220 protein-coding genes, 1 pseudogene and 1 riboswitch (2 of these 222 only partly in view) are annotated in these 221,024 nt (G+C 65.5%); of the genes and pseudogenes, 100 read left to right on the forward strand and 121 right to left on the reverse strand.

The genetic code is table 11. The features are described from left to right. Nucleotides 1–713: the 5' portion of an EamA family transporter gene (locus tag AC0J42_RS28900; RefSeq protein ID WP_416427305.1), read on the reverse strand. It extends 121 nt beyond the left edge of the window; only the first 713 of its 834 coding nucleotides appear in the window; its start codon is at nt 711–713; its stop codon lies beyond the left edge, outside the window. A 202-nt stretch (nt 714–915) separates the two neighbouring features. Between AC0J42_RS28900 and AC0J42_RS28905 the strand changes: the two genes are divergently transcribed. After that, nucleotides 916–2,172: a cation:proton antiporter gene (locus AC0J42_RS28905; protein WP_416427306.1), complete on the forward strand. Its 1,257-nt coding sequence runs from the start codon at nt 916–918 to the stop codon at nt 2,170–2,172. A gap of 106 nt (nt 2,173–2,278) precedes the next feature. Here the strand turns inward: AC0J42_RS28905 and AC0J42_RS28910 are convergent, their stop codons facing one another. Then, complete coding sequence (locus AC0J42_RS28910; RefSeq protein ID WP_416427307.1) at nt 2,279–2,680, reverse strand: acyl-CoA thioesterase; 402 nt, start codon at nt 2,678–2,680, stop codon at nt 2,279–2,281. 210 nt (nt 2,681–2,890) lie between these two features. Here AC0J42_RS28910 and AC0J42_RS28915 point away from each other — a divergent pair, with 210 nt between their 5' ends. The 7 genes from AC0J42_RS28915 to AC0J42_RS28945 all read left to right on the forward strand — a co-directional run bounded on the left by AC0J42_RS28915 (nt 2,891) and on the right by AC0J42_RS28945 (nt 10,626). Further along, on the forward strand, nt 2,891–3,397 hold the full coding sequence (locus tag AC0J42_RS28915; RefSeq protein ID WP_416427309.1) for an inclusion body family protein: 507 nt from the start codon (nt 2,891–2,893) through the stop codon (nt 3,395–3,397). A 60-nt stretch (nt 3,398–3,457) separates the two neighbouring features. Continuing rightward, nucleotides 3,458–3,904, forward strand: coding sequence for an AidA/PixA family protein (locus AC0J42_RS28920; protein WP_473004754.1), 447 nt, complete (start codon nt 3,458–3,460; stop codon nt 3,902–3,904). Between the two features lie 99 nt (nt 3,905–4,003). Beyond that, nucleotides 4,004–4,108, forward strand: a riboswitch (S-adenosyl-L-homocysteine riboswitch). Nucleotides 4,109–4,129: 21 nt separating this feature from the next. Beyond that, nucleotides 4,130–5,539, forward strand: a complete 1,410-nt coding sequence (gene ahcY / locus AC0J42_RS28925; RefSeq protein ID WP_416427311.1) for an adenosylhomocysteinase — start codon at nt 4,130–4,132, stop codon at nt 5,537–5,539. Nucleotides 5,540–5,661: 122 nt separating this feature from the next. After that, nucleotides 5,662–6,507, forward strand: a complete 846-nt coding sequence (gene metF, locus AC0J42_RS28930) for a methylenetetrahydrofolate reductase [NAD(P)H] (RefSeq protein ID WP_473004755.1) — start codon at nt 5,662–5,664, stop codon at nt 6,505–6,507. 80 nt (nt 6,508–6,587) lie between these two features. Then, entirely contained in the window at nt 6,588–7,652 is a 1,065-nt protein-coding gene (locus AC0J42_RS28935) for a hypothetical protein (RefSeq protein ID WP_473004756.1), read from the forward strand. 51 nt (nt 7,653–7,703) lie between these two features. Continuing rightward, nucleotides 7,704–8,486, forward strand: coding sequence for a substrate-binding periplasmic protein (locus AC0J42_RS28940; RefSeq protein WP_416427315.1), 783 nt, complete (start codon nt 7,704–7,706; stop codon nt 8,484–8,486). 220 nt (nt 8,487–8,706) lie between these two features. After that, nucleotides 8,707–10,626 (forward strand): DEAD/DEAH box helicase, encoded by a 1,920-nt coding sequence (locus AC0J42_RS28945; RefSeq protein ID WP_416427316.1) that lies wholly within the window; start codon nt 8,707–8,709, stop codon nt 10,624–10,626. A gap of 161 nt (nt 10,627–10,787) precedes the next feature. On the opposite strand, the gene AC0J42_RS28950 is transcribed toward AC0J42_RS28945, so the two are convergent. Further along, nucleotides 10,788–11,384: a YceI family protein gene (locus tag AC0J42_RS28950; RefSeq protein ID WP_158152935.1), complete on the reverse strand. Its 597-nt coding sequence runs from the start codon at nt 11,382–11,384 to the stop codon at nt 10,788–10,790. Between the two features lie 29 nt (nt 11,385–11,413). After that, nucleotides 11,414–11,965, reverse strand: a complete 552-nt coding sequence (locus AC0J42_RS28955; RefSeq protein ID WP_416427317.1) for a cytochrome b — start codon at nt 11,963–11,965, stop codon at nt 11,414–11,416. 267 nt (nt 11,966–12,232) lie between these two features. On the opposite strand from AC0J42_RS28955, the gene AC0J42_RS28960 reads away from it, so the two are divergent. Then, a complete protein-coding gene (locus AC0J42_RS28960) occupies nt 12,233–13,639 on the forward strand; it encodes an adenosylmethionine--8-amino-7-oxononanoate transaminase (RefSeq protein WP_416427318.1) in 1,407 nt (468 codons plus the stop codon). A gap of 102 nt (nt 13,640–13,741) precedes the next feature. After that, nucleotides 13,742–14,461 carry a 16S rRNA (uracil(1498)-N(3))-methyltransferase gene (locus AC0J42_RS28965; RefSeq protein ID WP_416427319.1) on the forward strand — a complete coding sequence of 240 codons (720 nt, stop codon included), beginning with the start codon at nt 13,742–13,744 and terminating at the stop codon, nt 14,459–14,461. Here the strand turns inward: AC0J42_RS28965 and trhA are convergent. Further along, nucleotides 14,458–15,075 carry a PAQR family membrane homeostasis protein TrhA gene (gene trhA / locus AC0J42_RS28970; RefSeq protein WP_416427321.1) on the reverse strand — a complete coding sequence of 206 codons (618 nt, stop codon included), beginning with the start codon at nt 15,073–15,075 and terminating at the stop codon, nt 14,458–14,460. The two genes, AC0J42_RS28965 and trhA, sit on opposite strands and share 4 nt — an antisense overlap. A 64-nt stretch (nt 15,076–15,139) precedes the next feature. Between trhA and AC0J42_RS28975 the strand changes: the two genes are divergently transcribed. Further along, entirely contained in the window at nt 15,140–16,060 is a 921-nt protein-coding gene (locus AC0J42_RS28975) for a LysR family transcriptional regulator (RefSeq protein ID WP_416427322.1), read from the forward strand. Nucleotides 16,061–16,063: 3 nt separating this feature from the next. Here AC0J42_RS28975 and madM read toward each other — a convergent pair whose 3' ends face one another. The 15 genes and pseudogenes from madM to pilG form a co-directional block, all read right to left on the reverse strand. Then, nucleotides 16,064–16,831, reverse strand: a complete 768-nt coding sequence (gene madM, locus AC0J42_RS28980) for a malonate transporter subunit MadM (RefSeq protein ID WP_416427323.1) — start codon at nt 16,829–16,831, stop codon at nt 16,064–16,066. A gap of 1 nt (nt 16,832) precedes the next feature. Next, nucleotides 16,833–17,240 carry a malonate transporter subunit MadL gene (gene madL / locus AC0J42_RS28985; RefSeq protein WP_416427325.1) on the reverse strand — a complete coding sequence of 136 codons (408 nt, stop codon included), beginning with the start codon at nt 17,238–17,240 and terminating at the stop codon, nt 16,833–16,835. 42 nt (nt 17,241–17,282) lie between these two features. Beyond that, nucleotides 17,283–18,209 (reverse strand): malonate decarboxylase subunit epsilon, encoded by a 927-nt coding sequence (gene mdcH / locus AC0J42_RS28990; protein WP_473004759.1) that lies wholly within the window; start codon nt 18,207–18,209, stop codon nt 17,283–17,285. Then, nucleotides 18,206–18,805: a malonate decarboxylase holo-ACP synthase gene (locus AC0J42_RS28995; protein WP_416427327.1), complete on the reverse strand. Its 600-nt coding sequence runs from the start codon at nt 18,803–18,805 to the stop codon at nt 18,206–18,208. The genes mdcH and AC0J42_RS28995 overlap by 4 nt, the downstream gene beginning before the upstream one ends. Then, nucleotides 18,796–19,587: a biotin-independent malonate decarboxylase subunit gamma gene (gene mdcE, locus AC0J42_RS29000; RefSeq protein ID WP_473006912.1), complete on the reverse strand. Its 792-nt coding sequence runs from the start codon at nt 19,585–19,587 to the stop codon at nt 18,796–18,798. Before mdcE ends, AC0J42_RS28995 begins: the two co-directional genes overlap by 10 nt. Then, a pseudogene (locus tag AC0J42_RS29005) lies at nt 19,588–20,400 on the reverse strand (biotin-independent malonate decarboxylase subunit beta); the annotation flags it as partial. Beyond that, a complete protein-coding gene (locus AC0J42_RS29010; protein ID WP_416427328.1) occupies nt 20,393–20,692 on the reverse strand; it encodes a malonate decarboxylase subunit delta in 300 nt (99 codons plus the stop codon). The gene AC0J42_RS29010 and the pseudogene AC0J42_RS29005, both read right to left, overlap by 8 nt. Further along, on the reverse strand, nt 20,692–21,564 hold the full coding sequence (locus tag AC0J42_RS29015) for a triphosphoribosyl-dephospho-CoA synthase (protein WP_473004760.1): 873 nt from the start codon (nt 21,562–21,564) through the stop codon (nt 20,692–20,694). Before AC0J42_RS29015 ends, AC0J42_RS29010 begins: the two co-directional genes overlap by 1 nt. Then, entirely contained in the window at nt 21,564–23,240 is a 1,677-nt protein-coding gene (mdcA, locus tag AC0J42_RS29020) for a malonate decarboxylase subunit alpha (protein WP_416427330.1), read from the reverse strand. Before mdcA ends, AC0J42_RS29015 begins: the two co-directional genes overlap by 1 nt. A gap of 169 nt (nt 23,241–23,409) precedes the next feature. Then, nucleotides 23,410–23,868 carry a chemotaxis protein CheW gene (locus AC0J42_RS29025; protein ID WP_473004762.1) on the reverse strand — a complete coding sequence of 153 codons (459 nt, stop codon included), beginning with the start codon at nt 23,866–23,868 and terminating at the stop codon, nt 23,410–23,412. Further along, nucleotides 23,861–29,689, reverse strand: a complete 5,829-nt coding sequence (locus AC0J42_RS29030; protein ID WP_473004763.1) for a hybrid sensor histidine kinase/response regulator — start codon at nt 29,687–29,689, stop codon at nt 23,861–23,863. Before AC0J42_RS29030 ends, AC0J42_RS29025 begins: the two co-directional genes overlap by 8 nt. Nucleotides 29,690–29,715: 26 nt before the next feature. Then, nucleotides 29,716–31,767, reverse strand: a complete 2,052-nt coding sequence (locus AC0J42_RS29035; protein WP_416427334.1) for a methyl-accepting chemotaxis protein — start codon at nt 31,765–31,767, stop codon at nt 29,716–29,718. A gap of 30 nt (nt 31,768–31,797) precedes the next feature. Beyond that, nucleotides 31,798–32,331 carry a chemotaxis protein CheW gene (locus AC0J42_RS29040; RefSeq protein WP_416427335.1) on the reverse strand — a complete coding sequence of 178 codons (534 nt, stop codon included), beginning with the start codon at nt 32,329–32,331 and terminating at the stop codon, nt 31,798–31,800. Between the two features lie 9 nt (nt 32,332–32,340). Next, on the reverse strand, nt 32,341–32,706 hold the full coding sequence (gene pilH, locus AC0J42_RS29045; RefSeq protein WP_416427336.1) for a twitching motility response regulator PilH: 366 nt from the start codon (nt 32,704–32,706) through the stop codon (nt 32,341–32,343). A gap of 20 nt (nt 32,707–32,726) precedes the next feature. Continuing rightward, entirely contained in the window at nt 32,727–33,125 is a 399-nt protein-coding gene (pilG, locus tag AC0J42_RS29050) for a twitching motility response regulator PilG (protein ID WP_416427337.1), read from the reverse strand. A 186-nt stretch (nt 33,126–33,311) separates the two neighbouring features. On the opposite strand from pilG, the gene gshB reads away from it, so the two are divergent. The 7 genes from gshB (at nt 33,312) to AC0J42_RS29085 (ending at nt 39,208) form a co-directional block, all read left to right on the forward strand. Further along, a complete protein-coding gene (gene gshB / locus AC0J42_RS29055; protein ID WP_416427338.1) occupies nt 33,312–34,265 on the forward strand; it encodes a glutathione synthase in 954 nt (317 codons plus the stop codon). A gap of 111 nt (nt 34,266–34,376) precedes the next feature. Beyond that, on the forward strand, nt 34,377–35,282 hold the full coding sequence (locus tag AC0J42_RS29060) for an energy transducer TonB (protein WP_416427339.1): 906 nt from the start codon (nt 34,377–34,379) through the stop codon (nt 35,280–35,282). Nucleotides 35,283–35,347: 65 nt separating this feature from the next. After that, complete coding sequence (locus AC0J42_RS29065; protein WP_416427489.1) at nt 35,348–35,917, forward strand: YqgE/AlgH family protein; 570 nt, start codon at nt 35,348–35,350, stop codon at nt 35,915–35,917. Next, nucleotides 35,917–36,357, forward strand: a complete 441-nt coding sequence (gene ruvX / locus AC0J42_RS29070; RefSeq protein ID WP_416427340.1) for a Holliday junction resolvase RuvX — start codon at nt 35,917–35,919, stop codon at nt 36,355–36,357. Before AC0J42_RS29065 ends, ruvX begins: the two co-directional genes overlap by 1 nt. A 54-nt stretch (nt 36,358–36,411) precedes the next feature. After that, nucleotides 36,412–36,924, forward strand: coding sequence for a bifunctional pyr operon transcriptional regulator/uracil phosphoribosyltransferase PyrR (gene pyrR / locus AC0J42_RS29075; protein WP_473004766.1), 513 nt, complete (start codon nt 36,412–36,414; stop codon nt 36,922–36,924). Between the two features lie 11 nt (nt 36,925–36,935). Then, nucleotides 36,936–37,940, forward strand: a complete 1,005-nt coding sequence (locus AC0J42_RS29080) for an aspartate carbamoyltransferase catalytic subunit (protein ID WP_473006913.1) — start codon at nt 36,936–36,938, stop codon at nt 37,938–37,940. Continuing rightward, nucleotides 37,937–39,208, forward strand: coding sequence for a dihydroorotase (locus AC0J42_RS29085; RefSeq protein WP_473004767.1), 1,272 nt, complete (start codon nt 37,937–37,939; stop codon nt 39,206–39,208). Before AC0J42_RS29080 ends, AC0J42_RS29085 begins: the two co-directional genes overlap by 4 nt. Nucleotides 39,209–39,259: 51 nt before the next feature. Here AC0J42_RS29085 and AC0J42_RS29090 read toward each other — a convergent pair whose 3' ends face one another. Next, nucleotides 39,260–39,679, reverse strand: a complete 420-nt coding sequence (locus AC0J42_RS29090; RefSeq protein ID WP_416427344.1) for an NINE protein — start codon at nt 39,677–39,679, stop codon at nt 39,260–39,262. A 249-nt stretch (nt 39,680–39,928) separates the two neighbouring features. Here AC0J42_RS29090 and AC0J42_RS29095 point away from each other — a divergent pair, with 249 nt between their 5' ends. After that, nucleotides 39,929–40,615 (forward strand): C40 family peptidase, encoded by a 687-nt coding sequence (locus tag AC0J42_RS29095; protein ID WP_416427345.1) that lies wholly within the window; start codon nt 39,929–39,931, stop codon nt 40,613–40,615. A 1-nt stretch (nt 40,616) separates the two neighbouring features. On the opposite strand, the gene AC0J42_RS29100 is transcribed toward AC0J42_RS29095, so the two are convergent. Together AC0J42_RS29100 and AC0J42_RS29105 are read right to left on the reverse strand one after the other, a co-directional pair. Beyond that, a complete protein-coding gene (locus tag AC0J42_RS29100; RefSeq protein ID WP_473004768.1) occupies nt 40,617–41,747 on the reverse strand; it encodes a PilT/PilU family type 4a pilus ATPase in 1,131 nt (376 codons plus the stop codon). Nucleotides 41,748–41,770: 23 nt separating this feature from the next. Then, on the reverse strand, nt 41,771–42,805 hold the full coding sequence (locus tag AC0J42_RS29105) for a type IV pilus twitching motility protein PilT (RefSeq protein WP_416427347.1): 1,035 nt from the start codon (nt 42,803–42,805) through the stop codon (nt 41,771–41,773). 66 nt (nt 42,806–42,871) lie between these two features. On the opposite strand from AC0J42_RS29105, the gene AC0J42_RS29110 reads away from it, so the two are divergent. The 9 genes from AC0J42_RS29110 to AC0J42_RS29150 all read left to right on the forward strand — a co-directional run bounded on the left by AC0J42_RS29110 (nt 42,872) and on the right by AC0J42_RS29150 (nt 49,498). After that, a complete protein-coding gene (locus AC0J42_RS29110; RefSeq protein ID WP_416427349.1) occupies nt 42,872–43,561 on the forward strand; it encodes a YggS family pyridoxal phosphate-dependent enzyme in 690 nt (229 codons plus the stop codon). Between the two features lie 34 nt (nt 43,562–43,595). Then, the gene (gene proC, locus AC0J42_RS29115; protein ID WP_416427350.1) at nt 43,596–44,414 is read left to right on the forward strand and encodes a pyrroline-5-carboxylate reductase; all 819 of its coding nucleotides are present in this window, start codon (nt 43,596–43,598) and stop codon (nt 44,412–44,414) included. A gap of 9 nt (nt 44,415–44,423) precedes the next feature. Continuing rightward, nucleotides 44,424–45,014, forward strand: coding sequence for a YggT family protein (locus tag AC0J42_RS29120; RefSeq protein ID WP_473004770.1), 591 nt, complete (start codon nt 44,424–44,426; stop codon nt 45,012–45,014). 132 nt (nt 45,015–45,146) lie between these two features. Then, on the forward strand, nt 45,147–46,286 hold the full coding sequence (gene metX / locus AC0J42_RS29125) for a homoserine O-succinyltransferase MetX (protein WP_416427352.1): 1,140 nt from the start codon (nt 45,147–45,149) through the stop codon (nt 46,284–46,286). 7 nt (nt 46,287–46,293) lie between these two features. Continuing rightward, complete coding sequence (metW, locus tag AC0J42_RS29130; protein ID WP_416427353.1) at nt 46,294–46,914, forward strand: methionine biosynthesis protein MetW; 621 nt, start codon at nt 46,294–46,296, stop codon at nt 46,912–46,914. A gap of 24 nt (nt 46,915–46,938) precedes the next feature. Further along, nucleotides 46,939–47,376, forward strand: coding sequence for a DUF4426 domain-containing protein (locus AC0J42_RS29135; RefSeq protein ID WP_416427354.1), 438 nt, complete (start codon nt 46,939–46,941; stop codon nt 47,374–47,376). Next, nucleotides 47,373–47,966 (forward strand): RdgB/HAM1 family non-canonical purine NTP pyrophosphatase, encoded by a 594-nt coding sequence (gene rdgB, locus AC0J42_RS29140; RefSeq protein ID WP_473004771.1) that lies wholly within the window; start codon nt 47,373–47,375, stop codon nt 47,964–47,966. The genes AC0J42_RS29135 and rdgB overlap by 4 nt, the downstream gene beginning before the upstream one ends. Further along, nucleotides 47,963–49,165 (forward strand): radical SAM family heme chaperone HemW, encoded by a 1,203-nt coding sequence (gene hemW, locus AC0J42_RS29145; RefSeq protein WP_473004772.1) that lies wholly within the window; start codon nt 47,963–47,965, stop codon nt 49,163–49,165. Before rdgB ends, hemW begins: the two co-directional genes overlap by 4 nt. Before the next feature lie 9 nt (nt 49,166–49,174). Further along, entirely contained in the window at nt 49,175–49,498 is a 324-nt protein-coding gene (locus AC0J42_RS29150; RefSeq protein WP_416427358.1) for a DUF3392 domain-containing protein, read from the forward strand. Nucleotides 49,499–49,587: 89 nt separating this feature from the next. On the opposite strand, the gene trmB is transcribed toward AC0J42_RS29150, so the two are convergent. From trmB to AC0J42_RS29170, 4 genes are all read right to left on the reverse strand, one after another. Then, complete coding sequence (gene trmB, locus AC0J42_RS29155) at nt 49,588–50,235, reverse strand: tRNA (guanosine(46)-N7)-methyltransferase TrmB (RefSeq protein WP_416427490.1); 648 nt, start codon at nt 50,233–50,235, stop codon at nt 49,588–49,590. Nucleotides 50,236–50,336: 101 nt separating this feature from the next. Next, nucleotides 50,337–51,131, reverse strand: coding sequence for a thiazole synthase (locus tag AC0J42_RS29160; RefSeq protein ID WP_027980163.1), 795 nt, complete (start codon nt 51,129–51,131; stop codon nt 50,337–50,339). A 46-nt stretch (nt 51,132–51,177) separates the two neighbouring features. Continuing rightward, nucleotides 51,178–51,378 (reverse strand): sulfur carrier protein ThiS, encoded by a 201-nt coding sequence (gene thiS / locus AC0J42_RS29165; RefSeq protein WP_416427360.1) that lies wholly within the window; start codon nt 51,376–51,378, stop codon nt 51,178–51,180. Between the two features lie 83 nt (nt 51,379–51,461). Then, the gene (locus tag AC0J42_RS29170) at nt 51,462–51,839 is read right to left on the reverse strand and encodes a DUF423 domain-containing protein (protein WP_416427361.1); all 378 of its coding nucleotides are present in this window, start codon (nt 51,837–51,839) and stop codon (nt 51,462–51,464) included. 69 nt (nt 51,840–51,908) lie between these two features. On the opposite strand from AC0J42_RS29170, the gene mtgA reads away from it, so the two are divergent. Further along, nucleotides 51,909–52,634, forward strand: a complete 726-nt coding sequence (gene mtgA, locus AC0J42_RS29175; protein ID WP_416427492.1) for a monofunctional biosynthetic peptidoglycan transglycosylase — start codon at nt 51,909–51,911, stop codon at nt 52,632–52,634. Between the two features lie 227 nt (nt 52,635–52,861). Here the strand turns inward: mtgA and rpoH are convergent, their stop codons facing one another. The 4 genes from rpoH to ftsY all read right to left on the reverse strand — a co-directional run bounded on the left by rpoH (nt 52,862) and on the right by ftsY (nt 57,073). Then, entirely contained in the window at nt 52,862–53,716 is an 855-nt protein-coding gene (gene rpoH, locus AC0J42_RS29180) for an RNA polymerase sigma factor RpoH (protein ID WP_473004774.1), read from the reverse strand. A 128-nt stretch (nt 53,717–53,844) separates the two neighbouring features. Beyond that, nucleotides 53,845–54,870, reverse strand: a complete 1,026-nt coding sequence (gene ftsX / locus AC0J42_RS29185; RefSeq protein WP_416427362.1) for a permease-like cell division protein FtsX — start codon at nt 54,868–54,870, stop codon at nt 53,845–53,847. Next, nucleotides 54,867–55,538, reverse strand: coding sequence for a cell division ATP-binding protein FtsE (gene ftsE / locus AC0J42_RS29190; RefSeq protein WP_416427363.1), 672 nt, complete (start codon nt 55,536–55,538; stop codon nt 54,867–54,869). The genes ftsX and ftsE overlap by 4 nt, the downstream gene beginning before the upstream one ends. Beyond that, on the reverse strand, nt 55,535–57,073 hold the full coding sequence (ftsY, locus tag AC0J42_RS29195) for a signal recognition particle-docking protein FtsY (RefSeq protein ID WP_473004776.1): 1,539 nt from the start codon (nt 57,071–57,073) through the stop codon (nt 55,535–55,537). The genes ftsE and ftsY overlap by 4 nt, the downstream gene beginning before the upstream one ends. Nucleotides 57,074–57,305: 232 nt before the next feature. On the opposite strand from ftsY, the gene AC0J42_RS29200 reads away from it, so the two are divergent. From AC0J42_RS29200 to AC0J42_RS29225, 6 genes are all read left to right on the forward strand, one after another. After that, on the forward strand, nt 57,306–58,661 hold the full coding sequence (locus tag AC0J42_RS29200) for a M16 family metallopeptidase (RefSeq protein ID WP_473004778.1): 1,356 nt from the start codon (nt 57,306–57,308) through the stop codon (nt 58,659–58,661). Then, entirely contained in the window at nt 58,654–60,111 is a 1,458-nt protein-coding gene (locus AC0J42_RS29205) for a M16 family metallopeptidase (RefSeq protein ID WP_473004779.1), read from the forward strand. The genes AC0J42_RS29200 and AC0J42_RS29205 overlap by 8 nt, the downstream gene beginning before the upstream one ends. Continuing rightward, the gene (gene rsmD, locus AC0J42_RS29210) at nt 60,111–60,701 is read left to right on the forward strand and encodes a 16S rRNA (guanine(966)-N(2))-methyltransferase RsmD (protein WP_416427367.1); all 591 of its coding nucleotides are present in this window, start codon (nt 60,111–60,113) and stop codon (nt 60,699–60,701) included. The genes AC0J42_RS29205 and rsmD overlap by 1 nt, the downstream gene beginning before the upstream one ends. Before the next feature lie 189 nt (nt 60,702–60,890). Beyond that, nucleotides 60,891–61,031 carry a hypothetical protein gene (locus AC0J42_RS29215; protein WP_416427368.1) on the forward strand — a complete coding sequence of 47 codons (141 nt, stop codon included), beginning with the start codon at nt 60,891–60,893 and terminating at the stop codon, nt 61,029–61,031. Nucleotides 61,032–61,095: 64 nt separating this feature from the next. Then, nucleotides 61,096–62,100 carry a hydrolase gene (locus AC0J42_RS29220; protein WP_416427369.1) on the forward strand — a complete coding sequence of 335 codons (1,005 nt, stop codon included), beginning with the start codon at nt 61,096–61,098 and terminating at the stop codon, nt 62,098–62,100. Then, nucleotides 62,079–62,939 carry a helix-turn-helix domain-containing protein gene (locus tag AC0J42_RS29225; RefSeq protein ID WP_473004780.1) on the forward strand — a complete coding sequence of 287 codons (861 nt, stop codon included), beginning with the start codon at nt 62,079–62,081 and terminating at the stop codon, nt 62,937–62,939. The genes AC0J42_RS29220 and AC0J42_RS29225 overlap by 22 nt, the downstream gene beginning before the upstream one ends. On the opposite strand, the gene AC0J42_RS29230 is transcribed toward AC0J42_RS29225, so the two are convergent. Together AC0J42_RS29230 and AC0J42_RS29235 are read right to left on the reverse strand one after the other, a co-directional pair. Further along, the gene (locus AC0J42_RS29230) at nt 62,912–63,766 is read right to left on the reverse strand and encodes a sulfurtransferase (RefSeq protein ID WP_473004781.1); all 855 of its coding nucleotides are present in this window, start codon (nt 63,764–63,766) and stop codon (nt 62,912–62,914) included. The two genes, AC0J42_RS29225 and AC0J42_RS29230, sit on opposite strands and share 28 nt — an antisense overlap. 32 nt (nt 63,767–63,798) lie before the next feature. Further along, nucleotides 63,799–64,470 (reverse strand): TetR/AcrR family transcriptional regulator, encoded by a 672-nt coding sequence (locus AC0J42_RS29235; RefSeq protein WP_473004782.1) that lies wholly within the window; start codon nt 64,468–64,470, stop codon nt 63,799–63,801. A gap of 196 nt (nt 64,471–64,666) precedes the next feature. Here AC0J42_RS29235 and AC0J42_RS29240 point away from each other — a divergent pair, with 196 nt between their 5' ends. The 6 genes from AC0J42_RS29240 (at nt 64,667) to ggt (ending at nt 71,193) form a co-directional block, all read left to right on the forward strand. Continuing rightward, nucleotides 64,667–66,094, forward strand: a complete 1,428-nt coding sequence (locus AC0J42_RS29240; protein ID WP_473004783.1) for a coniferyl aldehyde dehydrogenase — start codon at nt 64,667–64,669, stop codon at nt 66,092–66,094. A gap of 10 nt (nt 66,095–66,104) precedes the next feature. Next, the gene (locus AC0J42_RS29245; protein ID WP_473004784.1) at nt 66,105–66,623 is read left to right on the forward strand and encodes a twin-arginine translocation pathway signal protein; all 519 of its coding nucleotides are present in this window, start codon (nt 66,105–66,107) and stop codon (nt 66,621–66,623) included. 24 nt (nt 66,624–66,647) lie between these two features. Then, the gene (locus AC0J42_RS29250; RefSeq protein ID WP_473004785.1) at nt 66,648–68,249 is read left to right on the forward strand and encodes a GMC family oxidoreductase; all 1,602 of its coding nucleotides are present in this window, start codon (nt 66,648–66,650) and stop codon (nt 68,247–68,249) included. A gap of 395 nt (nt 68,250–68,644) precedes the next feature. After that, nucleotides 68,645–69,124 (forward strand): pantetheine-phosphate adenylyltransferase, encoded by a 480-nt coding sequence (gene coaD, locus AC0J42_RS29255; RefSeq protein ID WP_416427378.1) that lies wholly within the window; start codon nt 68,645–68,647, stop codon nt 69,122–69,124. 105 nt (nt 69,125–69,229) lie between these two features. Then, entirely contained in the window at nt 69,230–69,481 is a 252-nt protein-coding gene (locus AC0J42_RS29260) for a YfhL family 4Fe-4S dicluster ferredoxin (protein ID WP_003195146.1), read from the forward strand. A gap of 26 nt (nt 69,482–69,507) precedes the next feature. After that, nucleotides 69,508–71,193 (forward strand): gamma-glutamyltransferase, encoded by a 1,686-nt coding sequence (gene ggt / locus AC0J42_RS29265; protein ID WP_473004788.1) that lies wholly within the window; start codon nt 69,508–69,510, stop codon nt 71,191–71,193. A 12-nt stretch (nt 71,194–71,205) separates the two neighbouring features. On the opposite strand, the gene AC0J42_RS29270 is transcribed toward ggt, so the two are convergent. From AC0J42_RS29270 to AC0J42_RS29280, 3 genes are all read right to left on the reverse strand, one after another. Beyond that, nucleotides 71,206–71,550: a multidrug transporter gene (locus tag AC0J42_RS29270; protein ID WP_416427380.1), complete on the reverse strand. Its 345-nt coding sequence runs from the start codon at nt 71,548–71,550 to the stop codon at nt 71,206–71,208. 87 nt (nt 71,551–71,637) lie between these two features. After that, entirely contained in the window at nt 71,638–72,450 is an 813-nt protein-coding gene (gene mutM / locus AC0J42_RS29275; protein ID WP_416427382.1) for a bifunctional DNA-formamidopyrimidine glycosylase/DNA-(apurinic or apyrimidinic site) lyase, read from the reverse strand. Nucleotides 72,451–72,480: 30 nt separating this feature from the next. Beyond that, nucleotides 72,481–73,293: an HDOD domain-containing protein gene (locus AC0J42_RS29280; RefSeq protein WP_416427493.1), complete on the reverse strand. Its 813-nt coding sequence runs from the start codon at nt 73,291–73,293 to the stop codon at nt 72,481–72,483. Between the two features lie 344 nt (nt 73,294–73,637). Here AC0J42_RS29280 and AC0J42_RS29285 point away from each other — a divergent pair, with 344 nt between their 5' ends. The 3 genes from AC0J42_RS29285 (at nt 73,638) to AC0J42_RS29295 (ending at nt 77,829) form a co-directional block, all read left to right on the forward strand. Continuing rightward, the gene (locus AC0J42_RS29285; protein WP_008364826.1) at nt 73,638–74,834 is read left to right on the forward strand and encodes a class I SAM-dependent rRNA methyltransferase; all 1,197 of its coding nucleotides are present in this window, start codon (nt 73,638–73,640) and stop codon (nt 74,832–74,834) included. 192 nt (nt 74,835–75,026) lie between these two features. Continuing rightward, nucleotides 75,027–76,199, forward strand: a complete 1,173-nt coding sequence (locus tag AC0J42_RS29290) for an MFS transporter (protein ID WP_473004791.1) — start codon at nt 75,027–75,029, stop codon at nt 76,197–76,199. 349 nt (nt 76,200–76,548) lie between these two features. Next, nucleotides 76,549–77,829, forward strand: a complete 1,281-nt coding sequence (locus AC0J42_RS29295) for a hypothetical protein (RefSeq protein WP_473004793.1) — start codon at nt 76,549–76,551, stop codon at nt 77,827–77,829. A gap of 35 nt (nt 77,830–77,864) precedes the next feature. Here the strand turns inward: AC0J42_RS29295 and mgtE are convergent, their stop codons facing one another. Next, the gene (mgtE, locus tag AC0J42_RS29300; RefSeq protein WP_473004794.1) at nt 77,865–78,911 is read right to left on the reverse strand and encodes a magnesium transporter; all 1,047 of its coding nucleotides are present in this window, start codon (nt 78,909–78,911) and stop codon (nt 77,865–77,867) included. Between the two features lie 462 nt (nt 78,912–79,373). On the opposite strand from mgtE, the gene ilvD reads away from it, so the two are divergent. Beyond that, nucleotides 79,374–81,215 carry a dihydroxy-acid dehydratase gene (ilvD, locus tag AC0J42_RS29305; RefSeq protein WP_473004796.1) on the forward strand — a complete coding sequence of 614 codons (1,842 nt, stop codon included), beginning with the start codon at nt 79,374–79,376 and terminating at the stop codon, nt 81,213–81,215. A gap of 106 nt (nt 81,216–81,321) precedes the next feature. Here the strand turns inward: ilvD and AC0J42_RS29310 are convergent, their stop codons facing one another. Next, nucleotides 81,322–82,377: an HAD family hydrolase gene (locus tag AC0J42_RS29310; protein WP_416427387.1), complete on the reverse strand. Its 1,056-nt coding sequence runs from the start codon at nt 82,375–82,377 to the stop codon at nt 81,322–81,324. 245 nt (nt 82,378–82,622) lie between these two features. On the opposite strand from AC0J42_RS29310, the gene AC0J42_RS29315 reads away from it, so the two are divergent. Continuing rightward, nucleotides 82,623–84,014 (forward strand): L-cystine transporter, encoded by a 1,392-nt coding sequence (locus AC0J42_RS29315; RefSeq protein ID WP_473004797.1) that lies wholly within the window; start codon nt 82,623–82,625, stop codon nt 84,012–84,014. Between the two features lie 92 nt (nt 84,015–84,106). Here the strand turns inward: AC0J42_RS29315 and AC0J42_RS29320 are convergent, their stop codons facing one another. Beyond that, nucleotides 84,107–84,619, reverse strand: a complete 513-nt coding sequence (locus AC0J42_RS29320; RefSeq protein WP_416427389.1) for a dihydrofolate reductase — start codon at nt 84,617–84,619, stop codon at nt 84,107–84,109. Between the two features lie 71 nt (nt 84,620–84,690). Between AC0J42_RS29320 and AC0J42_RS29325 the strand changes: the two genes are divergently transcribed. Then, nucleotides 84,691–86,064 carry a DUF2868 domain-containing protein gene (locus AC0J42_RS29325; RefSeq protein ID WP_473004799.1) on the forward strand — a complete coding sequence of 458 codons (1,374 nt, stop codon included), beginning with the start codon at nt 84,691–84,693 and terminating at the stop codon, nt 86,062–86,064. Next, nucleotides 86,048–87,412: a DUF3482 domain-containing protein gene (locus tag AC0J42_RS29330; protein ID WP_473004800.1), complete on the forward strand. Its 1,365-nt coding sequence runs from the start codon at nt 86,048–86,050 to the stop codon at nt 87,410–87,412. Before AC0J42_RS29325 ends, AC0J42_RS29330 begins: the two co-directional genes overlap by 17 nt. 102 nt (nt 87,413–87,514) lie before the next feature. On the opposite strand, the gene AC0J42_RS29335 is transcribed toward AC0J42_RS29330, so the two are convergent. From AC0J42_RS29335 to AC0J42_RS29360, 6 genes are all read right to left on the reverse strand, one after another. Next, nucleotides 87,515–88,666: a TIGR03364 family FAD-dependent oxidoreductase gene (locus AC0J42_RS29335; RefSeq protein ID WP_473004801.1), complete on the reverse strand. Its 1,152-nt coding sequence runs from the start codon at nt 88,664–88,666 to the stop codon at nt 87,515–87,517. An 18-nt stretch (nt 88,667–88,684) separates the two neighbouring features. Then, nucleotides 88,685–89,710, reverse strand: a complete 1,026-nt coding sequence (locus tag AC0J42_RS29340) for a putative 2-aminoethylphosphonate ABC transporter substrate-binding protein (protein ID WP_416421410.1) — start codon at nt 89,708–89,710, stop codon at nt 88,685–88,687. A 41-nt stretch (nt 89,711–89,751) separates the two neighbouring features. After that, on the reverse strand, nt 89,752–91,464 hold the full coding sequence (locus tag AC0J42_RS29345; RefSeq protein ID WP_473004802.1) for a putative 2-aminoethylphosphonate ABC transporter permease subunit: 1,713 nt from the start codon (nt 91,462–91,464) through the stop codon (nt 89,752–89,754). A gap of 1 nt (nt 91,465) precedes the next feature. After that, the gene (locus AC0J42_RS29350; RefSeq protein ID WP_473004803.1) at nt 91,466–92,527 is read right to left on the reverse strand and encodes a putative 2-aminoethylphosphonate ABC transporter ATP-binding protein; all 1,062 of its coding nucleotides are present in this window, start codon (nt 92,525–92,527) and stop codon (nt 91,466–91,468) included. A 227-nt stretch (nt 92,528–92,754) separates the two neighbouring features. Continuing rightward, nucleotides 92,755–93,618 carry a LysR family transcriptional regulator gene (locus AC0J42_RS29355; protein WP_416421413.1) on the reverse strand — a complete coding sequence of 288 codons (864 nt, stop codon included), beginning with the start codon at nt 93,616–93,618 and terminating at the stop codon, nt 92,755–92,757. 10 nt (nt 93,619–93,628) lie between these two features. Next, a complete protein-coding gene (locus AC0J42_RS29360; protein ID WP_473004804.1) occupies nt 93,629–95,887 on the reverse strand; it encodes a heavy metal translocating P-type ATPase in 2,259 nt (752 codons plus the stop codon). Between the two features lie 82 nt (nt 95,888–95,969). Here AC0J42_RS29360 and cadR point away from each other — a divergent pair, with 82 nt between their 5' ends. Further along, nucleotides 95,970–96,419, forward strand: a complete 450-nt coding sequence (gene cadR / locus AC0J42_RS29365; protein ID WP_473004805.1) for a Cd(II)/Pb(II)-responsive transcriptional regulator — start codon at nt 95,970–95,972, stop codon at nt 96,417–96,419. On the opposite strand, the gene AC0J42_RS29370 is transcribed toward cadR, so the two are convergent. Together AC0J42_RS29370 and AC0J42_RS29375 are read right to left on the reverse strand one after the other, a co-directional pair. After that, nucleotides 96,390–97,163, reverse strand: coding sequence for an OmpA/MotB family protein (locus AC0J42_RS29370; RefSeq protein WP_473004806.1), 774 nt, complete (start codon nt 97,161–97,163; stop codon nt 96,390–96,392). The genes cadR and AC0J42_RS29370 overlap by 30 nt on opposite strands. Then, nucleotides 97,160–97,972, reverse strand: a complete 813-nt coding sequence (locus AC0J42_RS29375; protein WP_473004808.1) for a motility protein A — start codon at nt 97,970–97,972, stop codon at nt 97,160–97,162. Before AC0J42_RS29375 ends, AC0J42_RS29370 begins: the two co-directional genes overlap by 4 nt. A gap of 15 nt (nt 97,973–97,987) precedes the next feature. Between AC0J42_RS29375 and AC0J42_RS29380 the strand changes: the two genes are divergently transcribed. The 5 genes from AC0J42_RS29380 to AC0J42_RS29400 all read left to right on the forward strand — a co-directional run bounded on the left by AC0J42_RS29380 (nt 97,988) and on the right by AC0J42_RS29400 (nt 101,916). Further along, a complete protein-coding gene (locus AC0J42_RS29380) occupies nt 97,988–98,173 on the forward strand; it encodes a hypothetical protein (protein WP_473004809.1) in 186 nt (61 codons plus the stop codon). A gap of 40 nt (nt 98,174–98,213) precedes the next feature. Next, nucleotides 98,214–99,305, forward strand: coding sequence for a FliC/FljB family flagellin (locus AC0J42_RS29385; protein WP_473004810.1), 1,092 nt, complete (start codon nt 98,214–98,216; stop codon nt 99,303–99,305). Between the two features lie 110 nt (nt 99,306–99,415). Next, nucleotides 99,416–100,294, forward strand: a complete 879-nt coding sequence (locus tag AC0J42_RS29390) for a hypothetical protein (RefSeq protein ID WP_473004812.1) — start codon at nt 99,416–99,418, stop codon at nt 100,292–100,294. Between the two features lie 36 nt (nt 100,295–100,330). Further along, nucleotides 100,331–101,515: a tetratricopeptide repeat protein gene (locus AC0J42_RS29395; RefSeq protein ID WP_473004813.1), complete on the forward strand. Its 1,185-nt coding sequence runs from the start codon at nt 100,331–100,333 to the stop codon at nt 101,513–101,515. Beyond that, on the forward strand, nt 101,512–101,916 hold the full coding sequence (locus tag AC0J42_RS29400; protein ID WP_473004814.1) for an adenylyltransferase/cytidyltransferase family protein: 405 nt from the start codon (nt 101,512–101,514) through the stop codon (nt 101,914–101,916). Before AC0J42_RS29395 ends, AC0J42_RS29400 begins: the two co-directional genes overlap by 4 nt. Before the next feature lie 84 nt (nt 101,917–102,000). Here the strand turns inward: AC0J42_RS29400 and AC0J42_RS29405 are convergent, their stop codons facing one another. The 13 genes from AC0J42_RS29405 to fliE form a co-directional block, all read right to left on the reverse strand. Further along, complete coding sequence (locus tag AC0J42_RS29405) at nt 102,001–102,732, reverse strand: RNA polymerase sigma factor FliA (protein WP_416421423.1); 732 nt, start codon at nt 102,730–102,732, stop codon at nt 102,001–102,003. A gap of 125 nt (nt 102,733–102,857) precedes the next feature. Next, nucleotides 102,858–103,331 (reverse strand): hypothetical protein, encoded by a 474-nt coding sequence (locus tag AC0J42_RS29410; protein ID WP_473004815.1) that lies wholly within the window; start codon nt 103,329–103,331, stop codon nt 102,858–102,860. Further along, nucleotides 103,324–105,507, reverse strand: coding sequence for a flagellar biosynthesis protein FlhF (gene flhF, locus AC0J42_RS29415; protein ID WP_473004816.1), 2,184 nt, complete (start codon nt 105,505–105,507; stop codon nt 103,324–103,326). The genes AC0J42_RS29410 and flhF overlap by 8 nt, the downstream gene beginning before the upstream one ends. Further along, nucleotides 105,507–107,597 (reverse strand): flagellar biosynthesis protein FlhA, encoded by a 2,091-nt coding sequence (gene flhA, locus AC0J42_RS29420; RefSeq protein WP_473004818.1) that lies wholly within the window; start codon nt 107,595–107,597, stop codon nt 105,507–105,509. Before flhA ends, flhF begins: the two co-directional genes overlap by 1 nt. Further along, on the reverse strand, nt 107,594–108,763 hold the full coding sequence (gene flhB, locus AC0J42_RS29425; protein ID WP_416421427.1) for a flagellar biosynthesis protein FlhB: 1,170 nt from the start codon (nt 108,761–108,763) through the stop codon (nt 107,594–107,596). Before flhB ends, flhA begins: the two co-directional genes overlap by 4 nt. A 180-nt stretch (nt 108,764–108,943) precedes the next feature. After that, nucleotides 108,944–109,753: a flagellar motor protein MotB gene (gene motB, locus AC0J42_RS29430; RefSeq protein WP_473004819.1), complete on the reverse strand. Its 810-nt coding sequence runs from the start codon at nt 109,751–109,753 to the stop codon at nt 108,944–108,946. Further along, nucleotides 109,750–110,625, reverse strand: coding sequence for a flagellar motor stator protein MotA (gene motA / locus AC0J42_RS29435; protein ID WP_473004820.1), 876 nt, complete (start codon nt 110,623–110,625; stop codon nt 109,750–109,752). The genes motB and motA overlap by 4 nt, the downstream gene beginning before the upstream one ends. A gap of 139 nt (nt 110,626–110,764) precedes the next feature. Further along, nucleotides 110,765–111,319: a flagellar transcriptional regulator FlhC gene (flhC, locus tag AC0J42_RS29440; RefSeq protein ID WP_416421430.1), complete on the reverse strand. Its 555-nt coding sequence runs from the start codon at nt 111,317–111,319 to the stop codon at nt 110,765–110,767. Beyond that, the gene (gene flhD / locus AC0J42_RS29445) at nt 111,312–111,659 is read right to left on the reverse strand and encodes a flagellar transcriptional regulator FlhD (protein ID WP_233270906.1); all 348 of its coding nucleotides are present in this window, start codon (nt 111,657–111,659) and stop codon (nt 111,312–111,314) included. Before flhD ends, flhC begins: the two co-directional genes overlap by 8 nt. A 182-nt stretch (nt 111,660–111,841) precedes the next feature. Continuing rightward, nucleotides 111,842–112,213: a flagellar protein FliT gene (locus AC0J42_RS29450; RefSeq protein ID WP_473004822.1), complete on the reverse strand. Its 372-nt coding sequence runs from the start codon at nt 112,211–112,213 to the stop codon at nt 111,842–111,844. Then, nucleotides 112,191–112,616, reverse strand: a complete 426-nt coding sequence (fliS, locus tag AC0J42_RS29455) for a flagellar export chaperone FliS (protein WP_416421432.1) — start codon at nt 112,614–112,616, stop codon at nt 112,191–112,193. The genes AC0J42_RS29450 and fliS overlap by 23 nt, the downstream gene beginning before the upstream one ends. Before the next feature lie 24 nt (nt 112,617–112,640). After that, entirely contained in the window at nt 112,641–114,053 is a 1,413-nt protein-coding gene (fliD, locus tag AC0J42_RS29460; protein WP_416421433.1) for a flagellar filament capping protein FliD, read from the reverse strand. Between the two features lie 363 nt (nt 114,054–114,416). After that, entirely contained in the window at nt 114,417–114,737 is a 321-nt protein-coding gene (gene fliE, locus AC0J42_RS29465) for a flagellar hook-basal body complex protein FliE (RefSeq protein ID WP_416421434.1), read from the reverse strand. A gap of 276 nt (nt 114,738–115,013) precedes the next feature. On the opposite strand from fliE, the gene fliF reads away from it, so the two are divergent. The 13 genes from fliF (at nt 115,014) to fliR (ending at nt 125,918) form a co-directional block, all read left to right on the forward strand. Then, nucleotides 115,014–116,711: a flagellar basal-body MS-ring/collar protein FliF gene (gene fliF, locus AC0J42_RS29470; protein ID WP_473004823.1), complete on the forward strand. Its 1,698-nt coding sequence runs from the start codon at nt 115,014–115,016 to the stop codon at nt 116,709–116,711. A 1-nt stretch (nt 116,712) separates the two neighbouring features. Next, the gene (gene fliG, locus AC0J42_RS29475; protein WP_416421436.1) at nt 116,713–117,699 is read left to right on the forward strand and encodes a flagellar motor switch protein FliG; all 987 of its coding nucleotides are present in this window, start codon (nt 116,713–116,715) and stop codon (nt 117,697–117,699) included. Continuing rightward, nucleotides 117,692–118,411 carry a flagellar assembly protein FliH gene (locus AC0J42_RS29480; protein WP_473004824.1) on the forward strand — a complete coding sequence of 240 codons (720 nt, stop codon included), beginning with the start codon at nt 117,692–117,694 and terminating at the stop codon, nt 118,409–118,411. Before fliG ends, AC0J42_RS29480 begins: the two co-directional genes overlap by 8 nt. Continuing rightward, a complete protein-coding gene (fliI, locus tag AC0J42_RS29485) occupies nt 118,408–119,778 on the forward strand; it encodes a flagellar protein export ATPase FliI (protein ID WP_473004825.1) in 1,371 nt (456 codons plus the stop codon). Before AC0J42_RS29480 ends, fliI begins: the two co-directional genes overlap by 4 nt. Before the next feature lie 12 nt (nt 119,779–119,790). Beyond that, nucleotides 119,791–120,243: a flagellar export protein FliJ gene (gene fliJ / locus AC0J42_RS29490; protein WP_416421439.1), complete on the forward strand. Its 453-nt coding sequence runs from the start codon at nt 119,791–119,793 to the stop codon at nt 120,241–120,243. 8 nt (nt 120,244–120,251) lie between these two features. Continuing rightward, nucleotides 120,252–121,508, forward strand: a complete 1,257-nt coding sequence (locus AC0J42_RS29495; protein WP_473004826.1) for a flagellar hook-length control protein FliK — start codon at nt 120,252–120,254, stop codon at nt 121,506–121,508. Between the two features lie 207 nt (nt 121,509–121,715). Beyond that, nucleotides 121,716–122,171: a flagellar basal body-associated FliL family protein gene (locus AC0J42_RS29500; protein WP_473004827.1), complete on the forward strand. Its 456-nt coding sequence runs from the start codon at nt 121,716–121,718 to the stop codon at nt 122,169–122,171. A gap of 3 nt (nt 122,172–122,174) precedes the next feature. After that, nucleotides 122,175–123,227 (forward strand): flagellar motor switch protein FliM, encoded by a 1,053-nt coding sequence (gene fliM, locus AC0J42_RS29505; protein WP_473004829.1) that lies wholly within the window; start codon nt 122,175–122,177, stop codon nt 123,225–123,227. Further along, complete coding sequence (gene fliN / locus AC0J42_RS29510; RefSeq protein WP_473004830.1) at nt 123,220–123,699, forward strand: flagellar motor switch protein FliN; 480 nt, start codon at nt 123,220–123,222, stop codon at nt 123,697–123,699. Before fliM ends, fliN begins: the two co-directional genes overlap by 8 nt. Continuing rightward, nucleotides 123,696–124,076: a flagellar biosynthetic protein FliO gene (gene fliO / locus AC0J42_RS29515; RefSeq protein WP_416421444.1), complete on the forward strand. Its 381-nt coding sequence runs from the start codon at nt 123,696–123,698 to the stop codon at nt 124,074–124,076. Before fliN ends, fliO begins: the two co-directional genes overlap by 4 nt. Nucleotides 124,077–124,177: 101 nt before the next feature. Continuing rightward, the gene (fliP, locus tag AC0J42_RS29520; protein WP_416427494.1) at nt 124,178–124,825 is read left to right on the forward strand and encodes a flagellar type III secretion system pore protein FliP; all 648 of its coding nucleotides are present in this window, start codon (nt 124,178–124,180) and stop codon (nt 124,823–124,825) included. Between the two features lie 43 nt (nt 124,826–124,868). After that, complete coding sequence (gene fliQ, locus AC0J42_RS29525; RefSeq protein ID WP_473004831.1) at nt 124,869–125,120, forward strand: flagellar biosynthesis protein FliQ; 252 nt, start codon at nt 124,869–124,871, stop codon at nt 125,118–125,120. A 6-nt stretch (nt 125,121–125,126) separates the two neighbouring features. Further along, a complete protein-coding gene (gene fliR, locus AC0J42_RS29530; RefSeq protein WP_416421446.1) occupies nt 125,127–125,918 on the forward strand; it encodes a flagellar biosynthetic protein FliR in 792 nt (263 codons plus the stop codon). A gap of 6 nt (nt 125,919–125,924) precedes the next feature. Here fliR and flgL read toward each other — a convergent pair whose 3' ends face one another. The 11 genes from flgL to flgB form a co-directional block, all read right to left on the reverse strand. After that, nucleotides 125,925–127,124, reverse strand: a complete 1,200-nt coding sequence (gene flgL / locus AC0J42_RS29535; protein ID WP_416421447.1) for a flagellar hook-associated protein FlgL — start codon at nt 127,122–127,124, stop codon at nt 125,925–125,927. A gap of 16 nt (nt 127,125–127,140) precedes the next feature. Beyond that, nucleotides 127,141–128,751 (reverse strand): flagellar hook-associated protein FlgK, encoded by a 1,611-nt coding sequence (gene flgK, locus AC0J42_RS29540; protein ID WP_473004833.1) that lies wholly within the window; start codon nt 128,749–128,751, stop codon nt 127,141–127,143. A gap of 171 nt (nt 128,752–128,922) precedes the next feature. After that, nucleotides 128,923–129,807 (reverse strand): flagellar assembly peptidoglycan hydrolase FlgJ, encoded by an 885-nt coding sequence (gene flgJ, locus AC0J42_RS29545; RefSeq protein ID WP_473004834.1) that lies wholly within the window; start codon nt 129,805–129,807, stop codon nt 128,923–128,925. Beyond that, nucleotides 129,807–130,928 carry a flagellar basal body P-ring protein FlgI gene (locus AC0J42_RS29550; protein WP_473004835.1) on the reverse strand — a complete coding sequence of 374 codons (1,122 nt, stop codon included), beginning with the start codon at nt 130,926–130,928 and terminating at the stop codon, nt 129,807–129,809. The genes flgJ and AC0J42_RS29550 overlap by 1 nt, the downstream gene beginning before the upstream one ends. Before the next feature lie 11 nt (nt 130,929–130,939). Then, nucleotides 130,940–131,599, reverse strand: coding sequence for a flagellar basal body L-ring protein FlgH (locus AC0J42_RS29555; RefSeq protein WP_416421451.1), 660 nt, complete (start codon nt 131,597–131,599; stop codon nt 130,940–130,942). An 8-nt stretch (nt 131,600–131,607) separates the two neighbouring features. Further along, complete coding sequence (flgG, locus tag AC0J42_RS29560; protein ID WP_416421452.1) at nt 131,608–132,390, reverse strand: flagellar basal-body rod protein FlgG; 783 nt, start codon at nt 132,388–132,390, stop codon at nt 131,608–131,610. Nucleotides 132,391–132,408: 18 nt separating this feature from the next. Further along, entirely contained in the window at nt 132,409–133,164 is a 756-nt protein-coding gene (locus AC0J42_RS29565) for a flagellar basal body rod protein FlgF (RefSeq protein WP_416421453.1), read from the reverse strand. Nucleotides 133,165–133,166: 2 nt separating this feature from the next. Next, the gene (gene flgE / locus AC0J42_RS29570; RefSeq protein ID WP_416421454.1) at nt 133,167–134,336 is read right to left on the reverse strand and encodes a flagellar hook protein FlgE; all 1,170 of its coding nucleotides are present in this window, start codon (nt 134,334–134,336) and stop codon (nt 133,167–133,169) included. An 83-nt stretch (nt 134,337–134,419) separates the two neighbouring features. Beyond that, the gene (locus tag AC0J42_RS29575; protein WP_416421455.1) at nt 134,420–135,103 is read right to left on the reverse strand and encodes a flagellar hook assembly protein FlgD; all 684 of its coding nucleotides are present in this window, start codon (nt 135,101–135,103) and stop codon (nt 134,420–134,422) included. A 3-nt stretch (nt 135,104–135,106) separates the two neighbouring features. Then, complete coding sequence (flgC, locus tag AC0J42_RS29580) at nt 135,107–135,505, reverse strand: flagellar basal body rod protein FlgC (RefSeq protein ID WP_473004837.1); 399 nt, start codon at nt 135,503–135,505, stop codon at nt 135,107–135,109. A 14-nt stretch (nt 135,506–135,519) separates the two neighbouring features. Then, nucleotides 135,520–135,933 carry a flagellar basal body rod protein FlgB gene (gene flgB / locus AC0J42_RS29585; protein ID WP_416421457.1) on the reverse strand — a complete coding sequence of 138 codons (414 nt, stop codon included), beginning with the start codon at nt 135,931–135,933 and terminating at the stop codon, nt 135,520–135,522. A gap of 162 nt (nt 135,934–136,095) precedes the next feature. Between flgB and flgA the strand changes: the two genes are divergently transcribed. The 3 genes from flgA to AC0J42_RS29600 all read left to right on the forward strand — a co-directional run bounded on the left by flgA (nt 136,096) and on the right by AC0J42_RS29600 (nt 137,640). Further along, nucleotides 136,096–136,794 carry a flagellar basal body P-ring formation chaperone FlgA gene (flgA, locus tag AC0J42_RS29590; RefSeq protein WP_473004838.1) on the forward strand — a complete coding sequence of 233 codons (699 nt, stop codon included), beginning with the start codon at nt 136,096–136,098 and terminating at the stop codon, nt 136,792–136,794. Between the two features lie 86 nt (nt 136,795–136,880). Then, complete coding sequence (flgM, locus tag AC0J42_RS29595) at nt 136,881–137,171, forward strand: flagellar biosynthesis anti-sigma factor FlgM (RefSeq protein ID WP_416421459.1); 291 nt, start codon at nt 136,881–136,883, stop codon at nt 137,169–137,171. Beyond that, a complete protein-coding gene (locus tag AC0J42_RS29600) occupies nt 137,152–137,640 on the forward strand; it encodes a flagella synthesis protein FlgN (protein ID WP_416421460.1) in 489 nt (162 codons plus the stop codon). The genes flgM and AC0J42_RS29600 overlap by 20 nt, the downstream gene beginning before the upstream one ends. On the opposite strand, the gene AC0J42_RS29605 is transcribed toward AC0J42_RS29600, so the two are convergent. Both AC0J42_RS29605 and AC0J42_RS29610 read right to left on the reverse strand, forming a co-directional pair. Further along, nucleotides 137,626–138,057, reverse strand: coding sequence for an ANTAR domain-containing protein (locus tag AC0J42_RS29605; RefSeq protein WP_416421461.1), 432 nt, complete (start codon nt 138,055–138,057; stop codon nt 137,626–137,628). The genes AC0J42_RS29600 and AC0J42_RS29605 overlap by 15 nt on opposite strands. 102 nt (nt 138,058–138,159) lie before the next feature. Beyond that, the gene (locus tag AC0J42_RS29610; RefSeq protein WP_473004839.1) at nt 138,160–138,783 is read right to left on the reverse strand and encodes a LysE family translocator; all 624 of its coding nucleotides are present in this window, start codon (nt 138,781–138,783) and stop codon (nt 138,160–138,162) included. Nucleotides 138,784–138,911: 128 nt separating this feature from the next. Here AC0J42_RS29610 and AC0J42_RS29615 point away from each other — a divergent pair, with 128 nt between their 5' ends. Continuing rightward, complete coding sequence (locus AC0J42_RS29615) at nt 138,912–139,397, forward strand: Lrp/AsnC family transcriptional regulator (protein ID WP_416421463.1); 486 nt, start codon at nt 138,912–138,914, stop codon at nt 139,395–139,397. Nucleotides 139,398–139,480: 83 nt separating this feature from the next. On the opposite strand, the gene AC0J42_RS29620 is transcribed toward AC0J42_RS29615, so the two are convergent. Both AC0J42_RS29620 and lgt read right to left on the reverse strand, forming a co-directional pair. Beyond that, nucleotides 139,481–140,314 carry a thymidylate synthase gene (locus tag AC0J42_RS29620; RefSeq protein ID WP_416421464.1) on the reverse strand — a complete coding sequence of 278 codons (834 nt, stop codon included), beginning with the start codon at nt 140,312–140,314 and terminating at the stop codon, nt 139,481–139,483. A gap of 79 nt (nt 140,315–140,393) precedes the next feature. Then, the gene (gene lgt / locus AC0J42_RS29625) at nt 140,394–141,206 is read right to left on the reverse strand and encodes a prolipoprotein diacylglyceryl transferase (RefSeq protein WP_416421465.1); all 813 of its coding nucleotides are present in this window, start codon (nt 141,204–141,206) and stop codon (nt 140,394–140,396) included. 217 nt (nt 141,207–141,423) lie between these two features. Between lgt and AC0J42_RS29630 the strand changes: the two genes are divergently transcribed. Next, nucleotides 141,424–142,170, forward strand: coding sequence for an NRDE family protein (locus AC0J42_RS29630; RefSeq protein WP_473004842.1), 747 nt, complete (start codon nt 141,424–141,426; stop codon nt 142,168–142,170). 123 nt (nt 142,171–142,293) lie between these two features. On the opposite strand, the gene ptsP is transcribed toward AC0J42_RS29630, so the two are convergent. After that, complete coding sequence (ptsP, locus tag AC0J42_RS29635) at nt 142,294–144,573, reverse strand: phosphoenolpyruvate--protein phosphotransferase (RefSeq protein ID WP_416421467.1); 2,280 nt, start codon at nt 144,571–144,573, stop codon at nt 142,294–142,296. 22 nt (nt 144,574–144,595) lie between these two features. Beyond that, nucleotides 144,596–145,075: an RNA pyrophosphohydrolase gene (locus AC0J42_RS29640; protein ID WP_008364786.1), complete on the reverse strand. Its 480-nt coding sequence runs from the start codon at nt 145,073–145,075 to the stop codon at nt 144,596–144,598. A 141-nt stretch (nt 145,076–145,216) separates the two neighbouring features. Between AC0J42_RS29640 and AC0J42_RS29645 the strand changes: the two genes are divergently transcribed. Continuing rightward, nucleotides 145,217–145,873 carry a histidinol-phosphatase gene (locus tag AC0J42_RS29645; RefSeq protein ID WP_473004844.1) on the forward strand — a complete coding sequence of 219 codons (657 nt, stop codon included), beginning with the start codon at nt 145,217–145,219 and terminating at the stop codon, nt 145,871–145,873. An 83-nt stretch (nt 145,874–145,956) separates the two neighbouring features. Here the strand turns inward: AC0J42_RS29645 and AC0J42_RS29650 are convergent, their stop codons facing one another. Both AC0J42_RS29650 and ilvA read right to left on the reverse strand, forming a co-directional pair. After that, nucleotides 145,957–146,406, reverse strand: a complete 450-nt coding sequence (locus AC0J42_RS29650) for a DUF2269 family protein (protein WP_416421469.1) — start codon at nt 146,404–146,406, stop codon at nt 145,957–145,959. Nucleotides 146,407–146,449: 43 nt separating this feature from the next. Then, nucleotides 146,450–147,964 (reverse strand): threonine ammonia-lyase, biosynthetic, encoded by a 1,515-nt coding sequence (ilvA, locus tag AC0J42_RS29655; protein WP_473004845.1) that lies wholly within the window; start codon nt 147,962–147,964, stop codon nt 146,450–146,452. Nucleotides 147,965–148,087: 123 nt separating this feature from the next. Here ilvA and rpiA point away from each other — a divergent pair, with 123 nt between their 5' ends. Next, nucleotides 148,088–148,756 carry a ribose-5-phosphate isomerase RpiA gene (gene rpiA / locus AC0J42_RS29660; RefSeq protein ID WP_416421471.1) on the forward strand — a complete coding sequence of 223 codons (669 nt, stop codon included), beginning with the start codon at nt 148,088–148,090 and terminating at the stop codon, nt 148,754–148,756. Nucleotides 148,757–148,883: 127 nt separating this feature from the next. On the opposite strand, the gene AC0J42_RS29665 is transcribed toward rpiA, so the two are convergent. The 3 genes from AC0J42_RS29665 to AC0J42_RS29675 all read right to left on the reverse strand — a co-directional run bounded on the left by AC0J42_RS29665 (nt 148,884) and on the right by AC0J42_RS29675 (nt 151,996). Further along, nucleotides 148,884–149,810 (reverse strand): SdiA-regulated domain-containing protein, encoded by a 927-nt coding sequence (locus tag AC0J42_RS29665; RefSeq protein WP_473004846.1) that lies wholly within the window; start codon nt 149,808–149,810, stop codon nt 148,884–148,886. A 107-nt stretch (nt 149,811–149,917) separates the two neighbouring features. Beyond that, nucleotides 149,918–150,583: a fumarylacetoacetate hydrolase family protein gene (locus tag AC0J42_RS29670; RefSeq protein ID WP_416421473.1), complete on the reverse strand. Its 666-nt coding sequence runs from the start codon at nt 150,581–150,583 to the stop codon at nt 149,918–149,920. 18 nt (nt 150,584–150,601) lie between these two features. Then, complete coding sequence (locus tag AC0J42_RS29675; RefSeq protein ID WP_416421474.1) at nt 150,602–151,996, reverse strand: FAD-binding oxidoreductase; 1,395 nt, start codon at nt 151,994–151,996, stop codon at nt 150,602–150,604. 173 nt (nt 151,997–152,169) lie between these two features. Between AC0J42_RS29675 and serA the strand changes: the two genes are divergently transcribed. Further along, nucleotides 152,170–153,399, forward strand: coding sequence for a phosphoglycerate dehydrogenase (gene serA, locus AC0J42_RS29680; protein ID WP_416421475.1), 1,230 nt, complete (start codon nt 152,170–152,172; stop codon nt 153,397–153,399). A gap of 61 nt (nt 153,400–153,460) precedes the next feature. On the opposite strand, the gene AC0J42_RS29685 is transcribed toward serA, so the two are convergent. From AC0J42_RS29685 to AC0J42_RS29695, 3 genes are all read right to left on the reverse strand, one after another. Beyond that, entirely contained in the window at nt 153,461–153,898 is a 438-nt protein-coding gene (locus AC0J42_RS29685) for a DUF4399 domain-containing protein (protein ID WP_416421476.1), read from the reverse strand. Nucleotides 153,899–154,081: 183 nt separating this feature from the next. Further along, nucleotides 154,082–154,576 (reverse strand): 2-thiouracil desulfurase family protein, encoded by a 495-nt coding sequence (locus AC0J42_RS29690; RefSeq protein WP_416421477.1) that lies wholly within the window; start codon nt 154,574–154,576, stop codon nt 154,082–154,084. Between the two features lies 1 nt (nt 154,577). After that, entirely contained in the window at nt 154,578–155,210 is a 633-nt protein-coding gene (locus AC0J42_RS29695) for a 2OG-Fe(II) oxygenase (protein ID WP_416421478.1), read from the reverse strand. A 142-nt stretch (nt 155,211–155,352) separates the two neighbouring features. Between AC0J42_RS29695 and AC0J42_RS29700 the strand changes: the two genes are divergently transcribed. Beyond that, the gene (locus tag AC0J42_RS29700; RefSeq protein ID WP_473004848.1) at nt 155,353–156,117 is read left to right on the forward strand and encodes a DUF2059 domain-containing protein; all 765 of its coding nucleotides are present in this window, start codon (nt 155,353–155,355) and stop codon (nt 156,115–156,117) included. A gap of 235 nt (nt 156,118–156,352) precedes the next feature. After that, the gene (locus AC0J42_RS29705; protein ID WP_473004850.1) at nt 156,353–157,054 is read left to right on the forward strand and encodes an Abi family protein; all 702 of its coding nucleotides are present in this window, start codon (nt 156,353–156,355) and stop codon (nt 157,052–157,054) included. A 46-nt stretch (nt 157,055–157,100) separates the two neighbouring features. Here AC0J42_RS29705 and bipL read toward each other — a convergent pair whose 3' ends face one another. Further along, complete coding sequence (gene bipL, locus AC0J42_RS29710; protein ID WP_416421480.1) at nt 157,101–158,024, reverse strand: phospholipase BipL; 924 nt, start codon at nt 158,022–158,024, stop codon at nt 157,101–157,103. A 96-nt stretch (nt 158,025–158,120) separates the two neighbouring features. Between bipL and AC0J42_RS29715 the strand changes: the two genes are divergently transcribed. After that, nucleotides 158,121–158,699, forward strand: a complete 579-nt coding sequence (locus tag AC0J42_RS29715; protein ID WP_473004852.1) for a DUF6436 domain-containing protein — start codon at nt 158,121–158,123, stop codon at nt 158,697–158,699. Nucleotides 158,700–158,721: 22 nt separating this feature from the next. Next, nucleotides 158,722–161,097 carry a penicillin acylase family protein gene (locus AC0J42_RS29720; protein ID WP_473004853.1) on the forward strand — a complete coding sequence of 792 codons (2,376 nt, stop codon included), beginning with the start codon at nt 158,722–158,724 and terminating at the stop codon, nt 161,095–161,097. Between the two features lie 62 nt (nt 161,098–161,159). Here the strand turns inward: AC0J42_RS29720 and AC0J42_RS29725 are convergent, their stop codons facing one another. The 7 genes from AC0J42_RS29725 to AC0J42_RS29755 form a co-directional block, all read right to left on the reverse strand. Beyond that, nucleotides 161,160–162,050, reverse strand: a complete 891-nt coding sequence (locus AC0J42_RS29725; RefSeq protein WP_416421485.1) for an ABC transporter permease subunit — start codon at nt 162,048–162,050, stop codon at nt 161,160–161,162. After that, complete coding sequence (locus AC0J42_RS29730; RefSeq protein WP_416421486.1) at nt 162,047–162,964, reverse strand: ABC transporter permease subunit; 918 nt, start codon at nt 162,962–162,964, stop codon at nt 162,047–162,049. Before AC0J42_RS29730 ends, AC0J42_RS29725 begins: the two co-directional genes overlap by 4 nt. Continuing rightward, nucleotides 162,961–164,103, reverse strand: coding sequence for a polyamine ABC transporter ATP-binding protein (potA, locus tag AC0J42_RS29735; RefSeq protein WP_416421487.1), 1,143 nt, complete (start codon nt 164,101–164,103; stop codon nt 162,961–162,963). The genes AC0J42_RS29730 and potA overlap by 4 nt, the downstream gene beginning before the upstream one ends. Before the next feature lie 376 nt (nt 164,104–164,479). Beyond that, nucleotides 164,480–165,577, reverse strand: coding sequence for a polyamine ABC transporter substrate-binding protein (locus AC0J42_RS29740; protein WP_473004854.1), 1,098 nt, complete (start codon nt 165,575–165,577; stop codon nt 164,480–164,482). 149 nt (nt 165,578–165,726) lie between these two features. Then, nucleotides 165,727–167,091, reverse strand: coding sequence for an aspartate aminotransferase family protein (locus AC0J42_RS29745; protein ID WP_473004855.1), 1,365 nt, complete (start codon nt 167,089–167,091; stop codon nt 165,727–165,729). A gap of 34 nt (nt 167,092–167,125) precedes the next feature. Beyond that, a complete protein-coding gene (locus tag AC0J42_RS29750; protein WP_416421490.1) occupies nt 167,126–168,484 on the reverse strand; it encodes a glutamine synthetase family protein in 1,359 nt (452 codons plus the stop codon). Nucleotides 168,485–168,498: 14 nt separating this feature from the next. Further along, on the reverse strand, nt 168,499–169,278 hold the full coding sequence (locus AC0J42_RS29755; RefSeq protein WP_416421491.1) for a gamma-glutamyl-gamma-aminobutyrate hydrolase family protein: 780 nt from the start codon (nt 169,276–169,278) through the stop codon (nt 168,499–168,501). 277 nt (nt 169,279–169,555) lie between these two features. On the opposite strand from AC0J42_RS29755, the gene AC0J42_RS29760 reads away from it, so the two are divergent. After that, nucleotides 169,556–170,932: a glutamine synthetase family protein gene (locus AC0J42_RS29760; protein WP_416421492.1), complete on the forward strand. Its 1,377-nt coding sequence runs from the start codon at nt 169,556–169,558 to the stop codon at nt 170,930–170,932. A gap of 159 nt (nt 170,933–171,091) precedes the next feature. Further along, complete coding sequence (locus AC0J42_RS29765) at nt 171,092–171,718, forward strand: TetR/AcrR family transcriptional regulator (RefSeq protein WP_416421493.1); 627 nt, start codon at nt 171,092–171,094, stop codon at nt 171,716–171,718. Between the two features lie 72 nt (nt 171,719–171,790). Here AC0J42_RS29765 and AC0J42_RS29770 read toward each other — a convergent pair whose 3' ends face one another. The 15 genes from AC0J42_RS29770 to AC0J42_RS29840 all read right to left on the reverse strand — a co-directional run bounded on the left by AC0J42_RS29770 (nt 171,791) and on the right by AC0J42_RS29840 (nt 184,216). Then, a complete protein-coding gene (locus tag AC0J42_RS29770) occupies nt 171,791–172,945 on the reverse strand; it encodes a glutathionylspermidine synthase family protein (protein ID WP_473004856.1) in 1,155 nt (384 codons plus the stop codon). Between the two features lie 6 nt (nt 172,946–172,951). After that, nucleotides 172,952–173,701, reverse strand: a complete 750-nt coding sequence (locus AC0J42_RS29775; protein ID WP_416421495.1) for a DUF1190 domain-containing protein — start codon at nt 173,699–173,701, stop codon at nt 172,952–172,954. Nucleotides 173,702–173,715: 14 nt separating this feature from the next. After that, the gene (locus tag AC0J42_RS29780; protein ID WP_416421496.1) at nt 173,716–174,144 is read right to left on the reverse strand and encodes a DUF350 domain-containing protein; all 429 of its coding nucleotides are present in this window, start codon (nt 174,142–174,144) and stop codon (nt 173,716–173,718) included. A gap of 20 nt (nt 174,145–174,164) precedes the next feature. Then, nucleotides 174,165–174,815, reverse strand: coding sequence for a DUF2491 family protein (locus AC0J42_RS29785; RefSeq protein WP_473004857.1), 651 nt, complete (start codon nt 174,813–174,815; stop codon nt 174,165–174,167). Nucleotide 174,816: 1 nt separating this feature from the next. Continuing rightward, complete coding sequence (locus AC0J42_RS29790) at nt 174,817–175,362, reverse strand: rhomboid family intramembrane serine protease (protein WP_473004858.1); 546 nt, start codon at nt 175,360–175,362, stop codon at nt 174,817–174,819. A 123-nt stretch (nt 175,363–175,485) separates the two neighbouring features. Beyond that, nucleotides 175,486–176,190, reverse strand: coding sequence for a PspA/IM30 family protein (locus AC0J42_RS29795; protein ID WP_416421499.1), 705 nt, complete (start codon nt 176,188–176,190; stop codon nt 175,486–175,488). Nucleotides 176,191–176,208: 18 nt separating this feature from the next. Next, on the reverse strand, nt 176,209–176,865 hold the full coding sequence (locus tag AC0J42_RS29800; RefSeq protein WP_416421500.1) for a YjfI family protein: 657 nt from the start codon (nt 176,863–176,865) through the stop codon (nt 176,209–176,211). A 160-nt stretch (nt 176,866–177,025) separates the two neighbouring features. Next, nucleotides 177,026–177,241 carry a TOBE domain-containing protein gene (locus AC0J42_RS29805; protein WP_027980095.1) on the reverse strand — a complete coding sequence of 72 codons (216 nt, stop codon included), beginning with the start codon at nt 177,239–177,241 and terminating at the stop codon, nt 177,026–177,028. A 31-nt stretch (nt 177,242–177,272) separates the two neighbouring features. Next, nucleotides 177,273–178,088 carry an aliphatic sulfonates ABC transporter ATP-binding protein gene (gene ssuB, locus AC0J42_RS29810; RefSeq protein WP_416421501.1) on the reverse strand — a complete coding sequence of 272 codons (816 nt, stop codon included), beginning with the start codon at nt 178,086–178,088 and terminating at the stop codon, nt 177,273–177,275. Then, nucleotides 178,085–178,867 carry an aliphatic sulfonate ABC transporter permease SsuC gene (ssuC, locus tag AC0J42_RS29815; RefSeq protein ID WP_416421502.1) on the reverse strand — a complete coding sequence of 261 codons (783 nt, stop codon included), beginning with the start codon at nt 178,865–178,867 and terminating at the stop codon, nt 178,085–178,087. The genes ssuB and ssuC overlap by 4 nt, the downstream gene beginning before the upstream one ends. 9 nt (nt 178,868–178,876) lie before the next feature. Beyond that, on the reverse strand, nt 178,877–180,025 hold the full coding sequence (gene ssuD / locus AC0J42_RS29820; protein ID WP_473004859.1) for an FMNH2-dependent alkanesulfonate monooxygenase: 1,149 nt from the start codon (nt 180,023–180,025) through the stop codon (nt 178,877–178,879). A gap of 58 nt (nt 180,026–180,083) precedes the next feature. Beyond that, nucleotides 180,084–181,049, reverse strand: coding sequence for a sulfonate ABC transporter substrate-binding protein (locus AC0J42_RS29825; protein WP_473004861.1), 966 nt, complete (start codon nt 181,047–181,049; stop codon nt 180,084–180,086). 160 nt (nt 181,050–181,209) lie between these two features. Continuing rightward, on the reverse strand, nt 181,210–181,803 hold the full coding sequence (gene ssuE, locus AC0J42_RS29830) for an NADPH-dependent FMN reductase (RefSeq protein ID WP_416421505.1): 594 nt from the start codon (nt 181,801–181,803) through the stop codon (nt 181,210–181,212). A 244-nt stretch (nt 181,804–182,047) separates the two neighbouring features. Continuing rightward, nucleotides 182,048–182,686 (reverse strand): peroxiredoxin, encoded by a 639-nt coding sequence (locus tag AC0J42_RS29835; protein WP_416421506.1) that lies wholly within the window; start codon nt 182,684–182,686, stop codon nt 182,048–182,050. 174 nt (nt 182,687–182,860) lie between these two features. Continuing rightward, nucleotides 182,861–184,216, reverse strand: a complete 1,356-nt coding sequence (locus AC0J42_RS29840; protein WP_473004862.1) for an OprD family porin — start codon at nt 184,214–184,216, stop codon at nt 182,861–182,863. A 416-nt stretch (nt 184,217–184,632) separates the two neighbouring features. Here AC0J42_RS29840 and tauA (AC0J42_RS29845) point away from each other — a divergent pair, with 416 nt between their 5' ends. From tauA (AC0J42_RS29845) to tauD, 5 genes are all read left to right on the forward strand, one after another. Beyond that, the gene (tauA, locus tag AC0J42_RS29845; RefSeq protein WP_473004863.1) at nt 184,633–185,598 is read left to right on the forward strand and encodes a taurine ABC transporter substrate-binding protein; all 966 of its coding nucleotides are present in this window, start codon (nt 184,633–184,635) and stop codon (nt 185,596–185,598) included. Nucleotides 185,599–185,769: 171 nt separating this feature from the next. Further along, on the forward strand, nt 185,770–186,744 hold the full coding sequence (gene tauA / locus AC0J42_RS29850) for a taurine ABC transporter substrate-binding protein (protein WP_473004864.1): 975 nt from the start codon (nt 185,770–185,772) through the stop codon (nt 186,742–186,744). Between the two features lie 125 nt (nt 186,745–186,869). After that, nucleotides 186,870–187,661 (forward strand): taurine ABC transporter ATP-binding subunit, encoded by a 792-nt coding sequence (gene tauB, locus AC0J42_RS29855; protein WP_473004865.1) that lies wholly within the window; start codon nt 186,870–186,872, stop codon nt 187,659–187,661. Continuing rightward, nucleotides 187,658–188,491, forward strand: a complete 834-nt coding sequence (gene tauC, locus AC0J42_RS29860; RefSeq protein WP_473004867.1) for a taurine ABC transporter permease TauC — start codon at nt 187,658–187,660, stop codon at nt 188,489–188,491. Before tauB ends, tauC begins: the two co-directional genes overlap by 4 nt. A 34-nt stretch (nt 188,492–188,525) precedes the next feature. Next, nucleotides 188,526–189,359: a taurine dioxygenase gene (tauD, locus tag AC0J42_RS29865; protein WP_473004868.1), complete on the forward strand. Its 834-nt coding sequence runs from the start codon at nt 188,526–188,528 to the stop codon at nt 189,357–189,359. Between the two features lie 92 nt (nt 189,360–189,451). On the opposite strand, the gene AC0J42_RS29870 is transcribed toward tauD, so the two are convergent. Further along, nucleotides 189,452–189,694: a hypothetical protein gene (locus AC0J42_RS29870; protein WP_473004870.1), complete on the reverse strand. Its 243-nt coding sequence runs from the start codon at nt 189,692–189,694 to the stop codon at nt 189,452–189,454. Nucleotides 189,695–190,278: 584 nt separating this feature from the next. Here AC0J42_RS29870 and AC0J42_RS29875 point away from each other — a divergent pair. Further along, nucleotides 190,279–190,941, forward strand: coding sequence for a hypothetical protein (locus tag AC0J42_RS29875; protein ID WP_473004871.1), 663 nt, complete (start codon nt 190,279–190,281; stop codon nt 190,939–190,941). A 2-nt stretch (nt 190,942–190,943) separates the two neighbouring features. Continuing rightward, nucleotides 190,944–192,146, forward strand: a complete 1,203-nt coding sequence (locus AC0J42_RS29880; protein WP_473004872.1) for a helix-turn-helix domain-containing protein — start codon at nt 190,944–190,946, stop codon at nt 192,144–192,146. Nucleotides 192,147–192,152: 6 nt separating this feature from the next. Here the strand turns inward: AC0J42_RS29880 and AC0J42_RS29885 are convergent, their stop codons facing one another. The 4 genes from AC0J42_RS29885 to AC0J42_RS29900 form a co-directional block, all read right to left on the reverse strand. Beyond that, on the reverse strand, nt 192,153–193,079 hold the full coding sequence (locus AC0J42_RS29885; RefSeq protein ID WP_473004874.1) for an aliphatic sulfonate ABC transporter substrate-binding protein: 927 nt from the start codon (nt 193,077–193,079) through the stop codon (nt 192,153–192,155). A 51-nt stretch (nt 193,080–193,130) separates the two neighbouring features. Continuing rightward, a complete protein-coding gene (gene mgrA / locus AC0J42_RS29890) occupies nt 193,131–194,168 on the reverse strand; it encodes an L-glyceraldehyde 3-phosphate reductase (RefSeq protein WP_416421517.1) in 1,038 nt (345 codons plus the stop codon). 140 nt (nt 194,169–194,308) lie between these two features. Further along, complete coding sequence (locus AC0J42_RS29895) at nt 194,309–195,637, reverse strand: LLM class flavin-dependent oxidoreductase (protein ID WP_473004876.1); 1,329 nt, start codon at nt 195,635–195,637, stop codon at nt 194,309–194,311. Nucleotides 195,638–195,639: 2 nt separating this feature from the next. Further along, entirely contained in the window at nt 195,640–197,886 is a 2,247-nt protein-coding gene (locus AC0J42_RS29900; protein WP_473004877.1) for a TonB-dependent receptor, read from the reverse strand. Between the two features lie 216 nt (nt 197,887–198,102). On the opposite strand from AC0J42_RS29900, the gene AC0J42_RS29905 reads away from it, so the two are divergent. After that, nucleotides 198,103–199,128 carry a LacI family DNA-binding transcriptional regulator gene (locus tag AC0J42_RS29905; RefSeq protein ID WP_473004878.1) on the forward strand — a complete coding sequence of 342 codons (1,026 nt, stop codon included), beginning with the start codon at nt 198,103–198,105 and terminating at the stop codon, nt 199,126–199,128. 74 nt (nt 199,129–199,202) lie between these two features. Here the strand turns inward: AC0J42_RS29905 and AC0J42_RS29910 are convergent, their stop codons facing one another. Then, a complete protein-coding gene (locus AC0J42_RS29910; RefSeq protein ID WP_473004879.1) occupies nt 199,203–200,102 on the reverse strand; it encodes a LysR family transcriptional regulator in 900 nt (299 codons plus the stop codon). Between the two features lie 115 nt (nt 200,103–200,217). Between AC0J42_RS29910 and AC0J42_RS29915 the strand changes: the two genes are divergently transcribed. Next, the gene (locus tag AC0J42_RS29915) at nt 200,218–200,946 is read left to right on the forward strand and encodes an SDR family oxidoreductase (protein ID WP_473004880.1); all 729 of its coding nucleotides are present in this window, start codon (nt 200,218–200,220) and stop codon (nt 200,944–200,946) included. Between the two features lie 85 nt (nt 200,947–201,031). Here the strand turns inward: AC0J42_RS29915 and betT are convergent, their stop codons facing one another. Together betT and epsC are read right to left on the reverse strand one after the other, a co-directional pair. Next, nucleotides 201,032–202,996 (reverse strand): choline transporter BetT, encoded by a 1,965-nt coding sequence (gene betT / locus AC0J42_RS29920; protein WP_416427495.1) that lies wholly within the window; start codon nt 202,994–202,996, stop codon nt 201,032–201,034. 256 nt (nt 202,997–203,252) lie between these two features. After that, nucleotides 203,253–204,188, reverse strand: a complete 936-nt coding sequence (gene epsC / locus AC0J42_RS29925) for a serine O-acetyltransferase EpsC (RefSeq protein WP_473004881.1) — start codon at nt 204,186–204,188, stop codon at nt 203,253–203,255. Between the two features lie 245 nt (nt 204,189–204,433). Between epsC and AC0J42_RS29930 the strand changes: the two genes are divergently transcribed. The 10 genes from AC0J42_RS29930 (at nt 204,434) to AC0J42_RS29975 (ending at nt 213,477) form a co-directional block, all read left to right on the forward strand. Continuing rightward, nucleotides 204,434–205,432 carry a D-cysteine desulfhydrase gene (locus tag AC0J42_RS29930; RefSeq protein ID WP_473004882.1) on the forward strand — a complete coding sequence of 333 codons (999 nt, stop codon included), beginning with the start codon at nt 204,434–204,436 and terminating at the stop codon, nt 205,430–205,432. 121 nt (nt 205,433–205,553) lie between these two features. Next, nucleotides 205,554–206,351 carry a cystine ABC transporter substrate-binding protein gene (gene tcyJ, locus AC0J42_RS29935; RefSeq protein ID WP_416421525.1) on the forward strand — a complete coding sequence of 266 codons (798 nt, stop codon included), beginning with the start codon at nt 205,554–205,556 and terminating at the stop codon, nt 206,349–206,351. Beyond that, entirely contained in the window at nt 206,348–207,016 is a 669-nt protein-coding gene (gene tcyL, locus AC0J42_RS29940; protein WP_416421526.1) for a cystine ABC transporter permease, read from the forward strand. Before tcyJ ends, tcyL begins: the two co-directional genes overlap by 4 nt. A 4-nt stretch (nt 207,017–207,020) precedes the next feature. After that, nucleotides 207,021–207,764: an L-cystine ABC transporter ATP-binding protein TcyN gene (gene tcyN, locus AC0J42_RS29945; protein WP_473006915.1), complete on the forward strand. Its 744-nt coding sequence runs from the start codon at nt 207,021–207,023 to the stop codon at nt 207,762–207,764. Between the two features lie 216 nt (nt 207,765–207,980). Next, nucleotides 207,981–208,688, forward strand: coding sequence for a hypothetical protein (locus AC0J42_RS29950; RefSeq protein ID WP_473004883.1), 708 nt, complete (start codon nt 207,981–207,983; stop codon nt 208,686–208,688). Nucleotides 208,689–208,826: 138 nt separating this feature from the next. After that, the gene (locus tag AC0J42_RS29955) at nt 208,827–210,152 is read left to right on the forward strand and encodes an LLM class flavin-dependent oxidoreductase (RefSeq protein ID WP_473006916.1); all 1,326 of its coding nucleotides are present in this window, start codon (nt 208,827–208,829) and stop codon (nt 210,150–210,152) included. A 105-nt stretch (nt 210,153–210,257) separates the two neighbouring features. Continuing rightward, nucleotides 210,258–211,049 (forward strand): MetQ/NlpA family ABC transporter substrate-binding protein, encoded by a 792-nt coding sequence (locus AC0J42_RS29960; RefSeq protein WP_416421529.1) that lies wholly within the window; start codon nt 210,258–210,260, stop codon nt 211,047–211,049. A 2-nt stretch (nt 211,050–211,051) separates the two neighbouring features. Beyond that, nucleotides 211,052–212,170: a methionine ABC transporter ATP-binding protein gene (locus AC0J42_RS29965; RefSeq protein WP_473004884.1), complete on the forward strand. Its 1,119-nt coding sequence runs from the start codon at nt 211,052–211,054 to the stop codon at nt 212,168–212,170. Next, nucleotides 212,160–212,804: a methionine ABC transporter permease gene (locus tag AC0J42_RS29970; RefSeq protein WP_473004885.1), complete on the forward strand. Its 645-nt coding sequence runs from the start codon at nt 212,160–212,162 to the stop codon at nt 212,802–212,804. The genes AC0J42_RS29965 and AC0J42_RS29970 overlap by 11 nt, the downstream gene beginning before the upstream one ends. A gap of 40 nt (nt 212,805–212,844) precedes the next feature. Further along, nucleotides 212,845–213,477, forward strand: a complete 633-nt coding sequence (locus AC0J42_RS29975; RefSeq protein ID WP_473004886.1) for a class I SAM-dependent methyltransferase — start codon at nt 212,845–212,847, stop codon at nt 213,475–213,477. A 389-nt stretch (nt 213,478–213,866) separates the two neighbouring features. Here the strand turns inward: AC0J42_RS29975 and AC0J42_RS29980 are convergent, their stop codons facing one another. The 5 genes from AC0J42_RS29980 to AC0J42_RS30000 form a co-directional block, all read right to left on the reverse strand. Then, nucleotides 213,867–216,917 (reverse strand): efflux RND transporter permease subunit, encoded by a 3,051-nt coding sequence (locus AC0J42_RS29980; protein WP_473004887.1) that lies wholly within the window; start codon nt 216,915–216,917, stop codon nt 213,867–213,869. Then, the gene (locus AC0J42_RS29985; protein WP_473004888.1) at nt 216,914–217,984 is read right to left on the reverse strand and encodes an efflux RND transporter periplasmic adaptor subunit; all 1,071 of its coding nucleotides are present in this window, start codon (nt 217,982–217,984) and stop codon (nt 216,914–216,916) included. Before AC0J42_RS29985 ends, AC0J42_RS29980 begins: the two co-directional genes overlap by 4 nt. Then, a complete protein-coding gene (locus AC0J42_RS29990; protein WP_416421535.1) occupies nt 217,981–219,072 on the reverse strand; it encodes an efflux RND transporter periplasmic adaptor subunit in 1,092 nt (363 codons plus the stop codon). The genes AC0J42_RS29985 and AC0J42_RS29990 overlap by 4 nt, the downstream gene beginning before the upstream one ends. Before the next feature lie 389 nt (nt 219,073–219,461). Beyond that, a complete protein-coding gene (locus AC0J42_RS29995; RefSeq protein WP_416421536.1) occupies nt 219,462–220,244 on the reverse strand; it encodes a MetQ/NlpA family ABC transporter substrate-binding protein in 783 nt (260 codons plus the stop codon). A 158-nt stretch (nt 220,245–220,402) separates the two neighbouring features. Beyond that, a protein-coding gene (locus AC0J42_RS30000; protein WP_473004889.1) for a sigma 54-interacting transcriptional regulator crosses the window boundary here: on the reverse strand, nt 220,403–221,024 show its 3' portion. Its footprint extends 329 nt past the window's final position; the window shows 622 of its 951 coding nt (coding positions 330–951); its start codon lies beyond the right edge, outside the window; its stop codon occupies nt 220,403–220,405.

Genomic DNA, 221,024 nt, shown 5'->3' on the forward strand with positions numbered 1-221,024 from the left:
CGCAATGCCGCGGCCTCGGCGATGGAGCCCAGCTGCATCGCCCACAGCACCAGGGCGTAGCTCGCCAACACGAAGAAGCCGACGCTCAGGCCAATGCGCCACTGGGTGCGCCAGAAGTGCCGGAAGCTGGCGCGCCGGGTGGTCACCGCCAGCAGCGGGAACGGCCAGGCGCTGATCAGCGTCAGCCAGGTCAGGTAACCCAGCGGCTCCGGCCAGCGGCGAATCGCCTGCCCGTCAAGCCAGGTGTAGCAACCAATGCACAGGCCAATCAGCCCCACCACCGGCAGCATCCGCCAGGGCAGGCGATCACCGCCGCCGCCCTGCCACAGCAGGCACGCCATGCCGCACGGGATCAACAGGATTCCGACCACCTGATGGCCCGAGAGTGCCTCGCCCCCGGTGGCCAGGGTAAGCCCCAGCACGATCAACGGCGAAAGGCCGCGCATCAACGGGTACACCAGCCCCAGGTCGCCCACCTTGTAGGCCTGGATCAGCAGGTAGCGGTACAGCAGCTCGAAACCGGCGGACGCCAGCATCCACGGCCAGATCTCGGCGGGTGGCACGGGCACGAATGGCAGCAATACCGCCACCAGCAACAGCGCCACCGAGTCCATCGCCGCCACCACCAGCAGGCGCTCGGAGCTGAATTTCACCAGGGTATTCCAGGCCGCGTGCAGCAACGCGGCGAACAGCACCAAACCTGTGGCGAGCACGCGGGGTTTCCTTAGGCATCCGAGAAGCCGGGGAGAAATGAACGGGCCTATCTTAGCGTGGGTCCAAGGCTGCGGTGCGGGTCTTCGCAAGACTTTGTAACAAGTGCGACATTCGTGCCTGTGTCACAACGAGTTACGTGCTCGTCCAACCCCTACATGGCGCCTGCGCGCGCCACTCCGTCACACCACCATGGGAGCCCGGATGCTCGAGTTAGTCGCCGCCTTTATCTGCCTTACCACCCTTCTCACCTACGTCAATTTCCGCTTCATCGGCCTGCCCCCCACCATCGGCGTGATGGTCACGGCGCTGATGTTCTCCTTGTTGCTGCAAGGCTTGAGCGTGCTCGGCTACCCCGGCCTTGAAGCCCGGGTGCAGGGCCTGATCGGCCAGATCGACTTCGGCGACCTGCTGATGAACTGGATGCTGGCGTTCCTGCTGTTCGCCGGCGCCCTGCACGTTAACCTCAGCGACCTGCGCAGCTACCGCTGGCCCATCGGCCTGCTGGCCACCTTCGGCGTGCTGATTGCCACCCTGGTGATCGGCACGCTGGCGTTCTGGATCTTCGGCATGTTCGGCTGGCACGTGAGCTTCCTCTACTGCCTGCTGTTCGGCGCGCTGATCTCGCCCACCGACCCCATCGCGGTGCTGGGCGTGCTGCGGACCGCCAACGCCTCCAAGCCGCTGAAGACCACCATTGTCGGCGAATCGCTGTTCAACGATGGCACCGCGGTGGTGGTGTTCACCGTGCTGCTGGGCATCGCCCAGCAGGGTGCGACACCGACCCTGGGCGAAACCGCCATGCTGTTCGTGCACGAGGCCATCGGCGGCGTGCTGTTCGGCGCGCTGATCGGCTACGTGGTGTACCGCATGATCAAGAGCATCGAGCAGTACCAGGTGGAGGTCATGCTGACCCTGGCACTGGTGATCGGTGGCTCGGCTATGTGCTACGAGCTGCACGTGTCGGCGCCCATCGCCATGGTCACCGCAGGGCTGATCATCGGCAACCTGGGGCGCAAGCTGGCCATGAACGACATGACCCGGCGCTACATGGACGGTTTCTGGGAACTGCTGGATGACATGCTCAACGCGCTGCTGTTCGCGCTGATCGGCATGGAACTGCTGCTGTTGCCGTTCTCGTGGATGCACGTGATCGCATCCAGCCTGCTGGCGGTGGCGATCCTGCTGTCGCGGCTGCTCACCGTGGCCCCGGCGATCCTGCTGTTGCGCCGCTGGCGCAGCGTGCCCAAGGGCACCATCCGCATCCTCACCTGGGGTGGCCTGCGCGGTGGCGTATCGGTGGCGCTGGCCCTGGCGCTGCCGGTGGGCCCGGAGCGCGACCTGCTGCTGAGCATCACCTACATCGTGGTGCTGTCGTCGATCCTGCTGCAGGGGCTGAGCATCGGCAAGCTGGTGAAAAGCGTCACCCGCGATACCCCGCCCGAAGAGGCAACACACTGACCGTAGCCGCTGCCGTAGCCTGCGCTGGCCCGTATTCCAACCCTGATTACGCGGGTGTATGGGAGGGCCAGCGCAGCCTTCGGCAGCGGCTACGCAGATGTTCGTGTTATTCCGCAGTCTCGGCGTCGAACTGGTCCTTGATGTAGCGGATCTCCGTGCGCCCGTGCGGCGCCGGCAGCCCGTCCTCGCCCAAATTGACGAAGACCATCTTGTCCACGGTGAGGATGCTCTTGCGGGTGATTTTGTTGCGCACCTCGCAGGTCAGGGTGATGGAGGTCCGGCCGAATTCGGTGGCCGTGATGCCCAGCTCGATGATGTCGCCCTGGCGCGAGGCGCTGACGAAGTTGATCTCCGAGATGTACTTGGTCACCACGCGCTGGTTGCCCAGTTGCACGATGGCGTAGATCGCCGCTTCCTCGTCAATCCAGCGCAGCAGGCTGCCACCGAACAGGGTGCCATTGGGGTTCAGGTCTTCGGGCTTGACCCACTTGCGGGTGTGGAAATTCATGCGTCGCTCCTGGCTCTTCGCCATATCAGGATGCCCCTATGATCCGCTTTTGCGCGGCGCCGGGGAACCCATGCCAGCGATAGCAAAAACTTTCTTGACGGCCACGGGTGCAAGGCTAGGCTGAAGCCCGGACCCAATGATTGGATCCAGTAATGGCAGTTTGGAACCAGAAAAGGGGTCCACCCCATTTCTTGCAAAGGACGCACGAACATGTCACGAGTTACCGATGTCATCTGCAACTTCGACACCGAGACCATCCTGCAGAAGTACTCGAACCCGAGCAAAGATCCAGGCAATCCGACCATGATTGACTGGAAGCACGTGTACATGATCACCAACCAGGACAACGTGGTCAGTGGCCAGGCCGGCGGCGAGTTGGACCTCAAGGCCCAGGTCGGCGACCTGATCCGCTGGCGCGAGACCAGCCTGTCCCTGGGCTTCGAGAAGGCGGTCATCTTCTACAAGTTCGAGACCAGCGACCCCAAGTATTTGCTGATCTCCCCGCCCACGCCGCGCAAGGCCACCGCCAGCATCGCCCTGCCCAACCCCAGCAACCCCAGCGTGCCCACCTGCCAGAAAGTGGATAACTTCTACTGGTCCAGCGAAACGCTGTCCGAGGGCCGCGTGACCTATCACTTCCACTTCATGATCGTGGACCGCGACTGCAAGCCTTGCGGCTACTTCAAGTGGGATCCGTTCATCAGCATCCACAACTGACCGGCACCCCACTGCCACGGCCGCCCCACCCTGCTGGGGCGGCCCGAAGGAGCGATGATCATGGACAGACACATCAGCTTCATTATCGACACCCAGGGCGCCCTCGACGCCACTGCGGCCGCCAGCACCTCGCCCGACCAGCCCAGCCCAATGGATCCAGTGCACTGCTTCGTGCTGGGCTGTGATGCCGTGGAAACCGGCGACACCCTGATACTGCGGGCCACTGGCCTGGGGTTCCGGGGCGAGGATGCCCTGGTGCTGCTGGCCGTGGGCGTAAGCGGCGGGCTTTCACCACCACAGCTGCAAGTGCGCGAGGTCAAGGTGCCCGCCCCCGACTTCAACGAGCCGTTGCAACTGACCCTGCAGACCGTCAGCGACCATGCCTGGACCTGCCAGCTGAATCAGCCCGGCGCCTGCACATTGACCCTGAGCCTGGGGGTGGTGGCGCGCGACTGCACCCCCAGGGGTTTCTTCACCCTGACCCTGCAACTGCAGTTCGCGGCTTGAGCAGGACTTTCGACCATTGCCTCTTGGGCTGGCAGGCAAGCACGTCTATAATCGCTGCGCTTCAAACGGCGATGCACTGACGTGCGTCGCTCCCGCCACCCGTCCGAGGGGCGCTGCAGCAGGGATACCTGTCAGGCTCGGATGGGGCGTTGCCCGCACGGTTGGTCCGTACGGGCTCTAAACGCACAACGGCGCCCATTCGCACATTACGAATGGAGGCTCTTCATGAGCGCTGTACACACGCCTGCAGGTTTCACCGATTTCAAGGTTGCCGACATCTCCCTGGCCGCCTGGGGCCGCCGCGAGACCATCATCGCCGAATCGGAAATGCCAGCACTGATGGGCCTGCGCCGCAAGTACGCCGGTGAGCAACCGCTCAAGGGCGCGAAGATCCTGGGCTGCATCCACATGACCATCCAGACTGCCGTGCTGATCGAAACCCTGGTTGCCCTGGGTGCCGAAGTGCGCTGGTCGTCCTGCAACATCTTCTCAACCCAGGACCAGGCCGCTGCCGCCATCGCTGCCGCCGGTATTCCAGTGTTCGCCTGGAAAGGCGAGACCGAGGAAGAGTACGAGTGGTGCATCGAGCAGACCATCCTGAAGGATGGCCAGCCTTGGGACGCCAACATGATCCTGGACGACGGCGGCGACCTGACCGAAATCCTGCACAAGAAATACCCGCAGATGCTGGAACGCATCCACGGCGTGACCGAAGAGACCACCACTGGCGTGCACCGCCTGCTGGACATGCTGGCCAAGGGCGAACTGAAGATCCCGGCCATCAACGTCAACGACTCGGTTACCAAGAGCAAGAACGACAACAAGTACGGCTGCCGTCACAGCCTGAACGACGCCATCAAGCGCGGCACCGACCACCTGCTGTCGGGCAAGCAGGCCCTGGTGATCGGCTACGGCGACGTGGGCAAGGGCTCGGCCCAGTCCCTGCGTCAGGAAGGCATGATCGTCAAGGTCACCGAAGTCGACCCGATCTGCGCCATGCAAGCCTGCATGGACGGTTTCGAGCTGGTTTCGCCGTTCATCAACGGTGAAAACGACGGCACCGAAGCCAGCATCGACAAGGCCCTGCTGGGCAAGATCGACCTGATCGTGACCACCACCGGCAACGTCAACGTCTGCGACGCGAACATGCTCAAGGCCCTGAAAAAGCGCGCCGTGGTCTGCAACATCGGTCACTTCGACAACGAAATCGACACTGCCTTCATGCGCAAGAACTGGGCATGGGAAGAAGTGAAGCCACAGGTACACAAGATCCACCGTACCGGTGCCGGCGCCTTCGACGCCCAGAACGACGACTACCTGATCCTGCTGGCCGAAGGCCGCCTGGTGAACCTGGGCAACGCCACTGGCCACCCAAGCCGCATCATGGACGGTTCGTTCGCCAACCAGGTGCTGGCGCAGATCTTCCTGTTCGAGCAGAAATTCGCCGACCTGTCGCCAGCCCAGAAAGCCGAGCGCCTGACCGTTGAAGTACTGCCGAAGAAACTCGACGAAGAAGTGGCCCTGGAAATGGTCCGCGGCTTCGGCGGCGTGGTCACCAAGCTGACCAAGCAGCAGGCCGACTACATCGGCGTGACCGTGGAAGGCCCGTTCAAGCCGCACGCTTACCGCTACTGATCGCAGGCCCTGACGCCGCCTTCGGCAGCTGCTACGAGGATTTCCCTTGTAGCAGCCGCCGCCAGGCGGCGTCCGGGGCACCCACGATCCCACGGCTTTCGAGTTTCCAGATAGGTGTAATCATGTCTCAGGAACGCCGCTTCAGCTTCGAGTTCTTCCCCACCAAGACCGACGCTGGGCATGAAAAACTGCTGAACGTTGCCCGCCAACTGGCCGGCTACAACCCCGATTTCTTCTCCTGCACCTACGGTGCCGGTGGTTCTACCCGCGACCGCACGCTCAACACCGTGCTGCAGCTGGAGAACGAAGTGAAAGTCCCCGCCGCCCCGCACCTGTCCTGCGTGGGCGACAGCAAGGCCGACCTGCGCGCCCTGCTGGCGCAGTACAAGGATGCCGGCATCAAGCGCATCGTTGCCCTGCGTGGCGACCTGCCTTCGGGCATGGGCATGGCCAGCGGCGAGCTGCGCCACGCCAACGACCTGGTGGAATTCATCCGCGCCGAGACCGGCAGCCACTTCCACATCGAAGTCGCCGCCTACCCGGAGATGCACCCCCAGGCCCACAACTTCGAGGATGACCTGAAGAACTTCGCGCGCAAGGCCAACGCCGGCGCCGACAGTGCCATCACCCAGTACTTCTTCAACGCCGACAGCTACTTCAACTTCGTCGACCGCGTGCAGAAAATGGGCGTGAACATCCCGATCGTGCCGGGCATCATGCCCATCACCAACTACAGCAAGCTGGCCCGCTTCTCCGACGCCTGTGGCGCCGAGATCCCGCGCTGGATCCGCAAGCAGCTGGAAGCCTACGGCGACGACGTCACCAGCATCCAACAGTTCGGCGAGCAGGTGATCACCCGCATGTGCGAGCAACTGCTCGACGGCGGCGCTCCTGGCCTGCACTTCTATACGCTGAACCAGGCCGAGCCAAGCCTGGCGGTGTGGAACAACCTGAAGTTGCCCCGCTAGACGTTCACGAAGAATTCAGAAAGGCCTTGATACAATTAAAGGCCTTTTTTGTTTCTTCATCGTTTTGCGGGTGATACATCATGGCTTCTGCTGCACGCCCACAACTGGTCTACCTGGTGTTTGGTGCCCACACCTATCATCAGGAGGCGCTGTTCAGCATCGCCAGCGCCATCGCCAAGCTGGGTAACCCGCGCGAGTTGCCGCTCGACATCCAGGTATTCACTGACAACCCCGCCCCCTACGCCCAACTGCCCGTGCGCATTCGCCCGCTCAGCGCCGAAACCCGCAACGCCTGGAGCCAACCCCACGGCTACCACTTCCGCACCAAGCACGTGGCCATCCGCGAAGTGTTGAAGGACGCCGAGCTGGCGCTGCTGATCGACACCGACACCTTCTTCCAGGCCTCGCCCCTGGCGCTGTTCGAACGCATCCAGCCGGGCACGCTGCTGGTCAACGCGCGCACCATGCGCTACCGCCAGGGCGCTGCCTCGCCGCTTTATTCGGTGCTGGCACCGGAGCTCAAGGCGCAAGGCATGGCGGACGACGACATGTGGCTGCTCAACTCCGGGGTCATCGGCCTGTGCCAGTGCGACAGCACCCTGCTCGACCGTTCCCTGGAGTTGATGGACCAGTACTACCCGCGCACGCCCACCGCCTATACGCTGGAAGAATTCTGCCTGACCCTGGCCGCCTACCAGCGTTACCAGGTCAGCGAATGCCCCGACCTGATCCATCACTACTGGAGCCGCAAGCAGCTGATGCGCGCCAAGGTCCAGGCCTGGGCCCGCAAGCACGCCGGGCAGCCGCTGAGCGCCGAAGCCCTCGCCGACGTGAGCCAGGTCAGCGACCACGTGCCCCGGCCGCCGGCCCTGCAACGCCTGCTGTATAAGGCCGCGACCCTGGCCCTGCCCGTGGAGCAGCGGCAGTTCATGCGCGAAATCCTCTACGGCTGCTACGACCACGCCAACGAGTTCGACCGCGCCTGTGCGCCGGTGTGGTGGGACAAGGCCCGGCAAAACCTGCAAGAGCGCCAGGCCACCCCGGTCGAGGCCGACCAGCTGCTGCATTGGCTGTCTTCGCCGCTCAACCGGCTGATCCTGGGCAAGCGCCGCCACACCATCTACCAGCACCTGATTCAGGCCTGACGTGGCTGATTGCGTTGCCAAACCCGCGACCGGCATCGTATCTTCGGATCCATGCCTGCCTACCTCTCCCTGCTGACAGCCGTGTGCCTGACGTGCCTGAGCCTTGCCGCCCAGGCCGAGAAGCTGCGCATTGTCACCGACTTCTGGGCGCCCTATGCCTACCAGCAGAACGGCCAGGGCATGGGCATCGACTACGAAGTGGCGGCCCAGGTGTTCGAACGCCTGGGCGTGGAGATCCAGTGGCAGTTCCTGCCATGGAAGCGCTGCCTGGCCATGCTCGACCAGGGCGAGGCCGATGGCGTGCTGGACATTTTCCGCACCAGCGAGCGCGAAACCACCCTGCTGTACCCCGACGAGCCGCTGTCCGACGTGCAGTTCGTGCTGTTCCAGGCCAACGCCAGGCCGCACCCGGCCGGCAGCCTCGATGACCTGCAAGGCCTGACCATCGGCACCTCGGCGGGCTACAACTACGGCGATCCATTCATGCAGGCCAGCGCGTTCCGCCGTGAGGCCGCCAGTAGCCAGGAAGCCAACTTCGGCAAGCTGGTGCGCAACCGGGTCGACCTGATCATCACCGACATTCGCGTGGGCAACTTCACCGCCCAGGCCATGGGCCTGGAGGGCCAGGTCAGCGCCCTGCCCCTGGTGGTCAACCGCGAGCCCCAGTACCTGGCCGTGCGCCGCGGCGCCGGCATGGACCAGCTGGCCCTGCGTTTTTCCATCGAGCTGCGGCGCTTCAAGCGCGAGCCTGCCTACGCGCAGTTGCTGGCCCGCTATGCAAGCCCGTCAACGGTAGTGAAAACCGTTGAGCAGCAGGAACGCAGCGCGCTGTGATTGCTCTGTTATACTCCGACCTTCCCGCCAGGCTTACGCCCGGACGCCCGGCCTTGCAAAAGGCATCCCGACCCGCTCGACCGCCAGGCTCACGCCCGCTCAGCCAGGTCCGGATGCGCATTGAAGGCCCGGCAGGACCGGACGCGACAGTGCCCCCACGCACGTGTCGCGCCAGGCAAGATTCCCATTGGGCAAAGCCCTCACTAGAACAGGATTACTCATGTCCTTTGCTTCCCTCGGTCTCTCCGAGGCTTTAGTCCGTGCCATCGAGGCGGCGGGCTATACCCAGCCTACTCCGGTGCAACAGCGGGCCATCCCCGCCGTGTTGCAAGGTCGCGACCTGATGGTCGCGGCACAGACAGGTACTGGTAAAACCGGTGGCTTCGCCCTTCCGATCCTGGAACGGCTGTTCCCCAACGGTCACCCGGACAAATCCCAGCGTCACGGCCCGCGCCAACCGCGCGTACTGGTCCTGACTCCCACCCGCGAGCTGGCGGCCCAGGTGCACGACAGCTTCAAGATCTACGCCCGTGACCTCAAGTTCGTCAGCGCCTGCATCTTCGGCGGCGTAGGCATGAACCCGCAGGTCCAGGCCATGTCCCGCGGCGTCGACGTGCTGGTGGCCTGCCCCGGCCGCCTGCTCGACCTGTGCGGCCAGGGCAGCGTCGACCTGTCCCACGTGGAAATCCTCGTGCTGGACGAAGCTGACCGCATGCTCGACATGGGCTTCGTGCATGACGTCAAGAAGGTGCTGGCACGCCTGCCGGCCAAGCGCCAGAACCTGCTGTTCTCGGCCACCTTCTCCAAGGACATCACTGACCTTGCCGGCAAGCTGCTGCACAACCCCGAGCGCATCGAAGTCACCCCGCCGAACACCACGGTGGAGCGCATCGAGCAACGGGTCTACCGCCTGCCTGCCAGCCACAAGCGTTCGTTGCTGGCGCACCTGATCACCCAGGGTGCCTGGGAGCAGGTGCTGGTGTTCACCCGCACCAAGCACGGCGCCAACCGCCTGGCCGAGTACCTGGAAAAGCACGGCCTGAGCGCTGTCGCCATCCACGGCAACAAGAGCCAGAACGCGCGCACCAAGGCCCTGGCCGACTTCAAGGCCGGCTCGGTACGCATCATGGTTGCCACCGACATCGCCGCCCGCGGCCTGGACATCGACCAGTTGCCCCACGTGGTCAACTTCGAGCTGCCCAACGTCGATGAAGACTACGTGCACCGTATCGGCCGTACCGGCCGTGCCGGTCGCAGCGGCGAGGCCATCTCGCTGGTCGCCCCGGACGAGGAAAAGCTGCTCAAGAGCATTGAGCGCATGACCAAGCAGAAGATTCCTGACGGTGACCTGATGGGCTTCGACATCAGCGCCGTGGAGGCCGAGAAGCCCGAGGTGCGCGAGCGCCCGCAGGCCAACCAGCCGCGCAACACCCGCACGCCGCGCGAAGGGACCAAGGCCGCCGAAGGTGGTGGTGGTCGCAAGGACAAGGGCAAGGACAAAGGCAAGGAGCGCCGTGCTGCCGCGCCCCAGCAAGGTAGCGAACAGCGCAAGGAGCAAGGCAAGGAAAAGCCCGCCGGGGCGCGTTCTGAACGCCAACCCCGTGACCAGAAGCCACGTCAGGCCCAGTCCACTCCAAAGCCGCCGGTAGCTCCTGCCGACCGCGCGCCGGACGAGTTCCTGGATGACGAAGTCGACAACTTTGGTAACCGCGCCGACTACGTCAGCCCGTACCAGAACAAGAACCAGGGCCGCAACCGTCGCCCCGGCGCACCAGCCGCCGTCGGTGGTGCAGCCCCGGCCTCGGCGCCGCGCCCAGCTGGCCGTCCGGCTGGCAAGCCGGCCGGTGACAAGCGCAGCAGCGGCCCGCGCAGCAACGGTGGCGGTGCCCGTGATGGCCAGCCGCGTCGCGACAACAACGGTGGCGCTGGCCGCAACCGTCGTCCGGCCCGTGATGACCAGCCGCGTCAGGAACCAGCGGTGAGCAACTCGCGCGCACCGCAGAACCAGCCGCGCATCGTGCACAAGGAATCGAAGATCGATCGCTTCCCGACCGCCGAGCAGCTGGAACAGCTGGAGTCGCTGCCTAGCCGTCGCAACGGCGAGAAGCCGGCGCTGCTGACCCGCAACCGCGAAGGCTAAGTCAGGATCAGGCATCTGTGGGGGCCGAAAAGCTCGCTGGCAAGCCAGCTCCCACAGACAGCACCTGACCTTGTGGGAGCTGGCTTGCCAGCGAGTTTTTCAATTCCACAGGCACAAAAAAACCGCAGCCATTGGCTGCGGTTTTTTTGTGCGCCGAAGAATTACTTCTTCTGCACGCCCTCGAACGTGATGTCCAGGGTCAGGGTGTCGGACTGCGGGCCCAGGTCCATCATCTTGCCGAAATCAGAACGCTTGATGGTGGTGGTGCCTTCAAAGCCGGCACGGTAGCCGCCCCATGGATCCTTGCCTTCGCCCAGGAACACGGTCTTGACCACGACCGGCTTGGTCACGCCGTGCAGGGTCAGGTCACCGGTCACGTCGGCGGTCAGCTTGCCATCAGCATTCTTGCCGGTTGGCTTGACGCTGGTCGACACGAAAGTAGCGGTTGGGTACTTGTCGGTCTCCAGGAAGTCCTTGCTCTGGATGTGCTTGTCACGCTCGGCGTGGTTGGTGTCGACGCTCTTGGTGTTCAGGGTGATGCTGATCTTGCTGTCTTCAGGCTTGGCAGCGTCGAAGCTGAAGGTACCGGTCCAGTCCTTGAAGGTGCCGTAGATGAAGCTGTAGCCCAGGTGGCTGATCTTGAAGTTGATGAAGGCGTGGTTGCCTTCCTTGTCGATGGTGTAGTCGGCAGCCATGGCCTGGCCGGCCGTCAGCAGTGCGGTGCCCAGAGCCAGAGCGGCCAGTGTCTTTTTCAACATGTGCGGTATTCCTTGGGTTGAGTTGAAGGTCAGCCTTTGCGGCCCAGCATGCGTACCAGGGTCGCATCACGATCGATGAAATGGTGTTTCAGGGCGGCCAGGCCATGGAGTACAGCGAAGATCACCAGGATCCAGGCCAGGTACAGGTGCACGTCACCCGCGGTTTCCGCCTGGTTGGGCAGGCCGCTGATCAGCGCGGGTACTTCGAACAGGCCGAACACCGGGATGCCCACGCCGTCGGCGGTGGAGATCAGGTAACCGGCCGCCATTACCAGGAACAGGTCCAGGTAAAGGAAGGCATGGCCCAGCTTCGCCGCGATGCGCGTCAGCCGGCCCTGGGTGGGCGGTGGCGGCGGCGGTGGGCTGATGAAGCGCCATACCACGCGCAACAGCATGAAGAAGAACAGGGTCAGGCCGATGCTTTTGTGCAGGTCGGGGCCGGCCTTGCGCCATGGGTCGTAGTAGCCCAGGTCGACCATCCACAGCCCCAGGGCGAACAGGCCGAACACGGCCAGCGCCACGCCCCAGTGCAGGAGGATGCTGACCCAACCATAGCGAGAAGGTGAATTGCGTAGCTGCATCACGGTGTTCCTGTAAGTTCTTCGACAAAGACTAGCTTTTTATCTATCGAATTAAAGCGGAAAATTTCGCTTTGAAATATCTAGATACCCGATCAATAACTATAGATGCAAAGCGTTAAGCGAACGTTAATTGTGGGAGCTGGCTTGCCAGCGAGCTGTGCGGGCGATGAAAAACTCGCTGGCAAGCCAGCTCCCACAGTGTTGTTAGTTGCCCCCAGGGCAGGCATTGCATAGGCTTGCGACCACGCTGCTGCCAGGAGAGAGAAAATGGGCCTCAACAATCAGTGGATGCAACGCGACCTCGCGGTCCTGTGGCACCCCTGCACCCAAATGAAAGACCACGAACAACTGCCGCTGATTCCGATCAAGCGCGGTGAAGGCATCTGGCTGGAAGACTTCGAAGGCCAGCGCTACCTGGACGCGGTCAGCTCGTGGTGGGTGAACGTCTTCGGCCACGCCAACCCGCGCATCAACCAGCGCATCAAGGACCAGGTGGACCAGCTGGAGCACGTCATCCTTGCCGGCTTCAGCCACCAGCCGGTGATCGAGCTGTCCGAGCGCCTGGTGAAGATGACGCCCGAGGGCCTGAACCGGGTGTTCTACGCCGATAACGGCTCGTCCTGCATCGAAGTGGCGCTGAAAATGAGCTTCCACTACTGGGTCAACCGCGGCCAGCCGAACAAGAAGCGCTTCGTCACCCTGACCAACAGCTACCACGGCGAAACCATCGCCGCCATGGCCGTGGGCGACGTGCCGCTGTTCACCGAGACCTACAAGGCGCTGCTGCTGGATACCATCAAGGTACCGAGTCCCGACTGCTACCTGCGCCCCGAGGGCATGAGCTGGGAAGAGCACTCGCGCAACATGTTCCTGGCCATGGAACAGACCCTGGCCGAAAACCACGACAGCGTCGCCGCCGTCATCGTCGAGCCGTTGATCCAGGGCGCCGGCGGCATGCGCATGTACCACCCGGTGTACCTCAAGCTGCTGCGCGAGGCCTGCGACCGCTACAACGTGCACCTGATCCACGACGAGATCGCCGTGGGCTTCGGCCGCACCGGCACCATGTTCGCCTGCGAGCAGGCCGGCATCCGCCCGGACTTCCTGTGCCTGTCCAAGGCGCTCACCGGCGGCTACCTGCCGCTGGCCGCGTGCCTGACCACCGACGACGTGTACAGCGCCTTCTACGACGACTACCCGACCCTGCGCGCCTTCCTGCACTCGCACAGCTACACCGGCAACCCGCTGGCGTGCGCGGCGGCCCTGGCGACCCTGGACATCTTCGAACAGGACAACGTGGTGGAGAACAACAAGGCCCTGGCCGCGCGCATGGCCAGCGCCACCGCGCACCTGGCCGACCACGCCCACGTCTCGGAAGTGCGCCAGACCGGCATGGTGCTGGCCATCGAGATGGTCCAGGACAAGGCCACCAAGACCGCCTACCCGTGGCAGGAACGCCGCGGCCTGCAGGTGTTCAACCACGCCCTGACCCGTGGCGCGCTGCTGCGCCCGCTGGGCAGCGTGGTGTATTTCCTGCCGCCGTACATCATCACCCCGGAGCAGATCGACTTCCTGGCCGAGGTGGCCAGCGAAGGCATCGACATCGCCACCCGCACCAGCGTCAGCGTGGCCGTGCCGAGCGACTTCCACCCCGACTTCCGCGACCCGGGCTAACCACACGACTTCGTAGCAGCTGCCGAAGGCTGCGTCCGCAGGCAACACAATAGTGCGCCCGGACGCAGCCTGCGGCAGCTGCTACGGCTACCGAGACTGAACATGAGACTCTCCCGTTTTTACATTGATGCCCCCCTGAGCCTGGGCGAGCACGAACTGCCCGAGGCCCAGGCCCACTACATCGGCCGCGTGCTGCGCATGGCCGAAGGCGATGCCGTGCAGCTGTTCGACGGCTCGGGCCAGGAATACCGTGGCGCCCTGCTGGAAGTGGGCAAGAAGCGCGTGCGCGTGCAACTCGACGAAGCCTTCGCCGGCCAGCCTGAATCCAGCCTCAGGATTCACCTGGGCCAGGGCCTGTCCCGTGGCGAGCGCATGGACTGGGCCATCCAGAAAGCCACCGAACTGGGCGTCAGCGAGATCACCCCGATCATCAGCGAGCGCTGCGAAGTGCGCCTCAAGGACGAACGCGCCGAAAAGCGCCAGGCCCACTGGCAGCAGATCGCCGTCAGCGCCTGCGAGCAATGCGGGCGCTCCACCGTGCCGGTGATTCATGCACCGGTGCTGATGAGCGAATGGCTCAAGGCCTGCGACGCCGAGCTCAAGCTGGTGCTGCACCCGGTGGCCGAGCCGCTGGTAAGCCACGCCCGGCCTGCCAGCCTGGCGTTCCTGATCGGCCCCGAGGGCGGCCTGTCGGACGCCGAGGTTGGCCAGGCCCAGGCCGCCGGCTTCCACTCGGCACGCCTGGGCCCGCGGGTGCTGCGCACCGAGACCGCGCCGGTGGTCGCGCTGGCGGTGGCGCAGCAGCTATGGGGCGACTTCTAGAGGACGTAGAAGAACACCGCCACGAAGTGCAGCAGGCTGCCGGCAATCACGAACAGGTGCCAGATGCCGTGCCAGTGGCGGAAACGCTGGTCGTAGGCAAAGAAGATGATGCCCACGGTGTACAACACGCCGCCGGTCGCCAGCCAGGCGAACCCGGCGGTGCCCAGCGTCGCCAGCAGCGGTTTGACTGCCACCAGCACGATCCAGCCCATCACCGCGTAGATGACGATGGACAGCACCCGCGCCTCCGAGCGCGGCTTGATCTCTTGCAACATGCCGATCACCGCCAGCCCCCAGACAATGCCGAACAGGGTCCAGCCCCAGGGCCCGCGCAACGTCACCAGGCAGAACGGCGTGTAGCTGCCGGCGATCAGCAGGTAGATCGAAAAATGATCGACCTTTTGCATGATCACCTTCGCGCGCCCCCGCACGCTGTGGTAAACCGTCGAGGCGCTGTAAAGAATCACCAGGGTCACACCGTAGATCGCCATGCTGACGATCTTCCACACGTCGCCCTGGAAACTTGCCAGCACCAGCATCCAGACAGCACCAATGGACGCCAGCACCGCACCGACCAGGTGTGTCCAGGCGTTGAATCGTTCGCCGTGATACATGCAGTCGTTTCTCCTTGGTCTCGATTGGTATGCAATCGCCCCCTACCCTAACAGAGCCAGTGTGATGTTGATTGATGAAGAGTTGACGTTGAAGAAGCTGGAAATCTTCCTGGCCTTCATGCGCACCGGCAACCTGGGGCGCGCGGCGGCTGAGCTCAATACCAGCAACGTCAGCGTGCACCGCGCCATTCATTCGCTGGAAAGCGCCCTGCGCTGCCCGCTGTTCAAGCACGAGGGGCGCAACCTGACGCCGCTGGAAAGTGCCTATGTGCTGGAAGAGCACGCACAGAAACTGGTGCAGGACGTGGTCGGCGCCGTGCGCCTGACCCGCGAGGCGGCAGGTTTCTCGGCCGAGCGTTTCCGCCTGGGTTCGCTGTACTCGCTGACGGTGAAGACCGTGCCGCAGCTGATCATGGGCCTGAAACTGCGGCGCAGCGAGCTGAACATCGACCTGATCCTGGGCTCCAACACCGACCTGCTGTACAAGCTCAAGAACATGGAAGCGGACGCCATCCTGGTGTCCCTGGACGAGACCGTCAGCGACCCGGACTGCGAGCAGCTGCCGCTGTTCGCCGACGACATCTTCCTGGCCACCCCGGCCGACTCGCCCTTCGCCGGGCGCAGCGAGGTGGACCTGGCGGAGCTGCGCGAGGACACCTTCATCACCCTGACCCAGGGCTTTGCCACCCACCAGGACGGCGCCCGGGTGTTCCGCCAGGCCGGCTTCGAGCCCAAGGTGGCGATGCAGGTGAACGACATCTTCACCCTGCTGAGCATGGTCAGCTCCGGCGTGGGCTACGCCCTGCTGCCGGGGCGCGTGGCCGCGGTGTACGAGAACCGCGTGCGCCTGGTGCCGCTGCAGGCGCGGTACCACCTGCAGCAGCATATTGGCGTGGTGTTCCTGCGCGCCAAGGAGCGCGATCCCAACCTGCTGGCGCTGCTGGCCGAATGCCGGATGTACACCAACCGCCTGAGCACCCCGTAACCCTCATCCCCCAACGATGGCGCGCACCGCCAGGTACAGCACCGAGGGACCCAGCAGGCAGCCCAGCCCGGTGTGGAACGTGGCCGTCAGCGCGCCATAGGGCACCAGCCGCCGGTCCGTGGCTGCAAGGCCTGCAGTGACCCCACTGACCGTACCCGCCAGGCCGCCGAAGACCATCGCCGAACGCGGGTTGTCGAGGCCCATCCAGCGCGCCGCCAAGGGCGTGCCGACCATCACCAGGATCGCCTTGATCAGTCCCGTGGCAATCGACAGCGCTACCACGTCCGAGCTGGCGCCGATGGCCGCGCCGGTCACCGGGCCGACGATGTAGGTCACCGCGCCGGCGCCGATGGTGGTCATGCTCACCGCGTCGCGGTAGCCGAAGGCCCAGGCCACGCAGCAGCCGAAAATGAACGGCAGCAAGGTCCCCAGCAGCAACGAGAAGGCGCCGATAAAGCCGGCCTTGCGCGCCTCGGTGGCCTGCACCTCGAAGGCGGTAGCGACGATGGCAAAGTCGCGCAGCATGGCGCCACCCATCAGGCCGATGCCGGAGAACAGCGACAGGTCGGCCAGGCCCTTCTGCCCGCCGGTCAGGGTGCCGCCCACCCACGCCAGCACCAGGCCGATGACGATGGCAAACGCCGAGCCGTGCACACGGCCGAAGGTCAGGCGCCGCGACAGCTGCACCGAGACCCACATCACCACGCCGACGAAAGCGAACGCGGTGACCAGGCCGTTGTTTTCCAGGGCATGTTCGATGAGGTTCCACATGTCAGTGCGCCCCTACCGGTTCAACCGCTTCAGGCACTTCGGGCGGCAGCGGCTCGCCCTTGTGGGTGCGGCTGATCAGGGCGATGGTCGAGCCGCAGATCAGCACCGAGCCGATGGCCGCGATCACCGCCACCGGGCCGCCGTGCAGGGCGGTCACCACGTTCTGCTGGGCGGCCATGGCCACCACCACGGGTATATACAGCGCGCCCCAGAAGCCCACGCCCATCTCGCAGTCCTTGCTCAGGCCGCCGCGCCGGGCCATGTACAGGCGCGCGCAGATCAGCAGGATCATGGCGATCCCCACCCCGCCCACGTTGGATTTCACCCCCAGCAGCACCCCGAGCAGGTCGCCCGTGATAACCCCGGCCAGGGTACAGATAGCCAGCAATGCCACACCGTAGATAATCATTGTCGTTGTCCTCGATTGTTGTTTTTGTCGGGCGGTTGCAGATTATTGGGGGCGCCGGGCTTCCTCCTGCATCAATGCCTGCAAGGTATCCAGGCGGGTGCCTTGCCAGGCAACCAGGGTGCCCTCGCTGAACGCGCGGCGGCTGAGGCCGGTGAGCACGGTGCCCGGCGGCATTTCGATGTGCAGGCGCACGCCGCGCTCGAAGGCGGTGCGGGCCAGCGCGCGCCAGTCGACGACACGGCACAGGTTGAAGGCCAGGTCATCGCGCAGCCGCTCGGCCTGCACGATCGGCCGGGCGCTGGTGCTGCTGAGGTAGCGAATGCGGGGCGCCTGCAACTTGACCTGGGCGAACGCCGCGGCTAGCTGCTGCGCCGGTTCTGCCAGCAGCGGGCAGTGCGACGGCACGCTAACGGCCAGCGGCCTGGCCAGCCCGGCGCCCTCGGCCCGGGCCCGGGCAGCCACGGCGGCCATCGCCGCGTCGCTGCCGGCGATCACCAGTTGGTTGTCGGCGTTGATATTGGCCAGGTACACCGGGCCTTCGGCCTCGGCCAGCAACTGTTCGACCCGCGCCAGCTCGAGGCCGACGATGGCGGTCATGCCATAGCCGCGGGGATAAGCGGCCTGCATCAACTCGCCGCGCAGGGCCACCAGGCGCACGGCGTCGGCAAAGTCCAGGGCACCGGCGACCACGGCGGCGGGATAGGCACCGATGGACAAGCCCGCCACGTAGTCGGGCAGCGGGCCGTCCTGCAGCAACAGCCGCGTGCTGGCCACGCCTGCCACCAGCAGGCACAGCTGCACGGCGCGGGTGTGGGCCAAGGCCTGGGCAGTGTCGAGGCCGAGTACGTCCTCGCCCAACGCCGCGCTGGCCTCGTCGAGGCAGGCCTTGATCACGGCGTGATCCGGCAGGCCATGCAACATGCCGGGCTGCTGCGCACCCTGGCCGGGAAACGCCAGCAGGGTGCTCACGAGGCCAGGCTCCAGGGATCACAGACCAGCCGCGCGCCGTCGGCGGCCTTGAGCAGCACCTTGTGGCTGCTGCCGGCCCATTCGCGCAAGGCCACGGCGCCGGCAGGAGTCTGCAATTGCAGGTCTACGGCCGGTTCCAGCACGCTCAACAATCGTCGCGCCGCGCCCCGCGACAGGGCCTGCGGCGTGCGCAGAATCAGGTCCAGGTCGCTACCTTCGTGCAGCGCAGCGCAACCGCTGGCCAGCTCGAACCCGGCGCTGCCGCTCACGCCCCATACCAGGCCGCAGGCATCCAGCCGGGGGCGCAGCCGGTACAGCGCCTGCAGGGCCGGCCAGTCGCGCTGGCCCACGCAATGGGTCAAGGCTTCCGGGCTGACCTGGCTACTGACTGCCGCCAGGGGCATGGTGGTGGCGTAGCGCTGGTCACGACTGATGCCGCGTACGCCCACCGCCACCTGCCCGGCTGCCACGCTGGCGCGACGCACCACCACCGGCTGCCCGTCGGCCAGCGCCGAGGCAGCCCAGGCCGGGGCATCAGCCGGCAGCATGGCCGGCGTCAGGCCCCACAGCAGGTCGTGGGGGCGGATCACTGCCATTGCTCGCGCAGCAGCTGGCGCACCCGCGCCGAGGCCGCCCGGTTCGGCGCCCCGAGGCGGCCGGCAAGGTCGCGGTCATCCGCGCCGATATCCGCCAACGCCTGGGCCAGGCAGGCTTGCACGCGGCTCACGTCGTCGGCCGTGGGTTGCTCGATCTGCGCCACCGACAGGGTTTCCCACAGCAGCCCCAGGCTGGCGTAGCTGTCGATGTCGTAGGCCATGGGCGGCACGCTGGCGGCCAGGGCTTCCAGCGCCTCGACGCTGCGCTGGGTAACCCGCGCCGCCGAGGCCTTGCCCATGGCATGCACCTGCACGCCCGGGTCACGCAACGCGATGAGCCGGTTGGCCTGGTAGCCGTGGGCCAGGAACGCGCCGGACATGGCCTTGCCCACCAGCAGAGCCACCACCGGGTGGCCCGCCAGGCGTGCGCGGGCGTAGGCGTCGGCCGCTCCCGCCAGGGCCTGGTGAATGCCCAGCTCTTCCTCGCGGCGGCCATAGGCCTGGCTGGGCACATCGACGATGGCGACCAGCGCACGCTTGCGCGGCGCATCGCGGTCGGCGCTAATCACCTCGTCCACCGCCTTGGCCAGCCCCCAGCCCTCCAGCAGGCCAACTTCACCCTGGCGGGCGCGGGGGAACGGGTTCTCGGGGTCGGCGACTACCGCGATGAAGCGGGCACTGTCACTGTCGGCGGCCAGGACAGAGTCCGGCAGGCCGGGGACCGGACGGGTGTTGGCCGTAAGGGCAGCAAACCAGCTGGCGCCACGGGCGGAAGCGGGCAGTGGTTGGCTGGCGGGCCGGCGCTCGACCGCCGCCAGCTGTTGCAGGAAGTGCCCGTGCTGCTGGCTACGAAGTTGCGCCGGCACGCCTTGGGCCAGGCAATCGACCACGCTGGCCTGGATCTGCGCCACGTCGTCACGCACGTAGGCATCCGCCAGCCCCTGGTCGAAGCGCTTCTCGCCACCGCACAGGCTCCAGATAAAGGGCCGGTCGCGCGAATCGTATTCGCCGATGCCGGCTTCCTGCTCGATCACCTGCGGGCCGTTGAGCCCCAGGCGCGCCTCGCGGGTCACGATCAAATGGCTGCACAGCCCGGCGGCGATGGACATGCCGCCGAAGCAGCCGACGCTGCCGGCAATTACCCCGATCACCGGCTGGTACTGGCGCAGGTCGACAATGGCGGCGTGGATATCGGCAATCGCCGCCAGGCCCAGGTTGGCTTCCTGCAGGCGCACGCCACCGGTTTCCAGCAGCAGGATGGCAGCCGTGGGAATGCCCTTGCGGTTGTCGGCCGCGGCCAGTTCCAGCGCGCCGGCGATCTTGGCGCCGCTGACCTCGCCCAGGCTGCCGCCCTGGAACGCGCCTTCGATGGCGGCCAGCACCACCGGGCGGCCGTTGACCGTGCCCTTGGCGATGACCGCACCGTCGTCGGCCTGGGGCACCACGCCCTGGCGCGCCAGCCAGGGCGACATGACGCGCTGGAAGGGGTCGATCAGCTCGTGGAAGCTACCCTCGTCCAGCAAGGCCCTGGCCCGCTGGCGGGCGCCGAGTTCGATGAAGCTGTGCTGTTGCAGCAGGCGCGTGGTGTCAGTCATGGCCGATCTCCTCCAGGGCCTGTTCCAGGCGCAGGCGGACCACCCCCGGGGTGGCGCCGAAATCATTGATGTCGATGCGCAGGGCCGGCAGCGCCTGGCCGCTGAACAGCCGGGCGAACAGGTGTTCCCAGCGCTGCGCGGCGCCGTTGACCGAGGTCACCACCTGGATCGCCAGGGTGCCGGCGGTGCCCGGCTCCAGCAGCACTTCCAGGTCGCCCGAGCCTACGCAGCCCACCAGGGCGCGGCCACGGGCCGGTTGCCCGGCGGGGAATTCGAAGTTCAGGGTTTCCATCAGGCAAGGCTCCGTGAATGCTCGCCACGTTCCAGGCGATCGATGAACAGGCAGGCGGCCAGCAGGTCGGCGGCGCCACCTGGCGAGGCGTTGAGGGCCAGCAGTTGCTGGTCCAGTGCATGCAGGCGCCGGCGGCCCGCCAGGGTGGCGCTGCCACCGGCCGCCAGCACGGCTAGCGCGCCTTGCTGCATGGCCGCAAGCCCCTCGGGGCCGGCGCGGTACAGCACGCAGGTGTCGGCCAGGGTGGCCATGATTGCCAGCAGCGCGTCCAGACGCGCGTTCTGCTCGCCATGCCCGGCCAGGCGGCTGGCGCGCAACTGCGGCAGGCCGTGCTGGATGACAGTGGGGAACCCGGCCTGGGCTTCGGCGCGGGCACCGCCGGCGCCATAGCGCTGCTGCACCACTCGGCCGTGGCTCAGGGGTTGCGGCGCCAGGCGGTCCGGCAGGCGCGCCAGGGCGCCGGCGCGGTCGGCCAGCGCGGCCGCCGCCAGGTCGTCGGGCGCCAGTGCGGCCGCAGCCACCAGCAGGCCCAGGGCCCAGATGGCGCCGCGGTGGGTATTGACCCCTGCCGTGGTGCGCAGCATGTCGGCCTCGCCCTCGCGGCCGTGCTGCCCCAGGGCTTCGCGCAGGGGCAGGTCGACGCGGCCAGCCAACAGCGCCGCCCCGGCCATGGCCTGGAACGCCGGCCACAGGGCCAGCGCCGAGGCGTGCATCAGGCCCAGGTGCAGGTCGTCATGGGCGCCGCTGCCACGCCGGTCCACCAAGGCAGGCTTGGGCGACAGGTCGGCTTCGTCGATCAGCGCGTCCACCGCCAGGTCGGCCAGCCGCTCGGCCAGGGTCAGTGCGTTCGGTTGAGCTATGAGCGCATGCATCACCAGCTCCTGAATTTCGCAGGGGGGTTGTAGAGGCCGCCGGACCACTCCACCAGGTCGGCGATGCTCTTGGCCGCCAACCATTCACGGGTGGCGTCGGTGCGGCGGATGCCCAGGTCCTCGGGCAGCGCGATCAGCCCTTCGCGGCGCATGCGCGCGGTGTCGGCCGGGTTGTGGCGCAGGCCGATGGCGGTAACCCCGGCCACGGCAGCGATCATCGCCTGGCGCTCTTCCAGCGAGCGCGCCTTGTACAGGTAGGCAATGCCCTCTTCGGTAAGCAGGTGGGTGACGTCGTCGCCGTAGATCATGATCGGCGCCAGGGCCATGCCGGTCTTCTTCGCCACGTCCACCGCGTCCAGGGTCTCGACGAAGGTCGGTTTGCCGCCCTCCTGGAACGTCTCGACCATCTGCACCACCAGCTTCTGCCCGCGCTCCAGCAAGGTGGCGTTGGCATCGGCGCCAGGGCGGCGCATGTCCAGCCACGCCGGCGTGCCGTGGCGGCGCCCGCGGGGGTCGTGGCCCATGTTCGGCGCGCCGCCGAAGCCGGCCAGGCGCCCGCGGGTGACCGTGGAGGAATGGCCGTCGCCGTCCACCTGCAGGGTCGCGCCGATGAACAGGTCCACGGCGTACTGGCCGGCCAGCTGGCAGAACATGCGGTTGGAGCGCATGGAGCCGTCGCGGCCGGTGAAGAACACGTCTGGCCGGGCGGCGATGTAGTTCTCCATGCCCAGCTCGGTGCCGAAGCAGTGCACGCTCTGCACCCAACCGCTTTCGATGGCCGGGATCAGCGTGGGGTGCGGGTTGAGGGTCCAGTTGCGGCAGATCTTGCCCTTCAGGCCCAGGGACTCGCCGTAGGTGGGCAGGATCAGCTCGATGGCGGCAGTGTTGAAGCCGATGCCGTGGTTCAGCGACTGCACGTTGTGTTTTTCGTAGATGCCGCGGATCGCCATCATCGCCATCAGCACGTGCACCGGCTTGATGTGCCGGGGGTCGCGAGTGAACAGCGGCTCGATGTAGAACGGCCGGTCGGCCACCACCACGAAATCCACCCAGCTGGCCGGGATGTCCACGCGCGGCAGGTCGCTGACATCGTCCACCAGCTGGTTGACCTGGACGATGACGATGCCGTCGCTGAAGGCCGCCGGCTCGATCAGCGCCGGGCTGTCCTCGGTGCTGGCGCCGGTGTAGATGTTGCCTTGGCGGTCGGCCATGAAGCCGGCGGAAAGCACCACGTTGGGGATCAGGTCCACCACCAGCCGCGAGTACAGTTCGATGTAGGTGTGGATGGCGCCGATTTCCAGCAGGCCGTCTTCCAGCAGCTGGCTGATGCGCAGGCTCTGGGTGCCGGCGAAGGAGAAGTCGAGCTTGCGGGCGATGCCCTTTTCGAACAGGTCCAGGTGCTCGGGGCGGCCGACGCTGGGCATGATCATGTGCAGGTCATGCAGCTTGCCGGGGTCGGCCTGGGCCAGGGAGCGCGAGAGAAAGTCCGCCTGCTTCTGGTTGTTGCCTTCCAGCACCACCCGGTCGCCGGGCATCAGCAGCGCTTCCAGCGCGGCGACGATGCCATCAGTGGGCAGCACCACGCCGTCGGCCAGGGCGCTTACCTGCGCCAGGCGCCGCTGCTTCTCGCTGCGCCGCCGCGACCACTGTGGCTCGGGGGTGTTTGTGATTGTCATGGGGCCTCCACGGCGGGGATGTCGTGGGTAGACCTTAGGCGCGCGGGGCGGGGGTATCAATCAAGCAGCGGGTGGAATCATTACCTTGGGGGTAATGATTGTGGGAGCTGGCTTGCCAGCGAGTTTTTGGTGGCCCCGAAAAGCTCGCTGGCAAGCCAGCTCCCACAAGTCACAGGGCGGCGGCATCCAACAGGCGTTCGATGCCGACCAGGTCGGGCACCTTGGCGACTTGTTCGCCGACCTGCACCGCTGCCACTTCCAGGGGCGCCAGCGGCACGTCGACGTAGCTCAGCTGGCTGTCCAATCGGCACGAACGCGGCACGCCCTGCACCAGCAGGCCGATGAAGCGCAGCGGGCTGTCACCCACCGCGTTGAGCACCACGATGCGCGCCTGCGGGCCCACCACTGGCGCCGCGCCGCAGGCGGCTTCGAAGCTCACCAGCGGCAGCACCTGGTTGCGCCAGGTAATGTGCCCCAGGTGCCAGGCCGGGCGGTCGGGGGCTGGCTGGCCGAACTGGTAGCCGATCAGCTCGGCCACCGCCACGTTGGGCAGCACCAGGGTGCGGTCCGCCAGCGGCAGCAGCAGCGCGGTGAGGGTGGTGCGGCGGCCGATGGCACGGTCAAGCATGGCTGCGGCTCCATTGGGCGATGCTGTCGAGCAGCACCGATTCCTGGTACGGCTTGCCCAGGTAGTCGTTGACGCCGATGGCCATGGCTCGCTCGCGGTGCTTCTGGCCGGTGCGCGAAGTAATCATGATGATCGGCAGGTCTTTCAGGCGCGGGTCATGGCGGATCTGCGTGGCCACCTCGAAGCCGTCCATGCGCGGCATCTCGATGTCCAGCAGCAGCACGTCAGGCACGTGTTCCTGCAGCAGGGCCATGGCATCGACGCCGTCCTTGGCCGTCAGCACGGTCATGCCGTGGCGCTCCAGCAGGCGGCTGGTGACCTTGCGTACGGTGACCGAGTCGTCCACCACCATCACCAGCGGTGGCCGGCTGCTGGCGGGCTCCGCCACCGGCAGCGGCGGCTGCACGCTGGCCGGTTGCGCCTGCGACTGGCGCGCATGCGCGGCGCGCACCTGGGCCAGCAGGTCGAGAATCAGCACCACGCGCCCGTCGCCCAGGATGGTGGCGCCGGACAGGCCCTGCACCGCCGCGAACTGCGGCCCCAGGTTCTTCACCACGATTTCCCGGGAACCGGCCAGGGCATCCACCTGCACGGCCATCTGGTGGTCGTGGCCATGGATCAGCAGCACCGGCAACGGTGCGGTCTGGCCCAGCAGGTTGGGCCGCGGCGTGTTGTACAGCAGGTCTCCCAGGTAGCGCAGGTCGTAGCTCTGGCCGCCATAGTGGTAGCGCGGCGGGTCCAGGTGGTAATACTCTTCAAGCTCGGCAGGCATCACCCGCACGATGCCTTCCAGGCCATTGAGCGGCAGCGCGTAGACCTCCTCGGCGCACTGCACCATCAGCGCGCGGTTCACCGACACGCTGAACGGCAGGCGGATCTGGAACCGTGCGCCCTGCCCCGCCCGCGAATCGATGATCATCGAGCCGCCCAGCTGCTTGACCTCCTCGTGCACCACGTCCATGCCCAGGCCGCGCCCGGAAATCTGCGTGACCTTGGCCGCCGTGGAGAACCCCGGTTCGAGAATGAACTGCAACACCTCGTGGTCGCTGATGTCGCTGTCGGCGCTGATCAGCCCACGCTTGACGGCCTTGGCCCGCACCGCGTCCAGCGGCACGCCGGCGCCGTCGTCGCTGAGTTCGATGACGATGTCGCCGCCCTCGTGCAGCAGGTTCAGGCTGATGCGCCCGCGTGCCGGCTTGCCCTTGGCCAGGCGCACCTCGGCCGGTTCCAGGCCATGGTCGACGGCGTTGCGCAGCATATGTTCCAGCGGCGCCAGCATGCGTTCCAGCACGCTGCGGTCCATCTCGCCCTCGGCGTTGCCGACGTCGAACTCGACCTCCTTGCCCAGCTCGCCCGCCACCTGCCGCACCAGCCGCTGCAGGCGTGGCAGCATGCGTTCGAACGGCACCATGCGCGTGCGCATCAGGCCTTCCTGCAGCTCGGTGTTCACCCGCGCCTGCAACTGCAGCAGCTTGTGCGCGTCCTGGTTGCGGGCGGCCAGGGTTTCCTGCAGGTCGAGCAGGTCGGAGGCCGATTCGAACAGCGCCCGCGACAGCTGCTGCAGCTGCGAATGGCGGTCCATCTCCAGTGGGTCGAAGTCTTCGTAGCCCTGGCGCTCGCTGTCGGCGTGCTGCCTGCTGAGGATGCGCCCCTGGGTCTCGGTATCCAGGCGGCGCAGCTGCTCACGCATGCGCTCGATGGTGGTTTCCATTTCACCCAGGGCCACCTGCGCGTCGTTGACCTGCTGTTCGATGCGGCCGCGGAAAATTGAGGTCTCGCCAGCCAGGTTGCCCAGGTCTTCAAGCAGCTCGGCGGCCACCTTGACCATGTCGCCCGGTGCACGTTCCTGCAATGCCGCGGGCGGCTCGGGCAGCAGCACCGCGCGCTCGGGCTGCGGCGTGGCCGGCACCGGGCTGACGAAACCGCGGATGGCGGCGATCAGCGTCGGGTCGGCGTTGACCGGCTGGTGCCGGCGCAGGGCGTCGAGCATGTTGCCCAGGCGGTCGTGGCCGTTCTGCAGCAGGCTGAACAGCGGCGGGCTGGGCGCCAATACGCCGGCGGAGAGGTTTTCGTAGAGGAATTCCAGCTCGTGGGCCAGGTCGCCGATGGGCGCGATCTCGACCATGCGCGCGCCGCCCTTGAGGGTGTGCAGGTCACGCAGCAGGTTTTCGATTTCCAGCGTGTTGCGTGGCTCGGCCTGCCAGCGCTGCAAGGCGGCGCCGGAGCTTTCGACGATGTCGAAGCCTTCTTCGAGGAACACTTCCAGCAGTTCGTTATCACCCGCGCCGGCCGCAGGCTGGCTACTCTCCTCTGGCTCGGGCACGGCAGCGTGGCGGCTTGCGGCCAGGGCCTGCACCAGGTCTTCGGCGCTGCTGGCAGCCTGGCCACGGCGCAGCTGCTCGAGCATGGCCGCCAGCTGTTCGTGGCTGTCCAGCAGCAGCGTGGCCTGGGCTTCGCTGAAGGCCAGGCGGCGCTTGCCGAGGGCCTCGTAGTGCAATTCCAGTTGCTGCGCCAGCTCGTCGATGGCCGCCACGTCGGCCATGCGCGCCGCGCCCTTGAGGGTGTGCAGGTCGCCTTGCAGCGAGGTCAGCGGCGCCAGGTTGTCGGGGTCGGCCAGCCAGCGCTGCAGGGCCTGGTCGGCGCTCTCGAGCAGGTCGGCGCCTTCGTCGAGGAAGAACGCCAGCACGCTGTCATCGGCATGGCTGGCATGCGCCGGCAGTTCCGTGATGCCGTCGGCGCCCACGCGTCCCATGGCGCCGGGGGCCAGGCCCTGCTCCACCAGCGCGTGCAGTGCGCGGATGCGCTCGGGCTGGGGCGTCACGGCCTGGCCGGCGGCCACCTGGTCGAGCATGTCGATCAGGCCGTCATGGGCGCGCTCGGCTTCGTCGAAGAACGCCGCGTTGACGTTGACGCTGCTTTCCTCGGCCGCGCCGTACAGGTCCAGCAGCGCTTCGCACAGCTCGTCCACGTCGGGCAGGTCGGCCCACTGCGCGCCCTCGCCCAGGCGCGTCAGCTCGTCCAGCAGGCGCTCCAGCTCGTTGCGGTCGTTGGGCTGCTGGCGCCAGCGGCGCAGCAGGGTCTCGGTGTCGTAGAGAATGTCCATGGCCTGGCCCAGGAACGCCTGGGTAGCCTGCGGATCGCGCCGCGCCTGGGGCGCATCGCCCAGGGGTGCCAGGCGCTGTTCCAGGTGCGCGCTGGCCTCGGCGGCCAGCGCCGCGGCACCGGGGATTGCCGCCAGCGGCGTGCTGGCCAGCTGGGCCAGCCCGGCGTGCCAACAGGTTACGGCGCGACCGAGCAGGTCCAGTTCCAGCGCGTCCAGGTCCAGCTGGTGTGCCTTGTATTCGCGGGTCAGGGCATCGAGCGGCGTGGCCAGCTCGGCCATGGGCAGCACGCCGGCCATGTAGGCGCTGCCTTTAAGGGTGTGCAGGGCGCGTTGCAGGGGGTCGTCCACGGCCAGCGGCTGGCCGCCGGCAACGGCGAGGAAACGCTCGACGGTGGCCAGGTGGCCCAGGGCTTCGCTGCGGAAGATGTCCAGCAGCTGCGGGTCCAACTCGGCTTCATCGGCCTTGGCACCGGCCAGGGCATGGGCCTGGCCCGCCAGCAGGTCGACCTCGTCGCACTGGCGCTGCCGGTGGCTGGCGAAGTCGGCCGCCAGGCGTGGCAGCAGCGCCTGGGCCTGTTCAAGCAATTGTTGCACCTGGGCCGTGTCGCGCACGCTGTCGTCCAGCACGCGGTTGAGCAGGTTCTCGCAGGCCCAGGCCAGCTCGCCCAGCACCAGCGCGCGGACCATGCGGCCACTGCCCTTGAGCGTATGGAAGGCCCGGCGCAGTTCGGCCAGCGCGCGGCGGTCGGCGTGGTCGGCGGCCCAGCGCGGCAAGTATTCGCGCAGCACCTGCAAGACCTCGTCGGTCTCTTCCAGGAACACTTCGCGCAGCTCATCGTCCACCGGTGGCTCGTCGGCGGGCGGCGGCAGCAGGCTGCCGGGGGCCGACTGCGCCGGCGGGTTGAACGTGGGCACGGGGCTGGCCAGCACCTGGGCCAGGGACTGCGCCACCTGGGGGCTGGCCAGCGGCTGCAGGTCGCGCAGCACCAGGGCCTCGGCGGGGCTCAGCACTTCTTCCAGCACCGGCACGTCCAGCGCCGTAGGCAGGTAGCCCAGCGCGGCCAGGCCCTCCTCGGCCACGTCGAGCACACGCTCGCCCGGCGCCTGGGGGTCGTTGCTCAGGCGCTCAAGGTAATACTCGATGGCGCTCAGGGCATCGGCCAGGTTGTCCATCTGCCGGGCACCGGGCTGCTGCGGGTCGGCCAGCAGGTGCGCCTTGATGTAATCGTTGCAGGTCTCCAGCAGCGCTGCGGCGCGCACCAGCGGGATCATCGCCAGGGCGCCGCGCACCTGGGTGAGCAGCGCCGGCAGGGGTTGCAGGCGCTCGCGGTCGCGGCCCGATTCCAGGTATTCGCTGATCATGTCCTTGGCCTGCTGCAGGCCGAAGCGCGCTTCCTTGATCACCAGTTGGTGGATCTGGGTCAGGTCGGTGCTGGGCAGGTGGCTGTCGTCGGCGCGGCTTGGCTCGTCAGGGCCGACCATGCCCACCAGGGTCGATTCCACGTACAGCAGCGCCCCGGCCACGTCCATCAGCACCGAATCGCTGGGCTCGCGCAGGCCCTGGGCCAGGCCGTGGATCACCGCCATCTGGTCGAGGATGACCTTGCGCGGCTGGCCGAAACCCAGCACCGCCAGGGTGTCAGTGACCTGGCGCAGCGACGGCACCAGGCCATCCAGCGCCGAGACCTGCTGGCGGTCGCCACGCACGAAGTGGTCGAGCTGTTCCTTGACCCGCACCAGCTCCTCGCACAGGGCGCTGACCACCGAACGCAAGGCGTCGGGGTCGGGCACCACCAGTTGCGCTTGCTCCTGGGCCAGGGAGCGCCCAGGCAGCGGCGGCTCGCCCAGCTCATAGGCCTCGCGCAGCACCTGCAGGCGCGGCGACTGGCCGCGGGCGGTGGCCACATAGAACAGCAGGCCCTTGAGGAGTTGCGCCGGCGCGGCCTGGTTGATGCCGGCCACGCCCTCTTCCAGCAGGCGCTTGAGCTCGCGGTCGCACTCCTTGAACAGGCTGTTCAGCGCCGGGCTGGGCAGCACGCTGCCGTGCTGCAAACCCTCCACCAGCGCCGCCGCCACCTGCCACAGGGGGCTGAGCGGCGCACCGTGGCACAGGTTTTCCAGGCGGTCGAACACCCGCGCCATCTGCCCCAGGTGCAGGGCCACTTCCGGCTCGCGCACCAGGCCCACCAGCGCCTGCTGCAGGCTCTGGCGCAGCTTGCGCAGCCATTCGGGCCACTCCGGGCTGTCGAGTTGGGCCAGCTGGTTCACGTCCAGGGCTTCGGGGGTGGGCAGGTCAACGCCGAACAGGCTGTTTTCCGCCAACGGCGCCGCACCACGTGCGCCGCGCAAATCATTGATCAAGGGCAATACCACCAGAGGCAGGTCGCGCCGGGCCAGGTGCACCTGGTCCAGGTAAAGAGGTAATTGGGTGAAGGCCAGCAGCAGCCATTTCACGGCTTCGGCCTGCTGGGTGACGCGGCCGTGGGCCAGGGCCCGGCCCAGGTGTTCGATTTCCTCGGCAAACAGCGCCGCGCCGTAGAACTCGACCATCTGCAGGCTGCCATGCACCTGGTGCAGGTAGCCCAGGCAGCGGCCCATGGCCTCGCCGGCATGGGGTTCGGCGATAAAGGTTTCCAGGGCCGCGCGGGCCTGTGCGAGGGTCTCGGCGATTTCGCCGCGGACCCACTCCAGCGCTACGTAATCGTGGCGGTCAGCCATGGCGCATCCCCTGGTGGTGCCTCAACTCAGCCCGGCTCCCTGGCCTTGGGCAAGGTAAAACCCGACACCGAGCGGCGCATCTCGCTGGCCATGTGGGCCAGGTTGCCGATGCTCTCGGCGGTGGTGGTGGTGCCGGACGAGGTCTGCTCGGTGATCTGCTGGATTACCGACATGGTATGGGAAATCTGCCCGGCCGAGCTGGTCTGCTGCTGCGCGGCGGCGGAAATGGTCTGGATCAACGCCGCCAGGTCCTCGGACACGCCTTCGATCTCCTCCAGCGCCACCCCGGCGTCGTGGGCCAGGCGCGCACCGCGCACCACCTCGAAGGTAGTCTGCTCCATGGAGATGACGGCTTCGTTGGTGTCGGCCTGGATGGCGCGCACCAGCATCTCGATCTGGCGGGTGGCCGACGATGAGCGCTCGGCCAGGCGCTGCACCTCGTCCGCCACCACGGCAAAGCCGCGCCCGGCCTCGCCGGCCATGGACGCCTGGATGGCGGCGTTCAGGGCGAGGATGTTGGTCTGGTCGGCGATGTCGTCGATCAGGCTGACAATGTCACCGATTTCCTGGGAGGACTCGCCCAGGCGCTTGATACGCTTGGACGTGTCCTGGATCTGCTCGCGAATGTTGTCCATGCCGCGGATGGTGTTGTGCACCACTTCGCTGCCCTTGCTGGCGATGGTCACCGAGCGCTCGGCCACCTTGGCCGACTCCCAGGCGTTGGTGGACACCCGGTCGATAGACTCGGCCATGTCGCTGATGGCCATGGACGCCTCGCTGATCTGTTGCGCCTGCATCTCCGAGGCGCGCGCCAGCTGGCGGGCACTGGCCTGGGTGTCCTGCACGGCGGCGGCGACTTCCTCGGCGGTGAGGTTGATGGTGGCCACCAGGTCGCGCAGCTGGTCGATGGAATAATTGATGGAGTCGGCGATGGTGCCGGTGAAATCCTCGGTCACCGAGGCGGTCACGGTCAGGTCGCCGTCGGCCAGGTCCTCGATCTCGTCCAGCAGGCGCATGATCGCCGCCTGGTTGCGTTCGTTCTTCAGCGCGGTTTCGCGCAGCTGGCGGTTGGTCTCGCGCACCATCACCAGGCCGATGAGGATGATCGAGCCCAGGGCCAGCAGGCCCAGCACGTAGCCGCCGACGGTATCCAGGGTGCGGCTGCCGGCCAGGTTCTCGAAGCTGATGGCCAGGTGCGAGGCTTCGTCCAGCAGGGTCTGGGACAGGCCGAAAATGGTGGTGGAGGCCTCGCGCACCTGGAACAGCTGCGGCGAGGTCTCGAGGATTTCGTCCACGGAGCCTGAGACGAATTCGAACAGCTCGGCAATTTCCTTCAGCCGCGCGCGGGCGTCGCGGTCCTGCACCTGGCTGATCTGGATGCTCGGGTCGCCATCGAGCATGCCGCGCAGCACCTGGCCGAAGCGGTTGGCGTCGCGGCCGAAGGACTCGGCAGCCGCCGCTGCCGTCTCGTCACCCGAGAGCACGGTGTTCACCGAGCCCAGGATACGCTCGGCCAGCAGCGACTGGCGCTGGGCCACGGCCACCTGGCTGGCGGGAGCGCCGCGCTGCAGGAGGATTTCCACCACCTTTTCGTATTCCACCTGCAACTGCGGCACCGTCTCACCGAGGGTGGCGGCCACCTGGTGCAGCGACAGCACCGTCTGCTCGCTGGCGAGGATGGCGTCGGTGTTCTTGCGCAGGTTTTCCCAGTCGCGCTGCACCAGGCGCATGTCCTGGTGCACGGCGGCCGGCGCCGGCGGCAGGCCGGTGCTGGTGTCGCCGGACTTGAGCAGGCTCCAGCGGCGATCGAAGTCGTTGCGCGCCTCGGCCAACAGCTTGAACGCCTGGGGCTTGCCGGACGCGGCTTCGGTGGCGTTCTTGGCGATGTTCTGCGACAGCACCCGCAGTTCGCCGGCGTTGCCGATGTACTGCTTGTCGTAGTTGGACTGGGTGTTGAGGTAGGCGAAGTTGGCGAACAGCAGCATGATCGAGACGATCAGGGCGACGAACAGCCCCGCGATCTGCGCGCTGCTGCGCGAGCGCTGTGCCGGTTTGCCAGTGGTGTTTGCCTTGGTCATGGTCAGGCCCCCGCCTGTACTGGGAGCATATCAAAGAGCCACGTTCATGAACCCGGGCAGGTGGGCCAGCGCGAACGGGCTGAACACGTGCCACAGCTGGTCGCGCTGGAAGTGGCCCTGCACGAAGGCCGCCATGCCCGCCGGCAGGTCGCCGGCCACCGACAGGTCGAGGCTGTGCAGCGGAAAATGCTGCAGGCCGCCCACTTCGTCCACCAGCAACCCGGCAATCCATTCGTCACGGTCGATCACCAGCACCCGCCGGTGCTTGTGCACGGCCAGGGGCTCGTGGCCCAGCAGGCCGCTCAGGTCCAGCACCGGCAACAGCCGCCCGCGCACGTTGGCCACGCCCAGCAGCCAGGGCTTCACCCCCGGCACGCGGCTCAGGCGCGGCTCGTGCAGCACTTCGGCCACCTCGCCCATGGGCGCCACGTACCAGTGGCTGCCCAGGCGGAAGCCGATGCCGCTCCAGGTCTGCAGGTGGTTTTCCTGGGACGGCAGCTGCGCCGCCAGCTGCCGGCAGCGCTGGTCGATGTCCAGCAACAGTTCGAAGGCGGTCTGCGCCATGGCCGGCTATCAGCCCGCCAGCACGGCGTTCAGGGTCTTGATCAGGGTTTCTTCTTCCACCGGCTTGGTCAGGTAGTCCTTGGCGCCCTGGCGGGTGCCCCAGACCTTGTCGGTCTCCTGGTCCTTGGTGGTGATGATGATCACCTTGATGTGTGCGGTTTCGGCGTCCTTATGCAGCTGGCGGGTGGCCTGGAAGCCGTTGAGGCCAGGCATGACAATGTCCATCAGCACCGCATCGGGCTTTTCCTGGCGGGCCAGGGCCACGCCATCGGCGCCGTTCTCGGCCTTGAGCACTTCATGACCGTGCTTCTCGAGCATGCTGGTCAGTTTGTACATTTCGGTCGGCGAGTCGTCGACGATCAGAATACGAGCCATGGTGTTCCCCATTTCATTGATTAGTGCGCGGCGGCGAAGCCCGGTACGTGCGCCCTGATGGCGCCCAGCAGTTCTTCCTTGCTGAAGGGCTTGGTCAGGAACTGGTCGGAGCCCACGATGCGCCCGCGGGCCTTGTCGAACAGGCCGTCGCGCGACGACAGCATGATCACCGGGGTGGCCTTGAACGCGCTGTTGTTCTTGATCAGCGCACAGGTCTGGTAACCGTCCAGGCGCGGCATCATGATATCGACAAAGATGATACGCGGATGATTGTCGGCGATCTTGGCCAATGCATCGAAGCCGTCGGTGGCCGTGATGACCTCGCAGCCGACGTTTTCGAGCAGCATCTGGGCGGTGCGACGAATCGTCTTGGAGTCGTCGATGACCATGACCTTGAGCGCTGCGGGGTGCTGTTCCATAAGGGTCTGCTTTGGAAGGCTGAAAAACTGGCCGGGAACCGGCTCCCACATCAACAAGCCTTTTTAGCACACTCGCTCGGTGCATTCCATCAAGCGCCCCCTTGACCCGGCGGCCCGTCGGCGCCACCCTGACGCCACTTTTCAAGACCTGTCCACGGCGGCCCAAGCCGCCCAAAGGAGCTTCCCATGAGCGTACGCCTCGGCATTGTCATGGACCCCATCGCCGAAATCTCCTACAAAAAGGACAGCTCGCTGGCCATGCTGCTGGCTGCCCAGGAGCGCGGCTGGACCCTGTTCCACATGGAAATCCAGGACCTCTACCAGGCCAAGGGCCAGGCCCGCGCGCGCATGCGCCCGCTGAAAGTGTTCGCCAACCCCGAGCACTGGTTCGAGTTCGAATCCGAAGTGGACGCGCCGCTGGCCGACCTCGACGTGATCCTGATGCGCAAGGACCCGCCCTTCGACCTGGAGTTCGTCTACAGCACCTACCTGCTGGAACAGGCCGAGAACGACGGCGTGCTGGTGGTGAACAAGCCGCAATCGCTGCGTGACTGCAACGAGAAAATGTTCGCCACGCTGTTCCCGCAGCTGACCCCGCCGACCATGGTCAGCCGCCGCGCCGACATCCTGCGCGAGTTCGCCGCCGAGCACGGCGACGTCATCCTCAAGCCGCTGGACGGCATGGGTGGCACCTCGATCTTCCGGCACCGCCCGGGCGACCCCAACCTGTCGGTGATCCTCGAGACCCTGACCGCCAACGGCACCCAGCAGATCATGGCCCAGCGCTACCTGCCGGCCATCAAGGACGGCGACAAGCGCATCCTGATGATCGACGGCGAGCCGGTGCCCTACTGCCTGGCGCGCATCCCCGCCGCCGGCGAGACCCGTGGCAACCTGGCCGCCGGTGGCCGTGGCGAAGCGCGCCCGCTGAGCGACAAGGACCGCTGGATCGCCGAGCAGGTCGGCCCTACCCTGCGCGCCAAGGGCCTGCTGTTCGTGGGCCTGGACGTGATCGGTGAAAACCTCACCGAGATCAACGTCACCAGCCCCACCTGCATCCGCGAGATCGACGCTGCGTTCGGCACCAACATCGGCGGCCAGCTGATGGACGCCATCGATCGCAAGCTCAAGGCCCGCTGAGCGACAAGCCGGGGGTTTTTCCGCCCAGTGCGTTATGATGCACGCCCTTTTTCAGCTGTGGGGCGTGCGCTGGCGGACTGACCCCCGCGCCGCATGACTGCCGGATACCCGATGACTGCCGTAACCGATCTTCCTGCCAAGTATTCCCGTGCTTCCGTGCGCCCGGCGGACCGGCTCGGCTTCACCCTGTTCGTCGCCGCCCTGCTGCACGTGGCGGTGATCCTGGGTGTGAGCTTCACCATGGTCAAGCCTGCGGAAATCCGCCAGACCCTGGAAATCACCCTGTCCACCTTCAAGGACGCCAAGGCGCCGAAGAAGGCCGACTACCTGGCCCAGGACAACCAGCAAGGCAGCGGCACCCTGGACAAGAAGGCACTGCCCAAGACCACCGAGGTGGCGCCGTTCCAGGACAACGTCATCAACAAGGTCACCCCGCCGCCCGTGGCCAAGCCCGAGGTCAAGCCCGAGACCGCGCCGGTGAAGAAGGCCGTGACCACCGTGGCGCCCAAGCCGCAGAAGGTCGACACCCGTCGCGACGCAGTCAAGCAGGAAGCCCAGCCGCAAAAGGCCACCCCCGACTTCGACAGCACCAAGCTGTCCAGCGAGATCTCCAGCCTGGAGGCCGAGCTGGCCCACGAGCAGCAGCTGTACGCCAAGCGGCCGCGCATCCACCGCCTGACGGCCGCCTCGACCATGCATGACAAGGGTGCCTGGTACAAGGACGACTGGCGCAAGAAGGTCGAGCGCATCGGCAACCTCAACTACCCCGAGGAAGCCCGCCGCCAGCAGATCTACGGCAGCCTGCGGCTGATGGTCTCGATCAACAGCGACGGCTCGCTGTACGACGTGATGGTGCTGGAGTCCTCCGGCCAGCCGCTGCTGGACCAGGCCGCCCAGCGCATCGTGCGCCTGGCCGCGCCGTTCGCGCCGTTCACCGGCGACCTGTCGGACGTCGACCGCCTGGAAATCATCCGTACCTGGCGCTTTGCCAAGGGCGATCGTCTTTCCAGCAACTGATTGGCACGAAAACAGTCTTGAAAGTCGGCTTGTCAGCCCGCCTGGGCGGCGCCACACTACAGGCCATGAAGAACGTCGATCCGAGTTACCTCAAGCATCAATTCCTGATCGCCATGCCCCACATGGCGGACCCGAACTTTGCGCAGACCTTGACCTACATCGTCGAGCACACGGCCAATGGCGCCATGGGTCTGGTGGTCAACCGGCCCCAGGAACTGAACCTGGCCGATATCCTCGAGCAACTGCGCCCGGACGTCGACCCGCCCGCCAGCTGCCAGCACATCCCCATCTACAGCGGCGGCCCGGTGCAGACCGACCGCGGCTTCGTGCTGCACCCCAGCGGCCCGACCTACCAGGCCACCGTGGACCTGGGCGGCATCTCACTGTCCACCTCCCAGGACGTGCTGTTCGCCATCGCCGACGGCCTGGGGCCCAAGCAGAGCCTGATCACCCTCGGCTACGCCGGCTGGGAAGCCGGGCAGCTTGAAGCCGAACTGGCCGAGAACGCCTGGCTGACCTGCCCGTTCGACGCCGACATCCTGTTCGGCATGGAAAGCGAGCAGCGCCTGAGCGCCGCCGCTGCCCTGCTGGGGGTCAACCTCAGCCTGCTGACCAACCAGGCGGGGCACGCCTGATGGCCCAGGTTCGTCTATTGCTGGGCTTCGACTACGGCACCAAGCAGATCGGCGTCGCCGTGGGCCAGGTCATCACCGGCCAGGCCCGCGAGCTGTGCACCCTCAAGGCCCAGAACGGCGTGCCCGACTGGAACCAGGTGGAAGCCCTGATCAAGGAGTGGAAGCCCGACGCCATTGTCGTCGGCCTGCCCCTGAACATGGACGGCACCCCCAGCGAGATGTGCGAGCGCGCCGAGAAGTTCGCCCGCCGCCTCAACGGCCGCTACAACCTACCGGTGCACACCCACGACGAGCGCCTGACCACCTTCGAGGCCAAAGGCCAGCGCCGCGACCGTGGTGGCCAGAAAGGCAGCTACCGCGACAACCCGGTGGACGCCATCGCCGCGGCGTTGCTGCTGCAGGGTTGGCTGGAGGAGCACGCCGGCCAGTTCGGTGCCTGAACATCCCCGTTGCACCGCCGGGCGCGCGCCGCCCGGTCTCTCAAGGAGCAAGTCATGAGCCTTCCAAACCCCGCCCAGCTGATCAGCCAGATGGCGGCCGACCTCACGGCGCACCTGGCCCGGCGCAACATCGCCGAGCCGCGCTTCATCGGCATCCGCACCGGCGGCGTGTGGGTGGCCCAGGCCCTGCTGCACGCCCTGGGCAAGGACGCGCCGCTGGGCACCCTCGACGTGTCCTTCTACCGCGACGACTTCAGCCAGAACGGCCTGCACCCGCAAGTGCGCCCTTCGGACCTGCCGTTCGAGATCGAAGGCCAGCACCTGGTGCTGGTGGATGACGTGTTGATGAGCGGCCGCACCGTGCGCGCCGCCCTCAACGAGCTGTTCGACTACGGCCGCCCGGCCAGCGTGACCCTGGTCAGCCTGCTGGACCTGGACGCCGGCGAGCTGCCGATTCGCCCCAACGTCGTCGGCGCCACCCTGTCGCTGGCACCGCACGAACGGATCAAACTGACCGGGCCCGCCCCGCTCGCCCTCGAGCGCCAGGACCTCGCCTCCGCCCTTTGAGAGTTCCCGTGATGACGCCTATCGACGCCAAGCGCCCGCTGCAGCTCAACGACCAGGGCCAGCTGCGCCATTTCCTTTCGCTCGACGGCCTGCCCCGCGAGTTGCTGACCGAGATCCTCGACACCGCCGATTCGTTCCTGGAAGTGGGCGCGCGGGCGGTCAAGAAGGTCCCGCTGCTGCGCGGCAAGACCGTGTGCAACGTGTTCTTCGAGAACTCCACGCGCACCCGCACCACGTTCGAGCTGGCGGCCCAGCGGCTGTCGGCGGACGTCATTACCCTGAACGTGTCCACCTCCTCCACCAGCAAGGGCGAGACACTGTTCGACACCCTGCGCAACCTGGAGGCCATGGCCGCCGACATGTTCGTGGTGCGCCACGCCGATTCCGGCGCCGCGCACTTCATCGCCGAGCACGTGTGCCCGGAGGTGGCGATCATCAACGGCGGCGACGGCCGCCACGCGCACCCTACCCAGGGCATGCTCGACATGCTGACCATCCGCCGGCACAAAGGCGGCTTCGAGCATCTGTCGGTGGCGATCGTCGGCGATATCCTGCATTCGCGGGTAGCGCGTTCGAACATGATCGCGCTCAAGGCCCTGGGCTGCCCGGACATCCGCGTGGTGGCGCCCAAGACCCTGCTGCCGGTTGGCGTGGAACAGTACGGCGTCAAGGTGTACACCGACCTGGCGCAGGGCCTCAAGGACGTCGACGTGGTGATCATGCTGCGCCTGCAGCGCGAGCGCATGGCCGGCGGCCTGCTGCCCAGCGAGGGTGAGTTCTACCGCCTGTTCGGCCTGACCACCGCGCGCCTGGCCGGCGCCAAGCCCGATTGCATCGTGATGCACCCCGGGCCGATCAACCGCGGCGTGGAGATCGAATCGGCGGTGGCCGACGGCGCCCACTCGGTCATCCTCAACCAGGTCACCTATGGCATCGCCGTGCGCATGGCCGTGCTGTCCATGGCCATGAGTGGCCAGAATGCCCAGCGTCAACTCGACCAGGAGAACGCCCAGTGAGCCTCAGTATCCTCGGCGCTCGCGTCATCGACCCGGCTACCGGCCTGGACCAGGTCAGCGACCTGCACATCAGCGAAGGCAAGCTGCTGGCCATGGGCGCCGCGCCCGCAGGCTTCGTGCCCAGCCAGACCCTGGAGGCCAACGGCCTGATCGCCGCCCCTGGCCTGGTGGACCTGAGCGTGGCCCTGCGCGAGCCGGGCTACAGCCGCAAGGGCACCATTGCCAGCGAAACCCGCGCCGCCGCTGCCGGTGGCGTCACCAGCCTGTGCTGCCCACCGCGCACCAAGCCGGTGCTGGACACCTCGGCGGTGGCCGAGCTGATACTGGACCGCGCCCGCGAGGCCGGCCACACCAAGGTGTTCCCCATCGGCGCCCTGAGCAAGGGCCTGGAAGGCGAACAGCTGGCCGAGCTTGTGGCGTTGCGTGACGCCGGTTGCGTGGCCTTCGGCAACGGCCTGGCAAGCTTCCAGAACACCCGCACCCTGTGCCGGGCGCTGGAATACGCCGCCACCTTCGACCTGACCGTGGTGTTCCACTCCCAGGACCGCGACCTGGCCCAGGGTGGCCTGGCCCACGAAGGTCCCACCGCCAGCTTCCTGGGCCTGGCCGGTATTCCGGAAACCGCCGAGACCGTGGCCCTGGCCCGCGACCTGCTGCTGGTGGAACAGAGCGGCGTGCGCGCGCACTTCAGCCAGCTGACCAGCGCCCGTGGCGTGGAGCTGATTGCCCAGGCCCAGGCCCGTGGTCTGCCGGTGACGGCGGATGTGGCGCTGTACCAGTTGATCCTCACCGACGAGGCGCTGATCGACTTCTCCAGCCTGTACCACGTGCAGCCGCCGCTGCGCACCCGCGCCGATCGCGACGCCTTGCGTGAGGGGGTGAAGTGCGGCGTGATCCAGGCCATTTCCAGCCATCACCAGCCCCACGAGCGCGACGCCAAGCTGGCGCCGTTCGGGGCCACCGAGCCGGGCATCAGCAGCGTCGAGCTGCTGCTGCCACTGGCGCTGACCCTGGTGGAAGATGGCCTGCTGGACCTGCCCACCCTGCTGGCACGCCTGAGCAGCGGCCCGGCCGCGGCCCTGCGCCTGCCGGTAGGCGAATTGAAAGTGGGTGGCCCGGCCGACCTGGTGCTGTTCGCCCGCAACGTCTCCACCGTGGCGGGCGAGCGCTGGCTGTCCAAGGGCGACAACTGCCCGTTCATCGGCCACACCCTGCCGGGCGTGGTGCGCTACACCCTGGTGGACGGCCATATCGCCCACAACGGCTGACGCAAATCCCTGTAGCAGCGGCCGCCAGGCCGCGTCCCCAGGCGCCGCTGCTTACCGGTTCTGCGCGTTCTTCAGGGAAATCTGGTCATTCAAGGTCCAGAAGTCATACAGCACGCCAATCAGGAAGAACCCGCCCGTGAGCAGGTAGATCAGGCCACTGATCCATTTGCCCTGGTACATGCGATGCACCCCGAACACCCCCAGGAAGGTCAGCAGGATCCAGGCCACGCTGTAGTCGGTGGGGCCGGCGAAGAAACGCATGTCCGCCTCGCGGTCCATCCCCGGTATCAGGAACAGGTCGATCAGCCAGCCAATGCCGAACAGGCCGAAGGTGAAGAACCACAACGTGCCGGTGATCGGCTTGCCGTAATAGAAGCGATGCGACCCGGTAAAACCGAAAATCCACAACAGGTAACCCAGCACCACGCTGTGGGTGTCCTGGTACTGGCTGTCTTGCTGATAGCTGTTCATGAGCGGCTTCGTACCCTCTGATAATTAAATTTTCTAAACATTTATGTGACTTTTTTGTCCCGTGCCGACGTGTGGTTGTGTGACCACCGAGTCGAGCAAACCCTTGCCCCGCCTGACTTCCACGCAAAAATTGTGGGAATTTGCCGTAGATTGATCACTTTTCGATCAGGATCACTGCCGACCAGCGGGTTAAAAACTGATCAAAAAGCTGTTATAAAGTTGCGCGCTTACCCACAAGAGCCTTGCCGAATGCGTCCATTTTTGAAGACATGGCTAACCATTTGCCTTTTATTGCCACTGGCCGCCCACGCCACCAATCGTGAGCAACGACTACCCGCCGGCTTCACCGGCCACGCTGCCAAGACCGGCGCAGCAGAACATACATCCACCCCGGTAGAACGTACCGAGGTGCTGGCCAGCAAATCCACCAGCCGCAGCAAGAAGCAGTCGGGGCGCAACCGCCACGGCCGCAACAGCGGCAGCAGCAACAGCCCGGCGGCCAAGGCCGTGGCCCAGATGTCGCCCAAGCAGAGCAGCGAAGTGCTGTCGCGCGCGGTGAACGTCCTGGGTACTCCCTATCGTTGGGGCGGCAGCAGCCCAAGTAAAGGGTTCGATTGCAGCGGGCTGGTGAAATACGCCTTCAACGACGTGCATGCGGTGGACCTGCCGCGCACTTCCAACGCCATGGCCGCCGGCCACGGCCAGAAGGTGGACCAGAAGGACCTGAAGCCGGGCGACCTGCTGTTCTTCAACATCAAGAGCCGCCGGGTCAACCACGTGGCCATCTACCTGGGCAACGATCGCTTCATCCACGCGCCGCGTCGCGGCAAGTCGGTGACCATCGATACCCTGAACAAGCCGTACTGGCAGGAACACTACGTTGTTGCCAAGCGCGTCCTGCCAAAGGACCAGGCCATGCGCGTGGTCCAGCGCTGATTCACCGTGACCCTGGCGTCGGGCCCCGTTCCGGCGCCAGGTTCAACTCCCCCCTGGGCTCTGCGCCCGTGCTCGACTCCAGCTTGATCATCAACCGCAGGTCGTTCGCCGAATCGGCATACGCCAGCGCGTCCTCGTAGCTGATCGCCTTCTCACGGTACAACTCGTACAACGCCTGGTCCAGGGTACGCATGCCCTGGTCGTTGGTGCGGCGCATCAGGGTTTTCAGGCCCGGCACCTCGCCCCGGCGGATGCGGTCGGCCATCAGCGGCGTATTCACCAGGATTTCGACCACGGCACGCCGACTAGTTCCATCCGGGGTGGGCACCAGTTGCTGGGCGATGATGGCGCGCAGGTTCAGCGACAGCTCCATCCACACCTGGGTGTGGCGGTCCTGGGGGAAGAAGCTGATCACCCGCTCCAGCGCCTGGTCGGCGTTGGAGGCATGCAGGGTGGCCACGCACAGGTGGCCGGTTTCGGCGAAGCTCAGGGCCTGGCCCATGGTCTCGCGGCTGCGCACCTCGCCGATCATGATCACGTCCGGAGCCTGGCGCAGGGTGTTGCGCAGCGCCACTTCGAACGAGTCGGTGTCGATGCCCACCTCGCGCTGGGTGACGATGCAGTTCTGGTGTTCATGGAGGAACTCGATGGGGTCCTCGATGGTGATGATGTGGCCGCTGCTGTGCTTGCTGCGGTGGTCGATCATCGCCGCCAGGGTCGAGGACTTGCCGGTGCCAGTGGCGCCCACCACCAGCACCAGGCCGCGCTTGAGCATGGCCAGGCCCTTGAGGGTGTCGGGCAGTTTCAGCTCATCGAAGGTGGGAATGCGGCTTTCGATGCGGCGGATGACCATGGCCGGCAGGCTGCGCTGGCAGAACGCGCTGACGCGGAAGCGGCCGATGTCGCGGGCGTGGATGGCGAAGTTGCACTCGCGGTGCTCGGCGAACTCCAGCCGCTGGGGCTCGCTCATCAGCCCCAGCACGGCCTCGCGCACCTGCTCGGGGCTCATGGCGTTCTTGGTGACCGGCATGATCTTGCCGTGCACCTTGAGCGAGGGTGGCAGGCCTGGCGTGATGAAAAGGTCGGAACCGGCCTTGTCGACCATCAGTTTCAACAGCCTTTCGAACTCCATGGCCTACACCTCGCATCCAGCGGTCAGAAATTGTCGGGGGACTTGGCCTTCTCGCGCGCCGCCTCGCGACCGATCAGCCCCCGGGCCACCAGGTCCTTGAGGCACATGTCGAGGGTCTGCATGCCCAGCGCGCCGCCGGTCTGGATCGACGAGTACATCTGCGCCACCTTGTCCTCGCGGATCAGGTTGCGGATGGCCGGGGTGCCGATCATGATTTCGTGCGCCGCCACCCGGCCACCGCCGATCTTCTTCAGCAGGGTCTGGGAGATCACCGCCTGCAGCGATTCGGAGAGCATGGAGCGGACCATGGATTTCTCCTCGGCCGGGAACACGTCCACCACCCGGTCGATGGTCTTGGCCGCCGAGGTGGTGTGCAGGGTGCCGAACACCAGGTGGCCGGTCTCGGCCGCGGTCAGCGCCAGGCGGATGGTCTCCAGGTCGCGCATCTCGCCCACCAGGATGATGTCCGGGTCTTCACGCAGGGCCGAGCGCAGGGCGTTGGAGAAGCCCAGGGTGTCGCGGTGCACCTCGCGCTGGTTGACCAGGCACTTCTTCGACTCGTGGACGAATTCGATCGGGTCCTCGATGGTGAGGATGTGGTGGTGTTTGTTGTTGTTCAGGTAGTCGATCATCGCTGCCAGCGTGGTGGACTTGCCCGAACCGGTGGGGCCGGTGACCAGCACCAGGCCGCGGGGCACATCGGTAATCTTTCGAAACACATCGCCCATGCCCAGGTCTTCCATGGTCAGCACCTTGGAGGGGATGGTACGGAACACTGCGCCAGCGCCGCGGTTCTGGTTGAAGGCGTTGACCCGGAAGCGTGCCACGCCAGGCACTTCGAAGGAGAAGTCAGTCTCCAGGTACTCCTCGAAGTCCTTGCGCTGCTTGTCGTTCATGATGTCGTAGATCAGCTCGTGGACCTGCTTGTGATCCAGTGCTGGCAAATTGATTCTGCGTACATCACCATCGACCCGGATCATTGGCGGCAGCCCGGCGGACAGGTGCAGGTCGGAAGCGCCTTGCTTGGCGCTGAAAGCCAGCAATTCAGTAATGTCCATGAGACTCCCCAAAAACAGACAAGCAGGTAGAATGCCCCGGACCCCAAGACCCGCTGGCACAAATTAATGTCCACGATAGCAGACAACGTTTTACGGGTAAGCGCCCGAATCGACGCCGCCGCACAGGCCGTGCAGCGCGACCCTGCGGGCATCGGCCTGCTGGCGGTCAGCAAGACCAAGCCGGCCGAGGCCGTTCGCGAGGCGTTCGCCGCCGGAATCAGCGAATTCGGCGAAAATTACCTGCAGGAAGCCCTGGGCAAACAGGCGCAATTGACCGACCTGCCCTTGACTTGGCATTTCATCGGCCCCATTCAGTCGAACAAGACTCGTGCCATTGCCGAGCACTTCGCCTGGGTACATTCCGTGGACCGCCTGAAAATCGCCCAACGCCTGTCCGAGCAACGCCCGGCCGACCTGCCACCGCTGAACATCTGCATCCAGGTCAACGTCAGTGGCGAGGCCAGCAAGTCCGGCTGCACCGCTGCGGACCTGCCGGCGCTGGCCCAGGCCATTGCCGCCCTGCCGCGGCTGAAGCTGCGCGGCCTGATGGCGATTCCCGAACCTACCGAGGACCGTGCCGAGCAAGACGCGGCCTTCGCCACCGTGCGCAGCCTGCAGGCGAGCCTGAACCTGCCACTGGACACTTTATCCATGGGCATGAGCCACGACCTGGAAGCCGCCGTTGCACAAGGCGCCACCTGGGTGCGTATCGGCACTGCCCTGTTCGGCGCCCGCGACTATGGCCAGCAGCCCTAGCGCGGGTACCCCCGCAACCTCTCAAGGACCTGACATGAGCAAGACTCGTATTGCGTTTATCGGCGCCGGCAACATGGCCGCCAGCCTGATCGGCGGCCTGCGCGCCCAAGGCCTGGAAGCACAGCAGATCCGCGCCAGCGACCCGGGCGAAGAGACCCGCGCGCGCATCAGCGCCGAGCACGGCATCGAAACCTTCGCCGACAACGGCCAAGCCGTGGCAGGCGCCGACGTGGTGGTGCTGGCGGTCAAGCCGCAGGCCATGAAGGCCGTGTGCGAGGCCCTGCGCCCCAGCCTTGCGCCCAACCAGGTGGTGGTTTCCATCGCCGCCGGCATCACCTGCGCCAGCATGACCCAGTGGCTGGGCCAGCAGCCCATCGTGCGTTGCATGCCCAACACCCCGGCGCTGCTGCGCCAGGGCGTCAGCGGCCTGTACGCCACCGCACAGGTCACGGAGCAGCAACGCCAACAGGCCGAGGCACTGCTGTCGGCCGTGGGCATCGCCCTGTGGCTGGACGACGAACAGCAACTAGACGCCGTCACCGCCGTCTCGGGCAGCGGCCCGGCGTACTTCTTCCTGCTGATCGAAGCCATGACCGCCGCCGGCGAGAAGCTTGGCCTGCCACGCGAGACCGCTGCCAAACTGACCCTGCAGACCGCCCTGGGCGCCGCCCACATGGCGGTTTCCAGCGACGTCGACGCCGCCGAACTGCGCCGCCGCGTCACCTCGCCGGCCGGCACTACCGAAGCTGCAATCAAATCGTTCCAGGCCGGTGGTTTCGAAGCCCTGGTGGAAAAGGCGCTGGGCGCCGCTGCACACCGCTCGGCCGAAATGGCCGAACAACTGGGCAAGTAAGGAGCCGACATGATCGGATTGAACACCGCAGGTATCTACATCATTCAAACCGTCGGCAGCCTGTACCTGCTGATCGTGCTGTTGCGCTTCGTGCTGCAACTGGTGCGCGCCGACTTCTACAACCCGCTGAGCCAGTTCGCGGTGCGCGCCACCCAGCCGCTGCTCAAGCCTATCCGCCGCATCGTGCCCAGCCTGTTCGGGCTGGACATGTCGTCGCTGCTGCTGGCCATCGTTATCCAGCTGATCGTCATGGGCCTGACGCTGCTGCTGGCCTACGGCACCACCGGCAACCCGCTGCAGCTGCTGATCTGGTCGATCATTGGCGTCACCGCGCTGTTCCTGAAGATCTTCTTCTACGCCCTGATCATCAGCGTGATCCTCTCGTGGGTTGCGCCGGGCAGCCACAACCCGGGCGCCGAGCTGGTCAACCAGATCTGCGAACCGGCCCTGGCGCCGTTCCGCCGCATCCTGCCCAACCTGGGCGGCCTGGACATCTCGCCGATCCTGGCGTTCATGGTGCTCAAGCTGCTGGACATGCTGGTGATCAACAACCTCGCCGCCATGACCATGATGCCAAGCATCCTGCGTATGCTGATCTGACCCGTTGGGACGCGGCCTTTGGCCGCTGCTACAGGCCTTGTAGCAGCGGCCGCAGGCCGCGTCACCGGCGCCGCTTGCCGCTGGGTGCGGGGGTCTTTAGACTTACGCCTCATTTATGCGAGAGCAGGGTCGATGTCCACTGTCTTCCCCGAAGATTCCGTCGGTTTAGTCACACCGCAAATAGCCCACTTCAGCGAACCCCTGGCCCTTGCCTGTGGCCGCGCGCTGAACGCCTACGACCTCATCTACGAAACCTACGGCCAGCTCAACGCCGCCGCCAGCAACGCGATCCTCATCTGCCACGCGCTGTCGGGGCACCATCATGCCGCCGGCTACCACTCGGCCGCTGACCGCAAGCCCGGCTGGTGGGACAGCTGCATCGGCCCCGGCAAGCCGATCGACACCAACAAGTTCTTCGTGGTGAGCCTCAACAACCTCGGCGGTTGCAACGGCTCCACCGGCCCCAGCAGCATCAACCCGGACACCGGCAAGCCGTTTGGCGCCGATTTCCCGGTGCTGACCGTGGAAGACTGGGTGCACAGCCAGGCGCGCCTGGCCGACTACCTGGGCATCCACCAGTGGGCCGCCGTAGTCGGTGGCAGCCTGGGCGGCATGCAGGCCCAGCAGTGGACCATCACCTACCCCGACCGCGTGCGCCATTGCGTGGCCATCGCCTCGGCGCCCAAGCTGTCGGCGCAGAACATCGCCTTCAACGAAGTGGCGCGCCAGGCCATCCTCACCGACCCCGAGTTCCACGGCGGTTCGTTCCAGGAAGCCGGGGTCATCCCCAAGCGCGGGCTGATGCTGGCGCGCATGGTGGGCCACATCACCTACCTGTCGGACGACTCCATGGGCGAGAAATTCGGCCGGGGCCTGAAGAGCGAGAAGCTCAACTACGACTTCCACAGCGTGGAATTCCAGGTGGAAAGCTACCTGCGCTACCAGGGCGAAGAGTTCTCCGGGCGTTTCGACGCCAACACCTACCTGCTGATGACCAAGGCGCTGGACTACTTCGACCCGGCCGCCCAGCACGGCGACGACCTGGCCGAGACCTTCAAGCACGCCACGGCCGATTTCTGCGTGATGTCGTTCACCACCGACTGGCGCTTCTCCCCGGCCCGTTCGCGGGAGATCGTCGACGCGCTGATGGCCGCGCGCAAGAACGTCTGCTACCTGGAGATCGACGCCCCGCAAGGCCATGACGCCTTCCTGATCCCGATCCCGCGCTACCTGCAGGCCTTCACCCGCTACATGAACCGAATTGCGATCTGAGGAAGCCATGAGAGCCGATCTTGAAATCATCCAGGACTGGATTCCGGCCGGCAGCCGCGTGCTCGACCTCGGTTGCGGCGACGGTGAACTGCTGGCCTGGCTGCGCGACAACAAGCAGGTGACCGGCTACGGCCTGGAAATCGACGCCGCCAACATCAACGAGTGCGTGCGCAAGGGCATCAACGTCATCGAGCAGGACCTGGACAAGGGCCTGGGCAACTTCGCCAGCAACAGCTTCGACGTGGTGGTGATGACGCAGGCGCTGCAGGCCGTGGAATACCCCGACCGCATCCTCGACGAGATGCTGCGCGTGGGCCGCCAGTGCATCATCACCTTCCCCAACTTCGGCCACTGGCGCTGCCGCTGGTACCTGGCCCGCAACGGCCGCATGCCGGTGTCGGAATTCCTGCCGTATACCTGGTACAACACGCCGAACATCCACTTCTGCACCTTCGAGGACTTCGAGGAGCTGTGCCGCGAGCGCAGCGCCCAGGTCCTCGACCGTCTGGCGGTAGACCACCAGCACAGGCATGGCTGGGCGAGCAAACTGTGGCCTAATCTGTTGGGTGAAATCGGCATCTACCGGGTCAACAGCCCGGGCCTGCAGGAGCATCGCCTGGCGGTGTGACCTGCCCACCCACGGAGATCGATCATGCGCCAGCTCGCCCTGCTCCTGCTTACCTGCTGCCTCGCCCTGCCGGCCTTCGCCGCCGATGCGGCCAGGGACAACCGCCAGGAACAGTTCGGCGAGCTGACGGTGCATTACAATGCGATCACCTCCAGCATCCTCCAGCCGGGCATCGCCAAGGCTGCAGGGCTGCTGCGCGGCAAAAACCTGGGCGTGCTCAACGTGGCACTGGAAAAGGCCGGCAAGTCCTTCCCCGCCGCCATCAGCGGCACCGTCAGCGGGCCGGGCGGCAAGAAAGAGCAGCTGACCTTCACCCAGGTAACCGAACAGGGCGCCGTGTCCTACGTTACACAGTTCCAGATTCCGCAGGACGCGACCTATACCTTTGACCTGAGCGTCAAGGCGGCCGGTGACGAACACCGCCTGACCTTCGACCAAGAACTCTTCCCGGGCGACTCATGAACTTCACGCAACTCGTGCTGGCCAGCCACAACGCCGGCAAACTCAAGGAACTCCAGGCCATGCTGGGCGGCAGCGTGCAGCTGCGCTCGGTGGGCGAATTCAGCCAGGTAGAGCCGGAAGAGACCGGCCTGTCGTTCGTCGAGAACGCCATCCTCAAGGCCCGCAACGCCTCGCGCCTGTCCGGCCTGCCAGCCCTGGCCGACGACTCGGGCCTGGCGGTGGACTTCCTCGGCGGTGCGCCAGGCATCTACTCGGCGCGCTACGCCGACGGCCAGGGCGACGCGGCCAACAACGCCAAGCTGCTGGACGCCCTGAAGGAGGTGCCGGACGCCGAGCGCGGCGCGCAGTTCGTCTGCGTGCTGGCCCTGGTGCGCCACGCCGATGACCCGCTGCCGATTTTGTGCGAAGGCCTGTGGCACGGGCGCATCCTGCACGCCGCCAGCGGCGACCACGGCTTTGGCTACGACCCGCTGTTCTGGGTGCCCGAGCGCGACTGCTCGAGCGCCGAGCTGAGCCCGGTGGAAAAAAACCAGCTGAGCCACCGCGCCCGCGCCATGGCCATCCTGCGTCAACGCCTGGGCCTTGCATGACCACCACCACGCTGTTTGCCGGTGAGGATGGTTTTTCCTCGGTAGCACCGCGGGCGCCGTTGCCCGTGCTGCCGCCCCTGGCCCTGTACATCCATATCCCGTGGTGCGTGCGCAAATGCCCGTACTGCGACTTCAACTCCCACGCTGCCAGCCCGGAGCTGCCGGAAGAAGAGTACGTGGACGCGCTGCTGGCCGACCTGGACATCGACCTGCCGGCCGCCTACGGGCGCCCCCTGAGCTCGATCTTCTTCGGTGGTGGCACGCCCAGCCTGTTCAGCGCCAAGGCGCTGGGGCGGCTGCTGGAAGGCGTGGAGCAGCGCATTCCGTTCGCGCCCGACATCGAGATCACCCTGGAAGCCAACCCGGGCACCTTCGAGCAGGAGAAATTCCGCGCCTACCGGCAGCTGGGTATCAACCGCCTGTCCATCGGCATCCAGAGCTTCCAGGCCAGCAAGCTGGAAGCCCTGGGGCGCATCCACAACGGCGACGAGGCCATCCGCGCTGCCGACATGGCGCGCCAGGCCGGGTTCGACAACTTCAACCTGGACCTGATGCACGGCCTGCCCGACCAGTCCCTGGAAGAAGCGCTGGACGACCTGCGCCAGGCCATCGCGCTGAAACCCACGCACCTGTCCTGGTACCAGCTGACCCTGGAGCCCAACACGGTGTTCTGGAACCAGCCGCCGGTGCTGCCCGAGGACGATACCCTGTGGGACATCCAGGAAGCCGGCCAGGCACTGCTGGCCGAGCACGGTTACGGCCAGTATGAAGTGTCGGCCTACGCCCAGCCGGGCAAGGCCGCGCGGCACAACCTGAACTACTGGAGCTTCGGTGATTTCATCGGCATCGGCGCCGGTGCCCACGGCAAGCTCAGCCACCCGGACGGGCGCATCGTGCGCACCTGGAAGACCCGGCTGCCCAAGGACTACCTGAACCCGGCCAAGCCGTTCCAGGCCGGCGAGAAGCTGCTGGCGCTGGATGAGCTGCCGTTCGAGTTCCTGATGAACGCCCTGCGCCTGACTGCCGGCGTGGAAGCGCAGCTGTACCCGCAACGCACCGGCCTGACCCTGGAAAGCCTGGACGAGGGGCGCCGGCAGGCCGAACAAAAAGGCCTTTTGCAGGTCGAACCGTCGCGCCTGGTCGCCACGCCCCAAGGCCAGCTGTTCCTCAACGACCTGCTGCAGTACTTCTTGACCTAAGGATTGACCATGGAATTAGTGTTGAACCTGTTGGCTACGGCGTCCCGCTGGAGCCGTGGCAACCTGTCGGAAATCGCCCTGGCGCTGGTGGGCTGCCTGCTGGTGCTGTTCGGTGCGGACATCAAGGCCTGGCTGGACGCCCGCCTGGGGGGTATCGCCGGCGCATTGCGCGTACCGGTGATGGCGCTGGTGTGCTGCATCGGCAGCGGCGCGGCGCTGATCTATGCCACGCCGTGGGTGGTGAAGGGGTTGAGCCAGTTCAACAACTACAGCCTGGCGCCGGTGCTGTTGGTGGTGCTGGTGATACTGGGCGTAGTCGCCGACCGCAAATAACCAAACCCCGTAGCAGCGGCCCCAGGCCGCGTCCGACGCAACACCGAGTTGATGCCGGACGCGGCCTGTGGCCGCTGCTACGGGGGGTATCAGTCGAGCTTTTCGAACTTCAGGTCCCACACACCATGGCCCAGGCGCTCACCGCGGCGCTCGAACTTGGTGATCGGCCGCTCGGCCGGGCGTGGCACGCACTTGCCGTCTTCGGCCAGGTTGCGATACCCAGGCGCCACGTTCATCACTTCCAGCATGTACTCGGCATAGGGCTCCCAGTCGGTGGCCATGTGCAGCACACCCCCTACCTTCAGCTTGCTGCGTACCAGTTCGGCGAACGCCGGCTGCACGATGCGGCGCTTGTGGTGGCGGCTCTTGTGCCATGGGTCCGGGAAGAACAGCATCAGGCGGTCCAGGCTGTTGTCGGCGATGCAGCGCTTGAGCACTTCGATGGCGTCGGTGTCGTACACGCGCAGGTTCTTCAGGCCCTGGGTGAGCACGCCGTTGAGCAGTGCACCCACGCCCGGACGGTGTACTTCAATGCCGATGAAGTCCTGGTCGGGCGCCGCAGCGGCCATTTCCAGCAGCGAGTGGCCCATGCCGAAGCCGATTTCCACGGTGCGCGGGGCACTGCGGCCAAACACCTGGTCGTAGTCCACCGGCGCGTCGGCCAGGGGCAGCACGAACAGTGGCGCGCCCTGGTCCAGGCCACGCTGCTGGCCTTCGGTCATGCGCCCGGCGCGCATCACGAAGCTCTTGATGGCGCGGTGTTGGCGCTGCTCGCCCTCGCCCTGCACGTCGTCGTTTTCCGGGGTCGGGGTATCTTGCGGTTCAGTCATGGTGGCTCTTACTTGATCAGACCATCCAGCGGCGAAGATGCGCTGGCATAGAGTTTTTTCGGCATGCGGCCGGCCAGGTAGGCCATGCGCCCGGCGACGATGGCGTGCTTCATGGCACCGGCCATCATGATCGGGTCCTGGGCGTGGGCGATGGCCGAGTTCATCAACACGGCCTCGCAGCCCAGTTCCATGGCGATGGTGGCGTCGGAGGCGGTGCCCACGCCGGCGTCGACCAGTACCGGCACCTTGGCTTCTTCCAGGATGATCTGCAGGTTGTAGGGGTTGCAGATGCCCAGGCCGGTGCCGATCAGGCCGGCCAGCGGCATCACGGCGATGCAGCCGATCTCGGCCAGCTGGCGGGCGATGATCGGGTCATCGCTGGTGTACACCATCACGTCGAAACCGTCCTTGACCAGCACTTCGGCGGCCTTGATGGTTTCAATCACGTTGGGGAACAGGGTTTTCTGGTCGGCCAGCACTTCCAGCTTCACCAGGTTGTGGCCGTCGAGCAGCTCACGGGCCAGGCGGCAGGTGCGCACCGCTTCCACGGCGTCGTAGCAGCCGGCGGTGTTCGGCAGGATGGTGTAGCGGTCCGGCGGCAGCACGTCCAGCAGGTTTGGCTCGCCAGGGTTCTGGCCGATGTTGGTGCGGCGCACCGCCACGGTGACGATCTCGGCCCCCGAGGCTTCGATGGCCAGGCGGGTTTCTTCCAGGTCGCGGTACTTGCCGGTGCCTACCAGCAGACGCGATTCGAAGGTGCGGCCAGCCAGGATGAAGGGCTTGTCGGTACGCGGATTGCTCATCGTCGTTCCTCTCGGGGGTTGAAGGGGCGGTGGAAGGCGGCGGCAGTCAGCCGCCACCGATGGCGTGCACCACTTCGACCTGGTCGCCTTCGCGCAGGGCAGTGGCTTCGTGCTGGCTGCGCGGCACGATATCCAGGTTCAGTTCCACCGCGACCCGGCGGCCGGTCAGCTCCAGGCGGGTCAACAGCGCCGCGACGGTCTCGCCGTCGGGCAATTCAAAGGATTCACCGTTCAACTGAATGTGCATGCAGGCAGCAGCCATCATTTCAAAGGGGCTGGCATTCTAGCCCGTTCGCCGCTGGCGACCAACACAAACGCGGCCCATTCGTCTCACGCCTTGCCCAGGTTCCAGGCAGCCATGCCCAGGCAGGCCCAGCCGACCAGGAATGCCAGGCCACCGAATGGGGTGATCACGCCGAACACGCGCACGCCGCTGAGCGTCAGCAGGTAGAGGCTGCCGGAGAACAGCACGATACCGATGCAGAACATCACCCCGGCGGCGTTCACCAGGCGGCTGGGCACCTGCACGCTGAGCACGGCCACGGCCAGCAGCGCCAGGGCGTGAATGAGTTGATAGTTGACCCCGGTGTGGAACACCGCCAGGTAGTCGCTGCTCAAACGATCCTTGAGGCCATGGGCGGCGAACGCGCCTAGCCCTACCCCGGTGAATCCGAAAAAGGCAGCCAGCATGAGAAATTGTCGCAGCATCCAGGAACTCCGGTTCGTTGGCACAGGGTCTGTATAATGGCCCGCTCAATGCGCCCGGCCAAGTCATCCATGCTCAATTCCGTGTTCACCCTGCTGCGTAAAGTGGCGATCTGGTTCGTCGTCGGCAGCGTCCTGCTGGTGGTGCTGTTTCGCTTCGTGCCGCCGCCCGGGACCATGCTGATGGTGGAGCGCAAGGTCGAGTCCTGGACGGATGGCGAGCCCATCGACCTGCAGCGCAGCTGGCGCTCCTACGACGAAATCTCCGACTCGCTGAAAATCGCCGTCATCGCCGGCGAAGACCAGCGCTTCGCCCAGCACTGGGGCTTTGATTTCGACGCCATGCAGGCGGCCTTCCTGCACAACGAGCGAGGTGGCTCCATTCGCGGCGCCAGCACCCTCAGCCAGCAGGTGTCGAAGAACCTGTTCCTGTGGTCGGGCCGCAGCTACTTCCGCAAGGCGCTGGAGGCCTGGTTCACCGCGCTGATCGAGACGTTCTGGTCCAAGCAGCGGATTCTCGAGGTGTACCTCAACAGCGTGGAATGGGACGACGGCGTATTCGGTGCCGAGGCGGCTGCCCGCCACCACTTCGGCGTCGGCGCCGGCAGCCTGTCCACCCAGCAGGCCAGCCTGCTGGCCGCCGTGCTGCCCAACCCGCGCGTGTGGAGCGCCAGCCACCCGAGCACCTACGTGGCCCGCCGCGCCGGCTGGATTCGCACGCAGATGGGGCAGCTGGGCGGTTCGGCCTACCTGACCGACCTCAACCATTCGCGCAGTGCTACGCCTTGGGCGATGTGACCGCGGACGCGGCCTTTGGCGGATGGCCGCCCCGCCGCTGTTACATCCTGTGGGAGCTGGCTTGCCAGCGAGCTGTTGGGGCCATAAAAGCTCGCTGGCAAGCCAGCTCCCACAAGACAGTTGCTGCTACAAGACGCGATCCGTAGCAGCGGCCGCCAGGCCGCGTCATCTTCGCCCACAAAAAAAGCCCCGGCACATGGCCGGGGCTTTTTGGTTCAGCGGGTGAATCAGGCTGCGATCGAGATCTTCAGCTTGTTCATCGCGCTCTTTTCGAGCTGGCGGATACGCTCCGCCGACACGTTGTACTTCTCGGCCAGCTCGTGCAGCGTGGCCTTTTCCTCGGCCAGCCAGCGCTGGTAGAGGATGTCACGGCTGCGGTCGTCCAGCACTTCCAGGGCCTCGTGCAGGTTGCTGTTGGAGTTGTCGCTCCAGTCGGCATCCTCCAGCTGACGCGCCGGATCGTAGCGGTGGTCTTCCAGGTAGTTGGCCGGCGACTGGAAGGCGCTGTCGTCGTCCGCTTCCGCGGCCGGGTCGAAGGCCATGTCATGGCCGGTCAGGCGGCTTTCCATCTCGCGCACTTCACGCGGCTCCACGCCCAGGCTTTCGGCCACGCGGTGGACTTCCTCGTTGTTCAACCAGGCCAGGCGCTTCTTCTGGCTGCGCAGGTTGAAGAACAACTTGCGCTGGGCCTTGGTGGTAGCCACCTTGACGATGCGCCAGTTGCGCAGGATGAACTCGTGGATTTCCGCCTTGATCCAGTGCACGGCAAAGGACACCAGGCGTACGCCCATTTCCGGGTTGAAGCGCTTCACGGCCTTCATCAGGCCGACGTTACCTTCCTGGATCAGGTCGGCCTGTGCCAGGCCGTACCCCGAATAGCTGCGTGCGATGTGCACGACGAAACGCAGGTGGGCGAGCACCATCTGCCGAGCCGCCCCAAGATCCTGCTCATAGTAGAGACTCTCGGCCAGTTCACGCTCCTGCTCCGGCGTCAGCAATGGAATGCTGTTCACCGTGTGCACATAGGCTTCCAGGTTCTGACCCGGGACCAAGGCATACGCAGGTTGCAAAGAAGTGGTCATACGAAAAAACCTCCGACTCACGAATTTGTGCATTAAAGCACAGACGCATAGACCGGGAACCGCTAAACAAGTTCCCTAAAGTTAATTTCACCAAAGGTCAATGCTGGCACACGAAATATTTCAAAATATTACCGAGGAGCGAGCTCTCGCAAATGGCGGGCTACCGCAATCCACGCACCGATATACCCCAACAACAAGGCGCCTAGCAAGAGCGACAGACCATCGGACGACGGAACACCGGCCAAGGCAAAATCACTGCCATACAGCCCGGAAAGCCCTACCACGGCGTCATTCAGCCAATCCAGGCCGAAAGCCAGCACGCCCCAGGCAAAAACGCCGCCGCCCAAGCCATAAATCGCCCCCATGTAGAGAAACGGCCTACGCACGTAGGCGTCTGTGCCGCCCACCAACTTGATGACCTCGATTTCCGTGCGGCGGTTCTCGATGTGCAGACGAATGGTATTGCCCACCACCAGCAGCAGCGCCGACACCAGCAGCACGGTCAGGCCGAAGACGAAGCGGTCGCCCAGCTTGAGGATGGCCGCCAGGCGCTCCACCCACACAAGGTCAAGCTGCGCCTGTTGCACCTTGGGCAGGTCGGCGAGTTGCGAGCGCAGGGCCTCGAGCGCGGCCTTGTCGATTTCCAGCGGAGTCACCACCACTACGCCCGGCAGCGGGTTGTCGGGCAGTTCCTTGAGCGCCTCGCCCAGGCCCGACTGCTGCTGGAACTCGGTGAGGGCCTTGTCCTTGCTGATGAACTCGGCATCGGCCACGCCGTTCAGGCCCTTGATCTGGGTGACCAGGGCGTCGCCGTCGCGGTTGCTGGCGTTCATGTCCAGGTACAGGGAGATCTGCGCCGCACGCTGCCACGAGCCGCCCAGGCGCTCGACGTTCTTGAGCAGCAGCGACAGGCCCATGGGCAGGCTAAGGGCCACGGCCATTACCAGGCAGGTGAAGAAGCTGCCGATAGGCTGCTTGCCCAGGCGCTTGAGGCTGTCCTTGAGGCTGGCGCGGTGGCTTTCCACCCACGCCTTGAACAGGGTGGCGAAGTCCGGGCCGTCGTCTTCCTGCTGCTTCTGCTGCTTCGACGGTGGCGGCTCGGCGGCCTTGGGGGCTACGCGGTCGGTGACCTTGGGGCTGCGGGTGGAGCTCATTCTGCTGCCTCCCCGTCGCCGATCAGGCGGCCGCGCTGCAGGGTCAGCATGCGGTGGCGCATGCGCGCGATCAGCGCCAGGTCGTGGCTGGCGATCAGCACGCTGGTGCCCAGCCGGTTGATGTCTTCGAATACACCCATGATTTCCGCTGCCAGCCGTGGGTCGAGGTTACCGGTGGGTTCGTCCGCCAGCAGCAAGGCCGGGCGGTGAACGATGGCCCGGGCGATACCGACGCGCTGTTGCTGGCCGGTGGACAGGTCGCCCGGGTAGAGCTCGCCCTTGTCGGACAGCGACACGCGTTCGAGCGCCGAGTCCACGCGCTTGGCGATCTCGGGCTTGGACAGCCCGAGGATCTGCAGCGGCAGGGCAATGTTGTTGAACACCGTGCGGTCGAACAGCAACTGGTGGTTCTGGAACACCACGCCGATCTGGCGGCGCAGGAACGGGATCTGCGAGTTGCTGATCTGGCCCAGATCCTGGCCGGCCAGCAGCAGCTTGCCGGAGGTGGGCCGTTCCATCGCCAGCAGCAGGCGCAACAGGGTACTTTTACCGGCACCGGAGTGCCCGGTTACAAACAGAAACTCGCCGCGACGCACTCGAAAGCTCAGCTCATGCAAGCCGACGTGCCCGTTCGGATAGCGCTTACCGACCTGTTCGAAACGAATCATGAACGCTCCCGCTCGGCAAACAGTGCCTGGACAAAGGGTTCTGCTTCAAAGGTACGCAGGTCGTCGATGCCTTCGCCCACGCCGATGTAGCGGATAGGCAGGCCGAACTGCTTGGCCAGGGCGAAGATCACGCCGCCCTTGGCGGTACCGTCGAGCTTGGTCAGGGCCAGGCCGGTCAGGGCCACGGTGTTGTTGAACTGCTTGGCCTGGTTGATGGCGTTCTGCCCGGTGCCGGCGTCCAGCACCAGCAGCACTTCGTGCGGCGCGTCGGCGTCGAGCTTGCCGATGACCCGGCGCACCTTCTTCAGCTCTTCCATCAGGTTGTCTTTGGTGTGCAGGCGGCCGGCGGTGTCGGCGATTAGCACGTCGATGCCACGGGCCTTGGCGGCTTGCACGGCGTCGAAGATCACCGAGGCCGAGTCGGCGCCAGTGTGCTGGGCGATGACCGGGATCTTGTTGCGCTCGCCCCACACTTGCAACTGCTCGACGGCAGCGGCACGGAAGGTGTCACCGGCGGCCAGCATGACCTTCTTGCCTTCCAGCTGCAGCTTCTTGGCCAGCTTGCCGATGGTGGTGGTCTTGCCGGCGCCGTTGACGCCCACCACCAGGATCACGAACGGCTTGTTCTGCGACTCGATCTTCAGCGGCTGCTCCACCGGGCGCAGCAGGTCGGTCAGCTCGCCCTGCAGCGACTTGTACAGCGCATCGCTGTCGGCCAGCTGCTTGCGCGCCACCTTCTGGGTCAGGCTCTGGACGATCACCGAGGTGGCCTCGACGCCGACGTCGGCGGTCAGCAGGCGGGTCTCGATCTCTTCCAGCAGGTCGTCGTCGATGACCTTCTTGCCCATGAACAGGCTGGCCATGCCCTCGCCCAGGCTGGCGCTGGTCTTGGCCAGGCCCTGCTTGAGGCGGGCGAAGAAGCCGACCTTGGCGGCTTCGGTCTGGGCGGCTGGCTCCGGGGCTGGCTCCGGGGCAGGTGCAAGCTGGGGCTCGACCGCGGCAACGGGGGCCGGGGCGGCAACCACGGGCTCAGGGGCAGGTGCTACCACCGGGGCAACGAAGGCAACCGGCTCTGGTTGCGGCGCTGGGGCTGGCTCTGGTTCAGGCGTTGGCGCAGGCGCAACCACCACCGGCTCAGGCACCGAAGGCGCGACTACAGGCTCGGGCGCGACCACTACCGGCTCAGGCACAAGCTCTGGCTCGATGACCGGCACAACCACCGGCGCCTCGGCGACCGGGGCGATCGGCGGCGGCGCATGGGGTTCCAGGTCCGGGACCAGGGCCACCGGCTCTTCCGGCACCGGCAACTCCAGCACCACCGGCGCAGGCGCAGGCGCGGCCACGGGTTCAGGCTGCGCCACCACGGGCGGCACAGGTGCCAGTACGGGCTCCGGCGCTACCTCGACGATGGTCTCGGGGGCGACGGTTTCAGGGGCTTTGGGCTGCTCGACCGCTTCTTGCGCAGGCTTTTTGCGCAGCCAGCCGAACAGGCCTTTCTTTTCGGGGGACTTTTTGTCGTCGTTGGAACCAAACATGGAAGACGGCTATCTCAAGGTAGCGACGCGCCAGAGCGGCGCCTCAGGAAATTCTAATAACGCAGAACAGACTGTATTTTTCCCGGCTCGTTCATGCGCAACATTTTGTAGAGAGCCCGCAGGCCATTCTCTGCAACCAGGCATGGTCGCCAGGTAACCGGATCAGTATCCTAGCACCTCCTCGCCCGTGGACGCTAAGACCAAGCGGGCAGTCCGACAGGTTAAAAAACGAATGAATGCTCTAGCCCGCCGTGCCGCCGGCCTGCTGCTCAGCTCGGTTTGTCTGCCATTTGCCGCCTTGGCCGCCGATCCCCAACCCACCACCGAGTTCACCCTCGACAACGGCCTGAAGGTCGTGGTGCGCGAAGACCATCGCGCGCCGGTGGTGGTTTCGCAGATCTGGTACAAGGTCGGCTCCAGCTACGAGACCCCGGGCCAGACCGGCCTGTCCCACGCCCTGGAACACATGATGTTCAAGGGCAGCGAGAAACTCGGCCCCGGCGAGGCCTCGCGGGTGCTGCGCGACCTGGGCGCCGAGGAGAACGCCTTCACCAGCGACGACTACACCGCCTTCTACCAGGTGCTGGCCAAGGACCGCCTGCCGGTGTCCCTGGAGCTTGAAGCCGACCGCATGGCCACCTTGAAGCTGCCGGCCGACGAGTTCAGCCGCGAGATCGAGGTGATCAAGGAAGAGCGGCGCATGCGCACCGACGACAAGCCCAGCGCCAAGGCCTTCGAGCTGTTCAAGGCCATGGCCTACCCGGCCAGCGGCTACCACACGCCGACCATCGGCTGGATGGCTGACCTCGACCGCATGAAAATCGACGAGCTGCGCGCCTGGTACAAGGCCTGGTACGTGCCCAACAACGCCACCCTGGTGGTGGTCGGCGACGTCACCCCAGACCAGGTCAAGGCCCTGGCCCAGCGCTTCTTCGGCAGCATAGCCCGGCGCGACACGCCGCCCAGCAAGCTCCCGCTGGAGCTGGCCGAGCCTGGCGAGCGGCAGCTCACCCTGCACGTCAAGACCGAGCTGCCCAGCGTGGTCTACGGCTTCAACGTGCCGGGCCTGGCCACCGCCGCCAACCCACGCGACGCCCAGGCCCTGCGGCTGATCTCGGCGCTGCTGGACGGCGGCTACAGCGCGCGCCTGTCCACCCAGCTGGAGCGCGGCGAGGAACTGGTCACCGGCGCCTCCGCCAGCTACAACCCGTTCACCCGCGGCGACAGCCTGTTCATGTTGTCGGCCACGCCCAATACCCAGAAGAAAAAGACCCTGGCCGACGTCGAGAAAGGTTTCTGGCGCCTGCTGGACCAGCTCAAGACCAAGCCGCCCACCGCCGAGGAACTCGAGCGCGTGCGCGCCCAGGTGATCGCCGGGCTGGTGTATGAGCGCGATTCCATCAGCAGCCAGGCCACCACCATTGGCCAGCTGGAAACCGTGGGCCTGTCGTGGAAGCTGATGGACACCGAACTGGATGACATCAAGAGCGTCACCCCCCAGGACATCCAGAACGCTGCCCGTACCTATTTCACCCGGTCGCGCCTGAGCGTCGCCCACGTACTGCCAGAGGAATCGGCGCATGAATAAGCGCAACTCACCCCGCCGCGCCCTGCTGGGCGTGGCGCTGCTGGCCGCGCTGGTCACCGGCCAGGCGCTGGCCGCCGAAGCCCCGGCGCCGCTGGACAACCTGCAGACCCTGAAGGAACTGGACGGCAAGGCGCCCAGCCACCGCCTGATGGACATCCAGACCTGGCGCACCGCCGCCGGCTCCAAGGTGATGTTCGTCGAAGCGCACCAGCTGCCCATGTTCGACCTGCGCCTGACCTTCGCCGCCGGCAGCAGCCAGGACCAGAAAACCCCGGGCATCGGCCTGCTGACCAACGCCATGCTCAATGAAGGCGTGGCCGGCAAGAACGTCGAGGCCATCGCCCAGGGCTTCGAAGGCTTGGGCGCGGACTTCGCCAACGGCGCCTACCGCGACATGGCCATCGCCTCGCTGCGCAGCCTCAGCGCGCCCGACAAACGCGAGCCGGCGCTGAAACTGTTCGCCGAGGTGGTGGGCAAGCCGACCTTCCCTGCCGACTCCATGGCCCGCATCAAGAACCAGCTGCTGGCCAGCTTCCAGTACCAGAAGCAGAGCCCCGGCAAGCTGGCGGGCAACGAGCTGTTCAGCCGCCTGTACGGCGACCATCCGTACGCGCACCCCAGCGACGGTGACGCCAAGTCCATAAATGCCATCAACGCCCAGCAGCTGCGCGCCTTCCACAACCGCGCCTACGCGGCTGGCAACACGGTGATCGCCCTGGTCGGCGACCTGTCGCGGGAGGAAGCGGAAAAAATCGCCGAGCAGGTCTCGTCGGCACTGCCCAAGGGCCCAGCCCTGGCGCTGATGCCCGAACCCCAGGCGCCCAAGCCCGGCCTTACCCACCTCGAATTCCCCTCCAAGCAGACCACCATGCTGCTGGCCGAGCTGGGCATCACCCGCGACGACCCCGACTACGCGGCACTGTCCATGGGCAACCAGATCCTGGGCGGCGGCACCTTCGGCACCCGCCTGATGAGTGAAGTGCGGGAAAAGCGCGGCCTGACCTACGGTATCTATTCGGGCTTCACCCCGATGCAGGCCCGCGGGCCGTTCTCCATCAGCCTGCAGACCCGCGCCGAACTCAGCGAAGGCACCCTCAAGCTGGTGCAGGACATCCTGCGTGACTACCTGAAAACCGGCCCTACCCAGCAGGAACTGGATGCCGCCAAGCGCGAGCTGGCCGGCAGCTTCCCGCTGTCCACGGCAAGCAATTCGAGCATCGTCGGGCAATTGGGGGCCATTGGCTTCTATAATCTGCCCCTGAGCTTTCTGGAAGACTTCATGCAGCAGTCCCAGGACCTGACCATCGAGCAGGTCAAGGCCGCCATGAACCGCCACCTGGACGCCGACAAGCTGGTGATTGTCACCGCTGGCCCCACCGTGGCGCAGAAACCGCTGCCACCCCCTACAGACAAACCCCAGGAACAACCCATGGGCGTTCCGGAGCATTAATGGCACATCCCCCTGCAAAACCTGTGAAACACAACGGCCAGGGCCAGCTGCGCATCATTGGCGGCCAATGGCGCAGCCGCAAGCTGAGCTTCCCCGACGGCCCGGGCCTGCGCCCCACGCCGGACCGGGTGCGTGAAACCCTGTTCAACTGGCTGGCGGCCTACGTCAACGGCGCCAAGGTGCTGGACCCGTTCTGCGGCAGCGGCGCCCTGTACCTGGAGGCCCTGTCCCGTGGCGCCAGCATGGGCCTGGCGCTGGACAGCAATGCCCAGGCCATCGCCAGCCTGCGGGCCAACCTCGACCTGCTCAACTGCGCCACCGGCCAGCTGCTGCAAAGCGACGCCCTGCGCTACCTGGAAACCCAGGCGGCCAGCGCCTTCGACCTGGTGTTCCTCGACCCGCCGTTCCACCAGAACCTGCTGCCCGCCGCCTGTGCGCTGCTGGAAACCCGTGGCTGGCTGAGCGAGCACGCCTGGGTGTACACCGAAAGCGAGACGCCGCCCTCCACCCTGGAGCTGCCGGGCAACTGGCGCCTGCACCGCGAGAAGAAGGCCGGCCAGGTCTACTACGCCCTGTGGCAGCGCGGCTGATACTGCCTTTCGCAACCGCGTAGCCGCTGCCGCAGGCAGCGGCTACATATATGTACCCCCTCCACCCTCCCCGCTTGCAAGACCCTGCCCCTCGTCATCCATCGATCACGAGGTGCAACCGTGATGTTCCCCAAGCCACAGCCCTATGCGCTACGCGTCCTGGCCAGCAAAGCCTCCAGGCGATATTTCATGAGCACGCCACACCTTTCGATCCTCATCGTGGTGCTTGGCGTTGGCCTGGCCGTGGGCCATGCACTGGGCTCCAGCGCCCCGGGCATCAAACAATGGTCCCACGGTAGTCCGGCCACCCCTGCCGCTATCCGGCAATAAATAGGCCGATACAGGCGGCGACGATTGTGGCAACTTAGCCGGGTTACTGGAGGAAGAAACACCCGTGCACACGTCTACCGCGCAGGCTGCTGCGCCTTTCCACCCCGCCACGGGGCTGGGCAACCCGCATTTGCAAACCCTCTGGGGCCCGGTGTTGCGCCGTCAGCCCCCCCTGCAACGTGAACGCCAACGCCTGTGGCTGGCCGATGGCGACTTCATGGACCTGGACTGGCATGGCCCGCACAGCGCCGACAGCCCCCTGGTGCTGGTCCTTCACGGACTCACCGGCTCGTCGAACTCGCCCTACGTGGTCGGCCTGCAACGTGCGCTGGCGGCCCAGGGCTGGGCCAGCGTGGCGTTGAACTGGCGCGGCTGCTCGGGCGAACCCAACCTGCTGGCGCGCAGCTATCACTCGGGCAGCAGCGAGGACCTGGCGGAGGTCATCGCCCACCTGCGCAGCCGCCGGCCCATGGCGCCGCTGTTCGCCGCCGGCTATTCGCTGGGCGCCAACATCCTGCTCAAGCACCTGGGCGAAGTGGGCGCAAACAGCGAGCTGCAGGGGGCGGTAGCGGTCTCGGTGCCCTTCCGCCTGGACCAGTGCGCCGACCGCATCGCCATGGGCTTCTCCAAGGTGTACCAGGCGCACTTCATGCGCGAGATGCTGGCCTACGTGAAGGACAAGCAGCGGCGCTTCCTGCACGAAGGCAAGCACGATGGCCTGGCAACCCTGAGCAACCTGGGGCCGCTAAAGAACCTGCGCACCTTCTGGGACTTCGACGGCAAGGTCACCGCGCCGCTCAACGGCTTCACCGACGCCCACGACTACTATCGGCGCTCGTCCAGCGGCTACTACCTGGCAGCCATCGCCACGCCCACGCTGATCATCCAGGCCGCCGACGATCCCTTCGTGTTCCGCCACAGCCTGCCCCAGGCCAACGAACTGTCGCCCAGCATCACCTTCGAGCTGCACGAGCACGGCGGCCACGTGGGCTTCGTCGAGGGCAGCCTGCGCAAGCCCGCTTACTACCTGGAACGTCGCATCCCCCAATGGCTGACGGCGCTGGCATGAGCCAGGAGTCGATCCACTTCTGGCAAACGCCACGGCTGGCCGGGGTGGAGTTGTTGTCGGCGCGCTACATCGAGCAGCGCTTCGTGCCCCATGTGCACGACGGCTTCGTCATCGGCATGATCGTCAGCGGCGCCCAGCGTTATCGCTACCGTGGCGCCGACCACCTGGCGCCCAGCGGCACCCTGGTGCTGATCAACCCCGACGAGGTACACACCGGCAGCAAGGGCCACGACCAGGGCTGGCTGTACCGGGCGTTTTACCCACAGAACGCGCGCCTGGAAAGCCTGCTGCAGGAACTGGACATCAGCAGCGGCGCCACGCCGTCGTTCAGCGAGACCCTGTACCGCGACCCGGACCTGGTCAGCGGCTTCTACCGCCTGCACCAACTGCTGGAGCACAACGGCCAGGCCCTTGAGCAACAGACCTTGTGGCGGGAGATGGTACTGGCGCTGTTCGCCCGCCACGCCAAGGTGCGGGTGCCCACCAGGATCGGGCGCGAGCCCCAGGCCATCGCCCGGGCCAAGGACCTGCTGCTGATGCAACTGGCCGAGCCGCCTTCACTGGAAGCGCTGGCTGCCGCAGTGCACCTGTCGCCCTTCCATTTCGCCCGCTGCTTCCGCAAGGCTACCGGCCTGCCGCCCCACGCCTGGCTGATGCAGCAACGCATCGCCCGCGCCCGCGCGCTGCTGCGCGAGGGCTGCCTGCCGCTGGCGGTGGCCACGCAGCTGGGGTTTGCCGACCAGAGCCACCTGAGCCGGCAATTCAAGAAGGTCTACGGCGTGGGGCCGCGGGCCTATCGCGACGCCGGGGCTCAGTCGCCCTTGGCCAGCGGCCGCTGAGCGTCGGTGATCCACTCGCTCCACGAACCGGCGTACAACGGCGCCAGGGGGTAGCCGGCCAGGCACAAGGCGAACAGGTTATGGCAGGCAGTCACGCCCGAGCCGCAGTACGCCACCAGCGACTCCACGGGGCGCGCGCCCAGCTTCTCGGCGAAGCGCTGCTTGAGCGTGTCCGCCGGCAGGAAGCGGCCATCGGGCCCCAGGTTGTCGGTGAAGGCCGCGCACTGCGCGCCCGGAATATGCCCGGCCACCGGGTCGATGGGCTCCACTTCGCCACGAAAACGCGGCAACGCGCGGGCATCGAGCAGGGTCAGTTCGGGCTGGCCCAGGCGCTCCTGCAGTTGCCGGGCGGTCACCACCAAGTGTGCATCGGGCTTGCCATGCAGGTGCCCCGGCGTGGTGTGCGGGGCATCCAGGCTCAGCGGCAGGCCAGCGGCGTGCCAGGCCTTCAGGCCACCGTCGAGAATGGCCACGCCACTGCGTTTGCCCAGCCAGGCCAGCAGCCACCAGGCACGCGCGGCGAAGGCGCCGGGGCCGTCGTCATACAGCACCACCTCGCTGTCGGCATTGATGCCCCACTGTTGCAGGCGCTCCAGCAGGCGGCCCGGCTCCGGCAGCGGGTGGCGCCCGGTCACGCCCTTGACCACGCGGCCGCTCAGGTCACGCTCGAGGTCGGCGAAGTGCGCCCCGGCGATATGCCCCTCGGCGTAGCTGCGCTGGCCGTAGTCCGGGTCTTCCAGTGCAAAACGACAGTCCAGCACCACCAGCCCCGGTTGCTCGAGGCGAGCAGCCAATTGCTGGGGGGTGATCAATTGCGCGATGGGCATGGCAGCCTCCCTGGGATATGAACAGTTAACGGTTAGTCCGACGGTTCCAGCGCCTGGTTCAGCGACACGTGGAACTCCTGGAACAGGCTGTCGACCGCCGCGCGGTAATCGGCGGTGACGTAGCCCCACTCCAGCATCAATACTTGATAGACACCACGCTTGATCGCTTCTTCGCTCATGCGCGCGGAGTTTTCCCGCGTGGTGCTGAGAAAACGCCCCCACGAACTGAGGATGATCCAGGCATTGAGGGTCACCACCTCGATCTGGGTGGGGTTCATGTCCAGGATCCCGGCCTCGACGAAGCCCTTGTAGATCAGCTGCGCCTGCACCATGCAACGCTGGGAGAAGCGCCGGTAGCGCTCGGCCAGTTCGGCGTCGCTGTCCAGCAGGTGCTCCAGGTCGCGGTGCAGGAAGCGGTAGTTCCACATGGCCGACAGCACCGCACGCAGGTAGTAGCGCTTGTCTTCCACCGTGGGCAGGCGCCCGGCCGGCGGGCGCAGGAAACCGTCCACCAGCGCCTGATACTGGTCGAACAGCTCGCTGATGATTTCCTGCTTGTTGGCGAAGTGGTAGTACAGGTTGCCGGGCGATATCTCCATGTGCGCGGCGATGTGGTTGGTACTGACACTGCGCTCGCCCTGCTGGTTGAATAGCTCCAGGCTGTGCTGGACGATACGGTCACGGGTCTTGGGGCGGGCAGCCATGTGCGATTCCCTGGCCATGGTCTTGAATGAATGATCACAGTGTACACGTAGCGAGCCGCGCCGCCGCCTTCGAATGGCACCACCCGTAGCAGCGGCCACAAGGCCGCGTCATTCCCCCGCCGAATGTTCAGGCACGAATAACGCCGTTAGAGTATAAGCTCTACAAAGTACAATAATTAACCAGAGAGCCCACGCCATGTCCGCGCAACTGCAAGCATCGCCAGACGCCCTGGCCCTGCTGGAGCCCCTGTTCAAGGCCCAGCGCCAGGCCTTCGCCGCCAACCCCATGCCGCCTGCCGCCCAGCGCCGGCAATGGCTCAAGAGCCTGCGCGAGGTGCTGGTGGCCGAGCAGCAGGCGTTGGTCGAAGCTCTGCGCCAGGACTTCGGCAACCGCAGCGCCGACGAGACCCTGCTGGCCGAGCTGATGCCCAGCCTGCAAGGCATCCACTATGCCAGCCGCCACCTCAAGGGCTGGATGAAAGCCTCGCGGCGCAAGGTCGGGGTGGCTTTCCAGCCGGCGTCGGCCAAGGTCGCCTACCAGCCCCTGGGCGTAGTCGGGGTGATCGTGCCGTGGAACTACCCGCTGTTCCTCGCCGTGGGGCCGCTGGTGGGCGCGCTGTCAGCGGGCAACCGGGTGATGCTCAAGCTCAGCGAGGCCACCCCGGCCACCGGCCTGCTGCTCAAGCGCCTGCTGGAACGGGTGTTCCCCAGCGACCTGGTGTGCGTGGTGCTGGGCGAGGCCGACGTGGGCATCGCCTTCTCACGGCTGCCGTTCGACCACCTGCTGTTCACCGGCGCCACCAGCGTCGGCCGCCAGGTGATGCGCGCCGCGGCCGACAACCTCACCCCGGTAACCCTGGAACTGGGCGGCAAGTCGCCGGCCATCGTCAGCCACGACGTGCCCCTGAAGGACGCCGCTGAGCGTATTGCCTTCGGCAAGACCCTGAACGCCGGGCAGACCTGCGTTGCCCCCGACTACGTGCTGGTGCCGGCCGAGCGCCTGGACGCTTTCGTCGACGCCTACCGCCAGGCCGTGCTGGGCTTTTATCCACAGGTGCAGGGCAACCCGGACTACACCCACATCATCAACGAGCGCCAGCTGGCGCGGCTCAACCATTACCTCGACGACGCCCGGCGCAAGGGCGCGCGGGTGGTCGAGCTGTACCCGCAAACACCGGACGCGGGGCGCTGCCTGGCGCCGCAGGTGCTGCTCAACGTCAACGATGGCATGACGGTCATGCAGGACGAAATCTTCGGCCCGCTGCTGCCCATCGTGCCCTACGGCGAGCTGGACGAGGCCCTGGCCTACGTCAACGCCCGCCCTCGCCCGCTGGCCCTGTATTACTTCGGCTACGACAAGGCCGCCCAACAGCACGTATTGGCCCACACCCATTCCGGCGGCGCCTGCCTGAACGACACCCTGTTGCACGTGGCCCAGGACGACATGCCGTTCGGTGGCATCGGCCCCTCGGGCATGGGCCACTATCACGGCCACGAGGGCTTCCTGACCTTCAGCAAGGCCAAGGGCGTGCTGGTCAAGCAGCGCTTCAACGCCGCCCGGGTGATCTACCCGCCCTACGGCAAGGGCCTGCAGAAACTGGTGTACAAGCTGTTTATTCGCTGAGGGCGCCGCCATGCACAGCCTCGACCGCCGCGCCGTGCTCAAGCTGGGCCTGGGCGCGAGCGCTTTTCTCGCCGTGGCTGGCCTGGGCGCCAGCCTCAGCGGCTGCAGCCAGGCCACGCCGGCCAACGGCTTCGCGGTGCTGCGCGACAGCGACCTGGCGTTCCTGCGGGCGCTGGTGCCGGTCATGCTGGCCGGCAGCACCGACGCCATGCCGGCCGCCGTGGAACAGACGCTGCAAGGCCTGGACAGCAGCCTCGACCACCTGTCCGCGCCCATGTTCAAGCTCACCCAGCAACTGTTCGACGTACTCACCCTGCCCGTTACCCGCGGGCCGCTGACCGGGGTGTGGGGCAGCTGGCAGCAGGCCAGCCCCGAGCAGATCGAGGCGTTCCTGCAACGTTGGCAAGGCAGCAGCCTGAACCTGCTGCGCCAGGGGCATGCGTCCTTGCTGCAACTGGTGCTGATGGCCTGGTACGGCCGCCCGCAGGCCTGGGCCCACTGCGGCTACCCAGGGCCACCCACCGTCTGAAAAACAACAATAAGAGAGCCTGTGATGCCTGTACCCGATCTGTTCCGCGACGGCATGGCCCGCGGCTGGAAAACCCATGACGGCTCACGCCTGCAGCAGGACCTGACGCTTGAAGCCGACGTGGTCATCATCGGCAGCGGTGCCGGTGGCGGCACCGCTGCCGAGATCCTCAGCGACGCCGGGCTCAAGGTGCTCATCGTCGAGGAGGGCCCGCTCAAGACCAGCAGCGACTTCAAAATGATCGAGCCCCAGGCCTACGCCAGCCTCTACCAGGAAGGCATCGGCCGCATGAGCAAGGACGGCGCCATCACCATCCTCCAAGGCCGCGCGGTGGGCGGCACTACCCTGGTGAACTGGACGTCGAGCTTTCGCACGCCACCCCAGACCCTGGCGCACTGGGCCAGCGAGCACGGGGTGAAGGGCCATGGCGTGGATGACATGGCGCCCTGGTTCGAGCGCATGGAACAACGCCTGGGCGTGGCGCCCTGGCTGATCCCGCCCAACGCCAACAACGAGGTCATCAGCCGCGGCTGCGAAGCCCTGGGCTACAGCTGGAAAGTCATCCCGCGCAACGTGCGCGGCTGCTGGAACCTGGGCTATTGCGGCATGGGTTGCCCCACCAACGCCAAGCAGTCGATGCTGGTAACAACCATCCCGGCCGCCCTCGACAAGGGTGCCGAGCTGCTCTACCTGACCCGCGCCCAGCGCCTGCTGATCGACGGCACGCGGGTAACCGGCCTGCAATGCCTGGCCATGGATGAGCGCTGCGTGGCGCCCACCGGCACGACCATCACCCTCAAGGCCCGTCACTACCTGCTGGCCGGCGGCGGCATCAACAGCCCGGCCCTGCTGCTGCGCTCCAAGGCCCCCGACCCTCACGACCGGCTGGGCAAGCGCACCTTCCTGCACCTGGTGAATTTCTCCACCGGGCTGTTCGAACAGGTGATCAACCCGTTCTACGGCGCGCCCCAGTCGATCTATTCCGACCATTTCCAGTGGCTCGACGGCACCACCGGGCCCATGGCCTACAAGCTCGAAGTGCCGCCCCTGCAACCGGCCCTGGCCAGCACCCTGCTGGGCGGCTTCGGTGAGGAAAACGCCGCGCGCATGGCGCAGCTGCCCCACACCCACATGATGCTGGCGCTGCTGCGCGACGGCTTCCACCCCGACAGCCAGGGCGGCAGCGTGGAGCTGCGCGACGATGGCTCGCCGGTGCTCGACTACCGGGTTTCCGACTACGCCTGGGACGGCGTGCGCCGGGCCTTCCTGAGCATGGCCGAGATCCAGTTCGCCGCCGGCGCGCAAAGCGTGCTGCCGCTGCACAACGACGCCCGCCCGGCGAAAACCCTCGACCAGGCCCGCCAGATGATCGCCGGGTTGCCCCTGGAGCTGTTCCGCACCCGCCTGGGCAGCGCCCACGTCATGGGCGGCTGCGCCATGGGCGAAGATCCGGGCCGCGCGGTCACTGACAGCCTGGGCCGGCACCACCAGCTGGAGAACCTGTCGATCCACGACGGCTCGCTGTTCCCCACCAGCATTGGCGCCAACCCGCAGCTGTCGGTGTACGGCCTCAGCGCGCAATTGAGCACCCTGCTGGCCCAGCGCCTGAAGCCAGAGCCCCCGTAGCAGCTGCCGCAGGCTGCGTCCAGGTTCACCGCGGTGTGCCGAAAAAAGCGCGGCGCCTTGGACGCGGCCTGCGGCCGCTGCTACAGAAACCGCGGTAGACGCGGCGCCCCCGTAGCAGCTGCCGCAGGCTGCGTCCGGATTCACCGCGGTGTGCCGGTAAAAGCACAGTGCTTTGGACGCGGCCTGCGGCCGCTGCTACAGAAACCGCGGTAGAAGCCGGCCCTGGCCGGGCGCCGCCACAGCGCCTGCGGCAGCAAACGAGGACAGATTTCCAGCTAGCAATCAGCGAACGGCAAACCTGTCTATAGTCCGATATACCCTGCACGCCGACTTGGCCGGCCGGGAATGCTGCGATACCATCCCAGTCCCCAACGGATTCCCGCCAGGACGACGCGATGAACCGAGTGTTGTACCCAGGTACCTTCGACCCCATCACCAAGGGTCACGGCGATCTGGTCGAACGCGCCTCGCGCCTGTTCGACCACGTGGTCATAGCCGTGGCCGCGAGCCCCAAGAAAAACCCGCTGTTCCCCCTGGAACAACGGGTCGAGCTGGCGCGCGAGGTCACCAAGCATCTGCCCAACGTCGAGGTGGTCGGCTTCTCTACCCTGCTGGCGCACTTCGCCAAGGAGCAGGGTGCCAACGTGTTCCTGCGCGGCCTGCGTGCGGTCTCGGACTTCGAGTACGAGTTCCAGCTGGCCAACATGAACCGCCAGCTGGCGCCCGACGTCGAGAGCCTGTTCCTTACCCCGTCGGAGCGTTATTCGTTCATTTCCTCGACCCTGGTCCGGGAAATAGCGGCATTGGGCGGCGATATCACCAAGTTCGTGCACCCGGCCGTGGCCGAGGCGCTGACCCTGCGCTTCAAGAAATAGCCAGTGCCGGCCGCCTTGCATAAGCGTGCACTGCGCGCGCTTATGCGGCACAATTGCGCACATTAGTGTTCATATGCCCGGGCCAAGGCCCCGGCCGGAGTACCCATGTCCCTGATCATCACCGACGATTGCATCAACTGCGACGTCTGCGAACCCGAGTGCCCGAACGCGGCGATTTCCCAAGGCGAGGAGATCTACGTGATCGACCCGAACCTGTGCACCCAGTGCGTCGGCCACTACGACGAACCGCAGTGCCAGCAGGTGTGTCCGGTCGACTGCATCCCCCTGGATGAAGCCCACCCGGAAACAGAAGAACAGTTGATGGAGAAATACCGCAAGATCACCGGCAAAGCCTGATCTTGCCGCTCAAGGAGGAGCCGCCCATGCCGAACACCCGCTCACTGCTGTTCGGCGCGTTGCTGCTGTGCTGCTCCGCCCTGGCCCACGCCCAGCCGCTGCCGGCTGCGGCGGCCATCGCCAGCCCTCACCCGCAGGCTACCGCCGCCGGGCAGAAGATTCTCGCCGAGGGCGGCAACGCCTTCGATGCCGCCATTGCCATCAGTGCCGCCCTGGCGGTAGTGGAGCCCTACGCCTCCGGGCTGGGCGGTGGCGGCTACTTCCTGCTGCGCCAGGCCGGCAGCCCGGCCGCCTATCGCTTCCTGGATGCCCGGGAGAAAGCACCGCTCGCGGCCCGCGCCGACATGTACCTGCGCGACGGCAAGGAACAACCGGGGCTGTCCACCACCGGCGCACTGGCCAGCGGCATCCCCGGCCTGCCCGCGGCACTGGCGGAACTGGCCGCGCATTACGGCAAGCTACCGCTGAAGGACTCCCTGGCGCCGGCCATCCGCCTGGCCAACAAGGGCTTTGCCGTGGACCGCGTGTACCGCGCCTGGGCCACCGCGCGCCTGGCGGCCATGCGCGACGATCCGGAAACCGCGCGCCTGTTCCTGCGCGACGGCGAGGTACCGGCCGTCGGTGAAGTGCTGCGCCAGCCCGAGCTGGGGCAAACCCTCACCCGCATCGCCGAACAGGGCCGCGATGGCTACTACGCCGGCGCCACCGCCCAGGCGCTGGTCAAGGCGGTGCAGGCGGGCGGCGGCATCTGGACCCTGAAGGACCTGGCCGACTACCAGGTGGCCAGCCGCGCGCCGCTGCGCTTTGCCCTGGCCGACCAGCGCGAGCTGATCAGCGCCCCACCGCCCTCGGCCGGTGGCATCGCCCTGGCCCAGTCCCTGGCCATCCTGCAGCAGGTGCCGTGGCGCCAGGCCGAGCCAGTGCAGCGCGTGCATTACGTGGTGGAAGCCCTGCGCCGCGCCTACCGTGACCGCAGCCAGCTGGGCGACCCGGATTTCGTCAACAACCCGACCCAGGCGCTGCTGGCCCCTGCCTACCTGAAAAGCCTGGGCGCCAGCATCGCCCCGCAGCAAGCCACGCCCAGCGCCGACCTGCCGCCCGCCCCGGCCTGGCGCGAGGGCGAGCACACCACCCATTTTGCCGTGCTCGACAACCAGGGCAACGCCGTAGCCGCCACGCTGTCGGTGAACCTGCCGTTCGGCGCCGCCTTCACCGCCGCCGGCACTGGCGTGGTGCTCAACGACGAGATGGACGACTTCGCCGCCGACCCCCACGGCAGCAACGCCTACGGGCTGGCCGGCAGCCAGGCCAACGCCGTGGCGCCGGGCAAGCGCCCGCTGTCGAGCATGAGCCCCAGCTTCATCGAAAGCCCGACGGATTTTGCCGCCTTTGGCACGCCGGGCGGCAGTCGTATCCCGAGCATGGTGCTGCTGGCGATGCTGCAGTACCTGGATGGCCAGCCGGTGCCAACCTGGCCAGCCGTGCCGCGCTACCATCACCAGTACCTGCCGGACGTGGTGGAGTACGAGCCGGGTGCGTTCACCGCTGCCCAACTGGCCGAGCTGCAGGGCCGCGGCTACAGCCTCAAGCAGGCCGGCCGCGCCTACGGCAACCAGCAGGTGCTGCTGTGGCATAAGGATAATGGCAAGGTGGAAGCCGCCAGCGACCCGCGCGGCGTGGGTGTTTCCGAGGTGATGCCGGCCAACCCGTGACCGGCGCGGCGGTTACTGGCGCTTGCCGTAGCCGTCGCCGGTGCAGCCCAGGCACCGCACGAACGCCGCCTTGCCGGGGTCAACCACCAGCGCCTTGCCGGCGTCCTTGACGTTGCCGCCCAGGGCGGTGAACGGCAGTGACACCACGAACACCGCCGCACCGATGGCCGTGGCCGCAATCAGCAAGGGCCGGGCAATGACCAGGTCGGCGATCATCGAAAAAGCGGGCGGGCTCTGCACCTGGTACACCGGGTCGCCGCTGCCACTGCTTTCCTGCAGTTCGTCGGCCAGGCTGGGCAAGGCCTGCAGGCCCAGGCACAGCATCAGTACGAGGGACAGGGTACGGAAGCAATTCATGGCACAGTCCTTTTGCGGGCGTTTGCGGCTACTTGATTCTTCACTATATCAGCGTCTGCCGGGTTGTCAGGCCCGGCGCGTAACCGCTTACTTCTGGCAGCGCGGGCAGTACACGCTGGCGCGCTGGCCCAGCTTCACCTCGCGCAGGGTGCTGCCGCACACCTTGCACATCTCGCCGCCGCGCCCGTAGACGAACAGCTCCTGCTGGAAGTAGCCCGGCTGGCCGTCGCCGCCGATGAAATCGCGCAAGGTGGTGCCGCCGCGCTCGATGGCCATGGCCAGGATGCGCTTGATCTCGATGGCCAGCTTCAGGTAGCGCGCCCGGGAAATGCCACCCGCCTCGCGGCGCGGGTCGATACCAGCGGCGAACAGCGCTTCGGTGGCGTAGATGTTGCCCACCCCCACCACCACGGCGTTGTCCATGATGAACGGCTTCACCGCCATGCTTTTGCCGCGCGACAGCTGGAACAGCCGCTCGCCGTCGAACAGCGCGGTCAGCGGCTCCGGCCCCAGGCGCACCAGCAACTCGTGGTTGAGCGGGTCCAGACTCCAGAGCATGGCGCCGAAGCGCCGCGGGTCGGTGTAGCGCAGCGCCAGGCCCGACTCCAGCTCGATGTCCACGTGCTCATGCTTGAGCGCCGGCAGCCCCACTTCCACCAGGCGCAGGTTGCCGGACATGCCCAGGTGGCTGATCAACGTGCCGACCTCGGCGTTGATCAGCAGGTATTTGGCCCGCCGCTCGACGCCGATGATCTTCTGCCCCGACAACCGCGTGTCCAGATCTTCGGGGATCGGCCAGCGCAGGCGGCGATCGCGCACGATCACACGGCTCACGCGCTGCCCCTCAAGGTGGGGCGCGATGCCCCGGCGGGTCGTTTCGACTTCAGGCAATTCAGGCATGGAAGGCTCGTTGCAGAGCGGCGGGAAGCGTCAGCGCGCGCCCAGCTCGCGGATGGATTCCTTCAGGTTCTCGAAGTCGTAGTCCGACAGGCCGACGTAATCGAGCACCAGATGGCTGATGGTGTTCCACTCGTGGTCTTCGTTCTGGTTGCCCAGCACCCGGTGCGACGAGCAGATGTGTTCGGCCATCTTCAGGATCGCCAGCAGGTTTTTCAACTGGCTGTTCTGGTTGGAGTCATCGCTGAAGATCGCCAGGGCATTGTGATGGTTGGCGATGGCATTGCCCAGGTGCTCGGGCAGGCGCCAGGACTTGGCGGTGTAGTAGCCCACCACCGAGTGGTTGGTGTTGTAGGCCTGGTTTTCGGTGTCCACCACGCGCAGCCCGGGGCCGGCGTTGGCGTAGGCGCGCTCCAGGGTGCTCATGTAGTCGGGGAAACGCTTGAGCATCAGCGGGATGCCGCAGTCGTGGAACAGGCCCAGGGCATAGGCCTCGTCCACCGCCTGGGAGCCGATGCGCTTGGCCAGCGTCAGGCAGGTCATGGCCACGTCCTGGGCGGTGTCCCAGAAACGGTTGAGGGTGACGATGGTTTCGTCGCTCATCTCGCCCTTGATCGACTGGGCGTTGATCAGGTTGATGATGGAGCGGCTGCCCAGCAGGTTCACCGCGCGCTGGATGGAGGCGATCTTGTTCGACAGGCCGTAGTACGGCGAGTTGACGATTTTCAGCAGCGCCCCCGACAGGCCCGGGTCCTGCGCTATCAGACGAGCGATCACTTCCAGGTCCGGGTCGGGCATGTACTGCTCCATCTGCAGGTCTACCATGATCTGCGGTTGAGGCGGCACGCTGATCCCCTGCAAGGCCTGCTGGATCTGTTCTTCTGAAAGCTCTTGGGACATAAGTACACACTCTGGACTGAGGCGCGATTTTAACCCCTGCGAGGGGCGACGGCACAACCGCTAGCGATATGATTCATGACAAGTGGCCACTACCTTTCACGTATCAAAACCGATACCCCGTGAAAATCACTGTCCTTGTGGGAGCTGGCTTGCCAGCGAGCTTTTCGGACCTCAACAGCTCGCTGGCAAGCCAGCTCCCACAGAGCGACGCAGAAGCTATTCGTCAAGCCGGCAAGCCTGCCATTTGCGTTCACGCTATACTCCCGCTCTTTTTTCCCCGGAGCGACTTCATGTCCCTGCCCAGCCTTCGCCTCAAAGCCAATGCCGACCGCCGCCTGCGCGCCGGTCACCTGTGGGTCTACAGCAACGAGATCGACGTAGCCGCCACGCCCCTGCATGGTTTCAAGGCCGGCGACCAGGCCGTGCTCGAAGCCGCCGGTGGCAAGCCGCTGGGCATCGTCGCCATGAGCCCCAACAACCTGATCTGCGCCCGCCTGCTGTCGCGCGACGCCAAGCTGCCGCTGGACAAGTCGCTGCTGGTGCACCGCCTGAACGTCTGCCTGTCGCTGCGCGAGCGCCTGTTCGACAAGCCGTTCTACCGCCTGGTGTACGGCGATTCCGACCTGCTGCCGGGCCTGGTTGTCGACCGTTTCGGCGACATTCTGGTGGTACAGCTGGCCTCGGCCACCATGGAACAGCACAAGGCCGACGTCATGGCCGCGCTGATCCAGGTCATCAAGCCCAGCGGCATCCTGTTCAAGAACGACTCGGCTGCCCGTGACGCCGAAGGCCTGGAACGCTACGTGGAAACCGCCTTCGGCGTGGTGCCGGAGTGGGTCGACCTGGAAGAAAACGGCGTGAAATTCCAGGCCCCGGTCATGGAAGGCCAGAAGACCGGCTGGTTCTACGACCACCGCATGAACCGCGCCCGCCTGGCCCCGTACGTCAAGGGCAAGCGCGTGCTCGACCTGTTCAGCTACATCGGTGGCTGGGGCGTGCAGGCCGGCGCCTTCGGCGCCAGCGAAGTGTTCTGCGTCGACGCCTCGGGCTTCGCCCTGGACGGTGTTGAGCGCAACGCCGCCCTCAACGGCTTCGCCGAGAAGGTCACCTGCGTCGAAGGCGACGTGTTCGAAGCCCTGAAGCAACTGAAGGCCTCCGAAGAGCGCTTCGACGTGATCGTCGCCGACCCGCCCGCCTTCATCAAGCGCAAGAAAGACCTGAAAAACGGCGAAGGCGCCTACCGCCGCCTGAACGAACAGGCCATGCGCCTGCTCAGCAAGGACGGCATCCTGGTCAGCGCCTCGTGCTCCATGCACCTGCCTGAAGACGACCTGCAGAACATCCTGCTCACCAGCGCCCGCCACCTGGACCGCAACATCCAGCTGCTGGAGCGCGGCGGCCAGGGCCCGGACCACCCGGTACACCCGGCCATTCCGGAAACCCGCTACATCAAGAGCATTACCTGCCGGTTGCTGCCCAATAGCTGATGCCGCGTAGCCGCTGCCGCAGGCTGCGCTGGCCCTCGCATTCACTGGAGATGTCTAGCGAGGCACAGGGCTAGCGCAGCCTGCGGTAGCGGCTACGATTATTCCTACAAAAACTTGGGAAATTTCGTGATCTAGCCGCTATTGACCACGATTTGGATGCGAGTAGCCTTCGTTGTCAAAAAGGCTTGGCTCATGTCTGCTCCGCACAAACACTCCGTCATGGCACTGCTGCTGGCCATGGTTCTGCTCGCCGTCTTCCCCCTCGACGTCGTCCTGCCCTCCTTCCCCGCGCTGTCTGCTCATTTCGCCACCCCCATCCACGACATCGCCCTGTCCATCAGCGTGTTCGCCATCGGGGTTGCCGTGTCGCAGTTATTCCTCGGCCCACTGTCTGACCGGGTTGGCCGCAAGGGGCTGCTGATCCTGGGGTTGGGGATTTCCATCATCGGCGCGATTGGCTGCGCGAACGCCGACACCTTCGCCAGCTTCATAGCATTCCGCGCGGTGCAAGCCATCGGCTGCGGCTGCTTCGTACTGCTTAATGCACTGGTGCAGGATCTGTTCGAAGGCCGCGAGCGGGAACGCGCACGCATCCTGGTCACCAGCGCCAGCGGCGTGCTGATTTCACTTTCGCCCTTGGCGGGGGCGTTGCTGCAGCATCTGTTCGGCTGGCAGGCCAGCTTCCATGTGTTCACGCTGATCGCCCTGGGCGTGCTGATACAGGCCATGCGCATCCTGCCGCCCGCCCGTGGCGCCGTTCGAAAAAGCCAAACCCTGCTGGCAACCTACAGCGAATTGTTCCTCAACCCGGCTTTCATGGGCTTCTCATTGATTGCGGCGATTGCCTTTACCTGCCACTTCGCCTTCATTGCCATCTCGCCGTTGATCTTCCTCGACTACTTCCAACTGTCACAGCTCGAATTCGGCCTGACCCTGCTCGGCTACGGCGCGGCCTATGTGCTGGGCGGCCTGTTGGCCAGCCGCATGAGCCGCAGCGTCAGCCACCGCCACCAGCTGTTCACCGGGTTGTTGCTGATCGGCGCTGCAGGCCTGGCCATGCTGGTGCTGGGCCTGGCCACCGAACGCAGCGTGGCGACCGTGCTGTTGCCGATGATGATCTGCACCGCCGGCACCACCATCGCCCGCCCGGCCGCCACCTCCCGCGCCATGGAGCTGGTGCCGGCCAGCGCGGGGGCGTCGGCGTCGGTGTTGAACACGCTGGTGTTGGTGGCAGGGGGTTTAGGCAGCGCGGCGATCAGCCTGGTGGCGGCCGATTTTGAATTCATCCTGGGAGTAGTGTTTTTAGGGCTTTGCGTGGCAGGGCTCGTAGGGACCCATAGGCTGTTCAAGCCAGCATCCACTTGAATTGAGCATGCTACCGGCCCTAAAACCTCGCGCTGGACCGAGGCATTAAAGTGGCTGGGCCAGGCCACTTTCCAAAAACAAAGTGGAGGCAATCAAACATCAAAACGAGACAACAGGAGCGTGAAATCAAAACCAAAAATCTCTATCTCGCCAAACTTCAAAATAAAAATATGTAGGACTTTTCCCAAGCAACTAAAAATTGCAGCAGAGACTTTCCGCGTATTGACACCTCCATAAATCCTCCTACTATCTGCACTGTTACAACACCTGGCGATCGCTCTTGCGCAGATGCAAAAATTGTACGAGCACGAATTCGGAGACCGTATGATCTCAATCTGGTCTTGAACCAATGAGCTACAACGAACACCTCAAAAAAAACTATGCCCCCATCCTCGTCAGCCGCACAGTGCCGATCATTGGTGTAAGTCTGGTATTTTCAATCCTGGCCCGCAACGACAGCGATGGGCTGGCAATTTTTGCTTATACGCTGGCACTGTTCTCCATCATTTCGGCCATTACTTCCATGTGTCTCTCCGCCGCAGGGAACGTAATCGCGGCACCCTCTCAAGACAAGCATTCATCACAGGCAACATTCAGCGCCGGGCTGTTCCTTTCATGCACCATCGCAGCGACAGCGACCCTGCTGTCAATAGCGTTGGCCAGCATGATCTCCTGGTTTCCCGGAGCGCAGACGCTCTGCCCCTATACCATCACATACCTGGCGCTCATCTATACCGCCTGTATCCCGATGGCGGTCACCAATACGTTTCTGCATTTATTTCATGAGGGCGCGGGCAATGCTGCCGCATGTGCAAAAACGAAAACCTTCGCGACGTGCGCCGGCATCGCATTCCTTATTCCCGCCTGGATTTATGGCGAGGAGCACCTACTTGCGATCGGCATGAGCTATTTCGTGGTCATCGAACTGATCACGTTTCTGACGCTAATTATTTTTTCCAGCGCACGCGGGCTCTCCATAGCGCCCCGGTACAACGCCAGGACCACTGCCATCCTGTTCAAGCTCGGGTTGCCGGTCGCGATTGGCCTGGCTGGACAAAAGCTCTATTTCTATCTGCTCAATGAGCGCATGGCGGTGCTGGACACCAACCTGGTATCCCAGTTGTCAGTGTTCATGACCCTGTCCGGCTTGCTCTTGCTGCCTTACGTCGCATTGGGCCAGGTACACAGCCTGTACATCAGCAAGACGCTCCTTGATAGGCACCATTCATACTGGATGGGGTTGTCGTGGCTCTGCCTGATCACACTGATCTTTGCCAGTGTGGGCGTACTGCTGGGTGAATGGCTGCTGGAGTTTGTGGGAGGATCAGTGCTGGTCCCCTCAGGCACACTATTCATTACCCTTCTGCTGTTCCTTTTCAGCAACGGATTGCTCTCGCTTGCAATGGGGCACCTGCGCGGTGCAGGGGACACTTTGACCCCTCAGATAGCGGTCAATGTCATGATCTTCTCGACACTGATCCCCGTGGTCTATCTCATAACACCGCAAGTTATGGATGTGGCGTGGTACATGAATATCCAAAGCATCGCCCTGCTATGCGTGTCACTGGGGCTTGGCCTGCGGATCTGGCTGATTCAGCATTCCTCGAGCCGGCTGAAAGCCAAGGCGTAGCCGCAGCCTGCGGCAGCGGCTACGCGGGGTGGGTTTCAGAGATCCAGCACCATCGAAGCAATCCCGAAGTACACCAACACCCCCGCCGCATCGGCGATAGAGGTGATCAGCGGGCCGCTGGCCACTGCCGGGTCCATGCGCAGGCGGCTGAACATGAACGGCAGGCTCATACCGATGAGGCTGCCGATCAGCACGATGACCAGCATGCTGCTGGCAACGATCAATGAAATGTCCCAGCCGCCGCGGATGGCGCCCAGCAGGGCCACGGCCACGGCCATGGTGACGCCCAGGAACAGCGCCACGGAACATTCGCGCCACAGCAGGCGCAGCCAGTCGCGCATGACCACGTCGCCTGTCGCCAGGGCGCGCACCATCAAGGTGGCCGATTGCGCGCCGGCGTTGCCGCCGCTGTCCACCAGCAGGGGCAGGAAGAACACCAGCACGATGTTGGCAGCGATGACGTCTTCGAACGCGGCGATGCCGGCGCCGGAGAACAGGTTGCCGAACACCAGCAGCACCAGCCACAGCACACGCTTGCGGTACAGCACGCCCACCGAGGCGGTGGCGATGTTGCCCAGGTGCTTGCCGATCAGCGCGCCCTTGTGGAAGTCCTCGGTGGCCTCTTCCACCACCACGTCGATGGCGTCGTCACAGCTGACGATGCCCACCAGCGCGCCGTCGCCGTTGACGATGGGCAGGGCCAGCAGGTCGTGATGGCGGATCAGCCGCGCCACCTCTTCCTGGTCGGCATCGACCCGGGCGCTGATCACCGGGGTGATCATCAGGTCACCCACCCGCACCTGCGGCGCAGCCAGGATCAATTCGCGCAGGGACAGGGTACCCAGCAGGCAGCGCTGCTCGTCGAGTACGTAGGTCTGGTAGATGGTGTCGGCGTCGGCCGCCTCGCGGCGCAGGCTGTCGATGGCCTCGGCGGCACTGAGGTGCACGCCCACGGTGGAATAGCCGCTGGTCATCAGCGCACCGGCACTGTCTTCCGGGTAGGTGGCCAGCTTGCGCAGGTCTTCGCGCTCCAGTTGGGCACGGCTGCGTTGCGAATCGATTTCGTAGTTCAGGGTAGTCATGTGTTGCTCTCCAGTCAGCGGCGCAGGGCTGCCTGGCGAGCGGACGCGTCAGCTCACAGGCAGGCCCGCCGCCGCTGCGGTCGGGGCCAGAATGTGGTTCTCGAAGGAACTTAAACTGGGGTGGTCCATGGGGGTGATTTCTCGTCAGCCGCACATGCGGCGCGGGGATAGTAACCATGTAGGCAAGGCTTAAATACCCCTTCCGGCAAAATCAGAAACGTCCTACAAATCGCCGGCCAGACGCACGTGGTCGTTCCTGGCATTCCATCCGGCCGCCAGCGGTGTAGAATCGAGCTATTCATCGCCAATCATCCCCCGGCGGGTTTATGAGCTCCGGTCGAGCGCGCAGCGATCCTGCAGCGTCACCGACCTCATCCGCAGTGGCAGCTACCTGTCGCCGCTGCAAAGGACAAGAGAAGCTCACTCCCTTACTGATACCTGATTAGCCGCCCGGAGTGCTCCATGCCTGACTATCGCTCGAAAACGTCCACCCACGGCCGCAACATGGCCGGCGCCCGCGCCCTGTGGCGCGCCACGGGGATGAAGGACGCCGACTTCAAGAAGCCGATCATCGCCATCGCCAACTCGTTCACCCAGTTCGTCCCGGGCCACGTGCACCTGAAGGACCTGGGCCAGCTGGTAGCCCGCGAGATCGAACGCGCCGGTGGCGTGGCCAAGGAATTCAACACCATCGCCGTCGACGACGGCATCGCCATGGGCCATGACGGCATGCTGTATTCGCTGCCGAGCCGCGAGATCATCGCCGACTCCGTGGAATACATGGTCAACGCCCACTGCGCCGACGCCATCGTCTGCATCTCCAACTGCGACAAGATCACCCCCGGCATGCTGATGGCCGCCCTGCGCCTGAACATCCCGGTGATCTTCGTCTCCGGCGGCCCGATGGAAGCCGGCAAGACCAAGCTCGCCAGCCACGGCCTGGACCTGGTGGACGCCATGGTCATCGCCGCCGACTCCAGCGCTTCTGACGAGAAAGTCGCCGAGTACGAGCGTAGCGCCTGCCCTACCTGCGGTTCGTGCTCGGGCATGTTCACCGCCAACTCCATGAACTGCCTGACCGAAGCCCTGGGCCTGGCCCTGCCGGGCAACGGTTCGACCCTGGCCACCCACAGCGACCGCGAGCAGTTGTTCCTGCAGGCTGGCCGCACCATCGTCGAGCTGTGCCAGCGCTACTACGGCGAGAACGACGAGTCGGTGCTGCCGCGCAACATCGCCAACTTCAAGGCGTTCGAGAACGCCATGATGCTGGACATCGCCATGGGCGGTTCGACCAACACCATCCTGCACCTGCTGGCCGCCGCCCAGGAAGCCGAGCTGGCGTTTGACCTGCGCGATATCGACCGTCTGTCCCGCGTGGTGCCGCAGCTGTGCAAAGTGGCGCCGAACATCCAGAAGTACCACATGGAAGACGTGCACCGCGCCGGCGGCATCTTCAGCATCCTCGGTTCGCTGGCCCGTGGCGGCCTGCTGCACACCGACCTGCCGACCGTGCACAGCCGCAGCATGGAAGAAGCCATCGCCAAGTGGGACATCACCCAGACCAACGACGAAGCGGTGCACCACTTCTTCAAGGCAGGCCCGGCCGGCATCCCGACCCAGACCGCCTTCAGCCAGTCGACCCGCTGGGAAACCCTGGACGACGACCGCGAGAACGGCTGCATCCGCAGCTTCGAGCACGCCTATTCGAAAGAGGGCGGCCTGGCCGTGCTGTACGGCAACATCGCCCTGGACGGCTGCGTGGTGAAGACCGCCGGCGTGGATGAGTCCATCCATGTGTTCGAAGGCAACGCCAAGATCTTCGAAAGCCAGGACAGCGCCGTGCGCGGCATCCTCGCCGACGAAGTGAAGGAAGGCGACATCGTCATCATCCGCTACGAAGGCCCGAAAGGCGGCCCGGGCATGCAGGAAATGCTGTACCCCACCTCGTACCTGAAGTCCAAGGGCCTGGGCAAGGCCTGCGCCCTGCTGACCGACGGTCGCTTCTCGGGTGGTACCTCGGGCCTGTCCATCGGCCACGCTTCGCCGGAAGCAGCGGCGGGCGGCGCCATCGGCCTGGTGCAGGACGGCGACAAGGTGCTGATCGACATTCCGAACCGTTCGATCAACCTGCTGGTCAGCGATGAAGAACTGGCGGCACGCCGCGTGGAACAGGACAAGAAAGGCTGGAAGCCCGCCGAAGTCCGCCCACGCAAGGTGACCACCGCGCTGAAGGCCTACGCCCTGCTGGCGACCAGCGCCGACAAGGGCGCGGTGCGTAACAAGGCGATGCTGGACGGGCTGTAATAGACGACCGGTGGGAGCTGGCTTGCCAGCGAGATTTTCGGGCCTCCCCAAAACTCGCTGGCAAGCCAGCTCCCACATCAGCGATCACCCCGGAATTATGTGAACTTCACTGGATTTCCTCGGGTTTCACGATCACCCAATTCTTGTCCGCCGTCACCGGCAACCCTTCCTTGGCCTGCGCCGCCGCGTTCTTGCTGATCATGCCGTTCAGCTGGTCCATGTACTTGGCCTTGCGGTTCACCCACAGGTGCACCCCGCCCTTGGCCACGTCCACGCTGTGGAACAGCATGTAGCCGTCGCTCGACGGCGTGTCACCGCCTACCAGCACCGGTTTCTTCCACTGATCGATATAGGTCAGGATCGCCGCCTGCTTGCCTGCCATCCAGGTGGCCGGGGTCCACAGGTACGGGGTCAGCTCCATGCCCATGTTGGCCTTGGGGTCATACTTGCCGGCTTCGATCTGCTTGCGCGCGGTAGTCAGCTCGCCGGTCTTGGGGTCCTTGAGCAAGGTGCTCACGCCAATCACGTTCTGCGGCTTCACGTTGTAGCCATACTTGGGGTCGGCCGCCACCATGCGCACCAGCTCCTCCGAGGCCGCCGTCACCACGTACACCTCGATGCCGTTCTCCATCAGCTTGTTGTACAGCTCGGCCTGGCCAGTGAACACCTTGGGCGGCTCGACGTTCATGGTCTTCACCACATCGCCCTCGAAATAGGTGGCTGGCACCGGCTTGCCCGAAGCCATCATCTCGTCCACGTAGCCCTTGAGCTGGGTCAGGGTGAAGCCAGAGAACACCTGCGCCACCCACGGGTAGCAGACCATGTCATCCACTTCGCACAGGCGGTAGTAGTAGCTGAACAGGCTTTCCTTGTGGCCGGCAGTGTCCTTGAACGGGATCAGCTTCAGCGACGGGTCGAGTTTCTCGCGGGTCAGCACACCCTTGTTTTCCAGGTACGGCAGCAGCGACTCTTCCAGGTCGTAGCGGTAGCTGGTGTTGTCCATGTCGAACACCGCGTAGTTGCCCTTGTGGGCATTGGCCGCGATCATCGCGTCGAGCTGTTTGGCCTGGGCCTCAGGCCAGTGCTTGAGTTCGGTGGCGAAGACCGGGCTGGCCAACGCCAGGCCCAGGGTGACGGCAATCAGGTTACGCAGTGGCTTCATCGGTGGTGCTCCCCAGAGTGATGCACGGACCCTAGCAAATGCTCATGACAACTCTGGCGCGAACACGACCGCCAGGGGCCCGATCGCGCCACGCGCTTGCCTGTAAACGCCACCCTCTTATTCCAAAAACGACTTAGCTCATGCGAACTTCGTATAAATGACAGAAAATTCAGGGTGTTAGAGTTTGTGGTTGGCCAGCGCCCATCAGAGGCGCAAGCGCCGGAATCAATTCCCCTGGAGCTTCAATGAACCTGCCCTTGCTACTCAACCTGCTGGTGTTCCTGGCCCTGCTGCTAGGCCTGGCGCAAACCAGCCGCACCTCATTCAGCCTGGCGAAAAAGGTCCTCGTCGGCCTGGCGCTGGGCGTGCTGTTCGGCAGCGCCCTGCACGCCATCTACGGCCAGGGCAGCCCGCTGCTGAAAACCACCATTGGCTGGCTGGACCTGGTGGGCAACGGTTATGTGCAGCTGCTGCAGATGATCGTGATGCCGCTGATCTTCGCCTCCATCCTCAGCGCCGTGGCGCGCCTGCACAACGCCTCGTCCCTGGGCAAGATCAGCTTCCTGACCATCGGCGTGCTGCTGTTCACCACGGCCGTTGCCGCGCTGATCGGCGTGGGCCTGACCAACCTGTTCGGCCTCACCGCCGAGGGCCTGGTGGCCGGCACCCAGGAACTGGCGCGCATGCAGGCGATCCAGAGCGACTACGTGGGCAAGGTCAACGACCTCAACATCCCGCAGCTGCTGCTGTCCTTCGTGCCGCAGAACCCGGTGGCCGACCTGGCCCGGGCCAAGCCGACCTCGATCATCAGCGTGGTGATTTTCGCCGCCTTCCTCGGCGTGGCCGCCCTGCAACTGCTCAAGGATGACGCCGAGAAAGGCGCGAAAGTGGTCAGCGCCATCGAGACCCTGCAAGCCTGGGTAACCCGCCTGGTGCGCCTGGTTATGAAGCTGACGCCCTACGGCGTGATGGCGCTGATGGCCAAGGTGGTCGCCAGCTCCAACCTGCAGGACATCCTCAAGCTGGGCAGCTTCGTGCTGGTGTCGTACATCGGCCTGGCGCTGATGTTCATGGTGCACGGCGTGCTGCTGAGCATCGCCGGCGTGCACCCGCTGCGCTTCTTCCGCAAGGTGTGGCCGGTGCTGACGTTCGCCTTCACCAGCCGCTCCAGCGCGGCCACCATCCCGCTGAGCATCGAGGCGCAAACCCAGCGCCTGGGCATTCCGCAGGCCATCGCCAGCTTCGCCGCCTCGTTCGGCGCCACCATCGGCCAGAACGGTTGCGCGGGCCTGTACCCGGCCATGCTGGCGGTGATGGTGGCACCCACCGTGGGCATCAACCCGCTGGACCCGATGTGGATTGCCACCCTGGTGGCGATCGTGACCCTGAGCTCGGCCGGCGTGGCGGGCGTGGGCGGTGGCGCGACGTTCGCGGCGCTGATCGTGCTGCCAGCCATGGGGCTGCCGGTGTCGCTGGTGGCGCTGCTGATTTCGGTGGAGCCGCTGATCGACATGGGCCGCACGGCGCTGAACGTCAGCGGTTCGATGACGGCCGGCACCATTGCCAGCCAGGTGTTGCAGCAGACCGATCGGGCGCTGCTGGATGCCGACGAGCACGCCGAGCTGGCGCACCGGTAAACGCTTGTGGGAGCTGGCTTGCCAGCGAGCTGTTGAGGCCCCGAAAAGCTCGCTGGCAAGCCAGCTCCCACAAAGGCAGGCGCGGCGAAAGGTTAGCGGCGGTCCCAGACTTCGAAGGCGTACGCCGGGGCATCGCCCACGGCAGGGTTTTCGGTGTTCGAGACCAGCAGCCACTGGGTCTCGTCGTATTCAGGGAACCAGGCATCGCCCGCCGGGCTGGCCGCCACGCGGGTCAGGTACAGGCGGTCGGCCAGGTCCAGCCCTTGCGCATACAGCTGCGCCCCACCAATCAACATCAGCTCCGTGGCGCCATTGGCCTGGGCCCAGGCCTCGGCGCGGGCGATGGCGGCTTCCAGCGACGGGTACACCTCGGCGCCTTCCAGCACCAGGCCTTCCTGGCGGCTGACCACGATGTTCAGCCGGCCCGGCAGCGGCCGGCCCAGCGAATCCCAGGTCTTGCGGCCCATGATGATCGGCTTGCCCAGGGTGGTGGCCTTGAAGTATTTGAAATCACCCGGCAGGTGCCAGGGCATGCTGTTGTCGATGCCGATGACGCGGTTCTGCGCGAGCGCCGCGATCAGGCTGAGGGGGAGTGTATTTTTCATCCCGCGAGGATAGCAGAGCACGGGGCCTCGCTGGGTTATGCTCTGGGCTGGTTTGATCAATGGATGGTGGCGTGACAGCACTGGACACTCTCTGGCTTACCGAAGCCATACGCCTGCGCGAAGAGCAGGCCGGCCCCCTGGACGACCAGGAGGCCAACCGCCGCGCCCGCCAACAGGGCGGCGACCTGGCCGCGCGGGTGCAGCACCGGGCCCTGTGGCTGGCCGAACGCGACGGCCTGCTGCCCGCCCTGCGCCACTGGAAGCAGGGCGCGCGCCTGAGCGTGATGCTGCTGGCGGTGCTGGTTATTTTCAGCGGCGCCGGCCTGGCCTTCGCCGCCCTGGGCAACGGCCCGGTCAACGTCTTCTGGGCGCTGGGCAGCCTGCTGGGGCTGAACTGGATTCTGCTGCTGGGCTGGCTCAGCGGCCTGCTGCTGGCCGGAGAACACACGGCCAGCCTGGGCCGCCTGTGGATGTGGCTCAGCGCCCGGCTGGCGCGCGACGCCAACGCCGTGCACCTGGGCCCGGCGCTGGTGGTGCTGTTGCAACGCCAGCGCCTCAACCGCTGGGTGCTCGGTGCGCTGGTGAATGGCCTGTGGCTGCTGGCCCTGGGCAGCGCGCTGGTGATCCTGCTGCTGTTGCTGGCCACCCGGCGCTACGGCTTCGTCTGGGAAACCACCATTCTAAGCCCCGACACCTTCGTGGCCATGACCCGCGGCCTGGGCGCCCTGCCCGCGCTGCTGGGCTTCAACGTGCCGGACGTCGACACCATCCGCGCCAGCGGCGACAGCGTGCTGGCCGTGGACAGCGCTCGGCAAGCCTGGGCCGGCTGGCTGTTGGGCGTGCTGGTGGTGTTCGGCATCGTCCCGCGGCTGCTGCTGGCCCTGGCCTGCTGGGGGCGTTGGCGCCTGGGGCGCAAGCGCTTGCAGCTGGACCTGAGCCTGCCCGGCCACGCCGAACTGCGCGAGCCACTGATGCCCAGCAGCGAACGCCTGGGCGTCAACGACAGCGCCCCGGCGCAGTTGCACGAAGTGCCGGCGCCGCTGGCCGGGGCAACTACCGGCGGCGCGCTGCTGGTGGGCCTGGAACTCGATGACCAGCAGCCCTGGCCGCCCGCCCTGCCCGCCACGGTGGGCGATGCCGGGGTCCTCGACAGCCGCGAATCACGCCGGCGCCTGCTCGACCAGCTGGCGCGCTATCCCGCCGCGCGCCTGGCCATCGCCTGCGACCCGCGCCGCTCACCCGACCGCGGGAGCCTGGGGCTGATCGCCGAACTGGCGCGCAGCGCCGGCCATACCCGCATCTGGCTGCTACCCGCGCCTGCCGGCCAGCAGCTGGATGCCGAGCGCCTCGACGACTGGCACCAGGCCCTGGCCCGGCTGGGCCTCGACGTGGTGGCAAGCCTGCCCCTGACCTGGCTGGAGACCGGCAATGACCAAGCCTCTTAAGCTGGCCGTGGTCGGCCACACTAACGTCGGCAAGACCTCGCTGCTGCGCACCCTCACCCGTGACGTCGGCTTTGGCGAGGTCTCCCACCGCCCCAGCACCACCCGCCACGTGGAGGGCGCGCGGCTGTCGGTGGACGGCGAGGCGTTGCTGGAGCTGTACGACACCCCCGGCCTTGAAGACGCCATCGCCCTGCTCGACTACCTGGAGCGCCTGGACCGCCCCGGCGAGCGCCTGGACGGCCCGGCGCGCACCGAACGCTTCCTGCAAGGCAGCGAGGCCCGCCAGCGTTTCGAACAGGAAGCCAAGGTGCTGCGCCAGCTGCTGGCCAGCGACGCCGGCCTGTACGTGATCGACGCCCGCGAGCCGGTGCTGGCCAAGTACCGCGACGAACTGGAAGTGCTCAACGGTTGCGGCAAGCCGCTGCTGCCGGTGCTCAACTTCGTCGCCAGCCCCGGCCACCGCGAGGAACAGTGGCGCGAAGCCCTGGCGCGCCTGGGCCTGCACGCGCTGGTGCGCTTCGACAGCGTGGCACCGCCGGAAGATGGCGAGCGGCGCCTGTATGAAAGCCTGGCGCTGCTGCTGGAACATGCGCGCCCCAGCCTGCAACGGCTGATCGACGACCAGCAGGCCCAGCGCCTGGCGCGCCGCCAGCGGGCACGCGCGCTGATTGCCGAACTGTTGATCGACTGCGCCGCCTGCCGCCGCAGCGTGGCCGCCGACCGCGAAGGCGTGGACGCTGCCATCGCCGCCCTGCGCGAAGCAGTGCGCCAGCGCGAACAGAAATGCGTGCAGGCGCTGCTCAAGCTCTACGCCTTCCGCCTGGAAGACGCCGCCGCCAGCGACCTGCCCCTGCTGGACGGGCGCTGGGGCGACGACCTGTTCAACCCCGAGACGCTCAAACAGCTGGGCGTGAAAGTCGGGGGCGGGATAGCTGCAGGCGCGGCGGCCGGCGCCGGCGTCGATCTGCTGGTAGGCGGTATCACCCTGGGCCTGGCAGCCCTGGCTGGCGCCATCGCCGGCGGCGCGTTGCAGACCGCCCGCGGCTACGGCGGCCGGCTGTTGGGCAAGCTCAAGGGCCAGCGCGAGCTGACCGTGGACGACAACGTGCTACGCCTGCTGGCCTTGCGCCAACGGCAGCTGCTGGAAGCACTGGACGCGCGCGGGCACGCGGCCATGGGCAGCATCGAGGTCGCCGTGCCCCAGGACAAGAGCTGGCGCGAGGGCAAGCTGCCCGAACCGCTGGGCAAGGCCCGCGCGCACCCGCAGTGGTCCACCCTCAACCCCCACCCGCGCCCCAACCAGCCCGAACGCCACGAACAGATCGAGCACCTGAGTACAGAACTCTGACTCTGTAGCCGCTGCCGACAGGCTGCGCTGGCCATCACCCACACTGAAGATCTCCGGTGTACATGCGGGCCAGCGCAGCCTTCGGCAGCGGCTACGCGTTCATTACAGGCCATCCAGGCCGTGCGGGGCCTCGCCCAGCAGGTCGGCAACGTTACACTCCGCCAGCGCCGGCCCCACGCTCATGCCCACGCCCGTGTGCATCAGCGCCGAACTCAAGCCCGGCGCCACCCGCAGCAACGAGAACGGCTTGCTGCCCTTGGCGCCATACACGCCCTGCCAGCGCTCCACCACCTTGAGCTTGCCACCCAGCGTGTGCTCGGCCAGCTCGATCATCCAGTCATCCACCTGTTCGGCGTTGAACGGCGACGCGTCACGGCCATAGTGGTGGGAGTCGCCGATGATCAGCTCGCGGTACGGCGTGGGGCTGACCAACAGGTGAATGCCCTGCTCCACCAGGTGCGGGCTGTCCTGCTGCACCTGGGCCTGCAGGGCCCGGGTCTCCGGCAGGCCCTCGAACGCGCCGTAGTGCAGGCAGCTCAAGCCGGTGAGCACCGCCTGCTGCAGGTCCAGTTCGAACTGCGGGCGCACGCGCAGCATCTGCAGGCGGCACACCTGCGGCTGCAAGGCCGCCATGGCGTCGCTGAGCAGGGTCTGGTAGTCGTGGCCCGAACACACCACAATGTGCGAGCCGGTAAAGGTGCCCGCCGTGCTGCGCAGCTTGCCCGGTTCCACGTCGCGCACCAGGGTGGAGAAGTGGAACTCCACGCCCTGCCCGCGCAGGAACTCCACCAGCGCCGGAATCGCCTCACGCGAATACAGCTGCTGGTCATCCAGCCCCAGCAAGGCCGCGTGGTGGTGGCGGAACTGGCCGTTGTACAACTGGTTCAGGGCCTCGCCCTGCAACAGCTCCACCCGGTAGCCGTGCTCCACCGCGCGCTCGGCGCAGAAGCGCTCGAGCAACTGGTGTTCCAGCTCGTTGCGGGCGAACAGCAGGGAGCCGTTGCGTTTCAGGGCGAACCCGGCCTGCTCGGCCCAGTGCGCCCACAGGCTGCGGCTGGCCTTGGCCAGGGCATGCATCTGGCCCACGGGCTGGCCGGTGACCAGCGCCTGGCCGAAATTGCGCACCGACGCCCCCAGGGGCGTGGCGCTGCGTTCGAACACGCGGACCTTGAGGCCGCGCCTGGCGGCGGCGTAGGCATGGGACAAGCCCAGGATGCCGGCGCCGACGATGAGCATGTCGCTGTGTTGGGTCATGGGAACGCCTCCCTGGAATTACTGGGCCGCAACCTTCTCGGACTTGCCGTCATAGCGCTTGCGCCATTCGGTCAGGATGCTGTCGCGGTTCTTCGACGCCCAGCTGAAGTCGTTCTTGATCAGGCGCTGTTCGTAGTCGGCCGGCAGTTCGGTCTGCGGCTTGGCGATGCCCGGCTGGGCCAGCACGGCGAAGTTTTCCTTGTACAGTTCCATGGCCGCGGGGCTGGCGGAGAAGTCGGCGAGTTTCTTCGCGGCTTCTTCATGAGGGGTGCCCTTGATCACTGCGGTGGCTTCGATTTCCCAGCCCAGGCCTTCCTTCGGCAGGATGATGTCCAGCGGCGCGCCCTGGCGCTTGAGCTGCACGGCCGGGTATTCGAACGAGATGCCGATCGGGAACTCGCCCGAGGCCGCCAGCTTGCAGGGCTTGGAGCCGGAGTGCACGTACTGGCCGATGTTCTGGTGCAGGTCGTCCATGTACTTCCAGCCCTGCTTCTCGCCGTAGGTCTGCAGCCAGGCGCTGACGTCCAGGAAGCCGGTGCCCGACGAGGCCGGGTTCGGCATCACGATCTTGCCCTTGTACTCGGGCTTGGTCAGGTCCTGCCAGCTCACCGGCTTGGTCAGGCCCTGCTTCTCGGCTTCCACGGTGTTGAAGCAGATGGTGGCGGCCCACACGTCCATGCCTACCCACTTGGGTGGGTTGGCGGCGTCACGGTAGTTCGCGCCGATCTTGCCCAGGTCTTTCGGCGAGTAGGCTTCGAGCATGCCCTGCTGGTCGAGGATGGCCAGGCTGGAGGCCGCCAGGCCCCACACCGCGTCGGCCTGCGGGCGGTCTTTCTCGGCCAGCAGCTTGGCGGTGACGATACCGGTGGAGTCACGCACCCACTTGATCTCGATGTCGGGGTTGGCTTTCTCGAACGCGTCCTTGTAGGTGGTCAGCTGCTCCGGCTCCAGGGCCGTGTAGACGGTCAGTTGGGTAGTGGCTGCGCTGGCCTGCAGGCTGAAAGCGGCAACAACGGCAGCGACAAGAGCAAGTGGCTTGAACATGGTGCGGTTCCTGAGTCAGTTGGAGGTCAGTGGGTGTGCAATCAAAGGCCCTGGCGCCAGGCCTGGGACCGGCGCAGCAAGCCGCGCGAGGCCCAGGCCAGCAGCAGCGACACGGCGGCCGAGGTCAGCAGAATCAAGGTGGACATGGCCGCGGCGCCGCCAACGTTGCCGGCGTCGTCCATGTTCAGCACCGCCACCGCCGCCAGGATGGTGTCGGGGCTGTAGAGGAAGATGGCCGCCGACACCGTGGTCATGGCCGAGACGAACAGGTAGCGGATGATGTCCAGCAGCGCCGGCAGGCAGATGGGCACGGTCACCCGCAGGTAATGCCGGTACAGCGGCGCCTTGAGCGACAGCGCCGCGGCTTCGAACTCGCCGTCCAGCTGGCGCAGGGCCGTAGTGGCGGTCATTTGCGCGGTGGTCATGTAGTGGGCCACGGTGCACACGACCAGCAAGGTCATGGTGCCGTAGAACACATGCAGCGGGTTGCCGCCCAGGTTGAAGAAGAATACGTAGCCCAGGCCCAGCACCAGGCCGGGCACGGCCATGGGCACGAAGCTGAGCATGCGCAGCAGCAGGTTCAGGCGGCGCAGGCCCTGGGTTTTTTCCATCAGGTAGGCGCCGGTGAAAATCACCGCGCTGCCGATCAGCGCCGTGCCCACGGCCATCTTCACGCTGTTGCTGTAGGCCAGCCAGCCGCCGCCGGCGGTGGTGTTGAACTGGTAATGCACCAGCGACAGCGACAGGTTGTAGGGCCAGAACTTCACCAGCGACGAGTACACCGCCATACCCACCACCAGCAGCAGCGCCGCACACACCAGCAGCACCACTACCAGGTAGCAGCCATCGCGCAGCCGCGAAGGCGCTGGGCGGAACACCTGGGCGCGGCCGTTCATGGCCTCGCCGTGACGGCGGCGCAGCCAGGCGTCGACGCCGAAGCTGAACAGCGCCGGCAGCAGCAGGATCATGCCGATCAAGGCGCCGCGGCCAAATTGCTGCTGGCCCACCACCGCCTTGTAGGCTTCCAGCGCCAACACCTGATAGTCGCCGCCCACCACTACGGGCACGCCGAAATCGGTGATGGTCAGGGTGAACACCAGGCAGAACGCCGCGAACACCGCCTGGCGCGTGGCCGGCCAGGTGATGCTGCGGTAGGCGCGCCAGGGGCTGGCACCCATGCTCGAGGCGGCGTCGAACAGCCGCGCATCGGCCAACGACAGGGCCGACAGCAGAATCATCAGCGCATGCGGGAAGGTGTAGATCACCTCGCCCAGGACGATGCCCCAGAAACCGTAGATATTGTCAGCCACCAGCCCGCGCAGCAGGCCCTGGTTGCCGAACAGGTAGACCAGGGCAATGCCCGGCAGCATCGACGGCGCCAGCAGCGGCAGCAGGGATATGCCACGCCACACCGCCTTGCCGGGGATCAACGTGCGTTGCAGGGCGTAGGCGAACAGGTAGGCCAGCGGCACGACGATGGCGGCCACGCTGAACGACACCTTGAGGCTATTGCCCAGCAGCCAATGGAAATTGTCGCTGGCCACCAGGTCTTGTGCCGCCGCCCAGCCGCCGCCGGCCACCGGGGTGAAGCCGCGCCAGAAGATCGCCAGCAGCGGCATCAGCACTGCCACACAGAGGAACGCCAGCAACAGCAGTTTGCCGCCGACCACGAACAGACGGTCACCCAGGGCAGCCGACGAAGACTGGGCCGGCGCTTTCGCGTCCATCACCGGCAGGCTCATCTGCGCGGCCATCTCAGGCGAACACCTGGAGGCTGCGCGGCGGCAGGGCTACCCAGATGTCCGGGCTGCCCAGGCGCGGCATGGATTCGGGGGCCACTTCGGCCAGCAGCGCGTGGCCGGGGAACTGGTTGAACTCGAAGCTCATGCGGCAGCGGTTGCCCAGGAAGGTGATCTCGCGCACCCGCGCCTGGAACAGGTTTTCCTCGTGCACCGGCGGGTTGACGCTGATGGCCTCCGGGCGGCAGAACAGCCGGCCGCTGTTGGCGCGGCTGGCATCGGGGGCCAGGCGCATGTTCATCCCGCCCACCTGTGCATGGCTGTCGCTGCTACGCTGGAACGGCAGCCAGTTGCCCTGGCCGACGAACTCGGCGACGAACGGCGTGGCCGGCTTGTCGTAGATCTCCTGGGCGGTGGCGTACTGCTCGACCTGGCCGTTGTTCATCACGGCGATGCGGTCGGCCATCAGCATGGCCTCGTCCTGGTTGTGGGTAACCATCAGCGTGGTGATACCCAGCTGGCGTTGCAGCTGGCGCAGCTCGGTGCACAGGTGCTCGCGCACCCGGGCGTCGAGGGCCGACATGGGTTCGTCCAGCAGCAACAGCGACGGCGACGGCGCCAGGGCGCGGGCCAAGGCCACGCGCTGCTGCTGGCCGCCGGACAGCTGGCCGGGGAATTTCTTCTCGCTGCCCAACAAGCCCACCAGCTCCAGCATGTCGCCGACACGCTTGCGCACCTGGTCACGGCTCTGGCCCGACAAGCCGTAGGCAATGTTGGCCTCGACGTTGAGGTTGGGGAACAGCGCGTAGGACTGGAACAGAATGCCGTAGTCGCGGCCCTGGGGCGGCAGCTGGGAGATGTCGCGGTCGCCGATGTACAGCTGGCCCCGGTCCTGGCGCTCCAGGCCGGCAATGCAGCGCAGCAGCGTGGTCTTGCCGCAGCCCGACGGGCCCAGCAGGCACACCAGCTCACCGGCGGCAACGTCCAGCGAGACGTCGTTGAGCGCGGTGAAGGCGCCAAAGCGCTTGTGGATACCACGCACGGACATGTGCGCGCCGTTAGCAGGGGAATGGTTCATGGACGGGACCTCATCTAGCAGATGGGGGCCATCCTAGGCAGCGAATGCGAACGTCCTGTGGCAGTAGGGCAAAAGCTGCCGATAGTGGTATTGGCGGATTTGGGTTGTAACAACGGATCCCGCAAAACCCCGTCTTTTGTGGGAGCTGGCTTGCCAGCGAGCTTTTGGGCGTTTAACAACTCGCTGGCAAGCCAGCTCCCACAAAAGCGACCACTGCTACAGATTCATCAGAGGGACGAGACTTCCTGGGCCAGGCCCAGGAACGCAGCCGGCAGCCGCGCCTGGCGGCGTTCTTTCAGGCAGTACAGGTATTCGTGCATCACCGGCGCGTTGTCGATGGTCAGCACCTTCAGCTCGGGGTTGTGCGGCACCTCGTGGCGGGCGATCAGGCTGACGCCGATGTTGCGCAGCACCGCCTCGCGGATCGACTCGCGGCTGCCGATCTCCAGCACCGTGCCAATGGCCACCTGCTCATCTTTCATCCACTGCTCGGTGAGGCTGCGGGTGGTGGAGCCGCGCTCGCGCATCAGCAGGCACTGCCCGGCCAGGGCGCTGAGCGGCACCTGGTTGTGCACCGCCAAGGGGTGATGCCGGTGCACCGCCAGCACCAGCGGGTCGGTGCCCAGCACCCGGCGGATCAGCCGGGCGTCGTCCACCAGCTGCGAGGACGCGGCCAGGTCCACGCGGTAGTCCTCGAGCATTTCCAGCACCTGCTGGGAGTTGCCGATCTCCATCGACACCTCCACCTGGGGCAGGCGCTCGCGGAAGATCTTCACCAGGTCGAGGATGTAGTAAGGCGCCGTGGCAGCGATGCGCAGGGCGCCCTCGCCCTGGCCGCTGTTGCGCAGGAAGAACTCGATGTCGGCTTCCTGCTGCAGCAGCGCCTTGACCATGGGCAGCAGGCGCGCGCCGTCGTCGCTCAGGGTCAGGCGACGGCCGCCGCGGTAAAACAGCTCCACCGCGTACTGGCTTTCCAGGTGGCGGATCTGCGTGGTCACGGTGGGCTGGCTGAGGCCCAGTTTTTTCGCCGCCAGGGTGATGCTGCCCAGCCGGGCCACCATGTAAAACGCCTTCAGCTCGGCACTCAGCATCACCACCTCATTACTTGCGCAGCAGCCTCAACCCGTTGAAGACCACCAACAGGCTGACGCCCATATCGGCGAACACCGCCATCCACATCGTTGCCACCCCGGCAAAGGTCATTGCCAGGAACACGGCCTTGATCACCAGCGCCAACACGATGTTCTGCATCAGTATCGACCGGGTCTGGCGCGAGAGCCTGACGAACGTCGGGATTTTTCGCAAGTCGTCGTCCATCAGCGCCACGTCGGCGGTCTCGATGGCAGTGTCGGTGCCCGCCGCTGCCATGGCGAAGCCCAGCTCGGCGCGGGCCAGGGCCGGCGCGTCGTTGATACCGTCGCCGACCATGCCCACCCGGTGGCCCTGGGCATACAGCTCTTCGATGGCCTGCAGCTTGTCGGCAGGCAGCAGGTTGCCACGGGCCTGGTCGATACCAACCTGGGCGGCGATGGCGCTGGCAGTGTGGGGGTTGTCGCCGGTCAGCATCAGGGTCTTGATGCCCAGGGCGTGCAGCTGGGCGATGGCCTCGCGGCTGCTGTCCTTGAGGGTGTCGGCCACGGCGAAGAAGGCCAGCGGGCCGCTGGCGTCCAGCAACAGCACCACGCTCTTGCCCTGGCGCTCCAGCACGTCCAGCTGGGCCTCCAGTTGCGGCGAGCACAGGCCCAGCTCTTCCACCAGGCGGTGGTTGCCCAGGTGGTACAGCTGGCCGTTGACGCTACCGCTCACGCCACGCCCGGCCAGGGCCTGGAAGTCCGTCACCTCCAGCAGCGCCTCGCCGGCTTCCAGCGCCGGGCGGGCAATGGCCTGGGACACCGGGTGGTCGGAACGCGCGGCCAGGCTGGCGGCGATCTGCTCGGCAGTGGCGGCATAGGCAGGGTCCAGCGGCACGAAGTCGGTCTGCACCGGTTTGCCATGGGTCAGCGTGCCGGTCTTGTCCAGCGCCAGGAAGTCCAGCTTGTGGCCACCTTCCAGGTACACCCCGCCCTTGATCAGGATGCCCTTGCGCGCCGCCGCGGCCAGGCCGCTGACGATGGTCACCGGGGTGGAGATCACCAGCGCGCACGGGCAGGCGACCACCAGCAGCACCAGCGCGCGGTAGATCCAGTCGAACCAGGCGCCGGCCATGAACAGCGGCGGCAGCACCGCCACGGCCAGGGCCAGGGCGAACACCGCCGGGGTGTACACCCGGGAGAAGTTATCCACAAAGCGCTGGGTTGGGGCGCGGGCACCCTGGGCCTGTTCCACGGCATGAATGATGCGCGCCAGGGTGGAGTTGCTGGCCAGCGCGGTCACCCGGTATTCCAGGGCGCCGGCCTGGTTGATGGTGCCGGCGAACAGCTTGTCGCCCACCGCCTTCTCCACCGGCAGGCTTTCGCCGGTGATGGCCGCCTGATCGACGCTGGATTGCCCGCTGACTACTTCGCCATCGAGGGCAATGCGCTCGCCAGGGCGCACCCGCACGACAGCGTCCAGGGCAATCTTGCGGGCGTCCAGTTCCAGCCACTGGCCGTCGGCCTGGCGCACGGTCGCTTGTTCGGGGGTCAGTTGCAGCAAGCCGCCGATGGCGTTGCGCGCGCGGCTGAGGGAGCGCGCCTCGATCAGCTCGGCCACGGTGAACAGGAACATCACCATGGCCGCTTCCGGCCACTGGCCGATCAGCACTGCGCCGGTGACGGCGATGCTCATCAGCGCGTTGATGTTCAGGTTGCGGTGCTTCAGGGCAATCCAGCCCTTCTTGTAGGTGGTCAGGCCGCCACTGGCAATCGCCAGCAACGCCAGCCCGGCGATCAACCAGCTGGGCGCCAGGCCGCTGAAATGGGCGATTTCCGAGGCCACCGCGGCAACGCCCGACAGCGCCAGCGGCCACCAGGGCTTGCGCACCGGTGCCGGCGCTTCAGGGCTGGCCTGGCCTTGGGCATCCAGGGGCTCGGCGCTCATGCCCAGGCCCGCAATGGCCTCGATAATCACCTCATCGCCGGCTAACGAGTGGCGAACGCCCAGCACCCGGTTGATCAGGTTGAACTCCAGCGCCTCGACGCCGGCCAGCTTGCCCAGGCGGTTCTGGATCAGGGTCTGCTCGGTGGGGCAGTCCATCTGCTCGATGCGGAAGCGGCTCAGGCGCGCGTCGGCACTGGCCGTGGCGCTCAGGCGCACGGTAGCGGCCGGCGCCGGCTGGTCGCTGGCGCAGCAGCTGCCGCCGTGGGCGTGGCCGCGAATGGCGGCGTGCTCATGGGCGTGGCCGTGGTCATGCTTGTGGCTATGGGTTGGCTGCTGGCTCATTGGTCAGGTCCGGTAAAGTGCCTGTTGCCAAGTGAACACCCTGTAGCCACTATAGGGTCAAGCACCTTTGGAGGGCGCAGCCATGAAAATCGGCGAACTGGCCAAGGCCACCGACTGCCAGGTCGAGACCATCCGCTACTACGAGCGCGAGCAATTGCTGCCGCCGCCCGCCCGCAGCGACGGCAACTACCGGCTCTACACCCAGGCCCACGTCGAGCGGCTGACGTTCATCCGCAACTGCCGCACCCTGGACATGACCCTGGACGAAATCCGCAGCCTGCTGACCCTGCGCGACAGCCCCCAGGACCAGTGCGCAAGCGTCAACACCCTGATCGACGAGCACATCCACCACGTGCGTGCGCGCATCGACGGCTTGCAGGCCCTGCAAGCCCAGCTGCTGGAACTGCGCCAGCGCTGCGGCACCGTGGGCGAGAACGACCAGTGCGGCATTCTCCAGCGCCTGGAGGTCAACGGCGCGGTGACAGCGCCCGAGGCCGAACACTCACATGTGGGCCGCAGCCACGGCCACTGACGGTGGCGGGCTGGGCACGGCTTCCAGCACCACTTCTACCCGGCGGTTTTCAGCCCGCCCGGCCACCGTGGCGTTATCCGCCAACGGATGGGTATCGCCAAAGCCCACCGCGCGCAGGCGCTGGCCATCGACGCCGTTGCCCTGCAGGTAGCGCACCACGCTGGCAGCGCGGGCGCTGGACAGCTCCCAATTGGACGGGAAACGCGGGTTCTGGATCTTCTCGGCGTCGGTGTGGCCTTCCACCAGGATCGGCTGGCTGTTCTTGCCCAGCACCGGCAGCAACTGCTGCAAGGCACCGATGCCCGCGCGGCTCAGGTCAGCCTGGCCGGACTCGAACAGCAGCTCGCTGCTCAGGCGAAAGCTCACCGTCTTCTGCGAAATATCCACCTGGATGTCCTTGCCCAGGGCGTCGATGCCCAGGTTTTTTGCCAGGTCCTCGGTGGTCGGCAACGGCGGTGGTGCAGGCGGCGCGGGCGCAGGCTCGGCCTTTGGCACCGTGGCCAGCACCGGCTTCACCACCTGCGGCCGCCCCAGCAGCGCCAGGCCGTGGGGCAGCAGGCCCTGGCCCATGAACGGCAGCGGCGCCACGGTTGGCGGCGGGTTGCCGTGCAGGCGCGTGGTAATCGCCAACATCGCCATGGTCACCACCAGCAGCAGGGTCATCATGTCCAGGTAGGTCATCATCCAGCTGTCGTCGTCGCCCTCGCCGCCCGTGCGCCCCAGGGCCTCCAGTGGCCGGCTCATGGGCGGGCGCTCTCGCCCAGGCGCGGGGTGATGCGCAGCTGTTCGCGGATCTCGTCGGGGTGGTGGCTGACGAAGGTGCCCAGGGTCTCGCGGATCAGGCCGGGGCTGCGCTTGTTGCACATCATCGCCACGCCCTGGATCACCATGTTCATCAGCAGCACGCGCTGCTCGGTGCGCCGCTCCAGCTTCACCGCCACTGGCTTGAGCACCAGGTTGGCCAGCAGCACGCCATACAGGGTGGTCATCAGGCCTACCGACATCTGGTGGCCGATGGTGACCATGTCGCCGTCGCCCAGCACGAACATCAGGTTCACCAGCCCCACCAGGGTGCCGAGCATGCCGAACGCCGGCGCATAGCTGGCCATCACCCGGAACAGCTGCGCCTCGGCGCGTTCCTTGGCGCGCATGCGCACGATGCGCCATTGCAGCAGCTCGATGATCTCGGCTTCCGGGGTCTTGTCGATGACCAACTGCACGCCCGAGCGCAGGAAGGGGTTGCGGGTGTTTGCCAGCACCTTCTCCACCGCCCGCAGGTCGTCGTCCACCCACAGCCGCGCCATGCTCACCAGCTGCTCGATGTCGTCATGGGCATGCACCGGCTCCTTGCGGATCACCGTGGCGAACAGCCCCAGCACCCGGCGCACCTCGCTCAGCGGGTAGCTCAGGCAGGTGGCAGCAAAGGTGCCGATCAGCACGATGCCCAGGCTCGGCAGGTCAAGGAACATCAGCGGGTGTTGCGCCGAAAACAGCAACAGCAAGGCCAGCAGGCCCAGGCCTGACAACAGGCCGATCAGGGTCGAGGGATTCATCACGGGCTCCGGTAAATGAACAGCAACGGCCGGTTTTATAGCGCGCGCGTGGTGGATTCAATGCCGCTAACACAGCCCTTTTTCCCGTCGAAATCCAGCGACGAACGCCGCCGGGGAAAAAATTTTCGGGCATTTCTAAAGGTGGAAGGGGTGGTGCCGATCTTCGCGGTTAAAACCCAAGGGTTAGGCCAAAGCCGCTGAAACCCTGGGTTCCAGGCCCCTACACAGAAGGAAGTGCAGCATGTCCGTCATTAATACCAACATCACGTCGATGATCGCCCAGAAGAACCTGAGTTCGTCGGAAAGCTCCCTGAGCACTTCCATCGAACGCCTGTCCTCGGGCCTGAAAATCAACAGCGCCTCCGACGACGCCGCCGGTGAAGCCATTGCCAACCGCATGAGCTCGCAGATCACCGGCCTGGACCAGGCCAGCAGCAACGCCAGCGACGGCATCTCCCTGGCGCAGACCACTGAAGGCGCGCTGGACGAGGTGAACGACAACTTGCAGCGTATTCGTGAGCTGTCGGTACAGGCTGCCAACGGCACCAACTCGCAGTCCGACCTGCAGTCGATCCAGGATGAAATCACCCAGCGCCTGGACGAGATCGACCGTATCTCCTCGCAGACCGCGTTCAACGGCGTGAGCGTGCTGGACTCCGACCAGACCATCACCATCCAGGTAGGCGCCAACGATGGCGAGACCATCGACATCAAGCTGAGCGAAATCAACAGCTCCACCCTGGGCCTGAGCGGCTTCAACGTCAACGGCTACGACGGCTCGCTGAGCAGCGCTTCGGTGGAAGACGAAGGCGGCGCCTCGATGACGCTGTCCAGCACCAACACCACCATCACCGACAAGTCGGGCAAGGCCATCACCTACGGCGGCAGCGGTTCCACCGGCGGCACCCTGGTGCAGGACGACGACGGCGACTACTTCCTGCAAGTAGGCAGCGGTTCGACTGCCACTTACTACGCCGCCGACGTGACCGTCGACGGCAGCGGCTCCACCGCCACGGTCTCGGTGAGCATCGACACTGACAACGAAGTGACCAAGAAGTCCACCAACACCCTGACCACCCTGGACTCGGCGCTGAACACCGTGGACTCCATGCGTTCGGACCTGGGTGCGGTGCAGAACCGGTTCGACTCGGCGATCTCCAACATCTCCACCACCGAGACCAACCTGACCTCGGCACGTTCGGGTATCGAAGACGTCGACTACGCCACTGAAGTTTCGGCCATGACCAGCGCCCAGATCCTGCAACAGGCAGGTACCTCGGTACTGGCGCAAGCCAACTCCACTCCGCAACAAATGCTGTCGCTGCTGCAATAAGCGCCATAAGCGGAACAGGCCCCGTGGCGGGCCTGTTCTTGCCGCTTCACCCCAGGGCCGCGCGCCCTACCCTTGGCTTTCCCACAGAATTCCTTCAGGACCACCGGACCATGACGGCGATCACCTTCAACTGGAATTTCCAGGGCCGCCTGGTCACCCTCGACCACGGCGCCGGCCTTGCCAGCCGCCCCGACTTCGCCGAGTTGATGGCCCTGGACGCCCTGAGCGTCATCATTTTCGACCCCGCCAGCCTGCTGCACGGCTCGCCGCTGGCCGACCACCCCGAAGTGCAGATGATCAACGGCGTGGCCCTGGGCGATGGCCGCCCGCTGACCCTGCACGCCTGCCTGGACCCGCGCCAAAGCAGCAGCCGCGCGCCGCAGCCGCTGGTGCCGGTGCCCGCGCCGTTGCAGCGCGGTGCCCAGGTGCTGGCGCGCCTGCCTATCCGCAGCGCCCGCCTCGACCAGCTGCAAGGGCTCAAGGCCCTGGACTGGCTGGTGCTGGACGACCGCCACGACACCCTGGCTATCCTCGAACATGGCGCCGCCACGTTGCAGCAGGTGCTGCTGGCCCAGGTCAGCCTGTCGATGCTAACCCCCCACGCGGGCGATTTCGAGTTTGGCCCGCTGTGCCAGCGCCTGGCCGAGCATGGCCTGCAGTTCTACCGCTTCCATGCACCCAGCCACCTGAGCCAGTTCCCCGCCGACCTGCAGTTGGCCGAGCCACGCGCCACCCAGTTGCACACGCTGCAGGCGCTGTTCATCCCGACGCCTGCGCGCCTGGCGCAGCTGCCAGCGCAGCGGCGGCTGAAGCTGGCCTTTGCCCTCGATACTGCCTACGGGCTGCACGACCTGGCCTACCGCCTGCTCGCCGACATCGACCAGGGCCAGGCCGCGCGCTACCTGAGTGCCCGCCACTACGTGCCGGCGGCCAGCCTCGAGGCCACCACCTTCACCCTCACCGCCGAGTACAGCCCAGCGCCGTGGTAACGGCCTGCTCGTCCAGCCACTCAACCGGGGTCCATCATGTCTCGCACCGCCCGCATCCCCTTGCACAACAAGTCCGAAGCAGCGGCCAACGCCTACATCAACAGCGGCCGCGCCCTGCTCAAGCAGCAGCGCACTGACGAAGCCATCGCCAGCTTCCGCCAGGCCCTGCCCCTGGCGCCGCGCAACGCCCGCCTGCACGCGGACCTGGGCCTGCTGCTGAGCAAGCACAAACACACCGCCGAAGCGAAACCGCTGCTCGAGCGCGCCCTGGAACTGGACCCCAACCAGGTGCAGGTGCTGGTCAAGCTGGGCGAGATCCACAACCAGCAGGAAGACAGCGAACGCGCCGAAACCCTGGTGGCCCGGGCCCTGCAACTGGCCCCCCAGAGCACATCGGCGCAGCTGGTGATGGGCGTGATCCGCCACCACCAGGTGCGCCTGCCCGAAGCCCTGGAGCACTACCGCCAGGCCCTGGCCCTGCGCCTGCAACAGCCGATCACGCAGACGCCCAAGGCGCCGCGCAGCGACTTCAACAAGCCCCAGGTGGAGCAACTGCTGTGGGACACCCTGGCGGCGCTGTGCCAGGCCGGCGTGCATGCCTTCGCCGCCTACGGCACCCTGCTGGGCCTGACCCGCGAGGGCGGCTTGCTGCCGTTCGACAAAGACATCGACTTCGGCCTGCCCCACTGCGAAATGGAGCGCGCCACCCACTGCCTGCTCCGCCGCGGCTGGGTGGAGCCGGTGGGCTCGCACCGGCTGACCAACCCCAAGGCGTTCTACCATCCGCTGCACAAGGTGTCCCTGGACCTGTCGGGCTTCGTGGTCGACGGCGACGGCAACACCTGCACCGGCTTCTGGGTAAAGGACGGCCCGCGCGAATGGCACCGCCAGACCCGCTACCCCACCCTGCACCTGGACAAGGGCCAGGCGCCCGACGGCAGGCCGCTGTGGCAACTGCGCGACGCCGACACCTGGCTGACCGCCGTGTACGGCGACTGGCGCACCCCCGATGCGCAGTTCGACACGGTGATTGCCGCCCGCAACCTCTGTGGTTTTGCCCTGCTGACCGAGTGCTACGCCGTGTCGCGTATCTACTCGCACATCGAAAGCGGCCACCTGCACAAGGCCCGCGCCCTGGCCGGCCACGCGCTGGTGCACCGCCCCGACGACAGCCTGCTGCTGCAGGCGCGCGCGGCCCTGGATGCGGTGCTGCCAGCATGAGCCGCATCGTCATCACCTACGGCACCTTCGACCTGTTCCACGTCGGCCACCTGAACCTGCTGCGCAACCTGCGCGCGCTGGGCGACACGCTGATCGTCGGGGTGTCCACCGACGAGTTCAACCTGCTCAAGGGCAAGCAGACGGTGATTCCCTTCGCCGACCGCCTGGACATCGTGCGCTCGCTCAAGTGCGTGGACATGACCCTGGCGGAAACCTGCTGGGCACAGAAGGCTGACGACATTCGCCGCCTGGGCGTGTCGGTGTTCGGCATGGGGGATGACTGGAAGGGGCACTTCGACACGCTCAGGTCGCTGTGCGAAGTGGTGTACCTGCCGCGCACGGCGGGTATTTCCAGTTCAGCGCTAAAGCACTGCCTGGCCCGCCCCGCGCCGGCAGCGTAACCCTGTGGGAGCTGGCTTGCCAGCGAGCTTTTGAGGCCCTGAAAAGCTCGCTGGCAAGCCAGCTCCCACAGGATGTCAGAGATTCTAATCGGCCAGGGCGTCGCGCAGGCGCGACACCGCCAGGCTGTGCAGCTGGCACACCCGCGACTCGCTGACGCCGAGCACGGCGCCGATTTCCTTGAAGTTGAGCTTTTCCTGGTAGTACAGCGCCAACAGCATGCGCTCACGCTCGGGCAGCGCATCCAGGGCCTTGATGAACCGGTCGCGGTTGCGTTCCTGCACCAGTTCCACGAACGGCGAGGCGCCGTAGCCGCTGCTGATGCCATTGGCTTCTTCCTCGCCCATGTCTTCGATGGGCATCAGCTGGCAGCCGTTGATGTCCAGCAGCAACTGCCGGTACTGCTCCAGCGACAGCTCCATGGCCTGGGCGATTTCACGCTCTTCGGGCGGGCGGCCCAGGGCCTGCTCCAGGCGCCGGATGATGCCCTTCATGGCGCGCGCGTTGCGGCGCACGCTGCGTGGCGCCCAGTCGCGGCTGCGCAGCTCGTCGATCATGGCGCCGCGGATGCGTTGGGAAGCGAAGGTGCCGAAGGTGGCGCCCTGGGTGGTGTCATAGCGGGCCAGGGCGTCCAGCAGGCCGATGCTGCCGGCCTGCACCAGGTCATCCAGCTCGACGTTGGCTGGCACCCTGGTTTTCAACTCAAGCGCGTGCCGCCGTACCAGTGGCAGGTACTGTTCCAGCAACTCGCTTGATTTTATTTTTCCCTGAGCTGTGTACATCCTGCAGGCCTGGTGTGATGAGGAAACTGAGGGCATGCCCTGCCCCACGTGGGGTCACGGCGTGGCTGGCGGGTCATGGGCGCGGGCATTATTACTGCTTACCCTGCGTGGGTAAGGGCGGAATAGCCGTGGCGTTTGGTGGCTTTTCGGTCGATTGAACTTTATCCAGGGGTGGCGGTCAGGGCCGGCGAGACGGGGGTTTCGGCCACCATCAGCAGCTGCACGCCGAGCATCCGCAAGGCCGCGCCGCGCAGGTTTTCCAGCACGGTCGCCCGTGCAGCCACACCGCCATGCAGCATCAGCAGGCGCCGCGGGCCACCGGCGGCGACCAGCTGGCGCAGCTCCAGGCAGGCGCGGCGGTAATCGTCCGGGCCGGCCCCCAGCCACAGGGCCCAGCGCGGGTGCTGCCGCGCCAGCTCGGCGACGTTGCCAGCGCCAGCGCTCACCGTCAGCACCTGCCAGCGCGCCGGGTCACCCACCCATGGGTGGCCCAGGCCGGCCCAGCGGCGCAGCGCGGCCATGGCCGCAACCGCCACGGACGGCGGCCCCACGACCACCAGCGTCGGCACAGGGCGCTGGCTCTGCCGCGCCCGCAGCTCGGCCCAGCGGCGCAGGCCCTGGGCCTGGTCACTCATGAAGCAGGCCGGCCAGGGCGGCGCGGCTGGTGAGCATGTGCAGCAGGCTTTCCAGCAGCAACAGCGGGCTGCACACCCGGCGCTTGCCATACAGTTCCAGCAGTTGCTGGCGCACCACCGGCGCCCAGGGCGCGTCCTCCTGGTCCAGGCGGCAGGCGCAGGCCGCCAGCGCCGCGGCCAGGAACAGGCGCAGCTCCGCGTGCAAGGGCCCCTGGCGCTCGCCGAGGATGTTCCAGGCGCGCAGGGTCAGCGATGGCAAGGACTCGCACATCTGCAACCGGCCGATGCTGGCTGCCTGCTGCGCGACATCAGCATTGCCGTCCGCCAGCCAATAACGCTGGCCCAGCACCTGTTCGCTGTCGCAGTGGCGCAGGGTGCCGAACCAGGCGCGCACGGGCTGTCCGGGCAGGGCCGCCAGGGTCACCGGCAGGTGGCTGAGTTCGAACTTCACCCAGCGGCCGCGCTGGCGCAGGGCCTGGAAACCGTGGGCCTGGGCGCGCTCGGCAAGCTGCGCGAGGTTGCAGGCCTGGCCGCCCTGCACCACCCGCTGGCCACGCTGGGCGCCCGCCAGCCAGGCCTGCCCCGACTGCTGCAGGCGCTGTGCCAGGTCGCGCCCCGGGCAGCCGGCCCACACATGGCTACTGGCCTGCAACGTCGCCGCGCTCCAGTCCAGCCGCTGGCGCGCACCGATGGGCAACTGGTGGGCCAGCCACGGACGGATGCCCAAGGCGCCATCGGCGGCGAAACTCAGCACCGGCATGCGCCAGGTGGCGCCCACCACCGGTCGCTCCGCCCCCCACAGCGCCTGGCGCGCCGAGCCGACGGCAAGCGGGGCTGCGGCCAGCAGCCGGGCCAAGGCCTGGCCCTGGTCCGCGGGCGCCAGTTCGGCCATCTGCCAGGCGCTTTCCAGCAGGCCGAAATCCTCGACCTGCTGGTGCAGGCTGGCGCGCAGGGTGCCCAGCAAGCGGCCATGGCCGAGCAGGTTGCGGGCCAGGGTGTCGAGCTGCTGCCCCTTGCCCGCCGCGGCGCCCGGCTGCGCGCTGTACAGGGAGGGCCGTTCGCGGGTCAGGGCCTGCCCCAGCAACTGCGCCGGGTCGGCCAGTTGCAGGTCCTCGGGCACCTGTTGGCCGCTGGCGGAGTAGTTCAGGCGCAGGTCGTGGCGGATCAGCACGTCCAGCACCGGCCCCAGGCGCGGGGCCTCGTCGCACTTGCTGATGATGCAGTCACGCAGGCGGGTGCCCGCACTCACGGCCGCGCGGCGGTAGGTGTCCACCACCTCGTCGAGGGTGTCGCCGTGGCTGGCGGCGTTGAGCACCAGCATCAGCCGCACCAGGCTGTCGCCGTTGGCCAGGCGCTTGATCTGCGCCAGCAGGCGCTGGTCGCGCTGGCTCATGCCAACGGTGTCGATGATCACCAGGCGCTTGTCGGCGAGGCTGGCCAGCAGCTGCTCGATGTCGTCGTCGGCGCCCAGCGCGTGCACTTCGCCGCCCAGCAGCTCGGCGTAGATGCGCAGTTGTTCATGGGCGCCGATACGGAAGCTGTCGGTGGTCACCAACGCCAGGCCGCCGGCGCCGTGGCGCATGACGAAACGTGCGGCCAACTTGGCGGTGGTGGTGGTCTTGCCCACGCCAGTGGGGCCGACCAGGGCGATGACCCCGCCCTCTTCCAGCAGCGCCGTGTCGTCCGCCAGCACCGACAGCCGCGCGCCCAGGCGCTCGGCCAGCCAGGTGGCCCGGCCGGGGCCGTCGAGCGGCGGTGCCACGGGGGCGGCGTCCAGCAGTTCCTGGCTCAGGCAGTGGCTGAAGCCGCTGGCCAGCAGGTCGCGCAGCAGGGCCTGGCGCGGCTCGTCGACGGGTGCCGGTTGCTGGTGCTTGAGCAGTTGGCGCATCTGCTCCATTTCACCGCGCAGCAGCTCGCCAAGGGCCGTGAAGTCATTGCCAGGCATGGGCGCCTGAACGGCAGGTGCAGGTACAGCAAGCTCCGGCGCTTGGCGGGCATAGGCCGCCGCCGCGCGGCGCGGGCTGAGCGGCGCCGGCTCGCCGTCGGCCACGGCCATGATCTCCACGCCCTGCTCGACGCTGCGGCTGGACAGAATCAGCGCATCTTCCCCCAGCACCAGGCGCACCTGGTGCATGGCTTCGCGGCTATTGGCACCGACGAATCGTTGCACGCCCATCAGTTACCCCCTCCAATCAGGCTGGTTATACGCAAGGTCCGGCCTTCCGGAATCTCTGCCAGGGACATCACCACCAACTGCCGCAGGCGCCGGCGCAGGAAGCGCGACAGCAGCGGCCGCAGCTTGCTCGGCACCACGACCACCGCCGGGTGGTTGCTGACCTCCTGGCGCGCCAGGGCGATTTCGGTCTGCTGCATGAGGTTGTCGGCCAGGCTCGGCTCCAGGGCGCCGCCGCTGGTGACGGCCTGCAGCAGCACCTGCTCCAGGTTCGAGCCCAGGCCAATGGCGTGCAGCTCGGTCTTGTTGGGGAACCACTGCTGGGTGATGGCGCGGCCCAGGGCCACGCGCACCACGGCGGTCATGTCCTGCACGTCGGCTTCGGGCTGGGCGGTGACGAACTCGGCCAGGGCGTCGAGGATGCTGCGCAGGTCGCGGATCGAGACTTCCTCCTCCAGCAGGTTCTGCAGGATGCGCTGCAAGGTGCCCATGGACACCAGCTTGGGCACCACCTCCTCCACCAGCGCCTTGTTGTCCTTGCCCAGCTTGTCCAGCAGCTTCTGCACCTCGCCACGGCCCAGCATGTCCTTGGCGTGCAGGTACAGCAGGTGGTTGAGGTGGGTGGCGGCCACGGTGCTGGAGTCGACCACGGTGTAGCCGAAGATCTGCCCGTGTTCGCGCATGCTCGAGTCGATCCAGATGGCCGGCAGGCCGAAGGCCGGGTCGACGATCACCTCGCCCTCCAGCTTGCCGGTGACCTGGCCGGGGTTGATCGCCAGCCACTTGCCCGGGAACAGCTCGCCGCGCCCCACCTCCACGCCGTTGAGGCTGATGACGTAGGTGTTGGGCAGCATGTCGACCTTGTCGCGCACGCGCACCACCGGCGGCAGGAAGCCCACGTCCTGGGCGAACTTCTTGCGCACGCTCTTGATGCGCACCAGCATCTCGCCCTGCTGGCGGCTGTCCACCAGCGGGATCAGGCGGTGGCCGACGGTGAGCGCCAGGGTGTCCACCAGGCTGACGTCATCCCAGCTGGCCTCGGAGCTTTGCGCGGCGGCCTTGGGCACCACCTGCTCCTGCGGCGCGGCGGCCTGCTGCTGGTCGCGCTTGTGCAGCCACCAGCCCAGGCCGCCGAGCAGCGCGGTGAACAGCAGGAACACCAGGTTGGGCATGCCCGGCACCAGGCCCAGTAGCCCGATCACCCCAGCGGTGAGAATCAGCACCTGGGGCCGAATGAACAGCTGGCCGATCATCTGCTGGCCAACGTCCTCCTCGGTATTGACTCGCGAGACGGTGACACCGGCGGCGATGGAAATCACCAGGCCCGGAATCTGCGCCACCAGGCCGTCGCCGATGGTGAGCATGGTGTAGGTGTGCGCGGCATCGGCGAAGGCCATGCCGTGCTGCAGCATGCCAATGATCAGGCCGCCCACCACGTTGACACCCATGATCACCAGGCCGGCCATGGCGTCGCCGCGCACGAACTTGCTGGCACCGTCCATGGAACCGTAGAAGTCGGCTTCCTGGGCCACCTCGCGGCGGCGCTTGCGCGCTTCCGACTCGCCGATCAGGCCGGCGTTGAGGTCGGCGTCGATGGCCATCTGCTTGCCTGGCATGGAGTCCAGGGTGAAACGCGCGCCCACCTCGGCGATACGCCCGGCGCCCTTGGTGATGACCATGAAGTTGATGATCACCAGAATCAGGAACAGCGCCATGCCCACGGCGAAATTGCCGCCCACCAGGAACTCGCCGAACGCCTCGATCACGCGGCCGGCCGCATCCGGGCCCTGGTGGCCTTCCATCAGCACCACGCGGGTGGACGCCACGTTCAACGACAGGCGCAGCAAAGTGGTGAACAGCAGCACCGCCGGGAACGCCGAGAAGTCCAGGGGCTTCTCGGTGAACATGCTCACCAGCAGCACCATGATCGCCAGGGCGATGTTGAAGGTGAACAGCAGGTCGAGCACGAACGGCGGCAGCGGCAGGATCATCATCGACAGGATCATGACGATCAGCACGGGGCCGGCCAGCAGTTTCAGGTCGGCCCTGGCCAGCCAGGAATCGGGACCCAGCAGGTTGGTCATGGCGTTCATTGGTTCGGTGTTTCCTCGGCGGCAGCCCCCAGGGGGCCAGGCTGATCCATGCCGGCGGGTACCAGCAGGTTTTTCGGTTTGGGCGGCACCCGGCCACCGGCCTCACTGACGCGCTTGAGGCGCATGGCCCAGGCCAGCACCTCGGCCACGGCGGTGTAGAGGGTGGCGGGAATCTCGCGGTCGATATCCACGTGGAAATACAGGGCACGGGCCAGGGCCGGCGCCTCGAGCATGGGAATGCGGTGCTCATCACCCAGCTCGCGGATGCGCGCGGCCACCTCGTCGGCGCCCTTGGCGATCACCCGCGGCGCCGACATCTTGTCCTGGTAGGCCAGGGCCACGGCGTAGTGGGTGGGGTTGGTTACGATGACGTCGGCCTTGGGCACCTTGCTCATCATTCGCGAGCGCGCCATCAGCTGCTGCTGGCGGCGGATGCGCGCCTTGATGTGCGGGTCGCCGTCGGTGTCCTTGTGCTCCTGGCGCACCTCTTCGCGGGTCATGCGCAGCTTCTGGTAGTAGGTGTAGAACTGGAACGGCACGTCCAGGCCCACCACCAGCACCAGCGAACCAATGACCAACGCGCAGGCCTTGGCCACCAGGCCCATGGCCGTGGCCAGCGCCAGCTCCACGGGCATGCCGGTGAGGTCGAGCAACAGCAGCGCATGGCTCTTGAGGAACAGCACCGCCACGCAACCCACCAGGAACGCCTTGGCCAGGGCCTTGCCCAGGTCTGCCAAGGCGCGCAGGGAAAACATGCGGCCCAGGCCGGCGATAGGGTTCATACGCGAGAAATTCGGCTGCAAGGCCTTGAGGGTGATCACCAGCCCGCCCAGTAGCAGCGAGGCAGCGACACCGGCCAGCATCAGCACCAGCAGGAACGGCATCACCGTCAGCAACCCCAGCTGCGCCAGGCCCAGCGCGGCCTGGACCATGCGCGTGCTGTCGAAGGCCTGGGCGCGTTCGAACAGCAGCCCGTGCTCCAGCACCTGGCACAGCTGCCCGTAGAACCAGCCGCCACCGCCCCAAAGCGCAGCGACGCCAGTCAGCAGCACCAGGAAGGTGTTGAGCTCGCGGGAGCGCACCACCTGGCCCTGCTCGCGGGCTTTCTCGATTCTGCGCGCTGACGCCGATTCGGTTTTGTCTTCGTTGCTAGTGTCTTCCGCCATGGCGGTTCATCGGCTGGTGATAAGGGCGGTATTTTGCTTAGCCGCCTGCCGGCCCCATCGCCGGAACAGAAGCACAAACCACGCTTATTTGTGCTGAATACCTGTGGGAGCTGGCTTGCCAGCGAGCTTTTTGAGCCCCTAAAAGCTCGCTGGCAAGCCAGCTCCCACAAGGGCTTGTGTTCACTCGTTGCGGGTGAGGATCTTCTGCGCCACCTGGCTATCCAGCACGGTGATCTCGATGCGCCGGTTCGCCGCGTCCGCCGGCTCGGCGTTGCGCGTGGGAATGCGGTCGGCCATGCCGGAGATGCGCAGCAGCTTGGCGGAGTCCAGGCCGCCGCTCACCAGTTCCAGCCGCGATGCCTTGGCGCGGTCGGCCGACAGCTCCCAGTTGCTGTAGCCGGCCTCACCGCCAGCATAGGGGTGGCTGTCGGTGTGGCCGCTGATCTGCACGCTGTTGGGCAGTTCGTTGAGCACCGGCGCGATGGTGCGCAGCAGGGTGCGCATGTACGGCGCCACCCGCGCGCTGCCCAGCTCGAACATGGGCCGCTGCTCGCTGTCGATCAGTTGCAGGTTGAGCCCCTCGGGCGTCAGCTCCATGAGGATCTGCTTGCTCAGGTCCTTGAGCGCCGGGTTCAGCCGGATCACCCGCTGCAGGCGCTGGCGCAGGGCATCCAGGCGTTTGAACTCCTCCTCGGACAACGGCCGCGCCGGCAGCTCGATGGGGTTGAGCGAAGTCTCCTTGAACGCCTGCGCCGGGGTGCCACCGGGTATGGGGTTCTGGCTGCGGTTGATGGCGCTGAGCAGCGGCGTGCTGAAATAGTCGGCCACTGCGTTCTTCTGCGACTTGCTGGCGTTGGACAGCACCCACAGCACCAGGAACAGCGCCATCAGCGCAGTCATGAAGTCGGCGAAGGCGATTTTCCAGGCGCCGCCGTGGTGGCCGTGGCCGGCGCCCTTGCGCCGCCGCACAATGATCGGACGCTCGCTCATCCCAGGGCCATGGCGCCGACCGGCGTGCCGCGCAGGTAGCTTTCCAGTTCCAGGGCCGACGGCCGCTCGCCGTGGTGCAGGGCCTTGCGGCCGAACTCCACCGCCAGCATCGGCGCCAGGCCCTGCTGGCTGGCCAGCAACGTCATGCGCAGGCATTGCAGCATCTTCACCGCCTCGGCCACCTGGCGGTCGATGCGGCTGGCCAGCGGGGCGATCACGCCATAGGCCAGGTAGATGCCCAGGAAGGTGCCTACCAGGGCGTGGGCAATCATTTCACCCATCAGGTCCGGGCCCACGTTGACGGCGCTCAGCGCCTTCACCACGCCCATCACCGCGGCAACGATACCGAACGCCGGCAGCGCGTCGCTGACCTTGTACAGGGCATCGGCGGGGATGTGCGCCTCGTGCTCGAAGGCCTCGATCTCGTGCAGCATCAGCTCGTCCAGCTCGTGGGCCTGCATCTGCCCGCTGAGGATCAGGCGCATGTAGTCGGTGATGAAGGTGAGGATCATCGGGTCGTCGAGCAGCGCCGGGTAGTCGGCGAACAGCGGGCTCTGCCCGGGTTCGTCGATGTCGCGCTCCACCGCCAGCATGCCCTCGCGGCGGGCCTTGCCCAGCAGGTGGTAGAGCAGCGCCAGCACGTCCAGGTACAAGGCCTTGTGGTAGCGGGTGCTGCGCTTGAGGCGGCCGACGGTGCCCAGGGTGGCCTTGATTGCCTTGCCGTTGTTGGCAGCGACGAAAGCCCCCAGGGCCGCGCCACCGATCATGAGCATTTCGGTGGGCTGGTACAGCGGCCCCAGGCTGCCGCCTGACAGCGCGTAGCCGCCGAAGACCGACAACAGGATACCGATGAGTCCTAACGCAATGAGCACGGGCCGTTCCTTTTTCAACGCCGGGAGTGGCCTTGGCGAAGATCGGCGTGGCGGGGGGCAACTTTAATCCGGGGCCTCGCGGCAATGACGCAGCCTTGTAGCAGCGGCCATCAGGCCGCGTCACAGGCACCGCGAATTCCTACGCCTGGCGCAAATCGTCCAGCTCTTCGCTCTCACGACGCTTCAAAGTTTTGCCCGCGCGCGACGGCGGCTGGCAGATCCCGCACACATAGCGCTGCGCCGGGCCATGGGAGTGGGCGACGAAATTGCCGCTGCAGGACGAGCAGCAGACCAGCTCCAGCATGTCGCTTTCAAAGAAGCGCACCAGCGTCCAGGCGCGGGTCAGGCCCAGCACCACCTCGGACTCATCGTCGCCGCCCACCTGCTCCAGGTACAGGCGGTAGGCCTTGATGAACGCCTCGATGCGATCACAACCAATGCGCGTCAGCCGCAGATAAATGCCATAGAACAGCGACGAATGAATATTCGGCAGCCAGGTCACAAACCAGTCAGTGGAGAACGGCAGCATGCCCTTGGGTGGCGACACGCCACGCACTTCCTTGTACAGGCGGATCAGCCGGCCACGGCTCAGGCTGGTTTCCACCTCCAGCACCTGCAGGCGCGCGCCCAGCTCGATCAGCTCGATCGCCAGCTGCACCTGGAACATCTCCTCGACCAGACTTTTCTCAGACATGCGCCTGCCCCACGCGTCCCCCCGTGTCGCCCCCGGCGTCCACCGACGCCATCAGCAACGACGAATGAATTTCCACCAGGCCCAGCTCGCGGGAGTTCCCCAACACCCGCGACAGGCACTCGGCTTCATCGAACACCGGGCGGCACACCAGCTGGTTGATGCGCGCCAACTGGGTCAGCTGCTTGCTGGTCAGCTTTACCAGCAGGTCCGCCATGCCCTCGGTCAACTTGAGACGGAACATGGCGGTAGCACGGTCCTTGCGCAACAGCCGTTGTACCAGCAACAAATAAGAAAAATTCAGATCCTGAATGTCTTCCAGACCTCTATCGGCGTTCAACACTTGCTACTCCCCTGCACTTGTCGTATCAGTTGGCAGGTCCGCCTAGATATTACGGACCGATTTGCTATTTATAACCCTGGCCCACCAACCGGTATCAAGATGACAACAAAGTGTTGCCACGGCTGGTCGGCGGGTAATGTTGGAGATACATTTCTTATTGGTCGCGACATCCTGTCGCAGTATTAAACTTCCGGACGAACCACTGCCCTAAGTAGTGGCCTAACAGTGGCACTGGGCATATATGCCTTGCCTTGTCCGCGCTTCAAGCGGCCGGCAACTATCAGTGCACCCAGATGACTTTGGCGCTCGGCCAGGCATTTGCGAACCTCAACTTCCAGTTCGAGTATTCGCCTGATCAACTCGAACTTGCGACGACGATGTTCGTCGTCCAGCTGCACCCCGGCCTCTTCGCGCCGCAGGGTCTCTTCATCGATCAACCCCTCGGACTTCAACAACAGGATTTGCTCCCAGTCCCCCTGCAACGCGCACTCGTGCATGCGTTGCGACTGCGCCAGCAACCGCTCGTACGACTCAACCACCTGCGCTTGCGACATCGCCATCCTCCCCCTCGACTCGAGGTCCTATCTGCCGCCACGCGGAACCAATGTTTTCAATCAGGCTTGCTGCCACATCCAGGACCTCCTCGTCGTTATGCAGATTGGCCCGCAATAACAGCCGCACCACCGTGTCGTAGAGCTGGTCCAGGTTGGCGGCGATCTCGCCGCCGCGCTCAAGGTCCAGCGAGCCGCGCAGGCCGCGGCTGACGATCTTGATGGCCGACGTGATGGCCCGGCCCTTGCCGGCCATGTCGCCCGCCTGCATGTGCAGCCGGGCGGTACGGATGGCAGCCTGGTAGCTGTCGAACAACATCACGATTCGTTGGTACGGCGAGGCGGCCAGGATGCCGCTCTCCAACCCTACCGTCGCGTAGGCATTCGCTCCGCGCAATACACTCACAACCTCACTCCCATCTATCGAGGATTAATCATCACTGCTCAACGCATCGAACTGGGTAGTGAGGTAGTCCGCTGTCGAATCAAGCTCGGAAATCAGTGTGTCCAGGGCCGTGAATTGCTCGGTATAGCGGTCCATCACACTGTCGATGTAGTCCTGCTTGTCTTCGTACTTCTCTTCCAGGTCGTCGAGCTGGTCGTTCAGGTCGTTGACCACCGAGACGATCGAGCCGTCGTCCTCGTCCAGGAAGGTGTCCAGGTCGGCGGCCATCTGCGTGGCGAAGCCCTCGCTGTCATCGGTGCCCACGAAAAAGTCGGTGACGTCGCTGAGGTTATTGGTCACCGCGTCTTCCAGCGTGTCGTCGTCGATGCTCAGGGTGCCGTCCACGCCCAGGCTGATCCCCAACTGCGACAAGTAGCTGAAGGTGCTGTTGGAGATCGAGTTGTACAGGTCCTTGCTCAGGGTGCTGTCCACGCGGCGCGTGGTGGAGTCACCCAGCAGGGTGCCGGCGGTGTCGTCGTCGGCGTCGTAGGACGTCAGCGTGTCCATGGTCGAGGCGTACGAGTTGTAGGCGTCGACGAAATCGTTGATGGCATCGATGATCGAGTCGGTGTCGCGCTTCACCGTCAGGGTCGAGGTGCCGGTGTCGGTCAGGCTCAGGGTCACGCCCTGCAGGGCCTCCTCCACCGTGTTGCTCTGGCTGGTGACGCTCAGGCCGTTCACGGTCAGCAGCGCATCGGCGGCGGCCACGGTCTCGGTCATGGCGTTGCTGTCGCTGTCGGCGCTGTAGCCGAACAGGTCGGCGGCGTCGCCCGTGCCGTCGAAGGTCACGGTCATTTCCGAGTCGGTGCCGGTGTCGTTGGAGGTCAGCACCAGGCGGTACGGGGTGTCGCTGCCGTCGTTGACGATGGAGGCAGTTACCGAGCCGCCGGCGTCATTGATGGCGTCGCGGATACCTTCCAGGGTGTTGTTGCTCGACGTCAGGTCGATGCTGAAGCTTTCGTCGTCACCCACTGTAATAGTCAGGGTACCGGTGCCCAGGGCTGTTGTAGAATCGGCGACACCATCGGTGGCCAGGCTCTGCGCGCTGGCCAGCTGGCTGACCACGATCGAATAGGTGCCGGTCACCGCCTCGCTGGTGACGGCCGCGCTCGTGCCGGTGCCGCTGACGCTGCTGGTCAGGGCATCGTAGGTGTCGGGATCGGTCAGCGTCTCGATGGCCGTCTGCAGGCTGGTGAGGGAACTGGTCAAGGTGCCATACGCGGTGATTTCGGCGTTAATGTCGTCTTCTTCGTTCTCGATCGGCGTCAACAGGCTGGTTTCCTGGGCCTCTTCAAGGCTATCGAGAATCGAGTCCAGATCCAGCCCCGACCCCACGCCCAACGAGGTAATGGTTCCGCTGGTAGCAGAAGAGGAAGAAGTGGAAGTGGTCGTCGTCATATAGTCCTCACAGGTCCGCGCCTATTAAGCAGGGCCAATCAAAAGTCACCCCATCACGAATGAAACATTCGCAATGACGCAGAGGAAATCGGCAGCCGAATATAAAACTTTAACGACACATGTCTATTTATTTTTTAAGTAACGCCTTTTAAACAAAGGCTTTTTTTGTAACTTCCAGACTTGCAACGACCCATGTTGACGGCACTTTCGTCGCTACAACCTAAGTAATAAGCCAGTTACACACCTGAGCCCTCCGGGTATCCACCCGAGTACACCCTTAGTTCATTCCTGAATTTTTTTTCATCACGACCTTCAAGCACCCGAACGTATCGACATACGTACAGACAGATACATTTCCCTCGTTCAAACCTGCATGGCCATCACATCTTTATAAGCCGTCACCAGGCGGTTACGCATCTGCACCCCCATCTGCAGGCTCACCGAGGCTTTCTGCATATCCACCATCACGTCATTGAGCGAAACGTCCGGGCTGCCGGCCTGAAAGGCGTTGGAGCGCTGCACGGCGGTGTTCTGCAGCTGGTTGATGCGCTTGAGCGAGGCCTGCAGTTCGCCGCCGAAGCCACCACCGGCGGCGCTGCTCGACAGAACAGAACTTGCGCCCTGGGACTCGTTGGCCATCAGGTTGAGTTGCTGCAGGGCGGCGGCAATTGCGGATGTATTCATGGCAAGAACTTGTCCAGACAGAAAAGAAGGCAAGGTGATAGCACCAAAGGTTAACAAGGTGGCCGTCTCTCACAAGCAACCAATTGGCTACAAAAGCGCTGGCTTTTCCGTCCTTTAGATCCGGGGCGGGTCGAGATAATAGCCGCCCTGCGATACCTGCCAGCGCTGGCAACAGGCTGCTCCGCCGCACCACTGCGGCGAGGCTTCTCGACCACTTTCGACACCGGAACGAGCAATGTCTTTTGTACCGCCCCTACCCTCGCCTGCGAGGTGCGTGTGAGTAACGCGGCCCAAGGGAAAGGCTCCGCCAAAGTCACCCCCGCCAAGAACAAGACCGGCGTCTTCGAACCGTTGCTGGCGCGCCTGCGCGGGCAACCGCTGCCCCTGGTGCTGGCCGGCGCGGCCGCCGTGGCCCTGCTGGTGGTGCTGGCCCTGTGGGCGCGCGAGCCTGAATACCGCGTGCTGTTCTCCAACCTCGGCGAGGCCGACGGTGGCCAGGTGATCAGCGAGCTGGAGAAGCGCCAGATCCCCTACCGCCTCAGCGAAGGTGGCCACGCCATCCTGGTGCCGGCCGCGCAGATGAACGCGCTGCGCCTGCAGTTGGCCGAACAGGGGCTGCCCAAGGGCGGCAACGTCGGTTTCGAGCTGATGGACAAGCAGGCCTTCGGCGTCAGCCAGTTCGCCGAACAGCTCAACTACCAGCGCGGCCTGGAAGGCGAACTGGCGCGCACCATCGAGTCCCTGGGGCCGATCGCCAGCGCCCGGGTGCACCTGGTGATGGCGCGCCAGTCGGTGTTCGTGCGTGAACGCGAACCGGCCCGCGCCTCGGTGATGCTCAACCTGCAGCCCGGCCGCGAGCTGGGCCAGAGCCAGGCCAACGCCATCGCCCACCTGGTGTCTTCCAGCGTCGCCGACCTGAGCATCGACGGCGTCACCATCGTCGACCAGAGCGGCCGCCTGCTGTCGCAGAACCCCAGCGACAGCAACGGCCTGGATGGCACCCAGCTGACCTACGTGCGCGACATCGAACGCTCCTACCAGCGCCGCATCGAGGACATCCTCGCGCCGCTGCTGGGCCGCCAGAACGTGCACGCGCAAGTGGTGGCCAAGGTCGACTTCGACAGCCGCGAGAGCACCGCCGAACACTACGAGCCCAACCAGTCGCCCGACCACGCCGCGGTACGCAGCAAGCAGGTCAACGAAAGCCTGGCCGGCAGCGATTCGGCCGCCCGCGGCGTGCCCGGCGCGCTGACCAACACCCCGCCCAACCAGCCACCGGCGACCCGCGCCACCGCGCCGGCGAAACCCGGCGAAGGCAGCCAGGCCGCCAACGACGACAGCGACACCAGCGCCTCGGCACGCAGCAAGACCCTGCACAGCGAGCGCATGACCAACTACGAGGTCGACCACAGTGTCGAGCACGTCAAGCAGGCCCAGGGCGAAGTCACGCGCCTGACCACCGCCGTGGTCATCAACTACCGCGCCACCGAGAAGGACGGCAAGCCGGCCCAGGAACCCCTGAGCAAGGAAGAACTGGCCAACATCGACAGCCTGGTGCGCCAGGCCATGGGCTTCACCGAAGCGCGCGGCGATGAATTGAAAGTGATCAACAGCCCGTTCGTCAGCGAAGACACCAGCGGCCCGGAACTGGCCTGGTGGCGCACGCCGGAGTTCTACGGCCTGGCCATGAGCCTGTCGCGCTACCTGCTGGTGGCCTTGATCGCCCTGCTGCTGTGGCTGATGGTGCTGCGCCCGATGAACAAGCGCCACGCCCAGGCCCTGAAGGCCGCACAGGAAGCCGAGGCACCGCCGACCATCGTCACCGCCAGCGGCGAGACCGTGGAAATGCCGGCCGGCCAGCGCAAGGCCCAGGGCTACGAGCAGAACATGAAACGCCTGCGCGAGATCTCCGTGGAAGACCCACGCCTGATCGCCATGATCATCAGGGGCTGGATGAAAAAAGATGACAAGTAAAATGACCGCTACCCGCCGCAGCGCCATCCTGCTGCTGTCGCTGGAGGCCGACGAGGCCGCCGAAGTGTTCAAGCTGCTGCCCAGCCAGGACGTGGAAAGCATCAGCATGGAGATGGCGCGCCTGAGCCAGGTGTCCCACGACGAAATGCGCAAGGTGCTCGAGGAGTTCATCGAGGAAACCGAGCAGTACGCGGCCATCAACATCCAGTCCAGCGACCACATTCGCGCGGTGCTGACCAAGGCCCTGGGCAGCGAGCGCGCCGCCAGCCTGATCGACGACATTCTTGAGGCCAACGATGGCGGCTCGGGCATCGACAAGCTGAACCTGATGGAGGCCTCGCTGGTGGCCGAGATGATCCGCGAGGAACACCCGCAGATCATCGCCACCATCCTCGTGCACCTGGACCGCCACCAGGCCTCGGACATTCTCGAACTGTTCGAGGAGCGCCAGCGCAACGACATCATCCTGCGCATCGCCACCTTCAGCGGCGTGCAACCGGTGGCGCTGCAGGAGCTGACCGAAGTCCTGGGCGGCATGCTCGACGGCCAGAACCTCAAGCGCAGCAAGATGGGCGGCGTGCGCACCGTGGCCGAGATTCTCAACCTGATGAACTCGACCCTGGAAGAGTCGGCCATCCAGACCCTGCGCGCGCACAACGAAGACCTCACGCAGAAGATCCTCGACGAGATGTTCCTGTTCGAGAACCTGCTGGACATCGACGACCGCGGCATCCAGACCATCCTCCAGGAAGTGGAGACCAACTCGCTGTCCATCGCCCTCAAGGGCGCGCCGACGGCGCTGCTGGACAAGTTCCTGATGAACATGTCGCAGCGGGCCGCGCAGCTGTTCCGCGAAGACATGGAGGCCCGCGGGCCGACGCGCATGTCCCAGGTGGAAGCCGAGCAGAAGGCCATCTTGCAGGTGGTGCGCCGCCTGGCCGACAACGGCGTCATCGTGACCGGCAACGGGGACGACTCTTATGTCTGACGACCAGGCGTGGCCCGACGCGACCGGGCAATGGCAGCCCTGGCGCATGGCCGTGCTGCCCAGCGAGGCGCCGCCTGCCCTGGAGTTGGACGAGGCCCAGGCCGAAGCCCAGCGCAAGCATGCCTTCCAGCGCAAGCTGGAGCTGCAGGCGCGGCGCGACCAGGTGCGCGAGGAAGCCCGGCGCCAGGGCCACGAGGCCGGTTTCAGCGCCGGCCAGGCCGAGGGCTATGCCCAGGGCCTGGAGCAGGGCCGGCTGGCCGGCGAGGCGGCGCTGCAGGAACAGATCCACGCCACCCTGGCACCGCTGCAGGCCCTGTGCGACAACTTCGACCAGGCCCTGCGCCAGCTCGACGGGCAGCTGCTGACCCAGCTCACCGAGGTGGCCCTGGCCGCTGCCCGGCAGATCGCCGGCCAGGCGTTGCAGGCGCATCCCGAGCAGGTGATCCACACCGTGCAGGCGCTGCTGCAACACGAGCCGGCGCTGGCCGGCAAGCCGCGGCTGTGGCTGCACCCGGACGACCTGGCGCTGGTGCGCGAAGCCCTGGGCGAGCCGCTGGAAGCCGCCGGCTGGAGCCTGCTGGCCGACGCCGGCCTGGCCCGTGGCGGTTGCCGGGTGAGCAGCGCCAGCGGCGAACTCGACGCCACCCTGGAAACCGCCTGGGCCGGCATCCGCAGCCGCCTGCACGACAACCTGCCGGCCGCCACGTCATGACCCCGGCCAACCCCATCACCACGCGCTGGCAGCAGCACTTCGACGCCCAGCGCCTGGCCCTGGGCCAGGCCCCGCGCTACGTGCACAGCGGGCGCATCGTGCGCGCCACCGGCCTGGTGCTGGAGGCCGTGGGCCTGAGCATTCCCCTGGGCGGCGCCTGCCGCATCGAGACCCAGGGCGGCGAGTACGCCGAGGCGCAGGTGGTGGGCTTCGCCAGCGACACCCTGTACCTGATGCCGCTGGAAGAGGTCGGCGACCTGCAACCCGGCGCCCGCGTGCTACCGCTGGACGAGCGCGAGACCGGCGGCGCCGCCAGCCGCCAGTTCCCGCTGGGCCCGGCGCTGATGGGCCGGGTGCTGGACAGCCGCGGCGAGCCGCTGGACGGCAAGGGCGCGTTGGCCGACGTGCGCCGCAGCCCGCTCGCCACGCCGCCGCTGAACCCGCTCAAACGCGCGCCCATCGACCGCCAGATCGACGTCGGCATTCGCGCCATCAACGCCCTGCTCAGCGTCGGCCGCGGCCAGCGCCTGGGCCTGTTCGCCGGCTCCGGGGTGGGCAAGTCGGTGCTGCTGGGCATGATGGCCCGCTACACCCGCGCCGACGTCATCGTGGTGGGCCTGATCGGCGAGCGTGGCCGCGAGGTGCAGGACTTCATCGACAATATCCTTGGCGAGGAGGGCCTGCGCCGCGCCGTGGTCGTGGCCGCGCCCGCCGACACCTCGCCGCTGCAACGCCTGCAGGGCGCCGCCTACGCCACCCGCGTGGCCGAGGACTTCCGCGACCAGGGCCTGGACGTGCTGCTGATCATGGACTCGCTGACCCGCTACGCCATGGCCCAGCGCGAGATCGCCTTGGCCATCGGCGAGCCGCCGGCCACCAAGGGTTACCCACCGTCGGTGTTCGCCAAGCTGCCGAAATTGGTGGAGCGCGCCGGCAACGGCCCGCCCGGCGGCGGCTCGATCACCGCGTTCTACACGGTGCTCAGCGAGGGCGACGACCAGCAGGACCCGATTGCCGACTCGGCGCGGGCGATTCTCGATGGCCACATCGTGCTGTCGCGCACCCTGGCCGAAGCCGGGCATTACCCGGCCATCGACATCGAAGCGTCGATCAGCCGCGCCATGACCGCCATCGTCAGCGACAGCCAGCAGCGCAAGGCCCAGCAGTTCAAGCAGGTGCTGAGCAAGTTCCAGCGCAACCGCGACCTGATCACCGTCGGCGCCTACGCCCCCGGCCATGACGTGCTGCTGGACCGCGCGGTGCAGCTCAACCCGCACCTGGAGCGCTTCCTGCAACAGCGCATCCAGGAACAGACCACCCTGGACGCCACGCTCCAGGCCCTCAACCAGCTGTTCCCGGGCAAATGACGAGACCCCCGCATGACTTCGTCCCTCGACCTGCTGTCTGAACTGGCGCACAAGGCCCAGGATGCTGCGGCCCGCACCCTGGCCCAGCACCGCCAGCAACTGCGCCAGCTGGCCGCCCAGCTCAAGACCCTGCAGCAGTACCAGCAGGAATACCGCCAGGGCCTGCAGCACAAGCTGCACAAGGAAGGCATGAGCCCGTCCGGGCTGGCCAACTACCGCGCCTTCCTGACCTCCCTGGACACCGCCATGGACCGCGCGCGCGCGAGCATGGCCAAGCAGCAAGCCGAGATCGACAAGTGCCAGCTGGCCTGGCAGGCCGAATGGCGCAAGGCGCACGCCTACGACACCCTGCTGCAACGCCGCGCGGCACAGCTGCAACTGACCGCCGGCCGCCGCGAGCAGCGCCTGGACGACGAACTCGGGGCCCGGATGCGCCAGCAGCCCGGCACCTTTTCCCGCACTTGAGAGGCACCATGGACATCACCGCATTGCTGGCCAGCCCGGCAACCGCCAGCGCCACCCAGGCCCCGGCGGCCGACACCGACGGCAGCGTCTTCGCCCAGGCGCTGGACGCCGCCGTCCAGGTGCAGGCGGAGCCAGTGCAAACCGCGCCCGCGGAAGTGGAGGCGGCCGTGGAGACGCCACCCGTCTTGACCGAACCTGTTCCGCTCGAAACAGCCGACGTCGAGCTGCCGACCGAGCCTTTGCCGGAATTGCCTGAACCGGCTCCCGAGCCAGTGTCCGAACCAACGGCTCCCGTGGCGGCACCGGCGATCGCAGTGGCCAAGCCACAGCCGGTCGTGACGCAAGAGGAAACCGCAGACATCGAAGTGCCGCCTGCGCCCGCCGAGCCAGCCGACACTCAAGCCACCCCTGATACCGACGACAGCGTGGATACGCAGCTGCAGCATATCCGCGACCGAATGCACCTGATCGACACCGCCGGCACTCCGGACCCCAGCACGGTACAGGCCTACGCTGCACCCGCGCCTATGCCCGCGCCGGTCGTGACCACCCCTGAGGTTGCCGACACCGCAGCACAGACCACGCCCCTGGTGACCCAGCGCAGCACCGCCCTGCCCGGCGTGAAGACCACTGAACCGAAAACCGAGCCTGCCGTCAGCGAAGACGAAAACTCGCCCGTCGCCGCCGTACCCACCGATACCACCGCAGCCGTGACGCCCGCCCCGACCCAGGACGACAACACCGCCACCGACAGCGACAGCTCCAGCCCACCGCCCATTGATGCCCTGAGCGCCTGGACACCCACCGCCAGCCCAGCGGTGAGCAGCGACACCGCGCAGGTCAACACCAACAACCCCAGCCTGACTGCTGCCGTCGGCAGCTCGCAATGGCAGTCGGGCCTCAGCCAGCAAGTCCTCAACCTGCACCAGCGCGGCAAGCACCAGGTCGACCTGCAACTGCACCCGGCCGACCTCGGCCCGCTGTCCATCAGCCTCAAGCAGGACACCAGCGGCACCCAGGCACAGTTCGTCTGCGCCCACCCGGCCGTGCGCAGCGCGGTGGAGCAGGCGTTGCCACAGCTGCGCGAAGCCCTGGCCGCCCAGGGCATCACCCTGGGCGACACCTCGGTCAGCGACCAGCCGTCGCGCCAGGCGCGGGACCAGCAGGCGCCGCATGTCCCGTCGTCGGGTGCATCCGTAGCCGAAGAAGAACCCAGCGAACCAATCGCGACCCCATTGCTGACCCGCATCGACCTCTACACCTGAAGCAACGTGGCGCCTGCATCGCGACCAAGGTCGGCTCCTACGCCGATCGTGGTAGGAGCCGACCTTGGTCGCGATTGGGCCGCCGACGATTCCAGACAGGATCAAAACCCGAAGATACGGGGCATTGCCTGCCCTTATCCGGCCATGGTCCGCAGGCCCCGGTGTTCATACTCGCGGCTTGTCTGATCAGACCTACGAAGACACCGGATGAGCACGACCCGCAAGACCCCCTGGCTGCTGATGATCCTCTGCGTTGTGGTGCTGGCCGCGGCCAGCGTCGCCGGTACCTGGTACTACGTGACCCGCATGGAAACCGCTACCGCGCCGGCTGCCCAGCCGCCTGCGGCGCCGGAGCTGGTGACCATCCCGCCGCTGACGGTGAACCTGCAGAACCCCCAGCACGAGCAGCGCCTGCTGTACATCGGCTTCAGCATCACCGTGGGCGACAAGGCTACCCAGACGTTCCTGCAACCCTACGTGCCGCAAATCCGCAGCCAGCTGTTCAAGCTGCTGGGCGAACAGGACAGCACCGCGCTGATGACCAGCCAGGGCAAGAGCGCCCTGGCCGCCAAGGTGCTGGAGCTGCTCAAGCGGCCCCTGGCTACACCCCAACCCGAGCTTTCCATACTCGACGTCCTTTACACCGACTTCATCGTGCAATAGCCCATGGCCCTAGAAGACCTGTTGTCGCAGGAAGAGATCGATACCCTGCTCAAGGGCGTCAGCGGCGAGGACGAACACCCCGCCGAAGGCGATGCCACCAGCTGGGACGCTCATATCCGCCCCTATGACCCGGCCACCCAGCATCGGGTGATCCGCGAGCGGCTGCATGCGCTGGATATCATCAATGAACGCTTCGCCCGCTATTTCCGCATGGGCCTGTTCAACCTGATCCGCCGCAGCGCCGACATCACCGTGGACAGCGTGCGCTACCAGAGCTTCAGCGACTTTTCCCGCCACGTGCCGGTGCCCACCAACATCAACCTGCTGGCGATGAAACCGCTGCGCGGCATCGTGCTGACGGTGTTCCCGCCCAACCTGGTGTTCATGGTGGTGGACAACCTGTTTGGCGGCGACGGGCGCTTCCTGGCCAAGTCCGAAGGCCGCGAGTTCACCCGCACCGAGCAGCGCATCATCCGCCGCCTGCTGAGCCTGGCCATCAGCGCCTACCAGGACGCCTGGAGCTCGGTGTACCCGCTGGAAATCGAATACCTGCGTTCGGAAATGCAGGCCAAGTTCGCCAACATCACCAGCTCGCCCAACGAGATCGTGGTCAACACCACCTTCCACCTGGAGGTGGGCAACCTCTCCAGCGATTTCAACATCGTCATTCCCTACTTGATGATCGAGCCGCTGCGCCAGCTGCTCAACGGCCCGCTGACCGACAGCGACCCGGACGCCGAGCGCGCCTGGAGCCGCAAGATGGCCGGCGAGATCACCCAGTCGCACATCGAACTGGTGGCCGACTTCACCGAGCTGGACACCAGCATCGGCCAGGTCATGGCCCTGCAGGTGGGCGACGTGCTGCCCATCGAGCTGCCCGACACCATCGTCGCCAAGGTCGACGGTGTGCCGGTGATGACCTGTGAATACGGCAGCCAGGACGGCCTGTGCGCCCTGCTGGTGAAAGACCTGATCGACCACTCCCCCGCCGGCCCCGAAGCGGCCAGCTTCGTGAAAGGCCCCGTGCCCCCAGCCAAGGACTCCGCCCATGACTGACCCGAATACCCCCCAGGACAACCCGGCGGACGAACCGTCGCTGGAAGACGAATGGGCCAGCGCCATGGCTGAACAGGGCGACGACGCCGGCCTCGACGACCCGTGGGCCGAGGCCCTCGCCGAGCAGGAAGCCGCGCCCGTGGAAGCCCCGGCGCCGGCCGCCAGCAAGATGTTCCGGCCGCTGGCTGGCCAGGGCGGCGGCGCAGTGAGCCGCGACCTGGAAATGATCATGGACATCCCGGTCAAGCTCAGCGTCGAGCTGGGCCGCACCCGGGTCACCATCAAGCAGCTGCTGGAACTGGCCCAGGGCTCGGTGCTGGCGCTGGACGGCCTGGCCGGCGAGCCCATGGACATCCTCATCAACGGCTACCTGATCGCCCAGGGCGAAGTGGTCGTTGTGGACGAGAAGTACGGCATCCGCATCACCGAGATCATCACCCCGTCCGAGCGGGTGCAGAAACTCAACCGATGAGCAGCTCGTCCTCCCCCGACAACCTGCTGGGCCTGGCGCTGCTGGGCAAGACCGCGCTGGCCTTCGCCGTGGTGGTGGCCAGCATCCTGCTGTGCGGCTGGCTGGCCAAGCGCCTGCGCCCGGGCCACACCCGCCCTGGCGCGCACCTGCAACTGGTGAGCAGCACGTCGGTGGGCCAGCGCGAGCGCGTGGTCATCGTCCAGGTGCAGGAACGCTGGCTGGTGCTGGGGGTAACCCCACAGCACATCAGCGCGCTGGGCGAGATGCCCGCCCCCGAGCAAGCGCCGGCAGTGGCGCCCACCGCCCTGGCACCGGCGTTCGCCGAGCGCCTGGCCGCGGCCCTGAAGCAACGCCTGGGCGGGACGGACAAGCCATGAACCTGCGCCCCCTGCTGCTGGCCGCCTGCCTGCTGCCCGCCTGTATCGACAGCGCCTTCGCCCAAGGCACCCAGGGCCTTGAAGCCTTCACCAGCCAGGCCATGGGCAACGGCAGCCAGCAATGGTCGCTGAGCCTGCAGACGCTGATGCTGCTGTCGTCCATGGCGTTCCTGCCGGCGCTGCTGCTGATGATGACCGGCTTCACCCGCATCATCATCGTCCTGGGCCTTTTGCGCACCGCCATCGGCACCACCTCGGCACCGCCCAACCAGGTGCTGCTGGGCCTGGCGCTGTTCCTGACTTTCTTCGTCATGTCGCCGGTGCTGAACAAGGCCTACGACACGGCCTGGCAGCCGTTCTCCAGCAACCAGATCGGCCTGGAGGAGATGCTCGACAAGGGCAGCCAGCCGTTCCGCGGCTTCATGCTCAAGCAGACCCGCGAGACCGACCTGGCCATGTACGCGCGCATCGCCGACCTGCAGGACCTGGACAGCCCGCAGCAGGTGCCCATGCGCGTACTCATGCCGGCGTTCGTCACCAGCGAGCTGAAGACCGCCTTCCAGATCGGCTTCAGCATCTTCGTACCGTTCCTGATCATCGACCTGATCGTCGCCAGCGTGCTGATGGCGCTGGGCATGATGATGGTGCCACCGGCCACCATTTCCCTGCCGTTCAAGCTGATGCTGTTCGTGCTGGTGGACGGCTGGCAGCTGCTGCTGGGCTCCCTGGCGCAGAGTTTCTACACCTGACACCCACCTTCGGAGCCCCACCACGATGACACCGGAAATGGTCATGGACCTGGCCTACAGGGGCATGCGCGTCAGCCTGTTCGTGGCCGCCCCGCTGCTGCTCACCACCCTGGCCGTGGGCCTGGTGGTCAGCCTGTTCCAAGCCGCCACGCAGATCAACGAATCGACCCTGTCGTTCATCCCCAAGATCGTCGGTATCTGCGCCGTGCTGGTGCTGGCCGGGCCGTTGATGATGGACATGATCCTCGACTTCACCCGCGACCTGCTGGTGGGCCTGCCCCACCTGGTGGGCTGACGGCCGATGCTGGAGCTCGATCCGGGGCAGCTGCAGCACTGGCTGGCGCTGTTCTTCTGGCCGTTGTGCCGCATCGCTGCGTTCATGCTGGCCGACCCGCTGCTGGGCCACACCATCATTCCCAACACCGTGAAAGCCGGCCTGGCGGTGCTGCTCAGCGTGCTGATCGCGCCGGTGCTGCCGGCCATGCCCGACGTGCCGATCATGTCCTGGGAAAGCCTGGGCATCGCCGTCGAACAGCTGCTGATCGGCGCCAGCCTGGGCATGGTGATGCGCGTGACCCTGGCGGCGGTGGAGATGGCCGGCGAGATCTGCGGCATGCAGATGGGCCTGGCGTTCGCCAGCTTTTACTCGGCGGAAAGCAACACCAACACCATGGTGCTGTCGCGGCTGCTGAGCATGACCACCCTGCTGATGTTCCTCGCCCTGGACGGCCACCTGCTGGTGCTGCGCCTGCTGGCCAGCACCTTCCAGAGCCTGCCGGTGGGCAACCTGCATTTCGACCCGTCGTCGTGGGAGATGGTGGCGCGCTACGGCGGGCACATTTTTCTCACCGGCCTGCTGCTGGCGTTGCCCATGGTGGCGGCGCTGCTGATCATCAACCTGGCCATGGGCATTCTCAACCGCGCGGCGCCGCAGCTCACGGTGTTTGCCGTGGGTTTCCCGGTCACCCTGAGCACCGGCCTGGTGCTGATCATGGCGCTGACCAGCCACCTGGGGCACTTCATCCAGCTGCTGCTGGATGAGTCCCTGCACTTCCTGCAGACCCTGGTCGGCAACATGATCGTGCCGGCCTGAGCCCCGTCAGATGTAGTCGAACAGGGTCATGCCCTGCACGCTGGAGAAGGTCTGCTGCGCCGCCTGCAACGCCACTTGCAGCGCGGTGTAGTTGGACACCGAGGTGGTGTAGTCGGCGTCGGTGAGGTTCGACAGGCTGGTGGCGTAGTTCAACGAGGCATCGTCGCCGACGGTATCCAGCACATCGATCTCGTTCATGCGCGTGCCCACCGAGGTGCGCACCGTCAGGACGTTGTCCAGGGCGTTGTCCAGTTCGCGGCTGCTGGTGGACAGGGTGTTGCTCAGCGCAGCCTGGTCGGCGTCATCCTCCACCGGCGTGTTCAACGCGGTGATGATGTTCTGCAGGGTGGTGAAAATGTTCGGGTCGGCGTCGCTGGCGGTGCTGACGCTGATGCTGTCGCCGTCGGCCGGCTCGCCGTCCAGGGTCAACGACAGGCCGTTGATTTCCAGGGTGTCGCCCGCCTCATAGGCCACCGCGTCGCCACCGTCGACGCTGTAGGTGGCCACGCCCTCGTCGTCCACGGCGAAGGTCAGGGTGAAACCGGTGCCGTAGTTGGCGTCGCTGGTATCGGTGATGTCCGGACCGTCGAAGGTCACCGAGCCGCTGTTGTCGGCGCTGGCCTGGGCCACGAAGCCGGCGGCGCTGCCGACGCTGAGGAACACGGTCTGGCCGGTGTCGCCGCTGGCCAGGGTCTCGGTGGCGCTGACCTGCTGCATCACCGCGTTGTCGTCGCCCTGGTAGGTCAGGTTGCCGTCTTCGTCGGTGACGAAGGTCTGGCTCTGGCTCTGGTAGCCGGAAAAGATGTAGTTGCCGCTGCTGTCGGTGGTGTTGGCCAGCGACACCAGGGTGTCGTACACCCCCTGCAGCGAGGTGGCGATGGACGCCCGGTCCTCGTCGCTGAGGGTGCCGTCGCCGGCCTGGATCAGCAGCGTCTTGGCGCTGGTGATGGCGTCGCTGACGCTGTCCAGGGCGCTTTCCTCGGTGGACAGCGAGGTGGTGACCGAGGTGCGCGAGGCGGCGTATTGGTCGTTGAGCGATGAACTCTGTTGCACGATCACCGCCTGGGCGGCGGCCGAGGAGTCGTCCGACGGATTCACCACGCGCTTGCCGCTGGAGACTTCGTTGCTGGCGTCCAGGTAGGCGGCTTCCTGGGTGAGCATGTTGCTCAGGCCCTGGCTGAAGATGGTCTGGGTGGAAATGCGCATTCGCTAAGCCTCCTGGTCAGGCGTCCATGCCGAGAATGGTGTCGAGGACGGTGGAGCCCACTTCGACGATCTTCGCGCAGGCCTGGTAGTAGGCCTGGTAGCGCACCAGGTCGGCGGCTTCTTCGTCCAGGTTCACCCCCGAAGAGGACTGCTGCAGCGTGGTCAACTGGTCGGTGACGCTGGTCTGGTTGTCCAGCCGCGTGCTGATGGAACTGGTGGTGCTGCCCACTTCGCTGACCAGCGAGGCATAGGCCTCGGCCAGGGTCGACTTGCCGCCCACCAGGTCCTGGTTCTGCAGGTCGAGCATCTGCAGGGCGATGGTGTTGTCGCTGTCGCCGCCGCCCGAACCGGCGGCAATCAGCGACGGGTCGTCGATCTCGGTGTCCAGGGTGCTGGCGGCGCTGGCCAGCGGCTTGACCAGGAAGCTGTCGCCATCATCGGCGGTGCCGCTGATGGTCACGGTCAGGCCGCCGAAGCTGAGGGTGCCGGCGTCGGCGTCGTAGGTGGCCGCCACGGCCGAGCCGGTGCTGGCGTCGGTGACGGTGTAGCCGTCGTCGTCCGAGTAGCTGACGGTGTAATTGCTGGTGGTCAGGCTGTCCAGGTCATCGGAGAACGTGGCGCTGAGGCTGGCGCTGCCGGTGTTGCCGGTGTTGCTGTACACCACCGGGTCGCCCACCGAGAAGAACGCCGTGCCGGTGTCACCGTTGAGGTCGGTGCCGCTGGTCTGCAGGCTGTTGAAGGCGCTGGCCAGGGCCACGGCCATCTGGCCCAGCTGGTTCTGCGCGGTGTCCAGGGTTTCGCTGCGGAACGTCAGCAGGCCGCCCAGGGAACCGCCGCTGATGGTCGACTCGTCCAATTCGGTCTGGTTGCCGGAGGCGTCGACGTAGCTGACGGTGGTCTGCGACGGGTCGCTGGACGAGGTGGTGGCGGCCAGCTCGAAGCTGTTGGAGCCGGACACCAGGGACAGGCCGTTGCTCAGGGAAATGCTGTAGCTGCCGTTGTCCTGCACGGTGAGGTCGACGTCCACCAGCTCGCTGAGCGAGGTCACCAGGGAATCGCGCTGGTCCATCAGGGTGTTGGCCGCGTCCGAGTTGCTGCCCAAGGCGCTGATCTGCTGGTTGAGCGTGGCGATCTGGTCGGTGAGGTCGTTGACCTGGCCGACCTGGTCGGTGATCTGCGACGAGACGCTGCTTTGCATGTCGTCCAGGTAGCTGCCCAGGGAGTTGAACTGGGCCACCAGGGTCTCGGCCGAGCCGATCACTTCTTCCCGCGCCGCCGAGTCGCTGGCGTCGCTGCTCATGGTCTGCACCGAGGAGAAGAAGTCCTGCATCAGGGTGTCGAGGTCCGAGGTGCTGTCGGCCAGCAGGTCGTCCACCTGGGAGACTTGCGTCGAGTAGGTGCTGAGCGCGCTCTCGGTGCTGGTGGACGCGTTGAGCTGGGCCGCGATAAACTGGTCGAACGTACGATCGACACTGGTCACCTCCACGCCCCCCGTGGAGCTCGCGGCAAGCGAGGTAGTCTCCAGGTTGTAGCCATCGGTATAGACGTTGGTGATGTTGTTGCTGCTGGTGCTGAGGGCCACTTGTGCCGCGTTCAGGCCGCTGACACCGATCGAAATGATGCTCATAAATAATTCCTGCACGACGTGCCACGTGTTATCGGCCGATTGCCCGAAAACTTGAAAAATCAGCCGGGTTTTTTTGCCGCGCTCAACAGTGTGGGAGCTGGCTTGCCAGCGAGCTCTTGAGGCCCCAAAAGCTCGCTGGCAAGCCAGCTCCCACAGGTCCATTCGATACCTTTACTCCAGCCGTGCGGTTTGCAGGGGCTGGCGCAGCGGGCCGATTGTGGCCATGACGGCGATGAGCTTGCTGGCGTAGTCGGGGTCGGTGGCGTAGCCGCCCTGCTGCAGCGCATGGGCTGCCTGCAAAGGGTCGCGGGCGCTGCGCACGCCGGCGTAGCTGGCGGTGTTGCCGATCAGCTGGGTGTAGTCCGCCAGCGCCGCGGTGTCGCTTTCGTAGGCGCGGAAGCTCTGCACCTGCTTGCGCATCTGGCCGTCCTCGAATTCGCTGGTCATGACCTCGGTGGTCGCCCCACGCCAACGCCCGCCGGCCTTGATGCCGAAAAGGTTGTGGCTGTCCTCGCCGCTGGCGGTGGGGATCTTGCGCCGGCCCCAGTCGGTTTCCAGCGCGGCCTGGGCGACGATCAGCTCGGCGGGAATGCCGCTGCTGCGCGACGCCTGCTGCGCCGGGCCGGCCAGGCGCTGGACGAAGTCCTGCACATGGGCCGCACGGCTGCCGATATCGCCCACCGCGCGGCGCTGCCAGGCGGCGAACGCCTGTTGCACGTTGCCGACCCTGCCCGACGGCGCCGTCACCCGCTGGCCACTGCTGACCCCCAGTTGCCGGTCCAGCACCTCGGCCAGGCCCAGGCCCTTGCCAGCCAGGTGCTGCGCCCACTGCTCATCGAGCATCTCGGTGTACATGGCGGTCTGCGAGTCGTTGTCCAGGTCGGACTTGGGAATGGCGGCGCGCATGCTCTTGAGCATCATCTGCAGGAACATGGCCTCGAACTGCTTGCTGGCCTCGTGGGCCCCGGCGTTGCGGTCCTGCGCCGCGGTGCGCCGCAGGTTGGCCAGGCCCTGCATGTCCAGGGCGAAGCCATCGGTGCTGCTGGCCAGGCTCATCAGATGATCTCCAGCTCGGCGCGCAGCGAACCTGCGGCCTTCAGCGCCTGCAGTATCACCATCAGATCCTGGGGCGTGGCACCCAAGGCGTTGAGGCCCTTGACCACGTCCATCAGGTTGGCGCTGCCTTCCACCAGGTGTAGCAGGCCGCCCTGCTCCTGGATCGAGATGCTGCTGTTGGCGCTGCCGGCGGTCTGCCCCTGGCTGAGCGCACCAGGCTGGCTGACCTGGTTCCTGGTGTCGATGACCACCGACAGGTTGCCGTGGGCCACCGCCGCACGCCCCAGCTTCACCGCGCCGTTGAGCACCACCGAGCCGGTACGCGAGTCGATGATGACCTTGGGCCTGGCGTCGGCCGGCAGCACCTGCACGCTTTCTACCCGGGCCATGAAGTTGACCCGCTCATTGGGCGACAACGGCCCCTGCAGCTGGATCACCCCACCGTTGACGGCCGAGGCCACGGTGCGGCGGAATTCGCTGTTGATCGCGTACACCGCGCGCTCGGTGGTGGCGAAATCGGCTTCGTTCAAATACAGGCTCAACACGCCGTCGTTGCCGCCCAGGCGCAGCGGCACCTCGCGCTCCACCACCGCGCCACGGGGAATGCGCCCGCCGGCCAGCTGGTTGACGGTGACGCTGCTGCCGTTGGCCGCAGCGCCCGCGCCGCCCACCAGCAGGTTGCCCTGGGCCATGGCGTAGACATCGCCATCGGCGCCCTTGAGCGGCGTCATCAGCAGGGTGCCGCCGCGCAGGCTGCGGGCGTTGCCGATGGACGACACCACCACGTCGATCTGCTGCCCCGGCCGCGCAAACGGCGGCAAGGTGGCGGTCAGCATCACCGCCGCGATGTTGCGCATCTGCATGTTGGCGTTGGCCGGCAGGGTCAGGCCCAACTGCGACAGCATGTTGGTCAGGCTCTGCTCGGTGAACGGGCTCTGGGTGGTCTGGTCACCGCTGCCGTCCAGGCCCACCACCAGGCCGTAGCCCACCAGGCTGTTGGGGCGCACGCCGGCGAATTCGGCGATGTCGCGGATCTGCTCGGCCTGGGCGATGGTACCCAGGCCCAGCAACAGCAGGCCCACCAGGCAGCGGGCGAAGGTGGAGCGAATCAGGTCAGCCATGGCACCGGCCCTCAGAGCGGGGAAATGTTGAGGAAGAAGCGGTGCAGCCAACCCATGCGCTGCGCTTCGTTGATATAGCCGTCGCCGACGTACTCGATGCGCGCGTCCGACACCTGGGTGGACGCCACGGTGTTGTCGCCGGTGATGGTGCGCGGGTTCACCACCCCGGAGAAGCGGATGTACTCGGTGCCCTGGTTGATGGCGATCTGTTTCTCGCCACGCACCCGCAGGTTGCCGTTAGGCATCACTTCCATCACCGCCACGGCGATGGTGCCGGTGAACGAGTTGGTGGCCTGGGAGCCGCCACTGCCGGTGAAGTCATTGTCCACCGAGGCATCCAGGCCATAGCTGCCCTCCTGGGACGCGCGGCTGGAGGTGGCCTTCATGCTCAGCCCCACCGTGCCGGTGCGCCCGGCGTTGGACGCCGAGTTCTTGCTGGCACTGACCTGCTCGTTAAGGGTGATGGTCAGGGTGTCGCCGACCATGCGCGGCCGGCGGTCCTCGAACAGCGGCTGCGCGCCACGGCGCACCTGGAAGATCGCGCCATCGGCCAAGCGCGGCGGCAACGGCGGCACCACCATGCTTTCGTCGGCCACCACCGGCTTGTGCGGCAGCACATCGCAACCGGCCAGCAGCACCAGCAGCAGGCCCACGCAAGGCTTCAGGTTCATGCCGTACCTCATAGCTGCGTCAGGCGCTGCAGCATCTCGTTGGACGCATCCACCGCCTTGCTGTTGATCTCGTAGGCGCGCTGCACCTGGATCATGCTGACCATCTCTTCCACGACGTTGACGTTGGAGGTCTCGACGTAGCCTTCCGACAGCGTGCCGGCGCCGTTGAGGCCCGGCGTGGTCTCGGTGGGCGCGCCCGAGGCGTCGGTCTCCAGGTACAGGTTCTGGCCGATGCTTTCCAGGCCGGCCGGGTTGATGAACAGCGCCACGTTCAGCTGCCCCACCTGGGTGGAGGTGGCGGAGCCGGACTGCACCACCGAGACGATGCCGTCGTTGCTCACCGACACCGAGGTGGCGGTGCTGGGAATGGTGATGCCGCCCGTCAAGGTGTAGCCGTTGGACGTCACCATCTGGCCATTGGCGTCGAGCTGGAAGCTGCCGTCGCGGGTGTAGGCGGTGCTGCCGTCGGGCATGTCGACTTCAAAGAAACCGTTGCCGTTGATGGCCAGGTCCTTGCTGTTGTCGGTCTCGGTGAGGTTGCCCTGGGTGTGCAGGCGCTCGGTAGCCACCTGGCGCACCCCGGTGCCCACCTGCAGGCCCGAGGGCAGCTTGGTCTGGCTGGTGCTTTGGGCGCCAGGCTGGCGCATGTTCTGGTACAGCAGGTCCTCGAACACCGCCCGCGACTTCTTGAAGCCGTTGGTGCTGACGTTGGCCAGGTTGTTGGCGATCACGTCCATTTGCGCCTGCTGGGCTTCCAGGCCGGTCTTGGCCGTCCACAGTGATCGGATCATCGATCATTCCTCGTTCAATTAGCCCTGCAGGGACAGCAGGCTGTTGGCGCTCTTGGCGTTTTCGTCGGCGCTGCTGATGACCTTCATCTGCATCTCGTAGCGGCGGGAGTTGTCGATCATTGCCACCATGGCGCTGGTGGGGCTGATGTTGCTGCCCTCCAGGTTGCCGGGGCTCAGGCGCATGGTTTCGTCGGCGGGCAGCGGCTGCACCGAGCCGTCCGGGCCCGGCGGGGCACGGAACAGGCCATCGGTGCCGGCCTCGACGGTGCCCGGCAGGGCCGAGACCATCTTCAGCCGGCCCACCGTGGCCAGGCCCTTGGCGTCACCGCCCTGCTCGCGCACGGTGAGGGTGCCGTCGCTGCCGATGCTGACTTCACTGCCCGGCGGCACGCTGAGCGGGCCGCCATCGCCGATCACCGGGCGGCCGCCCAGGGACAGGTTGCCGGCACCGTCCACCTGCAGGTCGCCGCGGCGGGTGTAGGCCTCGCTGCCGTCGCTGGTCTGCACGGCCAGCAGGCCGTTGGCGTCCAGGGCCACGTCGAGGTTGCGGTCGGTGCGGGTCACCGGGCCCTGGTTCCAGTCCACGCCGACGCCGGTGGCGGCCACCGACACCCGCGTCGGCAGGCCTTCGCCGGGCACCGGCACGGCCTGCATCTGCGCCAGTTGCGCGCGGAAGCCGGGGGTAGACAGGTTGGCCAGGTTGTTGGCTACCACGGCTTGCTGGTCGAGGGCCTGGTTGGCGCCGCTCATGGCGGTGAAAAGCATGCGATCCATGATTACGACCCGAGGCTGACCGCTTGCTGGAGGACTTCGCTCTGGGTCTTCACCGATTGCGAGTTGGCCTGGAAGTTGCGCTGGGCAATGATCAGGTTCACCAGTTCGGTGGTCAGGTCGACGTTGGAGTCTTCGGTCACGCCGCTCTCGATCGAGCCCAGCTGGCCGGTGCCGGCGGTGCCCAGCAGGGCCACGCCCGACTCGCTGGTGGCGGTCCAGCTGTTGTCGCCGACAGCCTTCAGGCCCTGCTCGTTGTTGAAGGTGGCGAGCACGATCTGGTCGATGATCTGCGTCTGGTCGTTGGAGTAGCTGGCCACCACGTTGCCGCTGGAATCGATGGTGAAGCCGGTCAGGCTGCCCGAGGTGTAGCCGTCCTGGGAGCTGCTGGACAGCTCGAAGTCGTTGCCGAACTGGGTGGTGCCGGTCAGGTCGAGGTCGATGCTCATCTCGGCCGCGCCGTTGCCCGGGTCATAGGTGTAGGTCGACGTGGCGCCACTGGTCAGCAGGCCGCTGGTGTCGAACGCCACTTCCTGGCTCAGGGCATTGCCGTCGTCATCGGTCAGGGTGTTGCCGTCGATGGCGCTGTAGACGTTCCAGGTGTTGGTGTCGTCGCTCTTGGCGAAGTACAGCGTCATGGTGTGGCTGTTGCCCAGCGAGTCGTACACCGTGGCGCTGGTGGAGTACGAATAGGTGGTGGCGTCGGTCGAGTCGAAGGTGCTGGTGATGGCGTCCGAGCTGGAGTCCAGGTTCAGCGTGGCATCCAGTTCGCTGGTGGCGCTGGCCTGCAGGCCGCTGGACGGGATCTGGATCACGCCGTTGACGCCCACCAGCTTGGCGCCCGAGGCATTCTCCAGGTAGCCGTCCGAGCTCAGGGTCAGCTGGCCGTTGCGCGAGTAGGTGGTGGTGCTGCCGTCGTTGAAGACGAAGAAACCGTCGCCGCTGATGGCCAGGTCCAGGTCGTTGTCGGTGGTGGTGAGGCTGCCCGACTCGAAATTCTGCACCACGCCAGACACGGACGTGCCCAGGCCCACTTCGGCGTCGGCGTAGACGTCGGCGAACTCGGTGGTGGAGCTCTTGAAGCCCACGGTTTCGGAGTTGGAGATGTTGTTGCTGATCACGTTGAGGTCGGTGGACGCCGCGCTCAAACCGCTCAGTGCTTGGGAAAAGCCCATGTTTCGCTCCTTGAAGCCAATAAGGACCGGGCAGCCGCAAACGCCGCGAAGGTCACGTTTCTGTGAAAGGTCGCGCTGCGCTGCTACAGCAGCAGGCGGATGTCGCTGAGGCTGGCGCTGTCGGTGTTGGCGCCCAGTTCCAGCACCACGTCGCTGTCGTCGTCGGTGCTCACGCCCGAGACCAGCGCGTAGTTGAGCTCGGTGGCGGTCACGGCGGTGCCGCCGTCGGTGGCGGTGATGCTCACGGTGTAGGAGCCGTCCGCCGCGGTGCTGCCGTCGTCTTCCAGGCCATCCCAGGTCAGCGAATGGGTGCCTTCGTTCAAGGCGCCGACGTTGATGGTGCGGACCACGTTGCCGCTGCTGTCGGTGATGGTGGCGGTGACCGTGTCGGCGTCGCCGTCCAGGTTGACCCCGTAGGTGGTGGCGCTGCCGCCGTCGACGGTGATCGAGTCGCCGTCCACCAGCACGCCCTTGCCCACCAGCGCCGAGGCTTGCAGGGCCTGGCTGGTGTCGATCTGGCCGGAGATGCTGTCGAGCGTGTCGCCCAGGTCGGTGATGCCGCTGATCATGTTGATCTGCGCCAGCTGCGAGACCATTTCGGTGTTGTCCATGGGCTCGGAGGGGTCCTGGTTCTGCAGCTCGGTCACCAGCAGGGTGAGGAACTGGTCCTGCAGGTCATCCGCCGTAGTCGTGGTGGTGCTGGTGGTGCTGCTGCTCGAACTGGTGTTCATCGACGACAGCACGGAACTGCTGATGGTGTTGGTCATGGATCAGGACTCTCCCAGGGTCAGGGTCTTAAGCATCAGTTGCTTGCTCGTGCTCATGACCTCGACGTTGGCCTGGTAGGAGCGCGAGGCGGAAATCATGTTGACCATCTCGCCCACCGGCTCCACGTTGGGCATGCTGACGTAGCCGTCGGCGTCGGCCATGGGGTCGCCGGGGCGGTATTCCTTGCGGAACGCCGACTGGTCCTCGACCACCTGGCTCACGCGCACACCGCCCACGCCCTCGGCCTGGGCCTCGAACACGGCCTGGCGGGCACGGTACGGCTGGCCGTCGGGGCCGCTGACACTGTCGGCGTTGGCCAGGTTGCTGGCGGTCACGTTCATGCGCTGGGACTGGGCACTCAGCGCGGAACCGGCGATATCGAAGATGCTGAAAATCGACATGGTGGGTACCTGCTCTATTCGGACTGCATGGCGGTCTTGAGCGCTTGCAGCCGGCTGTTCAGAAACGTCAGGCTGGCCTCGTAGTGCACCGAGTTGTCACTGAACTGGGCGCGTTCGCGGTCCATGTCCACGGTGTTGCCGTCCAGGCTGGGCTGGTCGGGTACGCGATAGAGCAGTTCGTGCAACGAGGTGCCGCTGAAGGTCGCCGCCAGGTGCCGGTCCGAGGTGGTCGCCAGGCTCATGCCGCTGGCCTTGGGCATGCCCTGCCCCAGGGCGCTGGCCAGTTCGCTGGAAAAATCGAAATCGCGGGCGCGGTAGCCCGGCGTGTCGGCGTTGGCGATGTTGTTGGCCAGCACTTGCTGACGCTCGGCGCGCAGGCTCAAGGCGGCCTGCTGGAAGCTGAGCTCGTTGTCGAGCTTGTCGATCATGCTGGCGGCCTCCGACTCGGTTTGGGGGGTGAGGCGCGCAGAGTAGTCGCAAGGTTGCCAAGCCAAAGGCCGAAACAGACACGCATTTATCGAGCACTTCCGACCTTGCATCGCGGCGCCGCGCTCTAGAATCACCTGCACGACCCCTCGACGAATTCGCCCATGACGACTCGCCCTACCCGCGCCGCGCGCGCCCGGCTCGCCACTGCCAGCGCCTGCCTGAGTGCGCTGCTGTGGCTGCCGCAAAGCCCCCTGGCCGTGGCCGACCCGGCCCTGGAGCAGGCCCGTATCCGCGAGCTGCTGACCGCGGCCCTGCCGGCCCACGCCAACCACCCGCAGATCGAGCTGAGCAACCTGGCAGCGGCCTGCGAGGACCCGCGCCCGTTCCTCACCCACCCCGAGCAGCGCAGCTATGGCCGGGTGCTGGTGGGCGTGCGCTGCGGGCGCGCGTTGCACTACGTGCAGGCAAAGGTGTCAGTGATGGGGACCTACGTGGTCAGCCAGCAGAACCTGGCGGCCAACCAGGTGATCGAAGCCGACATGCTGGCCCTCAGGACCGGCGCCCTGGAGAAGCTGCCGGCCAACACTGCGCTGAGCGTCAAGGAGGTGGTGGGGCTACGCGCGGGCCACGCGTTCAAGGCGTCGGCGCCGCTGATCACCACGGCGCTGCGCAAGACCTGGCTGGTGGAGCAGAACCATCCGGTGGCCATGCAGTTTCGCGGCGCCGGCTTCACCTTGAGCCGCCAGGGCAAGGCCCTGGATAACGGTTACCTGGGCGACGAGGTGCGCGTGGTGGCCGAGCGCGGCAAGCTGCTGCGCGGCAAAGTGACCGGGCCTGATCAACTGCTGGTACGCGATTGAACGTGCCACATATTTGAAACACAGGCGTTCAAGTTCAATCACCCAATGCCGATAGTGGGCAAAAGGGACACTATGAAAATTCGACCGTGAAAATAATCAGCACTGCGCTCAGCAACACACTGCCCAATACCGACCTCTCGGCCAACAATCGGCTGCAGAAAAGTGAGGCCAGTGACACGGATCCGGCGGTCAGCAACACGCTGGAATTAAACGAAAGCCTCTACGGCTCGGACGCGTCCACTGCCGATATCGACATGAATCGGGTGAACGAGATTCGCCAGTCGATCAGCGATGGTTCGCTGCAGATCGACTCGTCGCGGATCTTCGATGGCATGGCCGAAAGTGTGATGGAAATGAATGGGCAAGCACCCGAGTGAAAAACGGCCGCCGGCCGGACAAGACATCGCCAGGGGCCTGGCGCGCCACCTGCAACGCCAGCAGGTGGCCGCGCAGCGCCTGCTGACGTTGCTGGAACAGGAACGCCTGGCGCTGGCCGGGCCGAAGATCGATGGCGAGCGGCTGACCGAGCTGAGCATCGCCAAGCAGACGATCCTAGAAGACCTGGAGCAGCTGGAAACCACCCGCCGCCGCGCCCAGCGCTCGCTGGGCCATGCGCCCGACCACCACGGCGCCATGCAGCTGGCCCGGGACCAGGGCTGCCTGCCCGCCTGGACGCGCCTGCAGGACCTGGCCGCCCGCGCGCAGCACCTCAACCAGTTCAACGGCGACATGCTGCGGGTGCGCCAGCAGCAGAACCAGCGCATCCTCAACTACCTCAACGAGGCCACCGGCCGCACCCTGTACGGCCCCGACGGTCGCCACGCCGGGCACTCAGGCCGGGCATGAACTGCCGGCCGCCAGCACGCGGTCGAACAGCGCGCGCATGGTGGTGGCCCGCAGCGGTTTCTGCACGATGCCCAGCAGTGGCTGGGCCGGGCGCCGCACCAGGCTGGCCAGCAGCGCCGGCGCCGGCACCTGGCCGTCGGACAGCAGAATCAGGTGCCTGACCTTGCGGTCGGCGTACACCAGTTCCGCCAGCTCCAGGTCGCTCATGTCGAAGGTCCCCACGCTGCAGATCGCCACGTCGAAGTGCTCGCGGCTGCTGCGCAGCACCCGCGCCAGTTCGTCCTGGCTCATGACCGGGGTCAGGTAGTGGCAGCCCAGGTCGTAGAGCAGGGTCTGGGTGTCGAACAGTTGGAAGGCGTGCGGTTCTATCAGCAGAATCCGTAGCCTGGAATTCTCTAGCAGCTCTCGATCAGTCACGGCAAACCCCGTATGCATGGATGGCTTGCGCACGGAGGTTAATGGCGGGTTGGCGCCAGCCATCGAAAGAACACGGGGCCAAAAACCCATCAGTTCGCGCCTCTACCCGCGCACCAGCATGGCGGCGGCAGCGGCGGCCATGATCAGGGCCGCGCCGCGAAACAGGCGCTGCTGGGCGCGCAGGCTCGACAGCAGGTGGCGGATGCGCACGGCGCCGAACACGAACAGCGCACCCACGGCCAGCAGCACGGCGATGGTCAGCGGCACCAGCATGAAGGCCCAGGCCTGCAATGACACCACCTCCAGATTGATCACCAGCGGCAGCAAGGCCAGGTAGAAGGCGATGGTCTTGGGGTTGCCCAGGGTGATGGTCAACCCGGACAGGGCCGCCGACAGCAGTTCCTTGCGCGGCACCGCCCTGCCCGTCTCGATGGCCTGGTGCTGGGCGCGCCAGAACTGCCAGGCCAGGTAGGCCAGGTACAGCGCCGCGCCCCAGCGCACCAGCTGGAACAGGGCGTGGAAGTGTTCGGCGATCATCGCCAGGCCAAACACGGCCAGCGACAGGTAGGTCAGGTCGCCGAGAATCAGCCCGCCCAGCAGGCAGAAGCCCGACAGCGCGCCGCCGCTGACGCTGCGCGCCACCAGCGCGGCCATGCCGGGGCCGGGGATGGCGGCGGCCACGCCCAGGGCGGCGCTGTAGGTGAGTACTTGGGACAGGTCGAGCATGGGGCATTCCTCCTTGGCTGGGTGGGAAAAATGCTAGCGCGTGGCGGCTGGAAAATTATTCCTGTGTTTGCCCAGAAACCGGCTATTTTGGGCAGATGTTACCCGCCAGATGGATTGAGCAGGATTTTATGACCAACCAGACGTTAAGCGCCCTGGACGTGAAGCTGCTGACCGCCCTGCAGCAGGACGGCCGCATGACCAACCAGACCCTGGCCGATGCGCTGGGCGTGTCCGCCTCGCCATGCTGGCGGCGCGTGCGGCACCTGGAAGAGCACCGCTTCATCCTCGGCTACCGGGCGGTGCTGGACCGGCGCAAGATCGGCCTGGGGGTGATGGTGTTCATCCGGGTGAGCATCGACAGCCACAGCGAAGCCGAGGCCAGGAAGTTCGAGCAGGAGGTGATGCAGCTGGAGGATGTGGTGGCCTGCTACAGCATCGGCGGCGATGCCGACTTCCTGCTGCAGGTGGTGGCCCGCGACCTGGACCAGTTCGCCGACTTCGCCATGTCGGTGGTGCGGCGCCTGCCGGGCATCAAGGAGATGCAGAGCATGTTCGTGCTCAAGGAGATCAAGCCGTTCGTGGCGTTCCCGGTGAAGCGCCCCGCAACCGCGTAGCCGTAGCTGTCTTTGTGGGAGCTGGCTTGCCAGCGAGCTTTTAGGTCCTCAAAAGCTCGCTGGCAAGCCAGCTCCCACATAGGTCAGATGGCGACCGGGGCCTTGATGCCCGGGTGCGGGTCGTAGCCGACGATCTCGAAGTCTTCGAACTTGTAGTCGTAGATCGACGCCGGCTTGCGCTTGATGTTCAGCGTCGGCAGCTTGCGCGGCTCGCGGGCCAGCTGGGTCTGGATCTGTTCCATGTGGTTGGCGTAGGCGTGGGTGTCGCCGGTGGTGACGATGATCTCATGGGGGATCAGGTCGCACTGCTGCGCCAGCATGTGGGTCAGCAAAGCCAGGGCCGCGGTGTTGTACGGCAGGCCCAGGAACACGTCGGAGCTGCGGATGTACAGCTGCATCGACAGGTGCCCTTCGTTGACGAAGGCCTGGTACAGCAGGTGGCACGGCGGCAGCGCCTGGCGGCCTTCGGCGGCGTTCTGCTGCGGGCTCTTGGCCTCGTCGGGCAGGTATTCAACGTTCCAGCCGTGGAACAGGATGCGACGGCTGTTGGGGTTGTTCTTCAGGGTGTCGACCATGTAGTCGATCTGGTTGATGGTCTTGCCATCCTTGGTCGGCCAGGCGGTCCACTGCTCGCCGTACACCGGGCCCAGGTCACCGCTCTCGGTGGCCCACTCGTCCCAGATGGTGACGCCGTTTTCGTTCAGCCACTTCACGTTGGTGTTGCCGCTGAGCATCCAGATCAGCTCGTTGGCGATGCTCTTGAAGTGCAGCTTCTTGGTGGTCAGCAGCGGGAAGCCATCGGCCAGGTTGTGACGGAACTGGCGCGCGAAGACGGCCTTGGTGCCGGTGCCGGTCCGATCACCCTTGGTCACGCCGTTGGTGATCACATCGGTCAGGAGATCCAGGTACGCTTTCATTGAGGCCTCAAGTCGGTCGCCAGCAGCAGCGACCGTTTGCAGAAAAAGAAAAAGGCGGGGCTTTCGCCCCGCCCGTCCATCATACCGCGGCGTTTTTCGGCGCGGTGGGCCGGTTGTAGGCCCACCAGATCAACCCTAGCCCACCGAGGATCATCGGGATGCAGAGGATCTGGCCCATGGTGACCCAGCCGAACGCCAGGTAGCCCAGTTGCGCGTCGGGCACGCGGACGAACTCGACGATGAACCGGAAGATGCCGTAGAACAGCGCGAACATGCCCGACACCGCCATGGTGGGGCGCGGCTTGCGCGAGAACAGCCACAGGATAATGAACAGCGCCACGCCTTCAAGGGCAAACTGGTACAGCTGCGACGGATGGCGTGGCAGCTGGGCCGGGTCGCTCAGCGGCGGGAAGATCATCGCCCACGGCACGTCGGTGGGCTTGCCCCACAGTTCGCCGTTGATGAAGTTGCCGATGCGCCCGGCGCCCAGGCCGATCGGTACCAGCGGGGCAATGAAGTCCATCAGTTCGAAGAACGACTTGCCGTTCTTGCGCCCGAACCACCAGGTGGCCAGCATCACGCCGATCAGGCCGCCGTGGAACGCCATGCCGCCCTTCCACACTTCGAAGATCAACGTGGGGTTGTCGATGTACACCTTAAGGTCGTAGAACAGCACGTAGCCCAGGCGCCCGCCGACGATCACGCCCATGGCGCACCAGAACACCAGGTCGGAGAGTTTCTCCTTGGTCCAGGTGGGGTCGAAGCGGTTCAGGCGGCTGGAGGCCAGCAGCCAGGCGCTGCCGATGCCGATCAGGTACATCAGGCCGTACCAGTGGATTTGAAGCGGTCCGATGGCGACCGCCACCGGATTGATCTGCGGGTAAGGCAGCATTGCGACTCCTTGACGTGGACAGGCGGCGGGATCACCCCTGCGTTCCCGGATGGCCACGAGGGGCGGGAAAACCCGAGACTATGCCCGGCCCGACAGCCCGTTGCCATGAAACTTGTGTCAGTGAAAACTGGAGCGCATGGTAACGGATAGGACCCGTCGCCTCTACTGTGCAGGGACGGAGTGCGGGTACAGTGAAACAAAACACAAGGCTAACCTCATGTGTCTGATCGTATTCGCCTGGCGCCCCGGGCACCCCGTGCCGCTGGTGCTGGCCGCCAACCGCGACGAATTCTACGCCCGCCCCAGCCTGCCGCTGGGCCACTGGCAGGACGCCGAGGGCGTGCACGCCGGCCGCGACCTGGAGGCTGGCGGCACCTGGCTGGGGCTGGGGCCGAACGGGCGCTTTGCCGCCCTGACCAACATTCGCGACCCCAGCCAGCCCCTGGGCCGGCGCTCGCGCGGCGACCTGGTTGCGCGTTTTCTGACCAGCCAGATGTCGATTGATCAATACCTGGACGACATCGGCAGCCGTGCCGGCGAGTATTCGGGGTTCAACCTGCTGCTGGGAACCGCAGGACGGCTGTGCTATTTCAACCAGCGCGAACGCCTGCCCCGGAACCTGGCCAGCGGCGTGTACGGGCTGTCGAATGCCGGGCTGGACACGCCATGGCCGAAACTGCTGAAGGCGAAGGCGGCGTTGGCGGCGCAAGTGGATGATCCCCGGCCTGAAGGGCTGCTGGCCCTGCTGCGGGACCCGGAGCGCGCTGCCGATGGCGCCCTGCCCGACACCGGCGTGGGCCTGGCGACCGAGTCGTTGCTGTCGAGCGTGTTCATCGCCAGCGAGAACTACGGCACGCGGGCGAGCACGGCGCTGATCGTGCGCGCCGAGGGTTCGCGGCGCATCGTGGAGCGCAGCTTCGGGCCGTATGGCGGGGCGTTGGGGGAGGTGGACCTGAGCCTGTAGTGCACACTGCGTAGCCGCTGCCGAAGGCTGCGTTGGCCCTCGGCCACGCTGAAGATCTTCAGGGTATCCAAGGGCCAGCGCAGCCTGTCGGCAGCGGCTACGCGGGTTGGGCGGCGTCAGGGCCTACAAGGTCTTCGGCGCAGCCGGGTTGATCATCCGCGCCAGGCCCAGGTTCTTCAGCGCCAACTGCAGCGAGCTGTGGATAACCTGCGGGTTGTCGATCTTCATCAGTTGCGCCAGCAGTTCCTTGGCCTTGCCCAGGCTGATCTGGCGCAGCATCCACTTCACCTTCGGCAGGTTGGTGGCGTTCATCGACAGGCTGTCGAAGCCCATGGCCATCAGCAGCACCGCGGCCGCCGGGTCGCCGGCCATCTCGCCGCAGATGCTCACCGGCTTGCCTTCGGCATGGGCCTCGGTGACCACGTGTTGCAGGGCCTGTAGCACCGCCGGGTGCAGGTAGTCGTAGAGGTCGGCCACCCGCGGGTTGTTGCGGTCCACGGCCAGCAGGTACTGGGTCAGGTCGTTGGAGCCCACCGACAGGAAGTCCACCTGGCGCGCCAATTCACGGGTCAGGTACACCGCCGCCGGAATCTCGATCATCACGCCCACGGGCGGCATCGGCACGTCGGTGCCTTCGTCGCGCACCTCGCCCCAGGCCCGGTGAATCAGGTGCAGGGCTTCCTCGGTCTCATGGGTGCCGGAGATCATCGGCAGCAGGATGCGCAGGTTGTTCAGGCCCTCGCTGGCCTTGAGCATGGCGCGGGTCTGCACCAGGAAAATTTCCGGGTGGTCGAGGGTAACGCGAATGCCGCGCCAGCCCAGGAACGGGTTGTCTTCCTTGATGGGGAAGTAGGACAGCGCCTTGTCACCGCCGATGTCCAGGCTGCGCATGGTCACCGGCAGCGGGTGGAAGGCCGCCAGCTGCTCACGGTAGATGGCCAGCTGTTCCTTCTCACTGGGGAAGCGCTGGTTGATCATGAACGGCACTTCGGTGCGGTACAGGCCCACGCCCTCGGCGCCGCGCTGCTGGGCACGGGCCACGTCGGCGAGCAGGCCGGTGTTCACCCACAGCGGCATGCGGTGGCCGTCCAGGGTCACGCACGGCAATTCGCGCAGGGCGTCGAGGCCCTGGGCCAGCTGGCGTTCTTCCTCGACCACTTCGGCGAACTGCTTGGCCAGCACCTCGCTGGGGTTGGTGTAGACCTCGCCCTTGTAGCCGTCGACGATCATCTGGATGCCGTCGACCTTGGAGTACGGCAGGTCCACCAGGCCCATCACCGTCGGGATGCCCATGGCGCGGGCCAGGATGGCGACGTGGGAGTTGCCCGAGCCAAGCACCGAAATCAGGCCCACGAGCTTGCCTTCCGGCACCTCGCCAAGCATGGCTGGCGAGAGTTCTTCGCTGATCAGGATGGTATTGTCGGGGTAAACCAGGGTTTGCTGGCGGGCTTCCTGCAGGTAGGCCAGCAGGCGGCGGCCCAGGTCCTTGACGTCCGAGGCGCGCTCGCGCAGGTAGGCGTCGTCCATCAGTTCGAAGCGGTTGACGTGCTCGGTGACCACCTGACGCAGGGCGCCCTGGGCCCACTGGCCGGTCTTGATGACGTTGGTCACCTCGCTGCCCAGCGAGGCGTCGTCGAGCATCATCAGGTAGACGTCGAACAGTGCGCGCTCTTCGGGGCGCAATTGCGTGGCCAACTTCGCCGAAAGGGTGCGCATGTCGTTGCGAACGCCTTCGAGCGCGGTCTGGAACAGTTCCAGTTCGGCCTTGATGTCGGTGACGGTCTTGTCGGGCACCACGTCGAGGTCGGCCGGCGGCAGCATGACCACCGCGGTACCCACGGCGGCACCGGGCGAACCCGGCACGCCAACGAACTTGGCCTCCTGGATGCCCTTGCCCTGGCGCCCCAGGCCCCGGATCGAGCCGGTGGCCTCAGCGTGGGCAATTACGCCGGCCAATTGCGCGCTCATGGTGACCAGGAAGGCTTCTTCGCCCTCGTCGAACTGACGCCGCTCCTTTTGCTGGATAACCAGTACCCCCACCACGCGGCGGTGGTGAATGATCGGTGCGCCCAAGAAGGAGGCGAAGCGTTCCTCGCCGGTCTCGGCGAAGTAGCGATAACGGGGGTGGTCGGCAGCGTTTTCCAGGTTCAGCGGTTCTTCGCGCGTGCCCACCAGGCCCACCAGGCCTTCGTTGGGGGCCATGCTGACCTTGCCGATGGAGCGCTTGTTCAAGCCCTCGGTGGCCATCAGCACGAAACGGTTGGTTTCCGGGTCCAGCAGGTAGACCGAACAGACCTGGCTGCCCATGGCCTCTTTGACGCGCAGCACAATGATCCCCAACGCCGTCTTGAGATCCTTGGCGGAGTTGACTTCCTGGACGATCTTGCGCAGCGTATTGAGCATGGCTCGGGGTCGAACTCCGTCGTCAGTCGCGCGCCAGCAGGCGCGGGGCAAGCTCTTTGAGAGCGCGGCGATACACCTCGCGCTTGAATGTCACCACCTGGCCAAGCGGGTACCAATAACTGACCCAGCGCCAGCCATCGAATTCCGGTTTACCGGTCAAATCCATCCTCACGCGCTGTTCGTTGGAGACCAGGCGCAAGAGGAACCACTTCTGCTTCTGGCCGATACACAGCGGTTGGCTGTGGGTACGCACCAGGCGTTGAGGTAAACGATAACGCAACCAGCCGCGGGTGCAGGCAAGAATTTCAACATCTTGTCGCTCCAGCCCCACTTCTTCATTCAGCTCGCGGTACAAGGCCTCTTCCGGCGTCTCCTGAGGGTTGATACCTCCCTGTGGAAACTGCCAGGCATCCTGATTGATACGACGAGCCCACAGCACCTGTCCGGCATCATTGGTCAGAATAATGCCGACATTGGGACGGAAACCATCGGGGTCGATCACGGCAGCAACCTCGCAAACGCATGTCTTGGCATTGTTCCACAAAGATCGTCAAGGCAGCAACGCACCCGCATACCTTATGTGCACTGTTGTGAAAAGTCCGTATTCTGTGGGCCTTTTCCTGTTTTCAGACGAGTAACTTCCATGCGCCTGGCTTTATTCGACCTCGACAACACCCTGCTTGGTGGCGACAGCGATCACGCCTGGGGCGACTACCTGTGCGAGCGCGGCATCCTCGACCCGGTGGAATACAAGAACCGCAACGACGCGTTCTACCAGGACTACCTGGCCGGCAAGCTGAACCTGACCGACTACCTGAACTTCAGCCTGGAGATTCTGGCGACCACCGAGATAGCCCAGCTGGCCGAATGGCACGCCGACTTCATGCGCGACTGCGTGGAACCGATCATCCTGCCCAAGGCCCTGGCGCTGCTGCAGCAGCACCGCGACGCCGGCGACAAGCTGCTGATCATCACCGCCACCAACCGCTTCGTCACCGGCCCGATTGCCGAGCGCCTGGGCGTGGACACCCTGCTGGCCACCGAATGCGAGATGGTCGACGGCCGCTACACCGGCCGCAGCACCGACGTGCCGTGCTTCCGCGAAGGCAAGGTGACACGCCTGAACCGCTGGCTGGAGGAGAACGGCTTCGACCTGGAAGACAGCTACTTCTATAGCGACTCCATGAACGACTTGCCGTTGCTGGAGAAGGTGACCCACCCGGTGGTGGTGGACGCCGACCCGAACCTGCTGGCCGAAGCCCAGCGGCGCGGGTGGAAGGTGATGTCGTTGCGCGATTGATGTGGGCCCTGACGCGGCCTTTGGCGGATGGCCGCCCCGCCGCTGCTACAGGCCCGTAGCAGCGGCCGAAGGCCGCGTCCAGCCTACACCGGCTTAGCCAGCATCAACGCCAGGATCGCCACCAGCACCACCAGCGACACCGCCGCGAACACCACGCTGAACTTGCGCTGCTTCACCACCTGCACCTGGTTGTAGGCCACGGCCGCCTGCCGCCAGCGAATGGTGCGGCGCACCAGCAGCAGGAACCCCGCCACCCCCACCACGTACAGCACCGAGGCGCCCAGCAGCCAGGCCTGGCCCAGCGGCCAGCCCACGGTGTGCATCATCCACCAGCCGGTGAAGGGAAAGCTCGCGACGCTGACGCCCATCAGAATCCAGGCGTACAGCCACGGCCGTTGCAGGGTCCTGGCGAACGCCGACTTGTCGCCGCCGCGCCAGCCGCGCCAGGTCTGGAACAGCACCGCGGCCACGCTGCCCAACAGCAGCGCGGTGGCGATGCCGTGGAGCATTTTCAGCAGGCTCAGGGTTTCCATGGGGCAGCTCCTGTGCGGGTGTCGATGCTCTACAGCCTAGCAGTCAGCCCAGGAACAGGCGGTAGGCCGGGTTGTCGGTCTCGTCCCAGAACGGATAGCCGATCTCGGTCAGCGCGGCAGCCACTTCCCCACGCTGCTCGGCCGGCACCTGCAGGCCTGCTACCACGCGGCCATCGGCGGCGCCGTGGTTGCGGTAGTGGAACATCGAGATGTTCCAGCGCCCGCCCAGCTTGTTGAGGAAGTTGAACAGCGCGCCCGGACGCTCCGGGAACTCGAAGCGCAGCACCATCTCGTCGCTGACCTGCACGGCGTGGCCGCCGACCATGTGGCGGATGTGCAGCTTGGCCAGTTCGTTGTCGGTCAGGTCCAGCACCGGGAAGCCCTGCTCGCTCAGGCTGGCCACCAGGGCCGCGCGCGGGTCGGTGTCGGGGTGGGTCTGCACGCCAACGAAGATGTGCGCCTCGCGGCCGGTGTTGTAGCGGTAGTTGAATTCGGTGATCTGGCGCTTGCCGATGGCCTCGCAGAAGGCCTTGAAGCTGCCCGGCTGCTCGGGGATGGTCACGGCGATGATGGCTTCGCGGCCTTCGCCCAGCTCGGCGCGCTCGGCCACGTGGCGCAGGCGGTCGAAGTTGACGTTGGCGCCCGAATCGATGGCCACCAGGGTCTGGCCGCTGACGCCGCGCAGTTCCACGTATTTCTTGATGCCAGCCACGCCCAGGGCGCCTGCCGGCTCGGTGATCGAGCGGGTATCGTCGTAGATATCCTTGATTGCCGCGCAGATTTCGTCGGTGCTGACGGTGATCACTTCGTCGACGTAATCCTTGCAGATGTCGAAGGTGTGCTGGCCGATCTGTGCCACCGCCACGCCGTCGGCGAAGATGCCCACGGTTGGCAGCACCACGCGCTCGCCGGCAGCCATGGCCGCCTGCAGGCAGTTGGAGTCATCGGGTTCGACGCCGATGATCTTGATTTCCGGGCGCAGGTATTTCACGTACGCGGCGATGCCGGCGATCAGGCCGCCGCCGCCCACCGGCACGAAGATGGCGTCGAGCTGGCCAGGGTGCTGGCGCAGGATCTCCATGGCCACGGTGCCCTGGCCGGCGATGGTGTGCGGGTCGTCGTAGGGGTGGATGTAGACGTAGCCCTTCTCGTCCACCAGCTTCAGCGAATAGGCCAGCGCCTCGGGGAAGGAATCGCCGTGCAGCACGACCTTGCCGCCGCGCGAGCGCACGCCCTCGACCTTGATTTCGGGGGTGGTCTTGGGCATCACGATGGTGGCCTTCACGCCCATTTCCCGTGCGGCCAGGGCCAGGCCCTGGGCATGGTTGCCCGCCGAGGCGGTGACCACGCCACGGGCACGTTCTTCGTCGCTCAACTGCGCCAGCTTGTTGTAGGCGCCGCGAATCTTGAAGGAAAACACCGGCTGCAGGTCTTCGCGCTTGAGCAGAATATGGTTGCCAAGGCGTTTGGACAGCTGGCCGGCGGCCTGCAGGGGAGTTTCCACGGCAACGTCATAGACGCGCGAGGTGAGGATCTTCTTAACGTACTGTTCGAGCATCGGAAGCATCACTGGCGGTTGAGCAAGACCTGCGAGTCTACCCCAGCGTTCCAGCCAAGGACCACAGCAAAGGGGTATAATGCCGCCCTTCCCCCCGCCTTTTATGCCCGCTCCGGAGCCCGCATGACCCAGGACCAACTCAAACAGGCCGTCGCCCAGGCTGCTGTCGACTTCATTCTGCCCAAGCTGGACGACAAGAGCATCGTCGGCGTCGGCACCGGCTCGACCGCCAACTGCTTCATCGACGCCCTGGCCCAGCACAAGGGTGCCTTCGACGGCGCCGTTGCCAGCTCCGAAGCCACTGCCGCGCGCCTGAAGGGCCACGGTATCCCGGTGTATGAACTGAACACGGTCAGCGACCTGGAGTTCTACGTGGACGGCGCCGACGAGAGCGACGAGAAGCTGAACCTGATCAAGGGCGGCGGCGCGGCCCTGACTCGCGAGAAAATCGTCGCGGCCGTGGCCAAGACCTTCATCTGCATCGCCGACGCCAGCAAGCTGGTACCGGTGCTGGGCGCCTTCCCGCTGCCGGTCGAGGTCATCCCCATGGCCCGCAGCCACGTGGCCCGCGAGCTGGTGAAACTGGGCGGCGACCCGGTGTACCGTGAAGGCGTGATCACTGACAACGGCAACATCATCCTCGACGTGCACAACATGCAGATCACCGACCCGGTGGCGCTGGAAGCGCAGATCAACGCCATCGTTGGCGTGGTGACCAACGGCCTGTTCGCGGCGCGCCCGGCTGACCTGCTGTTGCTGGGGACTTCGGAAGGTGTGAAGAGCCTGCGCTGACGGGTACCGCACAAAACGTAGCCGCTGCCGCAGGCTGCGCTGGCCCTGATGAACACTGGAGATCTCCAGCGTGGCTGAGGGCCAGCGCAGCCTGCGGCAGCGGCTACGGGATGTTACGCGTCAGGCTTCAGAACTTGCGAAACACGTAGAACAGGTTCGGCTCGCTGACCATGTAGATAGTCCCGCTTTCGTCCATCGCCACGCCCTCGGCGCGGGGGATGGTGTCTTTCAGGCCGTTCATGCCACCCAGCAGGGTCATGAAGCTGACCTGCTTGCCCGTAGGGTCCAGCTCCAGCAGCATGTGCGAATCCGCCGACAGCACCAGGGTGTTGCCCGTGCGCGGGTCCACGCCCAGCGCCGACAGGTTGCGCAGGTTCAGCGTGGTGTAGGCCAGTTTCACCTTGTCACCCTGCCATTTGCCCTCGGCATCGCTCTTGAGGGTGAACATCGCCGCCGGGCGCTCTTCGCCCAGCAGGAGCTGGCCGCGGCGCGGGTCCCAGGCGATGCCTTCGAAGCCCTTGTTCTGGTTGGCCGATGGCCCCAGGTCGAACTGCGGCCAGTCCGCCAGGTTCAGCGCCTTGGTGTCCGGGGTCACCTGCACCACGGTCATCAGGTGCTGGCGCTCGTCGGTAATGGCCATGCGGCCGCCGCTCAGGTAGGCCACGCCCTCGGGGTTGGACCAGCCGTTGAGCGGCATCTTGCGCAGCACGTCGCCTTCCAGGTTCAGCTCCACCAGGAAGGCGTTCTTGCCCATCACCGAGAACAGGGTCTTGGTCTCGGGGTTGTAGGTCAGGTCCGAGGCTTCGTCCTTTTCCATGCCCGGCAGTAGCTTGCCGTCGATGAAGGCGTGGTAGTCCGGCAGCCACACGGCGGCGTCGCGCTGGGCCTGCGGAGTCAGGCGCTCGACCACCCACAGCTTGGCGCGGGCGTCCCAGTGCATGACGGCGGCGACCACATAGGCCACCACCACCAGCAACAACCAGACGTACCAGCGCTGCAACAGGCGTGGCTTGCGCGAGGGCGCAGGCAAGGAATTGGAGGGGGATACGGCCATGTGGAGGGGTTCCTGAAAAATGCGGCGAGCCTGGCGCGCAAGGGGCGCGCCAGGCGATTAAGCCGCATTATCCAAATGGCGTGTTAAAAAAGTGCAAAAAGCGCCGATCAGGCAACAACCGTCTCGAAGCGGCTGGCACCCGGCAGCTCCAGCACCAGCTGGTCGCCAGGGTTCAGCGCGCCCACGCCTGCGGGGGTGCCGGTCATGATCACGTCACCGGCCTGCAGCGAGAAGTGCGCGGCCATGTACTGGATCATCGGCACGATGGGGTTGAGCATCAGGTTGCTGTTGCCGTCCTGGCGCACTTCACCGTTGATGGTCAGGCGCACGGGGATGTCGGTCACGTCCGGGAAGCTGCTGGCCACCACGAACGGCGTCAGCACGCAGGCGCCGTCGAAGGCCTTGGCCAGCTCCCACGGCAGGCCCTTCTCCTTGAGCTTGCTCTGCACGTCGCGCAGGGTCAGGTCCAGGGCCGGGGCGTAGCCGGAAATGGCGTCCAGCACCTCTTCCTCGCTGGGCCTGGTGGACAGCGGCTTGCCCAGCAGCACGGCGATTTCCGCCTCGTAGTGCACCGAACCGCGCTCAGTGGGGATGCTGAAGCCGCCTTCGGCCGCCACCACGCAGCTGCCCGGCTTGATGAACAGCAACGGCTCGGTGGGCACCGGGTTGTTCAGTTCCTTGGCGTGTTCGGCGTAGTTGCGCCCGATACACACCACCTTGCCCACCGGGAAGTGGATGCGGGTACCGTCAACGTATTGATGCTGATAGCTCATGACCGACTCCTTGATTGATCAAACCGGGAAGATCTTGCCTGGGTTCATGATGCCATTGGGGTCGAACACCGCCTTCAGGGCCTTCATGTAGTCGATTTCGGCGGGCGAGCGGCTGTAGTCCAGGTAGTCGCGCTTGACCAGGCCCACGCCGTGCTCGGCCGAGATCGAGCCGTTGTACTTCTGCACCGTCTCGAACACTGCGGTGTTCACCACCGCGCACTTGGCGAAGAACTCCTCCTTGCTCAGGTCCTCGGGCTTGAGGATGTTCAGGTGCAGGTTGCCGTCGCCGATGTGGCCGTACCAGACCACTTCGAAGTCTGGGTAGCTTTCGCTGACGATCGCGTCGATATCCTTGAGGAACGCCGGCACTTGCGCCACGGTCACCGAGATATCGTTCTTGTACGGGGTGCGGTGCGAGATGGTCTCGGAGATGTACTCGCGCAGCTTCCACAGGTTGGCCAGCTGTTGTTCGCTCTGGCTCATCACCCCGTCCACCACCCAGCCCTGCTCCACGCAGTGCTCGAAGGTGGCCAGCGCCTCGTTGGAGACCTCCTCGGTGGTGGCCTCGAACTCCAGCAGCGCGTAAAACGGGCACTCGGTGGCGAACGGCGGCGGCACGTCACCACGGGCCATGACCTTGGCCAGCGCCTTGTCGGAGAAGAATTCGAACGCCGTGAGATCCAGTTTGCCGCGGAACGCGTGCAATACCGGCATGATCGAGTCGAAGTCCGGGGTACCCAGCACCATGGCGGTGAGGTTCTTCGGCGCCCGGTCCAGGCGCATGGTGGCTTCCACCACGAAGCCCAGGGTGCCTTCGGCGCCGATGAACAGCTGGCGCATGTCGTAGCCGGTGGCGTTCTTGATCAGGTCCTTGTTCAGCTCCAGCAGGTCGCCCTTGCCGGTGACGACCTTGAGGCCGGCCACCCAGTTGCGGGTCATGCCGTAGCGAATCACCTTGATCCCGCCGGCATTGGTGCCGATATTGCCGCCAATCTGGCTGGAGCCCGAAGAAGCGAAGTCCACCGGGTAATACAGGTCGTGATCCTTGGCCAGGTTCTGCAACTGCTTGGTGATGACCCCGGGCTGGCAGACCACGGTCCGATCAACGGTATCCACCGCGCCGATACGGTTCATGTAGTCGAACGACACGACAACTTCGCCGTTGGCTGCCACGGCCGCGGCAGACAGGCCGGTGCGGCCGCCCGACGGCACCAGCGCCACCTGGTGGGCATTGGCCCAGCGCACGATGGCCTGCACTTGCTCGATGGTCTTGGGGAACACGATTGCACTGGGGGCCGGGGCGAATTGTTTCGTCCAGTCCTTGCCATAAGCCTCGAGAGAATCGGCGTCGGTGAGTACCTTGCCGGGTTCAACCAGGGTCTGAAGCTCTTCAAGAAACGCAGGATGGGTCATCGCAGAACTCTCGAACTATTCATAGTCACCCTGAGCACACTTCACGTCCCAGGGATGGGCTTATCAAGGGGGGGATATGCTAGCATACGCCCCCCGCTAACCGCGCTTGGCGCCGTTTCGCGACCCGCTTCATACCCCCTGCCATTTTTTCTCCGGGACACAGGTTTACGCAGATGAGCAAGACTTCTCTCGATAAGAGCAAGATCAAGTTCCTTCTTCTCGAAGGCGTCCACCAATCCGCCGTCGACGTCCTCAAGGCCGCCGGGTACACGAATATCGAGTACCACATCAAGGCGCTGCCTGAGGCCGAGCTGAAGGAAAAGATCGCCGATGCACACTTCATCGGTATCCGCTCCCGCACCCAGCTGACCGAAGAGCTCTTCGATTGCGCGAAAAAGCTGGTGGCTGTCGGCTGCTTCTGCATCGGCACCAACCAGGTTGACCTGGACGCGGCCCGCGAGCGCGGCATCGCCGTGTTCAACGCCCCGTACTCCAACACCCGTTCGGTAGCCGAACTGGTGCTGGCCGAGGCCATCCTGCTGCTGCGCGGCATCCCGGAGAAGAACGCTTCCTGCCACCGCGGTGGCTGGATCAAGAGCGCGGCCAACTCCTTCGAGATCCGTGGCAAGAAGCTGGGCATCGTCGGCTACGGCTCGATCGGCACCCAACTGTCGGTACTGGCCGAAAGCCTGGGCATGCAGGTGTTCTTCTACGACACCATCACCAAGCTGCCGCTGGGCAACGCCACCCAGGTGGCCAGCCTGACCGAGCTGCTGGGCATGTCCGACATCGTCTCGCTGCACGTGCCTGAAACCGCTGCCACCCAGTGGATGATGGGCGAGAAGGAAATCCGCGCCATCAAGAAGGGCGGCATCCTGATCAACGCCGCGCGCGGCACCGTGGTCGAGTTGGACCACCTGGCCGAAGCCATCAAGGACAAGCACCTGATCGGCGCCGCCATCGACGTGTTCCCGGTGGAGCCACGCTCCAACGACGACATCTTCGAAAGCCCGCTGCGTGGCCTGGACAACGTGATCCTGACCCCGCACATCGGTGGTTCCACCGCCGAAGCCCAGGCCAACATCGGCTTGGAAGTGGCCGAGAAGCTGGTCAAGTACAGCGACAACGGTACCTCGGTGTCGTCGGTCAACTTCCCTGAAGTGGCCCTGCCGGCTCACCCGGGCAAGCACCGCCTGCTGCACATCCACGAGAACATCCCGGGCGTGCTGAGCGAGATCAACAAGGTCTTCGCCGAAAACGGCATCAACATCTCCGGTCAGTTCCTGCAGACCAACGAGAAAGTCGGCTACGTGGTGATCGACGTCGACGCCGAGTACTCGGACCTGGCCCAGGCCAAGCTGCAACAGATCAACGGCACCATCCGTAGCCGCGTACTGTTCTAAGCAAGCCTGCGTCATGAAAAAGGGAGGCCCTCGGGCCTCCCTTTTTTTGTTGCCGTGACGCCTACTTCACGGTAACGGTGATCTTCTTCGATTCCACCGCCGGCTTGAACGGCACGTGGAAGCGGTCGGCCAACAGCAGTTGCAGGGTGTGCTTGCCCGGGGCCAGGGTCAGGGTGGTTTCGGTCTGGGCCTTGCCGAAGTGCAGGATGTGATCGGTCACGGCCAGTGGCTGGTTGGCTGGCGGCTGCTGGTCGACGTCTACCAGCAGGTGGTGGTGGCCGGTGTTGGGCGTGGGGTCGCCAGCGGGGGCCAGCTTCATGCCTTCGATGCCGAATTTCACCGTGAAGGTCTTGTCGACGGTGGCGCCGTCGGCTGGGGAAACGATGAACACCTTGGCGCCCGCCGGGGCTTCGACGCTTTTCAGGTCATCGGCAGTGGCCAGCAGCGAGGCACCCATCAGCAGGCCGGCAACGGCGGCGCGGGAAAATAGCGATTTCATTTGGGGTCTCCAGGAAACGGTTCTGGTTTTGTCTGGAATACCTTAGACGAAATAACCCACTTGGGCGCTCTGGAATGCGCCCCCGAAAGCATGTTTCATGCAAACCGGGGTGTGGGAGCTGGCTTGCCAGCGAGCTGTTGGAGCGGAACAAAATCTCGCTGGCAAGCCAGCTCCCACAGGTAATCAGCCAGCCATTTCGATGGCTTTCAAAGCCTTGTCAGCCTCAGCCAATTCAAGCTCGCTGAACACCTGCACGCCTTCACGGCGCAGCAACGCCGCCGTCACGCCCTCGCCTGTGACCTTGGTGGCGGTAAAACTGCCGTCGTAGGTCAGCAGGTTGCCGCACGACGGGCTGTTGGCCTTGAGCACCGCGATACGAATGCCGTGCCGGCGCACGGCCTCGAGCGCCAGCTGCGCGCCGCGCATGAACGCCTCGGTGAAATCCTCGCCCGCCTGGGTCAGCACGCGGGCCTGGCCTTCCAGCACCTGCACGCCCTGCCCGCCGGGAATCTCCGCTGCAGGGCGTGGGGTGGGCAGGCCGCCGGCCACTTCCGGGCACAGGCCGACGATGCGGCCCTCGGCAAGCCACAGGTCCAGCTGGTCGAACGGCCCGCTGGCACCGCCGTCGTAGCGCACGCGGTGGCCCAGCAGGCAACGGCTGACCAGGATCTTGTGCATGTCAGAACGGCTCGTTGCCACGGCGGCGGAACCAGCCGGTCAGCGACAGGCGGTCCTGGGCGGCGGGCAGCACTTCGTGGGGCACCTCGCCCGAAAGGAACACCACCAGGCAGCCACCCACCGGCGCCACGTCGTGCTCGCGCCCTTCTTCCAGGTACATGCGCAGCTGGCCGCCATGCTCCGGCACCCAGGCGTCGTTGAGGTAGACCACGGCCGAAACCATGCGCCGGTCATCATCGCGGAAGCGGTCGACGTGCTTGCGGTAGAAGGCACCTGGCGGGTACAGCGCGAAATGGCACTCGAAATCCTCCAGCCCCAGGAACAGCCCGCGGTTCAGGGCCTCGCGCAGGGCGTCCATCAGCTCCAGGTAGCGGTCGCTGGGGGCCGAGTCCCCCGGCTCCAGCCACTGGATGCGATCGCCGCGAATGCCTTCGCGAATCTCCTGGGCCGGCCCCCGCCCAACCGCCGCAGGCGCCAGTTCGCCCTGCACGGCACGCCGGCGGCACTCGGCCGCAAGCTCACGGGTCAAAGCCTGTGGCAGGAAGATGTCTTGCTGCGACCAGCCGCGCTCGGCCAGGTCGTCGACGATACGTAACAGCAGCGGATGATCAGAGGATATTTGCATGCCGCGCATAGTATCCATGTGCCCGCAAAACCGACAGAGCCACTTGGCCCCCTGGCTGCAGCACGTCGTTTATGTTGCGCCGGCTGATACGAATTCTCGACAAGACCCCGCCCGGCCAAGGACAATGGCGGCCTGCCGACAGGAGTCCCTGATGCGCCGTTTGTTTTTCCTTTTGATCATGTGCTGCGCCCTGCCCGCGTGGGCAGACAGTCACGACCAGTTGTACAAGGTCGCCGGCTGGCCGGAGCAGCGGGCGCATTTCACCGACGCCCTTAAAGCGGCCCAGCAGCGCTACCAGAACAGTTTGCCCCCCGCGGTTTTCCAGGCCCTGGTCAACAACAGTGACCAGCGCTTCGCCCCCCAGGCCATGGACCAGCGCGCCGAGGCCAGGCTGCGCCAGACCCTGGCCGACCCGAACCCGGCCCTGGCCTTCTTCCAGTCGCCGCTGGGGCGCAAGGTGGTGGCCGCCGAACTGCTGGCCACCCGCCGCGACCAGCTGGCCAAGAACGCCCAGGGCCTGCCGCACATGACCGCCAGCGACACCCGCGCGCTGATCATCGGCCACCTGTCACGCGCCCTGCCCGCCCGCGAGGCCGGCGCCGAAGTGAGCCTGGCCATCGCCGGCGTCGCTGCCGACAGCCTCAGCCAGATGATCCCCGGCCTGCTGGGTAGCGACCAGGCCCAGGGCATGCTCGACGGCCAGCGCCAGCGGCTGATGGCGCAGATCGGCAACGACCTGGATAACACCCTGCTGTACGTGTACCGCGACCTATCCGACCCCGAGCTGGAAGAGTTCGCCAACTTCGCCGAGTCCCCCGACGGCCACGCGTATTACCAGGCCGCCCTGGCCGCCGTGCGCGCGAGCCTGGCCGTGGGCCAGAGCACCTCAAGCCTGAACCCACGCAAGGGCAACTGACACATCACCATCATCGGCCTGGCAGGATACAAACAATAGGAAACAAGATGGTGGGACAAGAAGGGCGAACGGGTCGCACGGACAGGATACCCTGCTGGAAACAGGTCCCCTGAAAAAGCGAAACCCCGGGAGAGGTTAACTGTCCCGGGGCTCTGTTTCCGTTGCCGAGAGCGCATGAATCGCGAAATTCAGAGGGGCCACATCAGCTGCTGGTTGGTCAGGAATATACGCGGGCATGGCAGAGAGTCAACACTCCTTTTCGTACGAGGCGCCTATCGCTCGCTTGTTGGAAGCGCAGCTCTCAAGCAAGCGTTACTCCACCTACCTGAAAAAAGCGGGCCATAGCGACACCTACGCCTTCGAGCTCTATCTCTACAACGCACGGTTGGCCAAAGCGTTTCTGTTCCCTCTGCATATCGTCGAGATCGTTCTGCGCAACGGCATTGATGAAACCTTGTGTGCACTATTTGGCAATCGATGGCATCTGGAGCCAGCCTTCCTGTCCCTGCTAACGCCACAAAGCCTGGCGGCTTTGAACAAAGCAAATCTTTGCGCGGCAAAAAAGGGCAAACCTGCGCAAAAGGACGATGTGGTCTCGCGGCTGACGCTGGACTTCTGGTCGAACCTGTTCAGGGCAGAATATGATCGCAGCTTGTGGCAAACCAACATCAAGCGATTATTCCCTCGAAACCCGGCCATCACTCGGGCTTCATTGCAGCAGCTTGTGTCCAGCATCAACCGGTTTCGCAACCGCATCGCTCATCACGAACCCATCTTCAGCCAAAACGTCTCTTCTGCTTACAAGCAGTTGATCGAGATAGTGGGGTATCGATGCGCTACTGCAGAGGCTTGGTTAAAGAGCCACTCAACCGTTCATCAAGTGATGCGCTCCAAACCGAAACCCGCCAACAGTGAGCCCATGCCCCTCCCCCCGTAGCAGCGGCCACAGGCCGCGTCCCCACACAACGCCGTGCCCGACGCTGTCAGAGGTTGGCGTCGATAAAGCTGAAATAGCGCTCGCGAATCGGCGCCACTTCGTTCGCCAGGTGGTGCCGCGCCCCCGGTAGCATCAGCACCTGCGGCGCCTGGAACTTGCGCTGCAACACCCCCAGGTTGTGCTCCCAATCCACGGTCATGTCGGCATCGCCCTGCAGTATCAACGGCGAACGCGAGCTGCTGGGCGCCGCTTCGATGCGCGGCACCCAGTTCACCAGCGCGCCCACCCAGGCCGTGGGCAGGCGCACGGGTTGCAGCGGGTCGGCCTGCAGGAACGGCATGAAATCGGGGTCGTTGGTGTTTTCGCTGAAACGCCGGGCGATGCCTTTGACGAACGGGCTCAGCAGCCGGTAGCTGACCTGCGACCAGCCCCAGCCACGCGGCCGCACCAGCGGCGCCAGCAGGATCGACTGGCCCTGGGCCGGGCTGGTGGTGCCGTGGTACAGCAGGTGGTCGAGCACGATGGCGCCGCCGGTGCTCTGCCCCAGCAGGTGCCAGGGCTGCGGCAGGCCCAGGCTGCCGGCCTCCTTGAACAGCGCGAACAGCGCCGCCTGGTAGTCCTCGAAGTCGTCGATGCGCGCCCGCTCGCCACTGGACAGGCCATGCCCGGGCAGGTCCGCGGAGATCACCGCGAAGCCATGGTCCAGCGCCCAGCGGATCACGTGCCGGTACAGGCCCATGTGGTCATAGAAGCCGTGCAACAGAAACAGCGTGGCCACCGGCGCCGGCGGCAGCCACACCTGGCTCACCAACTCGTAGCCCACGGCCTCGAAACGGCCCAGCCAGCGCTCGCACGGCAGGTCTATGCCGTAGAAGGCCTGGTAGGCCTGGGCTTCGGCAGACAAGGGCTGACGCGCGGCCAGGGGTTTGAGGCTGGCGCGTAGCGCATCCGGCCGAAATGTCGCGGGCATAAGGTCTCGCAGCTGAAAGCGAATAAACACACCCCTGATATTCATCTGTATGGCTGGGCATGGCAAGCTAGGCGTCCTGTCCCGGACCGAGCCTCTATGCCTGCCTCGCGCCGCAAAACCCTGTTCCTCGCCCTCCTGGCACTGATCTGCGGGCTCACCCTGTGGACTGCATATGACTGGTTCCAGGGCCGATATATCCGTGTGTTCAGCGAACACGCCACGCTTTTCGAAGGCGATGCCCTGCAACTGCCCGACGCCCTGGCCGGCCCCGGTCCCATTCGCCTGGTGCATTTCTGGGACCCGGCGTGCCCGTGCAACGTCGCCAACCAGCAGCACCTGGGTGAACTGCAAGCCACCTACAGTGCCCGGGGCGTGGCCTTCTACGCCGTGCAGAAAGCCGGCAGCCACGGCCGCCTGCCGGCCAATCTGGACAGTTTCAAGGCCCTTGCGGCCATTGCCGGCAGCGACAGCATCCCGGCCAGCCCCGCCGTGGCAATCTGGGACCACCAAGGCCAGCTGGCCTATTTCGGCCCCTACAGCGAAGGCGCTACCTGCGACTCCAGCAACAGCTTCATCGAGCCCATCCTCAAGGCCCTGGCCGACGGACGGCCGGTGAACGCCACGCACACCCTGGCCCAGGGCTGCTATTGCGCATGGAGCAGCACCGCCCAGTAACGGCCCCTCACAAGGAACCGCGATGAAACGCAGCCTCACCGCCCTTGCCGTGCTCATCGCCGCCGCTGCGGCCGGTGGCGCCTGGTACGTTCATTCCAAGCAGCCGCAGCGCAGCGGCGAGATCGCCCTCGCCCACCTGGCCGCACCGGTCAGCGTGCGCTACGACGACCGCGGCGTGCCGCACATCCAGGCGCAGAACCAGCAGGACATGTACCGCGCCCTGGGTTACGTGCAGGCCCAGGACCGGCTGTTCCAGATGGAGATCATGCGGCGCCTGGCGCGCGGCGAGCTGGCCGAGGTGCTGGGGCCCAAGCTGCTCGCCACCGACACCCTGTTCCGCAGCCTGCGCATTCGCGAGCAGGCCGAGGTGTACGTGGCCCGCCAGGACCAGCAGTCGCCCGCCTGGCAGGCGCTGCAGGCCTACCTGGACGGCGTGAACCAGTACCAGGCCGGGCACCCGCGGCCCATGGAGTTCGACGTGCTGGGCATCCAGCCCCGGCCCTTCACCGCCCAGGACACGTTCAGCGTCGCCGGCTACATGGCCTACAGCTTTGCCGCGGCGTTCCGCACCGAACCCATGCTCACCTACGTGCGCGACCAGTTGGGGCCCCGCTACCTGAAGATCTTCGACCTGGACTGGCACCCCCAGGGCGTGCTGCCGCTCACCGCCAGCGACTGGAAGAGCCTGGACACCCTGGCCCAGGTCAGCCACCAGGCCCTGGAACAGGCCGGCCTGCCGCAGTTCGAAGGCAGCAACGCCTGGGCGATCGCCGGCAGCCACACCGCCAGCGGCAAGCCGATACTGGCCGGCGACCCGCACATCCGCTTCTCGGTGCCGGCGGTGTGGTACGAGGCGCAGCTGTCGGCCCCCGGCTTCAACCTGTACGGCTACCACCAGCCGCTCAACCCCTTCGCCGCGCTGGGGCAGAACATGGACTTCGGCTGGAGCCTGACCATGTTCCAGAACGATGACCTGGACCTGGTGGCCGAGAAGGTCAACCCGGCCAACCCCAACCAGGTGTGGTACCACGGCCAGTGGGCCGACCTTGAGAGCAGCACCCAGCAGATCGCGGTCAAGGGCCAGGCGCCGGTCACCATCACCCTGCGCCGCTCGCCCCACGGCCCCATCGTCAATGACGCCCTGGGCAAGGTCGCGCCCAGCACGCCGATCGCCATGTGGTGGTCGTTCCTGGCCTCGGAGAACCCGCTCCTGCAGGGCTTCTACGAGGTCAACCGCGCCGACACCCTGGAAAAAATGCGCAACGCCGCGGCGAAGATCCAGTCGCCGGGACTGAACCTGATGTGGGCCAACGCCCGCGGCGACATCGGCTGGTGGGCCGCGGCGCAGCTGCCCATCCGCCCGGCCGGGGTGCAGCCGCAGTTCATCCTCGACGGCAGCACCGCCGAGGCCGACAAACTGGGCTTCTACCCGTTCAGCGCCAACCCCCAGGAAGAAAACCCGGCCCGGGGCTTCATCGTCTCGGCCAACTTCCAGCCGCTGTCGCCCACTGGCATCGCCATCCCCGGCTACTACAACCTGGCCGACCGCGGCCAGCAGCTGTTCAGCCAGCTCAGCTCACCTGGGGTGAAGTGGGACGCCGCCCACACCGAAGCGCTGCAACTGGGTACCCGCACCGGCTACGCCCAGCGCGTGCTGACGCCATTGCTGCCAGTGCTGCGCCAGGTGGTCACTGACCCTGGCGAAAAGGCTTTGGTCGAGCAACTGGCGCAGTGGCAGGGCGATTACCCGCTGGACTCCACCAGCGCCACGCTGTTCACCGAATTCCTCTACGACCTCACCTACGCAGCCATGCACGACGAACTGGGCAACGCCATGTTCGAAACCCTGCTGTCCACCCGCGACCTGGACTTCGCCCTGCCCCGCCTGGCCGCGGACCCGGACTCGCCCTGGTGGGACGACCGCAGCTCGCCCGAGCATGAGAGCCGTGCCGACATCGTGCGCATGGCCTGGCGCGTGGCGGTCGACCACCTCAAGGGCACGCTGGGCAAAGACCCGAACCAGTGGCGATGGGGCAAGGCGCACACCCTCACCCACGAACACCCGCTGGGTATGCAGCAGCCACTGGACCGGCTGTTCAACGTCGGGCCGTTCGCCATGCCGGGCAGCCATGAGGTGCCCAACAACCAATCAGCGAAGCTGGGCCCGGCGCCGTGGAAAGTGAGTTATGGGCCGTCCACCCGGCGCGTCATCGACTTCGCCGACCCGGCGCACGCGCAGACCATCAACCCTGTGGGGCAAAGCGGTGTGTTGTTCGATGCGCACTATGGCGACCAGGCGAAAGACTACAGCGAGGGGAAATACCGGCAGGCGTTGTTGCAGGAGGGGGATGTGGCGAAGGGGACGGTGAGCACCCTGGAGTTGGTGCCTGGGAGGTAGGGACGCGGCCTGCGGCCGCTGCTACGGGTCTGTAGCAGCGGCCAAAGGCCGCGTCAGGGCACTCAAGCAGCCACTGGCTGTTGCGCGCGACGCGGGTCAGGCTGTTTCCAGCCATCGGCCGCGGCTTCTTCGATTGCAGCTTGAATCGCGCGCTTGCGGCGCTCTTCGTTGCGGCGGGTGAAGTACCACACCAGGAAGGTGACGATCGACACCGACAGCAGGATCAGGCTGGCCACGGCGTTGATCTCCGGCTTCACGCCCAGGCGCACCGCCGAGAACACTTCCATCGGCAGCGTCGTGGAGCCGGGGCCCGACACGAAGCTGGCCAGCACCAGGTCGTCCAGCGACAGGGCGAACGACATCATGCCGCCCGCTGCCAGCGAAGGCGCGATCATCGGGATGGTGATCAGCATGAACACCTTCCACGGCCGCGCGCCCAGGTCCATGGCCGCCTCTTCGATGGACAGGTCCAGCTCGCGCAGGCGGGCCGACACCACCACCGCCACGTAGGCAGCGCAGAACGTGGTGTGGGCGATCCAGATGGTGACGATGCCACGCTCTTCAGGCCAGCCCAGGGACTGGGCCATGGCCACAAACAGCAGCAACAGCGACAGGCCGGTGATCACCTCGGGCATTACCAGCGGCGCGGTCACCAGGCCGCCGAACAGCGTGCGGCCCTTGAAGCGGGTGACGCGGGTCAGCACGAACGCCGCCAGGGTGCCCAGCGCCACTGCCGCAATGGCGGTGTAGCAGGCGATTTCCAGCGAACGGCCCACCGAGCTCACCAGCTGGGTGTTGTCCACCAGGCCCACGTACCATTTCACCGACCAGCCGCCCCACACCGTTACCAGCTTGGAGGCGTTGAACGAGTAGATCACCAGGATGACCATGGGCAGGTAGATGAACAGCAGGCCCAGTACCAGCATCAGGTTGGAAAAACTGAAACGCTTCATGCCTTGCCCTCCATCTCTTTGGCCTGACTACGGTTGAAGAGCAGGATCGGCACGATCAGGATCGCCAGCATCACCACCGCCAGGGCGGATGCCACCGGCCAGTCACGGTTGTTGAAGAACTCTTGCCACAGCACGCGGCCGATCATCAGGGTTTCCGGGCCGCCCAGCAGCTCGGGAATCACGAACTCGCCCACCACCGGGATGAACACCAGCATGCAGCCGGCGATGATGCCGTTTTTCGACAGCGGCACGGTGATCTTCCAGAAGCTGTTGAAAGTGCTCGAACCCAGGTCCGATGCGGCTTCCAGCAGGCTTGGATCATGCTTCACCAGGTTGGCGAACAGCGGCAGGATCATGAACGGCAGGTACGAATAGACCACGCCGATGTACACCGCCAGGTTGGTGTTGAGGATCTGCAGCGGCTGGTCGATCAGGCCGGTCCACATCAGGAAGGCGTTGAGCAGGCCATTGTTGCTGAGGATGCCCATCCAGGCGTAGACGCGGATCAGGATCGCGGTCCAGGTCGGCATCATGATCAACAGCAACAGCACCGTCTGCGCTTCCTTGCGGGCGCGGGCGATGGCGTAGGCCATGGGGTAGCCGATCACCAGGCACAGCAGCGTGCTGAAGAAGGCCATTTTCAGCGAGCCCAGGTACGCCGAGATGTACAGGTCGTCGTCGCCCAGCATCGCGTAGTTGCCCAGGTTGAGCAGCAACTGGATCTTCTGGTCGACGAAGGTGTAGATCTCGGTGTACGGCGGGATCGCCACGTCTGCTTCAGCGAAGCTGATCTTCAGGACGATGAAGAACGGCAGCATGAAGAACAGGAACAGCCACAGGAACGGCACGCCAATCACGAACTGGCGGCCGCCGGGGGTTATTCGTTGCAAGGCACGGGTCAGTTTCTTGTTCATGAGCGCAGTACCACGCCGCTGTCGTCTTCCCACCACACGTAGACCTGGTCACCCCAGGTAGGGCGCGCGCCACGGCGTTCGGCGTTGGCCACGAACGACTGGACCAGCTTGCCGCACGGCAGCTCGACGTAGAACACCGAATGGCCGCCCAGGTAGGCGATGTCATGTACTTTACCGCGCGACCAGTTGTACTCGCCGGCGGGCGGCTCGACGGTCACCAGCAGCTTTTCCGGGCGGATGGCGTAGGTGATGTGCTTGTCCTGCACCGAGGTGCTGATGCCGTGGCCCACGTAGATGTTGCGCTCCAGCTCCGGGCTGTGGATCAGCGCGTGGCCTTCGGCGTCGTCCACCACTTCGCCTTCGAACAGGTTGACGTTGCCGATGAACTCGCAGACCAGGCGGCTGGTCGGCGTCTCATAGATGTCGATCGGGCTGCCGATCTGGGCAATCCAGCCCAGGTGCATGATGGCGATGCGCTGGGCCATGGTCATGGCCTCTTCCTGGTCGTGGGTCACCATGACGCAGGTCACGCCAACGCGCTCGATGATCTCCACCAGCTCGAGCTGCATCTGCGAACGCAGTTTCTTGTCCAGGGCGCCCATGGGCTCGTCGAGCAGCAGCAGCTTCGGGCGCTTGGCCAGCGAACGGGCCAGGGCCACGCGCTGGCGCTGGCCACCGGACAGCTGGTGCGGCTTGCGCTTGGCGTACTGGCTCATCTGCACCAGCTTGAGCATCTCGGCCACGCGGGCGTCGATCTCGGCCGCGGGGATCTTGTCCTGCTTGAGGCCGAAGGCGATGTTCTGCGCCACGGTCATGTGCGGGAACAGCGCGTACGACTGGAACATCATGTTGATCGGCCGCTCGTAGGGCGGCATGTCGGTGATGTCCACGCCATCGAGGTAGATACGCCCCTCGGTTGGCCGCTCGAAGCCGGCCAGCATGCGCAGCAGGGTGGATTTACCCGAGCCGGAGCCGCCGAGCAGGGCAAAGATTTCACCCTTGTTGATTTGCAGCGACACGTCGTCGACTGCAATCGTCTCGTCGAACTTCTTCGTGACCCGGTCGATTTTGACCAGCACCTGTTTAGGTTGCTGATCGCCCTCGAGGGCTTTCTTATAGGCACCGGAGGCAACTGCCATTACGAAACTCCCAACAAAATTTTACAGCCCACCCCGGATAGGCGGGCCCTGGATTCTTGCAGCCTGGTCCTTCAGGTCGCCAGCCACAGGGTTTTGGCTGGCCTGACCGACTGAATCACGGACCTGAGCGATCACTTCAGGTGCATGTGACACGGCCAACAACGTCGGCTCCTAAGTTACAAATGCACGCACAAAAAAGGGCGAACACGGTGGTGCAAAAAACAAATTTCGGACGGCCGCGTGCCGACCGCTTGAAAAAGCCGGCGCGCAACTTAACAACTGTTACAGCAGTGTCGCAAAAACTATTTCTAATTCAGTCACCTGCGGTACTGCGCCGACTGGTGCGGCGCAGTACCCAGGGAACATCAGGCGGGGCTTACTTGCCCGACTTGATGGTGGTCCAGGTGCGCGTCAGGATGCGCTGGGTAGCAGCCGGCAGGTCGGCGATGGCGTACAGCTTGGCCTGCACGTCAGCCGGCGGGTAGATGCCCGGGTCGTTGGCGATGTCCTTGTTCACCAGCGGGGTGGCGGCGGCGTTGCCGTTCGGGTAACCCACGGCGTCGCTGATTTCAGCCATCACTTTTGGTTGCAGGATGAAGTTCATGAACTTGTAGGCGCCTTCGACGTTCTCGGCATCCTTAGGGATGGCGACCATGTCGTAGAAGCTGCCTGCGCCTTCCTTCGGAATGCTGTAGCTGACGTGTACCTTGTCACCGGCCTCGTGGGCACGGGAGGCGGCTTGCTTCACGTCACCCGAGTAGCCCACGGCCACGCAGATGTTGCCGTTGGCCAGGTCCGAGATGTACTTGGACGAGTGGAAGTAGGCGATCGACGGGCGAATCTTGAGGAACAGGTCCTCGGCCTTCTTGATCTCGTCCTTGTTCTGGGTGTCGGTCTTGAAGCCCAGGTAGTGCAGCGCCGCCGGGATCATCTCGGTTGGCGAGTCGAGGAAGCTGATGCCACAGCCTTTCAGCTTGGCAGCGTTCTCGGGCTTGAACACCAGGTCCCAGGAGTTCACCGGGGCGTCGGCGCCCAGGGCAGCCTTGACCTTCTCGGGGTTGTAGCCGATGCCGATGGTGCCCCACATATACGGGAAGGCGTGGGCGTTGTTCGGGTCGCTGACCGACACAGCCTTCAGCAGGTCCTTGTTCAGGTTGCCGTAGTTGCTCAGCTTGGACTTGTCCAGTTCCTGGTAGACGCCAGCCTTGATCTGCTTGGCCAGGAAGTTGTTGGACGGCACCACAATGTCATAGCCCGACTTGCCAGCCAGCAGTTTGGCTTCCAGGGTTTCGTTGCTGTCGAATACGTCGTAGACGACCTTGATCCCCGACTCCTTCTCGAAATCCGCGATGGTGTTCGGCGCGATATAGTCCGACCAGTTGTACACGTGCAGTACTTTGTCATCCGCGTGTGCAGCAGCGGCCACGACACCCATCAGGGACATGGCGAGGAGGGTCTTGCCAAATATCTTCATGCGTAAGGCTCCAATATTTTTTTAATTCCGTATGTGTCAGCGCCGGGGGCAACCGCACCACTTCCTAGTCTGGCAAGGACGAAGGCGCTGTTTCAATTAAAACAGCAACCTTTTCCTCCCCCCCTCCAAACAACCCCAAAGCCTAGCACTTAGCTGTTCAGCGCTTCCAAAGTCAGGTCCAGGCATTTGCGTGCTTTTGTAACCAACTCATCGATCTCTTCATGAGTGATCACCAACGACGGCGCAATGATCATGGTGTCGCCCACGGCGCGCATGATCAGGCCATTGTTGAAGCAGAAATTGCGGCAGATCATGCCCACACCCATGCCTTCGTAGCGCTGGCGCGTGGCCTTGTCCTTGACCAGTTCGATAGCCCCCAGCAGGCCCAACCCGCGAACTTCGCCCACCAGCGGGTGGTCGCTCAGCTCACGCAGACGTTTCTGCAAATACGGTGCCGTTTCTTCACGCACGCGCTCGATAATTTTTTCGTCGCGCAGAATCCGGATGTTTTCCAGGCCCACCGCAGCGGCTACCGGGTGGCCGGAATAGGTGAAGCCGTGGTTGAAATCGCCACCTGCGGACAGGGTCTTGGCCACCTCGTCACGCACGATCACCCCACCCATGGGGATGTAGCCCGAGGTCAGGCCCTTGGCGATGGTCATCAGGTCCGGCTTGAGGCCGTAGTAATCGCTGCCGAACCATTCGCCGGTGCGGCCGAAACCGCAGATCACTTCGTCGGCCACGAACAGGATGTCGTACTTGGCCAGGATCTCTTTTACCCGCGGCCAGTAGGTTGCTGGCGGGATGATCACGCCACCGGCACCCTGGATGGGTTCGGCAATGAAGGCGCCGACGGTGTCCACGCCCAGCTCCAGAATCTTCTTCTCCAGCTGGTCGGCGGCCCACACGCCGAACTCGTCCTGGCTCATGTCACCGCCTTCGCCGAACCAGTACGGCTGGGCAATGTGGACGATGCCGGGAATCGGCAGGTCGCCCTGCTCGTGCATGCCCACCATGCCGCCCAGGCTGGCGCCGGCCACGGTGGAGCCGTGGTAGCCGTTGATGCGGCTGATGATCACCTTCTTCTCGGGCTTGCCCTTCAGCGCCCAGTAGTGACGGACCATGCGCAGCACGGTGTCGTTGCCCTCGGAGCCTGAGCCGGTGAAGAACACGTGGGTCATGCCCTCGGGCGCCACGTCCGACACCGCCTTGGCCAGTTCCAGCGCCGGTGGGTGGGCGGTCTGGAAGAACAGGTTGTAGTACGGCAGCTCGCGCATCTGTTTGGCGGCCACGTCGGCCAACTCGTCACGGCCGTAGCCCACGGCCACGCACCACAGGCCGGCCATGCCGTCGAGGATCTTGTTGCCTTCGCTGTCCCACAGGTGCACGCCCTTGGCCTTGGTGATGATGCGCGGGCCTTTTTCCTTGAGCTGCTGGTAGTCGCTGAACGGCGCCAGGTGGTGCTCGCCGCTCAGGGCCTGCCACGCTTGGGTTTGCGAATTCTTGTTGCTCATTGCCTTCTCCTCATCGGGGCGGGCCCCGCGTTGATCACACCGCGAACAGCAGGAATTCACGTTCCCATGAGCTGATGACGCGCTTGAAGTTCTCGTGTTCGGCGCGCTTCACCGCGACGTAACCGATGATGAATTTGCTCCCCAGGTACTGCTCCACCGTCTTGCAGTTTTCCATGCGCTCCAGGGCGTCCTCGATGGTCAGCGGCAGGCGCAGGTTGCGGCGCTCGTAGCCACGGCCCTGCACCGGCGCGCTGGGCTCGATGCCCTCGACCATGCCGATGTAGCCACACAGCAGGCTGGCGGCGATGGCCAGGTAGGGGTTGGCGTCGGCGCCCGGCAGGCGGTTTTCCACCCGGCGGTTCTGCGGCACGGCGTCCGGCACGCGCAGGCCCACGGTGCGGTTCTCCTCGCCCCACTCCACGTTCACCGGCGCCGAGGTGTCGGGCAGGAAGCGGCGGAACGAATTGACGTTGGGCGCGAACAGCGGCAGCAGCTCGGGGATGAACTTCTGCAGGCCGCCCACGTGGTGCAGGAACAGCGTGCTCATGCTGCCGTCTTCATTGGAGAAGATGTTCTTGCCGGTCTCAAGGTCAACGATGCTCTGGTGCAGGTGCATGGCGCTGCCGGGCTCGCCGGTCATGGGCTTGGCCATGAAAGTGGCAGCCACGTTGTGCTTGAGCGCCGCCTCGCGCATGGTGCGCTTGAACACCAGGATCTGGTCGGCCAGGTGCAGGGCGTTGCCGTGACGGAAGTTGATCTCCATCTGCGCCGTGCCGTCCTCGTGGATCAGCGTGTCCAGGTCCAGGTGCTGCAGCTCGCACCAGTCGTAGACGTCCTCGAACAGCGGGTCGAACTCGTTCGCCGCTTCAATGGAGAACGACTGGCGGCCGGTTTCCGGGCGCCCCGAGCGGCCCACAGGGGCCTGCAGGGGGAAGTCCGGGTCTTCGCAGCGCTTGGTCAGGTAGAACTCCATCTCCGGCGCCACGATGGGCTGCCAGCCCTTGTCGGCGTAGAGCTTGAGCACCTTCTTCAAGACGTTGCGCGGCGACAGCTCGATGGGGTTGCCCTGCTTGTCGTAGGTGTCGTGGATCACCTGGGCGGTAGGCTCGATGGCCCACGGCACCACGAACACGGCGTTCTCGTCCGGGCGGCAGATCATGTCGATGTCGGCCGGGTCAAGCAGCTCGTAGTAGATGTCGTCTTCCACGTAATCCCCGGTCACGGTCTGCAGCAGCACGCTTTCCGGCAGGCGCATGCCCTTTTCGGCGATGAACTTGTTGGTGGGCGAGATCTTGCCGCGGGTGATACCGGTCAGGTCGGCGATCAGGCACTCGACCTCGGTGATCTTGTGTTCTTTCAACCAATCGGTGAGCTGGTCGAGGCTGGTACGCATAAATACCTCAGGGGCTAGATAGCAGGCCTGGACGCGGCGGCGTCGCGTTGGCTGGCACGTTGCCGGCAGGCGCTGCCGAAGGCCTGGAAGATGGCGAGGTAGTGCGGGTTATCCAGCACTTGCCATTCCGGGTGCCACTGCAAGCCTAGTGCAAAACCCCTGCCCCCCTGGGCGGAGACGGCCTCCACCAGGCCATCGGGTGCCACCGCCTCGACGCGCAAGCCAGGGGCCACGCGGTCGATGCCCTGGGCATGAATGGAGTTGACCTGGAACTGCGCGGGCAAGCCGATGGCCTGCAACACGCCGCCGGGCTGGACATCCACCGCATGGCGCAGGGCATACTGGACCTCGACGGGCTGGTCCTTGGGTTCACGATGGTCCATGAAGGTTCCCGTTGCGTGAACCTGCTGGTGCAAGGTGCCGCCCAGCGCCACGTTCAGCTCCTGGAAGCCGCGGCAAATGCCCAATACCGGCACGCCAGCCGCCACGGCGGCGCGAATCAGCGGTAAGGTGGTAGCATCACGGGCAGGATCGTGCAGCGTGCCTGGCGCGCTTGCGGGGCCGGTATAGTGACGAGGCTCGACGTTGGACGGGGAGCCGGTGAAGAGGATGCCATCCAGGCCGTCAAGTATTTGGGTCGGTTCGAACAGCTCGCCCAGTGCCGGAATGATCATCGGCAAGCCTTCGGCGGCCACGGCAACTGCGCGGACGTATTTGTCACCACAAGTATGGCTGGCGTGCAGCCCGACTGGTTTTAAGCAGGCGGTGACGCCGATTGTCGGCAGGCGTGCCATGTGATCCCCCGGTATTATTGGCGTTATGGGTTGCGAACGAGCTTAGCGTTGTTCATTTTTTTTCACAACACCCCCGTAAAAAATACAACACGCCCCACCAAACAATTCATTTGAGGGTCTTCAGGGAAAGAAAAACCGCCCCAAAAAGCGGCAAAAACTGCCTCAAGGCGCCAATTCAGGGCAAACCGAGCCTCGCTTGACTTCAAGGTGGCTTTCGGATTGACTGAAACAGCAAAAGCCCAATGATTGATATTTTTAACAACAAAGGTGTTGCATCATGTCGGTACCCCCGCGTGCCGTTCAGCTCAACGAAGCGAACGCATTCCTTAAGGAACATCCTGAGGTTCTGTACGTCGACCTTCTGATTGCAGATATGAATGGTGTGGTGCGCGGCAAGCGCATCGAACGCACCAGCCTCCACAAGGTTTACGAGAAAGGCATCAACCTGCCCGCCTCGCTTTTCGCCCTGGACATCAACGGCTCGACGGTGGAAAGCACCGGGCTGGGCCTGGACATCGGCGACGCAGACCGCATCTGCTATCCGATCCCCGATACCCTCTCCAACGAACCCTGGCAGAAGCGCCCTACCGCGCAGTTGCTGATGACCATGCACGAACTGGAAGGCGAACCCTTCTTTGCCGACCCGCGCGAAGTACTGCGCCAGGTGGTGGCCAAGTTCGACGAGCTGGGCCTGACCATCTGCGCCGCCTTCGAGCTGGAGTTCTACCTGATCGACCAGGAGAACGTGAACGGCCGTCCGCAGCCGCCGCGCTCGCCTATCTCCGGCAAGCGCCCGCACTCGACCCAGGTGTACCTGATCGACGACCTGGACGAATACGTGGACTGCCTCCAGGACATCCTGGAAGGTGCCAAGGAGCAAGGCATCCCAGCCGACGCCATCGTCAAGGAAAGTGCCCCGGCGCAGTTCGAAGTGAACCTGCACCACGTGGCCGACCCGATGAAGGCTTGCGACTACGCCGTGCTGCTCAAGCGCCTGATCAAGAACATCGCCTACGACCATGAGATGGACACCACCTTCATGGCCAAGCCCTACCCGGGCCAGGCGGGCAACGGCCTGCACGTGCACATCTCGGTCCTGGACAAGGACGGCAAGAACATCTTCACCAGTGAGGATCCCGAGCAGAACGCCGCGCTGCGTCACGCGATCGGCGGTGTGCTCGAGACCCTGCCGGCGTCGATGGCGTTCCTGTGCCCGAACGTCAATTCGTACCGCCGCTTTGGTGCCCAGTTCTACGTGCCGAACTCGCCGTGCTGGGGCCTGGACAACCGCACCGTGGCCCTGCGCGTGCCGACCGGCACGCCGGACGCCGTGCGTATCGAACACCGCGTGGCCGGTGCCGATGCCAACCCGTACCTGCTGATGGCTGCCGTGCTGGCTGGCGTGCACCACGGCCTGACCAACAAGGTCGAGCCGAACGAGCCGGTGGAAGGCAACTCCTACGAGCAGAACGAGCAGAGCCTGCCGAACAACCTGCGCGATGCCCTGCGCGAGCTGGACGACAGCGAGATCCTGGCGCGGTATATCGATCCGAAGTACATCGATATCTTCGTGGCCTGCAAGGAAAGCGAGCTGGAGGAGTTCGAACACTCCATCTCCGACCTTGAGTACAACTGGTACCTGCATACCGTTTGATGGCTTGGTGTCGTACAAAAAAACCGCGCGCCTCCAAGGCCTGCGGTTTTTTTGTGGGAGCTGGCTTGCCAGCGAGCTTTTCCAGCGCCCTCAAAGCTCGCTGGCAAGCCAGCTCCCACAAGAAACCCTTACAATGCGGCTCGCCTTCCGGAGAAGCCCATGACCCGCACCGCCACGCCCCGCAAACCTCGCGCCCGCAGCCAGGCACGGATCGACTCGATCCTCGAGGCAGCGCGCGCCCTGCTGGCCAGCGAAGGCGTGGGCAGCCTGTCGATCTACAGCGTGGCCGAACGCGCCGAGATCCCACCCTCTTCCGTGTACCACTTCTTCGCCAGCGTGCCGGCCCTGCTCGAGGCGCTGACCGCCGACGTGCACGCTGCCTTCCGCGCCTGCCTGCAAGCGCCGGTGGACCACGCCGCGCTGCGCAGCTGGCACGATCTGTCGCGCATCCTCGAAGAACGCATGCTGGTGATCTACAGCCAGGACGCCGCTGCGCGCCAGTTGATCCTGGCCCAGCACGGCCTGGCCGAAGTGACCCAGGCCGACCGCCAGCACGACCTGGAGTTGGGGGTGTTGATGCACCAGGTGTTCGACCGCCACTTCCAGCTACCGGCACTGCCGGACGACGTGGACGTGTTCGCCCTGGCCATGGAGCTGGGCGACCGCGTGTACGCCCGCTCGGTGCAGCTGCACGGGCAGATTACCCCGCGGTTGGCGGAGGAAGGGATGCGGGTGTTCGATGCCTATGTGGGGCTGTACCTGCCGCCGTTCCTGCCCAAGCGCTGAACACTTGTGGGAGCTGGCTTGCCAGCGAGCTTTTATGCCCGCCGAAAAGCTCGCTGGCAAGCCAGCTCCCACCTAACCCAGGATCAAATGCGGAAGGAACCTGCTGGTATCCTTGGTGATCAGGCTGTCATCTTCGCGAATCCCGATACCCGCCGCGCAGTCGCCAATCACCCAAGAACCCACCAGCGTGTAGCTGTCGCCGAACTTCGGCAACGGCGCCAGTTGCTGCAGGATGTAGGGCGCGTCGTCGTAGGGGCCGTCGACCACGTGCAGCTGGTCATCCGCCGTGCGCAGCTCGATGTTCGCACCCTCGCGGGAGAAATACGGCTTGCGCACCCAGCCCTTCGGCACCGCTGAGCGCGGGTTGGCGTCCAGGTGGCTTTCCAGCAGGTTCGGGTGGCCTTTGTGCGCCTCCCACAGCATCGGCAAAATGCCCTTGTTCGACAAAATGGCCTTCCACGCCGGCTCGATGAACTGCGTGTCGCACTGGGCAATGGCCGCGCCGAACGGCTCGTGGAAGATGAACTCCCAGGCGTGCAGCTTGAACAGGTGCGGGATCCAGCGGTCCTGCAGGTCGACGAAGCGGCCGTCCAGCAGGCCGATGTCTTCCAGGTCGATGTGCCGCGACTCGATGCCGACCTTGTCGGCGATCAGGCGCAGGTAATCGGTGGTGGCCTTGTCTTCCACCGAGCCCTTGATGGAAGCGAAGTAGAACGGCCGCTGGATGTTCAGCGCGGCGAAGGCTTCGTGCAGGCGCGTATCGATGCTGTTGAACTGGTCGACGCCGGCCGGCAGCATGCCGCGCTCGATACCCTGCTCCAGCCAGCCCCACTGGAAGGCCGCGGCCTCGTAGAGGCTGGTGGGGGTGTCGTAGTTCAGCTCCAGCAGCTTCGCCGGGCCGTTGCCGTCGTAGGAAAAGTCCATGCGCCCGTACAGGTGCGGGTGGCCTTCCAGCCACGAGGTGCGCACCAGGTCATGGTAGGCGGCGGGGATGCTCAGGCGCTCCAGCAGCTCTTCGCTCTCCACCACCTTGGCCACCAGGTCCATGCACAGCTCGTGCAGCGCCTGGGTGGGGTCTTCCAGGTCGTCCTCGATCTGCTTGAGGCTGAACTGGTAATAGGCGCTTTCGTCCCAGTAGGGCTCGCCGTCGATGGTGTGGAACATGAAGCCCAGGCGTTCGGCGGTCTGCTTCCAGTCCGGGCGCTCGGCAATGGCGATTTTCTTCATGGCCGGTTATCCGCCAAAGCTGCTGCGCGAAGACGACGAGCCGCCCCAGCCGCTGCGCGCCGTGGCCGAGCTGCCGAAGCCGCCACGGGTGGTGGCCTGGCGCACCGACACCGGGTTGGCGTTGATGCCCGCGCGGCCGAAGCCGCCGCTGCCACCGCTGTAGCCGTTGCCGGACTCGCTCTGGCGCGAGCGCGAGAAGGTGGCGCCGCTGTTGATGCGCGAGCCCAGGGTGGAGCTGGCGTAGTTGCCGCGGTTGTCGCGGTACTGGTAGACCGGGGCGGCGTTGAAGTTGCCGGTGCTGCTGCTGAGCATGTGGCCAATCAGCAGGCCGGTCAGCAGGCCGCTGCCGTTGAAGCCCCCGCCGCCACCGCCGCTTTCACCGCCCGAGCGCGCCACCTCGGCCTTGGCCGAATCAAGCTGCGACTGGGTGACGGTGCCGTTGGCGTCCAGCTCGAAACCGCCCAGCTGGGGCATGTACTTGCCGGCCGAGTCCACCTGGCAGTAGTCAGGCACGAAGTCCGCTTCGCAGTCGGCCTTGTTGTCGTACACCGGGGCAATGCGCCGGTGTTCGTTGAGCGCGGCGATGTAGGCGTCGGAGCACATGTCTACCGGAAACTTCTGCGCGGTGCATTCGGCCACGCTCTTGAAGTCGAAGGTCTTCTTGACCTGGTAGGTTTTCTCCGGCGCGCCGCAACCGGCCACCGCCAGCGCCACCGAGGCGGCCAGCGAGAGTTGTACGTACTTGCTTCGTTTCATCCCTGGCTCCGCGATCAGTTGGTGTTGGGCGTCATGCAGGCGGCATTGAGCATGCCCACGCTGATCGCCACCGCCGCCACGTAGATGCCGGTGGCCAGCTCGCCGCGCTGGATGCGCGCCGACACGCCCTTGAGCACCAGGCTCACCGCCAGGAACGCCAGCAGCTGCACTACGCCGGCGATCAGCGCCCATACCACGAAGTCCAGCAGGCTGATGGAATAGGCAATGACGTTGCTGGCCGGAATCGCGAAGCCGATGATGGCGCCGCCCAGGGCCACGGCCGCGGCGACGTTGCCCTCGCGGATCAGGGCGAATTCCTTGTGCGGCGTCATGCGCGTGTAGATGAACTGGAACAGCACGAGGAACATCGCCGCCCCCAGCAGGTACAGCAGGAAACCCAGCACGGCCGTGGGGTTCAGCGAAATCGAAAGTGCTTCTAGCATGGCATGTCCCTATGGATGAGTCAGAGGATGTGCAGGTCGGTGGGGTACAGCGACACGCCCAGCGAGGCGCTGAGGCTGACGGTGCCCTCCTCGTCCTGCTCGACGGAGAACAGCAGGAATTCGCGGCGGTCGGTCAGGCCGGTGTCGCGCGCGTACAGCATCGCGCGGTGCTGGACGACGTAGCTTTCCTTGGGGTTGCGCACCTGCTCGCGCAGGTCGGTCAGCTCGGTCTGCCCGGCCTCGGTGCCCCACTCGCGGGTGAACTGCACGCCATCGAGGTTGTAGGTGGGCAGGCCGATGTCGCTATTGGGCCCGGCCAGGCGCTGCAGCTCGGCGTTGCTGCTGATGGTGGCGTAGCGCAGGTAGTTGAACAGGATCACCGATTCCACCTGGCCGTCCTGCTCGCCGCTGGTGTGCACCTGCAGCCAGTAGTCCTCGTCGTCCATGTAGTAGCGGCTCAGCCACTGCGACTGGCCGAGGTCGACGCTGCCCACCGCCCAAATCTGCTGGGTGGGCGGAATGATTACCCGGCTGAGGCCGTCGAGCAGCAGCTTGAGCGTGCCGTCGAAACTCACCGAGCGGCCCTGGGCCAGGCCCAGCGCGCCTTCCACCGGTGCCTGGGGCTTGGCGGCAGGTGCCTCCAGGCCCATGAACTGCTTGAACCAACCCATATCAAACTCCTTCTTTGCGCAAAAGCATCCGTGCCGCCACCAGCCCCGCCGCCGCACCGGCGATGTGCGACTCGAACGACACGCCATAGCGAGGCAGGAAACCGAATACCAACCCACCATAGAGCAACAGCGCGGCCACGGCACAGAACAGATTGGCCCAGCTGTGGTGGAACCAGGCCCGGGCCAGCACGTACACCCACAGGCCGAACACCCAGCCACTGGCGCCCACGTGGTAGTAGCCCCGGCCGAACAGCCACACCAGCAGCCCGCCGATGACGATGATCAGCCCGCTGGCCGCCAGGAAGCGGCCGATGCCGTCCTTGGCCACCAGCGTGCCCAACACCACGAACGGCACCAGGTTGCCCAGCAGGTGCCAGATGGAACCGTGCAGGAACGGTGCGCTGACGATGCCCAGCAGGCCCTGCGGCGAACGCGGCAGCAGGCCGTAGGTGTTCAGGCTGTAGCCTGACAGCAGGTTGAGCACCTGCACCACGCACATCACTCCGGCAAGCCAGAGCACGGGTTTGAAATCCTTGGCGGCGATCACATGCGTCTCCCAGGGATATCCGTAGCCGCTGCCGAAGGCTGCGCTGGCCCCATGCCCCACTGAAAATCTGCAGTGAACATCAGGGCCAGCGCAGCCTGGCGGCAGCGGCTATGGGATTGCGCGTTACTCGCCGGCCTGCTGCTTGCGCAGGCGCTCGAGGATGGCGTTGGCGCTGCTGGTGTCCGGGGTAATGCCCGCTTCCTTCAGCTTGCGCTCCAGGTCGTTGCCGGTGGAGGCTTCGGCCAGCTGGTCCTGGGCCTCCAGTTCGGCAGCGCGCTGCTCCTGCTTGGCCTGCAGGCGGCTCAAGGTGCCTACCGCAGTCTCCAGCTTGCCGTTGGCACCGCCGCTGGCGATGGAGGCGCTGACCTGGGCCTTCTGCACGCTTTCGCGGGCCTTGGCCACGTCCACCTGCTGGCGCAGGCTCTTGATGCGCGCCTCGGCCTTGGTGATGTCCTTGCGCATCTTTTCCACGTAGCCGCCGAATTCCACGGCCTGCTTGTGCTCGGTCTCACGCTCGTTGACCTGCACGGCGATGGCCTCGGCCACCTCGTGGGCCAGGTCGTTGCGCTCGGCCTTCATGGCGGCCAGGGCCTTGCTTTCCAGGTCGCTGATGCGTGCGTCGTACTGGGCCACGCGGTCGGTGGCCAGCTTGTGCTTGGCCATGATGGTCACCAGCTCGCGCTTGGCGTTGGCCAGCGCGGTGTCGGCGTCGCGGATCTCCTGGTCGAGAATGCGCAGGGCCTGCTGGTCGACGATGGACTCGCCGACTTCGCTGGCACCGCCACGCAGCGCCGTGAACAACTTGCTCCAGATGGATTGATTACTCATGTCGTTACTCCTTGGCGATTACTTGAAGAAGCCCTGGAAGGCTTCGGCGGCGCGCTGCACGTTGTCCACCAGGGTGGACACTTCGGTGACCACGTTGGTCAGGCTCGAACTGGCACTCAGCGCGCCGAACATGTTGTAGACGGTCTGGCCGTTGGGCATCTGCTCAAGGCCGATGGACGACAGCGGGAACAGCTCGCGGCTGCGCAGCACGGCTTCGTTGAAGTGCGCCACGTCCTTGATCGAATCGACGTCCACCAGCACGGTGTCGACGATGATCTGCTCGCCCACCACGGCAATGTGAATCGGCAGGCCGCCGTATTCGTTCATTTCCAGCTTCAGGCTCTGCTCGGCGCCCTGCACCAGGGTCAGGGTGATTTCCTTCGACACCACTTCATCCAGGCCCTGGAAGGCCGAGTGAAGGCGGTCAAGGGTCCATTTCTCCGCTGTGGTCATGTGTTCCTCCAACTTGAAAGTGCCAGCCATGACAGGCTGGCGGAGCTGTTTTTCCACCTGCTTGAGCAGCCCGCGGTTCTCCGGGAGCACCCAGGCCTCGTGTTTCACGTAACCGGCATCGGCCAGGCCCGCACGCATCTTCTTCATGTAGAAGCTGGAGGTTTTCTTCTCCGCGGGGGCCTTTTTCCTGGCCGGCTTGGGGCTGTCTGGATTGCCTGTCATTTGTGTCTGTTCCGTATCACATGTGATAAACATACGCCTTCTGCAGCAGAGCGCAATACATCACGCGTGATGAATTTGTTTCCATTTGTCGCAAATGTTCCGGGCATAAAAAAACCCCACAGGGCGAACCCTGCAGGGCAAAAAACTGCCTGAACGGTGGTTACAGCTTGGCGATCGAGACCTCGGTGGACTTCACGAAGGCAATCACTTCGCTGCCGATCACCAGCTCCAGTTCGCGCACGGAACGGGTGGTGATCACCGAGGTGACGATGCCAGAGGCGGTCTGCACGTCGATTTCCGACAGCACCGGGCCTTCGATGATTTCCTTCACGGTGCCCTTGAACTGGTTGCGGACGTTGATCGCTTTGATAGTCATGTGATTCTTCCTGTTCAAACGAGGGTAAGGTTCAAAGTGCCCAGCGCAGTTGCGTGGGCAAGGGTGCCGTGGGCTCGGGTTCGGGCGGGGTGCCCGGCAACGCCAGCACACGGTTGAGGACTTCGGTTTCCAGCGCCGCCAGGCGGTGCGAGCCACGGGCGCGCGGGCGTGGCAGCTCGACGTGCAGGTCCAGGCCCACTTCGCCGTCTTCGATCAGAATCACCCGGTCGGCCACCGCCACCGCTTCCGCCACGTCGTGGGTCACCAGCAGCACGGTGAAGCCATGCTGCTTCCACAGGCGCTCGATCAGCTGTTGCATCTCGATACGGGTCAGGGCGTCCAACGCCCCCAGCGGTTCGTCCAGCAACAACAGGCGCGGCTTGTGGATAAGCGCACGGGCCAGGGCCACGCGCTGCTTCTGGCCGCCGGACAAGGCCGCCGGCCACTCGTTGGCGCGCTCGGCCAGGCCTACCGCTTCCAGGGCTTCCAGCGCTTGTGGCCGCCAGTCACCCTTGAGGCCCAGGCCGACGTTGTCGATCACCTTCTTCCACGGCAACAGGCGCGCTTCCTGGAACATCAGGCGGGTGTCGTCGCGGGCCTGGCTCAGCGGCGCCGAACCCGCCAGCAACTCACCGCCGCTGGGCTTGTCGAGGCCGGCCAGCAGGCGCAACAAGGTGCTCTTGCCACAGCCACTACGGCCCACCACGGCGACGAATTGCCCGGCCGGAATGTGCAGGTCGATGTCCTTGAGCACCTGGCGGTTGCCGAAGGATTTCTGCAGCTTGTCCAGCGCCAGCGGGATGCCCTGCAGCAGGCGCGGCGGTTGGCTCTTCAATACGGCGGTCATGCGGCACCTCCCTTGGCGACCTGGTAGGCCGGGTGCCAGCGCAGCCACACGCGTTCCAGGCCACGGGCGGCCAGGTCAGCGAGTTTGCCGAGCACGGCGTAGAGGACGATGGCCAGCACCACCACGTCGGTCTGCAGGAATTCACGGGCGTTCATGGCCAGGTAGCCGATGCCGGAGCTGGCCGAGATGGTTTCCGCCACGATCAGCGTCAGCCACATGAAGCCGAGGGCGAAACGCACGCCCACCAGGATCGACGGCAGCGCGCCCGGCAGAATCACCTGGCGGAACAGCGCGAAGCCGCTCAGGCCGTAGCTGCGGGCCATTTCCACCAGCGCCGGGTCGACGTTGCGGATGCCGTGGTAGGTGTTCAGGTAGATCGGGAACAGGGTGCCCAGGGCCACCAGGAAGATCTTCGCCGACTCATCGATGCCGAACCACAGAATCACCAGTGGGATCAGCGCCAGGTGCGGCACGTTGCGGATCATCTGCATGGAGCTGTCGAGCAGGCGCTCGCCCCACTTCGACAGGCCCACCACGAAGCCCAGGAACAGGCCCAGCGAACCGCCGATGACAAAGCCCACGCCCGCACGCCAGCCACTGATGGCCAGGTGCGTCCAGATCTCGCCGCTGCGCACCAGCTCGACGCCCGCCGCCACCACGGCGCTGGGCGCCGGGAGGATACGCGTGGACAGCCAGCCGGCGCTCACCGACAACTGCCACACCGCCAGCAACAGCACCGGCAGCGCCCAGGGCGCCAGCCTGTGGATAATCTTTTCCATGGTCAGCCCTCAGCTCTGGGACGCGGCTTTGGGCAGAATGTCGTTGGCGACCATTTCACCGAAGGGGCTCACGTAATTGGCGCCCTGGGGCTGTTCGGGACGCTGCACGTCCAGGTGCGGGAACAGCAGTTCGGCCACGCGGTACGACTCTTCCAGGTGCGGGTAGCCGGAGAAAATGAAGGTGTCGATACCCAGCGCCGCGTATTCCTTGACCCGTGCGGCCACGGTCGGGCCATCGCCCACCAGCGCCGTGCCGGCACCGCCGCGCACCAGGCCCACGCCGGCCCACAGGTTGGGGCTGACCTCGAGGTTGTCGCGGCTGCCGCCGTGCAGCGCGGCCATGCGTTGCTGGCCCACCGAATCAAAGCGCGACAGCGACGCCTGGGCGCGGGCGATGGTGTCGTCGTCCACATGGGAAATCAGGCGGTCTGCCGCCGCCCAGGCCTCGGCGTTGGTTTCCCTTACGATCACGTGCAGGCGGATGCCGAAGCGCACGGTGCGCCCCTGCTTGGCGGCCTTGGCGCGCACCTCGGCGATTTTCTCGGCGACGGCGGCCGGTGGCTCGCCCCAGGTCAGGTACAGCTCCACCTGCTCGGCGGCCAGGTCCTGGGCAGCGTCGGAGGAGCCGCCGAAATACAGCGGCGGACGCGGCTGCTGCACCGGTGGGTAGAGCAGCTTGGCGCCCTTCACAGTGATGTGCTTGCCGTCGTAGTCCACGGTCTCGCCTTCCAGCACGCGGCGCCAGATGCGGGTGAATTCCACCGAGGCTTCATAGCGCTCTTCGTGGCTGAGGAACAAGCCATCGCCGGACAGCTCCTCCGGGTCGCCACCGGTCACCAGGTTGAACAGCGCACGGCCGTTGGACAGGCGGTCCAGGGTGGCCGCCTGGCGCGCGGCCACGGTCGGCGAAATGATGCCCGGGCGCAGCGCCACCAGGAACTTCAGGCGCTGGGTCACCGGAATCAGCGATGCCGCCACCAGCCAGGAATCCTCGCAGGAACGCCCCGTGGGAATCAGCACGCCACCAAAGCCCAGGCGGTCGGCGGCCTGGGCGATCTGTTGCAGGTAGCCATGGTCCACGGCGCGCGCGCCTTCGGCGGTGCCAAGGTAATGACCGTCGCCGTGGGTGGGAAGAAACCAGAAAATATTGAGGCTCATTGGAGTTGTCTCCTAAGGGTGGCTAGGGCCGGCACGACGCGCCGGCCCGCAGTTCGAATCACGGGGCTGTCGCGACCTTGGCAGGCGGCGTCCAGATCACATCCTTGATGCTCAATGGCTTGGGAATCAGTTTCAGCTGGTAGAAGGCGTCGGCGATCTTCTGCTGCGCCGCGACCACGTCGGGGGTAATGAACTCGGCGCCGAAGCCCTGGCGTTTCACCGAGGTCAGGGTGATGTCGGCGGGCAGGCCCAGCAGCGGCGAGACTTCCTGGGTGACCTGCTCGGGGTTGGACTTGGACCACTCGCCCACCGAGCGCACTTCGTCGATCAGGGCGGCGATCACCTGCGGGTGCTGCTGCGCAAAAGGCTTGGTCGCCAGGTAGAACTGGTTGTTGTCCACCAGGCCCTTGCCGTCACGCAGGGTGCGCGCTTGCAGCTGCTGTTCGGCAGCGGCCTGGTACGGGTCCCAGATCACCCAGGCGTCGACGGCGCCGCGCTCGAAGGCGGCGCGGGCATCGGCGGGCGGCAGGAACACGGTCTGGATATCGGTGTATTTCAGGCCGGCGTCTTCCAGGGCGCGCACCAGCAGGTAGTGCACGTTGGAGCCCTTGTTGAGCACCACTTTCTTGCCCTTGAGGTCGGCCACCGATTTGATCGGCGAGTCCTTGGGCACCAGGATGGCTTCGCTGTTGGGGGCAGGTGGCTCATGGGCCACGTACAGCAGGTCGGCGCCGGCGGCCTGGGCGAACACCGGCGGGGTTTCGCCGGTGACGCCGAAGTCGATGGAGCCCACGTTCAGGCCTTCCAGCAGCTGCGGGCCGCCGGGAAACTCAGTCCATTGCACCTGCACGCCCTGCTCGGCCAGGCGCTTTTCCAGCGAGCCACGGGCCTTGAGCAGCACCAGGGTGCCGTATTTCTGATAGCCGATGCGGAGGGTGTCAGCCTGGGCTTGGGTGATGGCGCCGAACGACACAGCCGCAGCAAACAGAGCGACCAGCCCACGACGCAAAAAGACTGTGCGCATAGCGCCGCTCCTTTGCTTGATTGGGTTTTGGCTGCACCTGCTTGCCCGTTGGCGGGCGAGTAAGGCGAGTGTTATCAGTGAGTTAACATGTGGGAGCTGGCTTGCCAGCGAGCTGTTGGGGCCTAAAAGCTCGCTGGCAAGCCAGCTCCCACAAGCGGCGTTAGATACTCCAGCGCGCGCTCAAGAGTCTTTCGTTCAAGATGCCGGGCTCCAGCGCCTGTGGGCGGCGGCTCAGGGCGTAGTGGAACTCTTCCAGGGCATTGCTCAGGCGCTGCTCCAGCGCCGGGGCCAGCTGCGCCGCGGCGCTGCCTTCGCCGTAGGCGATCTGGCTGTCGTCAGCAAAGATCCCCTGCAGCATTTCCTGGGCCTTCAGCGCGGCCAACACCGGCTTCAGGGCGTAATCCACCGCCAGCATGTGGGCGATGCTGCCGCCGGTGGCGATGGGCAGTACCACCTTGTTGGCCAGCGCCCGCTCGGGCAGCAGGTCCAGCAGGGTTTTCAGTGCGCCGCTGAACGAGGCCTTGTACACCGGCGTGGCGACGATCAGGCCGTCGGCCTTCTGCACCAGCTCCAGGAAGTCGAGCACCTTGGGGCTGTCGAAGCGGGCGTGCAGCAGGTCCTCGGCCGCGAAGTCGCGTACCTGGAACGTCGCCACTTCCACGTTGTGGCGCTGCAGCCAGAGCCGGGTCTGGTCCAGCAACACGCCGGACCGTGAACGCACACTGGGGCTGCCACCAAGAGATACAACCAGCATTGCCACCCTTCCTTCTTTGACCAAAAGGCCTCGCGATCGGCGAGATGGAACTGACCATAACAGGCCTTTTATATATCCATAAATCATATTTTTTCATGTGGTTAGACGCTGAAAGAATATGAGATTTCGGGCAAAAAAAGGGCCGTGATCAACGGCCCTCAAACCCTGGTGGGAGCTGGCTTGCCAGCGAGCTTTTCAGCCTTCAACAGCTCGCTGGCAAGCCAGCTCCCACAAATACGGGTACTCAGCGGTTAGGCTGGGGCGTCAGGCGCAGGTACGGCTTCACCGCGCGGTAGCCCTTGGGAAAGCGTTGCTTGATCTCTTCCTCGTCCTTGAGCGACGGCACGATTACCACCTCGTCACCGTCCTGCCAGTTGGCCGGGGTGGCCACCTTGTGGTTGTCGGTGAGCTGCAGCGAATCGATCACCCGCAGGATCTCGTGGAAGTTGCGGCCGGTGCTGGCCGGGTAGGTGATGGTCAGGCGCACTTTCTTGTTCGGGTCGATTACGAACAGCGAGCGCACCGTGAGGGTGTCGTTGGCGTTGGGGTGGATCAGGTCGTAAAGGTCGGCCACCTTGCGGTCGGCGTCGGCCAGGATGGGGAAGTTGACGATGGTGTTCTGGGTTTCGTTGATGTCCTCGATCCACTTGTGGTGCGAATCCACCGGGTCCACCGACAGGGCGATGGCCTTGACGTTGCGCTTGGCGAACTCTTCCTTGAGCTTGGCGGTGAAGCCCAGCTCGGTGGTGCACACCGGGGTGAAGTCCGCAGGGTGGGAGAACAGCACACCCCAGCTGTTGCCCAGCCACTCGTGGAAACGGATCTTGCCGGCGCTGGAGTCTTGTTCGAAATCGGGGGCGATGTCGCCGAGGCGGATGCTCATGAGAGGCCTTGCTCCTTGTTGAGTGCTTTATGGGAACCACTGTGCACTCAGCGTAGACGAAATAAAAAGAATAAATATCGATTTATTTAGCGTTAAAAGGCATAACAGATTTTGGATAAAACAAAGCCCGCCGCGGGATAGGGTCCGCGGCAGGCTTTGGTCTTTACAGCAGGGTTACAGCAGCGGGATCGAGTAGCTGACGATCACACGGTTTTCGTCCTGGTCGCGCTGGCCTGGAATGTCGTTGCGCCACATGGCGTTTTTCCAGGTGAAGCCCAGGCCCTTGAGGGTTCCGGTTGGCACGACGTAGGCCAGGGTGATGTCGCGTTCCCACTCGGAGCGGCCGTCACCGTTACCGGCGGTGGTCGAACGGGTGTCGATGTTGTCGCCACGCAGGTAGACGATACCGGCAGTAGCGCCTGGGAAGCCCAGGGCCGCGAAGTCATACGAGTAGCGGCCCTGCCAGGTGCGTTCGCCAGCACGGCCGAACTTCTGGATCTGCATGTCGGTGATGGTGCCGTTGGAGGAACCGTCGCCCTGGTTCAGCCACGGGAAGTCCGAGCTGCCGTTGCTGACCTGGTAACCGCCACCGAAGGTGTGACCGGCCACGGTATACAGGAACAGGCCGCTGTACAGGTTGTTGTCCACCGGGCCCTTGCCGTTGGCATTGCTCTGGTAGCTACCGGTGGTGTAGTAGGCCGAATCGTTGCTGTTCGCGCCGTCGTCGGTGCTGTGGAAGTAGCGCAGGTCAGACTTCAGCACGCCCGGGCCGACCGCCCAGTTGTGGGTCAGGCCCAGGAAGTGCTGCTTGTAGAAGTCGGTCAGTTCACCGTAGTAGTACTGCAGCAGCAGGTCCTTGGTGACCTTGTAGTCGGCACCGCCGTAGTAGAACTTGTTGCTGCGCTCGCCGATGTTGCTGTTGCCGCTACCGTTGGCGCCGCTGATGGACAGGTTCTCGTAGTTGCTCGAGTTACGGCCCTTGGCCTGGTCGATCTGACCGGCGATCAGGGTCACGTCCTTGATGTCGTTCGAGGTGATCTGGCCACCCTCGAAGGTCTGTGGCAGCAGGCGACCGTCGTTGTACTGGATGACCGGCAGCTTGGGCATCAGGGTACCGATCTTCAGCTCGGTCTTCGAGATCTTGGCCTTGGCGGTAAGGCCCAGGCTGGAGAAGCTGTCAGCCGGGTTGTCGCCATTGGTTGGGAACACAGTGCCGCCGTCCAGCGAGCCGGTCGGGTTACCCGACTTGGCGCGGGTGGAATCCAGCTTCACGCCCAGCAGGCCGATGGCGTCAACGCCAAAGCCCACAGTGCCAGCGGTGTAGCCCGACTGGAACTCGACCTGGAAGCCTTGGCCCCATTCGGCGGAATAGTTGGAGTTTTTCGGGGCGCCCGAATCGCGGTTATCGGTGTTGATGTAGTAGTTGCGCAGCTTCAGCGTTGCCTTGCTGTCATCGATGAAACCTTCGGCGCCAGCGTGCGCGGCGAATACCCCTACAGCCACGGCCAAAGCCAAGGAAGACTTGTACATTGTGTTGCTCCTGTAATGATTCTAATTCTTGTCTGTCCCCAATCATGGATCTTCTGTCCATTGCGCTGGGGTTGTTGCGATTAATGCCAGTGGCGAACACCGCGTCAACCGCTCTAGGTCGGTTTACGACGATGGTCTATGTCCATTTTGTGACGGGCAAGAGTAAATAATATTTCATAACTCCAAAAAGAATTGTTTCATCTCTTTTCAGATCGTTTTGGAATAGAAAACGGTTTTTGCCAAACACCACGTCGCTTAACCTGTATCGACCTCTAAGGTAATTACTAAACGGTCTTTGTAATTTATTTTTTAGATCGTTTAGCTTTCACCAACCGGACCACCGGACATTTCCCCACCCCCTTTGCAGAAGCCGCCCGAGCGGTCAGAGGTGCTCCGTGTCCGTAAACCGTCCGAACATGAAAAAGCTTTTAACCGTCGCCCTCAGCCTGTTCATCTGCCAGGCCAGCGCGCAAGCGGCCAACCTCACCATCGGCTACCAGACCGGCATCGACCCCAGCAAGGTGCCGCAGGCCGACGGCGCCTATGAAAAAGCCATCGGCGAGAAGATCGACTGGCGCCGTTTCAACAGCGGCCCGGAAGTGGTCACCGCCATTGCCTCGGGGGACGTGCAGATCGGCAACCTGGGTTCCAGCCCGCTGGCCGCTGCCGCTTCACGCAAGTTGCCGATCGTGGCCTTCATCGTCTCCGCGCAGATCAACGCCGCCGAGGCCCTGGTGGTGCGCAACGGCAGCGGCATCAACAATCCGCAGGACCTGGTGGGCAAGACCATCGCCACACCGTTCGTGTCCACCTCGCACTACAGCCTGCTGGGCGCGCTGAAGCACTGGGGGCTGGAAGGCAAGGTCAAGGTGGTGAACCTGCAGCCGGCGGAAATCGCAGCCGCCTGGAAGCGCGGCGACATCGACGGTGCGTTCGTGTGGTCGCCGGCCCTGGGCGAGATCCGCAAGACCGGCAAGACCCTCACCGACGCCGCCCAGGTGGGCCAATGGGGTGCGCCCACCTTCGAGGTGTGGGTTGCGCGCAAGGACTACGCCGACAAACACCCGGAAGTGATCGCCCAGTTCGCCAAGGTGACCCTGGACTCATTCGCCGACTATGCCGCGCACAAGGACGCCTGGACGGCTGACTCGGTGCCTGTGCAAAAAATAGCCAAGCTCACCGGCGCCAACGCCAGCGACGTGCCCGAACTGCTGGCCGGCGCCGCCTTCCCCGACGCCAAGGCCCAGCAAACCCCGGCGCTGCTGCAAGGCGGCACCGCCAAGGCCATCGAGCAGACGGCGGAGTTCCTCAAGGAACAGGGCAAGGTCGAGAGCGTGCTGCCCGATTATTCCCCGTACGTAAGCGCCAGGTTCGTTAACTGACGCGGCCTATGGCCGCTGCTACGGAGCGCAAATCCCGTAGCAGCGGCCAAAGGCCGCGTCTGGCACGTCCAGCGCTAAGCTAATGCAAAACAGTTATTTATTTACTGATTCTTAGATCATTTAGTCTTCCCATCACCCAAGCCATCCGGCCGCCTGATGAGGAGCTGCACCATGTCCCGCTTCAACCCCCTTCGCCTGTTGGCGGCCATCTCCCTGGCAGGCGCCGCGTTCGTGGCGCAGGCCGCCGATTTCACCGTGGCCTACCAGACCACCGTCGACCCGGCCAAGGTCGCCCAGGCCGACGGCGCCTATGAAAAGGCCACCCAATCGAAAATCAGCTGGCGCAAGTTCGACGGCGGCTCGCAGGTGATCACCGCCGTGGCCTCCGGCGACGTGCAGATCGGCTACGTCGGCTCCAGCCCCCTGGCCGCTGCCGCCACCCGCCAACTGCCGGTGGAAACCTTCCTGATCGCTACCCAGATAGGCGCCGCCGAGGCCCTGGTGGCCCGCAACGGCGCCGGCATCAACAGCCCGCAGGACCTGGTGGGCAAGAAAATCGCCGTGCCGTTCGTGTCCACCGGACACTACAGCCTGCTGGCCGCGCTGAAACAGTGGAAGATCGACCCGTCGAAAGTCACCATCCTCAACCTCGACCCGCCGGCCATCATCGCCGCCTGGAAGCGCGGTGACATCGACGCCACCTACGTCTGGGACCCGGCGCTGGGCGTGGCCAAGGAAAGCGGCAAGGTGCTGATCACTTCGGGTGAACTGGCCAAGCTGGGGGCGCCAACCTTCGACGCCTGGATCGTGCGCAAGGACTTCGCCGCCAAGCACCCGGAAATCGTCAAGGCCTTCGCCAAGGTGACCCTGGACGCCTACGCCGACTACCGCAAAGACCCCAAGGCCTGGCTGGCCAACCAGGGCAACATCGACAAGCTGGTGAAGCTGTCCGGTGCCAAGGCCGCCGACATTCCGCTGCTGCTGCAGGGCAACGTCTACCCGCTGGCCGCTGACCAGGTGACCGCGCTGGGCGCCCCCACCACCCAGGCCATCACCGACACCGCCACCTTCCTCAAGGAACAAGGCAAGGTCGACGCCGTGCTGCCCGACTACGCCCCCTACGTGAGCGCGCAGTTCGTTCAGTAACCATTTTCCGGCCCCCATCGCCCCTGTGGGAGCTGGCTTGCCAGCGAGCTCTTCAAACCGCAACAGCTCGCTGGCAAGCCAGCTCCCACAAGGGCATCGGCGGCGCCACGCATAGGATCAATCTCATGGCCCTGCTGCAACTCGAGCGCATCAGCGCACAGTACCCCGGCGCCAGCACGCCGGTGCTGGCCGACATCAACTTGTCCCTGGGCCCGCAACAACTGCTGGTGGCTCTTGGCCCTTCGGGTAGCGGCAAGACCTCGCTGCTGAACCTGATCGCCGGCTTCGTCGAGCCCAGCGCCGGGCGCATCACCCTCGACGGCGTGCCGGTGAAAGGCCCCAGCGCCGAGCGCGGCGTGGTGTTCCAGGACGATGCCCTGCTGCCCTGGCAGGACGTGCTGGCCAACGTCGCCTTCGGCCTGGAGCTGGCCGGCGTGCCGCGTGAAAAGCGTGAACTGCGCGCCCGCGACATGCTCGCCCTGGTGGACCTGGCCGACTTCGGCAGCCGGCGCATCTGGCAACTCTCCGGTGGCCAAAAGCAGCGTGTCGGCCTGGCCCGTGCCCTGGCCGCCGACCCGCGCGTGCTGTTGATGGATGAACCCTTCGGCGCGCTGGACGCCTTCACCCGCGAGCAGATGCAGGAACTGCTGCTGCAAGTGTGGAAGCGCACTGCCAAGCCGGTGTTCCTGATTACCCACGACATCGAAGAAGCGGTGTTCCTGGCCACCGACCTGATCCTGCTGGCGCCCAACCCCGGCCAGGTGGTGGAACGCCTGAACCTGGACTTCGGCCAGCGCTACGCCGCCGGGGAATCGGCCCGCGCAATCAAGTCCGATCCGCGCTTCATCGAAACCCGCGAGCACGTGCTGTCGCGCGTGTTTTCGCAACGCACCGCACTGCAACAGGAGCCGGCATGAGCAGCTACCAAGCCCCCGTCACCGCCCAGGCTACCCTGGTCAAGCCGGTGAAACCGCGGCGCCCGTTGAGCACCCGCGCCATCAGCAGCCTTACCCTGCTGACCTTGCTGGCCCTGTGGTGGGCCGTCACCGCCAGCGGGCTGATCGAACCGCTGTTCCTGCCCTCGCCCGTGGCCGTGCTGGAAAAAGGCTGGCTGCTGGCGACCAAGGGCTACATGGACGCCACCCTGTGGCAGCACCTGGGTGCCAGCCTGAGCCGCATCGGCCTGGCGCTGGGCTTCGCCATCCTGACGGCCATCCCGATCGGCATCGCCATCGGCACCAACCGCATCGCCCGCGGCATCTTCGACCCGCTGATCGAGTTCTACCGCCCGATCCCGCCGCTGGCCTACCTGCCGCTGATCGTGATCTGGTGCGGCATTGGCGAGCTGTCGAAAGTGCTGTTGATCTACCTGGCCATCTTCGCCCCCATCGCCATCGCCACCGCCACCGGCGTGCGCACCGTCGACCCGGCCAAGCTGCGCGCCGCGCAGTCGCTGGGCGCCACCCGCGCGCAATTGATACGCCACGTGATCCTGCCCAGCGCCCTGCCCGACATTCTCACCGGCGTGCGCATCGGCCTGGGCGTGGGCTGGTCCACCCTGGTGGCCGCCGAGCTGATCGCCGCCACCAGCGGCCTGGGCTTCATGGTGCAGTCGGCCGCGCAGTTCCTGGTTACCGACGTGGTCATCCTGGGCATCCTGGTCATTGCCGTGATCGCCTTCGCCCTGGAAATGGGCCTGCGCGCCCTGCAACGCAAGCTGGTGCCCTGGCACGGCCAAAGTCATTGATCGATCGCTGCTTACCTTGAATAACGAGATAGCCATGAGCCTGACCATCACCCCCATCAGCCCTGCCATTGGCGCCGTCATCAGCGGCGTCGACATCGCCCAGCCGCTGACCGCGGCGCACCGCGACGCCATCGAACAGGCGCTGCTGGCGCACCACGTGATCTTCTTTCGCGACCAGCCCATCACGCCACAGCAGCAGGCGCGCTTCGCCGCCCAGTTCGGCGACCTGCACATTCACCCCATCTACCCGAATGTGCCGGAACAGCCGGAAGTGCTGATCCTCGACACCGCCGTGACCGACGTGCGCGACAACGCCATCTGGCACACCGACGTGACCTTCCTGCCCACCCCGGCCATGGGCGCGGTGCTCAGCGCCAAACTGATTCCGCCCTATGGCGGCGACACCCTGTGGGCCAGCGGCATTGCCGCGTATGAAGCGCTGTCCGCGCCGCTAAAGCGCCTGCTCGACGGCCTGACGGCTACCCATGATTTCACCAAGTCGTTCCCGCTGGAGCGCTTCGGCAGCACCCCCGAAGACCTGGCCCGCTGGGAAGAAACCCGGCGCAAGAACCCGCCCATCAGCCACCCGGTGATCCGCACCCACCCGGTCAGCGGGCGCAAATCGTTGTTCGTCAGCGACGGTTTCACCACCCGCATCAACGAACTGGAGCCGGCAGAAAGCGAAGCCATCCTCAAACTGCTGTTCGCCCACGCCACCCGGCCCGAATTCTTCGTGCGCTGGCGCTGGCAGGAAAACGACGTGGCCTTCTGGGACAACCGCAGCACCCAGCACTACGCCGTGGACGACTACCGCCCGGCCCGCCGCGTAATGCAGCGCGCCACCATCCTGGGCGATGCGCCGTTCTGACAGGCGCTCCGCCCCGTAGCAGCTGCCGAAGGCTGCGTCTGGCGGCGTGCCTGCAAAAACGCGGCGCCCATGACGCGGCCTGGCGGCCGCTGCTACAGGGCCAGCTTTTTGTGCATGGCCTCCAGCACCTCACACCCCTCCTGCAACAGGTGATAACTCACCTCCGCCGCTACATTCAGGTCCTTGCCCTCGATGGAGCAGGAATTCATGCACGACAAGGACTCCATCAGGTTGCGCACCGTCTGGAAGCGGCGGGTGGCGAATTCGTAGAGGTCGAGGTCGGGGCAGTCGGGGTTGATGAGGAAGATGGGGGGTGAGGCGTCTTGGTAAGTCATGGCTAAGTCCCTAAAGCTGATGAACCGCCACCATCGTTTGCACGCGATTTAAGGTGGCGGCTGTGCGCAGGTGTGCAAAACCGGGCTTTAGAACCGGCAGACCCGAAGGTCTCCCACGCACAGCCACCATGAAGCTGAACAGCAGGCATGAATATGCCTGCTGCGCAGGTTGATGGCTACAGCGTCTAAAGCACGGGTTTGCACGCCCGGCCGCTGATGGTCAGCGACGCAGAGGACTATAGGGCGTTGCCCGGGGCACAAATACCCGGCCACTTCCGATAACCGTGTAGGAACAATCCCAAATCACCGCCAAGGTGCCATGCATAAAAAAACCGCCTGATAGAGGCGGCTTCTTTAATTCATGTGTCCTCAAGGGGAGGCTTACGCCAACAGGTCTTGAGGCAATCATTTCCAATATAAAACGATTTCCCGAGCCTGAACATCCCGAAATCTCCTGCAAACACGTAGGAAATCTCTCCTTTTCGCTACCGGCTTAAATACGGACAAACGGAGAGAAAGCGCCTTTCAAAACGAAGAACAGTGAGCTAAATATCCGCTTACCGAATGATAAGAAAGGCATCTCCATGGTGACCAAGCACGACCTTCAGCGCTTCATCCGAGCGGAGATTCACCAGGATTTTTTTGAGGAGCTGAGCATCCTCATCCCCCAGACCTTCCAGAAAGCCATGTCTGACAGTCAACAGCTGCGCAACGTCCCACCCGAGCATTTGCGGGGTTACCTGCGCTACATGTACGTTCAAGAGGCCATGGGCGGACTAGTTCGCTGGTCCCCTGTAATCCGGGAGACATCGCCCAAGGGAAGTTTTTTCGTGCTTCTTGCTATAGGAAAAGTCCGTCTGACCGCCGTGGTGCTGCCTTGGCAGAAGGAAGTGCGTGAAGCCAAATACCGATCAGAGCTGAAGCTGTTGAACGAAACCCTGGCTTGCACCCAGATAGACTGGATCAATGAGGTAACGCAACCAATCGATGATCATCTGATCAATGCCTTGGTCATCGCACATGCTCCTCCTCCCAGCTGCGCTAACCAGGCAGAACCGTTGGCTATTGCATTGGCGGTACCGTATTTCAACGGCAAGGGGTTTCACATGAGCTGTGCGTTGGATGAACTGATGGATGGCTATGCTGAAGATGAGCACGCTGGTCTTAAACCCATTGCGCTGGTGAAATTGCGAGATAATATGCGCCGCGCAGAAGACACAGACACCGAAACCCAAGCGAAGAGGTAATGATGAGGACGGGAGTCGCAGGCTTTCAATCAGGACGCCTCAAGCAGTTGCGCCTGGCATTTGGCCTGACTCAATCAGGGCTGGCTGAACTGGTTGGCCGCGCCTCTGGAAATATCTCCAAATGGGAAAATGGCCTTCAGGCTCCTGAAGCAGATGCATTTCACCGTTTGTGCGAGGTTTTCGGCGTAAGCCAGAACTGGCTAGTGGAGTCGCCTGTGCACAGCGACGCCTCCAGTCCATTCTTCTTCCGTTCAAATGTCACGGCCACGGAAACCGCGAGGGAAATAGCTGCGATCCGGCTGTCGTGGCTTCAGGAAATCTCCTTCGAACTGCAGGAAAGCCTAGAATTCCCCGACGTCAACGTTCCCTGCCTCTCCGAACAAAACTGCGAACTGATTTCCGACGCCGAGATCGAGCAGGTCGCCAGCGCATGTCGTCAGGCGTGGGGCCTGGGTAATGGCCCGATCGCGCATGTAATCGACATCATGGAGCGCGCCGGCATCGTCTGTGCCAGAAGCCATCTGGGCTTTCTGAAGATGGATGGCGTATCAAATTGGTGCCTGGCAGATGATCGGCCTTACGCCCTCATAATCGCGGACAAGGCTAATGGGATTCGCAATCGCTTTGATGCCGCCCACGAGCTGGGGCATATCGTGCTTCACCGGCACGTGACGCAAACACAGTACGTTGAAAAGTACGCGTTGCTGGAGACACAAGCCCATCGCTTCGCCAGCGCCTTCCTACTGCCTGCAGAAAGTTTCTGCCGTGAAGTGCGTTGGCCCACACTGGATACCCTGCTTGCACTCAAACCCCGCTGGAAGGTCTCGGTGGCGGCCATGGTGAAGCGGTGCCAAGACTTGGACATCATCAACGAAACCACCGCTACGCGCCTCTGGAAAGCACGTTCAGCGAGAGGCTGGGTGAAGGGCGAACCTCTGGATGACACCTTTCAGCATGAGTTGCCGTCGTTGCTGTCTCAAAGCATCAAGATGATGGTTGAAAGCAAGGTGCTCTCTCGCTCCCAACTTCGACAGGTGCTTGGCTTGCCCACTGACACGCTGGAATCGCTGTGCAGCCTTGAGCAGGGATACTTTGAACTCCCTGATGCAACTCAAATCCTGAAGTTGCGACTCAAACGCCAGCCTATCTCGAATCCGTCCTTCAAGAAGCCAGCACAGGTGCTCGGCTTCCCTGCCAAAAACTGATCAGCATCATTTCCAGGCTTGCTGGCTCACATCCAACCGCTTCGGCAACAAATGATTCTGCCAAAACAGATCCGCCGTCACCTGCTGCGCCGCCATCACCTTCGCGTCAACCGGCGCAATGGGCGATGGCGGGCGGTTGTCGATGTACTGGGCTACCACCGGCTTGGGCAGGCTCATGTTGGCCGCCAGCACGTTGATGCTGTCTTCACGCTGGCTGCGGGTCAGCGCTTCGGCCTGGCTGAGTTCGGCCAGCAGGTTGTGGATGAACGGGCCGTTCTGTTCGGCGTACGGGCGGCGGGCGGTGTACAGCGGGCCGGAGAGGCCCAGGCCGGTGCCGTCGGCGAGTTTGCGGGTGTGGCCTTCGCTCAGCGCCAGCGATGAGTACGGGTCCCAGATCACCCAGGCGTCGACGCTGCCTTGCTCGAAGGCGGCGCGGGCGTCGGCGGGGCTGAGGTAGATGGGCTGGATGTCCTTGTAGCTCAGGCCGGCCTGGTTCAGCGCACGCAAAATCAGGTTGTGCGAGCTGGAGCCCTTCTGGAACGCGACTTTCTTGCCCTTGAGTTCGGCCACGCTGTGCAGCGGGCTGTCGTTCTTCACCAGGATGACTTCAGCGGCCGGTTTGGCCGGTTCGGCGCCGATGTACACAAGGTCGGCACCCGCGGCCTGGGCGAACAGCGGCGGGATGTCGCCGGTGGAGCCCACGTCCAGCGCGCCGACGTTGAGCGCTTCGAGCATCTGCGGGCCGGCGGGGAATTCCACCCACTGCACCTTGGTCTGCGGGAATTGCTTCTCCAGCAGGCCATGCTCCTTGGCCAGCACCAGGGCGATGGAACCCTTCTGGTAGCCGATGCGCAGCGCGGCCGGGTCGGCCAGGGCGTTGAAAGTCAGGGCAAGCAGGGACAGGCCGGCCGCCAGGCGTGCTAGTGGTTTCATGGGCGTTCTCGCAATGCAGGGCCGGGGGCCGCAGCCCCCGGCTGGGAGGGGTTACTCAGCCAGGGACGGCTTTTCCCACAGGTTGATGCCGCCTTCGACGGCGAAGCGGTCGATGGCTTCCAGCTCTTCACGGCTGAAGGCCAGGTTCTTCAGGGCGCCGACGTTCTCGATGATCTGCTCGGGACGGCTGGCGCCGATCAGCGCCGAGGTCACGCGCGGGTCGCGCAGGGTCCAGGCCAGCGCCATTTGCGCCAGGCTCTGGCCGCGCTGCTGGGCGATTTCGTTCAGCGAGCGGATGTGCGCCAGGTTGCTTTCCGACAGGTGCGACTGCAGCAGCGAGCCTCCGCCGGGCTTGTTGACGCGGGCATCCTTGGGTACGCCGTTGAGGTACTTGTCGGTCAGCAGGCCCTGGGCCAGCGGGGTGAAGGCGATGACGCCGCTGCCCAGCTCGTCGGTGACGTCCAGCAGGTCCTTTTCCACCCAGCGGTTGAGCAGGTTGTAGGCCGGCTGGTGAATCAGCAGCGGCACTTTCCACTCTTGCAGCAGCTTGGCGATTTCGCGGGTTTTCACCCCCGAGTACGACGAGATGCCGATGTACAGCGCCTTGCCCTGCTGTACGGCGGTGGCCAGTGCGCCGGCGGTTTCTTCCAGCGGGGTGTCGGGGTCGAAGCGGTGCGAGTAGAAAATGTCCACGTAGTCCACGCCCAGGCGCTGCAGGCTCTGGTCGAGGCTGGCGAGGATGTATTTGCGCGAGCCGCCGCCCTGGCCGTAGGGGCCTGGCCACATGTCCCAACCGGCCTTGCTGGAGATGATCAGCTCGTCGCGGTACTGCTTGAAGTCTTCGCGCAGCAGGCGGCCGAAGTTGATCTCGGCGCTGCCGTAGGGCGGGCCGTAGTTGTTGGCCAGGTCGAAGTGGTTGATGCCCAGGTCGAAGGCGGTGCGCAGCAGCGCGCGCTGGGTGTCGATGGGCGTGCTGTCGCCGAAGTTGTGCCACAGGCCCAGGGACAGCGCCGGCAGCACCAGGCCGCTGCGGCCTACGCGGCGGTAAGGGATGGACTCGTAGCGGTCTTGCGCAGCGATGTAGGTCATCGGTTCCTCTCTTGTTGAAATTGTGCACACCCAGCTGTGTTTGCTGACTGTTGTGGGAGCTGGCTTGCCAGCGAGTTTTTTGGCCGATCAAAAGCTCGCTGGCAAGCCAGCTCCCACAAAAGCATTCACACCGCTGGGTGTCAGAAGAATGGGTTAGCGGGTTTCTCCAGCCCCAGGTTCTCGCGCAGCGTGGTGCCTTCGTACTCGGTTCTGAACAACCCGCGGCGTTGCAGCTCGGGCACCACGTGGTCGGCGAAATCTTCCAGGCCGCCGGGCAAATGCGGCACCAGCACGTTGAAGCCGTCGGCCGCGCCTTGTTCGAACCATGCCTGCAACTGATCGGCAATCTGCACCGGGGTTCCGATCAGGCTGTAATGCCCACGGCCACCGGCGATCTTGCGGCCCAGTTCGGCCAGGCTCAACTGCTCGCGCCCGGCCAGCTCGGTCAGCAGTTTCTGCCGGCTTTGCTGGCCGCTGTCGGTCAGCGGCAGCTCGGGCAGCGGGCCGTCCAGCGGGTAGCCGGACAGGTCGAAGTTACCGAGCATACGCCCTAACAGCGCCACGCCGACCTCGGGTTCGACCAAAGCCTGGAACGCCTCGAATTTTTCCCGCGCCAGGGCTTCGGTCTCCCCTACCACCACGAACACGCCGGGCATGATTTTCAACGAATCGGCGCTGCGCCCGAACTTCGCCAGCCGGCCTTTCAAATCGGCGTAGAACGCCTGGGCATTGGCCAGCGAAGTCTGGGCAGTAAAGACCACTTCAGCGGTTTGCGCCGCCAGCTCGCGGCCGGTTTCCGAAGAGCCGGCCTGCACGATCACCGGCCGGCCCTGGGGCGAGCGGGCGACGTTGAGCGGGCCCTTGACCTTGAAGTGCTCGCCGCTGTGGTCGAGCACGTGCAACTTGGCGGGGTCGTAGTATTGGCCGCTGGCCTTGTCGCGGCTGAAAGCGTCGTCGCCCCAGCTGTCCCACAGGCCGGTGACCACTTGGTAGAACTCGCGGGCGCGGCTGTAGCGCTCGGCGTGGCCGATGTGTTCGTCACGGCCAAAGTTCAGCGCTTCGGCAGCGGCGTCCGAGGTCACCAGGTTCCAGCCGGCGCGGCCGCCGGACAGGTGGTCCAGCGAGGCGAACTTGCGCGCCACGTGGTAGGGCTCGTTGTAGCTGGTGGTGACGGTGCTGATCAGGCCAATGTGCTCGGTGACCGCGCTGAGCGCCGACAGCAGGGTCAGCGGCTCGAAATGGTCGGAGCGCGCCATGCGGCTGGCGATGTCGCCGGTGGCCGCCGCCACGCTGTCGGCCACGAAAAGCGTGTCGAAGCGAGCGCGCTCGGCCACCTGGGCCAGGTGCTTGTAGTGCTTGAAATCCAGCCCGGCGTTGGCCGGCACTTCTGGATGCCGCCAGGCGGCCACGTGGTGACCGGTTGCCATCAGGAACGCGCCCAATTTCAGTTGTCGTGGTGCCTGGCTCATGTTCAGAAGTCCTTGCGTACTTGAATGCCGAAGTAACGTTGGTCGTCACGCGGTACCGCGCGGTAGATGTAGCCGGTGCCGCTGGCCAGCAGTGGCGAGTAGGATTTGTTCGCCAGGTTCTTGCCTTCCAGCGATACGCGCCAGCCGCTGCCGTAGTCGGCCAGGGCGACGCTGGCGTTCCAGATGCCGTAGGCGCCCTGCTCGGTCAGCGGGTTCTGGCTGATGTCGTACTGCACTTTGCTCTGCCAGTTGAAGTCGGTGCCAAGCTCGATGTCCATGCCGTTGTCCAGCGGGATGTCGTAGTCGGCACGCACGTAGGTTTTCCAGTCCGGGCTGAACGGCAGGGTCTTGCCGTTGACGTTGCACGAGGCGGCGGCGCCGGCCGGGCAGCTGAACTGGTCGATGCGCGCGTGGGTGTAGGCGAAGGCACCGGACAGTTTCAGGTTGCGGGTAGCCTGCAAGGCCCAGTCGCCCTCCACGCCTTCGGTGCTGACCGTGCCGGCGTTGATCAGGCGGGTCACCACCTGGTTGGCCACGGTGTCGTAGAAGTTGGCCTGGTAGTTGTTGTACTGGCTGTGGAACACCGCAAGGTTGGTGGTCAGGCGGTTGTTCCAGCTGGTGGCCTTCACGCCCAGCTCCCAGGTGTTCGAGGTTTCCGGCTTGAGCGCGTCGGTGTCACGCGGCTGCATGTTGAAGAACACGTTGTAGGCCGGGCCCTTGTAGCCGCGCGAGTAGGTCAGGTAGCTGGTGACGCTGTCGCTGAGGTCGTACTGCAGGCCCAGGCGGCCTGACCAGCCTTCGGCGTTGGTGTCACCCGAGCTGCTGGTGGCCGGGTTGATGCCGTTCACCGCCACCGCCGAGGTGGAGGTGCGCTCGTGGTCGTACTTCAGCTCGTCGTGGGTCCAGCGCAGGCCGGCGATGCCGCGGAAGGTGGGGGTGAAGTTGAAGGTGTTCTCGCCGAACACCGCGTAGCTGTCGCTGGTGGTGCCGTAGTTGGCCAGGCCGCTGTTGGTGGCGGTCGGCGTGATGAGCGTGCGGCCGTAGGTTTCCTTGTCGCGGGCGTGCATGTAGTACAGGCCGGCCACGTATTCCATGAACTCGCCCTTGGGCGAGGCCAGGCGCAGCTCCTGGCTGTACTGGTCGTAGTCCAGCGTGCCTTTGTCCTGGATGCCCGGGTAGGCGGCGCTGATGGTGGCCAGGCGGTCGGCGTCCTGCCACTGGTCGTTGTTCCAGCCGCGCCAGGCGGTGATCGAGGTCAGGGTGTAGTCGCCCAGGTTCCAGTCGGCCTGCGCGGAGAGGCCCTTGTTGATGTCATCGACGTGGGTGCGGTAGTCACTGACGATGTCGCGGTTGTGCGAGCTGGCGGTGACCGGCGACAGCGCGCTGCCGAACGACGCCAGGGTGCTGGCGGCGACCACGCCGTTGGGGGCGTCGCTGGCGGCGTTCATGTAGTCGGCGGACAGGGTCAGCTTGAAGTCTTCGTTGGGGGTGAACTCCAGCTTGCCGCGCGCGCCCTTGCGGTTGTAGCCGTTGAGCTCCTGGCCGTTGGTCTTGTTGTGCACGTTGCCGTCGTAGTCGCTGACCAGCGCGGTGACGTTGCCCTTCAGCACGCCAGGGATCAGCGTGCCGCCGATGCCGAAGCGGGTGCGGCTTTCGTTGCCCTGGTAGTAGGACTGTTCCACGTAGCCGTGGGTCTCGTCGGTGGGCGCCTTGGTGACGATGTTGAGCACGCCGGCCGAGGCGTTCTTGCCGAACAGCGTGCCCTGCGGGCCGCGCAGCACTTCGATGCGGTCCAGGTCCAGCAGGTCGAGGGTGGCCATGCCCGGGCGGCCGTACACCACGCCGTCGACCACGGTGGCCACGGTGGGCTCCACGCCCGGCGAGGTGGAGATGGTGCCCACGCCGCGAATGAACAGCGAGGTGTCCTTGTTCGACGCGCCGGTGCGGAAGTTCACCGTGGGGATCTGCTGCACGATGCTTTCGATGTTGGTGCGGTTCTCGCGCCCCAGTTGCTCACCATCCACTACGGTGACGGCCACGGGCACCTTCTGCAGCGACTCTTCGCGGCGGGTGGCGGTGACGGTCACCGATTTCAGCACCGGTTCCGCGCTGCTGTCGGTGGCGGTGGTGGTGGTGGCATCCGCTGCCTGCACCGCGCCCAGCGGCATGGCCGCGCAGGCGGCCAGGGTCCAGCCGAAGGCCTGTACCAGCGCGGTGGTTTTGAAACGATCCCCAAATCGGTTTTGCATGTCGGATGCCCTGCTCGAAGGTTATGCCCTGGCCGTGGCTCTGCGGCCACTGCGTCTGTCGTTTCGCAGAAAAGGTGTCGTGGGCATTCGCTCGAGCGAGTAGCAGACAAAGCACTTTGTTAGCGCTAACATCGAAAGTATCAGCAATCCGGACATAGACCGTCCAATACTGAAAAATTACTTTTATATGCGTTTAGGTTTTATCAGGAGGTTGAAGTGAGCGACGACAAGCGCAAGCGCCGCGGCGCCGGTCGGGTCACGCTGAACACCGTGGCGCGCCACGCCGGGGTGTCGGCGATTACCGTGTCGCGCTATTTCAACCAGCCCGAACAGGTGTCGCCCGAGCGCCGCGAGCGCATCAAGGCGGCGGTGGATGAGCTCGGCTACGTGCCCAACCTGGTGGCCGGCGGCCTGGCCTCGGCGCGCGGGCGCATTGTCGGCATGGTGATTCCCAACATCTCCGGGCCGATCTTCGCCAACACCATCCAGGGCTTCAGCGATACCCTCAGCCGCCACGGCTACCAGCTGCTGCTGGCCTCCAGCTACTTCTCGGTAGAGCAGGAGGAAAGCGCCGTGCGCGCGTTCCTCGGCTGGTCACCGGCGGCGCTGGTGCTGACCAGCCATTTCCATAGCGAAGCCACCGAGAAGATGATCGCCGAGGCCGACATCCCCCTGATCGAGACCTGGGACTACCGGCCCGAGCGCAGCCCCATCCAGATCGGTTTCTCGCACTTCCAGGTGGGGGTCACGGCCACCCGTTACCTGCATGGCAAGGGCTACCAGCGCATCGCCTTCGTGCAGAACAGCGCGGCCGGCGACTTCAGCGCCCTGGAGCGGCGCGACGGCTACGCCGCCACCATGGCCGAGTTGGGCCTGGCACCGCAGGTGTTCGCCCCACAGGAAGGCCTGGCGCCGTTCGAAGCGGGCAAGCAGGCCATGCAGGCGTTGATGGCCGGCGCGCAGCCGCCCCAGGCGATTATCTTTGCCAATGACAACCTGGCGGCCGGCGGCATGCTGGCGGGGCAGCGCGCAGGGGTGAAGATCCCCGAGGATTGCGCGGTGGTGGGGTTTGGCGATTACCCGTTCGCCGAGATGCTGATGCCCAGCCTGACCACCATCAAGCCTCCAGCGCTGGAGATTGGCGTGCTGGCGGCGACGCGGGTGTTGGAGAGTTTGGGCGAGGTGGAAGTCGAACGCCTGAACCTGCTGGAATGCCGCCTGATCGAACGCGAAAGCGCCTGACCTGTAGCAGCGGCCACAGGCCGCGTCACAACCGCCACCATCCTTGTGTAGCAAGACGCAGCCTGCGGCAGCTGCTACGGGGGTGAGGTGGCGTTGGCGAAGACCTCTGCCACCCAATCCACGAACACCCGCACCCGCGGCGCCATGTGGCGGTTCTGCGGGTACAGCACCGATACCGGCATGGGCGGCGGCGGGAACTGCGGCAGCACCTCGCGCAGCAAGCCTTGCTCAATCGGCAGCGCCACCCGGTAGCGTGGCACCTGGAACAGCCCGAGCCCGGCAATCGCCGCTGCCGCGTAGATCTGCGTGCCGAACACCGAGATGGCCCCCGGCACCTGCACCTCCACCACTTCGCCGTCGACCACGAATTCGAAGGGGAACGGCTTGTTCGCGGTGCGCGACACGTAGTTCACCGCCTTGTGCTGCTGCAAATCCGCCAGCACCTGCGGCTCGCCGTGCGTGCGCAGGTAAGCAGGGCTGGCGCAGGTCACCTGCGGCAGGTTCGCCACCCGCCGGCCGATCAGCGACGAGTCCCCCAGGTTGCCGGCGCGCACCACGCAGTCCACGCCCTCCTCGATCAGGTCGACGAAACGGTCCGCCTCGCTGAACGACAGCTCGATGTCCGGGTAGCGGGCGATGAACTCGGGCAGCGCCGGCACCACGAAATAGCTGGCCAGCGAGCCGTGCAGGTCCACCCGCAACCGGCCCTTGGGCGCCACCTGGCGGAACGCCAGTTCGGCCTCTTCCAGCTCTGCCAGCAGGCGCACACAACGGGCGTAGTAGGCCTCGCCGTCCAGGGTGGGGCGCACGCGCCGGGTGCTGCGTTCCAGCAGCCGCGTGCCCAGCCAGGCTTCGAACTGGTTGAGGCTGTGGGTGAGTGTGGCGCGGGGCAGGTTCAGGTCTTCGGCCGCCAGGGTGAAGCTGCTGCGCTCGAAGATACGCACGAAGATTTTCATGGCGCGAACCTGGTCCATACAGCCCCCTGATTGTTGGCGAAAGTTGAACAGTCAAGGCAACTCTGGCGCATTTATCGGGCTGGGTAAACATGTGAATCTCTGCTCCACCCCTACCCGACACAGGACATCCCCCATGAGCAAAACAGCCATTGTCACCGGTGCCTCCCGCGGCATCGGCGCCGTGATCGCCCAACGCCTGGCCCGCGACGGCTTCGCCGTGGCCGTCAACTACGCCAGCAGCGCCGCCGAGGCCGAAGCCCTGGTCAGCCAGATCAAGGCAGCCGGCGGCCGCGCCATTGCGGTGAAGGCCGACGTGGCCAGCAGCAGCGACATGCGCCAGCTGTTCGACACCACCGAGCAGCAACTGGGCAAGGTCGACGTGCTGGTGAACAACGCCGGCATCATGAAACCCACCCCGATCGCCGAGACCTCGGACGAGCTGTACGAGCAGATCTTCGCCATCAACACCCGCGGCACCTTCAACGCCCTGCGCGAAGCCGCCACGCGCCTGAACGACGGCGGCCGGGTGATCAACTTCTCGAGTTCGGCGCTGGGCCTGAAACTGCCTGGCTACGCCATCTACAACGCCAGCAAGGCGGCAGTGGAAGCCATGACCCATGTCTTTGCAAAAGAGCTGCGCGGGCGCCGAATCACCGTCAACGCCGTGGCGCCGGGGCCGGTGGCCACCGAGTTGTTCCTGACGGGGAAAAGCGAAGAGCAGATCCAGCACTTCGCCAAGCTGCCGCCGCTGGAGCGCCTGGGGCAGCCGGAGGATATCGCCGGCGTGGTGGCGTTCCTGGCAGGGCCCGACAGCGGCTGGGTCAACGGCCAGACCCTGCGCGCCAACGGCGGCATCGTCTAACTCACCCTCGTAGCAGCTGCCGAAGGCTGCGTCATGCACACAACCGCGTAGGCTGTGACGCGGCCTGCGGCCGCTGCTACGGGGGTTAGCGGACCATATGCAGGAACTGCATATGCCGCTCGTACTGGTCGAGGATGTCGTTGATGACCTGCTCACGGGTGTAGCCCACCAGGTCGTAGTCCTGGCTACCCTCAGCCAAGTGCACCTCGGCGCGGTAGTAACGACGGTTCTTCAGCTCCTTGGTGCCCATGCCGCCACGGGCGAACGACGGCGTGAAGTAGCCGCGCATCTGCACTTGGTAGATGAACGGGCGCTCTTCGCCGTGGCCGATTTCCAGGCTGACCTGGTCGTGGCTGAGGTCTTCCTGGGTCACCACCTTCAGGCCTTTCTCGGTGAACACCGCCGAGACTTCCTCGATGGCCGGGCGCACCAGGGTGTCCATGAAGCGGTACACCTCGTCGCGCGAGGGGAAGTGCACGGCCTGGCTCAGGCGCTGGCGCCAGCCGCCACGGCCGCGGCGGGCGTTGGTGGCCACCGGCGCCAGGGAGTACATCTGCGCGATCTTGCGCTGGGACTCCAGGTAGAACGCCTTGTGCAGGCCCCACATCATCGCCAGCAGAATCAGCGAGAACGGCAGCGAGGTCAGCACCACCGCCGACTTCAGCGAGTCGATGCTGCCGGCGAACAACAGCCCGCTGGTGATGACCGCAGTCATCACGCCCCAGAACACGCGCAGCCACTTGGGCCCGTCTTCATCGGCGTTGCCGCCACGGGCCGACAAGGTCGACAGCACCACGGTGCCCGAGTCTGCCGAGGTGACGAAGAACACGAAGCTGATGAACACCGTCACGGCAATCACCGTGCGGCTCCAGGGGTAGGTTTCCAGCAGCAGGTACAGGGTCTTGGCCGGGTCTGCCAGGGCCGACTGGCCGAGGGCCGTCATGCCGTGGTTGAGCACCATGTCGATGGCACTGTTGCCGAAGATCGACATCCACGCCAGGGTGAAGCCCAGCGGAATCAGCAGCACGCCGAAGACGAACTCGCGAATGGTGCGGCCACGGGAAATGCGCGCGATGAACAGCCCCACGAACGGCGCCCACGCGATCCACCAGGCCCAGTAGAACACCGTCCAGTTGCCCAGCCAGTCGCTGGGCTTGTCGTAGGCGTACACGTCGAAACTCTTCGACGGCAGCGCGCCCAGGTAGTCGCCGACGTTCTGGATCAGCGTGGTCAGCAGGTGCTGGGTGGGCCCGGCGAACAGCACGAACAGCAGCAGCGCGACGGCCAGCAGCATGTTGATGTCGGACATCACCCGCACGCCCTTGTCCACGCCGGAGACGGCAACGATGATCGCCGCGCCCATCATCAGCGTGATCAGGATCACCTGCACCCACTGGGTGTGCGGCACGCCGAACAGAATATCCAGGCCGGAATTGAGGTGCAGCACGCCAAAGCCCATGTCGGCGCCCAGGCCGAACACCGTGGCAATGATGCCGAAGCCGTCCACTGCGTAGCCGATGGGCCCGTTGATGCGCTTGCCGATCAGCGGGTACAGCGCCGAGCGCAGCGCCAGCGGCAGGTTATGCCGGTAGGCGAAGTACGCCAGGGCCATGCCCACGAACGCGAACACGCCCCAGCCGTGCAGGCCCCAGTGCAGGAACAGCAGCTGCATGGCCTGGCGCGCGGCCGCCTGGGTGCCGCCCTCGCCTTGCGGCGGGGTGAGCATGTGGGTCAGGGGTTCGGAGACGCAGAAGAAAAACAGGGTGATGCTGATGCCTGCGGCGAACAGCATGCCGGCCCATGACAGGTAACTGAACTCGGGCTCGTCGTGGTCGGCACCGAGCTTGATCTTGCCGTAGCCAGACAAGGCGGTGACCACCACGAAGACCAGATACAGGGTCATGGCCAGCATGTAATACCAGCCAACGGTGTTGGCGGCCCAGGTTTGCGCGGCGGTGAGCCAGGCCCCGGCTTGTTGCGGGAAGGCGATGACGACGATGCCGAACAGCAGGATGAAGCTGGCGGCGAAGTAGAACACCGGGGGGTTCATGCGGACGTTGCCGCTGGCGGGAGAAGACGAGGCACTCATTGGCAGTGCACCTCGAAAGGCGGGAAAGCAGCTGAATAGAGCGTTTTCAGCAAGGGATGACCTCCTGTAGAACGCGAATCGCGAACATCTTTTAAATTGAACAACCGTTCAATTTAACCACACAACCGCCCCGCCCTCCAAACCGGGCCCTGTGGGAGCTGGCTTGCCAGCGAGCTTTGCGGGCCTAAACAGCTCGCTGGCAAGCCAGCTCCCACGGTTACTTCTGCGTCCCGTCATCGTGCTGCAGATTCGCCTGCGTCAGGTTGCTGCCCGGCGCCACGTTGCGGGTCAGCCAGACGTTGCCGCCAATGGTCGAGCCCTTGCCGATGGTGATGCGCCCCAGGATGGTGGCCCCGGCATAGATAACCACGTCGTCCTCGACGATCGGGTGGCGCGGGTGGCCTTTCTGCAGCTGCCCCGACTCGTCCGCCGGGAAGCGCTTGGCGCCCAGGGTCACGGCCTGGTAGATGCGCACGCGCTCGCCGATGATCGCCGTCTCGCCGATTACTACGCCGGTGCCATGGTCGATGAAGAAGCTCGGGCCGATCTGCGCGCCGGGGTGAATATCGATGCCGGTAGCCGAGTGCGCCAGCTCCGAGCTGATGCGCGCCAGCAACGGCAGGCCAGCGCGGTACAGGTGGTGCGCCAGGCGGTGGTGGATGATGGCGAGGATGCCGGGGTAGCACAGCAGCACTTCGTCCACGCTGCGCGCCGCCGGGTCGCCGTGGTAGGCGGCCAGCACGTCGGTGTCCAGCAGGGTGCGCAGCCCGGGCAGCGCCGCGGCGAAGCCCTGGATCAGCTGCAGCGCATGGGCGTCCACGTCTTCCTGCTGTTGCTGGTGGCGCGCGGCATAGCGCAGCTCCAGCCGGGCCTGGGCCAACAGCGCGTTGAGCGCGGCGTCCAGGGTGTGGCCGACGTAGAAGTCCTCGCTTTCCTCGCGCAGGTCCACCGGCCCCAGGCGCATGGGGAACAGCGCGCCGCACAGCTGTTCAAGAATGCAGCGCACCGCTTCGCGCGACGGCAGCTGCCGGCCCCCCTGCTCGCCACTGCTGCGCCCATTTTCACGGCGCCACTGCTCACGCGCACCGCGCAACTGGCCGACGATGGACTGCAACTGCCAATGGCCGTTCGCCGCTTGGGGTTTGTCGCTCACGATGGGGTACTCCTGATATGGCCGCCTGTTCGGCGCCCACTGTACGGTAGATTGTCGCACCGCAAAAAGAACGGATTCTGATGGGCGGTGAGGTTATGAACATAAGCTTTGTGGGAGCTGGCTTGCCAGCGAGCTGTTCGGGCCCGCTAAAAAGCTCGCTGGCAAGCCAGCTCCCACAGGGATGTGGGGTTGCCCCCCAATCTGTGCCTGCCTATAGTCCTGTTTCCCCCAACACCGGATTCCCCATGATCACGCAATCGCTTGCCCGCTTCCCACGCCTCGACCTCCTGGGTGCCCCCACTGCACTGGAAAAACTCGAGCGACTGTCACAGTGGGTCGGCCGCGATATCTACGTGAAACGTGACGACCTGACCCCGCTGGCCATGGGCGGCAACAAGCTGCGCAAGCTTGAATACCTGGCCGCCGACGCCCTGGCCCAAGGCTGCGACACCCTGATCACCGCCGGCGCCATCCAGTCCAACCACGTGCGCCAGACCGCGGCCATCGCCGCCAAGCTGGGCCTAAGCTGCGTGGCGCTGCTGGAAAACCCCATCGCCACCGACGACAGCAATTACCTGGGCAACGGCAACCGCCTGCTGCTGGACCTGTTCGACGCCAAGGTCGAACTGGTGGAAAACCTCGACAACGCCGACGAGCAACTGCAAGCCCTGGCCCGCCGCCTGGCCGACAGCGGCCGCAAGCCGTACCTGGTGCCAATCGGTGGCTCTAACGCCCTGGGCGCCCTGGGCTACGTGCGCGCCGGCCTGGAACTGGCCGAGCAAATCAAGGCCACCGGCCTGGACTTTGCCGCCGTGGTGCTGGCCTCGGGCAGCGCCGGCACCCACAGCGGCCTGGCCCTGGGCCTGGGCGAGTCGCTGCCGCAGCTGCCGGTAATCGGCGTCACCGTGTCGCGCACCGACGAAGCCCAGCGCCCCAAGGTACAGGGCCTGGCCGAACGCACCGCCGAGCTGCTGGGCGTGCCGCTGCCAGACAGCTTCAAAGTCACCCTGTGGGATGAATTCTTCGGCCCGCGCTATGGTGAACCTAACGCCGGCACGCTGTCGGCCATCAAGCTGGTCGCCAACCAGGAAGGCCTGCTGCTGGACCCGGTGTACACCGGCAAGGCCATGGCCGGCCTGCTGGACGGCATCGGCCGCCAGCGCCTGGACGCCGGCCCGGTGATTTTCCTGCACACCGGCGGCGCCCCGGCGCTGTTCGCCTACCCGGGAATTTGGTCGAACTGATATAGCTGGAACAGAAGAAAGCTGAATTTTTTATTATTTTCAGCCATAACGACAGGCGGCGATAATCAGCCACCAACGCAAGGATGCGTGCCTTCCCTCACAACAACATATGGGGCATCACATGACTTTCTCTTCGTTGCGTCGCAATCTCCTCATTGCCAGCATGGGCCTGGTCATGGGTTCCGCTTTGATCGGCCAGGCCGTGGCCGGTGACGAGCTGAAATCCATCCAGGACAAGGGCAGCATCAGCGTCGGCCTGGAAGGCACCTACCCACCGTTCAGCTATGTCGACGAAAACGGCAAGCTCACCGGCTTCGAAGTGGAGTTCGCCCAGGCCCTGGCGAAGGAGCTGGGCGTGACCGCCAAGCTGCAGCCGACCAAGTGGGACGGCATTCTTGCAGCGCTGGAATCCAAGCGCCTGGACGTGGCCATCAACCAGGTGACCATCTCCGAAGAGCGCAAGAAGAAGTACGACTTCTCCGAGCCCTACACCGTGTCCGGCATCCAGGCCCTGACCCAGAAGAAAGACGCCGGCAAGATCGCCTCGGCCAACGACCTGAACGGCAAGAAGGTCGGCGTGGGCCTGGGCACCAACTACGAGCAATGGCTGAAGGACAACGTGCCGGGCGCGATCATCAAGACCTACGACGATGACCCAACCAAGTACCAGGACCTGCGCGTTGGCCGTATCGACGCCATCCTGGTCGACCGCCTGGCCGCCTTCGAGCTGATCAGCAAGACCAACGACACCCTGGCCGTCTCCGGCCCGGCGTTCTCCCGCCAGGAAGCCGGCGTGACCCTGCGCAAGGGCGAGCCTGAGCTGCTGGCCGCCATCAACAAGGCCATCGACAAACTGCGCGCGGACGGCACCCTGGCCAAGCTGTCGCAGAAGTACTTCAACGCTGACGTGACCAAATGATTGAAGAAAGTCTGAAACTGGCGCTGGATTCAGCGCCTTTCCTGCTCAAGGGCGCCGAATTCACGGTGCTCCTGAGCCTTGGGGGCATGTTTTTCGGTTTGCTGCTGGGCTTCGGCCTGGCGCTGATGCGCTTGTCGCGCTTCATGCTGGCGCGCGGCGTTTCGCGGGTGTACGTGTCGTTCTTCCGCGGCACGCCGCTGCTGGTGCAACTGTTCGTGATCTATTACGGCCTGCCGCAGGTTGGCATCGAGCTGGACCCGCTGCCGGCAGCCATGATCGGCTTCTCGCTGAACATGGCGGCCTACGTCTGTGAAATCCTGCGCGCGGCCATCAGTTCCGTGGACCGGGGCCAGTGGGAAGCGGCTGCCAGTATCGGCATGACCCGTGGCCAGACCCTGCGCCGGGCGATCCTGCCGCAAGCCGCGCGCACCGCCCTGCCGCCGCTGGGCAACAGCTTCATCTCGCTGGTGAAGGACACGGCGTTGGCCGCGACCATCCAGGTGCCCGAGTTGTTCCGCCAGGCGCAACTGATCACCGCGCGTACGTTCGAAGTGTTCACCATGTACCTGGCCGCCGCGCTGATCTACTGGGTACTGGCCAGCGCACTGTCGGCGCTGCAGAACCGTCTCGAAGCGCGGGTGAACCGCCATGACCAGGAGGCCTGACGCCATGATCGTGGTGGAAAAACTGACCAAGCATTTCAACGGCAACGCCGTGCTCAAGGGCATCGACCTGCAGGTGGATGCCGGTGAGGTGGTGGCCATCATCGGCCCCAGCGGCTCGGGCAAGACAACCTTCCTGCGCTGCCTGAACCTGCTGGAAACCCCGGACAGCGGGCGGATTCGCATGGGTGACATCGAGATCGATGGCAGCCGCATCGCCCAGCAACAAGGGCTGATTCGGCGCCTGCGCCAGCAGGTGGGCTTCGTGTTCCAGAACTTCAACCTGTTCCCGCACCGCACCGCGCTGGAAAACGTGATTGAAGGCCCGGTGGTGGTCAAGAAGACCCCGCGCGCCCAGGCCGAGGCCTTGGGCCGCAAGCTGTTGGCCAAGGTCGGCCTGGCGGGCAAGGAAGACGCCTACCCGCGCCGGCTGTCCGGTGGCCAGCAGCAACGGGTGGCCATCGCCCGCGCACTGGCCATGGAGCCGGAGGTGATTCTGTTCGACGAACCCACCTCGGCGCTGGACCCGGAACTGGTGGGCGAAGTGCTGGCGACCATTCGCAGCCTGGCCGAAGAAAAGCGCACGATGATCATCGTCACCCACGAAATGGCGTTCGCCCGTGACGTGGCCAACCGTGTGGTGTTCTTCGACAAGGGCGTGATCGTGGAACAGGGCGAGGCGAAAGCGTTGTTCGCCAACCCGCGCGAAGAACGCACCAGGCAATTCCTCAGCAAGTTCCTGGCCGGGTAAACGCTACCCCCGTAGCCGCTGCCGCAGGCTGCGCTGGCCCTTTGCCTCACTGAAAATCTCCGGTGAACGCGAGGGCCAGCGCAGCCTACGGCAGCGGCTACGCGTTTGGGGTACTGCCTGTAGGAACCGTCTGAACGCAACCAACGGCAATCCCCCCACCTTGACCCCACCCTAGCGAGCACCTATGAAGGACGCCGGCCTTCAAGGAGAATCGCCATGCGCCTGTTCAACGGATCTGAACTCTTGCCCCCTGCCCTGCCGCTGCTGGCCAACCACGGCCTCGGCCTGCATGCCAGCCGCCACCTGTGCGCCGCCATCGAACCCTGGGAACACATGGACCAGGGCGACCTGCTGGAGCTGTTCTGGAACAGCTGCTTTGTCACCGCCCACGTCGTGCAGCCCGGCGAGCCCGGCCGCACCCTGCAACTGCCGATCCCGGCCAGCTTCGCCCTGAACGGCGAGGCGCACCTGTATTACCGGGTGCTGCGCGTGGGGTATCAGGCGCAACGCTCACCGGCGCTGGCCTTCAGCGTGAAACTGCAGTGCCCGGGCAACCCGTTGCACGGCGCCGAGGAAAACCAGTTCCTCGCCCCGCTGGAACTGCCCGAGGCAGTCTGCCTGAACACCCTCAAGCGCGGCGTGCCGTTCAGTGTCGAGCCCTGGCAGCACATGGCTGCGCTGGATTGCCTGACCCTGCGCTGGGGCGACCTGCGCCTGGACCTGCCGCCCCTGCTGCCAAGCCAGGTGGGGCTGCCGGTGAGCGGCCGCATCCCCAAGAAGGTCATCCGCGAAGCCGGCCAGGACGACCACCTGGAAGCCACCTATTGCATCCTCGACCGGGTCGGCAACCCGTCTGGCTGGGCCCCTGCCCGGCAGGTGCGGGTGTACCGCGACGCCACTTCTATTGATATTTCTAAAGGTTAGTATATTTAAACTTTATACACGATTAGGGTATATGAACCGGACCACCGGACCTGCGCATTTTCCGCCGCGACAACGCGGCGCTATTCCGCCGAGGACTATCTGGTGACCGGTAAAAAGATCCTGCTCAACGCCTTCAACATGAACTGCATAGGGCACATCAACCACGGCCTGTGGACACACCCGCGCGACACCTCCAGCCAGTACAAGACAATCGAATACTGGACCGAGCTGGCGAAGACGCTGGAGCGCGGCCTGTTCGACGGGCTGTTCATCGCCGACATCGTCGGCGTGTATGACGTGTACCAGCACAGCGTCGACGTGCCGCTGCGCGAGGCCATCCAGCTGCCGGTCAATGACCCACTGTTGCTGGTGTCGGCCATGGCCGCCGTCACCCGGCACCTGGGCTTCGGCCTGACCGCCAACCTCACCTACGAGCCGCCCTACCTGTTCGCCCGGCGCATGTCCACGCTCGACCACCTGAGCCGTGGCCGCGTGGGCTGGAACATCGTCACCGGCTACCTGGACAGCGCCGCCAAGGCCATGGGCCTCAGCGAGCAGGCCGAGCACGACCGCCGCTACGACCAGGCCGACGAATACCTGCAGGTGCTGTACAAGCTGTGGGAAGGCAGCTGGGAAGACGACGCCGTGGTCAACGACCCGGCACGCCGGGTGTACGCCGAGCCAAGCAAGGTGCACAAGGTGCGGCACCAGGGCGAGTTCTACCAGGTTGACGGCTACCACCTGTGCGAGCCCTCGCCCCAGCGCACGCCGGTGCTGTTCCAGGCCGGCGCCTCGGACCGCGGCCTGCTGTTCGCCGGCCGCCACGCCGAGTGTGTGTTCATCAGCGGCCAGACCAAGGCGGCTACCCGCGCCCAGGTGGACAAGGTACGCGCCAGCGCCGCTGCGGCCGGCCGCCGCGCCGAGGACATCAAGGTGTTCATGGGCCTGACAGTGATTGTCGCTGCCACCGAGGAAGCCGCCCACGCCAAGCACGCCGAATACCTGCAATACGCCAGCGCCGAGGCCGGCGTGGCGCATTTCGCCAGCTCCACCGGTATCGATTTCGCCCAGTACGCGCTCGACGAGCCGATCCAGTACGTGAAAAGCAACGCCATCCAGTCGGCCACCAAGAACCTGCAGAACAACGACTGGACCCGCCGCAAGCTGCTGGACCAGCACGCCCTGGGCGGCCGCTACATCACCCTGGTCGGTTCACCCCAGCAGGTGGCGGACCAGCTGATTGCCTGGATCGACGAGACCGGCCTGGACGGCTTCAACCTGGCGCGCACGGTCACCCCGGAAAGCTACGTGGACTTCATCGACCTGGTGGTGCCGGAACTGCAGCAACGCGGGCGCTACAAGACCGCGTACGGCGACGGCACCCTGCGCGAAAAACTCTTCGAGCACGGCCCGCGCCTGCCCCACAACCACATCGCCAGCGAATTCAAACACCCTGCTGCCTGACTACGTACCTGTGGGAGCTGGCTTGCCAGCGAGCTTTTGAGGCCGCCAAAAGCTCGCTGGCAAGCCAGCTCCCACAGAATCCAGATGAATTCCGGAAGAACTGACATGAAAAAACTCACCACCCTGCTGCTCGCGCTCGGCCTGGCCACGGGGCTTGCCCATGCTGCCGACGCGCCGCTGAAAATCGGCACCACCGCCGCCTTCGCCATCCCGCTGGAGGCCGCCGTGGCCGAGGCCGACAAGCAAGGCCTGAAGGTGCAACTGGTGGAGTTCACCGACTGGATCGCGCCCAACGTCAGCCTGGCGGCCGGCGATATCGACGTGAACTACTTCCAGCACATCCCGTTCCTGGAAAACGCCAAGGCCGCCGCCGGCTTCGACCTGGTGCCCTACGCCCCCGGCATCATCAACAACGTCGGCCTGTACTCGAAGAAGTACAAGAGCCTTGACCAGCTGCCCGACGGCGCCACCGTGGCCATCGCCAATGACCCGATCAACAGCGGCCGCGGCCTGCAGCTGCTGGCCAAGGCCAAGCTCATCAGCCTCAAGGACGGCGTGGGCTACAAGGCCACCGAGGACGACATCACCGCCAACCCCAAGCACCTGAAGATCCTGCAGGTGGAAGCCGTGCAGCTGGTGCGCGCCTACGATGACGCCGACCTGGTGCAGGGCTACCCGGCCTACATCCGCCTGGCCAAGACCTTCGACGCCGAGTCGGCGCTGCTGTTCGACGGCGTCGACCACCCTGAATACGTGATCCAGTTCGTGATCCAGCCCAAGGAAAAGGCCGACCCGCGCCTGGCCAAGTTCGTCGATATCTACCAGCACTCGCCGGTGGTCCGCGCCGCCTTGGACAAGACCTACGGCAAGCTGTACCAGACCGGCTGGGGAGGCTGACCATGAGCAGCGCCCAGCGCCTGACTGCAACCCGCCCGCCGGCCAGCGCCGAGCGCACCCAGCTGCACCCGGAACTGGCCAACGCCCATGTGCGCTTCATCGGCCTGGGCAAGACCTACCAGGGCCAGCACGGTCCGGTGCAAGCGCTGCAAGGCATTGACCTGAACATCCAGCGTGGCGAGATCTTCGGCATCATTGGCCGCAGCGGCGCCGGCAAGTCGTCGTTGATCCGTACCATCAACCGCCTGGAGCAACCCAGCGTTGGCCGGGTGTTGATCGACCAGGTGGATATAGGCGAATTCGACGAAGACCGCCTGGTGCAGCTGCGTCGGCGCATTGGCATGATCTTCCAGCACTTCAACCTGATGTCGGCCAAGACCGTGTGGCAGAACGTCGAGCTGCCGCTGAAAGTAGCCGGCATGAGCCAGGCCGAGCGTCACCGCAAGGTCACCGAACTGCTGGACCTGGTGGGCCTGGCCGACAAGCACCACGTGTATCCGGCGCAGCTGTCGGGCGGGCAGAAGCAGCGGGTGGGCATCGCCCGCGCGCTGGTGCATGACCCGGCCATCCTGCTGTGCGACGAGGCTACCTCGGCGCTGGACCCGGAGACCACCGAATCGATCCTGGCGCTGCTGCGCGACATCAACCAGCGCCTGGGCCTGACGATCATCCTGATCACCCATGAGATGGCGGTGATCCGCGACATCTGCGACCGCGTGGTGGTGCTTGAGCAAGGCCAGGTAGTGGAGCAAGGCCCGGTGTGGCAGGTGTTCGGCGACCCGCAGCATCCGGTCAGCAAGACCCTGTTGGCGCCGCTGCAACTTGGGCTGCCGGCCGAACTGCAGGCGCGCATCCAGGAACAACCCGGCTCTGCCGCCGCGGCGCTGGTGCTGGGCCTGCGCCTGAACGGCAGCGACGGCGAAGAGCCCGACCTGTCGGCGCTGTTCCACAGCCTGGGCGGCCGCGTCAGCCTGCTGCAAGGCGGCGTAGAACGCATCCAGGGTCGCGCCCTGGGGCAGCTGGTGATTGCCGTGGCGCACTCGCCGCTGGCCCGTGAACAACTGATCGAACGCGCGGCCTTGTGGGCCGACCGCGTGGAGGTGCTGGGTTATGTGGGCTGAACGGCTGCTGCAAGGGATTCTCGACACGCTGCTGATGGTCGGCGTGTCTTCGTTCATCGCCCTGGTGCTGGGCATTCCGCTGGCGGTGGTGCTGGTCACCAGCAGCAGGGGCGGCATTTATGAAGCGCCCGCCGTGAACCGCGTGCTGGGCGCCTTCGTCAACCTGTTCCGCTCGGTACCGTTCCTGATCCTGATGGTGGCGCTGATTCCCTTCACCCGCCTGATCGTCGGCACCACCTACGGCGTGTGGGCCGCCGTGGTGCCGCTGGCCATTGCCGCCACGCCGTTCTTCGCACGCATCGCCGAAGTCAGCCTGCGCGAGGTCGACCATGGCCTGATCGAAGCGGCCCAGGCCATGGGCTGCCGGCGCTGGCACATCATCTGGCACGTGCTGCTGCCCGAGGCGCGGCCGGGCATCGTCGGCGGCTTCACCATTACCCTGGTGACCATGATCAACTCCTCCGCCATGGCCGGCGCCATCGGTGCCGGCGGCCTGGGGGACATTGCCTACCGCTACGGCTACCAGCGCTTCGACTCGCAGATCATGCTCACGGTGATCGTGCTGCTGGTAGTGCTGGTGGCGTTCATCCAGTTTGGCGGTGATCGGCTGGCGAAGGTGTTGAACAAGCGCTGAGGTATCATCGTGGTCATCACCTTTTCCGTTGGCGACCGCGATGAAACTCGACCCCCAGGCCCTGCAACAGATCACCCAGACCACCCTGGGCAACTACAACCAGACCGCCGAGAGCTTCCGCGAAGGCACCCGCGACCACGACGTCAGCCAGAACATCGACGCCCTGCTGCGCCACCTGCAGGTGCCGGCGCCGGCGCAGATCCTCGATTTCGGCTGCGGCCCGGGCCGCGACCTGCGCACCTTCACCCGCCTGGGCCATATCGCCATCGGCCTTGACGGCAGCGAACGCTTCGCCGAAATGGCCCGTGCCGACAGCGGCTGCGAGGTGTGGCAGCAGAACTTCCTCGATCTGGAACTGCCCGCCGAACGCTTCGACGGCGTGTTCGCCAACGCCGTGCTGTTCCACATCCCCAGCCAGGAACTGCCACGGGTGCTAAGCCAACTGCACGCCACGCTGAAACCGGGCGGCGTGCTGTTCAGTTCCAACCCCCGCGGCAACAACCAGGAAGGCTGGAAAGGCCCGCGCTATGGCGCCTACCACGATCTGGAGAATTGGCGGCGAGTGCTGGCCGAGGCCGGTTTCGTGGAGCTTGAACACTACTACCGGCCCACAGGGTTGCCGCGTGAGCAGCAACCCTGGCTGGCCAGCGTGTGGCGCAAGGACGCCGCCTGACGGTCGCTGCTACAGGTGCAGGCAAATGCCGAAGTCCCGTAGCCGCTGCCGAAGGCTGCGCTGGCCCCTGACTACACCCAAGAATCAGAGTTTGCAATGCCGGCCAGCGCAGCCTGACGGCAGCGGCTACATCGTACGTGGCTGGCTACGAGGAAGGACGGCCTAGCAAATAAGTCTTTTGCACCGAAGCAAAACAACCTTGCATCTGCGATTTCCCTTCATATGGTCCTGCTGAAACAGGCCTGCGCAGCACCGCCGATAAATTTTCTGCTGTCTCGTAACCAGCCGCAATGTTGATCGGAGGCCATCTCCACCGCAACAACAACACTGGGCTGACTAGGTATCAAATTATGTCTACTCCATAGCCGCTGTCGAAGGCTGCGGGTACATCACGCCGTCTTCTTCGGCTCCCTGACCTTGTACCAAGCCACATAAAGCGCCGGCAGGAACAGCAGCGTCAGCAGCGTGGCGCTGATGATGCCGCCGATCATGGCGTAGGCCATGGGGCCCCAGAACACTTCGCGGGCGATGGGGATCATGCCCAGGCTGGCTGCGGCGGCGGTCAGCAGGATGGGCCGGCGGCGGTGCTGGGTGGCTTGCACCACGGCGTCCCACGGGGTGTAGCCGTCCTTCTCGAAGATGTCGATCTGGGTCACCAGGATCACCGAGTTGCGGATGATGATGCCGATCAGCGCCAGAATGCCGAGGATGGCCACGAAGCCCATGGGCGTGCCGGTGGGCACCAGCGCCACCACCACTCCGATCAACCCCAGGGGCGCGACGCTGGCCACCAGGAACATCTTCTGCACGCTGTGCAGCTGGATCATCAGGAAGGTCGCCATCAGGAACAGCATCAGCGGCACGACGCGGGCAATGGGGCCCTGGGCCTTGCCGCTTTCTTCGACGGTGCCGCCGGTGGCCACTTTGTAGCCCACCGGCAGGCTGCTGGCGAACTGGTCGATGGTGGGCTTGAGCTGGGTGACCAGGTCGGTGGGCTGGATCTGGTCGCGCACCGAGGCCTTGATGGTGATGGTAGGGTGGCGGTCGCGGCGCCACACCAGCGGTTGTTCCAGTTCATAGCGCACGGTGGCGAACGCCAGCAGCGGAATCGACACGCCGTTGGGCGTCACGATCTGCAGGTTCTGCAGGGTTTCCGGCGAGCCACGCTCGGCGTTTTCGGCACGCCCCACCACGTTGATCAGGTAGATGTCGTCGTTGACCTGGGTCACCGCGGTGCCGCTGACGATGGTGTTCATCAGCTTGGCCACGTCTTCCGAGGACAGCCCCAGCTGCCGTGCCTTGTCCTGGTTGATGTCGATGCGCAGGACCTTGCCCGGTTCGTTCCAGTCATAAATGATCTGGCCGATGTGCGGGTTCTGGTCCAGCAGCGTGGCCAGGTCGATGGCGTGCTTGCGCACCTGGTCGATGTCCTTGCCGCTGACCCGGTACTGGATCGGCCGGCCTACCGGCGGGCCCATCTCCAGGGTCTGCACGTAGCTGCCAATGCCCACGAAGTCGTCGCGCAGGCGCTTGCGCAGGCGGTCCATCAGCGCCGCCCGCTCGTCCAGGCCCTTGCTGACGATCACCAGCTGGGCGTAGTACGGGTTCTCCAATTGCTGGTCCAGGGGCAGGTAGAAACGAATCGCGCCCTGGCCGATGTAGGTGCTCCAGCGGGCGATGTCCGGGTCGTCCTTGAGGCTGGCCTCCAGCTTGTCCACCGCCTTGCGGGTCTCGTTGATCGACGAGTTCTGCGGCAAGTTCAGCTCCACCAGCACCTCGGGCCGGTCGGACGAGGGGAAGAACTGGTTCTGCACGAAGCGCATGCAGAACACCGACAGCAGGAACAGCCCCACGGTGATCAGGATGGTCAGCCAGCGGTGGCGCATGGCCCACAGCAGGCCGCTGTTGAACACCCGGCCAATGCGCCCCGGCTCGCTGGAGTGCGGCTTCACGTTGGTGCTGAGGATGTGCACGCCCAGCACCGGCGCGAACAGCACCGCCACCACCCAGGACACCAGCATGGCCACGGCGATGACCGCGAACAGGGTGAAGGTGTACTCCCCCGCCGAGCTGGCGTTGAGGCCGATGGGCACGAAGCCCGCCACCGTCACCAGGGTGCCGGTGAGCATGGGGAAGGCCGTGGAGGTGTAGGCGAACGTCGCCGCCTGCTCCTTGGTCTCGCCCATTTCCAGGCGCGTGACCATCATTTCCACGGTAATCATGGCGTCGTCCACCAGCAGGCCCAGGGCGATGATCAACGCGCCGAGGGAGATACGCTGCATGGTGATGCCGCTGTATTCCATGAACACGAAGACCATGGCCAGCACCAGCGGGATCGAGCAGGCCACCACCAGCCCGGCGCGCACGCCCAGGCTGATGAAGCTCACCACCAGCACGATGATCACCGCCTCGAACAGGGCGCTGGTGAAGCCGCCCACGGCCTCTTCCACCACTTGGGCCTGATCGGAGACGTTGTGGATGCCCACGCCCACCGGCATATCGGCGGTGATCTCGGTGATGCGCTGGTGCAGGGCCTTGCCGAACGACTGGATGTTGCCGCCGTCGCGCATGGCGATGGCCAGGCCAATGGCCGGCTGGCCGTTGAAGCGGAACATCGGCGTGGGCGGGTCGCTGTAGCCGCGCTGGATGTCGGCGACGTCGGCCAGGCGGTAGAAGCGGTCGTTGAGCCGCAGGTTCACCGCCGCCAGGTCCTTTTCGGAAGCGAACTGGCCGCTGGTGCGCACGGAAATGCGCTCGGGGCCGGCCTCGATCACCCCGGCCGGCGTCACCGCGTTCTGCGCCTGCAACGCCTGCACCACCTGGCGCTGGTCGATGCCCAGGGCCGCCAGCTTGCGGGTGGAAAAGTTCAGGTACAGCACCTCGTCCTGGGCGCCGATCATTTCGATCTTGCCCAGCCCCGGCACCTGGCGGATCTCGGCGCGGGCCTGCTCCACGTAGTCGCGCAGCTGGCGCATGCTCAGGCCGTCGGCGGTGAAGGCATAGATCGAGCCGTACACGTCGCCGAACTCGTCATTGAACGCCGGCCCCTGGATGCCTTGGGGGAAACTGCTGCGAATGTCGTCGATCTTCTTGCGTACCTGGTACCAGATCTGCGGGATGGCCTTGCCGCTGGTGGTGTCGCGCAGGTACACGAAGACGGTGGATTCGCCGGGGCGGGTGTAGCTTTTCACGTAGTCGAGGGAGTCCAGCTCCTCGAGCTTCTTCTCGATGCGGTCGGTGACCTGCAACAGGGTTTCGTCCTGGGTGGCGCCCGGCCAGCGGGTCTGGATGACCATGGTCTTGATGGTGAAGCTGGGGTCTTCCTCACGGCCCAGGTTGAGGTAGGAAAACACCCCCATCAGCAGCGCCACGAACATCAGGTACCAGACGAAGGACTGGTGTTTCAGCGCCCAGTCGGACAGGTTGAAGCTTCCTTTCATTGCTTGCTGCCCTCGTCCACTTTGACCTTCTGCCCCGGTTTGAGACTGTTGACGCCGGCGCTGACCACGCGCTCGCCGGCTTGTACCCCGGCGCTGACAATGACCGAGTCCTGGTCACGGCTGATGACGTGCACCGCCCGCGGCGCCACGGTGTGGTTCTGCAGGTCGATGACCCAGATGCGCGACTGGCCCTCGGCCTCCTGGATAGCGCTGAGCGGCAGCTCCACCTTGGGTTCGATGGCGGTGCTCAGGGTCACGCCAATGGCCGTGCCCAGGCGGAACGCCGGCGGCGTGTCGGCCAGGGTCAGGCGCGCGCGGCGGGTGCGCGTGGCGCTGTCGGCCTGGGGTTCCAGTTCGCGCAGGGTGGCGGTGGTGCTGATGCTCGGTTCCAGCTGGTCGGCGACGGTGAAGGTCACGCCGGGCGGTAGCTGTTCGGCCAGGGACGACGGCAGGTCGATCACCGCTTCCTTGATATCGGGCCTCGCCAACGTCACCACTTCCTGGCCGGCGCTGACCACCTGGCCAGCCTCGACGTTCCAGTGGGTGACCACGGCGTCGTGGTCCGTGCGCAGTTCGCTGTAGTTGAGCTGGTCCTTGGCCTGGCTGACCGAGGCCTGGGCCTGGTCCAGCGACGCCTTGGTGGTTTTCAGGTTGGTCTGGGCCACGTCCAGTTGCGCCTGGGCGCCCACGCCACGGTCGAACAACTCCTGCTGGCGGCGCGCGTCGGCCTGGGCGTTGATCCACTGCGCCTGCACCCGCGCCAGGTCGCCCTGGGTGGAACGCACCTGGTTCTGCAGGTCGGTGGGGTCGAGGGTGGCCAGCAGGTCGCCGGCCTTCACTTCGCTGCCCACGTCCACGGCGCGCCGGGCGATGCGCCCGGACACCCGGAAGCCCAGGGTGCTTTCGTAGCGCGCCTGGATGGTGCCGGCGAAGCGCCCCAGCTGCTCCATGTTCTGCGGCGTGATCTGCACCGACAGCACCGGGCGCACCGGCTCGGGCGGCGGTTCATTCTTCGAGCAGCCCAGCAGCGCCAGGCACAGGCACAGCGAGGTCAATGCGCGGGTCATGGCTTTTCCTCGACAGTGGCCTGGGCAGCGATTTCGACCTGCATGTCCGGGTGCAGCAGTTGCACCCCGGCCACCACTATCTTGTCGCCATCCTGCAAGCCGTCGCCCACCACCACCTTGCCGGTGAGGTAGCGGGCGACGGTGACTTTCTTCAGGCTGACCTTGTTCTGCGCGTCCACCCGCCACACGGCCGGGTCGCTGCCGTCCTTGGTCAGGGCCGACCAGGGCAGTTCGATGCTGGGTTTGGCCGGCCCGCTAAGGGTGCCGCTGACCACCGAACCCAGGTTCATGCCCGGCGGCAGGCCGGCCAGCGCCACTTTCACCTGCAGGGTGCCGGTTTGTGCCGACACCGCGGGCGTCACCTCGCGCACCTTGCCGGTGGTCTTCACCTTCGGGTCTTCGACCAGGCTGACCGGCACCTGCTGGTCGCCGGCGGGCTGCACGAACAGCGACTCATAGACGTTGAACACCGCGTCGCGCTCGCCGTCGCGGGCCAGGCTGAAGATCGGCACGGTGGCCTGCACCACCTGCCCGACTTCGGCCTGGCGGGCGGTGATGATGCCGGGCGCCTCGGCGATCAGGTCGGTGTAGCTCAACTGCTCGCGGGCGCTGGCCAGCTGCGCGTTGGCGGCGGCCAGGGCGCTCTGGCTGCTGCGCAGCGCGGCCTGGGCGGAGTCGTATTCGCTCTGGCTGGTGTAGCCCTTGGGCAGCAGTTTCTGCTGGCGCACGAAAGCGGCCTGGGTCTGGGTGACCCGCGCCTGCTCGGCGAACACCGCGGCCTTGGCCGAGTCGACGTTGGTCTGCAGGTCCTTGGGGTCGAGCTGGGCCAGCACCTGGCGGGCGCTGACGCGGTCGCCGACGTCGACCATGCGCTTGATGATCTTGCCACCCACGCGGAACGACAGCTGGGTCTGCACCCGCGCCTGGATATCGCCGGTCAGGCTCACGGGCGCGGCAAAGTCGGTGCTCTGCACCGTCTGCACCTTCACCCTGGGCCGCTGCGGTTCCTCCGGCTTGCCCTGCCCACAACCGGCCAGGGTTGCCGCAAGGCAAGCACCCAACACCCAACCCAACCGAAGAGCAGCCATGCAGGCTCCTTTGCGTGCGCTGTTTTAGCTCAGATTTATTATGAGCCGTGAGGGTAGCTCAGTGTTCATCGTGCGGACAACTGCCATGTACGTGCGGTCATCCGCTGAAAACTTGTTCGAGGATTTTTCACCCCGGGTGGGATCTTTTTCGCACGGGCGTACTCGAAAACTTTCTGCCCGTGCCAAGGAAGTCCAATAATGAATAACAACACCGTGAAAAAGCTCGACCCCCAGGACGTGATCAAACTGCTGGCGGCCCTGCGCCGCGCAATAATCCCCGTAGCAGCGGCCGCAGGCCGCGTCCCAGGCGCCGCGTGACGGCGCAGGCAATAAAAAACGCCGACGCTGTGTAAGCCGTCGGCGTTTTTGCAGTGCAGCTCAGCTGGCGATCAGAACGCCGGCAGTACCGCGCCGTTGTATTTCTTGGCGATGAATTCCTTCACTTCCGGGCTGGTCAGGGCAGCGGCCAGTTTCTTGATGGCGTCGCTGTCCTTGTTGTCCGGGCGGGCAACCAGGTAGTTCACGTACGGCGAGTCGGCGCCTTCGATCACCAGGGCGTCCTTGGCCGGGTTCAGGCCGGCGTCCAGCGCGTAGTTGGTGTTGATCATGTCCAGGTCAACCTGGTCCAGGGCGCGTGGCAGCATGGCCGATTCCAGCTCCTTGAACTTCAGGTGCTTGGGGTTCTCGGCGATGTCTTTCGGGGTGGCCAGGGCGTTCTTCGGATCTTTCAGGGTGATCAGGCCGGCTTTCTGCAGCAGGATCAGTGCGCGGCCGCTGTTGCTGCCTTCGTTCGGAATGGCAACGGTAGCGCCGTCTTTCAGCTCGGACAGCGACTTGATCTTCTTCGAGTAGCCGCCGAAGGGTTCCACGTGCACGCCGACCACGGTCACCAGGTGGGTGCCCTTGCCGTCGTTGAAGTTCTTCAGGTACGGCAGGGTCTGGAAGTAGTTGGCGTCCAGGCGCTTCTGGTCAACCTGCACGTTGGGCTGCACGTAGTCGGTGAAGACCTTGATTTCCAGGTCCACGCCTTCTTTAGCCAGGACCGGTTTCACCAGCTCCAGGATTTCAGCGTGCGGGACCGGGGTAGCAGCGACCACCAGCTTCTCGTTGGCGTTGGCAACACCCATGGTCAGGGCGGCGGCCAGGGCAGTGAACAGCAGAGCCTTTTTCATGCAATGTCCTTGATCAATAAGGTGCCAGCTGCGTATTTGGCCGGCTTGGGGCGGACAATACCGATATTTTTTATACCAAGACAATATCTTTTATTTCACTGCTTATGCCTTTTTCGTCATTTCCAGGCAATTGGCCATGTCGGCGCCCCACGCATGGCTCAGCCGATCTGTTGCGCCACACGCAAGGCGCTGCGCTCCAGCAACGCTTTCAGGCCCTGAAGGGCCGAGCCAGAGCCTTCGTCGAGCAGTTCGGCAATCTGCCGCTCGATGTCGGCCAGCGGTTCGGCCACCAGCGGCAGGTTCAGGTGCTCGGGCAGGATCTCGTCGCCGCTGCTGACCAGCAGGGCGAAATGAATGATGTTTTCCAGCTCGCGGGTGTTGCCCGGCCAGCTGTGGCGCTCAAGCAGCAGCTGGGCGCTTTCGCTGATCAACGGCACCGGCAGGTTGAGGCGCGCGCTGTAGATGCCGACGAAATATTCGGCCAGCGACAGGATGTCCCCCGGACGTTCGCGCAGGGCCGGCAGCACCAGGCGGCCTTCGCCCAGGTAATGGAACAGCCGCTCGTTGAACTTGCCGGCGGCCACGGCCTGGGCCAGGTCGATGCTGGTGGCGGCCACCAGGCGCACGTCCACCGGGCTTGGCTGCTGGGCACCGACGCGGGTGACTTCGTGGTTTTCCAGCGCTGCCAGCAGCTTCAATTGAATAGGCAACGGCAGGTCGCCGATCTCGTCCAGGTACAGGGTGCCGCCGTTGGCCGAACCGAACCACCCTGCCCGGCTG

The organism is Pseudomonas sp. Tav-5-1A (assembly GCF_055755055.1).

Bases quoted from the DNA above. Each gene is read 5' to 3' on its own strand.
- AC0J42_RS29975 (WP_473004886.1), top strand. From the start codon at position 212,845: ATGAAACTCGACCCCCAGGCCCTGCAACAGATCACCCAGACCACCCTG.
- AC0J42_RS29095 (WP_416427345.1), top strand. From the start codon at position 39,929: ATGCGTCCATTTTTGAAGACATGGCTAACCATTTGCCTTTTATTGCCA.
- AC0J42_RS29135 (WP_416427354.1), top strand. From the start codon at position 46,939: ATGCGCCAGCTCGCCCTGCTCCTGCTTACCTGCTGCCTCGCCCTGCCG.
- flgE (WP_416421454.1), bottom strand. From the start codon at position 134,336: ATGGGCTTTTCCCAAGCACTGAGCGGTTTGAGCGCGGCGTCCACCGAC.
- AC0J42_RS29960 (WP_416421529.1), top strand. From the start codon at position 210,258: ATGAAAAAACTCACCACCCTGCTGCTCGCGCTCGGCCTGGCCACGGGG.
- AC0J42_RS29695 (WP_416421478.1), bottom strand. From the start codon at position 155,210: ATGCGCGGCATGCAAATATCCTCTGATCATCCGCTGCTGTTACGTATC.
- flhF (WP_473004816.1), bottom strand. From the start codon at position 105,507: ATGGGCGTGCAACGATTCGTCGGTGCCAATAGCCGCGAAGCCATGCAC.
- AC0J42_RS29405 (WP_416421423.1), bottom strand. From the start codon at position 102,732: ATGCCCTCAGTTTCCTCATCACACCAGGCCTGCAGGATGTACACAGCT.
- AC0J42_RS29930 (WP_473004882.1), top strand. From the start codon at position 204,434: ATGATCACGCAATCGCTTGCCCGCTTCCCACGCCTCGACCTCCTGGGT.
- AC0J42_RS29620 (WP_416421464.1), bottom strand. From the start codon at position 140,314: ATGAAAGCGTACCTGGATCTCCTGACCGATGTGATCACCAACGGCGTG.
- ruvX (WP_416427340.1), top strand. From the start codon at position 35,917: ATGGCCCAGGTTCGTCTATTGCTGGGCTTCGACTACGGCACCAAGCAG.
- rpoH (WP_473004774.1), bottom strand. From the start codon at position 53,716: ATGACCACTTCTTTGCAACCTGCGTATGCCTTGGTCCCGGGTCAGAAC.
- AC0J42_RS29885 (WP_473004874.1), bottom strand. From the start codon at position 193,079: ATGAAACCACTAGCACGCCTGGCGGCCGGCCTGTCCCTGCTTGCCCTG.
- AC0J42_RS29725 (WP_416421485.1), bottom strand. From the start codon at position 162,050: ATGAAGCGTTTCAGTTTTTCCAACCTGATGCTGGTACTGGGCCTGCTG.
- tauC (WP_473004867.1), top strand. From the start codon at position 187,658: ATGAGCAGCTACCAAGCCCCCGTCACCGCCCAGGCTACCCTGGTCAAG.
- AC0J42_RS29720 (WP_473004853.1), top strand. From the start codon at position 158,722: ATGAAACGCAGCCTCACCGCCCTTGCCGTGCTCATCGCCGCCGCTGCG.
- tauA (WP_473004864.1), top strand. From the start codon at position 185,770: ATGTCCCGCTTCAACCCCCTTCGCCTGTTGGCGGCCATCTCCCTGGCA.
- AC0J42_RS29690 (WP_416421477.1), bottom strand. From the start codon at position 154,576: ATGCACAAGATCCTGGTCAGCCGTTGCCTGCTGGGCCACCGCGTGCGC.
- fliP (WP_416427494.1), top strand. From the start codon at position 124,178: ATGGGCAACGGCAGCCAGCAATGGTCGCTGAGCCTGCAGACGCTGATG.
- AC0J42_RS29955 (WP_473006916.1), top strand. From the start codon at position 208,827: ATGAACTGCATAGGGCACATCAACCACGGCCTGTGGACACACCCGCGC.
- betT (WP_416427495.1), bottom strand. From the start codon at position 202,996: ATGAACCCCCCGGTGTTCTACTTCGCCGCCAGCTTCATCCTGCTGTTC.
- AC0J42_RS29335 (WP_473004801.1), bottom strand. From the start codon at position 88,666: ATGACCCAACACAGCGACATGCTCATCGTCGGCGCCGGCATCCTGGGC.
- gshB (WP_416427338.1), top strand. From the start codon at position 33,312: ATGAGCGTACGCCTCGGCATTGTCATGGACCCCATCGCCGAAATCTCC.
- AC0J42_RS29060 (WP_416427339.1), top strand. From the start codon at position 34,377: ATGACTGCCGTAACCGATCTTCCTGCCAAGTATTCCCGTGCTTCCGTG.
- AC0J42_RS29985 (WP_473004888.1), bottom strand. From the start codon at position 217,984: ATGACCCGCGCATTGACCTCGCTGTGCCTGTGCCTGGCGCTGCTGGGC.
- AC0J42_RS28920 (WP_473004754.1), top strand. From the start codon at position 3,458: ATGGACAGACACATCAGCTTCATTATCGACACCCAGGGCGCCCTCGAC.
- AC0J42_RS29350 (WP_473004803.1), bottom strand. From the start codon at position 92,527: ATGAACCATTCCCCTGCTAACGGCGCGCACATGTCCGTGCGTGGTATC.
- AC0J42_RS29355 (WP_416421413.1), bottom strand. From the start codon at position 93,618: ATGCTGAGTGCCGAGCTGAAGGCGTTTTACATGGTGGCCCGGCTGGGC.
- AC0J42_RS29120 (WP_473004770.1), top strand. From the start codon at position 44,424: ATGATCGGATTGAACACCGCAGGTATCTACATCATTCAAACCGTCGGC.
- AC0J42_RS29285 (WP_008364826.1), top strand. From the start codon at position 73,638: ATGTCCCTGCCCAGCCTTCGCCTCAAAGCCAATGCCGACCGCCGCCTG.
- tauD (WP_473004868.1), top strand. From the start codon at position 188,526: ATGAGCCTGACCATCACCCCCATCAGCCCTGCCATTGGCGCCGTCATC.
- AC0J42_RS29760 (WP_416421492.1), top strand. From the start codon at position 169,556: ATGTCGGTACCCCCGCGTGCCGTTCAGCTCAACGAAGCGAACGCATTC.
- AC0J42_RS29995 (WP_416421536.1), bottom strand. From the start codon at position 220,244: ATGAAAAAGGCTCTGCTGTTCACTGCCCTGGCCGCCGCCCTGACCATG.
- pyrR (WP_473004766.1), top strand. From the start codon at position 36,412: ATGAGCCTTCCAAACCCCGCCCAGCTGATCAGCCAGATGGCGGCCGAC.
- AC0J42_RS29765 (WP_416421493.1), top strand. From the start codon at position 171,092: ATGACCCGCACCGCCACGCCCCGCAAACCTCGCGCCCGCAGCCAGGCA.
- fliR (WP_416421446.1), top strand. From the start codon at position 125,127: ATGCTGGAGCTCGATCCGGGGCAGCTGCAGCACTGGCTGGCGCTGTTC.
- AC0J42_RS29550 (WP_473004835.1), bottom strand. From the start codon at position 130,928: ATGGCTGACCTGATTCGCTCCACCTTCGCCCGCTGCCTGGTGGGCCTG.
- AC0J42_RS29040 (WP_416427335.1), bottom strand. From the start codon at position 32,331: ATGGCGCAGACCGCCTTCGAACTGTTGCTGGACATCGACCAGCGCTGC.
- AC0J42_RS29770 (WP_473004856.1), bottom strand. From the start codon at position 172,945: ATGAAGAAAATCGCCATTGCCGAGCGCCCGGACTGGAAGCAGACCGCC.
- flhA (WP_473004818.1), bottom strand. From the start codon at position 107,597: ATGAACGCCATGACCAACCTGCTGGGTCCCGATTCCTGGCTGGCCAGG.
- ssuB (WP_416421501.1), bottom strand. From the start codon at position 178,088: ATGACCGCCGTATTGAAGAGCCAACCGCCGCGCCTGCTGCAGGGCATC.
- AC0J42_RS29840 (WP_473004862.1), bottom strand. From the start codon at position 184,216: ATGTACAAGTCTTCCTTGGCTTTGGCCGTGGCTGTAGGGGTATTCGCC.
- thiS (WP_416427360.1), bottom strand. From the start codon at position 51,378: ATGCACATTCAGTTGAACGGTGAATCCTTTGAATTGCCCGACGGCGAG.
- ssuC (WP_416421502.1), bottom strand. From the start codon at position 178,867: ATGGAAAAGATTATCCACAGGCTGGCGCCCTGGGCGCTGCCGGTGCTG.
- serA (WP_416421475.1), top strand. From the start codon at position 152,170: ATGAGCAAGACTTCTCTCGATAAGAGCAAGATCAAGTTCCTTCTTCTC.
- AC0J42_RS29650 (WP_416421469.1), bottom strand. From the start codon at position 146,406: ATGGAAACCCTGAGCCTGCTGAAAATGCTCCACGGCATCGCCACCGCG.
- AC0J42_RS28935 (WP_473004756.1), top strand. From the start codon at position 6,588: ATGGCTTCTGCTGCACGCCCACAACTGGTCTACCTGGTGTTTGGTGCC.
- AC0J42_RS29225 (WP_473004780.1), top strand. From the start codon at position 62,079: ATGGCTGACGGCGCTGGCATGAGCCAGGAGTCGATCCACTTCTGGCAA.
- AC0J42_RS29270 (WP_416427380.1), bottom strand. From the start codon at position 71,550: ATGAATTGCTTCCGTACCCTGTCCCTCGTACTGATGCTGTGCCTGGGC.
- ilvD (WP_473004796.1), top strand. From the start codon at position 79,374: ATGCCTGACTATCGCTCGAAAACGTCCACCCACGGCCGCAACATGGCC.
- AC0J42_RS29750 (WP_416421490.1), bottom strand. From the start codon at position 168,484: ATGCGTACCAGCCTCGACCAGCTCACCGATTGGTTGAAAGAACACAAG.
- AC0J42_RS29330 (WP_473004800.1), top strand. From the start codon at position 86,048: ATGACCAAGCCTCTTAAGCTGGCCGTGGTCGGCCACACTAACGTCGGC.
- AC0J42_RS29080 (WP_473006913.1), top strand. From the start codon at position 36,936: ATGACGCCTATCGACGCCAAGCGCCCGCTGCAGCTCAACGACCAGGGC.
- fliJ (WP_416421439.1), top strand. From the start codon at position 119,791: ATGACTTCGTCCCTCGACCTGCTGTCTGAACTGGCGCACAAGGCCCAG.
- AC0J42_RS29610 (WP_473004839.1), bottom strand. From the start codon at position 138,783: ATGCTCGACCTGTCCCAAGTACTCACCTACAGCGCCGCCCTGGGCGTG.
- AC0J42_RS29260 (WP_003195146.1), top strand. From the start codon at position 69,230: ATGTCCCTGATCATCACCGACGATTGCATCAACTGCGACGTCTGCGAA.
- AC0J42_RS29825 (WP_473004861.1), bottom strand. From the start codon at position 181,049: ATGCGCACAGTCTTTTTGCGTCGTGGGCTGGTCGCTCTGTTTGCTGCG.
- AC0J42_RS29915 (WP_473004880.1), top strand. From the start codon at position 200,218: ATGAGCAAAACAGCCATTGTCACCGGTGCCTCCCGCGGCATCGGCGCC.
- AC0J42_RS29480 (WP_473004824.1), top strand. From the start codon at position 117,692: ATGTCTGACGACCAGGCGTGGCCCGACGCGACCGGGCAATGGCAGCCC.
- AC0J42_RS29245 (WP_473004784.1), top strand. From the start codon at position 66,105: ATGCACAGCCTCGACCGCCGCGCCGTGCTCAAGCTGGGCCTGGGCGCG.
- AC0J42_RS29775 (WP_416421495.1), bottom strand. From the start codon at position 173,701: ATGAAACGAAGCAAGTACGTACAACTCTCGCTGGCCGCCTCGGTGGCG.
- coaD (WP_416427378.1), top strand. From the start codon at position 68,645: ATGAACCGAGTGTTGTACCCAGGTACCTTCGACCCCATCACCAAGGGT.
- AC0J42_RS29500 (WP_473004827.1), top strand. From the start codon at position 121,716: ATGAGCACGACCCGCAAGACCCCCTGGCTGCTGATGATCCTCTGCGTT.
- rsmD (WP_416427367.1), top strand. From the start codon at position 60,111: ATGGCACATCCCCCTGCAAAACCTGTGAAACACAACGGCCAGGGCCAG.
- potA (WP_416421487.1), bottom strand. From the start codon at position 164,103: ATGGCAGTTGCCTCCGGTGCCTATAAGAAAGCCCTCGAGGGCGATCAG.
- flhB (WP_416421427.1), bottom strand. From the start codon at position 108,763: ATGGCGGAAGACACTAGCAACGAAGACAAAACCGAATCGGCGTCAGCG.
- fliI (WP_473004825.1), top strand. From the start codon at position 118,408: ATGACCCCGGCCAACCCCATCACCACGCGCTGGCAGCAGCACTTCGAC.
- flhC (WP_416421430.1), bottom strand. From the start codon at position 111,319: ATGTCTGAGAAAAGTCTGGTCGAGGAGATGTTCCAGGTGCAGCTGGCG.
- AC0J42_RS29910 (WP_473004879.1), bottom strand. From the start codon at position 200,102: ATGGACCAGGTTCGCGCCATGAAAATCTTCGTGCGTATCTTCGAGCGC.
- flgK (WP_473004833.1), bottom strand. From the start codon at position 128,751: ATGAGCATCATTTCGATCGGTGTCAGCGGCCTGAACGCGGCACAAGTG.
- proC (WP_416427350.1), top strand. From the start codon at position 43,596: ATGAGCAAGACTCGTATTGCGTTTATCGGCGCCGGCAACATGGCCGCC.
- AC0J42_RS29250 (WP_473004785.1), top strand. From the start codon at position 66,648: ATGCCTGTACCCGATCTGTTCCGCGACGGCATGGCCCGCGGCTGGAAA.
- AC0J42_RS29575 (WP_416421455.1), bottom strand. From the start codon at position 135,103: ATGACCAACACCATCAGCAGTTCCGTGCTGTCGTCGATGAACACCAGT.
- AC0J42_RS29900 (WP_473004877.1), bottom strand. From the start codon at position 197,886: ATGCAAAACCGATTTGGGGATCGTTTCAAAACCACCGCGCTGGTACAG.
- mutM (WP_416427382.1), bottom strand. From the start codon at position 72,450: ATGCCTGAATTGCCTGAAGTCGAAACGACCCGCCGGGGCATCGCGCCC.
- AC0J42_RS28910 (WP_416427307.1), bottom strand. From the start codon at position 2,680: ATGAATTTCCACACCCGCAAGTGGGTCAAGCCCGAAGACCTGAACCCC.
- metW (WP_416427353.1), top strand. From the start codon at position 46,294: ATGAGAGCCGATCTTGAAATCATCCAGGACTGGATTCCGGCCGGCAGC.
- AC0J42_RS29870 (WP_473004870.1), bottom strand. From the start codon at position 189,694: ATGACTTACCAAGACGCCTCACCCCCCATCTTCCTCATCAACCCCGAC.
- mgrA (WP_416421517.1), bottom strand. From the start codon at position 194,168: ATGACCTACATCGCTGCGCAAGACCGCTACGAGTCCATCCCTTACCGC.
- AC0J42_RS29745 (WP_473004855.1), bottom strand. From the start codon at position 167,091: ATGAGCAACAAGAATTCGCAAACCCAAGCGTGGCAGGCCCTGAGCGGC.
- AC0J42_RS29835 (WP_416421506.1), bottom strand. From the start codon at position 182,686: ATGAGCATCCGCCTCGGCGACATCGCCCCCGATTTCGAACAAGACTCC.
- AC0J42_RS29705 (WP_473004850.1), top strand. From the start codon at position 156,353: ATGGCAGAGAGTCAACACTCCTTTTCGTACGAGGCGCCTATCGCTCGC.
- AC0J42_RS29230 (WP_473004781.1), bottom strand. From the start codon at position 63,766: ATGCCCATCGCGCAATTGATCACCCCCCAGCAATTGGCTGCTCGCCTC.
- ftsE (WP_416427363.1), bottom strand. From the start codon at position 55,538: ATGATTCGTTTCGAACAGGTCGGTAAGCGCTATCCGAACGGGCACGTC.
- ahcY (WP_416427311.1), top strand. From the start codon at position 4,130: ATGAGCGCTGTACACACGCCTGCAGGTTTCACCGATTTCAAGGTTGCC.
- ssuE (WP_416421505.1), bottom strand. From the start codon at position 181,803: ATGCTGGTTGTATCTCTTGGTGGCAGCCCCAGTGTGCGTTCACGGTCC.
- pilG (WP_416427337.1), bottom strand. From the start codon at position 33,125: ATGGAACAGCACCCCGCAGCGCTCAAGGTCATGGTCATCGACGACTCC.
- fliQ (WP_473004831.1), top strand. From the start codon at position 124,869: ATGGACCTGGCCTACAGGGGCATGCGCGTCAGCCTGTTCGTGGCCGCC.
- mgtE (WP_473004794.1), bottom strand. From the start codon at position 78,911: ATGACTACCCTGAACTACGAAATCGATTCGCAACGCAGCCGTGCCCAA.
- ssuD (WP_473004859.1), bottom strand. From the start codon at position 180,025: ATGAGCCTCAATATTTTCTGGTTTCTTCCCACCCACGGCGACGGTCAT.
- tcyJ (WP_416421525.1), top strand. From the start codon at position 205,554: ATGACTTTCTCTTCGTTGCGTCGCAATCTCCTCATTGCCAGCATGGGC.
- ftsX (WP_416427362.1), bottom strand. From the start codon at position 54,870: ATGAGCTCCACCCGCAGCCCCAAGGTCACCGACCGCGTAGCCCCCAAG.
- trhA (WP_416427321.1), bottom strand. From the start codon at position 15,075: ATGTATCACGGCGAACGATTCAACGCCTGGACACACCTGGTCGGTGCG.
- AC0J42_RS29555 (WP_416421451.1), bottom strand. From the start codon at position 131,599: ATGAACCTGAAGCCTTGCGTGGGCCTGCTGCTGGTGCTGCTGGCCGGT.
- AC0J42_RS28950 (WP_158152935.1), bottom strand. From the start codon at position 11,384: ATGTTGAAAAAGACACTGGCCGCTCTGGCTCTGGGCACCGCACTGCTG.
- tauB (WP_473004865.1), top strand. From the start codon at position 186,870: ATGGCCCTGCTGCAACTCGAGCGCATCAGCGCACAGTACCCCGGCGCC.
- AC0J42_RS29240 (WP_473004783.1), top strand. From the start codon at position 64,667: ATGTCCGCGCAACTGCAAGCATCGCCAGACGCCCTGGCCCTGCTGGAG.
- AC0J42_RS29970 (WP_473004885.1), top strand. From the start codon at position 212,160: ATGTGGGCTGAACGGCTGCTGCAAGGGATTCTCGACACGCTGCTGATG.
- AC0J42_RS28945 (WP_416427316.1), top strand. From the start codon at position 8,707: ATGTCCTTTGCTTCCCTCGGTCTCTCCGAGGCTTTAGTCCGTGCCATC.
- metF (WP_473004755.1), top strand. From the start codon at position 5,662: ATGTCTCAGGAACGCCGCTTCAGCTTCGAGTTCTTCCCCACCAAGACC.
- flgG (WP_416421452.1), bottom strand. From the start codon at position 132,390: ATGATCCGATCACTGTGGACGGCCAAGACCGGCCTGGAAGCCCAGCAG.
- AC0J42_RS29360 (WP_473004804.1), bottom strand. From the start codon at position 95,887: ATGAGCCAGCAGCCAACCCATAGCCACAAGCATGACCACGGCCACGCC.
- AC0J42_RS29235 (WP_473004782.1), bottom strand. From the start codon at position 64,470: ATGGCTGCCCGCCCCAAGACCCGTGACCGTATCGTCCAGCACAGCCTG.
- AC0J42_RS29875 (WP_473004871.1), top strand. From the start codon at position 190,279: ATGGTGACCAAGCACGACCTTCAGCGCTTCATCCGAGCGGAGATTCAC.
- ftsY (WP_473004776.1), bottom strand. From the start codon at position 57,073: ATGTTTGGTTCCAACGACGACAAAAAGTCCCCCGAAAAGAAAGGCCTG.
- mdcA (WP_416427330.1), bottom strand. From the start codon at position 23,240: ATGACAATCACAAACACCCCCGAGCCACAGTGGTCGCGGCGGCGCAGC.
- AC0J42_RS29795 (WP_416421499.1), bottom strand. From the start codon at position 176,190: ATGAGTAATCAATCCATCTGGAGCAAGTTGTTCACGGCGCTGCGTGGC.
- AC0J42_RS29205 (WP_473004779.1), top strand. From the start codon at position 58,654: ATGAATAAGCGCAACTCACCCCGCCGCGCCCTGCTGGGCGTGGCGCTG.
- AC0J42_RS29965 (WP_473004884.1), top strand. From the start codon at position 211,052: ATGAGCAGCGCCCAGCGCCTGACTGCAACCCGCCCGCCGGCCAGCGCC.
- AC0J42_RS29675 (WP_416421474.1), bottom strand. From the start codon at position 151,996: ATGACCCATCCTGCGTTTCTTGAAGAGCTTCAGACCCTGGTTGAACCC.
- AC0J42_RS29950 (WP_473004883.1), top strand. From the start codon at position 207,981: ATGCGCCTGTTCAACGGATCTGAACTCTTGCCCCCTGCCCTGCCGCTG.
- flgA (WP_473004838.1), top strand. From the start codon at position 136,096: ATGACGACTCGCCCTACCCGCGCCGCGCGCGCCCGGCTCGCCACTGCC.
- AC0J42_RS29170 (WP_416427361.1), bottom strand. From the start codon at position 51,839: ATGCTGCGACAATTTCTCATGCTGGCTGCCTTTTTCGGATTCACCGGG.
- AC0J42_RS29400 (WP_473004814.1), top strand. From the start codon at position 101,512: ATGAGCCGCATCGTCATCACCTACGGCACCTTCGACCTGTTCCACGTC.
- ptsP (WP_416421467.1), bottom strand. From the start codon at position 144,573: ATGCTCAATACGCTGCGCAAGATCGTCCAGGAAGTCAACTCCGCCAAG.
- AC0J42_RS28915 (WP_416427309.1), top strand. From the start codon at position 2,891: ATGTCACGAGTTACCGATGTCATCTGCAACTTCGACACCGAGACCATC.
- AC0J42_RS29385 (WP_473004810.1), top strand. From the start codon at position 98,214: ATGTCCGTCATTAATACCAACATCACGTCGATGATCGCCCAGAAGAAC.
- AC0J42_RS29755 (WP_416421491.1), bottom strand. From the start codon at position 169,278: ATGGCACGCCTGCCGACAATCGGCGTCACCGCCTGCTTAAAACCAGTC.
- AC0J42_RS28975 (WP_416427322.1), top strand. From the start codon at position 15,140: ATGTTGATTGATGAAGAGTTGACGTTGAAGAAGCTGGAAATCTTCCTG.
- AC0J42_RS29215 (WP_416427368.1), top strand. From the start codon at position 60,891: ATGAGCACGCCACACCTTTCGATCCTCATCGTGGTGCTTGGCGTTGGC.
- AC0J42_RS29665 (WP_473004846.1), bottom strand. From the start codon at position 149,810: ATGGCCGTATCCCCCTCCAATTCCTTGCCTGCGCCCTCGCGCAAGCCA.
- flgJ (WP_473004834.1), bottom strand. From the start codon at position 129,807: ATGAGCCTGGCCAGCAGCACCGATGGCTTCGCCCTGGACATGCAGGGC.
- lgt (WP_416421465.1), bottom strand. From the start codon at position 141,206: ATGCTGCCTTACCCGCAGATCAATCCGGTGGCGGTCGCCATCGGACCG.
- AC0J42_RS29320 (WP_416427389.1), bottom strand. From the start codon at position 84,619: ATGAAAAATACACTCCCCCTCAGCCTGATCGCGGCGCTCGCGCAGAAC.
- fliE (WP_416421434.1), bottom strand. From the start codon at position 114,737: ATGAATACATCCGCAATTGCCGCCGCCCTGCAGCAACTCAACCTGATG.
- AC0J42_RS29010 (WP_416427328.1), bottom strand. From the start codon at position 20,692: ATGGAAACCCTGAACTTCGAATTCCCCGCCGGGCAACCGGCCCGTGGC.
- AC0J42_RS29090 (WP_416427344.1), bottom strand. From the start codon at position 39,679: ATGAACAGCTATCAGCAAGACAGCCAGTACCAGGACACCCACAGCGTG.
- AC0J42_RS29315 (WP_473004797.1), top strand. From the start codon at position 82,623: ATGAACCTGCCCTTGCTACTCAACCTGCTGGTGTTCCTGGCCCTGCTG.
- AC0J42_RS29895 (WP_473004876.1), bottom strand. From the start codon at position 195,637: ATGAGCCAGGCACCACGACAACTGAAATTGGGCGCGTTCCTGATGGCA.
- AC0J42_RS29565 (WP_416421453.1), bottom strand. From the start codon at position 133,164: ATGGATCGCATGCTTTTCACCGCCATGAGCGGCGCCAACCAGGCCCTC.
- AC0J42_RS28955 (WP_416427317.1), bottom strand. From the start codon at position 11,965: ATGCAGCTACGCAATTCACCTTCTCGCTATGGTTGGGTCAGCATCCTC.
- AC0J42_RS29700 (WP_473004848.1), top strand. From the start codon at position 155,353: ATGCGCCGTTTGTTTTTCCTTTTGATCATGTGCTGCGCCCTGCCCGCG.
- AC0J42_RS29495 (WP_473004826.1), top strand. From the start codon at position 120,252: ATGGACATCACCGCATTGCTGGCCAGCCCGGCAACCGCCAGCGCCACC.
- flgB (WP_416421457.1), bottom strand. From the start codon at position 135,933: ATGATCGACAAGCTCGACAACGAGCTCAGCTTCCAGCAGGCCGCCTTG.
- fliD (WP_416421433.1), bottom strand. From the start codon at position 114,053: ATGACGACGACCACTTCCACTTCTTCCTCTTCTGCTACCAGCGGAACC.
- AC0J42_RS29390 (WP_473004812.1), top strand. From the start codon at position 99,416: ATGACGGCGATCACCTTCAACTGGAATTTCCAGGGCCGCCTGGTCACC.
- AC0J42_RS29025 (WP_473004762.1), bottom strand. From the start codon at position 23,868: ATGCTTGACCGTGCCATCGGCCGCCGCACCACCCTCACCGCGCTGCTG.
- AC0J42_RS29800 (WP_416421500.1), bottom strand. From the start codon at position 176,865: ATGACAGGCAATCCAGACAGCCCCAAGCCGGCCAGGAAAAAGGCCCCC.
- AC0J42_RS29630 (WP_473004842.1), top strand. From the start codon at position 141,424: ATGTGTCTGATCGTATTCGCCTGGCGCCCCGGGCACCCCGTGCCGCTG.
- AC0J42_RS29730 (WP_416421486.1), bottom strand. From the start codon at position 162,964: ATGAACAAGAAACTGACCCGTGCCTTGCAACGAATAACCCCCGGCGGC.
- flgL (WP_416421447.1), bottom strand. From the start codon at position 127,124: ATGCGCATTTCCACCCAGACCATCTTCAGCCAGGGCCTGAGCAACATG.
- fliM (WP_473004829.1), top strand. From the start codon at position 122,175: ATGGCCCTAGAAGACCTGTTGTCGCAGGAAGAGATCGATACCCTGCTC.
- AC0J42_RS29450 (WP_473004822.1), bottom strand. From the start codon at position 112,213: ATGTCGCAAGCGCAGGTGGTTGAGTCGTACGAGCGGTTGCTGGCGCAG.
- AC0J42_RS29160 (WP_027980163.1), bottom strand. From the start codon at position 51,131: ATGAGCAATCCGCGTACCGACAAGCCCTTCATCCTGGCTGGCCGCACC.
- AC0J42_RS29295 (WP_473004793.1), top strand. From the start codon at position 76,549: ATGAGCTACAACGAACACCTCAAAAAAAACTATGCCCCCATCCTCGTC.
- AC0J42_RS29780 (WP_416421496.1), bottom strand. From the start codon at position 174,144: ATGCTAGAAGCACTTTCGATTTCGCTGAACCCCACGGCCGTGCTGGGT.
- AC0J42_RS29715 (WP_473004852.1), top strand. From the start codon at position 158,121: ATGCCTGCCTCGCGCCGCAAAACCCTGTTCCTCGCCCTCCTGGCACTG.
- AC0J42_RS29785 (WP_473004857.1), bottom strand. From the start codon at position 174,815: ATGGGTTGGTTCAAGCAGTTCATGGGCCTGGAGGCACCTGCCGCCAAG.
- AC0J42_RS28905 (WP_416427306.1), top strand. From the start codon at position 916: ATGCTCGAGTTAGTCGCCGCCTTTATCTGCCTTACCACCCTTCTCACC.
- AC0J42_RS29015 (WP_473004760.1), bottom strand. From the start codon at position 21,564: ATGCATGCGCTCATAGCTCAACCGAACGCACTGACCCTGGCCGAGCGG.
- fliG (WP_416421436.1), top strand. From the start codon at position 116,713: ATGACCGCTACCCGCCGCAGCGCCATCCTGCTGCTGTCGCTGGAGGCC.
- ggt (WP_473004788.1), top strand. From the start codon at position 69,508: ATGCCGAACACCCGCTCACTGCTGTTCGGCGCGTTGCTGCTGTGCTGC.
- motB (WP_473004819.1), bottom strand. From the start codon at position 109,753: ATGAGCGAGCGTCCGATCATTGTGCGGCGGCGCAAGGGCGCCGGCCAC.
- AC0J42_RS29030 (WP_473004763.1), bottom strand. From the start codon at position 29,689: ATGGCTGACCGCCACGATTACGTAGCGCTGGAGTGGGTCCGCGGCGAA.
- AC0J42_RS29740 (WP_473004854.1), bottom strand. From the start codon at position 165,577: ATGAAGATATTTGGCAAGACCCTCCTCGCCATGTCCCTGATGGGTGTC.
- AC0J42_RS29395 (WP_473004813.1), top strand. From the start codon at position 100,331: ATGTCTCGCACCGCCCGCATCCCCTTGCACAACAAGTCCGAAGCAGCG.
- AC0J42_RS29105 (WP_416427347.1), bottom strand. From the start codon at position 42,805: ATGGACATTACTGAATTGCTGGCTTTCAGCGCCAAGCAAGGCGCTTCC.
- AC0J42_RS29110 (WP_416427349.1), top strand. From the start codon at position 42,872: ATGTCCACGATAGCAGACAACGTTTTACGGGTAAGCGCCCGAATCGAC.
- AC0J42_RS29290 (WP_473004791.1), top strand. From the start codon at position 75,027: ATGTCTGCTCCGCACAAACACTCCGTCATGGCACTGCTGCTGGCCATG.
- AC0J42_RS29035 (WP_416427334.1), bottom strand. From the start codon at position 31,767: ATGACCAAGGCAAACACCACTGGCAAACCGGCACAGCGCTCGCGCAGC.
- AC0J42_RS29380 (WP_473004809.1), top strand. From the start codon at position 97,988: ATGAACAGCAACGGCCGGTTTTATAGCGCGCGCGTGGTGGATTCAATG.
- tcyL (WP_416421526.1), top strand. From the start codon at position 206,348: ATGATTGAAGAAAGTCTGAAACTGGCGCTGGATTCAGCGCCTTTCCTG.
- madM (WP_416427323.1), bottom strand. From the start codon at position 16,831: ATGTGGAACCTCATCGAACATGCCCTGGAAAACAACGGCCTGGTCACC.
- AC0J42_RS29345 (WP_473004802.1), bottom strand. From the start codon at position 91,464: ATGGCCGCGCAGATGAGCCTGCCGGTGATGGACGCGAAAGCGCCGGCC.
- flgC (WP_473004837.1), bottom strand. From the start codon at position 135,505: ATGTCGATTTTCAGCATCTTCGATATCGCCGGTTCCGCGCTGAGTGCC.
- pilH (WP_416427336.1), bottom strand. From the start codon at position 32,706: ATGGCTCGTATTCTGATCGTCGACGACTCGCCGACCGAAATGTACAAA.
- AC0J42_RS28960 (WP_416427318.1), top strand. From the start codon at position 12,233: ATGGGCCTCAACAATCAGTGGATGCAACGCGACCTCGCGGTCCTGTGG.
- fliO (WP_416421444.1), top strand. From the start codon at position 123,696: ATGAGCAGCTCGTCCTCCCCCGACAACCTGCTGGGCCTGGCGCTGCTG.
- AC0J42_RS29600 (WP_416421460.1), top strand. From the start codon at position 137,152: ATGGGCAAGCACCCGAGTGAAAAACGGCCGCCGGCCGGACAAGACATC.
- cadR (WP_473004805.1), top strand. From the start codon at position 95,970: ATGAAAATCGGCGAACTGGCCAAGGCCACCGACTGCCAGGTCGAGACC.
- AC0J42_RS29990 (WP_416421535.1), bottom strand. From the start codon at position 219,072: ATGGCTGCTCTTCGGTTGGGTTGGGTGTTGGGTGCTTGCCTTGCGGCA.
- AC0J42_RS29980 (WP_473004887.1), bottom strand. From the start codon at position 216,917: ATGAAAGGAAGCTTCAACCTGTCCGACTGGGCGCTGAAACACCAGTCC.
- madL (WP_416427325.1), bottom strand. From the start codon at position 17,240: ATGATTATCTACGGTGTGGCATTGCTGGCTATCTGTACCCTGGCCGGG.
- AC0J42_RS29310 (WP_416427387.1), bottom strand. From the start codon at position 82,377: ATGAAGCCACTGCGTAACCTGATTGCCGTCACCCTGGGCCTGGCGTTG.
- AC0J42_RS29805 (WP_027980095.1), bottom strand. From the start codon at position 177,241: ATGACTATCAAAGCGATCAACGTCCGCAACCAGTTCAAGGGCACCGTG.
- AC0J42_RS29645 (WP_473004844.1), top strand. From the start codon at position 145,217: ATGCGCCTGGCTTTATTCGACCTCGACAACACCCTGCTTGGTGGCGAC.
- AC0J42_RS29340 (WP_416421410.1), bottom strand. From the start codon at position 89,710: ATGTTCAAGCCACTTGCTCTTGTCGCTGCCGTTGTTGCCGCTTTCAGC.
- AC0J42_RS29375 (WP_473004808.1), bottom strand. From the start codon at position 97,972: ATGAATCCCTCGACCCTGATCGGCCTGTTGTCAGGCCTGGGCCTGCTG.
- AC0J42_RS29065 (WP_416427489.1), top strand. From the start codon at position 35,348: ATGAAGAACGTCGATCCGAGTTACCTCAAGCATCAATTCCTGATCGCC.
- rpiA (WP_416421471.1), top strand. From the start codon at position 148,088: ATGACCCAGGACCAACTCAAACAGGCCGTCGCCCAGGCTGCTGTCGAC.
- AC0J42_RS28965 (WP_416427319.1), top strand. From the start codon at position 13,742: ATGAGACTCTCCCGTTTTTACATTGATGCCCCCCTGAGCCTGGGCGAG.
- AC0J42_RS29370 (WP_473004806.1), bottom strand. From the start codon at position 97,163: ATGAGCCGGCCACTGGAGGCCCTGGGGCGCACGGGCGGCGAGGGCGAC.
- AC0J42_RS29880 (WP_473004872.1), top strand. From the start codon at position 190,944: ATGAGGACGGGAGTCGCAGGCTTTCAATCAGGACGCCTCAAGCAGTTG.
- bipL (WP_416421480.1), bottom strand. From the start codon at position 158,024: ATGCCCGCGACATTTCGGCCGGATGCGCTACGCGCCAGCCTCAAACCC.
- AC0J42_RS29200 (WP_473004778.1), top strand. From the start codon at position 57,306: ATGAATGCTCTAGCCCGCCGTGCCGCCGGCCTGCTGCTCAGCTCGGTT.
- AC0J42_RS29150 (WP_416427358.1), top strand. From the start codon at position 49,175: ATGGAATTAGTGTTGAACCTGTTGGCTACGGCGTCCCGCTGGAGCCGT.
- mtgA (WP_416427492.1), top strand. From the start codon at position 51,909: ATGCTCAATTCCGTGTTCACCCTGCTGCGTAAAGTGGCGATCTGGTTC.
- AC0J42_RS28940 (WP_416427315.1), top strand. From the start codon at position 7,704: ATGCCTGCCTACCTCTCCCTGCTGACAGCCGTGTGCCTGACGTGCCTG.
- AC0J42_RS29615 (WP_416421463.1), top strand. From the start codon at position 138,912: ATGACCAACCAGACGTTAAGCGCCCTGGACGTGAAGCTGCTGACCGCC.
- AC0J42_RS29685 (WP_416421476.1), bottom strand. From the start codon at position 153,898: ATGAAATCGCTATTTTCCCGCGCCGCCGTTGCCGGCCTGCTGATGGGT.
- fliN (WP_473004830.1), top strand. From the start codon at position 123,220: ATGACTGACCCGAATACCCCCCAGGACAACCCGGCGGACGAACCGTCG.
- hemW (WP_473004772.1), top strand. From the start codon at position 47,963: ATGACCACCACCACGCTGTTTGCCGGTGAGGATGGTTTTTCCTCGGTA.
- rdgB (WP_473004771.1), top strand. From the start codon at position 47,373: ATGAACTTCACGCAACTCGTGCTGGCCAGCCACAACGCCGGCAAACTC.
- metX (WP_416427352.1), top strand. From the start codon at position 45,147: ATGTCCACTGTCTTCCCCGAAGATTCCGTCGGTTTAGTCACACCGCAA.
- AC0J42_RS28995 (WP_416427327.1), bottom strand. From the start codon at position 18,805: ATGGCAGTGATCCGCCCCCACGACCTGCTGTGGGGCCTGACGCCGGCC.
- ilvA (WP_473004845.1), bottom strand. From the start codon at position 147,964: ATGCTCGAACAGTACGTTAAGAAGATCCTCACCTCGCGCGTCTATGAC.
- tcyN (WP_473006915.1), top strand. From the start codon at position 207,021: ATGATCGTGGTGGAAAAACTGACCAAGCATTTCAACGGCAACGCCGTG.
- tauA (WP_473004863.1), top strand. From the start codon at position 184,633: ATGAAAAAGCTTTTAACCGTCGCCCTCAGCCTGTTCATCTGCCAGGCC.
- AC0J42_RS29410 (WP_473004815.1), bottom strand. From the start codon at position 103,331: ATGAGTGACCAGGCCCAGGGCCTGCGCCGCTGGGCCGAGCTGCGGGCG.
- trmB (WP_416427490.1), bottom strand. From the start codon at position 50,235: ATGCGCGCCGGGCGCATGACCGAAGGCCAGCAGCGTGGCCTGGACCAG.
- AC0J42_RS29670 (WP_416421473.1), bottom strand. From the start codon at position 150,583: ATGAGCTATCAGCATCAATACGTTGACGGTACCCGCATCCACTTCCCG.
- AC0J42_RS29100 (WP_473004768.1), bottom strand. From the start codon at position 41,747: ATGGAGTTCGAAAGGCTGTTGAAACTGATGGTCGACAAGGCCGGTTCC.